Here is a 226,803-nt window from a genome sequence, read left to right as displayed (position 1 = left end):
ACGCCGTCCATCCCCCATCGCGCGCCCGCTGCCCCGAACGTCACGAGCAGCGACTGCGGCACGAGGTCGGAGTCGGCGAGGTCGCGCATCTCGGACTCGTTGACGACGACCGGGTCGGCGAGCGCGACGACGTCGGGCGGCAGGGCGGCATACGGGGCGAGGTTGACGACGACGCGTGCGCCGGCGGCGTGCGCCGCCCGGGCGGCGTCGGCCAGGGTGTCGAGGTGCACCTCGAGCGAGCAGAGGAGCACGTCGCCCGGGCCGAGTCGTCCGGCCCGCTCGACGAGCGCGGGGTCGCGCTCGCCGTTCGCGCCGGCCACGACGATGATCGAGTTCTCGCCCTGCTCGTCGACGGTGATGAAGGCTGTGCCGGTCGGGGCGCTGTCGCTCGTCGAGACGGCCGCGGTGTCGATGCCGAGTCCGGCGAGGCGGTCGAGGTAGGCGCGGCCGGGTCCGTCGTCTCCGACCCGGGCGAGCATCGACACGGCCGCCCCGGCCCGGGCGGCCGCCGCGGCCTGGTTGCCGCCCTTGCCGCCCGCGAAGGTGCCTCCCGCCTCACCGAGCAAGGTCTCCCCGGGCACGGGGTGACGCTCGACGAGGGTCACGACGTCGACGTTGAGCGAGCCGAGGACCGCCACGCGGCCCATCAGCGCTCCCCCACCCGCCCCAGCAGGGTGTCCGCCCAGAGACGGGCGTACCGCGCGCCGTCGACCTCGAGCGCGACGTCGACCCGCACCGGCGCCTCGCCGTGCGGGTCGTGGGCCATGTCGCCGCTCCAGTCGCGCCGGTCGACGATCGTGCGTCCCCGCGACCACGTGCCGGCCAGCTCGACGCGCAGTGGCAGCGGCTCGGTGCGCACGCCGGTGCGGTCGACGACGACGCAGACCGCGCCGGCGTCACCGATCGTCGAGGCGGGGCGCTCGAAGCGGGCGTTCTGGAAGCGGATCAGGCTGCCGGCGAGCTCGGCCGGGCCGCGCCCACCGACGGAGACGAGCTCGTCGGCGAGCTCGGCCGACACGACGGGCTCGTAGAAGACGTCGAGGCCGTACATCGTCACGGGGATGCCGAGGTCGGCCGCCGCGTCGAGGGCGATCGCCGCCGCCTCGGGGTCGTGGAAGACGTTGAACTCGGCCGAGGCGGTCGCGTTGCCGACGTTGGCGGCGCCGCCCATGAAGACGATCTCCGCGATGCCGGCCACGACGTCCGGATAGGTCCGGAGCAGCAGGGCGATGTTCGTCAGCGGCGCGAGGGGCACGAGCGTGACCGGCCGGTTCTCCGCCGCGGCCTCACGGCACACGTCACGGAGCAGCTCGACGGCGTGGCGCGGGTCGGCCCTCAGGGCAGCCGGCGGCCAGCCCAGGTCGGCCATGCCGTCGTCGCCGTGCACGTGGCGGGCGTCGACGGGCGACTCCAGCAGGGGGCGCTCGGCGCCGCGGGCCACCGGGACGTCCGTGCGCCCCGCGGTCTCGAGGACGAGGAGGGTGTTGCGCACGACGTCGTCGACGGGCGCGTTGCCGCCGACGCACGACACCGCGCGCAGGTCGAGGGCCGGGTGCAGGGCGGCGAGGAGCAGGGCGCAGGCGTCGTCGACACCGGTGTCGACGTCGAGCACGATCGGGGTGGGTTCGGTCGTCACAGCGGCAACGTACCGGTTCGGCCGCCCGTCGCTGCCACCGCGAGGACGACCGGCGGCCGGGGATAGGCTCGAACGATGCGCCCGAGCCACAGCCGACGCCCGTCCACCACCCGGTGGGTCGTCCTCGCGGCCGCCGTGACGTCCGTCGCGGCCGCCTGCTCCTCTGCCCCACAGACCGGCACACCGTCGGTGGCCGGGACCACCGCGCCCTCCTCGACGTCGGCATCGACCGCGCCGTCGACGAGCGCGTCCCCGTCGACGACCAGCGCTCCCGCCCCGACGACCACCACGCCGTCGGCTCCCGCCTCCTGCGCGCCCGCGATCGTCGAGGGCATGGACGACGACGAGCGTGCCGGACAGCTGCTCATGGTCGGTCTCGACAACGGCGCGAGCCGCACGAGCCTCGACGCACTCGTGGCCCGCCGCCACCTCGGCGGAGTCATCCTCCTCGGTGGCTGGGACGGCGGCACCGAGCGTGTTCGCGCGACGACCCGCCACCTCGCCACGCTCGCCTCGGAGGAGGACACCGCCGGCCTCGGCCTGCTCATCGCGGCCGACCAGGAGGGCGGGTCCGTCCAGCAGCTGCGCGGCGACGGCTTCAGCCGTATGCCGTCCGCCCGAGTCCAGGACCAGGGCTCGGCCCGCGCCCTCACCGCCGACGCCACACGCTGGGCGACCCAGCTGCGCACCGCGGGCATCAACGTCAACCTCGCGCCGGTCGCCGACACCGTGCCGACGTCGATCGGACGCGACAACGGGCCGATCGGGCAGTACGACCGGCAGTTCTCGAGCGACCCCGAGCGCAACTCACGCATGGTCGGCGCCTTCATCGCCGGCATGCGCGCCGGGGGCGTCGCCTCGACGGTCAAGCACTTCCCCGGCATCGGCCGCATCACCGGCAATACCGACGTCACGGCCCGCGGCATCACGGACCGCACGACGACGGTCGACGACCCCTACCTCGAGCCGTTCCGCACCGGCATCCAGGACGGCGTCGAGCTCGTCATGGTCGGCTCTGCCATCTACAGCCGCATCGACCCGGACACCAACGCCGTCTTCTCGAAGCCCGTCGTCACCGACCTGCTCCGCGACCGCCTCTCCTACGACGGGGTCGTCATCACCGACGACGTGGGCGCCGCGAAGGCCGTCGCCGACGTGCCCGTCGGCGCGCGCGCCACCCGCTTCGTCGAGGCCGGTGGCGACATCACCCTGACCGCCCGCCCGGCGACGGTCCCCACCATGCACGACGCCCTGACGAAGAAGATGAACGCGAGCCCCTCCTTCGCGCGACAGGTCCAGGCCGCCGCGACGAGAGTCGTCGACCTCAAGCTCCAGATGGGCCTGGCCCGCTGCCCCTAGCCCCGGACCGCGACACCTCCAGACGCAAAGCCCCCAGAACCGGCCCCGACATCACGACCCGTCCCACCGAACCGCAACCTCCTCAGGCGTGAACCACCGACCGAGCCTGACTGCCGCTGCGGCCCGGTCACACCCAGCCAGGACGAGAGAGTGCCGGGCGGGCCCAGGAGCAACGCGCCGAGTGCGCAGTGCGACACGCCGGGAGGTGGGCAGCCGTTCGTCCGCGCGGCATCGAAGGCGGCACCGTGCCCCTGCGGGGCCACGTGCCGGCATACGCCGCCTTCGCTCCACGCCGCGCGGGCGTACGGGTGCCCGCCGCCCCCCAGGACGCACGCTCGACGAGACCCAACCAGCGGGCAGTGACGAGAACTACGCCTGGACGAGAGTGACCGGCATCGACGAGTCGGTAGGAAGCCCGAGGTCGCTGGGCTCGCGCCCCTTCGCCACCATCTGCGCCCCGAGCGCCGCGACCATCGCCCCGTTGTCGGTGCACAGCCCGGGACGGGGCACACGCAGGGTGACGCCGGCCTTGGCGCACCGCTCCTCGGCGAGCGCGCGCAGCCGCGAGTTGGCCGCGACGCCGCCGCCGATGAGCAGGTGGTCGACGTCGTGCTCCTTGCAGGCCAGCAGCGCCTTGCGCGTCAGGACGTCGACGACGGCCTCCTGGAAGCTCGCAGCGACGTCGGCGACGGGCACGGTCTCGCCGGCGCGCTGTCGGGTCTCGACCCACCGCGCGACGGCCGTCTTGAGTCCCGAGAAGGAGAAGTCGAAGCGGTGGCGCTCCATGTCGCGGCCGGTGGTGAGCCCGCGGGGGAAGTCGATGGCGATCCGGTTGCCTTCTCGCGCAGCACGATCCACGTGCGGGCCTCCCGGGAAGGGCAGACCGAGCACGCGCGCGACCTTGTCGAAGGCCTCGCCGGCTGCGTCGTCCATCGTCGAGCCGAGCGAGCGCACGTCGTTGGTGACGTCGGGCACGAGGAGCAGCGAGGAGTGCCCGCCGGAGACGAGCATCGCCATCGTGGGCTCGGGCAGCGGGCCGTGCTCGACGATGTCGACGGCGACGTGGGAGGCGAGGTGGTTGACCCCGTAGATGGGCTTGCCCAGGGCGAGCGCGAGGGCCTTGGCCGAGGCGACGCCGACGAGGAGGGCCCCGGCGAGGCCGGGACCCGAGGTGACCGAGATGGCGTCGAGGTCGCGCAGCTGCACACCGGCCTCCCGGCAGGCGCGCTCGATGGTCGGCACCATGGCCTCGAGGTGGGCGCGGCTCGCGACCTCGGGCACGACGCCGCCGAAGCGGGCGTGCTCCTCGACGCTGCTCGCGACCGTGTCGACGAGGAGCGTCTGCCCGCGGACGATGCCGACACCGGTCTCGTCGCAGGACGTCTCGATGCCGAGGACGAGGGGCTCGTCGCTCATGCGTCTCCCTTCGTGACGAGGAGGCGCATGACGAGCGCGTCCACGTTGCCTGGTTGGTAGTAGCGGCGGCGCACCGAGATGACCTCGAACCCGGCCCGGTCGTAGAGGCGCCTCGCCGCGTCGTTGTCGGCGCGCACCTCGAGCAGCACCGCGTCCACACCCCGGGCCGTGGCCCGGCGGACGAGCTCGGCGAGCAGGACGCGCCCCGTGCCGCGGCCCTGGAGGCCGGGGGTCGTGGCGATCGTCATGACGTCGGCCACGTCTCCAGCGACGTCGAGTCCGGCATACCCGGCGATGGTGCCGTCGGGGGTCGCGGCGACGACGTAGTCGCGACGCGGACGGCCGGCGAGCTCGCTCCACCACGTCGCCTCGGACCACGCGTCGTCGGCGAAGAGCTGCTGCTCGAGCGCCGCGAGGTGGGCGAGGTCGGTCCACTCGAGGTCGCGCAGCACGACCTCCGCGCCGGGGTCCGTGTGCGGCTGCGCCACGGTCATCCGAGGGTCGACTTCGTGGAGGGCGGGGCGGGCGCGGCGTCGGGACGGCGCAGGTAGAGCGGCTCGAGACCGTCGAAGCCGTGGCCGGGGTCGACCTGCTGCAGCTCACCGCCGGGTGCGGTCTCGCGCAGGCGGCGGACCGCGAGGTCGGCGAGCGCTCCCCCGCTGACGTCGAGCGGCGCCACCGCGTGCGGGAGCGCCTCGCCGTAGAGGGTCGGGCCGCGTCCCGCGGTGGGCAGCGCCCGGGTCTCGGCGGGCAGGTCGGCCGCCCGGGACACGGCAGGCTCGGTCACGCGGTCGACCCGGGCGTCCCCGAGGAGGTACGCGGCGGCATACACCTCCTTGCGGCGGGCGTCGGTCGCGACGAGCAGGTCGCCGCGCCGGCCACCGACCCACGCCTCGTGGGCGATCGCGTCGAGGCTCGTCAGCCCGCGCACGGGCAGCCCGAGGGCGAAGGCGAACGTGCGGCCGGTGACGATCCCGACGCGCAGGCCGGTGAACGGCCCCGGGCCGATGCCGACGACGACGTCGGTGACGTCGCCGGGCTCGGCCCCGGCCGAGCTCAGTGCGTCGCGGATGTTGGGCGCGAGGTGCTCGGCGTGCGCGCGGGCGTCGAGCGTCGTGGCCTCCGCGACGACCGAGCTGCCATCGTGCAGGCCGACGGTGATGGCGGTCGTGGAGGTGTCGATCGCGAGCAGGAGCACGTCGGTCAGGCTATCCGAGCAGCCGCGGGCTCCCCGAACCCGTGCCGCTCACGTATGCCGTCCGCTCCGCCCGCCCGGCCGCAGTCAGGTCGCGGGCGCCACGGCGTCGAGGACGTCGCCCCAGCGCTCACCCACCCCGACGAGCCGCGCCGTGCGCACGTCGTCGCCGGTGATCGTCAGCTCGAGCCGCGACTCGCTCAGCTGCTCGGCGAGGCCCGCACCCCACTCGACGACGGTCACGCTCGCGTCGAGGTCGGCGTCGAGGTCGAGGTCGTCGAGCTCGAGGGCGCTGCCGAGGCGGTAGGCGTCGACGTGGACGAGCAGCGGTCCGCCGACGAGCGACGGATGCACCCGCGCGATGACGAAGGTCGGCGACGTGATGGGCCCGCGCACGCCGAGGCCCTCGGCGATGCCCTGCGTCAGCGTCGTCTTGCCGGCACCGAGGTCGCCGGTGAGGACGAGGACGTCGCCACCGAGCAGCAGGGCGCCGAGGCGGCGGCCGAAGTCCTGGGTGTCGTCGGTGGTGGCCCAACGGACCTCACGTTCCACGTGCTCAGGCCCCCTTGCTGCGCGCCTGCTTGGCGCGGCCGGAACGGACGAGCTCGGCGGCCTCCTTCTCGAGGCGGCGCTGACGGCGGTTCTTCGCGACGTCGGTGACGATGCGACGCACCCGCGGCTGCTTGTCGACCTCGATCTGCTCGGCCCGCGCCCGTGCCGACTGGTCGACGAGCTGCACGAGGTGGGCGTTGAGCAGGTCGGGGTGCTCGAGCATGATGACGTGTCCGGCGTCGTTGACGACGATGTGCTCGGCGCCAGGGATGCCCTCGACGATGAGCTCGCTGTGCGACGGCGGCGTGAGGATGTCGTCGCGGCCGTTGAAGACGAGGACGACGGCGTGCCGGAACTCGAGCAGGGCGGGCCGCTTGTCGAAGCCGTCGAACGTCTGGAGGTAGTCGTTGACGACGTCGAGCGGCGTGCCGAGGAGGATGTCGCTCGTGTAGCGCACGACCGAGCGGGGCACCGGCGAGGCGAACGAGTTCTGCTCGACCATGAAGTGCTCGATGTCGCGCCCGACGCGCCGGATCCGGGTGAAGAGCTCGGGCCGGCTGCTCAGCGGACCGAGCACGCCCGGTCCGAGGCGCTCGAGCATGAGGCGGCCGAAGGTCGCGGTGCGGCCGCCGTTGGCCAGCATGATGCCCCCGGGGCTGGTCGCGACGAACGCGGCGCCGACGACCCGGTCGACGACGAACCGCGGGTGCTGCTCCCCGAGCGCGAGCATCGTCATGCCACCCATCGAGTGGCCGACGAGGACGAGGTCGCCGTCGGGCACGAGCTCAGTGATGACGGTGTGGAGGTCCTGACCGAGCCGGTCGATGGTGTAGCTGTCCTTCTCGCCGCGACCCGACATGCCGTGGCCGCGCTGGTCCCAGCTGACGACGCGGTAGCCGGCCTCCTTGAGGGCCCGCCGCTGGTAGACCCAGCAGCGCAGGCTGAGGCAGTAGCCGTGCGTCAGCACGACGGTCGGCAGCTCGTCGGGACGTCCGTGGCGGGTGGTGCCGTCGGCGGCGGTCCCGGCCGCTGCGGCGGAGGGCAGGTCGATCTCGACGTGGAGCGGGACGCCGTCGTCGGTGAGCACGACGTGCTCCTCGTCGGGCGTGATGTCGAGCAGCTCGGGGGTCTCCAGGGCCGCCATCGCGGCCCGGTGCTTGCCGGCGCGGTCGGCGGCGATGCCCGCGGCCACCCCGGCGGCGACGCCGAGGGTCGCGGCGGCGATGCCGAGGACGGGGTTGCGGCGAGGGCTCATGCGCGACCCTCGGGGTCCCCGACGTAGAGCCTGGGCACACGCGCCCCGAGCCGCGTCACGATCTCGTAGCTGATGGTGTCGGTCGCGTCGGCCCACTCCTGGGCCGTGGGCTCGCCCGGTGCCCCGCCGAAGAGCGTCACGACGTCGCCGGCCCGCGCCTGCGAGGCCGGCCCGAGATCGACGACGAACTGGTCCATGCAGACGCGACCCGCGATGGTGGTGCGGCGCCCGTCGACCAGGAGCGGCCCGACGTTGGTCGCGTTGCGCGGGACCCCGTCGGCGTAGCCGGCCGGCACGAGCCCGACGACCGTGTCGACCTCCGGGACGTACGCGTGGCCGTAGCTGATCCCCTGCCCCGCCGGCAGCGCCTTGACGAGGGCGAGGCGGGCGCGGAGCGTCATGACCGGACGCAGGCCGAAGTCGTCGTCGACCTGCGGCACCGGGGTGAGGCCGTACATCGCGATCCCGGGCCGCACGAGGTCGGCGTGGGCCGAGGGGTGCACGAGCGTCGCGGCGGAGTTGGCGAGGTGGCGTACCTCGGGGCTCAGCCCGGCCTGCTGGGCCTCGGTGACGGCCTCGAAGAAGCGCTCCTGCTGCGCGAGCACCGTGGGGTGCTCGGGTGAGTCGGCATGGGCGAAGTGGGTCCACACACCGACGACCGTGACCGAACCCTCCTCCTCGACGCGGCGGGCGTGCTGCACGAGCGTGGTCCAGTCGCTGCCGTAGGCACCCCCGCGTCCGAGCCCGGTGTCGACCTTGAGGTGGACGCGGGCGGTGCGGCCGAGCGCGGACGCCGCGTCGGCGATCTCGTCGAGGACCCAGGGCGCCGAGGCGGAGAGGTCGATGTCGCGCTCGACGGCGCCGCGGAAGTCCGAGCCGGGGACGGTGAGCCAGGTCAGCAGGCGGGTCGTGATGCCGGCATCGCGCAGGGCGAACGCCTCGGCGAGCTGCGCCGCGCCGAGCCAGGTGGCACCGCCGCGCACGGCGGCGCGCGCGACCGGCAGCAGCCCGTGGCCGTAGGCGTCGGCCTTGACGACGGCCATGAGCTCGGAGGCGGGCGCGAGGGCGCGCAGGGTGCGCACGTTCGCCTCGAGCGCGGCGAGGTCGATCTCGGCCCACACCGTCAGGCCGTGGGTCTCCGGGGCGGCGGGGCGCCCGCCCGCGGTGGGCGTCGCGGTCCGCTCGGCGTCGGAGGCGTCGATCTGGCTCATCGGTTCAGTCTCGCAGTTCGTCTGGGTGGTCCGGGTGCGGGGCGCCGCGTGCGGGACGCGGGGGCCGGGCTCACCCGGGCGCGGACCGTCCCCGGGCCAGCAGGTCGCGCACCGTCGGTCGTATGCCGTGGGCCACGGCGAGCGCTCGCAGCGGGCCGCCGCCGGAGACCCGGTCGGCCGTGACACCGTGGACGAGCGCGCCGAGCGAGGCCGCGTCGTGCGGGGAGAGTCCCGTCGCGAGCAGGGCGCCGATGACGCCGGAGAGCACGTCGCCCGCCCCCGCCGTGGCGAGCCACGGCGGCGCGTCGGCCTGGGAGCGCACCGGCACGTCCCCGTGGCTGACGACGAGCGTCGTGGCTCCCTTGAGCAGCACGGTGCCGCCGATGAGGCCGGCGAGGTCGCGGGCGGAGCGCAGTGGGTCGGCCGTGACGTCGGCCGCGCTGATCTCGACCTCGTCGGGGCCGGCGTCGGGCCGGACCATCCGTGCCAGCAGACGGCCGAGCTCTCCGGCGTGCGGGGTGACGACGGTCGGCGCGTCGCGCCAGCCCTCGATGAGGTCGAGCCCGCCCGCGTCGATGACGACGGGCAGGTCGGAGGCGAGGGCGGCACGGGCCACCGCGACCTGGGCCTGCGCCTCCGGGCCGGTGGCCGTGACGTCGAGACCGGGGCCGATGACCCAGGCCTGCACCCGGCCGTCGCCCATGACCGCCTCGGGCACGGCTGCTCGCACGAGGCCGGTCGGGGTCGGGGTGCCGACGTAGCGCACCATGCCGACGCCGGCCTCGACGGCCGCCATGACGCTGAGCACGGCGGCGCCGGAGTAGGACTCCCCACCCGCGACGACGCCGAGGACGCCACGGGAGTACTTGTCGTCGCCGCGCGAGGGCACGGGCCAGAGGGCCGCGACGTCGTCCCAGGTGAGCCGCTCGACGGCGGCCGGCACGTCGGTGACGTCGACGCCGATGTCGATGACGGTGAGGCGGCCGGTCGCGGCCTCACCGGCGGGCAAGAGGTGGGCCGGCTTCGGCGTGCCGAAGGTGACGGTCTCGTCGGCCCAGACGGCGTCGTGGTCGTCGGACTCGCCCTCGGGGTCGAGTCCGCTCGCGACGTCGACGGCGATAACCCACGCGTCGTCGTCGATGGCGTCGACGAGGGCCGCGGCCTCGGGACGCAGCCCGGGTCGCCCGCCGATGCCGACGATGCCGTCGAGCACGAGGTCGGCCTCGGCGACGACGGCCACGGCGGCTGCCGGGTCGTCGGCGGCGACGTGGACCATGACTCCCGCGGTCTCGGCCGCCGCGAGGCCGTCGGCGTGCACGCCCTCCCGCCCCGACGCGGGTAACAGCACCACGGCGCACGGGAAGCCGGCCTCGCTCAGCAGGCCCACGGCATACAGGGTGTCGCCGCCGTTGTCACCCGCGCCGACGAGGCCGACGACGGTCGCCTCGTCGGAGTCCTCGAGGCGCGCTGCGGCCACCTGCGCCAGGCCCTGCGCGGCGCGGGACATCAGCTCACCGTCGGGCAGCAGGGCCATGGCGGCGGCCTCGGCGGCACGGACGGCCTCGACGGAGTGTGCGCGGATCATCAGCCCTCCGCGATGACGACGGCCGACGCGACACCCGCGTCGTGCGACAGGGACACGTGGAAGGAGTCGACGCCGAGGTCGTTGGCCCGGGCGAGGACGGTGCCGCCGATCTCGAGCGAGGGGCGGCCGTCGTCGTTCGTCACGACCCGGGCATCGGTCCAGTGCAGGCCGACCGGTGCTCCGAGCGACTTGGCGAGCGCCTCCTTGGCGGCGAAGCGCGCGGCGAGCGAGGCGATGCCGAGGTGGCGCTCCTCGACCGTGAAGAGCCGCTCGCGCAGCGCCGGGGTGCGCTCGAGGGTGGACTCGAAACGCGCGATGTCGACGACGTCGATCCCGACCCCGACGATCACGTCACTCGACCGTGACCGACTTGGCGAGGTTGCGCGGCTGGTCGACGTCGAGGCCCTTGGCCGTCGAGAGCCAGAGCGCGAAGACCTGGAGCGGCACGACCGTCAGCAGCGGCGCGAGAAGCGGGGAGGTCGCGGGCACCCGGATGACCTCGTCGGCGAAGGGCTCGACGGACTCGTCACCCTCCTCGGCGATGACGAGTGTGCGGGCGCCGCGGGCGCGGATCTCCTGGATGTTGCTGACGACCTTGCCGTGCAGACCGTGCTCGCTCGTCGGCGACGGCACGACGACGAAGACCGGCTGGCCCGGCTCGATGAGCGCGATCGGGCCGTGCTTGAGCTCACCGGCGGCGAAGCCCTCGGCGTGGATGTAGGCGAGCTCCTTGAGCTTGAGCGCGCCCTCCATGGCGATCGGGTAGCCGACGTGCCGCCCGAGGAAGAGGACCGAGCGGGTGTCGGCCATGAACTTCGCGATCTCCCTGACCCGGCCCATCTGGCCGAGCAGGGTCTCGATCTTGGCGGGGACGCCGCTCAGCTCCTTCATGACCGACTGCGCGTCGTCGGCGAACGAGCCGCCGCGCAGCTGAGCGAGGTAGAGGCCGAGGACGTAGCAGGCGGTGATCTGCGCGAGGAAGGCCTTGGTCGAGGCGACGGCGATCTCGGGGCCGGCGTGCGTGTAGAGCACGGCGTCGGACTCGCGCGGGATCGTCGAGCCGTGCGTGTTGCACACGGAGACGGTGATGGCGCCGAGCTCGCGGGCGTGCTTGACGGCCATGAGGGTGTCCATCGTCTCGCCCGACTGGCTGATCGAGACGACGAGGGTGCGCTCGTTGACGATGGGGTCGCAGTAGCGGAACTCGTGCGCGAGGGCGACCTCGACGGGGATGCGCGTCCAGTGCTCGATGGCGTACTTGGCGACCATGCCGGCATACGCGGCGGTGCCGCACGCGACGATCGTGATGCGGTCGACGGAGCGCAGCTGCTCCTCCGAGATGCTCATCTCGTCGAGGACGAGGCGTCCCTCGGCGTCGGTGCGCCCGAGGAGGGTGTCGGCCACGGCGTGCGGCTGGTCGTGGATCTCCTTCTCCATGAACGTCGCGTAGCCGCCCTTCTCGGCAGCCGCGGCGTCCCAGGTGACCTCGTACGCCTTGCCCTCGGCGGGCGTGCCGTCGAAGTTGATGACGCTGGCACCGTCGGGCGTGATCGTAACGATCTGGTCCTGGGCGAGCTCGAGCGCGTGCCGCGTGTGGCCGATGAAGGCCGCGACGTCGGAGCCGAGGTAGTTGGCGTCGTCGCCGAGGCCGACGACGAGCGGGCTGTTGCGGCGGGCGCCGACGACGACTCCCGGCTGGTCGGCGTGGATCGCGAGGAGGGTGAACGCGCCCTCGAGGTCGGCGACGACGGCGCGCATGGCGTCGGTCAGGTCGTGCTCGCGCTCGTAGGCGGCGGCCACGAGGTGGGCGACGACCTCGGTGTCGGTCTCGCTCGTGAACTCGACGCCGTCGGCCAGCAGGCCCTTCTTCAGGCTGTGGAAGTTCTCGATGATGCCGTTGTGGATGAGGGCGAGCTTGCCGTCCTTGCCACCACGGTGCGGGTGGGCGTTCTGGTCGGTCGGGCCGCCGTGCGTGGCCCAGCGGGTGTGGCCGATGCCGGTCGTCGACGACGGCATCGGGTGGGCCTCGAGCTCGGCCGTCAGATTGGCCAGCTTGCCCGACTTCTTGCGGGTCTCGACGTGGTCACCGTCGAGCAGCGCCACGCCTGCCGAGTCGTAGCCGCGGTACTCCAGACGCGCAAGACCCTCCATGACGACGTCGAGCGCCGTCCCGTCGTCGGTCCGCCCGACGTATCCCACGATTCCGCACATGAGGTCCAGCCTAGGGGACCGTGCAGGGGCCCCACGCCACCCCCGGCCCCGGCGTCCGACAGAATGTCGCTCGTGTCGGAGCCATCCAGCGGTACCGGCGGGAACGGCGGCAACGGCGCCAACGGGACCGCGATCCCGTCGCCGTACGTCGAGTTCGACCGAGCCGCCTGGTCCCGGTTGCGCGAGAACCACCCGCTCAACCTCGACGACGCCGACCTCGCGCGGCTGCGCGGCCTCGGCGACCGCGTCGACCTCAACGAGGTCGAGGAGGTCTACCTCCCCCTCTCGCGCCTGCTCAACTTCTACGTCGGCGCCACCCGCCAGCTGCACCAGGTGACGAGCGACTTCCTCGGCGAGCGCCCGGCCAAGACGCCGTTCGTCATCGGCGTCGCCGGCTCGGTGGCCGTGGGCAAGTCGACGACCGCCCGCATCCTGCGCGAGATGCTCGCGCGCTGGCCCGACACCCCGCGCGTCGCCCTCGTCACGACCGACGGCTTCCTCTTCCCCAACGCCGAGCTCGAGCGCCGGGGCATCCTGCAGCGCAAGGGCTTCCCCGAGTCCTACGACCGGCGCGCCCTACTCCGCTTCGTCGCCGAGATCAAGTCGGGCCGGGCCGAGGTGACCGCCCCGGTCTACTCGCACCTGACCTACGACATCGTCCCCGGCGAGCGCATCGTCGTGCGCCAGCCCGACGTGCTCATCGTCGAGGGCCTCAACGTGCTCCAGGCGCCCGAGGTGCACCCCGTGCGCGGGACCGGCCTCGCGGTCAGCGACTTCTTCGACTTCTCGGTGTACGTCGACGCGTGGGTCGACGACGTGCGCAAGTGGTACGTCGAGCGCTTCCTGCGCCTGCGGGAGACGGCGTTCTCGGACCCCGACTCCTACTTCCACCGCTACGCGGTGCTCAGCGACGACGAGGCCGTCGCGACCGCCAACCGGATCTGGCGCGAGATCAACGGCCCGAACCTCGTCGAGAACATCCTGCCGACCCGCTCGCGGGCGAGCCTCGTGCTGTCCAAGGGCGACAACCACGAGGTGCGCCGGGTCCGCCTGCGCAAGATCTGACCGTCGGGCCCACAGAGCCCACAGAGCCCACAGAGCCCACAGAGCCCGTATGCCGGGTGGCGGGCTCTCGATGGAGCCGGCCACCCGGCATACGGCTGGGTCAGGTCAGGTCAGTACCAGTGCGGCGAGCGCGCCTGCCAGGTCGACCAGGCGTTGCACGGGTTGCCGTAGGACATCTCGATGTACCAGAGGCCCCACTTGATCTGGGTCAGCGGGTTGGTGCGGTAGTCGGCACCGAACTGCGCCATCTTGCGGGCCGGCAGCGACTGCGGGATGCCGTAGGCACCGGAGCTGGGGTTCTCGGCGAACCAGCGCCAGTCGCTCTCGCCGGTCCACAGGTTGACGAGGCAGTTGTACTGCGCGTCGCTCGTCCAGCCGTGGTCGGCCATGAGCACCCGGGCCGCCGCCTGCGGGTCGTCCTTGGCGTTGTCGATGGCGCGCTGGCGCTCCTTGGCGCGCTCGGCCTTGGCCGCCTTCTCGCGGGCCAGCTCGGCCTGCTTGGCGGCCTCCTTCTTCTTCTTGGCCTCGAGCTCCTTGGCCGTGCGCAGGCCGGTGGCCGCGATGGCGGTGCGGCGCTCGTTGCGCGAGACCGAGGCGGCGGCGCGATAGGTCGTGTCGACCGTCGAGGCGCGGGCCAGCTCGTCGGTCTGGGCGACGACACCGCTGCCGACGACGAAGGCGGCCGCGTCGGCGCCGATGAGGTTGGTGGCCTTGGCGTAGGCGAACCCGGAGGCCCCGAGGCCGAGCGCGAGCGCCCCGGCGAGGATCGGTCGGCCGACGTGACGCTTGCGCGAGGACGACGTCGTGTGGCGGCTGCTGCGCGTCGCGTGCGGCTGACCCGACGGGTGTCGGGTCTCGGGACCGCTCACGGCGTCGCGGCGGTCAGGGCCGGCGGTGGCACGGGCAGCGGCAGGGGTGACGGGGATGGCACGGGTCGGGTCGAAAGCCCGCCGGGCCCCCTGGGTCGAGCCGGTCGAGCCGGTCCTGACGGTCGAGCTGGTCGAGGTGCGGGTCACCGGTCGGGGGCTGCGGGGGACGGCTGGAGACGTCTCGGGGTGGACGCGGCCGGACCGCGCCGAGGGAGTGGCGGGGTTCGGGCGCGGAGCGGTCGAGGGAGCCGGAGCGTTGCGGTGCCGGCCTTCATACCGTGCCATGAACAGACGTCACGCCTTCCTGTGTCGAGGGGGGTGCCCGGCGCGTGCGTCTGCGGGCGCTGGCCCGTCGACGGCTGCGCCCGACGTGTGGAGGGTGATCCCGGCGCCGATCGCGCTCACACCCCGACGTGAGCGTTACCGTTCCGAGATCTTTCAACCTCACACGGTGCCAGCCGACCGCATCAGGAGCAAGTCGGTGTCCACCGTCGAGGAGTGGTTCCGGGGTCGTGGCGAGTGGTCCAGCGCACAGCGTCCCCGAGTCCCGTGCTCGGGGATCGCTGTGCGACCTGTGACTCAGGTCACATCTCGAGACCTTCGAGCATGTCGGTGACGAGCGCCGCGATGGGGCTGCGCTCGCTCCGCGTCAGCGTGACGTGGGCGAACAGCGGGTGGCCCTTGAGCTTCTCGATGACGGCGGCCACCCCGTCGTGCCGGCCCACCCGGAGGTTGTCGCGCTGGGCCACGTCGTGGGTGAGCACGACCTTGCTGTTCTGCCCGATGCGCGACAGCACGGTGAGGAGCACGTTGCGCTCCAGCGACTGCGCCTCGTCGACGATGACGAACGCGTCGTGGAGGGAGCGGCCGCGGATGTGCGTCAGGGGCAGCACCTCGAGCAGACCGCGGTCCATGATCTCCTCGACGACCTCGGTCGAGACGAGCGCGCCGAGGGTGTCGAAGACGGCCTGGCCCCACGGGTTCATCTTCTCCTGCTCCGTGCCGGGCAGGTAGCCGAGCTCCTGGCCGCCGACGGCGAAGAGCGGGCGGAAGACGAGGACCTTGCGCTGGGCCCGGCGCTCCATGACCGACTCGAGGCCGGCGCAGAGCGCGAGCGCCGACTTGCCGGTGCCGGCCCGTCCGCCGAGGCTGACGATGCCCACGTCGGGGTCGAGGAGCAGGTCGAGGGCGATCCGCTGCTCGGCGCTGCGACCGTGCAGGCCGAACGCGTCGCGGTCGCCGCGCACGAGCCGGATCTGCTTGTCGGCGCCGACCCGCCCCAGACCGCTTCCCCGCGGCGAGAGCAGGACGAGGCCGGTGTGGCACGGCAGCTCGGCGGCACCGGCGTGCTCGATGCGGCCCCGGTCGTAGAGCTGGTCGAGCTCATCGCTGCTGACCTCGAGCTCCTGCAGGCCGGTCCAGCCCGAGTCGACGCCCTGCTCGTGGCGGTACTCCTCCGCCTCGAGACCGCAGGCCGAGGCCTTGACGCGCATCGGGAGGTCCTTGGACACGATGGTGACGTCGGCGCCCTCGTTGGCGAGGTTGCGCGCCACGGCGAGGATCCTCGTGTCGTTGTCGCCGAGGCGGAAGCCGGCGGGCAGCGACGACGGGTCGGTGTGGTTGAGCTCGACGCGCAGGGTGCCGCCGTCGGTGCCCACGGCGACCGGCTTGTCGAGGCGACCCTCGCTGACGCGGAGGTCGTCGAGCAGGCGCAGGGCCTGGCGGGCGAAGTAGCCGAGCTCCGGGTGGTGCCGCTTGCCCTCGAGCTCGGTCACCACGACGACCGGGAGCACGACCTCGTGCTCGGCGAAGCGGAGCATGGCGCGGGGGTCGGACAGCAGCACCGACGTGTCGAGGACGTACGTCTTGTGCTCGGGCTCGCGTTCGCGGGCCGTCGTGCGCGTGGAGGCGCGTGTCGTGGCGCGTGTGGAGGCCGCGGCCGGCTTGGTGTTCGTGCTGGCGGGGTCCGACGTGACCTGACGGGTCGTACGAGCCATGTGCCACTCCCTACGCGGCGCGCGGTGCGCGCCTAATCGCTCCCGAGATGCCGGGCGGTGACCACCAGAGGGTGGCGCACTGCCCGACCCTCCGTCCTGAGCGATCGCTCCATGGGTGGGCCTCCTGGCAACGTCCGACGGGTGTCGGCCGTTGGGACGACGGTACGACTCGGGGGCGACACCGACGGGGATTGAGCCGTGACGTGTCGTCGTGTCGCAGAAGAGTTCACGCGGCCGTAACGCCACGGCCGCTCGAGGTGGGGCAGGCGGTCGACGAGCACACCGCATACGACCTCGGGGTCACTCCCGGCCGGGCTCGCGTGCGCGCTGGGCGGGCGGGCTCAGCGGTCGAGCTCGAGGTCGTCGAGGTCGTGGTGCTGGATCCGGGTCTCGCCCTCGTCGCCCTGGTACTCCGACGCTCCGCTCTCGTGCGTCACGTAGACGTCGTCGCCGACGACGTTGATCCCCTCGGCGTAGTAGGGGACCTCGGCGACGTCGCGCGCATCGCCCGAGTCGACGAGCCGGAAGCCGTCGGACTGGTCACCGTCGAAGGGCTGGTAGACGAGCTCGTTCGGGGAGATGCCCGGCTTGTCGCCCCACGACGTCGTGAAGAGCAGCCCGCCGTCGGTGGCGGCGACACCCTGGGCGTTGTTCGGGATCCGCTGCGGCCCCGACTGGTTGACGAGCGTGCCGGTCTCGTGGTCAACCTCGTAGCGGTAGAGCTCGGGGTAGCCGGGGCTGCTGTCGCCGGGCAGGACGGTGTTCTTGTCCCACTCCCCCACGTAGGCGTACCGGCCGTCGGGTGAGAGGTTCATGAAGCTGCTGACCGGGACGTCCTGCGAGTGCGAGGCGTTGACGGGCGTGCTCGGGTCGGCCGCGTCGATCTCGGCGCGGTCGTAGACGAGGACCTTGCCGCCGTCGGACACGTAGACCCATCGCCCGTCGGTCGCGACGCCGCCTCCGTGGCCGAGCTCGCCTCCGTCCTCGTCCTTGAGCTGGACGTAGGCCGTCTCGTAGCCGGTGCGCTTGCCCTGGATCGAGAGCCGCACGTCCTCGGAGGAGTCCCCGTGCTTCGCGTAGTACGTCGTGAGGAACTCGTCACGGCCCGCGTCGTAGCCCTGTCCCTGCGGGATGCCCTCGTAGTCCTCGTCGCGCAGGTGGAGCAGCTCGGGCGGCAGCGTGCCGCCGAAGAGGGCCTCCATGAGCTCCGCGGTGACGACGGCCTGCCGCTCCTCCTGCGTGACGACGCCGTCGCCGTCGAGGTCGTAGCGTTCCCGGTCGACGCGCGCCGCGGCCTGCGCCGCCGCGTGCCGGTCGGCGGCCGTGTGCGCCCAGCCGTCGGTGGCGCCGCCATCGCCGCTCGCCCCGTCCTGTCCCGCGGCGTTGCGTCGCAGGGCCGCGGCCAGCGACGAGAGGTCGTCACCGACCCGCTCGAGCTGCGCCGCGACCGGTGGCCACCGGTCGAGCAGGTGGTCGAGGTCGCCACCGCCCCAGTGCCCTTTGAGGCCGTGGACGGAGCGGTTCGCCTCGGCGCGCAGCGACTCCAGGTCACGGGCGTGGGCGGTGAGCCGCTCGGCGCTGGCGCGCAGGGCCACGGGGTCGGACCCCTTGCGGTAGATCGCCATGGACGTTCCTCCCCCGGACGACCCCGGCAGGGTCGTCGCTGTCGCGCTGGTCCCCGCCCGGCGCGGCGGGGACCGGCGTGTGCCTCGTGGTGGCGCGTCCCGTCAGGCCCAGGGAGAGCGGCCCATGACGCGGACGTACTCGCGCTTCCAGCGCCATCGGACCGCGGCGATGGCCATCCCGACGACGCCGAGGATCCCGAAGATCGCGAGGATGAGGAAGGCGACGCCCATGGCGCCCTCGGCCCCTTGGTCGGCGCCCTTCTTGACCATGAAGAAGAAGATGACCCCGACGACGGTGAAGGCGAGGAAGAAGACGAACATCAGCGCGGGCTCGCGGATCTTGAGCGTGAGCAGCCCGCGCTCCTGGCTGACGTAGGAGAACGGCTCCTTCGGCGGCGTCGGGCCGGCGGGGTCCGTCTGGCGCGGCGTCGGGGCGCTCATGCGGGCACCGTCTCGGTGTAGAGGGCGGACACGGCACCCAGCAGGCCGTCGGCGTCGACGACCCCACCCGTGCCCGTGCCCGGCCCGGCGACGTCGGTGAGCGCCTCGTAGTCGCTGCCCGAGCGGCGGACCGCGAGGTTGGTGCTGCCCTCGAGGGTCTGCACCTCGAGGAAGACGCCCGCGTCCGCGTCGGCCGCGAAGCGCTCGCGCACGAGCCCGGTCACGAGCGCACCGGTGTTGCCGTCGCGCTCGCCGAGGCGGATGAACCACGACGCGAGCTGGCGCGGTTGCATGAGCGCGATGACGGTGTCGGACTCGACGAGGATCGCGAAGTCGGCCTGGCTGACGTTCTCGCCCACGAGGCCGATGCGGGTCCAGCGCGTGGCCGCGCCCACGGCGTACTCGACGAGGGCGGCGTTCGAGCGCGACTCCGGCGTGCCGTCGTCGGTGACCGTGAGCCAGCCGCGCGAGGCGAGGCTGGAGGCGCCGGCGAGCAGGGCGGCGTCGTCGGCAGCACGGGGGTCGAGCATGAGCAGGCGGCGCGAGCGCTCACCGGCCGGGGTCTCGTGGCGGGCCATCAGGTAGGCGAGCTCGGCGGCTCCCAGCCCGAAGACGTCCTCGGGGAGCTCGAAACCCTCGAGCGGGGTGCCCTTCATCGGGTCAGCCATGGTTCTCCTCGGTCGTGGTCTGTGTGTCGTTCGCGGGATGGTCGTGCGGCCGGCGCGTGGGCCCTGTCGTCACGTCAACGATGCCGGGTGCCCCAAGGTTTCGCCTCCCGGGGCCCTCGGGACCGGTCAGAACGGCCACGCCTTGTCGGCGAGGTCGCCGATCGCGTCACCGGCGTCGGAGGCGAAGTCGCCCACCGCGTCGGCGGCGTCACCGGTGAAGTCGGTGATCGTGTCCCAGTTGTCGTAGACGAGCTGGCCGACCGCCATGCCACCGGCGGCGATGCCGCAGACGACGTCGACGGGAGGCGGCGTCATGAGCGCTGCGGCCCCGAGGCCGGTCATGACGGAGTCGTAGCCCGCGCGGCCGTAGTTGCCCTCGGAGATGTCGTTGGCGACGGTGAAGCCACCGAACGCGACGCCGATCGGGCCCAGCGCCTTGCCGACGGTGCCGAGGGTTCGGGCGAGCGCGCCGCCCTCGGCCAGGGACGGCATGAAGCGCGAGAGTGTGCCCCAGTTCTTCGGGTTGAGCGCGTCGCCGAACTCGGCGAGGCGGCCGGTGCCCCAGGCGTTCTTGAGGTTGGCGAACAGGCCCGTCGCGCGGTCCCAGCTGCCGAGGTTGGACAGGAAGTTCTTGACCTTCATGCCGGTGCCGAGGAGGCCGACTGCCGTGCCGAGGCCCTTGATCGGGGTCCACAGCGACTTGAGCAGGTCGTAGCCGGGGATGCCGCCGTTGCCGCTGCCGCCGCTGCCGCCGGACCCGCCGGGGCCCCCACCCGAGCCCGAGCCGCCCTGGCCGCTTGTGCTGTCCTGCGCCCCTGCGTTGCGTCGCAGCGCCTCGGCCAGCTTGCCGAGGTCCGTGCCGAACTGCGTCAGCTGCGCCTCCACCGGCGGCCACCGGTCCATCAGGTGGTCGAGGTCGGCGCCGCCCCACTGGCCCTTGAGGGCGTGGACCGCACGGCTCGCCTCTCCCTTGAGGGTGTCGCACTCACGGGCGTGCCCGGTGATGCGCTCGGCCGACGCCCGCAGGGCCACCGGGTCGGCACCCTTCTTGTAGATCGCCATCTCTCGTACTCCCCTGACGTCGTCGCCGTGTTCGTCGTGCTCGTGCTGGTGCCGGCCGGCTCGGAGCGGTCTGTGCACGCCCCCGGCGTCTCGGCCCACCCGCAACCTACGCAACCGCGCCAACCCGGACAATGGGGAGCACTCCCCACGGGTGCGGCGTGTCGCGGCCGGCCGCCCGTCCGGTCAGCCGAGCGGCCGGTCAGCCGCCGAAGCGACGGTGCCGGCCGGCATACGCCCTCAGGGCACGGAGGAAGTCGACGTGACGGAAGTCGGGCCAGTACGCCTCGCAGAAGTAGAACTCGGACGTCGCGCTCTGCCAGAGCAGGAAGCCGCCGAGCCGCTGCTCGCCCGAGGTGCGGATCACGAGGTCGGGGTCGGGCTGGCCCTTGGTGTAGAGGTGCTCGGCGATGTCCTCGACCGTGAGCTCCGCGGCGATCTGCTCGATCGTCTCGCCGTCGGCGGCGCGCGCGAGCAGCAGGTCGCGCACGGCGTCGGCGATCTCGCGGCGCCCCCCGTAGCCGACGGCGACGTTGACGGTCATGCCGTCGACGTCCTTGGTGCGCTCGGCCGACGCGCTGAGGCTCGCGGCCGTCTCGGGCGGCAGCAGGTCGAGGGCACCGACGATCTTGAGGTGCCAGTGCCCCGACTCGGCGAGGTCGGCGACGGCCGTCTCGATGATCTTGAGGAGCGGCGCGAGCTCCTCCTCGGCGCGGCGGAGGTTGTCGGTCGAGAGCAGCCAGAGGGTGACGTACTCGACGCCGGCCTCACGACACCACTCGAGCAGCTCCTCGATCTTGTCGGCCCCGGCCTGGTGGCCGCTCGCCGTCCCGGCGCCGCGGGCCCGGGCCCAGCGCCGGTTGCCGTCGAGCATGACGGCGACGTGCCGCGGGAGCGCCTCCCTGGGGAGGTCCTTGAGGACTCGGCGCTCGTACGCGCCGTAGACCACATCGCGCCACCCCACGGGGCCTCCTCGTCGACTCGCTCGTGTCATCGCCGGTCACGGTCTGGCAGCCCCGGGCGGGCCGCGGTCCCACCGTACCGCTCACCCATGGACGTGCCGAGGCGGTCGGGCGGGAGCCGGCGCGAGGCTTTCGTGAGGGCGTCGTGACGGTCTCGTGAAGGCCCCCTCGGGGCAGCTGCTCCCAGGAAACCTTGAACCTACGTTGCCGTAACTTACGGTCGCGTAGGTTACAGTGGGGCGATGAGCCGCACCCCCGAGCCCACCGCCGACCACGGCACCGAGGACGCGTCGAGCACCCCCGTCGCCGACCTCGTCGCGATCGTCAAGCCCCGCCTGCGCGGCTGGCTGCACCTCGCCATGTTCCCCGTCGCCCTCATCGGTGGCCTGGTCCTCGTGCTCGTCTCCGAACCCGGCTCGGTGCGCACGGCCTCGATCGTTTTCACGATCAGCGCGGCCCTGCTCTTCGGCGTCTCCGCGGTCTACCACCGCGGCACGTGGGGCCCCAGGATGTCGGGCCTGCTCAAGCGGTTCGACCACTCGAACATCTACCTCATCATCGCCGGCACCTACACGCCGTTCGCCGTGACCCTGCTGCCGGCCGACCAGGCCCGGCTCCTGCTGCTCGTCATCTGGGGCGGCGCCATCGCGGGCGTCCTCTTCCGGGTCTTCTGGGTCGGCGCGCCGCGCTGGCTCTACACGGCCCTCTACCTCGCGCTCGGCTGGGCCGCCATCTTCTACGTCGTGCCGTTCTGGCGCGAGGGCGGCCCGCTCATCGGCTCGCTCATCGGCCTCGGCGGCCTCATGTACACCGCGGGCGGCATCGTCTACGGCATCAAGCGGCCCAACCCGTGGCCCCGGTGGTTCGGCTTCCACGAGGTCTTCCACGCCTTCACGCTCGGCGGCTTCCTCACGCACTTCGCGGCCGTGACGCTCGCCGTCATCGGCTACCAGGCGGCCACCTGAGCCGGTGGCCTTCGAGGCCCTGCTCGACGGACATGACGAACGCCCCGGCACCGTGCCGGGGCGTTCGTCGTGTCCGAGGGCGTATGCCGCCCGCTGCGTCTCAGGGACGCGGCGCCTCGCCGGGCGCCTCGCCGGACGGCCGGGGGTCGTCTCCCGAGGCGTCCGCGTCGGGCTTCGGGGTGTCGGTCGCCGGACGCTCGTCCTTCGTCCCGTCGGCATCGGCGCCCGCGGCGAACTGCTCGGCGCGGTCCCGGTCGCGGTAGGCCATCCGGCGCAGCCGGCTGTTCATGTTGCGCACGAGGAACCACAGCGCGACCGCGAGGACGAAGAACGCGATGAAGCCCCAGATGCCGGGACCGATCGGGAGGTTGCCGCCGCCGCTCATCGGACGTCCGCCGTCGCGCTGTCGGACTCGGCGTCCTCGTCGGCGTGCGTGTCCGAGCTGTCGCCGTGGGCGCGACCGGACTCCTGCGCAGCCTCCTCCGGCTCGGGCTCGTCGGTGACGCGCCCGTCGTGGAGGAGCTCGAGGTCGGTCCGGGTGGCGAGCGCGTCGGCCTCGGCTGGGGTCCCGAGACCGGCGAAGAGGTCGTCCTCGCCGTCGGTGATCTCGACGTACGACATCGCGGCCTCGAACTCCTCGACGCCCCACACCCGCTTCTGGATCTCCAGCGGCACCTGGAACCAGAAGCCGTCGGGGTCGACCTGCGTCGCGTGCGCCATGAGCGCACGGTCACGGGTCTCGAAGAACTCGCCACACGCGATCGTCGTGGTCGGGCGGCCCGAACGCCGCGGCTTCCAGTTGGCCAGCCACTCGGCATACGGGCTCTCGAGCCCCTCGGCCAGCATCGCGTCGTGGATCGCCTCGAGGCGGTCCTTGGACCAGCCGCCGTTGTAGTAGATCTTGAGCGGCTGCCACGGCTCCCCGGCGTGCGGGTAGCGGGTCGGGTCGCCCGCCGCCTCGAAGGCCGCCATCGAGACCGTGTGGCACATGATGTGGTCCGGGTGGGGGTAGCCGCCCTTCTCGTCGTACGTCGTCATGACGTGGGGGCGCCACGCGCGGATGACCCGCACGAGCGCCTCGGTCGTCACGTCGACGTCCTCGAGCGCGAAGCAGCCGTCGGGCAGCGGCGGCAGCGGGTCGCCCTCCGGCAGACCGGAGTCGACGAAGCCGAGCCACGTGTGCTCGCAGCCGAGCACGTCCTGGGCGGCCTTCATCTCGTCGCGCCGCACCTGGGCGATGTCGCGCAGGATGTGCGGGTCGTCCTTGAGCTTCTCGTTGAGGATGTCGCCGCGCTCGCCGCCGGTGCAGGACACGACCATGACGGACGTGCCGTCGGCGACGTACCTGGCCGTCGTCGCGGCGCCCTTGCTCGACTCGTCGTCGGGGTGCGCGTGCACCGCCATCAAACGCATGCCCTCGGCCACGTGGCTCCCTGTTCGTCGTCAGTCGTCGTCAGTCGTCGGTGTGGGGCGCGGGTGGCTGGTGTTGCCCGATGCCTCTCGGCGCCCGGGTCCCTGCGGCTCTCGCCGTGCCATGGGAGACACTGGACCCGACCGCCATCCTCTCACTCCCCCGCACCTGACGATGCGCGGGCTCGAACCGCCAGGACTCCGTATGCCGTCCCGCACGACCCTGCCCCGCCCCGCCCCCGGCCAGCTCAAGTGGTGGGTCGTCGGCACGGTCGGCATCCTCGCCGGTGTCGGCCTCGCCATCTGGTTCGGCCTGTCGTCCACGCTGGGGCAGCCGAGCTGGCAGACCCTGGGCTACAAGGTGGTCAGCGACCAGCAGGTGCGCGTCGACTTCCAGGTCTACCGGCCCGGCGGCACGGCCCTGACGTGCACCGTCGAGGCGCTCTCTCGCGACTTCGCGCCCGTGGGGACGAGCACGGTGCAGGTGCCGGCGAGCGCCGACGAGACGACGAACGAGTCGGTGACGCTCCGCACGACCTCACGCGCGGTGACCGGCCAGGTCAGGACCTGCTCCTGACCCGGGCCTCCACGGCGGGCGCCCGGCGCGGAAATGCCGCGTGAACTGCACGTTTGCCGTTCATTTTGTTATCCTTGTTCCTTCATCCAGGGCCCGGACCCGTCGCCGACCGGCATACGAGTTGTCGACATCCCCGTTCGGGCCCTTCTTTTTGTGCAGGCGCCCACGCGGAGCACCGCGTGGGCGCTGTTCATCCGAGGAGTGACAACCGTGACCGAGACTGCCGCTGGCTTCCTGACCCAGGAGGCCTATGACCGCCTCAAGGCGGAGCTCGACCAGCTGACGGGCGAAGGTCGCATCGATATCGCTCGCAAGATCGAGGAGGCCCGCGAGGAGGGCGACCTCAAGGAGAACGGCGGATACCACGCCGCCCGCGAGGAGCAGGGCAAGATGGAGGCCCGCATCCGCCAGCTCACCGAGCTGCTCCAGACCGCGACGATCGGCGAGACGCCGCCCGACGACGGTGTCGTCGAGCCGGGCATGCTCGTGACGGTCGAGATCTTCGGCGACGAGGAGACCTTCCTGCTCGGCAACCGCGAGATCGCCGACGGCTCCGACCTGCAGGTCTTCTCCGAGAAGTCCGCCATGGGCTCCGCCATCAACGGCAAGAGCGTCGGCGACGAGACGAGCTACGAGGCCCCCAACGGCAAGACCATCGGCGTCAAGATCATCGCCGCGAAGCCCTACACCGGCTGAGCACCGCAGACGCCTGACGCACGGGCCGGGATCCCTACAAGGGGGTCCCGGCCCGTTCGCACACCCCCACCCCAACCGTCGAAAGGCCACAAACCGGGACGCGGCACTGCCTCCCCCACCGTCGAGAGGCCACAAACCGGGCCAGCCGGGCCGGGCCGGCCGGGCCGGGCGTCGCGAGCCTGGCGCTTCAGCCGCGACGCGGCCGTCGGAACTGCTGCGGCGCATGGAACTGCGGCCCGGCCTCGTTGAAGGCCAACGTCTCGGGATCCCTGCCCAACGCGACGGCGAGCTCGATGAGACGCTCCTGCCGGTCCGCATCGACAAACACGTCGTCGCTCACGATCGGGATCACCGTCCAGTCGTTGCGCCGGAAACGCTCGAAGCGGATCTCGTCGGCCGCCTGCTGCTCAGCGGAGGAGTGCCAGCGGACCCCTTGGTACTCCCCGACCACGCGCTCCTTCCGCCACACGAAGTCACCACACCCCAGCCACTCGTCCGACTCGCTCACCACCGGCTCGTTGAGCAGGGGTTCGGGCAGCCCGGCACGAATGATCATCAGCCTCGCCCGGGTCTCCATCGCGGATGCCGACCCCACCCGAATCCGCGGAATGGCATACGTCAAGGTCACCTTGCCGCGAGGTCTGACCCTCCGTTCGACGGCTCGTTTGAGTGGTTCGACCGCACCGACGAGGTTCGCCACCGCGTCACCGGCCGCGATGAGGTCATCGAGACCAGCCGGCTTGCCGGCTCCCACCATCTCGCCGAGGTCGACCCAGGTGTCGCACGGATCGATGACCGGGAGGCCGTGGACGTAGATGGTCCGTCGCCACTCCAAGCCACGGTGACCGCACACCTCGTCGCGACGCATCCGATTGGACACCGTGCCCCGCATGATGTGCAGCTGGCAGTCGGCCTCCATCTGCTCCGCGATGGGAACGTCGAGGAGCTGTGCGGCCGTGACGTGAGAGAACGCGAACGGCCAGCGCGATGCCGCGGCGAAGGCACGTGCCCGCTCGAGCAGGTCCAGCGGAGGGTCGGTCGTTCGCACCCCGTGGGTGGGGCGCCACAGGTCGGCCCCACGGAGACAGTCCTCCGTGACGCCGAGACCGAGGGCGTCCCGGACAGAGAACGGCCTGGCCAGCAGCGAGGGCGGCAACGACGGTTCCACGCCTCGACCATCGCGCCCTGAGGAGTGAGAAGGCCGACCAGCCCATAATCCTGGGGACAGTCCGCGCAGCCTCACTAGGGGTGTGGACAGCCCCGGTTTGTGGCCTTTCGACGGTTGAGGACCTGGTGCCTGGCCCCGGTTCGTGGCCTTTCGACGGTCAGGGGATCTGGGTGGCTACGCGCTCGGCGAGGGGGAGCTCGTCGGCGAGCAGGCCCGCCGCGAAGAGGAGGTATGCCGTGTCGACCGTCGCGCGGGCCGCGCGCGGCACCTTCCAGCCGCCGGCGTGGTCGGACAGGACCGCACCGAGCACGTGGTCCCGACCGGCCGCGTCGGTGTGCCGCAGCACTCCCCCGGACCCGACGAGGGCCGTGACGTTCGCGAGCGGCCGCGGCGACTCGGTCGGCTGGGCCGGGCGCGCGTGCCGGCGCACCGCGACGAGGGCCGCGAGCCGAGCCAGCTCGAGGTCGAGGCCCCGCTCGACGTCGTCGACGGGGAGCGAGCCGGGGCGCTCGTGGACACGGGCGGCATATGCCGTCAGCGCCTCGGGGTCGGCCACGCTGTCGAGCAGGTGCTCGGCCACGGCGGCCTCGACGACGTGCTCGGCGTTCCACCGCATGCCGAGGTCGCCCTCGACGGTGCGGGCGTGCCAGAGCGGCGCCACGACGTCCTTGCGCAGGCCGGCGTCCTCCCCCTCGGGCGTCAGGCACGAGTAGACGTCGGTCGTCGCGCCGCCGATGTCGACGACGAGGACGTCGCCACCGTCGGTCACCGACGCCAGCACCTCGACGCCGCGCAGGACGACGTCGGGGGTCGCCGCCTCGACCATCTCGGCGAAGGCCGGGTCGCGCGAGAGCCCCTTGCCGCCGATGACGTGGCGCAGGAAGGCGTCGCGGATCGCGGCGCGGGCCGACTCCGGCGCGATGACCCCGATCTGCGGGAGCACGTTGTCGGCGAGGACCGTCGGCCGACCCGTCGTCGCGAGGACGGCCGCCGCCTCGTCACGGGCGTCGACGTTGCCGGCGACGACGACCGGCACCGCGTGCGCGCCGTGGCCGCCGATCGCGCCCTTGGCGAGCCGGCCGGCGTTGTGCAGCAGGACGTTGCCGTTGCCGCCGTCGGTGCCGCCGACGAGCAGGATCATGTCCGGTCGGGACGCCCGGATGCCCGCGACGTCGGCCGTCGTCAGCTCCCCCGCCGCGACGTGGACGACCTTGGCGCCGGCGGACAGCCCGACGCGGTGACCGGCCTGGGCCGTGACGGTGCGCTCGTAGCCGACGACAGCCAGCCGGAGCCCACCTCCGGCGCTCGAGCAGGCCCGCACCGTCGCGTCGTCGGGGACGTCGAGTGCGCCCCGCAGCGTCCGGTAGCCGTCGAGGATGTCGCCCCGACCCTGCGTGCCCGTCGTCGGGGTCGACGCCGTGCCGAGCACGGTGCCGTCGTCGGCGAGGAGGGCACCCTTGGTGAAGGTCGACCCGAAGTCGACGGCGAGGATCGTCATGCGTGGTGGTCCGGTGTCGCGAGTGGTGCTCAGCCGTGGATGTCGAGCGCCTCGCGCAGGTCGGCGACGAGGTCGTCGACGTCCTCGATGCCGACCGACAGGCGGATGAGGTCGGACGGCACCTCGAGCTCGGTGCCGGCGACGCTCGCGTGCGTCATGCGACCCGGGTGCTCGATGAGCGACTCGACGCCGCCGAGCGACTCGCCGAGCGTCCACAGCCTCACCGCCGCGCACGCCTTGACGGCGGCGTCCTCGCCGCGACGCATCCGGAAGCTCACCATGCCGCCGAAGCGCTTCATCTGGCGCGCCGCGACGTCGTGGTTGGCGTGGCCGGGCAGGCCCGGGTAGAGCACCTGGGAGACGCCGTCGTGGCCCTCGAGGAACTCGACGACCTTCTCGGCGTTGTCGCAGTGGCGCTCCATGCGGATGGCGAGCGTCTTGAGGCCGCGCAGGGTCAGCCAGGAGTCGAACGGGCCGGCGACACCGCCGATGCTGTTCTGGTGGAAAGCGATCCGCTCCTCGGCGTCCTCGAATCCGGGCACCGAGATGTTCGTGGCCGTCACGACGGCGCCGCCGACGACGTCGCTGTGCCCGCCGGAGTACTTCGTCGTGGAGTGCGTGACGACGTCGGCGCCGAGCGCGAGAGGGCTCTGGAGGTAGGCGGTCGCGAAGGTGTTGTCGACGACGAGAACCGCACCGGCCTCGTGGGCGATCGCGGCGATGGCCTCGAGGTCGGCGATGCCGAGCAGCGGGTTCGTCGGGGTCTCGACCCAGACCATCTTCGTCTGCCCCGGGCGGATCGCCGCGCGGACCGCCTCGACGTCGCCCATGTTCGCGATGGAGTGCTCGACGCCCTGCGGCTTGGCGACCTTGTTGAAGTAGCGGTAGGTGCCGCCGTAGGCGTCGTTGGGCACGACGACGTGGTCGCCGGGGACGAGGAGCGCGCGGGCGACGGTGTCCTGGCCGGCGAGGCCGGACGCGAACGCGAAGCCGCGGCTGCCGCCCTCGAGCGCGGCGATGCACTCCTCGAGCGCCGTGCGGGTCGGGTTGGCCGACCGGCTGTACTCGTAGCCGTTGCGGAAGCCGCCGATGCCGTCCTGCTTGTACGTCGACACCTGGTAGATCGGGGGCACCACCGCTCCGGTGAGCTCGTCGGCCTCCTGGCCGGCGTGGATGGCGCGTGTGGAGAAGCCGTGCTCGTCAGACATGAGGACGAGCCTATGCCCTGGGCGACGGCCCCCTGACCGCCGTTGGGCTCCGCACCGCACCCGCCACGGCGGCGTTGCGGCGGAGGTCACCCCCACGTCTGCGATGCTGCCGTGGTGGCGCCCGACTTCGACTACAGCAACCGCAGCGAACGGCCGCGCGGTCCGGTGCTGTCGGCGCTCTCGACGGCCTTCCCCGGCATCCGCTCGGTCCAGGAGCAGGTGCTGCCGTATGCCGTGTGGTGGGAGTCCCACAACCGCGTGGCCGCCGAGGGCGGCGGGCCCCTGTGGGTCGCCCTCGGCGACTCGATGACCCAGGGCATCGGCGCGAGCGCCCCCGACCGCGGCTGGGTCGGGCAGCTGAGCGAGCGGCTCGCGGTGCGCGGGTGGGACCACCGCGTCGTCAACCTCGGCGTCAACGGCGCCCGGGTCGAGGACGTCCTCGACCGGCAGCTGCCGGCTCTCGAGGCCCTCGCCGCCGACGGACCGTCGCCTGCCCTCGTCACTGTCGTCATCGGCTCGAACGACGTCGTCGTGCGCCGCCACCGTCGCGGTCTCGTCGAGCGTTTCGCCGCGATGCTCGACCGGTTGCCCGAGGGTGCGCTCGTTTCGAACCTGCCCAACCCGCACCGTGAGGCGCGGCTCGTGGACACGATGCTGCGCGAGCGCGCCGACGCCGGCCGTCTCGTCCTCGTCGACATGCGCCGCGACGGCCCCCGCTCGTGGCGTGGCCGGCTCGCGTCCGACAAGTTCCACCCGAACGACCGCGGCTACGCCGAGATGGCGACCGTCGTGGAGCGCGCCGTCGACCGAGCCGGCCTCGTCGCCTGAGCCGAGCGGACGGCATACGCCTTCGGATTGCCCTGCGTGGCAGCCCTGTTCAGTCGAGCGGGTCGAGGATCCGGTGCAGGAACTGGCGGGCGCGCTCGGTGCGCGGCCGAGTCAGCACCTCGTCGGGAGTGCCCTGCTCGACGATGACGCCGCCGTCCATGAAGAGCACCTGGTCGGCGACCTGCTGGGCGAAGCGGATCTCGTGCGTCACGACGACCATCGTCCAGCCTTGTGCCGCCAGGTCCTTCATGACGACGAGCACCTCGCCGACGAGCTCGGGGTCGAGCGCCGACGTCGGCTCGTCGAAGAGCATGAGCTTGGGCTTGACGGCGAGCGCCCGGGCGATGCCGACGCGTTGCTGCTGGCCGCCGGAGAGCTGGTAGGGATAGGCGTCGGCCTTCTCCTCCAGCCCGACGAGTCGCAGCAGCTCACGCGCCTCCCGCGCCACCTCCGGGCGGTCCCGACGCTGGGCGAGCACCGGTCCGGCCGTGACGTTCTCGAGGACCGTCAGGTGCGGGAAGAGGTGGTGCGACTGGAAGACCATGCCGCTCTGGGCCCGGAGGGTCGCGACCTGTCGCTTCGTCACCGGACGTTGCGCGAAGTCGACCTCGACCTCACCGATGCGGACGACCCCGGCGTCGGCGACGTCGAGCGCGTTGAGCGAGCGCAGCACCGTCGTCTTGCCGGAGCCGGACGGGCCGATGAGGACGGTGACGCTGCCGCTCGCGACCTCGAAGTCGATCGACCGGAGCACCTCGTGGTCACCGAACGACTTCGCGAGGCCGGACACCGCGACGAGCGGGCCGGACTGTGCCGCAGTGGATTCCGCGGGCGTCGGGGGCGTGGTGGGCTCGGTCATGTCGCGACGTACCTGTTCTGTCGTTCCTCGAGGCGGGTCTGGACGAAGGAGAGGATGAGGCAGACGACCCAGTAGTAGACGGCGGCGACGCCGTAGAGGGCGAAGAACTGGTACGTCGGCGCCGCGGCCTCCTGCGCCACGCGGAGCAGCTCGGTGACCTGGATGGTCGACGCGAGCGAGGTGTCCTTGACGAGGGAGATGAGCGTGTTGGACAGGGGCGGGATGGCCGTGCGCGCGGCCTGCGGCAGGACGACCCGGCGCAGCGTCGTGACGTAGCCCATCCCGACCGTCGAGGCGGCCTCCCACTGGCCCTTGGGGACGGAGAGGATGGCCGACCGGATCACCTCGGCCGCATAGCCCCCGACGTTGAGCGTGAAGGCGAGCACCGCCGCCGGGAAGGGGTCGAAGCGCACGCCGAGGGCGGGCAGGCCGTAGTAGATGATGAAGAGCTGCAGCAGCAGCGGCGTGCCGCGGACCAGCGAGATGTAGACACGCGCCACGGACGAGACCACGCGCACCGACGACAGCCGCATGAGGGCGACGCCGAGCGCGAGGACCAGTCCGAGGACGAAGCTGATGATGGTGAGCGGGATCGTCGAGGTCACCGTGGCCCGCAGCAGCGGGCCCAGCGAGTCGAGGATCAGCTGGGTCGTCTGTTCGTCCACGACCCGATCACGAACCAGAGGCGCCGGCGGGCTGCTTCGAGACGTCGGCCGAGAAGTACTTCTGCGAGATCTTCGTCAGGGTGCCGTCGGCCTCGAGGTCGGCGAGCGCCTGGTCGATAGCGGCGACGAGATCTGAGTCCTTGCGGGTCGCGACGACCTGCTCGGAGACGTCACCGGTCCTGGCCGCGATCTTCACCGTCCGGTCGCCGGTCGACTTCTGGTAGTCGAGCACCGCGAGGCTGTCGTTGACGGTCGCGTCGACGCGCGACTGCTTGAGGAGGGTGACGGCCTGCGTGAACCCCTCGACCGACTCCACCTGCGCACCGGCGTCCTTGGCGACCTTGGCCCAGTTGCTCGTCAGGCTCTGCGCGGACTTCTTGCCCTCGAGGCTCGCGAGCGAGGTGATCGACGCGTCGTTCGCGCGGGTGGCGATGACGCCCTCGGACCACGTGTAGGTGCTGCTGAGGCCGTAGAGGCCGGCGCGCTCGGGGTTCTTCGTGACCTGGTTGACGACGACGTCGTAGCGGTCGGCGGCGAGGCCGGCGAAGATCGCGTCCCAGGGGGTCTCGACGTACTCGACCTTGACGCCGAGCTTGTCGGCGACGGCCTCGGCGACCTCGACGTCGTAGCCGGTGAGGGCGTTCGTCTTCGGGTCGTGGAACGAGAACGGCGAGTAGGTGCCCTCGGTCGCGACGCGCAGGACGCCTGCCTGCTTGACGGACTCGAGGTCGGAGCCGCCACCGGAGCCGGTGCTGCAGGCGGTGAGGACGACGGCGACGAGCGTGGCGAGCAGGGCGGTGAGGGTGAACCTCGAACGCATGGTGGGCACTTCCTGGAGGATCGGCGGGATGGCTTCCGGACGGCCGCCAACCTATAAGCCCACCTTGGGATGGGCATAATCAGTTGTCGACGTGGTCCATCGCGTGCCAACCGAGCCGGGGCCGCTCGCATTCCCGCCCCGGCGTGTCGCGCGTCGCCGCCGGCGCGCTCAGTCGTCGAGCGAGCGGACGTAGTCGGACAGCGCGGCACGGTCGGTGCCCAGCGTCTTGACGTCGTGCCCGAGCGTGGCGGTCGCCTCCCGCGCCGTCAGCGTGAAGGTCCGCCCGGGGCCGGTGACGTGGACGGCGTCGAGGTTGGTCACCGTGCCGAGCAGCAGCGTGGCCGGACCGGTGAGGTCGGTCGCGTCGAGCGGCTTGGCCGGGTCGGTGACGGTGATCGTCACGGCATACGGAGGGCGCGTCGTCCACAGCGACAGCGAGTAGCTGCCGGCGGGCCCGAACCCGGCGTCCCCGACGAGCGCGATGACCTTCGAGTTGTCGCCGACGTATGCCGTCCGGTCGGCCCAGAGCGCCTGCACGCGGTCCTCGGAGGCCACCGACCCGGACGGTACGGACGGCGCGTCCGCCCGGGACGTCGTGCACCCGGCGAGGGTGACGCCGATGGCCAGCGAGACGAGCGCGGTCCGGAGCATGAGAGGTCTCCTGTCTGCGGCACCGACCACCGGTGCGCTGCACCGCAGGGACGCCGGGCGCCCTCCCCCGGTTCCGGCCCGTCCGGAGCAGGGCTTGGCCGACACCGTGGTCGCGGACCCGGAGCGCCGCCGACCTCCGGTCACCGACATCGACGCGACCGACGGGACGGTGCGGGGCCGCCGTGGGTTCACCGGCCCGGGGCGCCTCGGAGGTCCTTGGCCCACTCCCGCGTCCAGCCCGTCACGACGAAGCCCATCCGCTCGTTGATCGCGACCATGTGGGTGTTCGTGTCGGCGTTCCACGTGCGCACGGTCGCGGCGTCGGGGCGCTCCCGCTGGAGGGCGCGGAGGTTCGCGAGCTTGACGGCCAGGCCCAGCGCCTGTCCCCGGTGCTCGCGCAGGACCAGGGTGTCCGACTGGACGGCGAGGTCGGGCTGCCCGGGTCGCACGACGATGTCGGTGAAGGCCACGAGCCGCCCGGTCGGCACGTGCCGCGCGACGGACTCGACGCCCCAGATGGGACTCGGCGTGTTCCAGACCTGCCGCACCCGCTCGGCGTCCCAGTCCTCCTCGTCGAGCTCGATGTCGCCCGACGGGGCGTCGGTGCTCATCCGTCGCGCGAGCAGCGCCCGGTCCTCGAGCCACTCCTCGGGAAGCCCGTCGACCGACGTCTCGATGACGTATGCCGCCGGGTCGGGTCGCGGGTCGAGCGCGGTCAGCGCGGCGTCGTCCACGGGCAGGGGCAGATCCTGACGGAGGTCGAGGAGCGTCTGGCCGTAGCCGTTCGCGAGGGCGAATCCCGTTGCGGCGTCGCCGTTCTCGACGGGGGCGCCGCTGTGCTCGTGGATGCGGTCGCGCCCGTCGTCGCGCAGCACCTGCTCGCAGTGGGCGAGGAGGGCCGAGCCGACCCCGCGCCTCTGGTGGTCGGGGTGGACCGAGAGCCAGAGGCCGGCGGTCCCGACGTTGTCGCGGGTCCGACGGATCGTCTGCGCCGCAGCGAGGGGGAGGTCCGAGCCGTCCTCGGTGACGACGAACGCACGCCGCACCTCGTGCCGACGCGCCGCGACGTCGACGACCTCCTCGATCGACGTGCGCTCGGCCGCGGGGCCCCACACGCCGCGGTTGGCCGCGTGGTGCACCTCAAGCCACGCCTCGCTCGCCGGGTCGGCGACTGCGAGCTCGATCTCCTTGACCTGCAGGCTCATTCGCCGCTCCCGGTGACCTTCTGCCACTCCCGGCTGTAGCCGTCGACGGTGTAGCCGAGCTGCCGGTTGACCGCCAGCATGTGCTCGTTGGAGGCGGCGTTCCACGTGCGGACAGACGTCACCGCCGGCAGCTCCTCCATGAGCCGCAGCGCGTTGGCGGCCTTGAGCCGCAGGCCCAGCCCGTGGCCGCGGTGCTCCGTGAGGACGAGCGTGTCCTGCTGGTAACCGACGTCGGGGGTGCCCGCGGAGACCCCGACGGTGGTGAAGGCGACGAGGCGCCCGGTCGGCGTGTGGCGGGCGACCGACTCGACGACCCGGCGGCCCGACTCCCTGGCCCGGTGCTGCGCCTCTCGCAGCCGGTCGGCGTCCCAGTCCTCCTCCTCGAGGTCGAGGTCGTCGGCCGGGGCGTCCGTGCTCATCCGCTGCTGGAGCACGGCACGGCCGTCGAGCCACTCGTCCGGCATCACGTCGACCCAGCTCTCCACGACGTAGTCCTCGGCCCCCGGGGCCGCCAGCGCTTCACGCAGCGCGTCACGGTCGGCGGGGAGCTGTTGCTCGCTGCGCAGCACCGTCTGGCCCACGGCGTAGCCCCGCTGCGTCGCGAAGCCCTCCGCCTCGTCGGAGCGGCCCTCTGCCCACTCCGTCTCGACCATGATCGTCGTGCGGCCCTCGGCGGCGCAGATGCGCTCGGCCTCGGCCAGCAAGGCCGAGCCGATCCCCCGTCCGCGGTGGCCGCGCTCGACCGAGAGCCACAGCATCGCCTGGCGCAGGTTGTCCCGCGTCGGCAGCATGACCTCGAGCGCGCCGACGAGCCGCTCCCCCAGCCAGACGGCCCGGTCGACCCGCTTCTTGTCCCCCGCCCGGTGGAAGCCCTGGATCTCCTCGAGCGTCCAGGCGCTGCCCCGATCGCCGAAGAGGTCGCGTTGGATGCCGGCGTGGACCTCGATCCAGCGGGCCGCGTCGTCGTGCGACGCCGGGTCGAGCAGGTCGATGGGTCGGATCTCGAAGTCGTCGCTCACGCGCCAGAGTCTGTCGACCCTGCCACGGCGGTGCCAGTGATTTGTCCCCAGCTGTGCGACCCGGCATACGCAGGGGGTCTCGGACGTTACAGGGACGTAAGACGCTCCCAGCACGAAGGATGTGACACTGGCATGGTGTTCGGATTCGGTAGGAAGTCCCAGATGCCCAGCCGCGACGAGGCCCTCCCGGGTCGCGCGGACCGCCCGTATGCCGTGAACCCGACCCACGTCGTGCTCGGCACCCCGCTCGAGGGCCCGTGGCCCGACGGCTCCGAGGTGCTCTACGTCGCGATGGGCTGCTTCTGGGGTGTCGAGCGGATCTTCTGGAAGCAGGACGGCGTCATCTCCACGGCCGCGGGCTACATGGGGGGCTACACCCCCCACCCGACGTACGAGGAGACGTGCACCGGCCGCACCGGGCACGCCGAGACCGTCCGGGTCGTCTACGACCCCGAGCGGACGTCGCCCGAGCTGCTGCTCAAGGCCTTCTGGGAGAACCACGACCCGACGACGGCCAACCGTCAGGGCAACGACATCGGCACCGCCTACCGCTCGGCGATCTACTGGACGACCGACGGGCAGCGGCTCGCGGCCGAGGCGACGCGTGAGGCGTTCCAGAAGGTCCTCGACGACAACGGCTACGGGCAGATCTCCACCGAGATCCGCTCGGCGGACGACGCAGGCCCGTTCTACCTCGCCGAGGACTACCACCAGGGCTACCTGCACAAGAACCCCGGCGGCTACTGCAACCACGGCCCCAACGGCATGACGTGCCCGGTGGGGATCGTGCGCCAGGACCAGCTGCCGGCCCAGCAGGACATCGCCCCGCCGGCCTGACGGCTCTCCGACGGCCCCCGGACGGACCCCGACAGGCACACGACTGACACACGACTGACACACGGCTGCGGCGCCGTGGGATCTCGGATCCCACGGCGCCGCAGCCTTTGTCGGGCGCTCGAGCGAGGCTCAGTTCTGGCAGGCGGCCTCCTCGAAGTGGCCCGGCGTGCCCGGGTACGCCGCACCCGCCCCGTGCTCGGTCTCGCCCGGGTGGACGAGGGCGAGCTCGCGGAAGGCCGACGTCCCTGCCGTCGTCACGTCGGCGGCCGACCGGCCGGCGCTCGTGGCCCACGCCAGCTGCTGCAGGAAGTCCTGCATCGCCGGCGAGTGCTGACGGACGTCGTTGAAGCCGCCGTAGGCCGAGTTGCAGTGCGAGAACAGGTTGTAGGCGCCGTTCCAGTCGATGAGCCGGTCGCCGGCGTTCGGGCCGTTGGCCGTCACGTCGCCCTGCATGACGTCGCGGTCCCAGCCGCCGTAGATCCAGTCGGTGCCCTGGTGGTGGTTGTTGTTCGCGGGGTCGGCGTCGTCGGTCCCGGTCATCTCGAACCACAGGCACGGGTCGACCGTCGTGACGGCCTTCTTCGTGCCCGACGTCAGCGGCCAGTCCCCGAGCGTGCACCCGGCGCCCGGCGTGTAGCTGCCGCGCGGCCTGAGGTCGAGCAGGTCGGAGCCGAGGACGTCCTGCTTCGCCGGGTCGGACTCGCCCGCACCGCCGAAGAGATGGTCGACGAACCGGTCGCCCGTGCCACGCGACGTCGGGTCGAACGCCCCCGCGGTGCGGCAGTCGGGGGTGTTGCCGTCGAGCCCCGCGTCGCAGCCCTGGCCGCCCCACAGCACGTCCTCACCGTCGCCGCCGAAGACGTCGTCGCCGCCGCTGTCACCGTTGGCGACGTCGTCGCCGTAGCCGGCGTGGATGGTGTCGTCGTCGGTGCCGCCACGGATGAGGTCGCGCCCTCCCTCGTCCATGCCGTTGTGCGGCATGGACGCGTCGGTCGACGAGCCGATCCACTGGTCGCCGTCGACGTCGTGGAGCAGGTCGACGCGACGGTCGTACGCCGTCCGCGTGAAGCCGGTGAAGCTCTCCTTCGGCGGGCTGTTGAGCGAGGTCGTGGACACGGCCGGGCTGTCGCCCGCGCTGAGGTACTGGTTCACGATCCCACCGCGGTCGCCGACGATGGCGTCCCGACCGGCGTCACCGGTCAGGCGGTCGTTGCCGAGCTCGCCGTAGAGGTCGTCGTCGCCGGAGCCACCGGACGCGGTGTCGTCACCGTCCTGGCCCCAGATGCCGTCGTTGCCGTCGTCACCCCAGATGACGTCGGAGCCGAAGGCACCGACCACCTCGCACGTCGCCTGCGCCGTGGTGCAGAAGCGGGTGCTCGGCCCCGGCAGGGCCGGGTCGTGGGTGCGCGACGCGGTCGCGTCGGCCGGGAGGGGCCCGTCGGGGTAGCGGTCGGCATACGCCTTCTCGGAGCGGGCGCCCGCTGCGCCGACGAGCGTGCGCAGGAGGGAGCCGTTGTCGCCGAGGATCACGTCGTCGCCGCCGTTGCCCTCGATGACGTCGGCACCGTCGCGGTATCCGGGCGCCGGCGTGCCACCGACGATGTCGTCCTGACCGGCAGCGGTGCTCGTGCCCCGGAGCAGCCCGGTCGGGCTGGCCGACCCGGGCCACGCGGCGCTCAGGGCCGTCGCCGCTGTCCCGTGCGCCGAAGCCGTGCCGAACGGCAGGTCACCGAAGAGCGCGTCGGCTCCCCCGTTGCCCTGCACGTGGTCGGCGCCGGCGTCACCCGTGGCGACGTCGTTGCCGTCCTGGCCCTCGAGCACGTCGACGCCGTCGCCACCGGACAGCCGGTCGAAGCCGTAGAGCGTCGCGGACGGCGTCGTGAGGAAGCCCGCACCCGCCGACCGGTCGTACGGCTCGATGACGCGTGTGGTCATCGCGGTGGCCGGCGTGCTCCCGAGCCGGACCGTCACCGACGTGGGTGCCTGACCCGCGACGGGGCGCAGCACCTGGCCGTTGTCGCCGAGGACGACGTCGTCGCCGGGACCGCCGAAGACGACGTCGTCGGTGTCGGGCTGGCCCGCCGTCGTGACGCCGGCACCGCCTGCGGGCGTCGAGCTGCCGCCGACGAGGTCGTCGTCACCGAGGTTGCCCTCGACCCAGTCGACGTCCGGTCCACCCTCGACGTAGTCGTCACCCGCGTCGCCCTTGAGACGGTCGGTGCCGCTCTGGCCGAGCACGACGTCCTGCTCGTCGCCACCGAAGACCTGGTCGGCCCCCGAGTTGGCGAGCACGGGGCTCGTGCCGAGATCGAGCAGCTCGACGCGGTGCGTGCGTGCGAAGCCGCGGTTCCGCGTGACCGGCGTCGAGTCGGCGGCCGTCACCCCGGCGGTGACGATCGCGTTGTCGCCCGCGATGAGGTCAGGGCCGGCGTCCCCGAAGAGGACGTCACCGGCGTCGGGGCGGCCAACGCCGGCCGTTGCCTGCTGGAACGAGCCACCGACGACCTGGTCCTCGCCGCGGTCACCGTGGACGGTGTCCGAGCCGTTGTTGCCCTCGAGGTGGTCGGCGTCGTCGCCGCCGTTGACGAGGTCGTTGCCGAGTCCGCCGTATGCCGTGTCGTCGTCGGAGCCACCGAAGATCTCGTCACCGCGACCGGCGTCGGGCGACGTGCCCGCGAGGTCGTACGGGATCGCCGGGGCGTCCGCTGCCGACGCGGGGTCATCCACGGTGCCGTTGTCGCCGATGATGACGTCCGTTCCGGTGTCACCGGAGAGGATGTCACCCGCACCGGCGGGGCCGACATCATCGCGCCCGGCGGCACGCGTACCGCCGTAGAGGACGTCGTCGCCGTCGCCACCGCTGGCGCGGTCGGAGCCGTTGTTGCCTTCGATGACGTCCGCGCCGTCCTGACCGTAGAGCTGGTCCTGTCCGGCGTTGCCGAAGACGAGGTCGGCACCGGCGTCGCCGTAAGCGCGGTCGTCGCCGCTGCCGCCCCAGACCCGGTCGGCGTCGTCGCCGCCGAAGAGGACATCATCACCCTGCTGGCCGCAGACGAGGTCGTCCGCGCCTCCCGCCAGGACGCGGTCGCTCGCGCCGCCGGCCGAGATGGTGTCGATGCCCGCCCCGCCGAGGACGAGGTCGTTGCCGTCCCCGTCTCCGCTCGAGGTGCCCTCGGGCACAGGGTCGCTCGCGACCGCGCTGCCGGGGCGGCACGTCTCGTCGGCACTCGCGTTGAGCGTCGCCGCGTCCCGCAGCATGTCACCGAAGACGACGGCCGGGCCGTCGCCCCCGAGGACGTGGTCGTTGCCGCGTCCGCCCACGAGAGTCTTGCTGGAGGACGACTCGCCTGCCGGCAGGTCGACGTGCCGGACGAACCGGTACGCCCCGAAGCCGATGCCGTCGACGACGTCCGGACCACGCGCGTTGCCCGCCTCGTCCAGGCCGCGGGCGCCGACCTCGCTCGGCTCGGCGATGACGTAGTCGTCACCGGGGCCGCCGAAGAGGGCGTCCGTGCCGTAGCCGCCGACGAGCGCGTCGGGTCCGCCACCGCCCACGATCTTTGCGTGCTCCGTGCCCTTCGAGTGGCTCGTCACGATGTCCTCGACGGCGCTGCCCCACACCTCGTCGTTGCCCGAACCCGTCTCGATGATGTTGGGGATCGAGGGCTTGCCCGAAGGCGTCGTCAGGGTGTCGGCCGTGCCGTTCTCGTCGACGCCGAACGCTCCTTCGGTGGAGGCGTAGCTCTTGTCGGGTCCGGAGCCGCCCGTGATCGAGTCGCTGCCGCGCCCGCCGATGAGGACGTTGCCCGCCGAGCGGATCGTCGATCCGGTCGTGGCGCCCGGCCGGTCGGATGCGACGCCGATCTTGTCGTCGCCGTCACCGCCGTTGACCCGGTTGTGACCGAGACCCACGCTGATGACGTCGAGCCCACCCGCGCCCTGGGGGCGAGTCGTCGGGTCCTCGTCGAGCGCCGTCCAGTCGACCACGTCGCCGAGGCTCACCGAGGTGATCTTCGGCTTGGAGTTCTCGACGTCCTCGTCGTTGAGGGCTGCGGTCACGGCCTTCGTGGTCGAGGGCAGGCTGCCGTCGCCGGACACGAAGTCGTCACCCTGCCCCGTCGTGATGGCGTCGTCGCCCGCCCCGCCGGCCACCCGGGCCACCTTGTCGGCTGCGTCCGCGGTGACGACGCGGTCCGCGCCGCCGCCCGCGTCGACCCAGGAGTTGCCGGTGCCGGTCTGGATCTGGTCGTCACCCGGGGTGCCGAAGACGACGGCGTCCTTGTCGAAGAGCGACAAGTCTGCCTGGCTGGTCGTCGACGAGGGGTTCGAGTCCTTCTTGCCGTCGCCGACGAAGCTGACGACGAGGGGCGTCGAGGACCCGCGGCCGTCGACCACGACCCGCTTGAGGTTCGCGTCGAGGTACTGCCGGCGCTCGCCGAGCATCTGGACCTGGAACCCGTCGAAGTCGGGGTTCGTGCCCTCGTCGTCGCCCGCCTTCTGGGCGAAGCGGAGCGCGGTCACCTTGACGACGTCGGCCTCGGTGTCCGCAGAGTTTCCCCATGGTGCGCCACGCGCACCGTCGGTGCCGAAGTGGCCGGCGAAGACGACGAGCGTGTCTCCGCTCGTCCCGCCCAGCCGGGGTGGGGGTGGTGTGCAGTCCGGTTGTGCCGTGAAGTCGAGCAGCGTGATGTCCGCGATGTTGATCGAGAAGGACACGCTGAACGGCGAGAAGCCGATCGTCACGTAGAGGCGCAGGAACAGGCTGAGCCGCCCGGTCGTCGTGAAGAGGCACAGCGGGTTGTTGACCGCGGTCTGGAGGAACTCGCTGACACGGAACTTGCCGTCGTTGTTCGGGTCGTTCCAGTGGAACCCGATGGTCAGGTGCAGCCCTCCCTCGATGCCGACGGTGATGATCAGCGCCGTCACGGCCGCGCCGGCGGCGATCTCGCCGTCGAGACGCACGACGGGCACCGGCACGCCGTCACTGTCGGTCGTGCGGAAGTACAGGCCGTCGAGGAGCTTGACGCCGTCGACCGGCGCGCCGGCCTGGGCTGCCTCGACGGCGTACCTGATGCCAGCGGTGTCGAGGCCGGCCATGAAGCGCAACGTCACCGACGCGGAGCCGGAGAGCGTCACCATGACGGGCGGCGGCGCGTAGACCGGACCGAACGCCTGCCGCCACGTGAAGCCGAGCGTCAGGGGTCCGCTGTCGAACTCGACGAGCGAGATGTCGCTGCCCATGAGGAGACTGAACACCGAGGCCGGGTCCTCGAGGATCGGGAAGGTGAAGCCGGACTTGTTCGCGCTGCCCGCGGTCCCGCCGGCGCCAAACACGTTGCCCTTGCCACCCTTGGTGTTGAGGGCGGTCTTGGCCTGGTCCTTGCTGATCGCGTTGGCCGTCTTGATGAGCGAGTTCGCCGTGCCCGGCGCGAGGCTGCTCGTCGGTGAGGCGTCCGTGTCGAGCGCCTTCTCGCCGCTCACCACGAAGCTGCCGATGGGGATGAGGCACGCGTCACCGGGGGCGTCGCATTTCGGCAGGTTGTTGATGAGCGTGGTGAGAGCCGCGATCTTGTCGACGAAGTCGAGCTTCGGTCCGCCGGCCAGCGTGTTGAAGGTCTTGGCGAGGGTGATGAGGCTGACGTCGCCGCCACCGGCCATGCGGCTGAGATCGGAGAGCACCGGGATGGGCGCGTAGAGGGTGTCGATGACCGGCTGGAGCGGCCCCGTCACCGACTTGACCTTCTTGAGCACCGGCCCGAGCAGGTTCGAGAGGAACCCGCCCGCGTCGATGGCGACGTCCTTGAACTCGATCGACGGCGCACCGAGGTTCTTGAGGTTCTTGTTCGCGATCTCCCAGTCGAGGACGAAGTTGGCCTGTACGCCGGGCAGGACCGAGTCGACCGAGGCCTTGACGAGCCAGTCGGCCTTGATCTTGGCGGTCAGGTCGATCCCGAAGAGGGACGACGCGTCACCGGCAGCCATGTCGGCGATGGTGAGCACCGAGTCGGCGGTCTCCGTTGTGTCGCGGGACTTCAGGTCGACGAGGAAGGCGCCGGCGAAAAGGGGCGCGGTGCCGTTCTTCTTGACATCGATGTCGAGGAAGGCGAGCTCTGCCTTCATCGTGGCCGGCATGTCGAAGCGGGCCCCGAGGCCGAACTCCGGCGCTGCCGCGCCGTCCTGCCAGGCGTCGTGGGTGTAGATGACGAAGCCGTCGTCGGTGTTGATCCCGGCCTTGACGTGCAGCTGCAGGCCGATCCCGTACGTGATGGCGTCGTCGTCGCCGGCCTTGAGAGCGAGGCCGGGGATGCCGATGTCGAGCGGCAGCTTCTTGCCGTCGCCCAGGCAGCCCGAGCCGGCGACGCAGCCGTCGTCGGCCGTGACCGTTCCGGCCTTGATGTTGAACGCGATGCTGACGCCGTTGATACTCGTCGTCGGGCAGTCGACGAGCATCGGTTTCGTCGTCGCCGGTGTGTAGTCCGCCGGGGTCGAGCTGCCGTCGTCGGTGAAGGACTGGGCCGACCCCGAGGCCGCGTCGACCGTGGCGACGAGCTGGTAGGCGCCACCGTCCTTGCTGCGCAGCACCTTGTACTTGGTGGCGCCGTCGCTGGCGGTCCACGAGACCTTGATCGAGTTGGCACCACCCAGCGTGGTCCATGACGTCGTCGTCGCCGCGCTGGGCGCCGAAGGCACGGTGTCCGCGTCGGAGCCGGACGCGTTGACCTGGCTCGCGACGATCTCGTAGCGCCAGGAGGTCGCGCCGGCCGTCGCCGGCGTGGCGACGAGAGTCGGTGCGGTCGTGGGCTCGAGCTTGACCTTGCACTCGTAGTCGACGGCGAGCGTCGTCTTCTCGAGGCCGGCGGCCGTGATGGCCTCGGCGAGCTTGGTGTTGACGAACTCGCGGGCCTCCTTGGGGCTCGCCGGCACGTTACCGAGCTTCTCCCGGATCTGCGCGCGCAGGCGCCCGATGGAGTCGGCGCCCTGCTGGAGGTCCTCGCCGACGAACGGCAGCTTGCCGTCGAAGGCCGCGAGGCGCATGGACTGCTCGATCTTCTCGAGGTAGCCGTCCAGGCCGGGGCCGATCTGGGTGAAGTCCGCGAACGCGTTGGCGAAGGCTGCCGAGAGGTCGGGCACCTCGAACCGTTTCTTGCCGGCGTCGGGCGCCGGCAGGTTGCCGGTCAGGTCGAGCAGGTCGGACGGGTCGGTCGAATCCTCCAGACGCAGGGCGACCGTGCCGAGGGAGGTCGGCGAGCCACCGGCGACGGTTGCGTACAGCGGGACGATGCCGCAGACCATGAGCGGGGTCGTGACGCCGCTCTCACCACAGCTCACCGGAGTGTTCGAGGCGTTGAAGTTGACGTCGAGGCCGGACAGGAAGGTCGAGAAGCTGACGGGCGTGTCGGCGGCGGCGCCCGAGTCGGACAGCTCGAGGCTGAGGTCGGCGCGCAGCTTCACCTGCTGGGCGGGGTCGCCGCCCGGATCACCGGCGGACACGGTCAACGGCCCGATCGAGCCGGAGGCCCGGCCGTCGAAGCTCGCGGCCGCAGCGATGCCGATCTTGGAGTCGGCGAGCACCTTGAGCGACGCGGCGTCACCCGGACCCGTTCCCGGCGCGAGCGGGACGACGAGGCCGACGTCGACACCGCCCTTGACGTGCACCGACCCCTGACCGGTCGCGGCCGCGGAGACGAGGGACTTGTCGCCGCCGAGGTCGAGACGCAGGGGGGCGTTGGTGCGGTAGTCACGCTTCCAGTCGAGGTCGAGCACCATGCTCGGGGTGCCGCCGTCGTCGAGGTAGCGGAAGTGCATGGCGCCCGTGCCGAGACGGTCGTCGAGCAGCCCGACGAGGTCCTGCATGGTCTGCGGCGGGTGCGCGGAGAGGATGTCGATGGCGTCGTCGAGGGGCGACCGGAAGCTGTATGCCGTGTCGTCGGCGGGCTTGGTCGCCCAGTTCTGCGTCAGGGTGAGCGTGTCGCCCGAGGCGGAGGCGACGACGGCCACCTGCGTGCCGACGATCACCGTGCGCCCGACGAACGACGCGTCGAAGGTCCGGCCGACGTGCTGGAGCGTGTTGGCCCCGTAGTTCACGTCGCTGCCCACGCCGGAGCTGTCGCGGCGCATGAGGTCACGCAGAGACGTCCCGGTGCCGGGGATCTCCTGGCTGTAGATACCGGAGGCACCGCCCGGCTGCGCCTCGGCGAGCTGGGCCGCGAGCGTCTGCAGCGTCTTGAGGACGATGGCGAACAGCTCGGACTGCGACCCGGGCTTGAAGTCCAGCGCGAGGATCCGGTCGAGCCGGCTGAGGTCGAGCTGCGGGCCGTCGACGCCGGACAGCTTCGTCAGGTCGTTCCACGTCGCCGAGACGCCGACGTCGGCGCCGGCGGGGAGGAAGCCGTCGGCCCCGGGGATCGACACGTCGAGGTCTGCGGTCGCTCGCACGTTGACGTCGACGTCGAGCAGGTCCCCTGCCTGGCTGGGCCCGGTCGGGGTCGAGGTGACGAGCTGCGCGAAGAGCTGGCGCAGCCTGATGTCGTGCTGGGCGTCACCCGCCTGCTTGAGGCCGATCGAGAGCATGTGGCCAGAGCCGGCCGCCGCGGAGCAGTCCGCCGGGGCGGCGCTGTTGCAGACCTTGAGGTTGCCCTTGAGGCGGACCTGGAAGAAGCCGGCGTTGGCGGTGAAGTCGACCGCGGTCTCGATCGGGAAGTCGGCGGTGAGAAGCGGACTGCCGGTGCGGACCATGATGCGGTCGGGACCGAGCGGGAGCGATGTGATGTTCGTCGAGAACGCCCCGGTCCTCTGTACGAACGGGCAGGCCTCGGTGTTGCCCTCGAACCCGACGCATGCGCTGCCGGTACGGGGGTCCTGGAGGTCGAGCACGAGGGTCAGGTCCGCCGCGAAGGACGGCTTGACCGTCGCGAAGGTCTGGGCGGAGTTGGCCTTGAGGATGCCTCGTCGGGGTCCGCCGGCGACCGGCTGGTCGGTCAGCTGGTCACCGAACGTCACGGCGCCGAGCTGGGCCTCTGGTCCGACGATGACGAACGGCGTCGTCGCAGCCGGCTGCCCGCCGATCCACGGACCCGCGAGGGTCAGTCCGTTCTTCGTGTTCGAGGCGATCTCACCGGCGGAGGTGCCGGCCATGACGCGCATGCCCGTCCACTGGTTCGCCGTCCAGGGCTGGGTGCCGTCATCGAGCGTGAGCCCGTTGGCGGCATACGTCGCGGACGGGCGCGAGGTGCGCGCGGCACCGGCGTCCATGGAGACTCCCGCGGACGGGGCCGTCTTCACCATGTGCATGCGGAAGACCAGCTTGCTCGTCGTCGGGTCCCACGCGAGGTCGTCGAGCCCGATGCCCGCCGCCTTGAGCTTGCCGATGAGGTCCTGGAGGGAGTCGAATGACGGGTTGCCTACGGTCGTCGCGTCGAAACCGGGCGGTGCCGGCTGGTCGGGGTCGGGCTGCTGGACGACGTTGGCCTTGAGGAAGTCGACGAGGACCTGGTTGGCCTTGACGGCGTCGGAGACGGTCCCGCGCAGGAAGGGCAGGTCGAGGTTGCCGGTCGTGGGGAGCGGTCCGGCACCGTCGGGATCGAACTTCGCCGCCTGTATGCCGGTCAGGGCCGTCGCCACCTGGGCGAGCCCGTCAGCGAGGTCACGCAGGCTCATGTTCTGGAACTTGCCGACGAGGCTGGCGAGGGTCGGGGCCGTGATGGTCGGCGCACCGGTGGAGATGTCGGCCCAGGCGATGGTGACGTCGGCCGCGACGTTGCTCGGGAAGCTCACTCCCGCAAGGCTGCTCGTGTCGGCGGCGATGCTCAGCTTGCCGGACACCGAGCCTGCGGTACCGGGGTCGGACGGCGACCCCGTCGGGTCGAGGGCAGCGGAGACCAAGCCGGCGAGGGAGCCGTCGGCCGCGAGCTCGCCGTCACCCGTCGCCGCTGCGTCGAAGGCGAGGACGCCGTCGTTGTTCGGGTCGTTGACCCGAGCGAAGGCGTGCACCTTGACCGTGAAGTCCGTGCTGCTCAGCGACACGCCGAGGATGCCGACGGCTGCCTTGGCGGCGGCCGACAGCTGGGCCGTGACGTCGACGTCGAGCCGTGGCGCGTGCGCCGCGTCGCTCGCGACGTAGACCTTGTTCGTGGTCGGGCCGGTCCAGACGACCCAGAGGGAGAGGGTGGCCTCGACGGTGGCCGTGACGCCCTTGGGCGAGGACAGCTCGACCTTGGGGCTCGCGGAGCTGACGGCGAGCGCCTGCTGGGTCGCCGTGCGGGTCACGACGAGGCTGACGTGGACGCGTTTGCCCTCACCGAGGTCGTCGACGGACACGTCGAGCGTCCCGGTGCGACCACCAGGCAGCGAGACCGACTCCCCCGACGTCGCGAGATCGGCCCAGGTCGTCGTGCCGGCGAGCGCCGTGGCGACGCCCTGCTCGACCAGGTCGTCGACGCCGGCGAGACCCCCGGGGCTCGCCGACACGAAGGGGATCGGCTTCCCGAGCGCGCCGATGCCGGCGAGCCCGGTGGTCCAGGCGGCGAGGTTCCGCGTGCCACCGCTGCCGCCGAGCAGCGTCACGACACGGTCGACCCCGGGATCGGGATCGGCGGCGTACGCCGGCGACTGGCCGGCGAGCGCTCCCACGACGACGAGGAGCGAGGTGAGACCCGCTCCGAGGGCACGACGAATGGTCTTGCGCACCATGATTCTCCCCATGAGGGGGCGTTTCGTGTGCCCGTTCCCTGCGCGAGCCGTGTCCGCCACGCCATCCCTCGGCCCAAGGTATTGAGGAACACGTCACATGTCCGGAAAACCCCCGGAACTCCCTCGGAATCGGTGATATCGGGACACGTGTGACACATGGGGCAAAGGGGCCGACCGCCCGGGCGTGCGCCCGCCCGGAGGTCGGCGATGGCAGGATGCCGCCATGGCCGACAAGAGCTTCCACATCAGCCGCGAGACGACGATCGCCGCTCCCCCGGAGCGGATCCACGCTCTCGTCAACGACCTCCACGAGTGGCAGGCCTGGTCGCCCTGGGAGGGCCTCGACCCCGCGATGGAGCGCACGTACGCCGGCCCGAAGACCGGTGTCGGCGCCGTGTATGCCTGGCGCGGCAACAGCAAGGCGGGCGAGGGCCGCATGGAGATCCTCGAGTCCGAGCCGCAGCACGTCGCGGTCGACCTGCTCTTCGCCTCCCCCATGAAGGCGCACAACCGCGTCGACTTCACCCTGACCCCGGCGGGCGAGGGCACCCGCGTCGAGTGGGCCATGACCGGCCCGCAGAACCTCGTCATGCGTCTCATGAGCAAGGTGTGGTCGATGGAGAAGCTCGTCGGGCCCGACTTCGAGAAGGGCCTCGCGCAGCTCAAGCTCACCGCCGAGAAGGCCTGAGGGCGTTGGAGATCCGTCCGGCCACGCGCGACGACGTGCCCGCGATCGTGGCCATGCTGGCCGACGACCCGCTCGGCGCGGCCCGCGAGGACCTCGGCGACCCGCAGACGTACGACGCGGCATACGACCGCGTGGCGGCCGACCAGGGTCAGCACCTCGTCGTCGCCGAGCGCGACGGCACGGTCGTGGGGACGCTCCAGCTCAGCGTCATCCCCGGGCTGTCCCGGCGCGGAGCGACGCGCTCGATCATCGAGGGCGTCCGCGTCTCTCGCGACGAGCGCGGCTCGGGCCTCGGCACCGAGCTCATCACGTGGGCCGTCGAGGAGTCACGCCGGCTCGGGTGCACCCTCGTGCAGCTGACGAGCGACGCGACCCGCACCGACGCCCGGCGCTTCTACGAGCGGCTCGGCTTCGTGGCCTCGCACGTCGGCTTCAAGCTCCAGCTCGACGACTGACCCCGCGGGCGCTGCCCACGGGGTCGGTCGTCACGAGCGGTGTCAGAGGCAGCGACCGTCCGTGTGGCCACCCGGAGGTCGCTCAGAAGATGCGGACCCGCTGGTCCTCCTCGAGCCACAGGGCGTCGCCGGGCTTGACCGCGAACGCCTCGTGGAACTCACTGAGGTTGCGCACGGCGTTGCCGCGCACGTCCTGGGGCGAGTGCGGGTCGATGGCGAGCAGCCGGATGGCCTCGGCCTCACGGGCCTTGCCCTTCCAGACCTGGGCCCAGCCGATGAAGAAGCGCTGCGGGCCGGTGAAGCCGTCGAGCTCGGGCATGCCGCCCTCCTCGGTGGCGATGCGGTAGGCGGAGTAGCCGATCTGCAGGCCGCCGAGGTCGCCGATGTTCTCGCCGACGGTCAGACCGCCGTTGACCTTGTGGTCGTCGGACAGCCCGGCCGGCGTGTAGCCGCTGAACTGCTCGATGAGCCGCTGCGACAGCGCGTCGAACCGCTCGCGGTCGGCCTCGGTCCACCAGTCGCGCAGGGCCCCGGTGCCGTCGTAGCGCGAGCCCTGGTCGTCGAAGCCGTGGCCCAGCTCGTGCCCGATGACCGCGCCGATGCCGCCGTAGTTGACGGCGTCGTCGGCCTCGAGGTCGAAGAACGGCGGCTGGAGGATCGCAGCCGGGAAGACGATCTCGTTCATCGAGGGCATGTAGTAGGCGTTGACGTGCTGCGGGAGCATGAACCACTCGGTGCGGTCGATCGGACCGCCGATCTTGGCGAGGTTGCGGTCGACCTCGAACGCCGTGCTGCGGCGGACGTTGCCGACGAGGTCGCTCGGGTCGATCTCGATGGCGGAGTAGTCGCGCCACACGTCGGGGTAGCCGATCTTGGGCGTGAACGCGTCGAGCTTGTCGACGGCCTGGGCGCGCGTGTCGGGGCCCATCCAGTCGAGCGACGAGAAGGACCGGCGGAAGGCCTCGACGAGGTTGGCTACGAGCTCCTGCATGCGCTCCTTCGCCGCCGGCGGGAACCATCGCTCGGCGTAGAGCTGCCCGACTGCCTCACCGACGCACGACTCGACGACGGTGACACCACGCTTCCAGCGCTCCTTGTTCTCGGGCTGGCCCGAGAGCGTGCGGCCGAAGAAGTCGAAGTCCTCGTCGACGAACGACTGCGGGAGCACGGACGCGAACTCCGAGAGGACGTGCCACGTCAGCCACGAGCGCCAGTCGGCGACGTCGGTGGACTCGAGCGCGGCGCCGAGGCCGGCGACGAAGCTCGGCTGGCGCACGACGACCTTGTCGAACGAGCCCGCGGGCGCACCGAGGCCGGACAGCCACGAGTCCCAAGGGAACTGGGGCGCGAGCGCCTTGACCTCGTCGAGCGTGTGGGCGTTGTAGGTCTTGATCGCGTCGCGGTTGCTCACCGTGTCCCAGTGCGAGGCCGCGAGGAGCGTCTCGAGCGCCATGATGCTCGCGGCCTTGGCTCCCGCGTCGGGGATGCCCGCCAGACCGAGCAGCCTCTCGATGTGCGCGACGTAGGCCGTGCGGATGTCGGCGTACTTCTCCTCGCGGTAGAACGACTCGTCCGGCAGGCCGAGACCGCCCTGCTCGAGGTAGACGACGTAGTCCTCGGGCGAGCGCTCGTCGGGCGACACGAAGTGCTGGACCGCGCCGGCGACACCGTCACGGGCGAGGCGGCCGAGCGCCGCGCCGAGGGAGTCGACGTCGTCGATGCCCCCGACCTCCGAGAGCACCACCTGCAGGGGCGAGAGCCCCAGCTCCTCGATGCGGTCGGTGTCGGTGAAGCTGGCGTAGAGGTCGCCGACCTGACGCTTCGGCGACCCGGGCGCGCTGCCCTCGTCGGCGGCCGCCGCCTCGATGAGGTCACGCACGCGGGCCGTGGACTCCTCGCGCAGGATGTCGAAGGTGCCGAAACGGGCCCGGTCGCCCGGGATCTCCGTCGTGTCGAGCCACGTGCCGTTGACGAACCGGAACAGGTCGTCCTGGGGTCGGGCCGACCGGTCGAAACCCTCGAGCATGATGCCGGACTTCATGAGCACGTTCTCTCCCCACTGCGAGTGCCGGACCTGACCGGCGAGCGTGCTCCCGAGCCTAGTCACGACCGCCGACGCCACGGGCGGCGACCACCCGAGGAGGTATGCCGTGTGGCGGCGTCGGCGACCGCGGCTCAGCGCCGCAGCCGGCCGGCGACGACGCCCGCGAGGCCGACGAGGAGGAGCATCCCGCCGAAGGCGCCGATCATCGACGGGCCCACCATCCGGAAGCTGAGGTCGGCGTCGGTGAGGTTGGCGACGAGGATGTAGGCCGCCACGAGCATCGTCAGCAGGCCGAGCATGATCGACCCGGGGCGCGGACCCTTGCGGACCGTGACGAGGGCCGGGCGCGGGGCGGGCTGCGGCACGGGCGCGGGCACGGTGGGCGCCGGCCACGACGGGTCCGCGGCCGAGGTCGTCGGCGGCGGCAGGTGCGGGAGGCGGGCCCCCTCGGCGACGGCGTCGTCGGGCACCGGCGTCGCCGGCTCGACGCGGAAGGGGGTCGCCGCCGGCAGCGCCTGGGTCGACGTGGCCGGGATCGTCGTCGTCTCGGCCGGGTCGGGCGTCGGGTCGGGCGTCGGGTCGGGCGTCGGGTCGGGCGTCGGGTCCGGGGTGGGTGCGAGCACCGGGTCGGCCGTCGGGTCGCGGAACTCCACGGTCGGGTCCGGGGTGTCGTTGCTGCTCATGTCGCTGCTCTCCGCTGGGTTCGTCATCGGGTCTGGGGTCGAGTCGCCGGTCGGGTCGTTCGTCGGACCCGTGGAGCGGGCGCTCATGACGCGCTCGCCGTCGTGATCGTGATCTCGCCGAGGCCGACCTCGGTGTCCACCACGATCTGCTCCGGCCCGGACTGGGGCCCGAACTTCACGGCGCGGTCCCAGCCGATGCCACCGGCGTCCACGCCCCCCTGGCCCGAGTCGATGTTGACGGTTCCGTCGATGCTGCCCGTGGCGTGCAGCGCCCCGGCCCGCGCCTTGGCGTTCACCGTGACCCGAACGCCTTCAGGCACCACGAGGTTGATCTGCCCCATGCCGATCGTCGCCGAGACGTGGTCGGTGCCCGGCGTGGACGCATAGTCCGCCTTGGTGAGGTCGACCTTCATCTCGCCGACGCCGAGCTGGAACTCGGGTGCCGGCGTCATCGACGTGACCCGGTGCGTCTCGTCGCCGACCTGCCAGGGCTGCGAGAGTCCCACCGGTGCGGCCGTCGTGGCCGCCGCCGCGATCATCCCGGTGACGGCGAAGAAGGCGAGCCCGCCCGACCGACGGCCGGCGATGCCGGCCACGAGGATGCCGAGCCCGAGCATGCCCAGCCCGGACGCGATCCCCACGGCCACGTGGTTGCCCGGCCACCCGGCCGCCTGGGCGACGGACGACATCACGACACCGGTGACGATGGCGAGGCCGAGGACGAGCAGCCCACCGGCGAAGCCGATCGCGGGGGTCCGCTCGTAGACCGGCGTCGGGGCGGGCGGACGCGGCGTCGCGAGGGTCGCACCGGCGTTGGCTGCCGCGTTGCCCGTGGAGCCGTATGCCGTCGCCGCCGTGGGTGCCGGGGAGGCGGGGCCCGCGCCGGGCTGGCCGACGGCCTCACCGGTCACGGGGTCGACGGTCGTCGCGCCGGTCGCGCCGGTCGCGCCGGTCGCGCCGGTCGCGCCGGTCGCGCCGGTCGAGCCGGTCGAGCCGGCCGAGCCCGGTCCACCGGTGCCGCGGTTGCGCCAGGGCGCCTGCTCCATGAGCTCGCGTCCGGTGGCGGTCCGGGTCGCGAACCACCACGCGCCGACGATGAGGAGCACGAAGCCGAAGAAGCGGAAACCCCTCGTGTCGCCGCCCCACCAGGGCCCTCCCCCGAGCACGGCGATGGCCGTGACGACGAGCAGGAAGATCGAGTGGCCCTCGCCGTGCTTGAGCGCGCGCTCGACATGGATCTCGCCGCGCTCGTCAGGCATGAGCAGCCACAGCACGAGGTAGAGGGCGACGCCCATCCCGAAGAAGATCGAGAAGAGGATGAAGCCCGCCCGGACGACGAGGGGGTCGACGCCGAGCCAGCGGGCCAGGCCCGTCGCGACGCCGGCGAACCAGCGACCGTCTCCCTGACGCACGATCCCCGGGCGTCGCAGAGCGGTGTAGAAACCGTCGAGGCCGTGCCCCTGCGGAGGGGCGTCATTACTTTTCGTCATGTCACCACAGTGGCGCTCCCGACGCCCGCCAGCCATGAGGGTCGACCCTGAGCGCACCCTGACGCGACCCCCAAAGCGGGCCGGGATGGTCGCCCTCGCCCGCCGGGTGGGTCAGGATGGAACGGTGCAGACGGCATACGAGAACGGAACGGGCCCCGTGCGCCCGGCCTGGCGGGCGACGCCACGGCCTCCGCTCGTGCGCCAGCGGCAGGGCAAGGTCATCGCGGGAGTCGCGATGGGGCTCGCCGAGCACCTCGGGCTCCCCGTCGTCGCCGTGCGGGTGGCGCTCGTCCTGACGAGCATCCCGTTCGGCGCGGGGCTCGCCGTCTACGTCTTCCTCTGGGCCACGATGCGCGAGGTCGGCGACGTCGACCCGGCCGTCGCCACCGCTCCTCCCCTGTCGTCGGGCAGCCCCGTCCCGGGGGGCGGTACCGCGAGCGCCGGCACGACGAGCACGACCACCGGCACGACGGCCGGTGGGCAGCACCATCTCGACCTCGCCGGCCTGCGCACCTGGCTGCGCAGCGGCAACCAGGCCGTCGTCATCACGCTCCTCGGCGTGGCCGCCTTGGCCGTCGCGGGCGCGCTCTGGCTCGGCGGCGCCGGACTCGACGTGCACGCCGAGCTGATCCTGCCCGTCGTCGCCATCGTCATCGGCGCGATCTTCTTCTGGTCCCAGCTCGACGACACCGATGCCATCGGCGCGCGCCGCCCGGTCCGCTGGATCTGGCTCGTCGTCGGTCTCGGCCTGACCATCCTCGGGCTCGTCGGCCTGCTCGTGCGCGGCACCAACCTCACCGAGCTGTGGCAGGTCGCGGGGGCCGTCCTCGCAGCGCTCGTCGGGGTCGCCGTCCTGTCGGCGCCGTGGATCCTCCGCCTGTGGAGCAACCTGCGCCTCGAGCAGGCCGCGCGCATCCGGGCCACGGAGCGCGCCGACATCGCTGCCCACCTGCACGACTCGGTGCTCCAGACGCTGGCCCTCATCCAGCGCCAGTCCGGCGACGCCGCGACCGTCGCGCGTCTCGCCCGGGCGCAGGAGCGGCAGCTGCGCAGCTACCTCTACGACGAGGACGCGCGGGCCGGCACGCTCGGCGCCGCGCTCACCGCGGCGACGGGCGAGGTCGAGGACCTCCACGGCGTGCCCGTCCAGCTCGTCGTCACCGGCGACCGACCCATGGACGAGCACCTCGACGCCCTCGTCAAGGCCGTGCGCGAGGCCACCTGGAACGCCGTGCGCCACGCGAGCCCGCCGGTCAGCGCCTACGTCGAGGTCGGGCCCGACGCCGTCGAGGCGTTCGTCCGCGACCACGGCGCGGGCTTCGACCTCGACACCGTGCCCGACGACCGCGCCGGAGTGCGCGAGTCGATCATCGGCCGGATGGAGCGCCACGGTGGCACGGCCCGCATCCGGCGCCGTGCCGACGGAACCGAGGTCGAGCTGCGCCTTCCCGTGCGGCAGCCGCACGAGCCCGAGGCGCCCCCCGCGGCGGCGCCTCCCGCACCCCCGACACCCACCAGCACCACGAGCACGACCGGCGCCACGCCGGACCCCGAGACCCAGGAGCAGGCTTCATGACCGACCCGCGGACCATCCGCATCGTCATCGTCGACGACCACCACATGTTCCGCACCGGCGTGCGCGCCGAGCTGACCTCCCTCGCGGCGACGCCACGGGCGGGCGGGTTCACCCTCGAGATCGCCGGTGAGGCCGGGGCGGTCGAGTCGGCGGTGCAGGTCATCACCGAGCAGCGCCCCGACGTCGTGCTCCTCGACGTGCACCTGCCCGGCGGCGACGGACACGGTGGTGCCGACGTCATCCGCGCCTGCGCCGGGGTCCAGTCGCGCGCCGACGTGCCGGTCCGCTTCCTCGCGCTGTCCGTCTCCGACGCGGCCGAGGACGTCATCGCCGTCATCCGCGCCGGGGCCCGGGGCTACGTCACGAAGACGATCAGCGCCGAGGAGCTGCTCACCGCCATCGGCCGGGTGGCCGACGGCGACGCCGTCTTCAGCCCGCGCCTGGCCGGCTTCGTCCTCGACGCGTTCGGGGCGACGGCGGGCGAGGTCGCCGAGATCGACGAGGAGCTCGACCGGCTCTCGGCGCGCGAGCGCGAGGTGATGCGCCTCATCGCGCGCGGCTACCAGTACAAGGAGGTCGCGAAGGAGCTCTTCATCTCCGTCAAGACCGTCGAGACCCACGTCAGCTCGGTGCTGCGCAAGCTCCAGCTCAGCTCGCGCCACGAGCTGACCGCCTGGGCGATGGGCCGCCGCCTCCTCTGACCTTCCCAACCGTCGAAAGGCCACAAACCGGGGCGCTCACGCCCCGGTTTGTGGCCTTTCGACGGTTGGAGAGCTGGGCGTCGTCGGTGCGGTGAGCCTGGGCTCAGCCGTCGGAGCCCGCGACGAAGCGGCGCAGGGCGGTGACGATGATCTCCGGCGCGTCGGTGTGCACCCAGTGCCCGGCGCCCTTGATCGTGAAGAGCCGGGTGCGCGGGAAGTGGCGTCGCATGCGTTCGCCGTCCTCACGCGCGATGTAGCGCGAGTCGCCGCCGGCGATCCACAGCACCGGACCCTCATAGGCGGGGAGCTCGTCGACGGCGTCGGGCCAGTCGGCGATGCGTGAGTCGACCCCCAGCGCGGCGTCGCCCGCCACGAGGTCGAGGTTGACCTGCCAGCGCCACCTCTGGCCGTCGCGGCGCAGGTTCTGCAGGAGGAACGCCTTGACGCCCGGGTCGGGCTCGGCGAAGCGTGCCTCCGCGTCCCCGCGGCTCGTCAGCTCGTCGAGCGGCAGGGCCTGCATCTCGCGGATGTAGCCCTCGAAGCGCTCGAGCGAGCCGTAGCCCTTCGGCGCGATGTCGACGACGACGAGCCGCTCGACGAGCTCGGGGTGGCGCAGCGCGAGCACCATGGCGACCTTGCCCCCGAGCGAGTGGCCGACGACGGTCCAGCGCTCCCCCTCGGCGGCCGCGCGGAGCGTCGCGGCCACGGCGTCGGCATACGCGTCGAGCGAGAACTCCTGCGACCACGGGGACCGGCCGTGGTCGGGGAGGTCGACGAGCAGGCAGCGGGCGTCCGTGCCGTCCGGGCCGCTGACGGCCTTCGCGATCTGGTTCCAGTTGCGGCCCTGGCCGAAGAGCCCGTGCAGGAAGGCGATGCGGGGCCCGGCCGTGCCCACGGACAGGGTGTTGAGCGAGGCCTGGTCAGCAGCCGTGGTCATGGCGGCGAGCCTACGCGGCGGCCCGCCTCACGCCGCTCCCGGTCGCCCGTGAGGTGCCCGACGGGGTCTCCCGTGCGTGACCTCACGGAGCGTCCCGGCGCGCGTGAGGCAGATGTAACCGCGGTGTCACAGCAGCCCCGGCGACCGGCAACACCGGCTTCCTAGCGTGAGCGTCACGCTCTCGCAGCGACCAGCCCGCACCGACCCGCCCCCCGCCTCACCCCCGTCACCGTCCGCTCGGCTCGAGCAGCCCAGGAGGAACCCCGTGAGCACCACCACCGGAAGCAGCACCGACAGCACGACCGGCAGCGCCGCCGAGACCACGGCAGCGTCACCCGCCCTCGCACCGGCCGCCGACCGTCCCAGTCGATTCCGCGAGCTCACCGCCCCCACGAAGCGGGTCATCCGTGACTGGGACCCCGAGGACACCACGGCCTGGGAGAGCGGGAACAGGGACGTCGCCCGCCGCAACCTCATCTGGTCGGTGGCGACCGAGCACATCGGCTTCTCGATCTGGTCGATCTGGTCGGTCATGGTCCTCTTCATGCCGCAGGCGGTCTACGGCTTCACGCCGGCCGACAAGTTCTTCCTCGTCGCCGTCCCGACGCTCGTCGGCGCCGTGCTCCGGGTGCCCTACACGATGGCGACGGCCTTCTTCGGCGGCCGCAACTGGGCCATCGTCAGCGGCGTCGCGCTCCTCGTGCCGACCACCCTGACGTGGTGGCTCATGGTCAACCCCGGGCACTCGCTGTCGACCTTCCTGCTCGTCGCGGGGCTCGCCGGTCTCGGTGGCGGCAACTTCGCGTCGTCGATGACGAACATCAACGCCTTCTACCCGCAGCGGATGAAGGGCTGGGCCCTCGGGCTCAACGCCGGTGGCGGCAACATCGGCGTCCCCGTCGTCCAGCTCGTCGGGCTGCTCGTCATCGCGACGCTCGGCAACCGCCGGCCGGAGGTCGTGTGCGCCGTCTACCTCGTCCTGCTCGCCGTCGCCAGCATCGGCGCCGCGGTCTTCATGGACAACCTCGACCACCAGACGGCCAACCCGAAGGCGATGCTCGAGGTGCTGCGGCACGCCGACGCCTGGGTCATCTCGCTGCTCTACATCGGCACGTTCGGCTCGTTCATCGGCTTCGGCTTCGCCTTCGGCCAGGTGCTCAACCAGACCTTCCTCGCCGGCATGACCGGGGGCGCCGCACCGACGCCGGCCCAGGCCGCCGCCGCGAGCCTGCACGCCGCACAGATCGCCTTCGTCGGGCCCCTCCTCGGCTCGGTCAGCCGGGTCTGGGGTGGCAGGCTCGCCGACCGCCGCGGTGGCGCCGCCGTGACCCTGTGGACCTTCGTCGGCCTCACCGTCGCCGGTGTCCTTGTGACCCTCGCCGCCCGCTCCGACGACGTGACGGCGGGCGCCGCGACCGGTCTCCAGCTCACCGGTCTCATCGGCGGGTTCGTGCTCCTCTTCGTCCTCTCGGGCATCGGCAACGGCTCGGTCTACAAGATGATCCCGGCGCTCTTCGAGGCGAAGTCGGCCTCGATCCCCGGTCCCGCGGTCGAGCGCACGGCCTGGTCACGCTCGATGGCCGGTGCCCTCATCGGCATCGCCGGCGCCATCGGTGCCCTCGGCGGCGTCCTCATCAACCTGGGGCTGCGCGCGTCGTACCAGGGAGCCGGCCACTCGGCCACGGCCGCGTTCGTCGTCTTCACGCTCTTCTACGTCGGCGCCGCCACCCTGACGAAGGTGCGCTACCGCCGATGACGACCACCTCATCGAGAATGCCGTCCCGCCCGCTCGGAGGGGACGCCCCCTCCGAGCAGGCGGGCGTCGCCACGCACTGCGCCTACTGCGGACTCCAGTGTGCGATGACCCTGAGCGGGACGTCGGCGGCCGACCTCACGGTCAGCCCGCGTCGGTTCCCGACGAACCGGGGCGGCCTGTGCCAGAAGGGGTGGACGAGCGCGGAGCTGCTGCGGACCCCCGGCCGGCTCACGACGCCTCTCGTGCGCCGCGCCGGCGAGCTCGTCCGCGCGTCGTGGGACGAGGCCCTCGACGTCGTGGCCGATGCCATCGTGCGGACGCAGACGGCATACGGCCGGGACGCCGTGGCGGTCTTCGGCGGTGGGGGCCTGACCAACGAGAAGGCCTACCAGCTCGGCAAGTTCGCGCGGGTGGCCCTGCGGACGAGCCAGATCGACTACAACGGCCGCTGGTGCATGAGCTCGGCCGCCGCCGCGGGCATCCGCTGCTTCGGCCTCGACCGTGGCCTCCCCTTCCCGGTCACCGACATCGGCTCGGCGCACGCCGTGCTGCTCCTCGGCGCCAACCCGGCCGAGACGATGCCACCCTTCCTGACGCATCTCGTCCGCGCCGCCGACGCCGGAGGCCTCATGGTCGCCGACCCGCGCCTCACGCCCACCGCGGCCAAGGCCGTGGACGGCGGCGGGCTGCACCTGCAGCTGCGCCCCGGCACCGACGCCGCCCTGGCCCTCGGCATGCTCCACCTCGCCGTCACCGAGGGGTATGCCGACCGGGGGTTCATCGCGGAGCGTACGTCGGGCTTCGACGAGCTGTGGACCGTCGCGGCGCAGTGGCTGCCCGAGCGCGTCGAGCGGGTCACGGGGGTCGCCGTCACGACGATGCGGGCGGCCGTCGCCGCGCTCGCCCGCGCCCGCGACACCGAGCGCGGCGCCTACATCCTGTCGGCCCGTGGCACGGAGCAGCACGCGAGCGGCACCGACACGGTGACGGCGTTCATCGCCCTCGCCCTGGCGCTCGGGCTGCCCGGCAACCCCGGCACCGGCTTCGGCACGATCACCGGTCAGGGCAACGGCCAGGGCGGTCGCGAGCACGGTCAGAAGGCCGACCAGCTGCCCGGCTACCGCAAGATCGACGACCCTGCCGCCCGGGCCCACGTCGCGGCGGTCTGGGGCATCGACCCGGCCGACCTGCCCGGCCCCGGCCGCAGCGCCTTCGAGCTGCTGTCGGCGCTCGGCACCGACGGCGGTCCGCGCGTCCTCATGGTCCACGGCAGCAACCCCGTCGTGTCGGCACCCGACGCCCGGGTCGTCACCGAGCGCCTCGCCGCCCTCGACCTGCTCGTCGTGTCGGACTTCGTCCTGTCCGAGACCGCGGCGGTCGCCGACGTCGTGCTCCCCGTCCTCCAGTGGGCCGAGGAGGAGGGCACGCTGACCAACCTCGAGGGGAGGGTCCTGCGCCGGCGCAAGGCGCTCGAGGCCCCCGAGGGGTGCCGCAGCGAGCTCGAGGTGTGGAGCGAGCTCGCACACCGGATCGGCTGCAGCACAGACTTCCCCACCGAACCGCGTGTCGTCTTCGACGAGCTGCGCCGGGCCTCGGCCGGCGGGCCGGCCGACTACTCCGCGGTGACGTGGGAGCGGCTCGACGCCGGCGAGTGCCTGCACTGGCCGTGCAGCACCGAGCGCCCGCAGGGCACGCCGCGCCTCTTCCTCGACGCCTTCGCGACGCCCGACGGCCGGGCCCGCTTCGTGGCGGTCGACCACGTCGGACCCGCCGAGTCCGACGACGCGGCCTACCCCCTGGTCGCGACGACGGGACGGGTCCTCCAGCACTACCAGTCCGGCGCCCAGACACGGCTCGTCGCCGAGCTGTCGGCCGCCGCGGGCGAGATGTTCGTCCAGATGCACCCCGACACGGCCGGTTCGGTCGGGCTCGGCGAGGGTGACCTCGTGGACGTCGTGAGCCGCCGTGGCCGCACCCGTGCCGTCGTCCGCGTCGACGAGGACATGCGTGCCGACGTCGTCTTCCTGCCGTTCCACTGGGGCGGCGACGCGCGCGCCAACTCCCTGACCCACGCCGCCCTCGACCCGACCAGCCGCATGCCCGAGTTCAAGGCGTGCGCCGTCCGCCTGGAGGCCCTTGCATGACCCGCACCCGCAGGCACGTCCTCGTCGTCGGCAACGGCATGGCCGGCGCCCGGCTCGCCGAGGAGATCCGTCACCGCGACCCCGACGCCGAGCGCTTCGCCGTCACGGTCGTCGGCGAGGAGCCGCACGCCGCCTACAACCGGGTGCTCCTGTCGACCGTCGTCGCCGGCGGCATCAGCCCACGCGACACGCGTCTCAAGCCCGACGGCTGGTGGTCCGCCCGCCACGTCGACGTCGTCACCGGCGCCCGGGTCACGGCGATCGACGCGGGGGCCCGCACCGCGACGCTCGACACCGACGGCGTCGAGAGCGTCGTCACCTGGGACGAGCTCGTCCTCGCCACGGGCAGCACGAGCTTCGTGCCCCCGACGAACGGGCTGTATGCCGGCACCCCGGGTCCCGGTGCAGCGCTGGCCGCCGGGGTCGTCGCCTTCCGCACCGTCGACGACTGCGGTCGCATCGTTACGGCTGCCGAGTCCGCTTCCACCGCAGTCGTGCTCGGCGGTGGCCTGCTCGGGCTCGAAGCGGCCCGCGGCCTGCTCGCCCGCGGCGTGGACGTCACCGTCGTGCACCCGCAGGACTTCCCGATGGACCGGCAGCTCGACGCCGACGGCGGCGCGGTCCTGTCGCGCGTCGTCCGCGGGATCGGGGCCCGCCTCGTCCTCGGACGCCTCGTCGTCGAGCGGCACGCACCGGCCGACGGTGCGTCGGCCCACGTCGTCCTCGACGACGGCACGACCCTTGCCGCCGACCTCGTCGTCGTCGCGACCGGCGTCCGGCCGCGGACCGACCTCGCCGTCGCGACCGGCCTCGACGTCGACCGCGGGATCGTCGTCGACGACCGGCTCGCCACCTCTCTCCCGCACGTCCACGCCATCGGCGAGTGCGCACAGCACCGCGGCGAGGTGCCCGGCCTCGTCCAGCCCGGCTGGGACCAGGCCCGGGTCCTCGCCGACGTGCTCACCGGCGCCGACCCCGACGCGACGTACGAGGGCACGAGCGTCCTGACCCGGCTCAAGGCACCCGACATCGACCTCGCGAGCATGGGCACGGTCGACGTCGACGTGCACGACCCGGGGCACGAGGTGCTCGCCTTCACCGACCCGAGCCGCGGCCGCTACGCCAAGCTCGTGCTGCGTCAGGACCGCCTCGTCGGTGCCATCCTGCTGGGCGTCGGCGACGCGGCGGGCGCGCTGACCCAGCTCTACGACACCGGCTCGGTCGTCCCACGGGACCGCCTGTCGCTCATGCTCGGTCGCGCCATCACCCGGTCGGGGACCGCCGAGGGCGTCAACCTCGCCGAGATGCCCGGTACGGCCGTCATCTGCCGGTGCAACACCGTGACGAAGTCCGCGATCGTCGGTGCCTTCCGGGCCGGCGCCGGGTCGGTCGGTGCGGTCGCCGAGGCCACCCGCGCGACGACCGGCTGCGGCTCGTGCAAGAGCGCCGTCGACGGCCTCTGCTCGTGGCTGCGCTCGTCCGAGCCGGCGCCCTCCCCCGAGTCCACCTCCTCGACCCCCGAACCGGTACCGGCAGCCGCCGCCCTGACCGAAGGAGCCGCCTGATGTCCACCACCACCACCGAGAGCCCGACGGGCACCGCCACCCGCACCGTCGTCGTCGTCGGCCACGGCATGGTCGGCCACCGCTTCGTCGAGGCCCTGCGCTCGCGCGACACGGAGAGCACGTGGAAGGTCACCGTCCTCTCCGAGGAGGCGGAGGCGGCATACGACCGCGTCGGCCTCTCCTCCTACGTCGGGACCTGGGACCGCGCGTCGCTCGCCCTCGCGGGCAACACGTATGCCGGCGACGACCTCGTCGACCTGCGCCTCGGCACCCGGGCCGAGCACGTCGACCGTGCGGCGCGCACCGTCACGACGAGCGCCGGGGACGTCATCGCGTACGACGAGCTCGTCCTCGCCACGGGCTCCTACCCCTTCGTGCCCCCGGTGCCGGGCCACGACTCGACCAAATGCTTCGTCTACCGCACCCTCGAGGACCTCGACGGCATCCGCGTCGCCGCCGAGACCGCGATCGAGCGGGCCGCCGCGGAGGGCCGCGAGGCCAACGGTCTCGTCGTCGGTGGTGGCCTGCTCGGCCTCGAGGCCGCCAACGCGCTGCGCCTGCTCGGCCTGACGCCGCACGTCGTCGAGTTCGCCCCGCGCCTCATGCCGCTCCAGGTCGACGACGGCGGCGGAGCGGTCCTCGAGGGACTCATCAGCCACCTCGGCGTGCAGGTCCACACGGGCGCCGGCACGAGCTCGATCGCCGCCCAGGACGACGGCCGCCTCGCCGTCGAGCTGTCCGACGGCACCGCGCTGCTCACCGACCTCGTCGTCTTCTCGGCGGGCGTGCGCCCCTCGGACGCCGTCGCCCGCGCCGCCGGCCTCGACGTCGGCGAGCGGGGCGGTGTCCTCACCGACCTCGCGTGCCGCACGAGCGACGAGAACGTCTGGGCCGTGGGAGAGGTCGCGGCCGTCGAGGGTCGCTGCTACGGCCTCGTCGCGCCCGGCTACACGATGGCGGAGGTCGTCGCGGACCGGCTGCTCGGCGGCGAGGCGACGTTCCCCGGCGCCGACCTGTCGACCAAGCTCAAGCTCCTCGGCGTCGACGTCGCCTCCTTCGGCGACGCGATGGCCACGACGCCCGGGGCGCTCGAGATCGTCCACACCGACGCGACGAAGGGCACCTACGCCAAGGTCGTCGTCAGCGACGACGCGCGGACGCTGCTCGGCGGCATCCTCGTCGGCGACGCGTCGGCGTACACGACGCTCAAGGCGTACGTCGGCCGCGAGGTGCCCGGCGACCCCGGCGCGCTCGTGTCCCCCGCCGGAGCAGAGCTCGGCGCCGACGCGCTCCCCGACGACGCCGTCATCTGCTCGTGCAACAACGTCACGAAGGGGTCGATCTGCGGCGCCATCGCCGACGGGGCGTGCGACCTCGCCGCCATCAAGGGCTGCACGAACGCCGGAACCACCTGTGGTGGTTGCCTGCCCACCGTCAAGAAGCTCCTCGTGGACTCTGGCGTCGAGCTGTCCAAGGCCCTCTGCGAGCACTTCGAGCAGAGCCGCGCCGAGCTCTTCGAGATCGTGGCCTCGACGGGCATCCGCACCTTCTCGGGGCTCGTCGCGCGCTACGGCACGGGCACCGGCTGCGAGATCTGCAAGCCGACCGTCGCCTCGATCCTCGCGTCGACGAGCAGCAACCACGTGCTCGACGGCGAGCAGGCCGCACTCCAGGACAGCAACGACCACTTCCTCGCCAACATCCAGAAGAACGGCACCTACTCCGTCGTCCCCCGCATGCCGGGTGGCGAGGTGACGGCCGACCAGCTCATCGTCATCGGTCAGATCGCCAAGGACTTCGAGCTCTACGTCAAGGTCACCGGCGGCCAGCGCATCGACCTCTTCGGCACCCGCGTCGAGCAGCTTCCCGCGATCTGGCAGCGCCTCGTCGACGTCGGCATGGAGTCGGGGCAGGCCTACGGCAAGTCGCTGCGCACCGTGAAGTCGTGCGTCGGCTCGTCGTGGTGCCGCTACGGCGTGCAGGACTCGGTCGGGATGGCCGTCGACCTCGAGCACCGCTACCGCGGGCTGAGGTCGCCGCACAAGATCAAGTTCGGCGTCTCGGGGTGTGCCCGCGAGTGTGCCGAGGCCCGCGGCAAGGACGTCGGCGTCATCGCGACCGACAAGGGCTGGAACCTCTACGTCTGCGGCAACGGCGGCCAGACGCCCGCCCATGCGCGGCTGCTCGCGAGCGACCTCGACGACGAGACCCTCGTGCGCTACATCGACCGCTTCCTCATGTTCTACGTCCGCACGGCCGACCGCCTCCAGCGCACGGCCCCCTGGCTCGACGCGCTCGAGGGCGGGCTCGAGCACCTCAGGGCCGTCGTGTGCGAGGACTCGCTCGGGATCGCCGACGACCTCGAGGCCGCGATGGGGCGTCACGTCGAGGGCTACCAGGACGAGTGGAAGGCCGTGCTCGACGACCCCGAGAAGCTCTCTCGCTTCGTGTCGTTCGTCAACGCGCCCGAGGAGGCCGACCCCACGGTCGCCTTCGACGAGTCCGGCCCGCGCAAGGTGCCGGTGCTGCTCGGGCTGCCCACGATCCGCGAGAACGTCTGAGTGCGAAGGGAACCCGTCATGACCACACTCGTCACCCCACCCGAGGCCGTCGCGGCCGAGGTTGCTCCCGCCGCCAGTCGCAGCGTCGTGCGGCCAGGCATCCTGCCGTCCCCCGGAGCGAGGCAGTGGGTGTCGGCCTGCCCGGTCGCGGCCCTCGTGCCCGGCCGTGGTGTCGCCGTGCTCCTGCCCGGCGGCGCCCAGGCGGCCCTCTTCCTGCTGCCGAACGGGATGATCTACGCCGTCGACAACCTCGACCCCTACGCGAGGGCCGCCGTGCTATCCCGGGGTTTGACCGGCGACCGCGGCGGTGAGCCGACCGTGGCCTCACCGCTGCTCAAGCAGGTCTTCTCCCTCCGCACCGGCGCCGCCCTCGACGACCCCGACGTCGCCCTGCCGACGTATGCCGTCCGCGTCCAGCACGGCACCGTGAAGATCGGCCTCCCCCTCCCCTGAACCGTCGAAAGGCCAGAACCTGTGCCCCCCAACCGTCGAAAGGCCACAAACCGGGGACCGAAGTCCCCGGTTTGTGGCCTTTCGACGGTTGAAACGGGTGGGGGCGGCGCGGGGGGGTTTGGGTCAGGCGGGGTGCGCGACGAGGGCGGCTCGGAAGGCGTCCTCGAGTCCGGTCGTCGGGCGACCGATGAGACGCGACAGGTCGCCGGAGCCGGTGAACAGCGCCCCCTCGGCGATCCCGCGGTCGCTGTCGGCGAGCACGCCGGCATACCCCTCGGGAAGACCGGCGGCGACGAGGACCGCGGTGTAGTCGGCGACGGACAGGTCGCGGTAGGCGACGTCACGTCCCGCGACGCGTCCCACCGTCTCCGCGAGCTCGCCGAGGGTGAACGCCTCGTCCCCACCGAGCTCGTAGACGGCGCCCTCGTGACCCCGGCCGTCCTCGCCCGCGAGGACGACGGCAGCAGCGTCGGCGTAGTCCGCGCGCGTCGCGGCGCTGACCCGACCCTCGCCGGCGGCACCAAGGACGGCGCCGTGCTCGAGGACCGTCGGCAGCTGGCCGGTGTAGTTCTCGAGGTACCAGGAGTTGCGCAGCAGGGCGTGCGGCAGGCCGGACGCGACGAGCAGCTCCTCCGTCGCGCGGTGCTCGGCGGCCAGCGCGAGGTCCGAGGTGTCGGCGCGCGTGATGCTCGTGTAGGCGACGAAGCCCACTCCCGCTCGCCGGGCCGCGTCGATGACGTTGGCGTGCTGGGCGACGCGCTGGCCGACCTCGCTGCCGGAGACGAGCAGGAGCCGGTCGACACCGACGAACGCGGCGTCGAGGGAGGCGGGGTCGGTGTAGTCGGCGCGGCGCACCACGACACCACGGTCTGCCAGGTCGGCGACGGACTCGAGGTCGCGGGCGATGGCGACGACGTCGGCTGCGGGCGTGCCGCGCTCGAGGAGGGCCTCGACGACGAGACGGCCGAGGTGACCGCTGGCACCGGTGACGAGAAGGGTCATGACGTTCCTTTCGGGTGGGGCTGACACCCTCCGGAACGACCCCACCCCCGCCTTACTTCCCAATAGTTAGTACCCACTTTGAAGTAAGGTACTGACATGACGGTTAGTGACACCCTGCGTCGGCACTTCCCCGACGGCGTCTTCTCCTCCGACTGCCCCAGCCGTGTCGTGCTCGACCACGTGACGAGCAAGTGGGGCACGCTCGTCATCCTCGCCCTGGCCGAGGGCGACCCGCTGCGGTGGAGCGAGCTGCGCCGTCGCGCCGAGGGCGTCAGCGAGAAGATGCTCGCCCAGACCCTGCGGATGCTCGAGGCCGACGGGCTCGTCCACCGGGACGCCCGGCCCGTCGTCCCGCCGCACGTCGAGTACTCCCTCACCGCGCGAGGCGCCGACCTCGCCGAGCGGATGGTGCCGCTCATGGACTGGATCGCCGACCACGCGCCCGCCATCGTCGGTGACGCCGAGACGGCGGCCGCTACACGTTGAGCCGGTAGCCCCGGCGCACGACCGTCTGCACGAGGTGGCGGTCGGGCAGCGCCGACCGGAGTCGGCTCACGGCCATGTCGAGCGCGTGCTCGTTCTCCGCCTCGGGCAGCTCGTCGAGGAGCCGCTCGCGGCTCAGGACCGCGCCGGGCTCGGACATGAGCGCCGCGAGCATCGCCCGCGGACCGCGGGCCAGGGTCACGGTCTCGCCACCGAAGGTCACGACGCGCCCGTGCACGACGAGCGGCCCCAGTGCGGTCTGCACCTCGGCGACGCCGTTGAGCGTCAGGTGCTCGATGACGGTCCGGATGAGCGCGCCCATACGGAAGCGGTCGGGGAAGATGGGGGTCACCCCGAGGTCGAGCAGTGGCGCTGCGGTCACCGGCCCGACCGCAGCCGCCGTGACGCCGCACCGCATGGCATCGACGAGCACGCCGTCCATGCCGAGCTGCGCTGCGGCAGAGACGAGTCCGTCGACCGCGGGCGCCGACGTGAAGGTCACGACGTCGACCTCACGAGCCGCGACCGCCGCGACGAGCCGTCCCAGCCGGCTCTCGTCCGTCGGCCGCACCCAGCGGTAGGGCGCCACGGTCAGGACCGTCGCACCGGCCGAACGCAGCCGTTCGAGCTGCTCGACGTCCTCGTGGCCGTGGAGCTGCACCGCGACGCGGCGCCCGACGACGCCGCCCTCGAGGGCGAGCCCGACCGTCGACGCGGTGCGCTCGTCGTCGGCGATGCCGTCGTCGTCGTGCCCGGCCGCCCGGACGGCGCCACGCGCCTTGGGGCCGCGGACGATGATCCGCGCCTGGTCGAGGGTGCGAGCGAGGTCCTCGCCGAGACCCGCCGCGTCCGCCGCCTCGATCCAGCGACGGAAGCCGTACGCGGTCGTGACGATGACGACGTCGGGTCGGCCCTCGATGACGGCGCGCGTGTCGCCGATGAGGATCTCGTCCTCGTCGACGGGCGCGATGCGCACGGCCGGCGCGTGGAGCACCTCGGCGCCACGGCGCACGAAGGCGTCGATGAGGTCGCCCGACCGCCGGTCGGAGGTCACGGCGATCCGGAAGCCGTCGAGCACCGGGCCCGTGGGGTCCACGCGGACGGCGTCGGGGTCGGGGCCCGTCAGCTCGGCCGACCAGGCCGTACGCGGGTGGCCGCGACCCGCGGTCCCTGCGGCCTGCGTCGGCGGGGCGGTGGGCTCGCTCACGCGACGACGTCCATCGCGAGCCCGTCGGCGGACCGCGCGCCGACGCGGCGCGCCCACACGGCGGACTGGCGCACGACCTCACCGACGACGATGACCGACGGCGAGGTGGCGCCGGCCCTGGCGGCGAGGTCGGGCAGGGTGGCGAGGGTGCCGACGATGCTGCGTTGGTCGGGGGTGAAGCCCCGCTCGACGACGGCAGCGGGCGTGTCGGCGGCGAGCCCAGCTCGCGCCAGCGCGGTCGTCAGCGGGACGAGGTTGTGCATGCCCATGAGGACGACCACGGTGCCACCGAGGCCTGCGAGCGACCGCGCCTGCTCGGGCTCGAGCGGGACGTGACCCGACACGACGGTGAAGACGTGGCTGACGCCGCGGTGGGTCACCGGTATGCCGGCGCTCCCGGGCACGCCGACCGCCGAGGAGACCCCGGGCACGACGGTCACGGGCAGCCCGGCCTCGACCGCGGCCGCGACCTCCTCGCCGCCCCGGCCCAAGACGTAGGGGTCGCCGCCCTTGAGCCGCACGACCGTGAGGCCGTCGAGTGCACGCTCGACCATGATCCCCTCGATCTCGTCCTGGGGCACCGCATGGTGTCCGGGCCGCTTGCCGACGTCGACCACCTCGGCCCCCGGGGCGAGACGGGCGACGTCGCCCACCTCGGCGAGCCGGTCGGTGAGCACGACGTCGGCCTCGGCGAGGGCGCGGATCCCGGCGAGGGTCAGCAGCTCGAGACCCCCGGGACCAGCACCCACGAGGACGACCCGGCCCCGGGGCGCGTCCGGGACCGGCTCGGTCACGACGGGGCACCTGCCGGCGAGCGCCTCACGGACCGGTGCCCACGTGGACCCGGGACCGACGAGCACGGCGAGCCGGGCGCGGGCGCACACCTCCGCCGTGACGTCACCCGGTGAGGCGGCGACCGTGACCACGGCACCGGCCCGCTCGTGGCGACGCACGACGGAGTCCGTGAGGCCCGGAGGCCCCACGACGAGCACGGGCAGTCCCGTCAGGTCGGTCTCGATCAGCACGGCGGCCTCCCGTCGCAGCTCGCGTTCCACGTCGGCTCCCACGGTAGGAAGAGTGTGTTTCGTCCGCGTTTCCGTCCCGCGATGGCACGGTAACGGCCTGCTCACCCGGGCGCACGCGTGCCGTGCGTTCCGCGAGACCGCTCCCCGCGCGCGTGGTCAGGACGCCGACGGTCCGCCCGGACCTGACAGAGTGAGCCCATGACCAGCCCCGCGCCCGTGCTCGTGGCGGTGGCCCACGGCACGTCGTCCGCCGCCGGCCGGTCGGCGATCGGCAGCCTCGTGGCCGCCGTCGCCGCACGGCGCCCGGACCTCACCGTCCGCGCGGCGTTCGTCGACGTGCAGCCCCCGGACCCGGCCGCCGTGCTCTCCTCGCTGCACGACGCCGGCCCCGCCCGGCTGGTGCCGCTGCTGCTGTCGGCGGGCTACCACGTCTACGTCGACCTCGCGGAGGCCGCCGCAGCCGTGCCAGGCACCACCGTGGCCCCCGCCCTCGGTCCCGACGACCGCCTCGCGGGCCTGCTGCGCGACCGCCTCGTCGCGGCCGGGCTGCGTGACGACGACGTCGTGGTGCTCGCCGCGGCCGGGTCGTCACAGGCCTCGGCGGTCGCCGACTGCGAGCGCGTGGCCGCTGCACTGGGGCAGCGCCTCGGGCGTCATGTCGTCGCCGGGTTCCTGTCCGCCGCCGAGCCGAAACTCGTCGATGCCGTTGCGGCACAACGCCTCCCGGGCCGTCGCGTCGTCGTGGCCACCTACCTGCTCGCGCCGGGCTTCTTCGCCGAGCTCGCCGGCAGGTCCGGCGCCGACGTCGTCACCCCGCCGCTCCTGCTGCCCCACGAACCGGCTCCCGAGGCCCTCGTCGACGTCGTCGTCGAGCGCTACCTCAGCTGACGACCGCCCAGGCGCCCCAGGCCGCGAGGAGCCCGAGCGCGACGTTGGCGGCGATGTTGCCGACGGCGTCACGGCGACGGTTCTCGAGCCACAGCTCCACCGTGTCGGCCGCGAGCGTGGACAGGGTCGACAATCCGCCGCAGAAGCCACCGATGACGACGAGCGACCACGTCGGACCCAGCTCGACGCGGTCGGCCACGACGGCTCCGCCGACGACCGACGCCAGGACGTTGGCGGCGAGCACCCCGAAGGGCAGCGGTCGCTTCGACAGGGTCCGTACGAGCCACGTGCGCAGCAGGGCGCCGGTCGAGCCGGCTCCGACGGCGAGCACCCAGCCCCACCATGCGACCGCGCTCACGCGGTCTCCCGGTCACCGTCGGTGAGCAGACCGCCCAGCCACATCCCCAGCGCGGCCGCGGCCACCCCGAGGACGATGCTCGTCAGCAGGCCCAGCGCGACGGCGTACCCGGGGGTGCCGTCGACGAAGGCGATGCTGAGGGCCGAGAAGGACGTCAGCGACCCGAGACCACCGGAGCCGAGCATCGAGCGCAGTCGGGGCCGCACGGGGAGCCGGACGAGCACGCCGAGGAGGAAGGCGCCGACGACGTTGATGACGCTGATGCGCGGGTCCCACTGCGCACCGCCGCTGTGACCCGTCGTCAGGAGCAGCCGGAGCAGCGTGCCCACGGCGCCGCCGAGGGCCACTGCGAACGGGTGCATGGCGACAGTGTCTCAGCCGGGCCCGCGCACGACCGCGCGAAGGCCGGGCCCCGGCGTGCCGCGAGGTGGCCGTGCTCAGCGGATCGGCAGGCCGAGACCGTGCGCGGCCGCGGCCGCCACGTCGGCCGGCAGGACCGGCCCGTAGGTCGCGTCGACGGGCACGAAGGCAGCACCCGTCCCGTGGGTGCCGCCGATCCAGTGGCCCCAGCCCATCCCGTGCAACGGCTGCGGCACGCCCGGTGTGACGAGCGGTCGACCGCCGCCCGGGCCCCACCCGACGAGCACCTCGGACCAGGCGCCGACGGGCGTGGCGTGCAGCGTCGGCCGACCCCCGTGGCCACCCGGGTGTCCGCCACCCGGGTGTCCGCCACCCGTGGGGACCACGCCGCCGCCACCACCGCCGTGGTGCGACCCTCCGGCACCCGCGGACGTGCCGCTCGAGCGGTGCTGGAGGTCGGCGTTGTCGTGGAGGCGCCGCGAAAGCTGGTCGAGCTCGGCGGCGATGCGGGTGAGGTCGTGCTCGACCCGACGCCAGCGTTCGACGAGGTGCTGCAGGTCCGGCCCCTGCCAGACCCGCTGCATCGTGGACACGGCCCGCTGTCCACGCGCCCGGACGACGTCGACCTCACGGCCGAACGACGCCATCCGGCCCGCCGAGTCGCGCAGCGCGTCGACGTCAGCACCCTTCGAGAACACAGATCTCCCCTTCACCCCTGACAAGCCGGCCCCATCCTCACCTGTCGGCGGCGCCTCGTGCAATGGGGAGGCCTCCCCGGCCCCACGGCATACTCGGAGCGTCCCGCCCCGGCCCGAGGAAGGTATGCCGCTGAGCCCGCCACGCCGCTACCTCACCCTCGCGTCCCCCGCCTCCGCCGAGCTCGAGGTGAAGCGCTCGCGCTTCATCTGCGACGTCGCGCCCGTGCCGTCCGAGGACGACGCCCGGGCCTTCGTCGAGACCGTGCGGTCGGGGACCCGCGACGCGCGGCACCACTGCACGGCGTTCGTGCTCGGGCCCGACGGCGCCACCCAGCGCAGCAACGACGACGGCGAGCCGTCCGGGACGGCCGGAGCACCGATGCTCGACGTCCTGCGCGGCCGCGGCCTGACCGACGTCGTGGCCGTCGTGACCCGGTGGTTCGGCGGCACCCTGCTCGGCACCGGTGGCCTCATCCGCGCCTACGGCGACGCCGTCTCCGCCGCACTCGACGCCGCGACACCGGTGGCCTACGCGCTGCGCGACGGGCTCGTCGTGACCGTCGGGAGCGCCGATGCGCCGCGCGTCGAGAACGCGCTGCGGGGCCACCCCGGCTGTGCCGTCACGTCGACGACCTGGGGCGCGAGCGGTCTCGTCCTCGCCCTCGCCGTCGAGCCGGGCACCGGGGAGTCCGTCCGCGGCCTCGTCGGCGCCCTCACCGCGGGCGCGGGCGAGGTCACCGGCGGACGTGCGTCATGGGTCCGGGTCCCGTCGCCGTAGTCGTCCCACCCGGTCCCGCCGGCAGCGGATGGGCGCGTGAGAGCATGCCTGCATGGGCTTCCAGATCGCCAACGAACCAGCCGCCGACCAGGTCCTCGACGAGTACCCGTTCGCCGTCGTCGTCGGGATGATGCTCGACCAGCAGTACGGCATGGAGCACGCCTTCCGCGGTGGCTACAAGGTGCTGAGCCGCTTCGGCACGCTCGACCCCGCCGCGATCGCCGACGCGGATCCCGAGGCGTTCAAGGCCATGGCCAGCACCCCGCCGGCCATCCACCGCTTCCCCGGCTCCATGGCGGCCCGGCTGCAGGAGCTGGCCGCACTCGTCGTCGACCGCTACGACGGCGACGTCACGCGGCTCTGGACCGAGGCGACCACCGGCAAGGAGCTCTTCGCGCGCGTCCAGGAGCTGCCGGGCTTCGGCAAGCAGAAGGCGCAGATCTTCGTGGCCCTGCTCGCCAAGCAGCTCGGCGTGAGGCCCGAGGGCTGGGAGGCCGTCGCCGGGGACTACGCGCTCGACGGCTACCGCTCGGTGGCCGACGTCGTCGACGGCGACTCCCTCCTCAAGGTGCGGGAGTTCAAGCAGGCCAAGAAGGCCAGCGCCAAGGCCGCCCAGGACGCCTGAGCCGCAGCCCTTTTCGCACGTATGCCGCTGGGCTCGCTTCTCGTGGAAGCGAGCCCAGCGGCATACGTCGTCTCAGGCTGTGCCTGACGGAGGTCAGTCGGCGAGGAAGCCGAGCAGGTCGGCGCGGGTGAGGACGCCGATCGGCTTGCCGTCCTCAACGACGAGGATCGCGTCGGACTCCTCGAGCTCCTTGCGCGCCGCCGACACGGGCGAGCCGGCGCCGACGAGGGGCAGGCCCTTCTCCATGTGCTTCTCGACGGAGTCGGCGAGGTGCGCCTGACCGGTGAAGAGCGCGGCGAGCAGGGCCCGCTCGCTGACGGATCCGGCCACCTCACCGGACATGACGGGCGGCTCGGCCTTGACGACCGGCATCTGGGAGACGCCGTACTCGCGCAGGATCTGCACGGCGTCGCGGATCGTCTCGTTGGGGTGCGTGTGCACGAGGGCCGGCATGTCGCCGGACTTGCCGTGCAGCACCGAGCCGACCGTCGCCTCGGTGTGGTCGTTGAGGAAGCCGTACGAGTGCATCCACTCGTCGTTGAAGATCTTGCTCATGTAGCCGCGGCCCGAGTCGGGCAGCAGCACGACCATGACGGCGTCCTCGGGCAGGTCCTTCGCAGCGCGCAACGCGGCCACGACGGCCATGCCGCAGGAGCCGCCGACGAGCAGGCCCTCCTCGCGGGCGAGGCGACGGGTCATCTCGAACGAGTCGGCGTCGCTGACGGCGATGACGTCGTCGACGACCGACGGGTCGTAGGCGCCCGGCCAGAAGTCCTCACCGACGCCCTCGACGAGGTAGGGACGGCCCGTGCCGCCGGAGTAGACGGAGCCCTCGGGGTCGGCCGCGATGACGCGGACGGCGCCGTCGCTGACCTCCTTGAGGTACTTGCCGGTGCCGCTGATCGTGCCTCCGGTGCCGGCGCCGGCCACGAAGTGCGTGATCCGGCCGTCGGTGTCGCGCCAGATCTCGGGACCGGTCGTCAGGTAGTGGCTGTTGGGGCCCTCGGGGTTGTAGTACTGGTTGGGCTTCCACGCACCGTCGATCTCGCGCACGAGACGGTCGGAGACGGAGTAGTAGGAGTCGGGGTGCTCGGGCTCGACGGCGGTCGGGCAGACGACGACCTCGGCCCCGTAGGCCTTGAGCACGTCGCGCTTGTCCTGGCTCACCTTGTCGGGGCAGACGAAGACACAGTGGTAGCCACGGCGCTGCGCGACGAGGGCCAGACCCACGCCGGTGTTGCCGCTCGTCGGCTCGACGATGGTGCCACCGGGCTCGAGCAGCCCGTCGCGCTCGGCCGCCTCGACCATGCGCAGGGCGATGCGGTCCTTCACCGAGCCGCCGGGGTTGAAGTACTCGACCTTCGCCAGGACGGTGCACCTCACCCCCGCGTCCGCGACGACGGAGCCGAGCTTGACCAGGGGCGTGTTGCCGACGAGGTCGGCGACGTTCTCTGCGTACTTCACCCGCCCATCCTAGGAGGGCCGTCCCACGGGCCGAGACACGCGGTGCCGCCACCGCACCGGCGGGAGTCGCGAACCGGGCACGGACGGTCGGGCCGGGGCGTTACCGTGGTGGACCCGGTCGAGAGGGTCGACCACGGCACAGGAGGGGGCTTCGGGATGGGGCGTGCACGGCGCGCGCGCAAGATCGCCCAGGCGGCGGCCTACGGCGGCGGGATGGGAGTCGCCGGTCTCGGCGCGCTCGGGGCCCTCGGCTACGGCATCCTGCGCGGCGAGGCGATGATGGCCCGGCGGATCGTGGGCCAGCGCTTCGAGGGCGCGCCGTCCGACAGCGGCACCTACGGGTCCGGCTCGGGCGTGCCCCTGCGGTTCCTCGTGCTCGGCGACTCGACCGGCGTCGGCATGGGCGCCGACCACCCGCACCAGACCGTCGGCGCGACGATCGCGAGCGGCATCGCCGCCTTCAGCGGCCGTCCCGTCGAGCTGACCAACGTCGCCGTCATAGGCGCCGAGTCCACGGGCCTCGACGAGCAGCTGGAGCGCGGCCTCGCCGCCGTCCCCGACCCCGACGTCGCCGTCATCATGGTCGGCGCCAACGACGTGACCCACCGCATCGACCGCTCCATCGCCGTGCGCCACCTCGAGATGGCCGTGTGCGGCCTGCGGGAGGCCGGGGCCGAGGTCGTCGTCGGCACCTGCCCCGACCTCGGCGCCATCCAGCCCGTGCCACAGCCGCTGCGCCTGCTCGCGCGCCGCTGGTCGCGCGACCTCGCCGCCGCCCAGACCGTCGCCGTCGTCGAGGCGGGCGGGCGCGCCGTGTCGATCGGCGACCTGCTCAGCGAGGCGTTCTCGGCCGAGCCGCACGTCATGTTCAGCAAGGACCGCTTCCACCCGAGCCCGGCCGGCTACGCCCGCGTCGCCGCCGCCCTGCTCCCGACCGTCAGCGCGGCGCTCGACCTCTTCGGTGAGGGCAGCAGCCCGACCGAGCCCAACCTGCACCGCGGCGAGAGCGTCGGCCCGCTGGCCGTGGCCGCGACCAAGGCGGTGACGCGGCCGGGCACCGAGGTGGCTCCGGCCGAGGTGGACGGTCAGGCCAGGGGCGCCCACGGGCGGTGGGCCGTGCTGCTGCACCGGATCCGCCCGACCGTACCCCTGCCGGCGCTCCCCGGGCGCCCCGGAGCCGGCCCTGCGGCGCCCGCCGACGACCCGACCGCGCCGGACCCCTGCGCGAGCGGGACGGCATACCCCGTCGGTGACGTGGACGCGGCGCTCACGGGCGGCGGGTCGACCGGCGCGGAGAGCGCGGACGGCGCGGAGAGCGCGGACGGGCGGACCGAGGACCCCGTCCTGCGCTGACCCGCACCCGACCGCCGATGAGGCGGGCACGACGAAGGGGCCGTCCGCTGTTGCGGACGGCCCCTTCGACGTGCGGTCGGACTCAGCTGATCTTCATGATCTGGTCGGCCTCGGGCGCCTTGATGCCGAGGTCGGCGTTCCACTGGGAGAAGTCGAGCTGTCCCGGGCTGGCGGTCGAGCCGGTGAAGCGCACGACCTCGTTCTTGTCCTTCGAGACGTAGAGCGCGCCCTCGGCCTTGCCCTTCTTGTCGGTGAGGACCCAGCAGTCCACGCCGCCGACGTTCTCGCTCGCGACGTCGGTGGCCAGCTGCTGCGAGGTGACCGCGCCGAAGGCCTTCTGGAGGAAGCTCTTGAGGCTGAGGCTCTCGGTCATCGACGCGGCCGAGGACGGCGCCTTGATGAACTTGTCGCCGGCCTTCTGCACGGCCGCGGGGGCACCCTGCTTCTTCCAGAACGTCTCGTCGCCCTGGATGTAGACGGCGTCGCCGACGGAGATGACGCGCGCCTTGCCGTCACCCTCCATCTCGATGGCGATGTCGGCCGTCTTGCCGTCGCTCGTGCCCTTGAAGTCGATCTTGATCGTCTTGCCGCTCTGGTCGACCTGCCCGACGAAGGCGCCGGACGTGGCGGCCAGCGCGTTCGTCTTGGCCTTGTCGAGGATGTCGGACGCCTCGGGGGCGTCGCTCGCAGCGGTGGTGGACGAGCTCGCCGAGGCGGGCGTCGACGCACTCGAACCGGTGGAGCCGGTGGCGGGCGTCTCGGACTTCGAGCACGCGGCGGCGCCGAGGCTGATCGCGATCGCGCCGGACACGGCGACGACGCGGGTCGTGAAGGTGTTCATGGTGGGCGTGCCCCCTGATCGTCGGAGGGTCCGGTGTGAGTGTCCGGACCGGGCCGGCGCGCGCACGCGCCAGCAACTCATCCACCCTAGCGGTCGCTCCGGCGGACCTCGGAGTCGTACCCGCTCGGCGGAAGCCGTCCTCGGTGCCTCGCCTGACGGCGCGGGGCGGAGGACGCGGCTGGGGTGGGGCCGGCGAGACGCACGTCATGGCCGGTGGCCTGTCCAACCGGTGCGAGGACGTCCTACCATCGTGGGGACTGAGCAAGCGCTTAGTCGCCCGTCGCACCGCCGCGCGGGCCGTCGATGCTGCACCAGGAGATCCCCCGTGACCGAAGCCGTCATCGTCTCGACCGCCCGCTCGCCGTTCGGCCGGGCCTTCAAGGGCTCGCTCAAGGAGGTCCGTCCCGACGACCTCGCCGCGACGGTCATCCAGGCCGCGCTCGACAAGGTGCCCGCGCTCGACAAGCGCCTCGTCGAGGACCTCTACCTCGGCTGCGCCGAGCCCTCGGGCCGCCACGGCTCCAACATGGCCAAGGTCGTCGCCACGCTCCTCGACCTCGACGCGACGCCTGCCGCGACGATCAACCGCTTCTGCGCCTCGTCGGCCCAGACGACGCGGATGGCCTTCCACGCGATCAAGGCCGGCGAGGGCGACATCTTCGTCTCGGCCGGTGTCGAGTGCGTCTCGCAGTACACCGACTGGGCCGGCGCCGGAGGGGCCAAGGAGGACCAGCAGAACGGCCGCTTCGCCGACGCCCAGGCCCGCACGAAGCGCATCGCCGAGACCAACGAGACGTGGACCGACCCCCGCGACGAGGGCCTGCTCCCCGACATCTACATCGCCATGGGCCAGACGGCCGAGAACGTCGCGACGGCCTACGGCATCTCCCGCGAGCGTCAGGACGAGTGGGGGGTCACGAGCCAGAACCGCGCCGAGGCCGCCATCGGCCGCGGCTTCTTCGACTGGGAGATCACCCCCGTCACGACCCCCGACGGCACCGTCGTGAGCAAGGACGACGGCCCCCGCGCCGGCGTCACCCTCGAGGCCGTGCAGGGTCTCAACCCCGTCTTCCGCCAGGAGGGCACCGTCACGGCCGGCAACTGCTGCCCCCTCAACGACGGCGCCGCGGCGCTCGTCATCATGAGCGACACCAAGGCCAAGGAGCTCGGCCTCGAGCCGCTCGCCCGCGTCGTGTCGACGGCCGCGACGGGCCTCTCCCCCGAGATCATGGGCCTCGGCCCGGTCGAGGCGACGAACCTCGCGCTCAAGCGGGCGGGCCTGTCGATCGGTGACATCGACCTCTACGAGATCAACGAGGCCTTCGCCGCGCAGGTCATCGGCTCGGCCGACCAGATCGGCATGGACTACGACAAGCTCAACGTCAACGGCGGCGCCATCGCCATCGGCCACCCGTTCGGCGCGACCGGAGCCCGGATCACCGGCACGCTCATCAACGCACTGCGCGAGCGGGACGGCCAGTTCGGCCTCGAGACGATGTGCGTCGGTGGCGGCCAGGGCATGGCCGTCATCTTCGAGCGCCTCAGCTGAACCGGCCCTTCCTGCACCACGTCGAGTGGGCACCCTCCCCCGCGGGAAGGTGCCCACTCGACGTCGTCGGGGCGTCAGTTCACCCCGGCGTCCTGACGGACGCTCCCGGCTTCGGTTCGACCTTCGTCAGGGAGTGATCTTGATGCAGGCCCTGGAAACGTAGGTGCGCCTGCTGTCGGCATAGAGGTAGGCGCAGGCGAGGCCGGTCTTCGCCCAACCCGTGCCCCGATGCCGGTTCCCCTCCTTGTCACAGCCGTGGGTCGAGGGGTCGCGGTCGATGTACCAGACCTTGCCCGCCGAGTCGATGTAGACGAAGTCCAGCGACCATGCGCACCAGGTCGGTCCGGAGAAGTTCAAGGTCCCGTTGAAGGTCGCGGTCTGGGACGTGATGGAGTTGCCTGAGCCGTATACGTAGTGACAGACCCTTCCCGTCGTCGTGTAGTTGTAACAGGTAGATGCGTTGGCGGACGCTGACGGTGTCGCCAGGAAACTACCCATCAGCGTGGCCAGGACCGCAGCCATGAGGACGCGCAGGCGCCGTGGTTTCGTCATTGAGACTCCCCTCCTGTGAAGTCGTCGACCGAACGGTCGACGCATGCTCGGTCTACTCCTCGAGCGGGAGGGGCTTCGCGGCGAACCTGTGCTGCCTGCGTGTACCGGCAAGAACGCGTCGTCCACGCCGCGCTCCGTGCTAGGAGCACGCGCCGGGGCCACGCGCAGACCGCGCCCGTCGACGGGCGCGCCCGTCGACGGCCGGGCACGTCAGAGGGAGCGGCGTAGGTCCGCCAGCTCGTCCGCGACCACGCGGGGATCGGTGTCGGGCCGGGCCCGGAAGAGGTCGAAGACCATGACGGACAGCTGGTCCGTGACGGTGGCCGGACCGAGGTCGGGCACCGGCTCCGCATCGTGTCCTCGGGCCTCGGCCACCCGGTCGGCGAGCGACTGGACGAGGGCCCGGACGGACGGCAGACGCGAAAGCGCGTGGTCGAGCGGCAGCTGGTGCCACCGCTCGACCACGCGCCGGAGCTCGTCGGACACCTCGTGCGGGGTCGGCGAACCCACGCTCGGAGGCGTCACGACGGTGTCAGTCGCGCAGACGCGCGAAGAGACGGACGAACTCGATGTAGAGCCAGACGATCGAGACGATGAGGCCGTGGGCGAGAAGCCACGAGTACTTCCGCGGCGCACCCAGCTGGACGGCACGGTCGATCGTGTCGAAGTCGACGGCGAGGGAGTACGACGCGAGGCCGACGCCGAGGATCGACAGGCCGATGCCGAGAGCACCGCTGCCACCGAAGCCCCAGCCGTCGATGACGCCGGTCATGAGCAGCACGACCTGCAGCAACGAGAAGAGGCCGTAGCCGACGAGGGCGAAGAAGAACATCCGGCGCGTGCGGTCGTTGACCTTGACGAAGCCGGTCGCGTAGCCGACGTACATGGCGACGAACACGCAGAGCGTCGCCATGACGGCCATGATCACGACGCCGGGGTACATCTCGTTGACGACGTTGCTGAAGGCACCGAGGAAGGCGCCCTGCAGCACGGCGTAGACCATGAGCAGCGGCACCGACACCTTCTTCATGAAGGCGATGACGAAGCCGAGGATCAGCGTGCCGACCATGCCACCGAGCCAGAAGGGCATGGCGATGGCCGGGCTGCGGTCGACCATGAACCACGACGCGAAGGCCACGGCGACCGTGACGACGAAGAGCGTGAGGCTCTTGACGACGACGTCGTCGACCGTGACGCGACCGGTGTCGGCCGGGCCGGCCGGCGGCTGCGCGTACATCTCGTTGAGCTGCTGCGCCGTCATCGCGTCCTGGGTCGCGTAGCCGGTCGTCGCAGCCTGGGCGCCCTGCTGCGCCTGCTGCGGGTTGCCCTGGGGCGAGCCGAAGCCGGCGTAGCGCTCCTTCTCGATCTGCTTGTTGAGCCGGTCGAAGACCGGGTTTCCACCTGCCATGTGAGTGCGCTCCTAAAAGCACTGGGTGCCACGACCCGCGACTGGGCGTGGCGACTGTCCCCAAGAGTAAGCGAACGCACCCCTCCGGAAGGTTCCCGCCGGCGAGAAGTGCTCCCCCGACACGGGATCGTGACGAAGGCCGGGGTGACCGCTCTTGCCCGGGGCGACGGCATACTGGGGACCCCGCCCCCGTGGCCCAACCGGCAGAGGCAGGCGACTTAAAATCGCCACAGGTGAGGGTTCGAGTCCCTCCGGGGGTACGACGCAGGCGTCAGTCGTGCGGCACGGTTCGGTAACGCCCTGCTCACGCCTTGGCGTGGCACGGCACGCACCTCGCCTCTCCGCCTAGACTGACCGAAGAGATCGAGGTCCAGGGGCCCCTCCGATGTGCTCCTGCACGGCCTGTGCCGCACCTCGAGTGCGTACCCCTCAGAGCACGAAGGAGCAGCGGGTGCTGGAGCATCGTGTCGCCGGTGCGACGACGGCTGCTCCCCTGCGCGCCTCGTGGTCCGTCGACCCGCGCGTCGTCGACTTCGGCGACCGGCTCGTCGCGGCGCTGCGGCGCACGTGGGCCGACCCGATGGTCCGCCGCGGCACGCTCGGGATGTCCTTCGTCGCGGCCGGCTCGATCAGCCCCGCCTTCCTGCCCGCCGACACCTTCGAGCTGCCCGCCTCGCCGCTCATCGAGCGCTTCGGCCTCGAGTGGCTCGGCACCGGGGCCGGCCGGGTCCTCACGACGATCCTGCTCGCCGTCGGCATGGCGCTGCTCGTCGACGCCTGGCTGAGGATGCGCCCGGTCCACGGCCGCAAGGCCCCGTCGATGGCCTGGCTCTTCTGGAGCCTTCCGATCATGCTCGCCCCGCCGCTCTTCAGCCGCGACGCCTACAGCTACGCCGCCCAGGGGCAGATCGTCCTGCGCGGCATGGACCCGTATGCCGTGGGTCCCTTCTGGGTGCCGGGGCCGTTCGCCGACCAGGTCGACCCCATGTGGGTCGACACGCCGGCCCCCTACGGTCCGCTCGCGCTCCAGGTGCAGCACCTCGTCGTCAGCGTCTTCCCCGAGAACGCCTACGTGTCGGCCGTCGCCATGCGCGTGCCGGCCCTGCTCGCGGTCGGGCTGCTCGCGTACGCCCTGCCGCGCCTCGCCGAGCGCTACGGCGTCAGCGGTCGGCACGCGCTCTGGCTCGGCGTGCTCAACCCGCTCGTCATGATGCACTTCATCGGCGGTGGCCACGGCGACGCCGTCATGGTCGCCCTCGTGACCTTCGCCCTCCTGCTCGGCAGCCGTGGCCGTTTCGTCCTGGCCGCCGTGACGATCGCCGGCGCCGCTGCCTACAAGCAGACCGCCGTCCTCGGGCTCATCGGCATCATCGGCATGGCCCTGCAGACCCAGGCCGACCTCGAGCCCGGAGCGCCTGCACGGCTCAAGGCGATGATCCGCCACGGCCTCGTCTACGGCGGCATCACCGCGGCGACCTTCACGGCCATCACCGCCGTCACCAGCCTCGGCTGGGGCTGGATCCCCAACCTCTCCGTGCCCGTCTCGCTGCGCTCGATGCTCTCGCCGCCGACGTTCCTCGGCAGTGCGGTCGAGTGGCTGCTGAAGCTCGCGGGCATGCCGGAGAGCGTGACCTCGGCGCCCGTCCCGATCGCCCAGACGATCGGCCTGCTCGCCGGCCTGGCCGGCATCGCCTGGATCACCTGGCGCGTCGCCCCCCGCAACCCGGTGCTGGCCACCGCGGGCGCCCTGCTCGTGCTCTGCGCCTCGGGGCCGGTCATCCACCCGTGGTACCTCCTCTGGGGAGGGCTGCTCCTCGCGGCCGTGCGCCTCTCGGCGAGGCACCTGCGCGCCGTCGTCTTCGTGACGCTCTTCTTCGTCACCTACGGCGTCGTCGACGCGACGGTCTCCAACGGCACGTGGGCACTCGGCGTCTCGGCCGCGCTGTGGATGGCGGCCCGCCTGCGCGCCAACCGTCGTCGCGTTCACGAGCAGGCCGGCGAGCCCGTGCTCGCCGCGCTCCCCCGCCACTGACGGGGCACTCTCGAGGGCCGCTGACGGGGCGGGTCAGCCGCGCCGGGCCGCGCTGAGCGCGATCCCGTCGAGGATGTCGTGCTCGGACGTGACGACCTCGGTGATGCCGGCGCGGTCGACGACTCGCTCGACGACCCGGCGCCACACGAGGGCGCCGGCGCCGATGACGTCGACGCGGCCCGGGTGCATGTAGGGCAGCGCGGCGCGCTGCGCTCGCGGCATCGCGAGCAGGTCGTCGCACGCCGCGACCATGTCGGCCGGGGACGAGCGGGCCAGGTGGACGCGCTCGGGGTCGTATGCCGTCAGGCCCAGCAGGTGCGCTGTGATCGTCGTGACGCTGCCGGCCAGGCCGACGAGCGTCGCGATCCCTTCGATGGGCACGGCCGACTCGGCGACGTCGAGCGCCGCGTCGACGTCGCGCGTCGCCGCCGCGATCTCGTCGTCGGTGGCGGGGTCGCTGACGAGGTGCCGCTCGGTCATCCGGACGCAGCCGATGTCGACCGAACGGGCGGCCTCGACGTGGTCAGTGCCGCGGACGAGCTCGGTCGAGCCTCCCCCGAGGTCGACGACGAGGTAGGGCCCCGAGACTCCTTGCGCCGCAAGGCCTCCGGTGGCGCCGGCGAACGACAGTGCGGCCTCCTCGTCACCGGAGACGACCTCGGGCGAGACCTCGGAGCCGTAGTGCTGCACGAAGGCCGCGCGGACGCCCTCGATGAAGTCGGCGGCGTTGCGGGCGTCGCGCGAGGCCGACGTGGCGACGAAGCGGACGTGCACGGCGCCCAGCTTACGGCAGGCGGCGGCATACTCCCGCGTGACGGCGAGCGTGCGCTCCATCGACTCGGGGGCGATGACACCCGTGCGGTCGACGCCGTGGCCGAGGCGGACGATCTCCATGCGGCGCCGCACGTCGACGAGGGCACCGGTCGCCGGGTCGACGTCGGCGACGAGCAGGCGGATCGAGTTGGTGCCGCAGTCGATCGCGCCGACGCGGACGGTGGGGTCACTCACCGGTGCCTCCTTCGGCGGCGGCATCCTCGGCCGCGTGCACGGCCGCGCACGACGTCGGCAGCCACCAGTCGTCGAGCATCGCGAGGGCCTCGTCACCGAGCGGGTTGACGCCCGGACCGGCCGCCAGCGAGTGGCCGACGAGGACGTGCAGGCACTTGACGCGGGTCGGCATGCCGCCGGCCGAGATGCCGTCGATCTCGGGGACGTCGCCGAGCTCGGCCCGCTGCGCGAGGTAGTGCTCGTGGGCCTTCGCGTAGGCCGCGGCGAGCTCCTCGTCGTGGGCGAGCCGCTCGGTCATCTCCTTCATGACGCCGCCCGTCTCGAGCGTGCTCACGGCGCCGGTGAGGCGCGGGCACGTCGCGTAGTACGTCGTCGGGAAGGGTGTGCCGTCGGGCAGGCGGGGCTCGGTGCGCAGGACGTCGGGCTCACCGCACGGGCAGCGGTGCGCCACCTCGGCCACGCCGCGCGGGCGGCGACCGAGCTGACGCTCGACGGCGTCGAGGTCGGCGACCTCGACCTGGTGGGCGCCGGCTGCAGGCGGTGTGGACGGACGGGAGGTGTCGCTCACGCGGGACTCGCTTCTCGGGCTCTCAGGGGTGACCGTGTTGACCGGGTTGACCGCGGTGAGAGTGTTGACCGCGGTGACGGCGGGTCACTTGGTGCGGGTGACCCCGGCGGTGGGTCGGTCGGCGATCTGGATGGACTGCCACACCTTGCCGTACCACGGTGACGCGGCGTTGGCCATGGGCGCGGCCACGACGGGGCGCTCCGCGGCAGGCGCGCTCGCCTCGTTGGTCGACGGGTCGATGACGGTGTAGGCGCGGTCGCCGACCCGCACGAACTTGAGGCGTTCGCGGGCCTGGACCTCGATGTAGGCGGGGTCCTTCCACAGCGCGGCCTCGCGCTCGAGCTGCGCCACGGTGTCGCGCTGCGCGGCGACCTTGTCCTGCATGGCCGAGGCGTCGCCACGCTGCTGCACGAGCGAGCGGAGCGTGGGGACGATGGTCACGGCGAGCATGACGAGGATGCCGAGCAGGATGGCACCGCGCACCCAGGCGGTCGAGGCCGACGGCGGGGCCGTCTGCGGGGTGCGCGGGCGAGCCGCGAGGGCCGGACGCTCCTTGCCCGCGCCGGGACGGCTCGCGCGTGAGGCGCCCGGACGGGACTGGCCGGGTCTGGTGGCCGACGTGCGGTTCGCGCCCGCGCGGCCGGTCGACCGCGCGGAGGACGCACGGCCGGTGGACGAGCTCGCCGGGCCGGCAATGCCGGTCCCTGATCTCGGGGCTGCCTTCGGGCCGGGCTTCGCGCCCGGCTTGGGGCTCGGCTTCGCGCCCGGCTTGGGGCTCGGCTTGGCGCCCGGCGTCTGCCGGGATCCGGCCGGTCGCGCGCCACCGCCCGGGCGGCCCGTCGACGACGGGCGGCCCGGGCGGGACGGCGTGCGGTCGGCCACGAGGTCAGCCCTCGGCGCCGAAGCGGCTCGCGTCGAAGCGCGGGAAGGCGCCCGTGCCGGCGTAGACGGCGGCGTCGTCGAGCTCCTCCTCGATGCGCAGCAGCTGGTTGTACTTCGCGACGCGCTCGGAGCGGGCCGGGGCGCCGGTCTTGATCTGGCCGCAGTTGGTGGCGACGGCGAGGTCGGCGATCGTGACGTCCTCGGTCTCGCCGGAGCGGTGGCTCATCATGCAGCGGTAGCCGTTGCTCTGTGCGAGCGTCACGGCGTCGAGCGTCTCGGTGAGCGTGCCGATCTGGTTGACCTTGACGAGCAGCGCGTTGGCGGTGCCGGTCGAGATGCCGCGCCCGAGGCGCTCGGGGTTGGTGACGAAGAGGTCGTCGCCGACGATCTGCACCTTGGAGCCGAGCAGGTCGGTCATGGACTTCCAGCCGTCCCAGTCCTCCTCGTTGAGGGGGTCCTCGATGGAGACGAGCGGGTAGGCCTCGACGAGCTCGGCGTAGTAGGTGATCATCTCCTCGGCCGACTTGCTGGCACCCTCGAAGGCGTAGGAGCCGTCCTCGAAGAACTCGGACGCCGCGACGTCGAGCGCGAGGGCGATGTCGCGGCCGGGCTCGTAGCCGGCGGCCTTGATCGCCTCGAGGATGAGGTCGAGCGCCGCGCGGTTGGACTCGAGGTTCGGCGCGAAGCCGCCCTCGTCGCCGAGACCGGTCGCCAGGCCGCGCTCGTGCAGGACCTTCTTGAGCGCGTGGTAGACCTCGGCGCCCCAGCGCACGGCCTCCCGGAAGGTCGGCGCGCCGACGGGCGCGATCATGAACTCCTGGATGTCGACGTTGGAGTCGGCGTGCGACCCACCGTTGAGGATGTTCATCATCGGGACGGGGAGCACGTGGGCGTTCGGGCCGCCGACGTAGCGGAAGAGCGGCAGGCCGGCCGACTCGGCGGCGGCGTGCGCGACGGCGAGCGAGACACCGAGGATCGCGTTGGCGCCGAGGTTCTCCTTGTTGGACGAGCCGTCGAGCGCCATCATCTCGGCGTCGATGAGGCGCTGCTCGCTCGCGTCGAAGCCGACGAGGCGCGGGTTGATCTCCTCGATGACCGCGTCGACGGCCTGCTCGACGCCCTTGCCGAGGTAGCGGCCCTTGTCGCCGTCGCGCCGCTCGGACGCCTCGAAGGCGCCGGTCGAGGCGCCCGACGGGACGGCCGCGCGGGCGAACGTGCCGTCGTCGAGACGGATCTCGACCTCGACGGTGGGGTTGCCGCGCGAGTCCAGGATCTCGCGGGCGCCAATCTCCTCAATGCTGGCCACTTGGCTCTCCTGTGCTGGTGCTGCTCATGGGTGCTCATGGAGTGCTCGGCGCGGACGAGTCGCAGCGGTGCGGACCCCCGCGCACCGAGCACAGGTGCTGGGGACGAGCCTAGCCCGTGGGGTCTGCGGGCCGGTGGAGCGACCCGGCATACGGGCAGGTGGAACGGCAGGTGGGGCAGACCGGGACGTATCGGGCACCGGGACAAACAGGGCCCTTCCGCCCATAGTTTTTTTACCTCTTCCTTACCAAAGCCTGACCGGGAGCAGGCATACTCACAACTAGCCATCCGGGGGGGTGGAGCTGGTCGTGAATAGGGCACCAGTGGGTGCCGGGGGTGGGGTGTGGTCATGGGTCAACCCATGCGCGAGTCGGGGGTTGTTCTACTGAATGTGAGCGCGCGTCCAGTGACGCAGCCGCTCAGTGAGAGGGGCCGGGGGCAGCGTCTGCTGCAGCTCGGGATCGCTGGTGGTGACCTCGTCATCATCACGGCGGCGACCGCCTTGGCGGCCGTCGGACGCACGAGTCTCGACGTCTTCGACGTCGCGAACGACGTCAACCAGGTCGCCCAGTCGGTCGGCCTGTGGATCGTGGCTGCCTGGATGGTCGCGAACCTCGCGCTCGGGACGTACACGAGCAGCCACCTGGGCGTCGGCACCATCGAGTACGCCCGGGTGTGCAGCGCCGCCGGTCTCACGGCCGGGGCCATCGGCATCCTCAGCTACCTGACGAAGTTCAACCTCTCACGAGGCTTCTTCGTGCTGATCTTCGCCATCGGCCTGCCGCTCGTGCTGCTGTGGCGGTGGTACGCCCGACGCCTCGTGCACCGGGCCCACGCCCACGGCCACCTGCTGACGCGGGTGCTCATCTCGGGCTCGGCCTCGCACGTCGACGACGTCGCCGCGGTGCTCGAGCGCGAGACGTGGCTCGGCTACCGCATCGTCGGCGCCCTGACGCCGTCGTCGCAGCCGACCCCGGAGACGCCGCGGGGCGTCCCGGTCGTCGGGAACACCGGGCAGACCGCGGAGTCGGTCATCGCCGAGAAGGCCGACATGGTCGTCTTCACCGAGGGCGCGTTCCCCTCGGCCGTCGACTTCCGCCGCATCGCGTGGGACCTCGAGGGACACCACGTGCAGATGGCGGTCGTGCCGAGCCTCAGCGACATCAGCTCGGGTCGGATGGCCATGCGCCCGGTCGGCGGCCTGCCGCTCGTGCACGTCGAGCAGCCCCAGAGCCTGGGCGCCTCACGTGGCCTCAAGCGGGCCTTCGACTTCGTCGGGGCGACGTTCCTGCTGCTGCTCGCCGCGCCCGTCATGGTCGTCGTCGCGATCGCCACCAAGCTCCAGGACGGCGGCCCGGTGCTCTTCCGCCAGACCCGCGTCGGCCGCGACGGCGAGCTCTTCGAGTGCCTCAAGTTCCGCAGCATGGTCATCGACGCCGAGGCGAAGCTCTCCGGCATCACGCACCTGAACCAGAACGCCGACGGCGTCCTCTTCAAGGCCCAGAGCGACCCGCGCATCACCCGGGTCGGCGCGTTCATCCGGCGCTACTCGATCGACGAGCTGCCCCAGCTGATCAACGTCGTCAACGGCGACATGAGCCTCGTCGGCCCGCGGCCGGCCCTGCCGGCCGAGGTCCGCCGCTACGTGCCCGACGTCCAGCGCCGCCTCCACGTCCGGCCCGGCATGACCGGCCTGTGGCAGGTCTCCGGACGGAGCGACCTGTCGTGGGAGGACACGGTGCGCCTCGACCTCTACTACGTCGACAACTGGTCGATCGTCCAGGACCTGTCGATCATGGCCAAGACGATCCACGCGGTCTTCGCCTCGCGCGGCGCCTACTGACGCCGCACCGCCGGTTCGCTGAGGGCCACGTCACCGCACCCCGGTGACGTGGCCCTCACCGTTCGCCCGGCCTCCGGGCGGCCCGAGGGCGTATGCCGTCCGGCCGGCTCAGGCGTCCGGGTCGGCCTGCGCGCCGGCCGCGCTCGCGGCCTCCAGGCCGCGCAGGGTCTCGCGCAGCGCGGCCTCGGCGTCGATGCCCTCGTCCCGTGCCGTCCGGACGAGGTCCAGCAGCTGGGCGCCGAGCCCACCGGACGCGACGGCGTCGTCGACGAGGTCCTCGCGGCCCGAGCGGCGCAGGCGCGAGACGTACCTCTCGGCCCGGGCCAGGGCCGGCAGCGAGCTCGGGACACCTTCGACGGGGTGGGTGCGGTGCTGCTTCTCGTCGGCCTTGATCGACTCCCAGTTGGCCTCGACGGCGTCGGCCGTGTCGGCCTCGACGTCGGAGAAGACGTGCGGGTGTCGCCGGACGAGCTTGTCGACGAGACCGCCGGCGACGTCGTCGATGTCGAACGGCTCGGTCGTGTGCTCCTGCGCGACGCGGGACTGGAACGCGATCTGCAGCAGCAGGTCGCCGAGCTCCTCCTGCATGTGCGCGGAGTCGCCGCTCTCGATCGCCTCGATGGCCTCGTGCGCCTCCTCGAGGAGGTAGGGCACGAGGGAGGCGTGGGTCTGCTTCGCGTCCCAGGGGCAGCCCCCGGGCGACCGGAGACGGTCCATGACGGCGACGACGTCGAGCAGCCGCGCACCGGGCACGTCGAAGGAGCCGATGAGCAGCTCGACCTCGGGCGGCTCCGGCAGGCGCGTCACCTCGACGGCGATCGCGTCACTGAGGCCGGGGTCACCGTCGGAGGAGCCGACCCACACGACGTCACCGACCTCGGAGGCGGTGACGAGGTCACGAGCGAGGTCGGCCGGGTGACCGTCCTCGCGGGCCAGCACCTCGATGCCGGCCTCGACCAGCGCGGCCACCTGCGGCTCGTCGGGACGGCCCCACACGGCATACGCCTGCTCGAGGCTCTGCCACGCCTCACGGGTCAGCAGACCCGGGGCGATGCGTGGGGTCGTGACGAGCAGGACGACGCGGGCGGTCACGACGGAGGGCTACGGAGGTCTACTGGGCCGTGGCCGGGGCGGTCGCCGGGGCGGTGTTGCCACCCGGCTTGACCCAGTTGGGCGTCTGCTGGCCGATGGTGAAGTACACCGGCCCCTCGTCGGACTGCACGACCGAGCCGTACTTGGGGTTGACGCTGATCTCGGCCTTCTTGAGGTCGGCGCGGTAGGCGGCGACGTCGGCCGGCGTCATCTTCTGCGACTGGATGAGGGCGACGGCCGCGACGAATTCCTTCGTCGTGTCGGTGGCGTCGGGGATCGAGGAGATGACCGAGGCGTACGTCTCGTCGGGCTTCCAGCTGCCGGAGGCGGAGACGGCGTCCTTGAGCATGGGCGCCGCGACGAGCGCGGTGACGACGATGTTCTCGGCGAAGTCGAGCTTGGCCTTCTGGAGCTGGTCGTACGTCTCGCGGACGTCGGACTCGTGGATGACCTCGCCGTTGACGACGGCGGCGGCCTGCTGGCGCGTCTCGAAGCCGCACCCGCCGAGCAGCGACACGGCGCCGAGCGCGGCGATGCCGACGACGGCCACGCGCTTCGCGGGTTGAGCAGACCAAGCCTTCACTGATTTCCTCCTCTGGCGGATGCGTCTGACATCCTACGGTGCTCCCACGCGGGTTTTCGCCGCGCCCGACGATGCGCCCGCCGAAGCCCCGGCGGCCGCCGCGATGTCGTCGAGCAGGACGGCGGTGATCAGCTGCCGCGCCCATGTCAGCACCTCGACGTCGCGCAGCGGCTTGCCACCCACGCGGGCCGTCATCGGGGCCGGGACGAGGATGGTGCCGAGGGCGTCCTTGACGATGGTGCCCGGGTAGAGGCGCATGAGCCGCAGCTGCTGGCTCTCGCGGAGGTCCTTGACCGGGCCGAAGCGCACGACCTTGCCCTGCACGCCGATGTCGCCGATGCGGGCGGCACGGGCCACGACGCGCAGCCGCGCGACCTCGAGGAGGTTCTCGACCGGCTTCGGCGGCGCGCCGTAGCGGTCGCGCAGCTCTGCCTCGATCTCGTCGACGGCCTCGAACGTCTCGACGGTCGCGAGCTTCTTGTAGGCCTCGAGGCGCAGCCGCTCCCCCGGCACGTAGTCGTGCGGCAGGTGCGCGTCGACGGGCAGCTCGATCTTGATCTCGGCCGGCAGGTCGACCGCGTCGCCGCGGAAGTCGGCCACCGCCTCGCCGATGAGGCGCACGTAGAGGTCGAAGCCGACGCCCTGGATGTGGCCGGACTGCTCGCCGCCGAGCAGGTTGCCGGCGCCGCGGATCTCGAGGTCCTTCATGGCGACGGCCATGCCCGACCCGAGGTCGGTGTTGCTGGCGATGGTGCGCAGCCGGTCGTGCGCCGTCTCGGTCATCGGCTTCTCGGGCGGGTAGAGGAAGTAGGCGTAGGCCCGCTCGCGACCACGACCGACGCGGCCGCGCAGCTGGTGCAGCTGGCTCAGGCCGAGGACGTCGGAGCGCTCGACGATGAGGGTGTTGGCGTTGGAGATGTCGAGGCCGGTCTCGACGATCGTCGTGCACACGAGCACGTCGAACCGCTTCTCCCAGAAGTCCTCGACGACCGCCTCGAGCTTGTGCTCGCCCATCTGGCCGTGCGCGGTGGCGATGCGCGCCTCGGGGACCAGCTCACGCAGCCGCGCCGCCGCCTTCTCGATGCTGCTCACCTTGTTGTGCACGAAGAAGACCTGGCCCTCGCGCAGCAGCTCGCGCCGCACGGCCGCCGTGATCTGCTTCTCGTCGTAGGCGCCGACGAAGGTCAGCACCGGGTGGCGCTCCTCGGGCGGCGTCGCCAGCGTGGACATCTCGCGGATGCCGGTGACGGCCATCTCGAGCGTTCGCGGGATCGGCGTGGCCGACATCGACAGCACGTCGACGGCCGTGCGCATCGTCTTGAGCAGCTCCTTGTGCTCGACGCCGAAGCGCTGCTCCTCGTCGATGATGACGAGGCCGAGGTCCTTGAACGTCACGTCCTTGGCGAGCAGGCGGTGCGTGCCGATGACGAGGTCGATGGTGCCGTCGGCCATCCCGGCCATGACGTCCTTGGCCTCCTTGTCGCTCTGGAAGCGCGAGAGCGAGGAGACCTTGACCGGGAACTGCGCGTAGCGCTCGGCGAAGGTCTGCTGGTGCTGGCTGACGAGCAGGGTCGTCGGCACGAGCACCGCCACCTGCTTGCCGTCCTGGATGGCCTTGAACGCCGCGCGCACGGCGATCTCGGTCTTGCCGTAGCCGACGTCGCCGCAGATGAGCCGGTCCATGGGGACCTGCTTCTCCATGTCGGCCTTGACCTCGTCGATGCTGATCAGCTGGTCGGGGGTCTCGACGTAGCCGAAGGCGTCCTCGAGCTCGCGCTGCCAAGGGGTGTCGGGCGCGAACGCGTGGCCCTTGGTGGCCTGGCGGGCGCTGTAGAGCCGGATGAGGTCGGCCGCGATCTGCTTGACATAGCGCTTGGCCCGCGACTTCGTCTTGCTCCAGTCGGAGCCGCCCATCTTGTTCAGGGTGGGCTCCTCGCCGCCGACGTACTTCGTCACCTGGTCGAGCTGGTCGGTGGGGACGAAGAGGCGGTCACCGGGCTGGCCGCGCTTGCCGGGGGCGTACTCGATGACGAGGTACTCGCGTGTGGCACCGGCGACAGTGCGCTGCATCATCTCGACGAAGCGGCCGACGCCGTGCTGCTCGTGGACGACGTGGTCGCCGGGGCGCAGCTGGAGCGGGTCGACCTGGTTGCGGCGGCGCGACGGCATGCGTCGCATGTCCTTGGTCGACGTGCCGCTGCCCGGCTGGCCGGTCAGGTCGGTCTCGGTGAGCACCTCGACGCGGGCGCCCTCGTGGACGAAGCCGCGGCCGAGGGTCGCGGTCGTGACGTGGACCCAGCCGGGCTCGAGGGCGTCGTCCCGCGTGGTGTCCAGCGGGCGAACGGCGACCTCGTGCTCGCCGAGCACCTCCGCGACACGCTTCGCGAGGCCGGGGCCCTCGGTGACGACGGCGACGGCCCAGCCGTCGGCGACCCGCTCGCGCAGGTGCTCGACCGCGCGGTCGGTGTCGCCGCGGAAGGCCTCGGGGTCGGTCGTGCGCACGGCGAGGCGCTCGTCGACGTCGTCGTCCTCGATGACGAGATCGGCGTCGGCCGCGAACGGCGTCAGCGTCCACCACGCGCGGCCGGACCGCTCGGCGAGGGCGCGCACGTCGGCCAGCGACCAGTAGGAGGCGCTGCCGAGGAGCGACTGGAGGTCGACGGGCACCTGGTTGCCGGCGGCGGCGTTGGCCCAGCTCGCCTCGAGGAACTCCTCGCTCGTCGCGACGAGGTCGTGGGCGCGGCGCCGGACCCGCTCGGGGTCGGCGACGAGCACGATCGAGCGATGCGGCAGGACGTCGAGGACCGACTCCATGCCGTCGACGAGGGCGGGCGCGAGGGACTCCATGCCCTCGACGGCGATGCCCTCGGCGACCTTGGAGAGCATCTCGGCGACACCCGGCAGCTGGTCGGCGAGCGCCCGCGCCCGGGCCCGCACGTCGTCGGTGAGCAGCAGCTCGCGACACGGCGGCGCCCAGAGACCGTGGTCGGCGATCTCGAGCGAGCGCTGGTCGGCGACCTTGAACCAGCGCACCTCCTCGACGGTGTCGCCCCAGAACTCGATGCGGACCGGGTGCTCCTCGGTGGGCGGGAACACGTCGAGGATGCCGCCGCGGACGGCGAACTCGCCGCGCCGCTCGACGAGGTCGGTGCGGGTGTAGGCGGCGGCGACGAGCGCGTCGACGACGTCCTCGAGCGGCCGCTCGTCGCCCGCTCGCAGCGCGACGGGGACGAGTTCGCCGAGCCCCTTGGTCAGCGGCTGGAGGACGGCGCGCACGGGTGCGACGACGACGGAGAGCGGGCCGTATGCCGGGTCGTCGGGGTCGGGGTGCGCGAGCCGTCGCAGCACGGCCAGTCGCCGCCCCACCGTGTCGCTACGAGGCGAGAGCCGCTCGTGCGGCAGCGTCTCCCACGACGGGAAGACGGCGATGCGGTCGGCGGAGAGGAAGAGGCCGAGGGCGCTCGCGAGGTCGTCGGCCTCACGCGTCGTCGCCGTGACGACGACGATGGGGGCGGGCTCGGGGGCAGGCTCGGGGGCGGGCTCGTTCGTGGAGCCGGCTCCGGAGCCGTCGGCCTGCTGGGCCAGCGCCGCGACGAGGAACGGCCGCGTCCCGTCGCTCGCGGAGACGTCGACGAGACGAGCCCGCCCGACCTGGTCGAGGACGTGGCGGACATCGGGAAGCGCCCTGAAGGCGGACAGCAGTGGGTGCGGCATCAGGTCCTCCAGTCTAGGTCGGTGCGGCGACAGCCGTGACGCCGGTGCGGGCGCAGGCTCGGGGAGGTCGACGGGCCGGCCTGCCCGACGGCGGCGGGCGGTCAGCGTGGCGCGTGGAAGCGCTGCTGGGCGTCGAGCAGCCCGACCTCGATGAGCGCCTCGACGGCGTCGGCGCCCTCGTCGATGAGGAACGGCAGGACCTCGGTGCGCTCGGCCTTGGAGAAGTCCTTGAGCACGAAGTCGGCCGGATCCTGGCGGCCGGGCGGGCGCCCGATGCCCAGGCGCACCCGGAGGTAGTCGCGGGTGCCGAGCGAGCGCGAGATGGAGCGCAGGCCGTTGTGGCCGCCCTCGCCGCCGCCCTGCTTGAGCCGGACGAGCCCCGCGTCGATGTCGAGCTCGTCGTGGAGCACGACGATGCGGTCGGTGGGCACGTCGTAGTACTTCGAGAGACCCGCGACGGCCGATCCCGACTCGTTCATGAACATCGACGGCACGGCGAGGACCACCTTGGGGCCGCCGACGCGCAGCCGCGCCTCGGCCACGCGGGCCCGGGCAGCCTTGTGCGCCTTGAACGTGGCCCGGCCACCCGTCGCCCGGCCGGCGACCTCGTCGACCGTCATGGCCCCGACGTTGTGTCGGTTGCCGGCGTATCCGGGCCCGGGGTTGCCGAGTCCGACGACGAGCCAGGTGTCCATGCGGTCCTCGATCGGTGGTCGGTGGGTGGCCGGTGGGGTGACGAGCCCACGGTCACGTGCAGGGTGCTGCTGGTGTGCTGCTGGTGCGGGCACGGGCCCCGCCGAGCCGGAGCTCGGGCGGGACCCGTGGACGCGTGGTGTGGCGCGCGGCGCCACGGAAGGGAGGGAGGCTCAGGCCTCGTCGCCCTCGGCCTTGGCGGCGTCGCCCTCGGCGGACTCGCCCTCGGCGTCGGCGGCCTCGGCAGCCTCCTCGTCGGACTCCTCGCGCTCGATGCCGGCCTCGGCCTCGGCCTCGGCGAGCTCGGCCTCGAGGGCCTCGGCGGAGATGGCCTGCGTCACGTTGACGACGAGCGCCTCCTCGTCGGTGACGAGCGTCGCGCCCTCGGGCAGCTCGACGGCGCCGGCGAGGATCTGCGTGCCGGCCTCGAGGCCCTCGACGGAGACGACGACGTTCTCGGGGATGTTCGTGGCGAGCGCCTCGACCTGGAGCGTGTTGTGGTCGAGCGTGACGACGGTCTCGGGAGCGGCCTCGCCCTCGAGGTGCACGGCGACGTCGACGGTGACCTTCTCGCCCTTGCGGACGACGACGAGGTCGACGTGGTCGATGACCGGCTTGATGGCGTCGCGCTGGACGTCCTTGGCGAGGGCGAGCTGCTCCTTGCCGTCGACGACGATCGTCAGCAGGGCGTTGGCCTGCTTGAGGGCCATCATCGTGTCGTGGCCGGGCAGCGAGATGTGCACGGGCTCGGTGCCGTGGCCGTACATGACGGCGGGGATGTTGCCGGCGCGGCGGATCTTGCGGGCGGCGCCCTTGCCGAAGTCGGTGCGCTTCTCGGCGACGAGCTTGGTGTTGTCGGACACGGGGGTCTCCTGGGTATCTCGGGTGAGGCGGTCTCTGTGGTCGGCCTCGACGCGGGACGACGCGCGGTGATCGGCAGTGACGGAGCGGGACGGTCGTGTGGGCCGCACGCAGAGGCGAACCCGACCATGGAGTGCTCCACGTCAGGCCACCGCGTCGATCACGGACCTCGTCACGCCCTGCCGTGGCAGCCGTGCACCGTCCCTCGCCGAGGCAACTGCTCGATCTTACGGGACGGACGCCCGGGCGGGGAAATCCGGCGCCGCCTCAGGCATCAGGCCCGGCCGGGGGTTACAGGGTGGGTGTACGCCGGAGCACCCATGAGTCCGTGAAGCTGCCCCCCGCTCCCCGGACGAAGGAGTAGCGCAGCTCGTCGGGCGTGACGCGCAGGTCGGCGAAGCCGTAGGTCGGGTTGCTGCCGGCACCCGACGCGGTGGCGAAGTAGCCGCGCTCCGCGTCGGTCGCCGTGATCGGTCGCAGGGCCACGCCGCCGGTCCCGACCGTGGCGAAGACGGTGCCGGCGCCGGCCACCATCGACCGGTCGGCGTCGACGACGCAGGCAGGCGCGTAGGACCCGACGGGGATCCGCGCGCAACCCGAGCGCTCGCGCAGCTGCTTGGTGCGCTGGTAGAGGTGCTCGTGCCCGGAGAGCACGAGGTCCACCCGCTTGGAGACGAGCAGGTGCTGCAGGTCGGTCCCGCTCGAACAGCCGTAGCGGCCCATCGACAGGCACGGCATGTGCATGGCCACGACGACCCACCGGATGCCCGCCCGCCGGGCGCCGTCGATGGCTGCCGCGGTCCACGTGTAGCGCGGCGTCCCCGCCGCGTAGCTCCACGTGGCCGCGGGGAAGGTCAGGCCCGGGGAGATGAGCACGACGCGGACGAGGGGCGCCGTGCGGGGCAGGTCGACGTAGTACTGGCGGGCGTACGTCCCGACCATCCCGGAGAGGCGGTTGGGCAGGCAGCTCGCGAAACGGTCGATGTAGCCGTTGGTGCCGCTGCTCTCGTGGTTGCCCGAGAGCACCTCGAAGGGGAACCCGGTGCCGAGGCGCGACGTGACGAAGGAGCACCACGAGGGCTCCCCACCCGGCGAGCCGTAGGAGAGGTCGCCGAGGGCGAAGTGGCCGTCCGAGCCCGTGGCGCGCAGCGCCTGCAGCACCGCGCCGGTCGTCGCGACGTTGGCGCCGTAGTCACCGGCCGCGGTCAGGTGCACGCGCGTGGACGATGCGTTCGTCCCTGCGCCGGACGGCGGCGCCGAGGTCGTGGCCGGCGCCGGGGCAGGGGCAGGGGCAGGGGCAGGGGCGGGGTCGGTCGTCAGGGCGGCGACCGACGGAGGTGGCTGCGTGGTCGGGGCCGGCGGCGTGCACGCGGCGGCTCCCGCCAGGGTGACGACCCCCAGCACGCACGCCACGCCCTGACGCCACTGCATGCCGGTCACTCTAGGGCGCGCCCGTGGGTTCGGCGCGTTGGACCGCGGGCTCCTAGGGCCGGGCGGCCGGGCCCGTGACGGGCTCGTCGACGACGTGCGCCGGCCCGCGGGACTCGTCGGCGCGGACCGCCACGAGGCCACCGACGATGAGGAGCCCGCCGACGAGCTGGACCGGGGTCGGGAGCTCGGCGAGGACGAGCCAGGCGAAGAGCACCGCGAAGAGCACCTCGGTCAGGGCCACGAAGGAGGCCACCTTGGGGCCGAGCATCCGCACGGCCGCGATGCCCGTGACGTAGGCGAAGGCGGCGGCGACGATCGCGATGACGAGCACCGGCACCCACCACTCCACGACGACGCCACCGAGCGGCACCCGGGCCGCACCCCTCGACATGTCGAGGACGCCCACCAGTCCCGCGAGGCCGAGCGACGCAGCTCCGACGACGAGGCCCCCGCCGGCGAGGGCGAGCGGCGGCACGTCGTCGTCGACGTGGTCGGCGAGCAGGAAGAAGAGCACGAGGCAGACGGCGGCCCCGAGCCCCCAGAGCACGCCGGCGACGCTGACGCTCGCTCCGCCGCCGACGACGTCGAGGACGAGGAGCAGGCCGGCCACGGCCAGAGCCACGCCGACGAGCGTGAGCCGGCGCGGGGCCTGACGGTGGCGCAGCCACAGCCACCCGACGATGAGGACCGGCGCGAGATACTCGAGCAGCAGGGCCACCCCGACCGACAGGTGGGTCACGGCGTTGAAGTAGGCGAGCTGGCAGCCGGCGACGCCGGTGAGGCCGTAGCCGACGACGACCCACGCGTTGCGTCGCAGCGCAGCCCACCGGCCGTGCAGCGACCACAGGGCCGGGCCGAGCAGCACGACCGCAGCCAGGGTGATGCGCATCGTGACGACGGCGCCGGGTGACCAGCCGCCGACGAGCAGCGACTTGCCGAAGGCACCCGACGTCGCGAAGGCAGCGGCCGACGCGAGGGCGACCCCGAGGCCGACGAGCGGGTGGTGGACCGGCCGTGACGGAGACCGCGTCGCCCCGTCCGTCCCGGAGCCCGTCACGGTGCTTGCCACGGCGCCGACCAGCGCGGGCTCCCCGACCACGACCGGCTCCGCCATGACACTCCCCCACCGCTCCTGCCGACCGGCCCGCGTCGCGTGCGCCACGTCAGCACCAAAAATGCTTACACTCATGACAGTAGCGACCGCAACCGTCAGGAGTCAACATGCTTTTCACCCATGACACCGACGTCGCGCTCGCCGCTGCCGCGGCGCTCGTCAACACGATGCCCGGCTCCGTGCCAGGCGACGGTGACCCCGACCGGCTGACGACCCTCGACGAGCTCGGGGCGCTCTACCGCGACCAGGGGTGGACCGGCCGCTTCGACCACGACGCCGCCGAGCTCGCGGCGGTCCGCGCGCTGCGACCTCGGCTGCGCGGCTTCTGGGACGAAGACGAGGCCGGCGTCGTCACCCTCGTCAACGAGCTGCTCGCCGAGGCGCGCGCCGTCCCCCAGCTCGTCGACCACGACGGCGTGGGCTGGCACGTCCACGCCACCCCCGCCGACGCCCCGCTCGCCCGACGGATGGCCGTCGAGGCAGCGATCGCCGTCATCGACGTCGTGCGCGCCGGCGAGCTCGCCCGGCTGCGCGTGTGCGAGGCCGCCGACTGCGACGACGTCGTCGTCGACCTCTCCCGCAACCGTTCGCGACGCTTCTGCGAGGGCGGCTGCGCGGCGCGCGCCCACACCGCGGCCTACCGGGCCCGCCGGGCCGCGCACGCCTGAGGACGCCACCACGCACGGAGGGCGTATGCCGCCGGGCGGGTCCCGGCGGCATACGCCCTCGTCGTGCGGTGGGCTGCTCAGGCCTTGCCGTCGAAGAGGCTCGTCACCGAGCCGTCCTCGAAGACCTCCTTGATCGCCATCGAGACGAGCGGGGCGATCGAGAGGACCGCGAGCTTGTCGAAGCGGCGGTCGTCCGGGATCGGGAGGGTGTTGGTGACGATGACCTCCTCGACCTTGCAGGCCTTGAGGCGGTCGACGGCCGGGCCCGAGAGGATCGCGTGCGTCGCGGCGATGATGACACCGGCCGCGCCCTGGTCCATGAGGGCGTCGGCGGCCTTGGTGATCGTGCCGGCCGTGTCGATCATGTCGTCGACGAGGACGCAGACGCGGCCCTTGATCTCACCGACGACGCGGTTGGCGACGACCTCGTTGGGCCGGTTGATGTCGCGTGTCTTGTGGATGAAGGCCAGCGGGGCGCCGCCGAGGCGGGAGCTCCAGTCCTCGGCGACCTTGATGCGGCCGGCGTCGGGCGAGACGACGGCGAGGTCGAGGTGGCCGTACTTCTTGCCGACGTAGTCGGCGAGGATCGGCATCGCCATGAGGTGGTCGACGGGCCCGTCGAAGAAGCCCTGGATCTGCGCGGTGTGCAGGTCGATCGCCATGAGCCGGTTGGCTCCTGCCGTCTTGAAGAGGTCGGCCATGAGGCGGGCCGAGATCGGCTCACGGCCGCGGTGCTTCTTGTCCTGGCGGGCGTAGCCGTAGAAGGGCAGGACGACGGTGATGCGCTTGGCCGACGCCCGCTTGAGCGCGTCGATCATGATGAGCTGCTCCATGATCCACTCGTTGATCGGAGCGGTGTGGCTCTGGATGACGAACGCGTCGGAGCCGCGGACGGACTCCTCGTAGCGGACGTAGATCTCGCCGTTGGCGAAGTCGTAGGCACTCGTCGGGACGAGGTCGGTGCCGAGCGCCGCGGCAACCTCCTGCGCGAGCTGCGGGTGGGCCCGGCCGGAGAAGACCATGAGGTGCTTCTCGGTCGTCTTGTTGATGCCGCTCATCGCTGGGCGTCCTTCGTCTCGGAGGTTCGCGCGGAGATCTGCTCGGAGGTCTGCTCGGAGGTCTGCTCGGAGGTCGCCTGTGCCTGCGCGGCCTGCGCGGCCTCGTCGGTCCTCGTGCCGGCCCGGCGGCGGGCCACCCAGCCGTCGACGTTGCGCTGCTGCGCGCGGGTCACGGCGAGCTGGCCGGCGGCGACGTCGCTGACGACGGCCGAGCCGGCGGCGACGTAGGCGCCGTCGGCGATCGTCCGCGGCGCCACGATGACCGAGTTGCTGCCGACGAAGCTGTGCGCCCCGACGTTCGTGTGGCCCTTCGTCACGCCGTCGTAGTTGGCGAAGATCGTGCCGGCGCCGATGTTGGCGCCCTCGCCGATCGTCGCGTCGCCGCAGTAGGTCAGGTGGGGCACCTTGGCGCCCGCGCCGATGTCGGCGTTCTTCGTCTCGACGAAGCCGCCGATCTTGCCCCCGGCCCCGAGACGGGTGCCGGGGCGCAGGTACGAGAAGGGCCCGACGCTGGCGCCGGGCCCGATCTCGGCGAGCTCGGCCTGCGTGCGCACGACGCTCGCGCCGTCGCCGATCTCGACGTCGGTGAGTGTCGTGTCGGGACCGATGACGCAGTCGCGACCGATCGTGCTGGCGCCGAGGATCTGCGTCCCGGGGCGCACGACGGTGTCGGGGCCGATCGTCACGTCGGCGTCGAGCCACGTCGTCGCCGGGTCGATGACGATCGCGCCGTCGCGCATCGCCTGCTCGACGGTGCGGCGGTTGAGCTCGGCACCGAGACGGGCGAGCTGCACCTTGTCGTTGACGCCCTCGGTCTGCCAGAGGTCGGCGACGAGGTGTGCGCGAACCCCGAGGCCACGGCCGCGGGCGATCGCGATGACGTCGGTCAGGTACTTCTCGCCCTGCGCGTTGTCGGTGCCCACCTCGGCGAGCGCCTCGCGCAGGACCGCCGCGTCGAACGCGTACAGGCCGCTGTTGACCTCGCGGATCGCGCGCTGCTGCTCGTCGGCGTCCTTCTGCTCGACGATCGCCACGACCGAGCCCTCCGCGTCACGGATGACGCGGCCGTAGCCCGTGGGGTCCTCGAGGGTCGCGGTGATGACGGTGACGGCGCTGCCGGACGCGTGGTGCGCCGCGACGAGACCCTCGAGCGTCTCGCTCGTCAGCAGGGGCACGTCCCCGTAGGTGACGACGACCGTGCCGGTGAGATCGTGGGGCAGCGCCTCGAGCGCGCACTCGACGGCGCGGCCGGTGCCCTTGACGTCGTCCTGGTCGGCGACGACCGCCTCCGGGTCGACCTGCGCCACGTGCTCGGCGACGCGGTCGCGCTCGTGGCGCACGACGACGGCGAGGTGGTGCGGGCTCGTGCCCCGGGCCGCCCTGATCGCGTGGGCCACGAGACTGCGGCCCCCGATCGTGTGGAGGACCTTGGGGGTCGTGGACTTCATGCGTGTGCCCTCACCGGCGGCGAGGACGATCACGGCGGTCGGCCGTAGATCGCTCACAGGGCGCAGCTCCTTTTTGGATCGGGGTGCACTCGGGTGCATGCGACCCCGGCCCACGAGGGCGCCGGGGTGCGCCTCGGCCATGCTACTCGTGGGGAGCGAGGGTGCTGCCCCGGCCACGGGCGCGCCGTGACCCCACTCACACCGGCGCTGTCGCGCGACGGCGTATGCCGTGTGGCGACGGCGTCTGCCGTGTCGCCGATGACGTCGGTCGAGCCGTGACACGTCGTCCGGCACCGATCGCGCCTGCCCGTGCGACCATGGAAGGACGGGTCCGCCAGTCCCCCCTTAGTTGGCGGCCCGGGGCTGGCTCAGGCACGAACTCCCTGCCGAGCGGCCAAGGCGTCGCTCGACCGCGAACCCCCACGCACGTCGGGCGACGCCGCTCGTCGAGGGTCCCCCTCACCGTCTCCTGCTCCCCGGGCAGGAGTCGAACCTGCGTCGCTTGTCCTGATTCAAAGTCAGGCGGGCCCTGCCGGCAGACCAACCGGGGATCGTCGTCGTGGACGTGGACAGGGTAGTGCAGACCCGACGTCGCTCCGTCGCGGACTCACGCTCCTGCAGGGTGCGCGTCGCCGGTCGGCGTCCCCGGTGTCGGGACGACGGTCGCGGGAGCGCCGGCAGCCTGCGCAGGGGCGTCGGTGACGGAGGCCGGGGCGGCGACCGGAGGGACGACCGGGTCCGCGGTTGGAGCTGCCGAGCGCAGGAGTCCGTTCTCGGCCGCAGGGCTGGAGTCCGCGTTCGTCCCGGGGTCCGCCGGCGCAGCGTCACCCGCGGCCGGAGCCGGGTCCGGCCGCGCGGATGCAGAGTCGCCTTCGGCCGGACTGCCCTCGGCCGGAGCGGGATCCACGGGTGTGGGGTCGTTGGACGTCGTGTCGGAGGGCGTCGTGTCGGAAGACGTCGTGTCGGCAGAGGTCGTGTCAGCAGAGGTCGTGTCGGAGGGCGTCGCGTCGGAGGACGTCGCGTCGGAGGACGTCGTGTCGGAAAGCGCCGGGTCGGAGGGCGCCGGATCCGCGGGCGTCGCATCGGACGACGTCGCGTCGGGAGGTGCCGGCTCCACGAGCGCCGGGACCGCCGGCGCCGGGTCGGACGGCGCCGAGACAACCGGCGCCGGATCCGCGGATGCCGGATCGACGGCCGCCGGGTCCACGAGGGCCGGGTCCGCGGGCGCCGGGTCGGACGGCGCCGGATCCGTGGGCGCCGGTTCTACCGGCGCGGGGAGGAGGTCGAGGTGGAGCACGTCGACCGGGGTCGTGCCGACCTGCGGCGCGTTTCCCGAGCCCGCGTCGACGACGGCGGCCTGGGCGACGGTCGACGTCGTCGTGGTCCCGAGGTCGTGCGCCGCAGCCGGTGCCACCGAGAGGCCGAGCCCGACGACGAGTCCTGCCATGGCGGTGGCCAACGGCGGACCGATCGCGGTGCCGGCCAGGATCGACCCGCCCGTCACCGCAGCAACGGGAGCGACGACGGCCGCGCTCGACACGAGGGCCGTGGTGCCGGTCACGCCTGCCGCGGCCGGGACCGCCAGGACGGCGCTGCCCGCGCCCGCCGCGCCGGCTGCCGCGCCGGTGGCCGTGCCGGTGGCCGTGCCGGCGGACGCGGAGGTCGTCACCGCGGTGAGTCCCGCTCCTGCTGTCGCGGAGCCTGATGCGGTCGCGCCGGCACCGCTCACGGTCAGGGTGCCGCCCAGACCGGCACTGCCGCTCGCGGCGCTGCCGGTTGCCGCGCCGCCGACGGCAGGGCCGGCCCCGACCGTGGCGCCGGCGCTCGAGCCTGCGGCACCCGCGCCGGCCGCCCCACCGGCAGCGCCGCCACCCGTCGTCGCACCGGTCGCGGTCGACCCGACCAGAGCGGCCATCGCCCCCTTCGGCAGACTGGCCAGCACCGCCGCTCCGGCCGCGAGGACGAGCGGACCGGTGAGCGCACCGAACCCGTCGTAGACGCGCTGGAGCTCGGCGGCGAGCCCGGCCTCGCGAGGACAGCAGGCCAGGTGCGCCTCGACGCGCGCCCGCTGCCGCTCGGTCAGCCGCCCGCGCACGAGGCCGCCGAGATGGTCGAGGGTCCAGCGGCAGTCACGCGCGTCACAGACCGGGACGCGGCGCCGCACCCAGGAGTCGAGGTAGCGGTCCCGGAGCTCGTCACGGGCCCGCCTCGCGCGTGCACTGGCCACGTTGGCCGAGACCCCGAGCTCGGGAGCGACCACGCGCGGTGGGTGGCCCTCGACCATCGTCTGCCAGAGCAGCCGCCGGTCGCTCTCGCTCAGCCGGAGGAAGGCCTCCCGCACCAGGTCCGTGTCGACTCCCTGCGCGCTGAGGGCCGACAGTCCGTCGTCGGGTCCGGGCAGCAGGTCGAGGTCGGTCGTCGGTGTCGGCACGACGCTCATCTCGCGGCGCACGGCGTCGACGCCGGCGGTGCGCACGGTCGAGACGAAGTAGGCGCGGAAGTTCGACGACGGTCCCCGCCCCTCGCTCAGGAGCCGGAACAGACGGGCGGACGCCTCGGCCACGAGGTCCTCGGCCGACACGCGGCCGCGGAACGGCGTCGCCGCGGCGTGGGCGGCGGGCAGGTGCCTGCGCCAGAGCGCCGCGAAGGCCTCGTGCTCGCCCGACCGTGCCCGGGCGAGGAGCACGACGTCGGACGCCTCGACCCCAGCGGTCGCGGACGCGTCCGTCATGGGGTCGGACTGGGGTCCCATCGTGTGTGCTGACAAGTGCGGCACCTTCCGCCCGACGTGCCTCCCCAGTGTGCTCCATGACGGCCGTTCTGGGGACGGGGTTCGCCGAACCACCTTCGGGCATGACGGTGAGGTCGACCCGCGTCTGCCCCTCGTCCGACCGGATCGACCTCACCGGCGGTCTCGCCTCGGCCGTGTCCCCACACGGTGCCCGGCGCGAGCCGCCTCCTCCCTACCAATGACATAGACGTGTTCGGGGGGCGTTTCATGACGGGATTCGGCAAGAAAGTCGGGTGCGGCCTCGTCCGTCGCGGACGACGGCACCGCGACAGGCACAATGGCGGCGTGACCGCCGACCGACCAGACCGCGCCGACCGCTCCCGCCCGCGCGCCCGGATGACGGGCCCGGAGCGCCGCGAGCAGCTCATCGCCGTCGGCCGCAAGCTCTTCGCCGACAAGGGGTTCGAGGCGACGACGGTCGAGGAGGTGGCCGCCAAGGCGAGCGTCTCCAAGCCGGTCGTCTACGAGCACTTCGGCGGCAAGGAGGGCCTCTACGCCGTCGTCGTCGACCGTGAGATCCAGGCGCTGATGGGCGGCATCGGCGCGGCGCTCGAGGAGCCGGAAGGGGCGCGGGTGCTGCTCGAGCGGGCCACGCTGGCCCTGCTCGACTACATCGAGAGGGATCCGTCGGGCTTCCGCATCCTCGTGCGCGACTCGCCCCCGGGGCAGTCGACCGGGTCGTTCGCGAGCGTCCTCGGTGACGTCGCGGTCCAGGTCGAGCACCTGCTCGCCGCCGAGTTCAAGCAGCGCGGCCTCGACCCGAAGTCGGCACCGATCCACGCGCAGATGCTCGTCGGGATGGTGGCCCTCACGGGGCAGTGGTGGCTCGACCGGCGCAAGTTCAAGAAGGACCAGGTCGCGGCGCACCTGGTCAACCTCGCCTGGAACGGCCTCTCGGGCCTCGACCGCACGCCCCGGCTCGTGACGGTCCCCCACCGCTGACCCACCACCGCCCCACACGAGTGAGCGCCCCGCCCCACACGCGCCCCACTTGAGTGAGCGCCCCGTCCCACACCCCATGTGACGGATGGGACGACGGCACCACTCGACTGTGGCCGGGCGCTCACTCGAGTGTGGTCGGGCGCTCACTCGACGGGGTGGGGGTCAGGTGGGGCGGAGGGTCTCGGTCCAGGTGTCCCCGGCAGCGTCGGTGACGCGCACGACGACGGGCTGGACCGCGCCGGTGCCGGACTGCTCGAGCAAGGCCTGGCCGCGGCTCCCCGTGCACCGCACCGCCGAGGTGGTCGTCGGGGTGCACGTCCAGCTCGAGTTGCGCACCGTGAGCGATCCGGAGCCGGACACGTTGCTGATGCGCACCGTCATCGAGCCCTCGACCTGGGAGCGCACGCGCACGGAGATGCGCGCCGGGTCGCTCCCGGAGACGAGGCGGACCGTGATGGTGGGCGCGACGCCACCCGGCTCAGGTGCCGGGGGTGTCGTGGTCGGTGGTGGTGTCGGGCTCGGAGCCGGCGGCGTCGTCGTCGGCGGCGCAGGCGGCGGGGTCGTCGGCCGGCCGGGACCCGTGCCCGACGGCGGAGCCGGCGGCGCCGGGTCCGTGCCGCCGTTGTCCGCGGGCGTCGCGCCCGGCGGCACGGGGGTGCCGCCCACCGTCGAGGGAGTGCGGCCCGAGTCGACGACGGCGCCGCCGGACGAGGTCGCGGGACCAACGGCCGACGGGACGGTCGAGGCGCTCATGGTCCGGGTGGGCAGGCCGGCCGGGGACGTCGCACCTGGTGTGACGACGGCGCGCGGCGACGCCCCGGGCACGGCACCAGGGACGGCTCCGGGGACGGCGCGGGACATCGCGCTCGAGGTGGGCGCAGCCGGAGGCGGCACGACCGTCGCCGAGGGCGCCGCGACCGAGGCGCCGGGCAGGGCCAGCGCGCCCGCGACCCCGGCCGAGACCGCGAGACCGGCGACGAGCCCGGTGACCCGGCTCGCCACCTGGGCGACGACGTCGGCACCCGACCCGGCGGCCGACGACGACGAGGAGGAGGAGGAGGAGGACGGCGCCGGCTGCCCCGAGCTCACCGGACGGAGTGCTTGCGCACCTCCGCCCCCGGCGAACCCGGCGTGGCCGGCCACGCCGGCGCCACCGGAGAGACCGACGACGGCGGCGACGCTGACGAAGCCGGGCGTGCCGAGCCCGGCCAGGAGCGCGAGCGGCACGATGAGAGCCGGGAAGCCGTCGTGGATGACGCGCAGGTCGGCCGCGATGGCCGCGGCGTGCGGGCAGCCGGCGACGTGGGCCTCGGCGCGCTCGGTCTGCCGCTTGGGCAGCCGCCCGCGAACGAGGGCGCCAAGGTGGCTCACGGTCCACCGGCACTCGTCGGTGTCGGCAGCGGCCAGACCGCGCTCGGCCCGGGCGTCGAGGTAGAGCGCTCGGAGCGACTCCCGGGCCCGCATGGCCCGGACGCTGACGGCGTTGGCGGTCATGCCGAGTGCCGGCGCGACCGCGCGCGGCGCCGCCCCCTCGACGGTCGTGTGCCACAGCACCCGTTGGTCGCGCTCGGAGAGACCCGCGAAGGCCTCACGGACGAGCGCGAGCCCCTCGTCGTCGGTGGCGAGTCCTTCGAAGGGGTCCTCCGCCGGGTCGGCGAGGTCCTCGAGGTCGTCGGCCTCGGTGGGCACGACCCTCAGGTCGCGGCGGCCCTGGTCGATCGCGACGGACCGCACGGCGGACAGGAAGTACGCCCGGAAGTGCTCGTCGGGACCCTTGCCGTCGCGGATCAGCGCGAGGACGCGAGCGGCAGCCTCGGCGACGATGTCCTCCGGGGCTGAGCGGCCGCGGTGACGCCCGGCGACGGCATACGCGGCAGGCAGGTGACGGCGCCAGAGCTCACCGAACGCCTCGGCGGAGCCTTCGCGGGTCCGGACGAGGAGGTACACGTCAGGGGCCGAGGCCCATGCCTCGCTCGACCACAAGGTCGCGTCTGCCGACACCCTTTCGCCCTTCTACTGCCCCGGTGCGGGCCAGTCTGCCAAGCAGCGGGGCGGGCGTCGAGTCGGAACGCGGGCGTGTGCGCGATCGGGACGAACCGGTCCGGACCGGGCCCTGCGCGCAGACCCCACCCGGGGCCTGCGCCGACACGCGGTGGGCAGGTTTCGTCCTTCCGAATGATCCCCTCCACGAAACCACGCGGAAGGACGAAACCTGACGGCACCACCGAAGACAACCCGTAGGGGCCACTCCCTCCCCTGACCAAGCGGGAGACCCCTGCGGTGCCGTCATCTGTATGACGTGCCGAGACCCATTTCATGACACGGTTTTCCGAAATGGGTCGAAATGCCGGAAATTGACGGGGATTTTCTTCCCGGGCGAGACGGCCGACACCGACGAGACCCCGGCCTTACCGCCGCAAGACCCCGGGTTTACCCGGCGACGCGGCGCCGCCGTCGGCCCTCACGACTGTCGCAGGCCTCGGTCATGATGGGTCCGTGCCGCCGACGACGCCCCTGACGACGCCACCGACCCGATGACGAGGCGCTGGCTCTTCGCCGACCAGCTCGGCCCGCACTTCGACGTCGGTCGGGACGGCGTCCTGCTCGTCGAGAGCCGCCGGGCGCTGGGGCGTCGACCGTTCCACCGCCAGAAGCTGCACCTCGTGCTCTCGGCGCTGCGCCACCGGGCCGCCGAGCTCGGGGACTCCGCCGTGCTCCTGCGCACCGACAGCTACACCGAGGCGCTGCGCGAGCTGGGCGAGCCGGTGCGGGTCCACGAGCCGACGTCGTATGCCGCCGAGCGCCTCGTGCGTCGCCTCGTCGCGTCCGGGATGGTCGAGTCCGTCGACCCGACGCCGGGCTACAGCCTGCCCCGCGAGGAGTTCGCCCGGTGGGCCGGCGGTCGGCGCCGGCTGCGGATGGACGACTTCTACCGCTTCCAGCGCCAACGCCTCGACCTGCTCGTCGAGGGAGACCGGCCCGTCGGTGGCCGGTGGTCGTTCGACGAGGACAACCGCGAGCCCCCTCCGAAGGGAGCGGAGCGCCTCGACGTGCCGGCGCCCTACCGGCCGCGTGAGGACGACATCGACGCCAAGGTGCGCGACGACCTCGACCGGTGGACGCGTGCGGGGCACGTCTCCCCCACCGGCGTCGACGGGCCTCGCCTCTTCGCCGTGACGCGTCGCGAGGCCCTCGCCGCGCTCGAGCGGTTCGTGACGCACCGGTTGGGGAGCTTCGGGCCGCACGAGGACGCGATGCTCCGCGGCGACTGGGCGATGGCGCACAGCTTACTGTCGGTGCCGCTCAACCTCGGGCTCCTCGACCCCGTCGAGGTCGCCGACCGGGCCGTGCAGGCCTACCGCGACGGCGACGCACCCCTCGCGTCCGTCGAGGGCTTCGTGCGCCAGGTCATCGGTTGGCGCGAGTACGTCTGGCACCTCTACTGGCACTTCGGCCCGACCTACCGCCGCCGCAACAGCCTGCAGGCCCGGACGCCGCTGCCCGACTGGTTCGACCGGCTCGACGCCGAGGCCGTCGAGGCCGCCTGCCTCCACGACGCGATGGAGGGGGTGCGCGACCGCGGCTGGGTGCACCACATCCCACGCCTCATGGTGCTCGGCAACTGGGCGGCGCAGCGCGGCTACGACCCCGACGCGCTGACCGAGTGGTTCCAGACCCGGTTCGTCGACGGCTACGACTGGGTCATGCCGGCCAACGTCGTCGGGATGAGCCAACACGCCGACGGCGGCGCGATGGCGACGAAGCCCTACGTGTCGGGTGGCGCCTACGTCAACCGGATGAGCGACTACTGCGGCGGCTGTCGCTACGACCCGAAGAAGCGGGTCGGCGACGACGCGTGCCCCTTCACCGCCGGCTACTGGTCCTATCTCGACCGCAACGCCGAGCGCCTCGAGGGCAACCACCGGATGGCCCGGCCGCTGCAGCAGCGCCGGCGTCTGGCCGACCTCGCCGAGGTCGTCGCCCAGGAGCGGCACCGCGGCGACGCGGCGCCGTGAGCCGAGACTGCCTCAGCGCGGGGTGCGCGCCACGGCGAAGGTGCGCGTGAAGGGGAAGAGGACGCCGAACGCACGACGCGGGTATGCCGTCTCGAGCTCGGCCTCGTAGTCCGCGACGAACGCGTCGCGCTCGTCGCCGTCGAGGACGCCGAGCACCGGCCGCAGACCTGTGCCCCGCACCCACTCGAGCACCGGGTGCGGGCCGTCGGGCTCGGCGCTCAGCACGTGCTGGTACGTCGTCTGCCACACGTCGACGGCGTCGGTGCGGTCGAGGAGGAGGGCGGCATACGTCTCCGGGCGGGCCACGGCCTGGGCACGGTCGAGGCCCGGGCGCAGGTCGTCGGCGCGCGGGTGGCGTGCGGCGACCTCGCGCATGAGGCGGTGCGACGGCGCGTCGAAGTTCGCGGGCACCTGCATGGCGAACGTGCCTCCGGGCGCGAGGCTCTCGAGCCAGGAGGGGATGAGGCGCAGGTGGCTGGGCACCCACTGGAGGGTCGCGTTCGTGACGAGCACGTCGACCGACCCGCCGGACTCGGTGGGGTCCCAGTCCTCGGCGCTCGCCTCGACCCACTCGACGCGCCCGTCGGCGTCGAGGGCCCGGGCGCGCGCGAGCATCTCGGGAGAGCTGTCGACGCCGACGACCCGTGCACGCGGCCACCGCTGGGCGAGCCCGAGTGTCAGCTCGCCGGGACCGCAGCCGAGGTCGACGACGAGGGCGGGGTCGTCGGCGTCGACGCGGGCCAGCAGGTCGGCGAAGGGGCGGCCACGGTGACCGGCGAAGACGGCATACTGCCGCGGGTCCCAGGCCGAGTCGGCCGAGCGGGAGGCCGTGCCGGGCGCCACGGGCCGATCCGCGGCGTCCTCGGCAGCGCCCTCGGCAGCGCCTGCGGGCGGGGTGCTGGGTTCGGTCATGTCGTCCTCGCTTTCTTTCGATGTCAAGAGTCTTGACGGCGACTACAGTTGAGACCATGAGCGCCGACCGCAGGCCTGCCGACGACGTCGACGAGATCGTCGCGGCCTGGCGCCGGGAGCGCCCCGACCTCGACGTGTCGCCGCTCGAGGTGCTCTCTCGGGTGTCGCGGCTGGCGCGCCGCCTCGACCTCGCGCGCGGCTCGGCGTTCTCCGAGCACCTGCTCGACGGCTGGGCGTTCGACGTGCTGTCGGCGCTGAGACGTGCGGGCGAGCCCTACGAGCTGTCGCCCGGGCAGCTCGTGCAGCAGACCCTCGTCACCTCGGGCACGATGACCAACCGCGTCGACCGCCTCGAGCGCAGCGGCCTCGTCGAGCGGCGCCCCGACCCGGGCGACCGTCGGGGCGTCCTGGTGCGCCTCACGACGGCGGGACGTGACGTCGTCGACTCGGCGATGGCCGACCTCATCGAGCAGGAGAAGTCGCTGCTCTCGGAGCTGTCGGCGACCGACCGCGCACAGCTCGCCGGGCTGCTGCGGCGCATGCTGGCTCCGCTCGAGACGCGCGAGACGCGTCGCGACCCGCACGGCTGAGGCCCTCACGCGCTCACCGGTTCGCCTGCTGGAACTCCAGCCGGTTGCCGACGGGGTCAGCGGTGTGGAATCGGCGCAGACCCGGGATGTTCTCGTCCCACGTGACCGGCGCGCCGGCGGCCTCGACGACGCGGGCGAGGGCCTCGACGTCGCCGACCGCGATGCCGGGATGGGCCTTGCGGGCGGGGACGAAACCGTCCTCGATGCCGACGTGCACCTCGGCCGTGCCGGCTCGGAACCACGCGCCGCCCCGCGCTCGGAGCCGCTCAGGCTTGGCGACCTCGGTCATCCCGAGCACGCCGACGTAGAAGGCGCGCATGGCGTCCTCGCAACCGGCCGGACCGGACACCTGGACGTGGTGCAGGAACATTTCCATGCCCTCAAAGTATCTTGACATCAAGATACTTTCAAGAGCGTCCGGCGCGGGTCAGCCGACGATCTCGGCGGCCTCGAGCCACTCGAGCTCGAGCTCCTCGCGCTCGGAGACGACGGACTGCAGCTTGGCGTTGAGGTCGGCGAGCGCCGCAGGGTCCGTGGCCTTCTCGGCCATGTCGCCGTGCAGGCGCTCCTCGCGGTCCTGCAGCCTCGAGAGCTGCTTCTCGATGCGCGCCATCGACTTGCGCGCCTCGCGCACCTCGGCCGGGCTCGCGGTCGTCGCCGACTGGGGGCGTATGCCGTCCGGCCCGCTCGACGCGGCAGCCGAGCCACCGCTCGCGGCCGGGGTCGCAGCCGCTCGCGCGACCCGGGCCGCGATGTCCGCCGTGCGGAGCCGGAGGTACTCCTCGACGCCGCCGGGCAGCTCGCGCACCTTGCCGTCGCCGAGCAGGGCCAGCTGCTTGTCGGCCACCCGCTCGAGCAGGTAGCGGTCGTGCGAGACGACGACGAGGGTGCCGGCCCAGCCGTCGAGGACGTCCTCGAGCGAGGTCAGCGTCTCGATGTCGAGGTCGTTGGTCGGCTCGTCGAGGATGAGGACGTTGGGCTCGGTGAGCAGCAGCCGGGTCAGCTGGAGCCGTCGTCGCTCCCCACCGCTGAGGTCGCCGACCCTCGACTGCTGGCGACCACCCGGGAAGCCGAGACGCGTCGCGAGCTGGCTGGCGCTGATCTCCTTGTCACCCAAGGTCGTCCACTGCTTGACGTCCTCGATGGCCTCGATGACACGCCACTGCTCGAAGCGCTCGAGCTCGCGCACCTCCTGCGTGAGGTGGGCGATGGCGACGGTCTTGCCGATCTTGCGCCGGCCGCCGTCGAGCGGGATCTCGCCCGTCAGCGCGCGCAGCAGGGTCGACTTGCCGGCGCCGTTGACGCCGACGATGCCGATGCGCTCCCCCGGCGCGAGCCGCCACGTCACGTGGTCGAGCAGGCGGCGCTCGTGGGGCGGCTCGCCGACCGACACGGTGGCGTCCTCGAGGTCGAGCACGTCCTTGCCGAGGCGACGGCTCGCGAACGACGCGAGCTCGACGCTGTTGCGCGGGGCCGGCTCGTCGGCGATGAGCGCGTTGGCCGCGTCGATGCGGAACTTCGGCTTGCTCGTGCGTGCCGGCGCACCGCGGCGCAGCCAGGCGAGCTCCTTGCGCATGAGGTTGGAGCGACGGTCGGCGACGACCCCGGCGAGGCGGTCCCGCTCGGCCTTCGCGAGGACGTACGCGGCATACCCTCCCTCGAAGGCGCTGACCTTGCCGCCCTCGACCTCCCACGTGTTCGTCGCGTAGGCGTCGAGGAACCAGCGGTCGTGGGTGATCGCGACGGTGGCGTTGCCGGGCCGCGGCCGCTTCGTCGCGAGGTGGTCGGCGAGCCAGGCGACGCCCTCGACGTCGAGGTGGTTGGTCGGCTCGTCGAGAAGCAGCAGCTCGGGGTCCGAGACGAGCAGGCGGGCCAGCGCGAGGCGGCGACGCTCGCCACCGGACTTCGGGCCGACCCGGCTGTCAAGGCCGCCGACGTTCTCGGCGTCGATGCCGCCGAGCAGCCCGGTCAGCACGTCGCGGATGCGGGGGTCGCCGGCCCAGACGTGCTCGGGCAGGTCGCCGAGCACGGCCTCGTGGATCGTCCACTCGGGGTCGAGCGCGTCCTCCTGGGCGAGCATGCCGATGCGGATGCCGTCGGCGCCGCCCTGCTTGGTGATGCGGCCGGAGTCGGCCTCCTGCAGGCCGGCCATGACGCGCAGCAGCGTCGACTTGCCTCCGCCGTTGACGCCGACGACGCCGATGCGGTCGCCCGTGAGGACACCGAGGCTGACGTCGTCGAGGACGTGGGACGTGCCGAAGACGAGCGACACGCGCTCGAGGGAGATCAGGTTTGCCATCGCTGACTGACCCTACGGCCTGCGCGGGCGGCCGCCGAATCCCGCTCAGCGATGCCGGTCACGCACAGCAGCGCCGGTCCGGCTCAGGGGCGCTGCAGCGCTCCGGCGTCAGTGAGCGCGGAGCCCCGCCGTCGAGCCCCCCGCGGCTCAGTCGGCGTGGCGAGGGGTGGCGACGACGTGCGCGCCGTGGACCGGGCCCTTGGCGCGGCGCAGGTCGCGACACAGGTCGGAGGCCGCGAGCGACACCGACAGGTCGAGCGAGGCCTCGTGGCTCTCGGTGAGGAAGGCGACGGTCGGGCCCGAGCCCGACACGATTCCGCCGAGCGCGCCGAACTCGACGCCCGCGTCACGCAGCTCGCGCAGCTGCGGCCGCAGCGAGAAGGCGGCCGGCTCGAGGTCATTGTGCAGGGCCGCACCGAGCAGGGCGGGGTCACCCGAGCGCAGCGCCGCCATCAGCTCGGAGCTGACCTGGGGCTCGGGCACGTCGATGCCGTCACGTTCGCGCAGGCGGTCGCACTCGGCATACACCTCCGGGGTCGACAGTCCGGTGTCGCTGATGGCGAAGACCCAGTGGAAGGTGCCGCGCGCGAGCACGGGAGCCAGCTGCTCTCCCCGGCCCGAGCCCATGGCGTTGCCCCCGGACAGGATGAACGGCACGTCGCTGCCGAGGGTGGCCGCCAGCTCGGCGAGCTCGTCCCGGTCGAGACCGAGGCCCCACAGCTGGTCACAGGCGACGAGCGCAGCCGCGGCGTCGGCGGAGCCGCCGGCCATGCCGCCCGCGACCGGGATGTCCTTGTCGATGCGGATCGAGAGGCACTCGTCGACGTCCCACCGGTCAGCGATGAGACGGGCGGCGCGGACCGCGAGGTTGTCCCCGTCGGTGGGGATGCGGTCGGCGTACGCCCCCGCGGCGACGACCTGCCACTCGTCCCAGCGCGCGACGGAGACCTCGTCGTGCAGCGAGACCGCCTGGTAGACGGTCGCGAGCGCGTGGAAGCCGTCAGGACGCCGGGGACCGACGCGCAACTCGAGGTTGACCTTGGCCGGGACCCGCACGGTCACCGCGCCGGGCAGGGTCGGAGCGACAGTCATGCGCCCACCCTATGGGCCGACCAGCCGGGCTCAGGACGTACGGGCCCGACGGCGTGCGCGCGGCTGGGCGGGACCCACGCCCTCCGGCCGGGCCTCCGCGATACGCGCGAAGGTCGTGATGTCGAGCTGCTCACCACGGGTGCGGGGGTCGACGCCGGCCCTGAGGAGCGCCTGCTCGGCGGCGTCCGCGGACCCCGCCCACGACGCGAGGGCACCTCGCAGGGCCTTGCGCCGCTGGAGGAACGCCGCGTCGATGCAGCGGAAGACGTCCTCGCGGCTCGCCGTCGTCTTCGGCGGCTTGCGCCGGCGCAGCGCGACGAGGCCGGAGTCGACGTTGGGTGCGGGCCAGAAGACGTTGCGCCCGACGCGTCCGGCGAGCTCGACGTCGGCGTACCACGCGGCCTTGAGGCTGGGGACGCCGTAGATCTTGCTGCCCGGCTTGGCCGCGAGCCGCTCCGCGACCTCGAGCTGCACCATGACGAGGACGCGCTCGATCGTCGGGAAGTGCTGGAGGAAGGAGAGCACGACCGGCACCGAGATGTTGTAGGGCAGGTTGGCGACGAGGGCGGTGGGGTCGGGTCCGGGCAGCCTTGTGATGGTGAGGGCGTCGGCTGCGACGAGGCGCAGCTTGTCGGCGTTCTCCGGCTGGAGCGTGCGGACCGTCTCCTCGAGCGCGCCCGCGAGCCGCGGGTCGACCTCGACGGCCGTGACGTGCTTGACGACCGGCAGGAGCGCGAGGGTGAGCGAGCCCAGGCCCGGACCGACCTCGACGACGACGTCGTGCGGGCCGACGCCGGCGACCCGGACGATCTTGCGCACCGTGTTGGCATCGACGACGAAGTTCTGGCCCCACTGCTTCGTCGGCCGCACCTCGAGCCGCTCGGCGAGCTCACGCACCTGCGCCGGTCCGAGGAGCGCGGCATCGTCGACGTCCGGCGCGTCCTTCTTGCTCATGCGCCCACCCTATGGCGCAACGGCTGATGGCGTATGCCGCGTGGCCGGCCGCCCCGCGCCCGGGCACCGCGCGCCTGCGCCCGGGTGCTCGGTCCCCCAGGCACTCGAGTGGCCCCGGAACCCCACTGGTCCCAGCGGGGGCTAGTCACAGGTGGGGTTCAGGGGCCACTCGACGGGGTGGGACGGCTTGCTCGTGCGACGGCGGGGCCACTCGACGCGGTGGGACGGCTCGCTCGTGCGACGGCGGGGCCACTCGACGGGACGAGGCCCCCGACCGTGCTGGTCGGGGGCCTCGTCGAGCGGTGCTGGCGCTGCGCGGTTGGGTCAGGCACACGACCAGGGGGAGGTGCCGCTCGACGCGTAGAGCCGGTTGGCCACGGTGATCTGCTGCTCGCGGGACGCGAGGTCGGCACGCGGGGCGAAGTCGCCACCGCCGGCACCGAGCCACGTCGACGTGAGGAACTGCAGGCCGCCGTAGTAGCCGTTGCCCGTGTTGATGTGCCAGTTGCCACCGGACTCGCACTGGGCGATCTGGTCCCACATGGCGGCACGGGCGAGGTTGATGCCGGCGCCCGAGCTCGAGCCGCCGGTGCTGCCGGTGCTCGTGGTGCTCGGCGCGGCGGCCGGGCGGTCCTTGGTGCCGACGAGCAGGATGCGGTCGACGGGGGCCTTGGTGACCTTCGAGGAGATCTCCTTGGTGGAGACGACCTTGCCGTCGACGACCGTGCTGCGGACCGTGACGGTGCGCACGCCGGTGACGCCGGCACGCGAGACCTTGGTCTGGTCGGTGTAGAGGTCGCTCGTCTTCTTCTTCGTCGTGCCGAAGGCGATGGCCTCGTTGACCTTCTTGTCCTTCGTCTGCACGCGCTGGACCGCGACCTTGGCGCCCGACGTGAGGCGGGTCGTGACCGGCGGGTTGACCTTGTCGGTCTTGCCGAGGCGGACACCGAGCTGGGTCAGCGCCTCGCCGACGGTGGCGGCGGCGATGGTCTTCGTCGTCGTCTTGCCGTCGACGGTGACCGTGACGGCCTTCGGGGTGACGACCGTGACGGCCAGACCCTGACGACCGATGGTCTGCGAACGCGAGACCGACAGGCGGGCACCCTCGCCGCGGAGACCGAGCGCGAGGAGCGCGCCGTCGACCGTGGTCTCGGTGGTGCGCAGCTGGCGGGTCTTGCCGTCGACCGTGAGGGTCAGCAGGCGTGCGTACTTGACGGTGATCGTGTCGCCGTCGCTGATGGGGGCGTCCACGGCGGGGACGACGACGTCGCCCGGCTTCACCGCGATCCCCTGGTTGTCGAGGACGTCGCCGACCGTGCTGCCGAAGACGTGGGCCGAGCTGGCCGTGCCGTCCACGGAGAGGTTGACGGCCTTGTCGAGCTGGGCCGCGCCGACGGCGCCACCCGTGAGGACGACGGCCGCGCCAGCGGCGGCCAGGATCTTGGCGTTGCGAGAAATCAAAACACTCCGAACGTCGAACGACCCGGGTGCAACGCGCTCTCGATCCGTCCTCCTCACGTCGTCGGAAGGAGGTCGATGCGGGGTGGCAACCGGCCAACAGTCGTCAACAGTGACCGACACACCGTGGAGAGGTCAAATTTCGGTAACGGAGACCGGGGTCGGTGGACGGGACGTTCTGCGGTGCGCTAGGCGCTTTGCCCGTTTCGCTCCGCACCCCACGGGCCGTAGACCCGCTCGCTGTTGTCCGAGACGGCACGGCACAGCGCCGGAACGTCGATGTTGAGCACCGCGGCCATCGCCCGGATGGTCACGGGCACGAGGAACGAGGCGTTGGTCGCGCCCCGGTGCGGGGCGGGCGCGAGGTACGGGGCGTCGGTCTCGACGAGGACACGGTCGAGCGGGATCGCGGTCAGCGCGTCACGCAGGCCGCGCGCGTTCTTGAAGGTGACGGTGCCCGCGAAGCTGAGGTAGTAGCCGCGCTCGACGCACTCACGGGCCATCGTCAGGTCGCCGGAGAAGCAGTGCAGGACCGTGTGCTCGGGCGCCCCCTCCTCCTCGAGGATCCGGAGCACGTCGGCGTGCGCGTCGCGGTCGTGGATCTGCAGGGCCTTGCCGAGGCGCTTGGCGAGGCCGATGTGCCAGCGGAAGCCGTCCTGCTGGACGGCGACGCCCTCGGGGCCGGTGCGGAAGTAGTCGAGACCGGTCTCGCCGATGACGCGGATGCGGTCGTGGACCGCGCACCGCTCGACCTCGGCGTAGGCCTCGTCGAGTCGCCCAGCCGCCGCGAGACGGGGAACCTCGTTGGGGTGCAGGGCGATTCCACCGACGAGCTCGTCATGTGCCTCGATGGCATCCATGGTGAATCGGATCCCGTCGAGGTCGCACCCGACCTGGACGAGCCGCGTCACACCGACCGCCCGGGCGGCCTTGATCGCGTCGGCGACGTCGAACGGCTCGTCGCCCTCGCGCGTGATGTCGAGGTGGACGTGGTTGTCCACGACGTCGATGGGCAGCGGGTCGGGCGCCGTCTCCGGCAGGCCCCGCTGCCCCGACGCGTGCGGGGTCATGCGGTCGGCGCCTCGTCGGAGGCGGCACTGCCGGCCGCGTCGCCGTCGGCACCGGCTCCGCCCTTCGGCTTGCCCATCCTCGGCGCCGCGAGGGGGTCGGAGTGGTGCCGCGTGCCGCCCGGCGCGCTGTCGCCGAGACGGGCCCGCTCCTCCTCGATGACCTGCTCGGCGTCGAGCTTGACGAAGACGCCGGAGGGCTTCGCGACGGGCGTCCCGACGACGACCGGCCGCGACTCCCACCGCGGCGTCGAGGAGTACTCGCCGGTGATGACCGGGTAGCTCCGGGCGTCGTCGTCGAGGTCGGGGACGACCTCCAGACGAGGCATCGGCATGAACTCGCCCGCACCGCCGAGGACGGCGTGGACGCGGTTCGCCGCGTGAGGCAGGAACGGTGAGATCAGCGTATTGATATCTGAGACGGCCTGGGCCAGCGTGTGGAGCACGGTGGAGAGCCGCTCGCGCTGGTCGTCGCCCTTGAGCTTGAACGGCTCGGTCCTCGAGACGTAGGCGTTGGCCTCGCCCACGACCCGCATGACCTCGGCTAGGGCGGCCTTCTGCCGGTGCCGCTCGAGGGAGGCGCCGACGGTCGCGAACGCACCCCGCACGGCAACCAGCAGCTCCTCGTCGACGGGCTCGACGGCATACGCCCTCGGGATCTCGCCGAAGTTCTTGGCGATCATCGCGGCCGTGCGGTTGACGAGGTTGCCCCAGCCGGCGACGAGCTCGCTGTTGTTGCGCTGGACGAACTCGGCCCAGGAGAAGTCGGCGTCCTGGTTCTCCGGCCCGGCCGCGCAGATGAAGTAGCGGATCGGGTCGGGTCCGTAGCGGGCGACGATGTCCTGGACGTAGATGACGTGCTTGCGGCTCGTCGAGAACTGCTTGCCCTCCAGCGTCAGGAACTCGGAGGCCACGACCTCGGTCGGCAGGTTGAGCACGCCGTACTCCCCCGGCTCGCCGCCCTTGTCACCGTGCCCGGCGTAGCCGAGCAGCTCGGCCGGCCAGATCTGGCTGTGGAAGGTGATGTTGTCCTTGCCCTGGAAGTAGTAGGACACGGCCGAGGGGTCGTTCCACCACTCGCGCCAGCGCTCCGGTGCACCGACCCGGCGTGCCCACTCGATGGAGGCCGAGAGGTAGCCGATGACCGCGTCGAACCACACGTAGAGCCGCTTGCTCGGGTTGCCCTCCCACCCCTCGAGCGGGATCGGGATGCCCCAGTCGATGTCGCGGGTCATCGCGCGCGGGCGGACGTCCTTGAGGAGGTTCTTGGAGAACTTGATGACGTTGGGGCGCCACGTGCCCGACGCCTCGCGTCCGTCGAGCCACTCGCCGAGGGCGCCGGCGAGGGCCGGCAGGTCGAGGAAGAAGTGCTGCGTCTCGATGAACTCCGGCGTCTCGCCGTTGATCTTGCTGCGCGGGTTGATGAGCTCGTCGGCGTCGAGCTGGTTTCCGCAGTTGTCGCACTGGTCGCCGCGCGCCTCGGGGAAGCTGCAGATCGGGCACGTGCCCTCGATGTAGCGGTCGGGCAGGGTGCGGCCCGTCGACGGGCTGATGGCGCCCCGCGTCGTCTGCTCGATCATGTAGCCGTTGGCGTGGACCTGGCGGAACATCTCCTGGACGACGGCGTAGTGGTTGCGCGTCGTCGTGCGGGTGAAGAGGTCGTAGGACAGGCCGAGGTCGGCGAGGTCCTGGGCGATGACCGCGTTGTACTTGTCGACGAGCTCCTGCGGCGTCAGGCCCTCCTCCTCGGCGAGGACGAGGATCGGCGTGCCGTGCTCGTCGGTGCCGGAGACCATGAGGACGTCGTGCCCTGCCATCCGCATGTACCTGCTGAAGACGTCGGAGGGCACACCGAAACCGGCCACGTGGCCGATGTGGCGCGGGCCGTTGGTGTACGGCCAGGCGACGGCAGACAGGACATGGCTCATGGCGAGCAATCCTAGGCGGGGCCGGGGCGCCACCGCGCACGAGTATGCCGCCGGGCCGGGACGGCGGGTCCGGCGCGGACGCGCTGCCGCCCCCCACTGGCGCGAGACGGCTCCGGGCGAGTACGACAGGAGGATGACTGGACACATCGCACAGGCAGAGGTCATCGTCGACGCGTCGACGCGTGCCGTCTGGGACGCGCTGACGGAGCCGGACCGGGTGAGGTCGTGGATGGCCGGCACCACCCTGACCACCGACTGGCAGGTCGGCAGTCCCATCACGTGGCAGGGCGAGATGCAGGGCAAGCCCTACGAGGACAAGGGCGAGGTGCTCGAGGTCGAGGAGGGGCATCGCCTCTCGATGACGCACTACAGCCCGCTCATGGGCCAGGAGGACCGGCCCGAGAGCTACCACACCGTCACCTACACGCTGACCCCGACGAGGGACGGACGAACGACGCTCGCCCTCGAGCAGGACGGCAACGACTCGCAGGAGCAGGCCGACCAGTTCTCGCAGAGCTGGCAGGGCATGCTCGAGTCGCTGAAGGCCACGGTCGAGTCCGCCTGACACGCCCGCCCACGAGCGACGCTGGGCCACAAGGACATCGGCGCCGACCCCCGAGGGTCGGCGCCGACGGCGTCCAGTGGTGGAGGTCAGCCGAGACGGGCCTCGAGCGAGATCGGCACGGCCTTGAGCGCCTGGCTCACCGGGCAGTTGGCCTTGGCGTCCTCGGCTGCGGCCTGGAAGTCCTCGGCCGAGATGCCCGGCACGTCGCCGACGACGCTGATCGCGATCCCGGTGATGCCCGTGCCGGGGACGAACGTCACGTTGGCCGTGGTGTCGAGCGTCGTCGGGGGCGTGCCGGCCTTCGCGAGACCGTTCGACAGCGCCATCGAGTAGCACGAGGAGTGCGCGGCGGCGATGAGCTCCTCGGGGCTCGTCTTGCCGTTCGACGACTCCGCCCGCGAGGGCCAGTTGACCTCGTAGGTGCCGATGCCCGAGCTCTCCAGGCTGACCTGGCCCGAGCCCTCGAAGAGCGAGCCCTCCCAGTGCGTGCTGGCGGTGCGAGTGGTGCCCATGCCTTGCTCCTTCGCTGTGCTGTCGACTCGGCCGACGGGGTCGCCGGCCTCCGGAGAGGGGAACGACAGCAGCCTTGCCCGCTGTTCCCCGCGGGGCAAGGGGTTCGCCTGTCGAGACGGCGCCGGGCACGCCCGGGCGGGCGGTCAACGGGCGGTCAGCGGTCGGTCAGCGGGCGGCGAGCGAGGCGTCGTAGAGCGCCTTCTTCGACAGGCCCGTGCGCGACGCGACGTCGGCCGCGACGTCCTTGAGCCGCTCGCCCGCCTCCACCCGCGTGCGGATGCCGGCCACGGCCTCCTCGAGGGACGGCACCACCCGCTCGGCCCCGGCGACGACGATCGTGATCTCGCCCTTGACGCCGCCCTCGGCCCACGCGACGAGCTCGGCGAGCGTGCCGCGGCGGACCTCCTCGTAGGTCTTCGTCAGCTCGCGGCACACGGCCGCCCGACGCTCGGAGCCGAACGCGTCGCGCATCGCGGCGAGCGTCTCGGCGAGCCGGTGCGGGGCCTCGAAGAAGACGATGGTGCGGCGCTCGTCCGCCACGTCGGCGAGGACCTTGGCCTTCTCCCCCGGCTTGCGCGGCAGGAAGCCGTCGAAGCAGAAGCGGTCGACCGGCAGGCCCGAGACCGCCAGCGCCATGAGGACCGCACTCGGCCCGGGGACGCACGTCACGCGTACGCCCGCCTCGACCGCAGCGGCGACGAGGCGGTAGCCCGGGTCGGAGACGGACGGCATACCGGCGTCCGTCACGACGACGACGCGCTCCCCCGCGAGGAGGCGGGCGACGAGGTCGGGCGTGCGGGCGGCCTCGTTGTGCTCGTGGTAGCTGACGACCGACCCGCTCGGGGTGACGGCGAGGTCGGTGAGGAGGCGGCGCAGGCGTCGGGTGTCCTCGGCGGCGACGACGTCGGCGGTCGCGAGCTCCTGGGCGAGCCGTGGCGCCGCGTCCCGCGGGTCGCCGATCGGGGTGGCCGCGAGGACGAGGGTGCCGGTGGTCATGCCGTCATCCTCGCAGGGACCTCCCGCCGGTCCTCTCGACCGGCCGCCACGATGACCGGCCACGAGGCGGCTTGTCGTGGCCGTCGGCCGCGGACGACCACGACAACCGTCCACATGGCGGACTGCGGTGTCCAGCGCGTGGTCCCCATCGTGGACTCGAAACGCCTCCGAAACGTCGACGCGGTACGACAGACCCATGACGAGCCAGGGCCCCGCCACGACCGAGCAGCTCCTCGAGGCCGACCGCCGCGAGCCGAACGCCGCGACGTTCGCCTCCGGCGTCTCGTCGGCGCAGCAGCATGCCGCCCTCCGCGCCTCCGTGCGACAGCTCGGAGCGCTGCTCGGCGAGGCCCTCGAACGGCACGAGGGCGCCGACCTGCTCGCGCTCGTCGAGAAGGTGCGCGGCCTGGCCCGCGAGCCCGAGGACGACGAGCTGCGGGCGCTCCTCGAGGGCGTCGACGCACCGACCGCGGTCGTCCTCGCCCGCGCCTTCACGGCGTACTTCCAGCTCGTCAACGTCACCGAGCAGCTGCACCGCTGGCAGGAGCTGAGCGCCGTCGAGCAGACCCCGCTCGCCGCGACGGTCGGCCGCATCGGGGCAGCCCTCGACGAGGGCACGCTCGAGCGCGACGAGCTGGAGACGATCCTCGCCCGGCTGGAGTACCGCCCCGTCTTCACCGCCCACCCCACCGAGGCGACCCGCCGGACCGTCCTCAACCTGCTCCGCCGGATCGCCGTCACGGTCGACGAGCTCGAGGACCCGCGCCGTCCCGTCTCCGACGGCCCACGCGCCGAGCGTCGGCTCGCCGAGCTCGTCGACATGATGTGGCAGACCGACGAGCTGCGGATCGTCCGGCCCGAGCCGACCGACGAGGCCCGCACGGCCATGCACACGCTCCGCTTCCTCGCCGACCAGGTGGTGCCCGACCTGCTCGCCGAGCTCGACCGGACGCTCGCCGGCATCGGCGTGGAGCTGCCGCCGTCGGCCAGGCCGCTGCGCTTCGGCGCCTGGGCCGGCGGCGACCGGGACGGCAACCCCAACGTCACGCCCGACGTCACCCTCGCGGTCATCGGCATGCAGCACGACGCCGGGCTCGCCGAGCTCGTCGAGAAGCTCGACCACATGCTCCACGAGCTGTCGTCGTCGACTCGTTTCGTCGAGGTCACCGACGCCCTGCGGGAGAGCCTCGAGCGCGATGCGGAGGCGCTGCCGGTGACGTATGCCGCCGTGCGCCGGCTCAACGCCGAGGAGCCCTACCGCCTCAAGCTCAGCTTCGTGCGCGTCCGCCTCCTGCGCACGCGCGACCGCCTGACCCACGGCACCGCGCACGAGCCCGGTCGCGACTACGCGGGCTTCGACGAGCTGCTCGACGACCTCGTCCTCATGCGCGACTCGATGCTCGCGGCCGGTGACACGCTGACGGCCGACGGCGCGATCCTCCGTCTCATCCGCGCCGCGGTCGCCACCGGCACCGGACTCGCCACGCTGGACGTCCGCGAGCACAGCGCGAAGCACCACGCCGCCCTCGCCGACCTCTACGACCGCATCGGCGGGCTCGACACGCCCTACGGCGAGCTCGACCACGCGGCGCGCATCGAGGTGCTCTCCCGCGAGATGGCCTCGCGCCGGCCGCTGACCGGGGTCGGCGTCCACGACGTCGGCGAGGCCGCCGAGGCGTCGCTGTCGCTCATGGCGGCGATCGGGCGGGCGCTCGACACCTACGGTCCCGAGGCGATCGAGACCTACATCGTGTCGATGACCCACGACGTCGACGACCTCTTCGCCGTCGTCGTCCTGGCCCGCGAGGCCGGGCTCGTCGACACGGGCACCGACTCGACGCCGGCCACGGCGCGGATCGGCTTCGCGCCGCTCTTCGAGACCGTCGCCGAGCTCGAGGCCGCCGGACCGCTCCTCGACGCCCTGCTGTCCGACCCGTCGTACCGCCGGGTCGTCGCGGCCCGCGGCGACGTGCAGGAGATCATGCTCGGCTACTCCGACTCGTCGAAGGACGCGGGGATCGCCGCGTCGCAGTGGCAGATCCACCGGGCCCAGCGCGCGCTGCGCGACGTCGCCCGCCAGCACGGCGTCGTCCTGCGGCTCTTCCACGGGCGAGGCGGCTCGGTCGGGCGCGGCGGCGGCCCGACGGGCGAGGCGATCCTCTCCCAGCCCTACGGGAGCCTCGACGGCCCGATCAAGATCACCGAGCAGGGTGAGGTCATCAGCGACAAGTACACGCTGCCGGGACTCGCGCGCTTCAACCTCGAGGTCGCCCTCGCCGCGGTGCTCGAGGCCTCGGTCCTGCACCGGAGGTCGCTGCTGCCCAAGGACGTCCTCGACGGCTGGAACGGCACGATGGACCTCGTCGCGGGCCGCGGCCAGGAGGCCTACCGCTCCCTCGTGCGCGACCCCGGTCTCGTGCCCTTCTTCGTGTCGGCGACGCCGGTCGACGAGCTCGGCAAGATGAACATCGGCTCGCGGCCCTCCAAGCGACCCGGGGGCGAGGGCGGCCTCGAGGACCTCCGCGCCATCCCCTGGGTCTTCGGCTGGACCCAGTCCCGGATCATCCTGCCGGGCTGGTTCGGCGTCGGCTCCGGTCTCGCCGAGGCCCGCGAGGACGGGCGCGAGAAGACGCTGCGCGAGATGTACGGCTCGTGGGCCTTCTTCCGCACCTTCCTCTCCAACGTCCAGATGACGCTGACGAAGTCGGACCTCGACATCGCGGCGGGCTACGTGCGGGCGCTCGTGCCCGAGGACGTGGCCGGGGTCTTCGACACGATCCGGGAGGAGCACGCGCGGACGGTCGAGGAGGTGCTGCGCGTCACCGGCCAGAAGGAGCTGCTCGAGGCCTCACCCGTCCTGCGTCGCACGCTCGACCTGCGCGACAGCTACCTCGCGCCGCTGCACGCGCTGCAGACCTCGCTCCTCGCGCGGTCGCGTGCCGTGCCCGACGACGTCGAGCCGGACGCCGACGTGCAGCGGGCGCTGCTGCTGACGATCAACGGCATCGCCGCGGGACTGCGCAACACGGGCTGAGCTGAGCCACGTGTGACGACGGGGCCACTCGACACTCGAGTGGCCTCCCAGCCCCACCAACCCCACCAGCCCCTGTGACGACGGGGCCACTGGACACTCGAGTGGCCTCCCAGCCCCACCAACCCCTGTGACGACGGGGCCACTCGACACTCGAGTGGCCTCCTAGCCCCACCAGCCCTTGTGACGACGGGGCCACTCGACACTCGAGTGGCCTCCCAGCCCCACCAGCCCCTGTGACGACGGGGCCACTCGACTGCATGTGGTCAGCGGGTGGCGGGGTCACCTGCGGCGCGGAGCATGCGGGCTGCCTGCTCGCGCATGGTCTCGCGCAGCTCGGGCGGGTCGAGGACGGTCATCTCCCACGGCAGCGCACCGATGTGCATCGCCATGGCGCCCAGGTGGTTGCCGCCGGCCTCGAAGATGCAGCGGTGGGGCCCGTCGGCGGTGACCGTCCCGACCGATGGCGGGATGTGCTTGTCCACCAAGGACTTCGGCGCCTCGATGCGCACCCGCGCGACGTGGTCGTACGCGTCGCGGGTGATCGACCGCTGCACGTGCTCGGCCGCGTCGGGCGCGTCGTCGCGCGGGCGGAAGCGCCAGCCCCGGGTCTCGGCGTCGGACATGCGGTCGAGCCGGAAGGTGCGCCAGTCCTCGCGGTCGAGGTCGTAGGCGAGCAGGTACCAGCGGCGTCCGGTGGCGACGAGGCGGTAGGGCTCGACCCGGCGTTCGCCGGAACCGCGCGGGCCGGCATACGCGAAGGTGACGCGCTCGGTCTCCCGGCACGCGCGAGCGAGCAGCAGGAGGGTCGCGGCGTCGACGGGCGCCGCACCGCCGTCGAGCGTGACGGTGGCCTCGTGGATGGCCTCGACCTGCGCGCGGAGGCGCCCCGGCAGCACCTGGTCGAGCTTGGCGAGGGTGCGCACGGCCGCCTCTCCGAGTCCCTCGACCGTGCCGCCGGCCGCGAGCCGGAGGCACACGGCCACGGCGACGGCCTCGGTGTCGTCGAGCAGGAGCGGCGGCAGCCGTCGCCCGGCACCGAGCTGGTAGCCGCCTCCGGCCCCGTGGGCGGCGTTGACGGGATAGCCGAGGTCACGGAGCCGCTCGACGTCGCGGCGCACGCTGCGCGTCGTGACGCCGAGGCGCTCGGCGAGCTCGGTGCCGCTCCAGACGGGGCGGCTCTGGAGCAGGTCGAGCAGCCGGAGCACGCGGGCCGTCGTGCCGTTGCCGTCGGAGGTCGTGGACATGGCTACAGACTGCCACCCTCTGCGGACAGTTTCTGTCCTATATGCCTGCGACGATCGAGGCATGACAACGACAGAGACCCCCATCGACTGGACGTCCGTGCTCGTGGACCAGGCCGCTCGGCACTGGACCAACCAGCTGAGACCGCGCTTCGAGGGCCTGACCGACGAGGAGTACCTCTGGGAGCCGACCCCGGGCGCGTGGAACGTGCACCGGCGGGGTGAGGGCGCGACGGAGATCCAGGGTGGCAGCGGCGAGCTGACCATCGACTTCGCCTACCCCGAGCCCGTCCCCGCGCCGGTCACGACCATCGCGTGGCGCCTCGCCCACATCATCGTCGGGGTGCTCGGCGCCCGCGTGCACAGCCACTTCGGCGGCCCCGAGGTCGACTACCAGACCTTCGAGTACGCCGGCACCGCCGACGAGGCGCTGGCCCAGCTGGACGAGGCGTTCGCCGCGTGGACCGCCGGGGTGCGCACCTGGGACGAGGCCGCCCTCGCCGAGCCCTGCGGCCCGAGCGAGGGGCCGTGGGCCGAGTACCCCCGGGTCGAGCTCGTGCTCCACATCAACCGCGAGGTCATCCACCACGGCGCCGAGATCGCCCTGCTCCGTGACCTCTACGCCCACCGCAACGACTGACAGGAGCAACGATCATGCCCGCACACGTGCCACCCGTCGCCGACGAGCGCGAGAGCCTCATCGCCTACCTCGACCAGCAGCGCGACGCCTTCGCCACCGTCGCCTACGGCCTCACCGAGGAGCAGATCCGCCTCGCACCGACGGCCGGCACCCTCAGCATCGGCGGACTCGTCAAGCACGTCACCACCTGCGAGCGCGGCTGGACCGAACGGATGGCCGTCGCTCCAGAGGCACCCGCTCCGCCGGACCAGTCCCTCGAGGAGCAGGCCACCGCCTGGGGAGACGACTTCCGCGTCACCGACGGCGACACCCTCGAGTCCCTCCTGGCCGCTCTCGCAGCCCAGGGGGACGTGACCCGCGAGGTGCTGCGTCGCGCCGACCTCGGCGCCGCGGTGCCCGTGCCGCGCGACGCCCCGTGGTTCCCCCGCGACGTCGAGGCGTGGTCGGTGCGCTGGGTCGCCATGCACCTCGTCGAGGAGCTCGCGCGTCACGCCGGGCACGCCGACATCGTCCGCGAGTCGATCGACGGCGCGACGATGTACGAGCTCGTGGCCGCACGCGAGGGATGGCCCGAGACCCCGTGGCTCACGCCCTGGCGTCCGTCGGCGACGGCCGAGGTCTGACAGCGAGAACGCTTGCAGGACAAAGGCGAAGGGCCCTTGGGAGTATGAGTCTCAAGGGCCCTTCTGGTTGATCGGTCGATGGTGACGCTCCCGATCGACGTCTCGTCGTCTCCGGTCCCGGCCGCCTCGTCACCCGGCTGCCGCAGTGGGTTGCCCCACCGTGTGGACCCTCGTCTCCGAGCTGTCCCGCTCTCCCCGAGGGGAGGGCGTGAGAGATTTCTATCCCGCCCCGAGGAGGTCCGCAAGGGCTTTCGCCAAACATTTCCACCCTCCACAGGCCGACGGCGTGTCGTCCACAGCACGGGAGCGCTTCTCCACCGGACGGACGCGTCGGTGCACAGCTTGTGCACCGGCCCTGTGGACGACGGGCCTCAGCCCGCGACGCCACCCACCTCGTCGAGAACGGCGCTCAGGAGTGCGGCCCCGGCCGCCGCGTCCCGCGCCCGATCCGGCTGGCCCGCGGCGGCATACGCCACCTCGGCCTCGGCGAGCGAGCGCACCTCGGCGACGATGAGGGAGCGCTCGGTGGCGTCGTCGAGCCGGCGCCGCTCCGCCTCCGTCACGCCGAGCCCGACGCCAGCGCCGGCGACGTCCGCAGACGTCGTGACGGCGCTGCCCACGTCGGGCGGGACGGCCTCGGCGTTCTCGATCGCGGCGACGGCACTGCGCAGCACACTCACTGCAGGGAGGTCGCGCTCGCGCATCGCCGCCGTCAGTCGGGAGCGCAGGACGACGCGGAGGACGGAGGACATGCCGAGACCGTATGCCGTCACCGACCTTGTGCGCCAAACAGTTACGTCCTGACTCAGGTCAGTCCGGCGGAAGGAGACGCGTCCGGAAGAACCCACGGACGGCGGCGACGGCCTCAGGGTGCTTGTGGTCCGTGAGCGTCGCGTGGTCGTGGCCGTCGAGCTCCACGGCGATGAAGCCGTCGCCGAGCTCACGACGCAATGTCGCGAACCGCGTCCCCGTGGCCCAGTCACCGCGGTACCGGACGCCGAGCACGGGGCACCCCTGGGCGACGCGACGCCGCACCGCCTCGAGGTCAGCGGGCGCGAGGTTGATGTCCGCAGCCCGCCGCCGTCCGAGCGGCAGCGGTGTCGCCGGCTGGGCGACGACGGGTGCGACCACGACGGGGTCGACCATCATCGCGAGCGCGAAACCGCCGGTGACGCACATCCCGATCGCCCCCACGCCGGGGCCGCCCGCGCGGGCGTGCAGGTCCCGTGCGAGGGCACGCAGCCACCCGGCGAGGGGGGCGGTACGGCCGGTCACGAACATCGTGAACTCGCGAGTGACACAGAGGCGCGGGACGACTCGCAGTGCCTCCCAGGTGTGCGGCGGTGCGTGCGACGAACCGAACAGGTGCGGCATCGTCACCGTGAAGCCGTCCTCGACGAGCTCGTCACCGAGCTCGATGACCTCCGGGGTCAGTCCCGGGCTCTCGTGGACGACGACGATCCCCGGCCCCTCGCCGCGCTCGTAGACGGGGTAGGCGAAGCCGTCCGCGGCGAACTCCCCGCGCGCCCAGCCCGTCAGCAACGACATGCAACGACACTACGGCGGGCGTCACCCCCGCGGGCCGAGTCGGCCGCGCGGCTACAGTGACGCCATGTCGAGCGACACCGGCGCGGCTGCGACCGAGGCCCCCTCCACGGGCGGCAGCGCCCTCGCGCGGTTCCTGTCCCGGCCGTCACCACGCGACCCGTCGCCCGTCACCGACCCGGCCGCGAGGCGCGACCTCCGGTGGGAGACGGTCCTCGTCCTCGGGGTCAGCCTCGGGTCGTCGGCGGTCTACGCCGTGCTCAGCATCATCGAGAAGCTGACCCGCCCGGTGCCGCTGTCGCAGCAGACGACGGCGATGAACCAGTCGGCCACGCCCGGGCGTCCCTGGCTCGACCTCGCCTACCAGCTCGCCGGCATCGTCCTGCCGCTCGTCGCCGTGGCCCTCGCGCTCTACCTGCTGAACCACGTCCGCAGGCCCGCGGTCGACGTGCGCGCCGGCCACTTCGTCGGCCTCGACCGACGTGAGCCCGGCCGTGACCTGCTCCGCGGCCTGGGCCTCGCCGCCGTCATCGGCATCCCGGGGCTCGGCTTCTACTTCCTCGCCAAGGCGATCGGCATCAACACCCAGGTCTCGGCGGCCAACCTCGAGGCGGTGTGGTGGTCGGCACCCGTGCTCGTCCTCGCGGCCGTCGAGAACGCCCTCCTCGAGGAGGTCGTCATGGTCGGCTACCTCTTCACGAGGTGGCGCCAGACCGGGTGGTCGTGGCCGCTCATCATCGGGCTGTCGGCCGTGATCCGCGGCAGCTACCACCTCTACCAGGGCTTCGGCGGCTTCGCCGGCAACATCGTCATGGGCCTTGTGCTGGGTCTCGTCTTCGTGCGCACCCGGCGCGTCATGCCGCTCGTCGTCTGCCACGCGGTGCTCGACACGGTGGCCTTCGTCGGCTACTCCGTGCTGCGGGCGCGCGGGGTCTCGATCTGACGGGCCCCACGGGCCGCCGCCGGAGCGCTGCACGGGTCACCCAGCCACTCTGCATACGATGTCGCCCATGAACTCGGCCAGACAGGTGCGCGCTCGCCTGCTCGGGGACCCGGCCGACGACTTCCGGCTGTCCCGTCGCACCGCGGGCCGCGTCGCCTGGCTGGGCTGGGCCGGACCGCTCTTCTTCATGCTCGTCGGCGGCGTCATGCGCTTCTGGCACGTCGGCGCGCCGCACCAGCTGATCTTCGACGAGACGTACTACGTCAAGCAGGGCTGGTCGATGGTCCTGTACTGGTTCGAGATGAAGAACGACGACGTGCTGCAGCAGGCCAACCAGGTCGACCAGCACTTCACCGCCAACGACCCGATGGTCTACGGCACCGAGGGCGACTTCGTCGTCCACCCGCCCGTCGGCAAGTGGCTCATCGGCTGGGGCGAGGCGCCGTTCGGGATCCTCAACTCCTTCGGCTGGCGCTTCGCCGTCGCGCTCGCCGGCACCATCTCGATCTTCATGCTCGGCCGGATCGCGCGCCGGCTCTTCCGCTCCGACCTGCTCGGCACCGTCGCAGCCGCGCTCCTCGCCTTCGAGGGCCACCACTTCGTCCACTCGCGCACCGGGCTGCTCGACATCTTCGTCATGTTCTTCGGGCTCGCCGCCTTCGGCGCCCTGCTCATCGACCGCGACAAGGCGCGCGAGGTGCTGGCCCGGAAGGTCGGTGACCGCGCCCGGGCCGCGACGTCGTGGATGGGACCGTGGCTCGGCTGGCGACCTTGGCGCTGGGTCGCCGGCATCATGCTCGGCCTCTCGGCCGGGGTGAAGTGGTCGGGCCTCTACTTCCTCGTCTTCTTCGGGCTCCTCACCGTCCTCTGGGACCTCGGGGCCCGCCGCGCCGCAGGCGTGCGCGGCTGGTCGGCCGGCGGCATCGTCAAGGACGGGCCGTACGCGTTCGTGCAGCTCGTCGTCACCGCCGTCGTCACGTACGTCGCGAGCTGGACCGGCTGGATCCTCACCAAGGGCGGCTCGTTCCGCACGTGGGCGCAGAACAACCCCGACACCGACCACGGCTGGCTGCCCGACTGGTGGCGCTCGCTGTGGGCCTACCACCAGCAGATGTACGCCTCGACGCAGGCGATCACGAGCTCGCACCCGTACCAGACCAACCCGTGGTCCTGGCTCATCCAGGGGCGCCCCACGTCGTTCTTCTACGAAGGACCGAAGAAGGGCGCCGACGGGTGCGTCGTGGAGCAGTGCAGCAAGGCGATCACCTCGATCGGCACCGTCTCGATCTGGTGGGGCGCGACGCTCGCGATCTTCGTGCTGCTCTTCATGTGGGCGCTGCGCCGCGACTGGCGTGCCGGTGCGATCCTCTGCGGGCTCTTCGCCGGCTACCTGCCGTGGTTCTTCCTCGGCAACCGGACGATCTACTCGTTCTACGAGGTCGCGTTCGTGCCGTGGGTCGTGCTCGCCTGCGTGTACGTCCTGGGGCTCGTCATCGGCGGCCGTGAGTCGTCGCTGCTCCGGCGCCGCATCGGATACGGCGTCATGGGCGCCTTCGTGCTCGTCACGATCGGTCTCTTCGCGTTCTTCCACCCGATCTACGTCGCCGACGTCATCCCGCTCTCGGAGTGGCAGGCCCGGATGTGGTTCCCCAGCTGGGTCTGACCCGCCCTCGGGACGCAAAGTCTTGGTCAAGACGACGCTCCCGGCGCGACACCCGCCCCTCGGGCCCCTAGCGTCGATGGTCGATCCGGTGCGCAGACGCGCCGAACGACCTCGAGGAGAGCCCTGATGGACACCCCGGTGGCAACGACCCAAAGGCCGACGTCGACGCGTCGCGCCGTGCTCAACACGGTCCGGGGGTCCCTCGGCAACCTCGTCGAGTGGTACGACGTGTACGTCTACACCGTCTTCGCCAAGTACTTCGAGGAGCACTTCTTCGGCGGTGACGAGCCCAACGCCGGCATCTACACGATGGCGATCTTCGCCGTCACCTTCCTCATGCGACCGATCGGGTCGTGGTTCTTCGGCCGCTTCGCCGACCGCCACGGCCGGCGCCCCGCCCTCGTCACGAGCGTCAGCGTCATGGCCCTCGCGTCGCTGGCCATCGCCCTCGCCCCGACCGCGGCGACGATCGGCGGCTGGGCCGTCGTCGTGCTCGTGCTCTGCCGCCTCGTCCAGGGCTTCGCGACCGGCGGCGAGTACGGCACGTCCGCGACGTACATGTCCGAGGCGGCCACGCCGGAGCGCCGCGGCTTCTTCTCCTCCTTCCAGTACGTCACGCTCGTCGGCGGCCACGTGCTCGCCCAGTGCATGCTGCTGCTCCAGCAGTCGGTCCTCACCGACGAGCAGATCAGCCAGTACGGGTGGCGGATCGCCTTCGCCTTCGGCGCCGTCGCCGCCGTCGTCGTGCTGTGGCTGCGCTCGTCGATGGACGAGTCGCTGCAGGTCACGGCCGGAGAGGACGCGCGCCGGTCCGGCTCGATCGGCGAGCTGCTGCGCCGCTACCCCAAGGAGCTCGCCGTCTGCTTCCTCGTCACGGTCGGCGGCACCCTCGCCTTCTACACCTACAGCGTCAACGGGCCTACGACCGTCAAGGCCGCGTACGCCGGCCAGGGCATGACCGCCACGTGGGTCAACCTCACAGCGCTCGTCGTGCTCATGCTCCTGCAGCCCATCGGCGGGGCCGTCAGCGACCGGGTGGGCCGCAAGGCGCTGCTGCTCTTCTTCGGCGTCGGCGGCACCCTGTTCAGCTACCTCTTCATCACCACGCTGCCGTCGGTGACCAACCCCTGGGCCAGCTTCGGGATGCTCGTGGCGGCCTACGTCGTGCTCACCGGCTACACGTCGATCAACGCCGTCGTGAAGGCCGGGCTCTTCCCCGCGCACATCCGTGCCCTCGGTGTCGGCTTCGGCTACGCCGTCGCGAACTCGGCCTTCGGCGGCACCGCTCCCCTGCTCTACGAGGCTGCCAAGAAGAACGACGCGGTCGGCACGTTCGCGCTGTACGTCACCGTCGTCATCGCCGCCTCGCTCGTCGTCTACGTCCTCTGCCTCGGCAACGGACGCGACACCTACCTCGACCGCGAGCAGGCTGTCGGTGCAGCCGAACGCCCCCGGGTCGACGCCGGGCGCTGAGCCGCGGGCGTGGACGCTCCAGAAACATGAAGAAGGACCCGGCGAAAAGTGTGCCGGGTCCTTCTTCATGTTGTGGAGCTGAGGGGATTCGAACCCCTGACCTTCTCATTGCGAACGAGACGCGCTACCAACTGCGCCACAGCCCCTTGGTGCGAAGGAACGATAACACCACGCCGACCGGCATACCCAATCGACAGGCACCGCGTGGATCGTGGTGGATCGTCGGCGCCCGGTGCCGGGAAAGCACCGCCACTAGGACGTCGTGGACGCCTTCGGTGTCGACGTGGACGGCTCCGGCGCCGGCGGCGTGGCTGACCGCGAGGGACTCGGTGAGGGCGTCGGTGTGCCGGCCTCGGCGATGGCCTTCTCGAGCGCGGCGACCGTGGCGGCGTCGACCGTCCCGGTGGCAGTGACGTCGAGCTCGGTCTGGAACTCCTCGAGCGCCTCCGTCAGGGCAGGCGTCCACCGCCCGTCGACGGGGCCGTCCCAGAAGCCGGCGAGCTTGAGGGTCTGCTGCACGGCTGCTGTCGACGCGAGCTCCTCCTGCGCGGCTGCACCGCCCTTGGCCTGCAGGTCGGACGAGAGTGCCTCCTGCGTCGCCTTGTCGACGGTGCCGGTGACCGGGAGGCCGTGGGCCTTCTGGAGCGCCTGCACCGCGTCGACCGTCGACGGACCGTAGACGCCGTCGACCGTGCCGGAGAAGTACCCGGCGTCCTTGAGGGACTTCTGCAGTGCCGCCGTGTAGTCGTGCACGGCCTTCTGGGCGGACTTCTCCGCCTCGTCGGTGAGGCAGCCGGCGTCGGCGAACAGGGCCAGCCACGACATCTCGAGCGCCACCGCGGCGGCGTTGAACTGCTGGGCGGCCTGGCGCAGGGGCGTCTGGGCCGAGAGGCCTTCCTGAGCCGCCGTGAACTCGGTGTCGGCCTGCTTGACCCGGTTCACCGTGGTCGGCGGCACCGTGGGCGCCGGGCTCTGGCTCGTCGCCGGCGTCGTGGAGCTCGTCGAGGAGCCGGCGGTGGTGTTCGCCGAGGCCGCAGCTGCCCGGGCGGCTGCCAGCTCCTGCTCCGCCGTCACCACCGCAGCCTGGGCGTCGACCGCGGCCGTGGCGGCCGCGGTCGCGTCCGCGCGAGGCTGCTCGAGGTCGGCACCTGCCGTCTGGACGTCCCCGACCGTCGGGGCCGTCGCCGTCAGCACGTCCCCGTAGCGGTCGACGGCCGTGACGTAGTCAGCCGCGGTGGTGCAGAAGTGCGCCGATGCGGCCGCGGCGTCCGTCCGGGCCTGCGCGAGTGCCTGCTCCTTGACGGACACCCGCGCGTCGGGCAGTGCCGTCTCGTTGCTGCAGGCACCGAGGGCCAGGACCAACGCCACCGCGCACCCCCCGGCGCGGGCCCGACCCCAGCGACCCGCGCCGGCTTCTCGGCCTGCGACGTCCGTGCGGTCGCAGGTGTCGGACGGGCCGGGCAGCGGCGGCATTTCGGCCCTCTCCCGTCAGGCCAGCGCCTTGGCCTTGAGCGCGTCGAACTCGTCCTGGGTGATGGTCCCGGAGTCGAACAGTCCCTTGGCGCTGGCGATCTGCGCCGCAGGGCTCTCGGTGGCCTGCGAGCCGGCGGCCTGGCGGATGTACTCGTCCTGCTGGGCCTTCATCTGGGCCATCTCCGCGATCTGCCGCTCGGTCATGCTGCGGCCGCGGGCGATGAGGTAGATCAGGGCGCCGAGCCAGGGCACGAGGATGAGCAGGACGGCCCACCCCGCCTTGCCCCAGCCGCTGAGCTCGCGGTCGCGGAAGAGGTCGAAGATGCACCGGAACCACACGGTGATCGCGGCGATCCAGATGAAGAACCAGAAGCTCCACAGCAGGACGTCCCAGAAGTTGGTCGTGATGTTGTCCATGTCAGTCCCCTCGGTGCGGTGTGGCGGTGATCAGGGCGCTGACGTGCGCCGTTGACCCCAGCCTGCCACGGCATCGGGATGCTGCCTCAGCCGCTGAGGGTGAACCGTCTCGACGGTTCCCGGCCGGGGCGGCGGCCTGCGATCCCGTCCACGACCTCCCGCCTCGGGCGGACGCCGTGTCGGGGGATGGCACGCCGCGCGGTCTTTCATCCTTTTGGGGTGATGTTCACCTCGCGCAGAGCCCTGACCGTGGAACGTGGTGGGAGGGCTCACGTGGGGCCCCGAGCGGCGCGTGGACCGGATGACACCCGTCCGCTCGGGGAGCCCGACGCCGGAAGGACGCCACAGGGTGCTCCGGTGGCCTCGGCGGTCGCGGACGCCTCGTGGGTAAGGGACGGGCATGCCTCACGCATGGATCGGCGTCTCCGGGTGGCGCTACCCGTCGTGGCGCGGCGACTTCTACCCCAAGGGTCTCCCCCAGCGGCTCGAGCTGACGTATGCGGCCGAGCGGATGACGTCGATCGAGGTGAACGGGTCCTTCTACTCCCTCCAGCGCCCGAGCTCGTATGCCGCGTGGCGGGCGGCCGTGCCCGCCGACGTCGTGCTCGCCGTCAAGGGTGGACGGTTCATCACCCACATGAAGTCCCTCCGCGACGTCGAGACCCCGCTCGCGAACTTCTTCGCGAGCGGGGTCCTCGCCCTCGGCGCCCAGCTCGGGCCGGTCCTCTGGCAGCTCCCGGAACGTCTGTCCTTCGACCGGGAGCGCCTGGCCCGGTTCTTCGAGCTGCTCCCACGCTCGACGGGCGAGGCCGCCCGGCTCGCGGCCGGCCACGACGACAAGCTCGCCGAGGACCGGGTGCTGACGACGTGCGACGTCGAGGCGCCGGTGCGCCACGCCCTCGAGCCGCGTCACGAGAGCTTCGAGTCCGACGAGGCGCGCGCCCTCTGTGCCGAGCACGGCGTGGCGCTCGTCGTCGCCGACAGCGCGGGCCGCTGGCCGGTGATGCGCGACGCGACGAGCGACTTCCGCTACGTGCGGCTGCACGGCGAGAGCGAGCTCTACGCGAGCGGCTACACCGACGCCTCGCTCGACCGATGGGCCGGCACGTGCCGGGACTGGCTCGACGAGGGCCACGACGTCCACGTCTACTTCGACAACGACGCCCGGGGTCACGCGCCGCACGACGCCGTCCGCCTCGTCCGGCGGCTCGGGCTGTCCACGGTCGCCTGAACCGGCTCACGCCGGTCGACGCGTCGCCGGTCGACGCGTCGCCGGTCGACGCGTCCGCCCGGCAGCCGGCCACCCGGGATACGGTGTCGTCACGAGAGTCGTCGGACGACGGGAGACAGCCATGACCGAGCACCACCCGGGTGAGGCGGCGTGAACCGCGACGAGCTGCGCGCCGCGCAGGAGCCGCTCAAGGCCCGCTACCGCGAGGACCCGGCCTCGGCCGTGCACCCGCTGTCGGCCAGCGCCGTCTTCGGCGAGCCCGTCACGGTCGAGGTGCGCACCGCGGCCGGGGCGGTCCGCGCCGGGCTCCACCCGGCGGCGGGCGGCGACGGGTCCGACGCGTGCTCCGGTGACATGCTCATGGAGGCCCTCGTCGCGTGCGCGGGGGTGACCCTCCACGCCGTCTCCGTGGCGTTCGGCGTCGACCTGCGCGACGTGGAGATCCGCGCCGAGTCGCGGTTCGACGCGCGCGGCACCCTCGGCGTGGACCGGACGGCACCGGTCGGGGTGCTGTCCCCCCGGGTCATCGCCGAGGTCTCGACGGACGCCGACGACACCACCCTGCAACGGCTCGCGACCGCGACCGAGCGCTACTGCGTCGTCGGCCAGTCGCTCCGGGAGCCACCGACGGTCGAGGTGCGGCGCCGCGAGCCCCGCGACCGCTAGGTTCGTGGCGTGAGCCGCAGCGTCTACGTCGCCTCCCCCGAGGGCCTCACGGGCAAGTCCGCCGTGGCCCTCGGCCTGCTCGACGCCCTGCTGCGCGAGGTCGGGTCGGTGGGTGTCTACCGCCCGCTGACGACGCTCGGCGGCACCGGTCCCGACGACGAGGTCGACCACATCGTCGAGATGCTCGTCAGCCAGCCCGGTGTCGAGCAGACCTACGAGGAGGCGCTGGGCGTCACGTACGCCCAGGCCCACGAGGACCCCGACGAGGCGCTGCACGTCATCGTCGAGCGGTTCGGGGCGCTGAGCGCGCGGTTCGAGGTCGTCATCGTCCTCGGCTCCGACTACACCGACGTCTCGACCGGCACCGAGCTGTCCTTCAACGCGCGGGTCGCCGCCAACCTCGGCTCGGCCGTCGTGCTCGTGGTGCACGGCCGCGACCGCACGCCCGACCAGATCCGCGTCGCCGCCGACAGCGCCATCACCGAGCTGCGCGCCAACCACGCGCAGACCGTCGCCGTCGTCGCCAACCGCGTCGACCCCGCCGACCTCGACGAGGTCCGTGAGGTGCTGGCGACGCTGCCCTTCCCCGTCACGGCCGCCATCCCCGAGAACGCGCTGCTCTCGGCACCGAGCTTCCGGGCGCTCGCCGACGCGATCGGGGCGCGGCTCGTCCTGGGCAGCGAGTCGTGGATGGACCGCGACAGCCTCGGCCTCGTCGTCGCCGCGATGAGCCTGCCCAATGTCCTCGCGCGCCTCGGGCCCGACGTCACGGTCATCGCGCCGAGCGATCGCACCGACCTCATCCCGGGCCTGATGCTCGCGCACCAGTCCGGCACCTTCCCGACGCTCGCCGGGATCATCCTCACCGGCGGCTACCCGATCCCCGAGACGATCGCGCGACTGTCGGCCGGTGTGCAGCAGGACCTCCCGATCGCCCTCACCGACGACGGGACCTTCCGCACGGCCGAGCGGCTCATGCAGGTGCGTGGCCCGATGACCAAGGGCTCGCGCAACAAGATCGAGACGGCGCGCCGCCTCTTCTCCGAGAGCGTCGACCAGGCAGCGCTGCTGACGGCCATCGACGTGTCGGCCTCCGAGGTGCGCACGCCCCTGATGTTCGAGTTCCAGCTCATGGAGCGGGCCCGTTCGGACCGCAGGCACATCGTGCTCCCCGAGAGCCAGGACGACCGCATCCTCGAGGCGGCCGACGTGCTGCTGCGCCGCGGGGTCGCCGAGCTGACGCTGCTCGGCAACGAGACGAAGGTGCGCGCCCGCGGGTCGGCCCTGGGCCTCGACCTCGACACCGCGGCGGTCGTCTCCCCCACCGACCCCGACCTCGTGGAGCGCTTCGCGCAGGAGTATGCCGCCGCGCGGGCCCATAAGGGCATGACCGTCGAGCGCGCCCGAGAGGTCGTCACCGACATCTCCTACTTCGGCACGATGATGGTCCACCTCGGTCTCGCCGACGGCATGGTGTCAGGCGCCGTCAACACGACGGCGCACACGATCCGTCCGGCGCTCGAGTTCGTCAAGACGGCCGACGGCGTCAAGACGGTCTCGAGCGTCTTCCTCATGTGCCTCGCCGACCGGGTCCTCGTCTACGGCGACTGCGCGGTGATCCCCGACCCGACCGCCGAGCAGCTCGCCGACATCGCGATCTCCTCGGCCCAGACCGCCCAGCAGTTCGGGATCGAGCCGAGGGTGGCGATGCTCTCCTACTCGACCGGCACCAGCGGGTCGGGTGCCGAGGTCGAGAAGGTCCGTGCCGCAACGGATCTCGTGTCCCGGCGGGCGCCGGACCTCGCGCTCGCCGGGCCGATCCAGTACGACGCCGCCATCGACCCCGTCGTCGGTCGGGCCAAGATGCCCGACTCCGACGTCGCCGGTCACGCGACGGTCTTCGTCTTCCCCGACCTCAACACCGGCAACAACACGTACAAGGCCGTGCAGCGCAGCGCGCACGCCGTCGCCGTCGGCCCGGTGCTCCAGGGCCTGCGCAAGCCGGTCAACGACCTCTCCCGCGGTGCGCTCGTCGACGACATCGTCAACACGGTCGCCATCACCGCCGTCCAGGCGCAGGGCACCTCGAAGCAGCAGGGAGAGCACCGGTGAGCGGTTCCACGGACGAGCGGCCCGTCCTCGTCCTCAACGCCGGGTCCTCGTCCCTGAAGTACCAGCTGCTCCTGCCCGAGACGGGTGAGGTGCGGGCCCGAGGACTCGTCGAACGGATCGGTGAGTCGGGAAGCGGCGTGGCCGACCACTCGGCCGCGCTCGAGGCGATGAGCACGCGCCTGCGCCACGACCGCATCGACCTCGACGAGGTGCCGCTGCGGGCCGTCGGCCACCGGGTCGTCCACGGCGGACCCGACTTCTCCGAGCCGGTCGTCATCGACGACGCCGTCCTGGACCGCATCCGTGACCTGAGCACGCTTGCGCCACTGCACAACCCGGCCGCCGTCATCGGGATCGAGGCTGCGCGGGAGCGCTACGACGTGCCCCACGTCGCCGTCTTCGACACGGCATACTTCTCGTCCCTGCCCGCCGAGGCATCGACGTATGCCGTGCCCCGCGACCTCGCCGCGAAGCACTCGATCCGCCGCTACGGCTTCCACGGCACGTCGCACCAGTACGTCGCGCAGGCCACGGCCGACCTGCTGGGCCGTCCGCTCGGTGACCTGCGTCAGGTGATCCTGCACCTCGGCAACGGCTGCTCGGCGTCCGCGGTGCGGGGCGGACGGGCCGTCGATACGTCGATGGGCCTGACGCCGCTGCAGGGGCTCGTCATGGGCACCCGCTCCGGTGACGTCGACCCCGGGCTGCACGCCTACCTCGCCCGGGAGGCGGGGCTATCGCTCGACGAGATCGACACGGTGCTCAACAAGAGGTCCGGGGTGCTGGGACTCAGCGGGGTCAACGACTTCCGCCAGCTGGAGCAACGGCTGGCCTCGGGCGACGCCGACGCTCGCCTCGCGTTCGACGTCGTCGTCCACCGGATCAAGCACTACGTCGGCGCCTATCTCGCGATCCTCGGCGGCATCGACGTGCTCGTCTTCACGGCCGGTGTCGGGGAGAACAGCATCTCGCTGCGGGCCGGCGTCACGGAGGGCCTCGAGGAGCTCGGGATCACGGTCGACCGGGCGCAGAACGCCGCCCGGTCCCAGCAGGCTCGCGTCATCTCACCCGAGGGGGCCAAGGTCGTCGTCGCCGTGGTGCCGACGAACGAGGAGCTCGCCATCGCCCGGCAGACGGCCGACCTCGTCGGCTGACGCTCGCGGCGGCCGCAGCCGGGCGGCCGCTCGAGGTGGTGCCGGCACCCGCACGGTGCCGCGATCAGCTCGGCGGGCGCTGGGCCTCGAGGTACTCGCGCAGCGAGGTCGGCCGGCGACCCGTCAGCCGCTCGACGTCGCGGCTGACGCCGTCGAGCTCACCCGCGGCGACGGCGGTGTAGGTCGACACCCACGCGTCCACCTGCCAGTCCGGTGCCCCGTAGACCGCGCGGGACGCGTACGCCTCCTCGACCGTCTCGTCGTGGAAGCGCACGTCGCGTCCGGTGACCTCGCTGATGACCGCAGCCATCTCCGTGAAGGTCAGCGCCTCGGGACCGGTCAGGTCGTAGGTCGCTCCGGCGTGCGACGCCGGGTCGACGAGAACGGTGACCGCGACGCGGGCGATGTCGTCGTGCGAGACCACCGCCGCCCGCCCGTCTCCTGCGGGACCGCGGACGACGCCCTCCTCGCCGACCATGTGGTCCATGAACTCGAGGTAGAGGTTGTCGCGCAGGAAGGTCCACGCCATGCCGGACGCGCGCAGGTGCTCCTCGGTGGCGGCGTGGTCACGGGCGAGCGTGAACGTCGCGTCCGGAGCGGCCCCGAAGAACGACACGTAGACGACGTGGCGCACGCCGGCCGCCGCGGCCGCGTCGACGAAGGCCCGGTGCTCGGCCAGGCGGTCCTCGTTCTCGGCGGCCGAGACCATGAAGAGGGTCTCGACGCCCTCGAGTGCGGCCCGCGCGGCGTCTGCGTCACGGTAGCTGCACCGAGCCGCGACGGAACCCGACAGCTCGGGCGCTCGCGACACGTCACGCACGAGCAGCCTCTGGGCGACGCCTCGGTCGGCGAGCTCCCGGGCGACGAGCCCACCGAGCCACCCGGTCGAGCCGGTGACGGCGAGGGTCGGTCGGGGGCTTGTGGCGTCTGTGCTCATGCTCCGAGCGTACGACCGGCGTCGACGTCAGGTCCGGCGCACGAGGCGCGACAGGTCGACACAGGAGACGCCGACCGTGGCCATGCGCCGTGTGATCGCCTCTCCCCCGTCACGGGGCACGACCAGCGAGGCACGCCCTCCCCGCCGCAAGGAGTCGGCCACCTCGTCGCGAGCCACGGCGAGCGACACCCAGTCCGCCAGCCAGCCGTCGACGGGAAGGTCGTCGGCGCGGTCGGCCGGGTCGAGCCTGCGGATCTCGGCGACGAACGCGCGGATCGCCTCGTCCTGGGCCGTGATCGCCGCAGCCCTGACCAGCGCCGGCGACCCGACGTCGACGGGACTGGCCGCCAGACCGGCCCGGAGCCGGCCACAGCCGGCGTCGACGGCGGCGACCACGTCGGGTCGGTCAATCAGCTCGATCCGGTCGTGGTTCGCATACATCACGAGGCCGATTCCCGAGATGATGACGACCGCGAGCAGCGCCGTCGCGGACACGAAGGCGACGACGGCTACGGGCCACGACCACCGCGCGCGCTGACGCACCGGCTGGCGCGGCGGGGGCATCTGCTCCCAGAACGTCGTCATGACGAGAGTGTCCCGACGGGACGTCGGGTCCATGAGCACACCAGCCCGGTGTTGCCCGATCGTGACGAACGACCCTCAGGACGTTCGCCCGTCGAGGGCTGCAAGGCACGCAAAGCCGGCGCGGCAGCATACGGTGTGGTCGTGACCGACAACCATGCCGACCCCTCTGGCACGCCCTCCGACGCGACCGTGCCCGTCCGCACCCACGAGGGCAGGGACACCCTGCAGACCGACACCCGCGACGAGACCGCGGACCTGCCCGGCATCGACGCGGCGGCCGTGCCACCCGGCATCCGGGTCGCGAGTGACTGGGCGTGGCGCCTGCTGCTCATCGGCGCCGCCATCTACCTGTTCTCGCTCGCGGTGCGCTCGGTCTCCGAGATCGTCGTGCCGGTGGCGATCGCCATCCTCCTGACCGCGCTGCTGCGGCCCGTCGCGACGTGGCTGCACCGTCGGATGAAGCCGGGAGCCGCCGCCGGCATCACGCTGCTCGGCACGATCCTGCTCATCGGGGCGCTCTTCACGCTCGTGGGCACGCAGTTCAGCAGCGGCTTCTCCGACCTGACGAGCCAGGTCGCCACCGGTCTCGAGCGCATCCGTGACTGGGTGCGCACGACCTTCCACATCACCGACGCGCAGTTCGACGAGTACTTCAACACGATCCGCGACAAGGTGAGCGAGTCGGGCAACCTCGGCGACACCGCGACGTCGGTCGGCCTCACGGCGACGCACTTCGTCGCCGGCCTGTTCATCGCGCTCTTCTCGCTCTTCTTCTTCCTCTACGAAGGACCGCGCATCTGGAGCTGGATCGTGCGGCTCTTCCCGCGCGCCACCCGCCCCCGGGTCAACTCCTCGGGCATCATCGCGTGGCACCAGCTGTCGGCGTTCGTGCGCGCGACGATGATCGTGGCCTTCGTCGACGCGGTCGGCATCTCGGTCGGCGCCGCGATCCTCAAGGTCCCCTTCGCCTTCGCGATCGGCATCCTCGTCTTCATCCTCGCGTTCATCCCGATCGTCGGAGCGCTGCTGTCGGGCGCCGTCGCCGTCCTGCTCGCGCTCGTCGCGCACGGCCCGGGCGTCGCGCTCATCATGCTCGCCGTCGTCATCGGCGTTCAGCAGCTCGAGTCGCACGTGCTCCAGCCCTTCCTGCTCGGCAAGGCCGTCAGCGTCCACCCGCTCGCGGTCATCCTCGCGATCGCGACCGGCTCGATCATCGCCGGCATCGTCGGCGCCCTCGTCGCCGTTCCCTTCGCCGCGGTGCTCAACGCCGTGGGCAAGCACCTCTTCAGCGACGAGACCGAGGGCGAGCTCGACCGGGAGATGGCGGCGTCGGCCGACGACGGCGGAGCCCCGGCCAACGCCTGACCCCGAGGTCGTATGCCGTCCGGCTGGGTCCCGCTCGTGAGCGCGGACCCGGCCGGACGCGTACCAAGGCCCGGCCGGCCCGCCGCGCGCCGCGGTCCCCAGACCGACGGTCCGAGTCCCGAACCGAAAGCCGTCTGCGCGCCGCGGCCCTCACACGGACCGCCTACGGGAGCCGGGAGCGAGCGGGGAGCGAGCCGGCGTTACTGGGAGACGGCGCGACGGGCGAAGAGGGCCCGGTCGTCGAGCTCCTCGGCCTCGTCGGCGAACTCGGGGGTGTCGAAGACGTCGGCCGGGATGCCCGACTCGGTGTAGCGCGGCTCGGCCTTGGCCTTGAGCGAGTAGGTCGGGCGCGGCACGGGGACGGGACTCCAGCTGCCCTCGGCGGGCTGCTCGACGGCCGCCACGGCGACCGGCACCTCACCGGTGACCGCCGCCTGGACGTCGAAGACGCCGGGCTCGACGTGCTGGGCGACGACGACCTGCGACTCCCGCGCGACCGCGACGCCCTCCGACGGCGTCGCCGCGCCGGTGCTGCGGATGATCTGCGTGTCGTCGCTCGAGAGGACCGGCACGTGGTGCGCCGCGTCCCGCGCGTCGTGGCGACGAGCGCGCCGGCGGCCGTGCGCGCGTCCCGCGGCGTCGGAGCCGGTGCGCAGGCGGTCGGCCTGGGCCTCGGCCCGCAGCCACACGAGCACGGCGGCGACGGTGAGCACGGCGAACGGGATCGAGATCCACATGAGGACGTCGGTGACCGTCAGCACGACGGAGACCGGCAGCCACGCGACCGCGACGAGAAGCAGCGCCGCTCGGAGACGGCGCTGCGCCAGCGGCACCCGGACGGGCGCCGGACCCGTTGGACGCGCGGGGCGTCGCTCGGCTCCGTGGCTCGTCGGGCGCGCTGACTCGGGCATGCGGTCCACCTCGGCGTAGGGGGCGATGTCGTGGTCGGTGTGGCTCGGGTCCGACGGTGCGCCCGAGGCGGCGAGCGAGGTCGCGAGGACCCGCTCGTCGGAGCGCCGGGCGACGAGCGGCGAGTGGCGGCGCGACGTGCCGGCCGGGACGGCCCGCTTCACGTCGACCGTGGGCCGGCCGGCGTTGGCGGGCTTGACGGCGTACGAGTGCGGCCGGGGGGTGCTCAGCGCGACGGTCGGCAGCGCGGGTCGCTTCTCGAGGACGCGCATGGCCTCGGAGAAGCCCTCGACCGACCGGGTCGCGGCTGCGTCCTCACGCCGGCGGGCCCAGTGCTGCACGAGATAGGCAGCCCAGATCGCCACGATGACGACGAAGATGAGGCTGCTGACTGGCACGTGACCCACGGTAGGACGCGGTTCGGTAACGGCCTCGCACATTCGAGGCGTGTCGCGCAAGAGGCTGGTGTTACACCTGTGACAGGCGAGCCGTGAGGGTCGAACCGGCCAGGTCCTCGGTCGTGACGGCGAAGGACCGGTGGTCACGCCACGCGCCGTCGATGTGGAGGAAGCGCTCTCGAACGCCCTCGTCGCGCAGGCCGAGCCGCTCGACGACGCGCAGCGAGGGCAGGTTGTCGAGCCGGATGTTGACCTCGACGCGGTGCAGCCCACCCGCGCCCAGCGCGTGGTCGACCGCCATCGCGAGGGCTCGGGTCGCGATGCCCTGCCCGGTGACGGACTCGTCGAGCCAGTAGCCGGCGGCGCCGGACTGCTGCGCCGCGCGGACGATCCCGAAGAGGTGGACCTGGCCCACGATGCGGCCGCCGACCTCGATGCACCACGGCATGGCGCGGTCGGCGCGCGCCTCGGTGTCGAGGTCGCGCACGAACTGCCGGAACGAGACCGGCGCCCGGGCCGGTGAGCCCGGCGGCAGGGTCGGCTCCCACGGCTGGACGTATGCCGCGTTGTCACGCCGCACGCGCTGCCAGTCGCGCTCGTCGTCCAGACGCAGGGGGCGCAGCACGATCGGCGGCTCGGACGAGCCGTCACGCAGGACGACGGGCCAGCGCGCCTGACCGTCCCGGTGCGGGCGCCACGGCATCCTCATGCGGCCGCTCCCCTCGACCTCGACCCAGGACGGATCACGCAGTGCCGCAGTCGGATCCGTGCCACCACGTCAGTGGTCACTGCCGGGGATCTGGTCGAGGGCGTGGCCCAGGACCGGCTCGAGCACGTCGAGCGCGTCGGCCACGCCGCCGCGCGACCCCGGGAGGTTGGCGACGAGGGTGCGCCCGGCGAGCCCGACGAGACCCCGCGAGAGCATCGCCGTCGGGACCCCCTTGGCGACGCCCGCCGCGCGGATCGCCTCGGCGACGCCGGGGACGATCCGGTCGAGCAGGGGGGCCGTCTGCTCGGGCGTCACGTCGTTCGGGGTGAGCCCGGTGCCGCCCGTCGTCAGCACGAGCTCGGGCTCGCTCGCGAGGACCTCGCGCAGCGCCAGGCCGAACTCGTCACCGTCTGCCACGACGACCGGCTCGCCCACCTCGAAGCCCCACGCGCGGAGCCGCTCGACGATGACGGGACCGGACCTGTCGGCGTAGACGCCGGCGGCGGCCCGCGTCGAGGACGTGACGACGACCGCGCGACGGCCCGCTCCCGGCCCCTCGGCCATGCCCTCGGCCATGCCCTCACCCCCGCCCTCACTCACGCCAGTCCCCCGACCGGCCACCGGACTTCGCCGTGACGCGCACGTCCGTGATGCGGCCGTGCTTGTCGACGGCCTTGACCATGTCGATGAGCGCGAGCGCGGCGACCGACACCGCGGTCAGGGCCTCCATCTCGATGCCCGTGCGGTCGGCGGTGCGCACCGTCGCCGTGATGTCGGCGCCGTCGTCGGCCACCGTCACGTCGACCTCGACGCCGTGCACGGCGATCGGGTGCGCGAGCGGGATGAGCTCGGGTGTGCGCTTGACGGCCTGGATGCCCGCGATCCGGGCGACCGCCAGGGCGTCGCCCTTGGGGACCTTCCCCGAGCGGAGCGCCGCGACGGCGTCGGCGCTGAGCAGCACGCGTCCGGCCGCGCTGGCCTCGCGCGCGGTCACGGCCTTGGCCGACACGTCGACCATGTGGGCGCTGCCGTCGGCCCGCACGTGCGTCAACGCCGGCCCCTCGGGCCGCACCGTCTCGGGCGGCGCTGTCTGGGGAGCCGCCGCCTCGGGCATCTCGTCGCTCATCACGACTCCTTGTCGAGGACGAGGACGTCGACGACCTCGCCGGCGACGAGCTCGGTCACGTCCTCGGGCACGACGAAAAGGGCGTTGGCCCGGGACAGGTCGGCCACGAAGTGCGAGCCCTGGCCCGCCACGGGGACGGCGACGAGCGTGCCCTCGGCCGACCGTGACACCACGGCACGGCCGAACTGGCGCCGGCCGCCGAAGGACTCGACGCCGGAGATGAGGGTCGCCGGCCGCAGCCGGCGCTTCTCGGGGGCCAGGCGCATGAGCCGGCGCAGCGCCGGCCGCACGAAGACCTCGAACGACACGAACGACGACACCGGGTTGCCGGGCAGGGCGAAGAGCGGCACCTGCTTGCCACCGGGTCCGGTCAGCAGGCCGTAGCCCTGGGGCTTGCCGGGCTGCATCGCGACCTTGACGAAGTCGATGCCCTCGTTGCGCAGGGCGCTCTTGACGACGTCGTAGGCGCCCATCGAGACGCCACCGCTCGTGATGACGACATCGGCCTCGGCGACGACCTCGTCGAGCACGGCGAGCAGCTCCTCGTCAGAGTCGCCGACGGCGGCCCGGATCTCGGCGGAGGCACCGGCGCCGACCGCGGCGGCCCAGAGCATCGACGAGTTGGAGTCGTGGATCTGACCTGGCTGCAAGGGTTTTCCGGGCTCGACGAGCTCGGCACCGGTCGACAGCACGACGACGTGCGGCCTCCGGTGGACCTCGACCTCGGCGTGCCCGCAGGCCGCGAGCAGCGCGATGGTGCGGGCGCCGACGACCTCGCCCGCCGAGACGATGACCTCGCCGGACGACACGTCCTCGCCCTGTGGACGGATGAAGCGACCGGGCGAGACCGCCACGCGACACTCCACCTCGCCCGTCGCGGCCGCGTCGGTGTCCTCGACGGCGATGACCGCGTCGGCACCCTCGGGGATCGGGGCGCCGGTCATGATCCGGGCCGCCTCGCCCACGCCGACCGTGAAGGTCGGGTAGGCCCCCGCGGCCACCTCGCCGACGATGCGCAACCGCACCGGGGACGTACCGGCGGACGCGAGCGACTCGGCGCGGACGGCATACCCGTCCATCGAGGAGTTGTCGAAGTGCGGGAGGTTGACCTTGGCACGGACGTCGCGGGCCACGACGAGGCCGAGGGCCTCGGTGAGCGGCGTCCACTCGGTCGGCGACGGCTCGAGCGTCGAGAGGATGGCCTTGAGGTGCTCGTCGACCGTGCGCACGTCGCCCGGCGTCGTGACGGGCGCCGGCGTGGGCGTCGGCAGCTCGCCGAGCACGGCGTCGTCGAGGACCCGGCGGTAGCCGTCGATGAGCACGTCGCCGACGCAGCGGACGTTGCGGCCGAAGACGGGGTCGCCGATGACCCGCAGGCTCGTGCAGTCGCGCATCGAGGGCACGCCCTTGGGGAAGCGCTGCTCGAAGCCGGACACGAAGCGGTAGGCCGAGTCGAGGTCGACGTAGGGCTCGGGCGCGTCGACGGTCGCGACGACGTGGTATCCCTCGTCGAGGGAGAAGAAGTCGGACCGGATGACGAGCAGGTCGTTCGTCGTCTTGACCGGCCGGAAGCGCGTGCGCGGCACGAGGATGGCCTCGGACCCCTCGAAAACCTCGATCGCCGTGCCCATCGCCGACTCCATCTGGATGACCTCGGGCGAGCTCGGGTCGGCGGGGTCGACGTTCTTGTGGTTGACGATGATCGGCAGGCCGAGGACGCCCTGCTTGGCCGTCATCCGCTCTCGCAGCACCTCGAGGTTGATCCACACGTTGTTGGCGTTGAAGGTGTTGTGGCGCTTGATGTCGCGGAAGTAGCGCTCCTCCCCCTCGGCCACCATCGCCGTGTCGCGCAGCACGATCCGGCCGTCGGACTTGCGCACCGCGAGGTGGCCGCCCTTGCGGTCGCTCTTCGTGCGCTTGCAGACCTCGGCGACGTAGGGCAGCCCGTGCTCGACCATCCACGCTGCGACGTCGGGGTCGCACGTCGCGCCGAGGTTGTCGGAGTTGGAGAGGAACGCGTAGCGGATCCCCTTCTCGAGCAAGGAGTCGAGCACGCCGGACGTCACGAGCGAGACGTAGATGTCGCCGTGGCCCGGGGGGCACCACTCGAGCTCGGGGTCGTCGGGCCACTTCACCGGCATGAGGTCGTCGGGGCGCAGCTTGGGCTCGGCGTTCTGGATGAAGTCGAGCGGCAGCCCGTCGACGGGCAGGTCCGGGTACTTCGCGAGGATCTTGAGCGACTCCTCCGACGTGCGGAAGGAGTTCATGAGCACGAGCGGGAGCTCGACGCCCCAGCGCTCGCGCAGGGCCAGCACCTGCAGCGCGATGATGTCGAGGAAGGTCAGGCCGTCCTTGACCTCGAGCGCCGACTTCGCGCCCGTCATGCCCATCCCGGTGCCGAGGCCGCCGTTGAGCTTGATGACCGCGGTGCGCGACAGCGCCTCGCGCGCCTCCGCGTCGGACACCTGCACCTCGCGGAGGGTCTGCACCTCGCCGAGCGGCTCGATGGACTCCTCGGGGATGGTGCCGAGGGCCCCGGCCTGCAGCTGCTCGTAGTAGTGCTCGAACACCCTGATCGCCTCGGGACCGAGGCCCCGGTCGCGCATCAGTGCGACGGACGCATGGAGCCCCTGGTCACTCATGGGCATCACCTTACGATGGGCCGCATGTGCGTCACCCGAGTGCGCGGAATGTGCCCCCCGTGAGCGGCCTGGGCAAGCGTGACCTGCGTCACGCGGCACGGGCCCGGCGGCGCGAGATCGCTGCGCACCTGACCCCGGCTGCGCGCGACGCTGCCGCGTCGGCGATCGCCGAGGCCGTGCTCCGCTTCGTGCCCGACCCGTCCCGGGTGGCCGTCTACGAGTCCCTCCCGGACGAGCCGCCGACCGGCCGCCTCGTCGAGGCCCTCCTCGCGGCGGGCCACGAGGTCATCGTGCCCGTCGTGCAGGGTGACTTCTCGCTCGAGTGGAGGTATGCCGTCCCGGGCGCCTCGGGCGACCACGCCACCGTGCGCCGCCCCGGCCACGGCGGCCACGCACCGGACGCCGACGACCGGCGGGGCTGGCTCGGCACCGACGCCCTCGCCACGTGCGACCTCGTCGTCACCCCCGGGCTCTCCGTCGACGCCCACGGCACCCGGCTCGGTCAGGGCGGCGGCTGCTACGACCGCGCGCTGCTCCACCGCGACCCGGCCACCCCCGTCGTCACCCTGCTCCACGAGGGCGAGCAGAGCGACACCGACCTCCCGGCCGACGCGCACGACCTGCCGGTCGACGGCTACGTCACGACGACCGGTCGCGTCGTTCGGCTGCGCTGACGCGCCGACGCACCGACGCGCCGACCACGGGGGCCCGGCACACGGCATACGCCATCGGGCCACGGGCCCCGGGACGCGCCGCGAACCGCGGTTGCTACGGGGTGGAGGTCGACGACGGCGGCACGAGCGTCAGCTCGTCGTCGGTCGCGTCGCGCACCGCCGTCGCGCTGAACGGCCACGCGAAGGTCTCGTTGGCCGCCCACGCGTCGACCTGGTCGGAGTAGTGGTCGTCGTAGGCGTGGCCCGACTGCCCGGTCGAGTTGACCCAGCGGGACGCGTCGAGATTGCCGAGGTCGACGACCATGCGCATCGACGGGCCGCTCGTCACGTCGTAGCCGGGCTTCGAGGCGTTCCACGCGTTGGCGTTGACGATGGAGTTGCCGCCGCCGAGCTCGATGTCGTCGCGGTTGAAGAGGTTCTGGACGAGCTCGGGCACGCCGTCGGCGCCCATGACCTGGTGCGTGAGGTCAAGCGAGTGCAGGCGGCCCCAGCGCCACGTGGCCGGCACCTTGCCGAGCTCACGGGCGAGGTCGAGACGGGCCTCGACGAGCGCCCGCTTGAGGATCTCACCGGACCCCTCCGTGACGCCGGGCGTCGTCTTGTCGTCCCACCAGTCGTTCTTCGGGTCCTTGAGCAGCTGCTCCATGACGACCATCCACCGGCTGCCGCCGTCGGCCGCGATGTCGGGCGGCAGCTCGTCGAAGGTGAACTCGAGCAGGTGCTTCCACACCGCGTTGTAGTACGCCGCAGACGCGGAGTCGCGGGTCTTGTCGTTGGGCTGGCTGCCGTCCCAGTCGCGCAGCAGGCGCTGGGCCTGGGCGGTGAAGTCGTCGACCTGCACGGCGAGGAGGCGCTCGACGAGGCCCGGGGCGTACGTGTTGCGGGTGTCGCCCTGGATCTGCGACATCGTCTCTGGCGAGACCTTCGGCGTCGCCGAGAGCAGCGTGCGGATGCGCTGGGCCCGGAAGCCGTAGTCCCACTCGGACGTGAGGAAGGGGGTCGGGCTCGCGGTGACCGCCTGGTTGGCCGTGACGAGGAAGCCCTCGGCCGGGTCGAAGGCGTGGGGCAGGTCCTCGAAGGCGACGTAGCCCTTCCAGTCCCACTGCGAGTCCCAGCCGGGCGACGGCCAGAAGCCCGGGGGCGAGCCCGGCGTCGCCGAGCGACGGACCGGGATCTTGCCGGGCGCCTGGTAGCCGATGTGACCGGCGGTGTCGGCATAGACGAGGTTCTGGGACGGCACCGAGAAGAGGGCCGCAGCCTTGCGGAAGTCCGCCCAGTTCGTGGCCTTGTTGAGGGCGAAGATCGCGTCGGCCGTCGTGCCCGGGGTCAGCGCGGTCCACGCGAGCGACACGGCATACCGGTTGGACTGCGGCGCCCCGCGCACGACGCTGCGGTCGCCCGCGGCGTCGATGGCCGGGACGACGTCCGACAGGATCGGGCCGTGCACCGTCGAACGCACCGTCAGCGGCACGTCCGCGCCGCCGGCGACCTTGATGGTCTCCTCCCGCTTGACGATCCGCGCGTTGAGGCCGTCGCGCAGGTAGGAGTCGCCCGAGACCTGCTCGAGGTAGAAGTCGGTGACGTCCGGGCCGAGGTTGGTCATGCCCCAGGCCACCTTGTCGTTGTGGCCGATGACGACGCCGGGCAGCCCCGAGAAGGCGAAACCCGAGACCTGGAACGGGCAGGCCGCGCTCAGGGTGCGGCACTGGAGGTTGACCTGGCCCCAGATGCCGGGGATCGACAGGGCGAGGTGCGGGTCGTTGGCGAGCAGCGGCTTGCCCGTCGTCGTGCGTGAGCCCGAGACGACCCACGAGTTCGAGCCGATGCCGTCACCCCGGCCGAGGCTCGACGGGACCGTGTTGACCGACGCGAGCGCCGAGTCGATGGCGGCGTTGCCGTCCTCCGAGCGCATCGCCGTCAGGGCCGTCGGCTCGGGGCTCGCCGCCTGCTCGCTCTCCGACGCCGGCTGCCAGTCCTGCTCCGACAGGATCGGCTGGTTGCGGTCGACGGGATACGGCGGGTAGAGCAGGTTGATCTGCTTGAGGGAGCGCGTCGTGCGCGAGAGGCGCGCGCGGGCGAGCTCGTCGTTGTAGTCGCCGCGCAGGTCCCAGGCCATCGCCTTGAGCCACGAGAGCGAGTCGACGGGCGTCCACGGCTCGACGCGGTAGCCGGGGTTGCGGCGCGCGAGCACGGTGTACTCGAGCGACATCTTCTCGGGCGTCTCGGCCTTCTTGATGTACGCGTTGACGCCGTCGGCGTACGCCTGGAGGTACTGCCGGGTCTCGGGCGCGAGCTTGGGCAGCTCCTGCTCGGCGACGCGGCGCCAGCCCATCGTGCGGATGACCTTGTCCTTGTCGATGCCGGCGCTGCCGACGAGCTCGGAGAGGCGGCCGGCCGTGACGTGGCGGCGCAGGTCCATCTCGAAGAAGCGGTCCTGGGCGCTGACGAAGCCCTGCGCCCGGAAGAGGTCGTTCGCGTTGTCGGCGTAGATCGTGGGGACGCCCTGGGCGTCGCGATGCACGGACACCGAGCTCGTCAGGCCCTCGATCTCGAGCTGTCCGGAGGTCTCGGGGAACGACTGCCGCACCACCCCGATCGCCAGGATCCCGACGCCGACCACCGCCATGACGACGAGGACGGCGACGAGCAGGACGATCCGACGGGCGCGCTTCAACCGTGACACGCGACGAGCCTAGGCCACGGCGGAGAGCGCAGCTCGCAGCCCGTGCGGGGCCGCGCCACATCGTTGCCGAACCGACGACAAACGCACTGGACCCGCGGGCCACGCCCGCGGACCGCTCCACGGGAGCCGGCGCCGGGATGGTTGGATTGGCCCACACCTGAGGAGCTGCCGTTGACCGCACTCGCGAGCATCACGTCGTCGACCATGGACCTCGACGACCTGACGCGTGTGCTCCTGATCGGCTCGCTCGTGCTCCTCGTGGCCGTCGCGGCCGTGCGTCTGTCGGTCCGCTCGGGCCTGCCCTCGCTGCTCATCTACCTGGGCATCGGGCTGGCGCTCGGCAACGCCGGCGCCGGCATCCAGTTCGACGACGCGTCGATCACGCGGGTCCTCGGCTACGCCGCGCTCGTGCTCATCCTCGCCGAGGGCGGCCTGACGACGTCGTGGTCGAACATCAAGGACTCGGTGGCCCCGGCCGCGGTGCTCTCGACGGTCGGGGTCGTCGTGTCGGTGCTCGTCGTGGCCGTGGCCGCGCACGCCTTCCTCCCGCTGTCGTGGACGATCTCGCTCCTCATGGGCGCCATCGTCACCTCGACCGACGCCGCCGCCGTCTTCGCCGTGCTGCGCAACGTGCCGCTGCCCAAGCGGCTGTCCGGGATGCTCGAGGCGGAGTCGGGCTTCAACGACGCCCCCGTCGTCATCCTCGTCGTCGCCTTCGCCGCCCAGGGGGTGCCGGGCGGCGAGGCCGACCCGTGGTGGGTGCTGCTCCTGCACGCCGCCCTCGAGCTCGCGGGGGGCGCGCTCGTCGGGGTGGCCGTGGGCTGGCTCGGCGGCCAGGTGCTGCACCGCGTGGCAGGCGCGTCGTCCGCCCTCTTCTCCATCGGTGTCGTCGCGCTCACCGTGCTCGCGTATGCCGTCGGCGCCGCGATCCACGTCTCGGGCTTCCTCGCCACCTACCTCTCGGCCCTCGTGCTCGGCAACATGGGTCTGCCCAACCGGGTGGCGTTCCAGAGCTTCGCCACCGCGCTCGGGTGGATCGCGCAGATCGGGCTCTTCGTGCTGCTCGGTCTGCTCGCCGACCCCACCCGCCTCGACGAACAGCTCGTGCCGGCGATCGTCATCGGCCTCGTGCTGCTCCTCGTCGCCCGCCCCTTGTCGGTGGTCGCCTCGGTGTCGTGGTTCAGGGTGCCCTGGCGCGACCAGGTCTTCCTGTCGTGGGCCGGCCTGCGCGGCGCGGTGCCGGTCGTGCTCGCGACCGTGCCGCTCGTCGTCGGGACCCCCGACACGGAGTGGATCTTCGACCTCGTCTTCATGCTCGTCGTCATCTTCACGATCGTGCAGGCGCCGTCGCTGCCCTGGGTGGCCAGGCGGCTCGGGCTCACCGAGCAGGTGCACTCCGTCGACGTCGACCTCGAGTCGACCTCCCTCATGGAGATCAGCGCCGACGTCATCCAGGTGACGGTCGGCGCCGAGTCGCGGCTGCACGGGGTCGCCGTCTTCGAGCTGCGCCTGCCCAAGGGCGCCAACGTCACGCTGGTCGTGCGCGGTGGCGAGGGGTTCGTGCCCGAGCGGCACACGACGATCCGCCACGGCGACCGGCTGCTCGTCGTCACGACCTCGAAGGTCAAGCAGCGCACCGAGCGGCGCATCCGCGAGATCAGCCGCGGCGGGCGCCTCGCCGGCTGGCCGTAGACTGACCCTCGGTCATCTTCCGCTCCCGACGTCCGAGGTTCACCTGTGCCCACCTACTCCTACGCGTGCCAAGAGTGCGGCCACGCCTTCGACATCCGCCAGTCGTTCACCGACGACTCCCTGACGGTGTGCCCGGAGTGCGGCGAGCCTCGGCTGCGCAAGGTGATCCACCCGGTCGGCATCGCCTTCAAGGGCTCGGGCTTCTACAAGACCGACTCGCGTGCGGCGTCCAAGAGTGCCTCGACGCCGGCCGCCTCCGACGGTGCGGGCTCGGGAGAGAAGAAGAAGGACGGCGGCTCGTCGTCGACCTCGTCGTCCTCCGACTCGTCTGGCGGCTCGTCGGGCGGCTCGTCGGGCGGCTCGTCAGGCGGCTCCGGCACGTCGACGCCGTCGAAGACCGCGTCCACCTCGTCTGGGACGGGGTCGACGTCCGGCTCGTCGTCCACAGCCTCCTGATCTCGGGGGACGTTGTCCCCACCCGAGGGCGTATGCCGTCCGGCGGGCCGGGTGCCCGCCCTAGGCTCCTCGCATGACGACTGAGCAGACGACCCTGTCCGACCCCGCCGTCCCGGGCGCGCCCGGCGAGCCCCTCGACGGTCCGCGCGCCGAGATCGGCGTCATCGGCGGGTCCGGCCTCTACGAGTTCCTCGACGACTACGAGACCGTCGACGTCGAGACCCCGTTCGGGCGCCCGAGCGAACCCCTCGTCATCGGTGAGGTCGAGGGCCGCAGCGTCGCCTTCGTCGCTCGACACGGCAAGGACCACCGCTTCGCGCCGCACCGCGTCAACTACCGCGCGAACCTCTGGGCTCTGCGGGCAGTCGGCGTCCGCCAGATCCTCTCCCCCTGTGCGGTCGGGTCGCTCAGGCCCGAGCACGGGCCGGGCACCATCGTCGTGCCCGACCAGGTCGTGGACCGGACGTGGGGTCGGGCCCACACGATCTACAAGGCCGAGGGGCCCGTCGTCCACGTCGGGTTCGCCGACCCGTACTGCCCCAACGGCCGCCAGGTCGCCGTCGACGCGGCCCGGCTCTCGGCGCTCGAGGTCGTCACCGACGGCACTCTCGTCGTGGTCAACGGGCCGCGGTTCTCCTCCCGCGCGGAGTCGCTCATGCACCAGCGAGCCGGGTTCGGCATCGTCGGCATGACGACGATGCCCGAGGCGGCCCTGGCCCGCGAGCTGGCCATGTGCTTCACGACGATCGCCATGGTCACCGACCTCGACGCCGGCGTCGAGGGCGGCGACGCCGTCACGCACGAGGAGGTGCTGCGGGTCTTCGCGACCAACGTCGAGCACCTCACCTCGATCCTGCGTGACGCGATCGGCCAGATGCCCGCCCACGAGCCCGACGCGACGGCAACCTGCCCGTGCCGCCGAAGCCTCGACGGCCTCGAGCTGCCCTTCCCGCTCCCCTGATCATGGCCGGCGGGCGGTGGGGATCCTCGTGGCGTCGCGAGCGGGGCCGGGCGGCGTGGCCCGACGGTCCCCGGCGACGCCGGGCCCGGCGCGCGCGCTGGCGACGGTGGGCTGCGGCGGGCCTCGCCGCGCTGGCGGTGCTCGTCACGGTCGCTGCCCTGCGCCCCACGCCCGCCGGAGGTGCGGGCGTGCCGACCGTCGTCATGGCCCGGGACGTCGCGGCCGGCCAGACGATCGGGTCCGACGACGTCGCGCTCAGTGCCCGCCCGGACGGGCAGCGGCCCGTGACGGCGCTGTCGAGGGTGGAGGAGGTGGTGGGCCGGTCCGCCGCCGCTCCCCTCTCGGCCCGAGAGGTCGTGACGCCGGAGCGTCTCGTCGGGCGCGACCTGCTCGCGGGCCAGCCCGCCGGCCGCGTGGCCCTCAGTGTCCCCGTCCTCGACGCCGCCTCGGTCGGGGTCCGACCGGGTGACCACGTCGACCTCTACGCCACCGGATCCGGCACGCGGGCCGCGACCGACGTCGTCGTCCTCACCGTCCGCGCTCCGGAGGAGTCGACCGGACTCGGCTCGGGCGCGCCTGCGCGAGTGACCCTGGCTCTCGACCCGACACAGGCCGCCGAGGTGGCGCGGGGCCTCAGCGCTCTCGAGGCCGGTCAGAGTCTGGTCGTCGCCGTCCGCCGCGGGTCGGGACCAGCGCAGTAGGCTTCGGGATGCCCGGAGTGTCGCCTCACGCGCCACTCTCGTCGCAGCGTCGCACACGGGCCGCAGGCTCAGCAGACAGGCAGGACGCTCGGGGGCGGGTCGCGATCCGACCCCGAGGCATCGAGATCACCCCGTCCGGGGGCACAGAAAGGGACGCGCATGATCAAGGGTTTCAAGGACTTCCTGATGCGGGGCAACGTCGTCGACCTCGCGGTCGCCGTCGTCATCGGCACCGCGTTCGCCAAGGTGGTGGACGCCTTCGTCAAGGTCATCATGGACCTGCTCGGCAAGCTCGGTGGCACCCCGAACTTCTCCGACTACAGGCCCGGCGGGGTCGCGTTAGGCGCGTTCCTCACAGCGTTGATCAGCTTCGTCATCGTGGCCGCCGCGGTCTACTTCATCGTCGTCGTCCCGATGAACCACCTCGCCGAGCGACGCAAGGCGGGTGTCGAGCCCGAGCCCGAGGCCCCCTCCGAGGAGGTCATCCTCCTCACCGAGATCCGCGACAGCCTCCGCGCCCGCTGATCCTCGACACGAACCGAAGTGCCCACTCGACCATCAGGTCGAGTGGGCACTTTCGTACACCCCCAGGGCCAAGCGGCCCCGTCCCGGTACCGAAGTGCCCACTCGACCCCCACGTCGAGTGGGCACCTTCGTACGCCCCCAGGGCCAAGCGGCCCCGTCCCGGTACCGAAGTGCCCACTCGACCCCCACGTCGAGTGGCCTCCCCGCACCACCCGTCACATGTGACGACGGGGCCACTCGAGGGTGGGCGCACCCGTCTCGTGTGACGACGGGGCCACTCGAGGGTGGGTGCACACGTCCCGTGTGACGACGGGGCCACTCGACGGGGTGGCGGGTCAGGCGGGGTCGGTGGGACCAGTGACGCCGGTGGCGCTGCCGTAGGCCTCGGGGCGCTCGTAGTCGCCGAGCACCTCGGCGAGGGCGAGCGGACGCGCGGCCTCGGCGTGCCGACCCGCACGCTGAAGCGTGCGGCCGAGCAGCAGGTGCGCGTAGGAGTCGGTCGGCGACTGCTCGATGACCTCGTTGAGGGTCGCCTCGGCCCGTCCGAGCTGGGCCGACTGGAAGTAGGCGCGGGCCAGCATGAGCCGCAGGTCCGTGACGGAGTGGAGCACGCCGTCGTCGACGGCCCCGGCCGTGCGCGACGACTCGACCTCGTCGACGAGCTCGGCCAGGGCGCTCGCGGCGGCCACGTGGTCACCTCGCTCGAAGAGACCCTGGGCCCAGGAGAGGCGCAGCGAGAACGGTGTCGTCGTGTTCATGAGGCCCACAACGCCGCGCGAGGTCACGGCATTCCGGGTGCCCCGGCTGCCGCGCCGGGGTGTCAGGAGGTCAGCTCAGGTCACTCGTAGTGCGGGGGTCGCTGCTCCTCGAGCCATCGGTCGCCGAGACCTGACCCGGAGGGGCGTTCGCCCCAGCCGAGGTCGAGCTCGTCGCTGCTGCGGCCGAGAGCTGCGCCCGGCTCGCTCGCGTCGACCTCGGGCGTGCTGTCCGCGGCACCGGTCCCCTTGCGGAACACCCTGCGCCGCTTGCGCTTCGGGGCCGGGGCGGGCTCGGCCGTCGAGGCGCCGGACCCGTCCGGGGACGTCGTGTCCGCCGCCGCACGGGAGCCGTCGGAGGTCGCCCCAACACCGTCGGCGCCGCCGGTCGAGCCGCTTGCCTCGTCGGGCGTCGACCCGGTCGACGCACCCGGCTCGGTCTCGCGGGGCGGCGACGACGTGCGCGCGAGCGTCACGATGCGGGCGATCTCGCGCGCGGGGTCACGGAACACGTCCGTGCTCCAGACCCGCTCGTGCACCCAGCCGAGGCGGGCGAGCTGCTCGGGGCGCAGGCGGTCACGGTCGCGCGTGCTGCGCAGGGCCGCATACCTGCTCCCGTCGGTCTCGACGGCGACGAGGGCCCGACCCCGGTGGTAGGGGTCCTCGACGGCGATGTCGATGCGGTGGGTCGCGGTTCCGTAGTCCTCGTGCACCGTGAGGCCCTGGCGGCGCAGGCGCTCGGCAAGGTCGTGCCGCAGGGGGTCGACGGTGGTCGGGGCCGAGGCGAAGAGGGTGTCGTCGTCGCCGACGCCACCGCGCCTCTCGGCGTACGCGAGGAAGTCACGGAGCATGAGTGCGCCGCGCGCCTTGAGCCGATCGGGGTCGAGGTCGACGGCGCGCAGCGCCGACACGACGGTCATCCGGGCGCGGGCGCGGGTGATGGCGACGTTGAGCCGTCGCTCGCCGCCCTCGTTGTTGAGCGGGCCGAAGCGGTGCAGGACCCGGCCGTGCGGCGTCTTGCCGTAGCCGATCGACAGGATGATCGCGTCGCGCTCGTCGCCCTGGACGCGCTCGAGGTTCTTGACGAAGAAGCGCTCGTCGCGGGAGTCGTCGAAGAAGGCGGCGACGTCGGGCGCGGTGCGCAGCGCCTCGGTGATCGCCTCCTCGAGGCGGTCGGCGTGCTTGATGCCGAGGGCGATGACGCCGAGCGACTCGGCGGGTCGGGTGCGGGCGTGCTCGAGGACGAGCTCGACGACGCGGGCCACCTCGCCGTCGGTCGTCTCGATGGTGTCGACGCCGGGCTGGACGACCGCTTGACCGTCGACCGGCTCGAACGTCACGGCCGACTCGAGCGAGGTGCCGGGAAAGGTCGTGAGGCGACCGTCGTACATCGCGTCGTTGGCGAAGGCGATGAGGCGCTCGTCGCGGCTGCGGTAGTGCCACGTGAGGTTGCGGGTCGGCAGGGCTGCGGCGAGCACGTCGAGCACCGACTCGAAGCCCTCCGTGAGGGTCTCGTCGGCGGGGGCCGACGCGTCGGACTCGTCGTCGGACACGACGGTGAAGAAGTTCGTCGGCGGGAGCTGGCGCTCGTCACCGGCGACGACGACCTGCCGGGCGCGCGAGATCGCCGAGATCGCCTGGGCCGGCTGCACCTGCGAGGCCTCGTCGAAGATGACGACGTCGAACCAGCGGCCGGGCGGGAGCGTCGACGCCACGACGAGCGGGCTCATCGCCCAGCACGGCTTGATCGCCGTGAGCGTCGCCGACGCCTGCGGCATGAGGTCGCGCAGCGGCTTGTGCCGTCGGGCCTTGCCGGCCTCGGCGCGCACGAGCGCCTCGTGGGCCGGGTGGTCGGCGAGGACCTCGCGGATGTTGCGGGCGACCGCGGCGCGCACCCGGTCGACGGTCGCCGACTGGTGGGCCCGGTCGGCCTCGGCGAACTCGGTGACGTCGCGGCGCAGGCCGGCGCCGTCGTGGGCGCCGTAGGCCGGGTCGCGGACGGTGATCTCCTGGGCGAGGGAGGCCCACCACACGTGCTCCACCTCGGCCGTGACCTGGTCGGTGGGGATCCCACGGGCAGCGAGGTCGTCGACGACCGGGCCTAGCCCGTTCGAGCGCAGCTCGTCGAGGGCCGACGTGACCTGGGGCAGCACCGCGATCCGGTCGGGTCGGCTCGCGAGCGCGGCGAGCCGGTCACGCAGGTCGCGAAGCGGAAGGGACGTCAGCGTCCTCCCGTCGGGCCCGGCCTGGAGCCGGTTGTCGAGCCACTCGAGGTCGGTGGTGAGGTCGGCCAGCAGTGCCAGCCCCTCGTCGAGGCGCGGCGAGATCTCGGGCCGACCGCCCCCACCGACGAGCTCGAACCAGTGCTCGCGCTGCTCGCTGGCCGACACCAGCTCCTCGTGGAGGTTGGCCGGTGGGCGGCCGGGGCGCAGGAGTCGCTTGGTCTGCTGACGGATCTTCCACCGGTCGAGCCACCCCATGTCGACGTCGCGCGCCTCGCGCCAGTCGCGCGTCGCCGTGGCGGCGATGTGCTCCTTGAGCGGGATGTCGAAGACCTCGGGCCGGAAGACCTCGAGAGTCTCGCGGACGCTCGACATCGTCGCGAAGGCCGACTTCCAGTCCTCGAGCGAGTTCGCTTCGGGCACACGGGACTCCGAGAGGATCCGGTTGAGCTGACGGGCTGCCTCGTCGAGGCCGCTCGTGCTGTGCCGCGTCGTGACGTCGAGCGCGCGAGCCGCGTCGTCGGCGGTGAGGATGCGGGCGCCGAACCACGGGTCGTCGCCGTCCCGGGTCCAGGCGCCGAGGCCGGCCGCGTCACGCAGCCGTCGGCCGAGCTCGACGGCGCGCGGGCGGCTCAGGCCCGCGAGGTCGCGGCTGCCGAGGCGCACGTGGCACGTCGGCGGAGGCGTGCGCGTGCCGAGCTCGACGAGCGCCTCCTGGGCGTCGTGCGCGGACACGCCCCACGGGTCGCGCACGGCGTGGAGCGCCTCGACGTGCTTCTGCAGGCGAGCCCGCCGGTCGCGCAGCGTCGAGGTCGTGCGATCGGTCTCGGGGGTGTCGTTCTCGACCGCGGCGTCGAGGCTCCTGGCGAACTGCTGCGCGGTCGCGCGCTTGTTCGTCGGCCCGTCGTAGGCGTCGAGCACGAGGTCACCGAGCCCGAGCCGGTCGAGGCGGCTGAGCACCGCGTCGATGGCGGCGCGCTTCTCGGCGACGAAGAGCGTCGACTTGCCCTCGGCCGCGAGCGAGGCGATGAGGTTGACGATGGTCTGCGACTTGCCCGTGCCGGGAGGTCCCTTGACGACGAGGTGGGCGCCCGCGCGTACGGCGTCGATGGCCGCGTGCTGGGAGGAGTCGGCGTCGAGGACGAGGTACTCGTGCTCCGGGTCGGGGTCGGGATCGCTCGCCGGCAGGCGCAGCCGCACGGCCGCGAGTGCCGACTCGTCGCCAGCGAGCGCCGCGACGACGTCGTGGTTGGCGAGGGTGTCGCCCTGCAGGGCGAGGTCGGCGACCATCGGGAGCTTGGCGTAGGAGAAGGTGCCGAGGACGAGCCGCGGGGTGATCTCGAACTCGGGCACGCGCTCGCACGCGTGGCCGAGCGCGGCATACACGGGGTAGGGGTCGAAGCCGTTGCCCGCCGTGGCGAGGTCGGCGAGCGCGTCGCCGTCGATCTCGATGCCCTGCTCTGAGCGGAGGTACTCGCGCAGCACGGGGTTGAGCTCCGCCTCGGGGCCGAGGTCGATCTCGAAGTCCTCCTGGGCGGCGCCGGTGGGACGCAGCACGCACGAGCGCAGCAGCACGGGCGAGGCCGGCGGACGCGCGGCCCGCGGCACGGACCACGTGGCCATGCCGATAGCGACGAAGCCGGCCGCGATGCCCCGCTCCTCGCGCAGCTCGAGCGCCTTGGACCGGATGGCGCGCGCCCGGCGGCGGGCCTCCTCGAAGGCCGCGGGCTCGCGCACGAGGTCGGACAGCCGCGTGCGACGGCCGGCGAGCAGCATCGAGACCCCGCCGGGGTGCGCGGTCGTCAGGTCGAGGGTGCCGGAGGGGAGGTCGCGGTACCAGAGGAGCGTGTTGCGTCCGCCGAGGTCGACGAGCGTGCGCTGCCACGTCCTGACGGCGGCCCCGACGCGGTCGGCACGCGGATCGCCCGAGGGCGACTCGGCCTTGGGGGCAGGGTCGGTCCTGGGGGCGTCGGTCATTCCAGCAGGCTAACGAACGAACCTTCGCGTGCCCGCCACCGACAGACCACCGTGCAGAGGATTCCGTGCTGGACTCCGTGCTGCGGCGGCCTCCCGCGAGCGCTCCGGTCAGCGGTCGCCGAGCGCAGCGCGGGTCGCGTCGACCAGGCGCGTCACGGACTCGACGGCAGCGGTGAGCGAGTCCTCGGTGGCGCCCAGCGAGCCCAGGGCGAGCGCGGCGTCCCGCGAGAAGCCGGCCGGCGCCCCGGGCAGGCTCGCCACGGCGGGCACGAGGCCCTTCTCGTTCGTCACCCAGCGCCCGGCGTCGGCGTGCAGCGCGTGCGCGCAGAGCAGGACCGCCCGGGCCAGCGCCAGCGACACGTAGGACGTGTCCTCGCGCCGGGCGCCCTTCCCGGCCGCGCCGACGAGGAAGTCGGCCTCCCACAGGGCGCCGACCATCGCGTCGCGCAGGGCGACGGGGTATGCCGTCACGACCGTCCGGAGGGACGCGAGCCGACCGGACGGGTCGGCCAGGACGACCCCGGTGGCCAGCTCGGCGGCATACGACACGTCGAGGAAGCCGAGCGGGTGACCTGCCTGCGGGTGGAAGGCGAACTCACCCCGGGCCGCCCGATCAGCTTGCGTTGCAACACGATCGACGTCGCGCAGGATCCAGTCGACGGCGGTGCCCTCGACGTCGAGCCAGCCACCGGCATCGACCCACGGACCCCACGAACCGGGCTCGCCCACCGTGACGTCACGCCCCGACCACCGGCTCGCGAGCCGGCTCAGCCCGACGGTGTCGGGGGTGCCCTCGTAGTAGACGCCGAGGTCGACGTCGGACGTCGGCAGCGCGTCTCCTCGGGCCCGGCTGCCGCCGAGCAGGACTCCGACCACCCCGTGCACGACGGTCAGCTCGTCGACCATCCGGCGCAGCGTCTCGTCGGCGATCATCGCGGCACGCTCGGCATGGGCCGGAGGCTACCGGAGCGGCCCCGCCTGCGACCCGCTCGGGAACGCTGACCGAAATGTCCGATAACGGAGCCAACGCCCGATCCGGTGGGTACCGTCCCTCGCATGACCGCTCACTCCCCCGAGTCTCCGTCGGCCGCCTCGCCGGCGCGGCGACGCGTGCTGTCCGGGCTCGGCGGCGGCGCAGCGCTCGCCGTGGCCACGGCGACGACCGCGTCCGCGGCGAAGACCTCGGCGAAGACTTCGGCGGCGACCTCGGCGGCGACCTCGGCGGCTCCGAGCCTGATGGTGGCGGCCACGACGACCGACCCCGTGCTCCACCTGCTGCGGCGCGCCACCTTCGGGCCGACCGCGGCACTGGTGTCCGAGGTGCGCACGACGGGCACGACGGCGTGGCTCGACGCCCAGCTCGCCCCCCTGACCAAGGTGCCCGACACGGCCATGGACACCATGCTCAAGCGCTGGCCCCGCCTGGGGTGGAAGACGTGGGAGGTGCGCGAGCGCCTCGAGGGCGGCGACACGTGGACGGTCATGATGGACCTCGTCGAGGCACACCTGGCCCGGGCGCTCTTCTCCCGCCGCCAGCTGCTCGAGACGGTCGTCGACTTCTGGACCAACCACCTCGTCGTCCCGGTCCCGAGCAGCGAGGTCTGGGACAGCTCGCACCTCTTCCAGCGCGACGTCATCCGCAAGCACGCGCTCGGCAAGTACTCCGACATGCTCAACGCCGCCGCACGGCACCCGTCGATGCTCAAGGTGCTCGACAACGCCGACAGCACGAAGAGGGTGCCCAACGAGAACTACGGCCGCGAGCTGCTCGAGCTGCACACCGTGGGCATCGGGACGTTCACCGAGGCGGACGTCAAGATGTCGGCCCTCGCGTTGACCGGCCTCAGCGTCGACTCCGAGTCGGGTCTCTACTACTACCGTCCCAACCGGCGTCACGTCGGGACCGTCAAGGTGCTCGGCTGGAGCGACCCCAACGCGACACCCGAGAGCGGCAGCACCGTGGCCACGCTCTACCTCAACTACCTCGCGAACCACCCGGCCACGGCGACCCGCATCGCGACGAAGCTCGTCACGCGCTACGTCAGCGACACGCCCCCGGCGACCCTCGTCAGCAAGCTCGCCCAGGTCTACCTCGCGAACGGCACGGCCATCGCGCCGGTGCTGCGGGCCCTCTTCCTCTCCCCCGAGTTCGCGGCGTCGACCGGGCAGAAGATCCGCACGCCCTACGAGGACGCCCTCGCGTCGTGCCGGATCCTCGGCCTGACCCCCGAGCCCGTGCCGGCGGCCGGGGTGACGAGCGACCTGCGCAGCCTCTTCTGGCAGATGGGCTCTTTCGGGCAGGCGCCGATGGGCTGGCCCGCCCCGAACGGCTACCCGGACGTCGCCACCGCCTGGAACGGCGCGTCGAGCACGCTCAACCGCTGGAACTTCCACCTCAGCCTCGCGGGCGGCTGGACGCTCAAGGCGATGAAGCGCCCCGACCTCACGACGCTCGTGCCGTCGCCGCTGCCGACGACGTATGCCGCCCTCGTCACCGCGCTCGCCGCGAAGCTGCTCATCACGCTGACCACCGCGCAGCGCGACGCGATCTGCCGCTTTCTCGACCACGCGCCGGGCGACACGCTCAAGGCCGGGTCGGCCGCCGTGACGTGGCGGCTGCCGTCCGTCGTCGCGCTCCTGCTCGACTCCCCGAACTTCGCGACTCGCTGAGGACGACCATGACCACACCGACGAACGCGCCTGCGTCCCAGCCCTCGTCGCGCCCCGCCGTCATCGCGGAGGGGTGCGGCTGCCCGCAGGGCGAGGCGCTCACCTCCCAGGTGTCGCGCCGCACGCTGCTGGCCGGCGCCTCGGCGCTCGGGGCGCTCGGCGCCGTCGTGGGCGTCGCCGGCCCCAGCGCCGCGACGCAGCTCGCCTTCGCCGGGACGGCATACACCGGCGACACCATCGTCATCCTCAGCCTGCGCGGCGGCTTCGACGGCCTGTCCGCCGTGGCCCCCGTCGGGGACCCCGCGTACGTCACGGCGCGGCCCACGATCGCGATCCCCGCCTCGCGGGCGATCAAGCTCGACAGCATGTTCGGCCTGCACCCGGCCCTCGCGCCGCTCAAGCCGATCTGGGACGCCGGCGGGCTCGCGGCCGTCCACGCGGTCGGCCAGGTCAACCCCACGCGCTCGCACTTCGAGGCCATGGCCACGATGGAGAACGCCGCGCCCGGCTCGTCGCTGCGCACCGGCTGGCTCGACCGGATGATCGGGCTGAGCGGCCCGGTCTCGACGTTCGCGTCCGCGTCGGTCGGGTCGGCGACGACACCCCAGTCGATGATCGGCCCGAACCCCGAGGTCGCGATCCGCACCGTCGACAGCTTCAGCCTCAGCGGGGCCAGCACCCCCGAGGAGCAGGCCCGTTGGACGACCGCCCTCAACGCCCTGTATGCCGGGGCGCCCGCTGCGCTCGCGGCGCCCGCGAAGGCGACGCTCGGGGCGCTGTCGACGATGTCACCCCTCAAGGCGGCCGGCTACACCCCGGCCAACGGGGCGGCATACCCCAAGGGCGCCGTCGGCGACTCCCTGCGCGACCTCGCGCGGCTCATCAAGGCCCGCATCGGGCTGCGCGCCGCGACGATCGACGTCGGCAACTGGGACATGCACTCGGGCCTCGGCTCCAGCGACTCGGGCTGGATGTTCCGCCAGCTCACCGAGCTCGGTCAGGCGCTCGCCGCCTTCAACCAGGACCTCGGCGCACAGATGAGCGACGTGACCCTCGTGACGCTCAGCGAGTTCGGTCGCCGCGTCGCTCAGAACGGCTCGGGCGGCCTCGACCACGGGCATGGCAACGTCTCTCTCGTCATGGGCGGCGGCGTGCGCGGCGGACAGGTCTACGGCCGCTGGCCCGGCCTCGCTGCCGCCAACCTCGACAACGGAGACCTCGCGGGGACCACCGACTACCGGACGATCCTCGCCGAGGCGCTCGAGAAGCGTGCGCAGCTCTCGTCGTCGACGGTCTTCCCGCTGCTCGGCACCGACCGCCTCGGGATGTTCGCGGCGAAGGCGTGACTCCCAGCCGCTGACGCGGCGTGCGGTCTAGGATCGGTGCCAGCCCGGCCGGCACCGGCAGAGGAGACGCTCATGAGGCTGTACATCTGCTGGGGCACCGGCGGAAGCGACCACCACGACTGCCACAAGGCGCACCAAGCCCTGGTCGACGCCGGCCACAGCCCCGAGGTGGTCAAGGCACGAGGACAGGAGCATCTCCCGACGTTCCTGCAGCGCAAGGTTCGTCGCGAGGTGCACGCCCTGACCGGGTCGTTCTTCGTCCCCGTGCTCGTGCTCGACGACGGCACGGCCATCAACTCGCCGGACGAGATCGTGGCCTGGGCGCGCGCCCACCCCGCCGGGTAGGTGGAACTCCCGGGGTCCGGTGACGTCGCGGTGGCGCGGCGGCACCGTCGTGCTGCGGCGCCCTGGCCACCTGCTACCTCGTGCCCCGGTCGACAAACGGGTGGGCACTGCTCGCTGCGTACGCGACACTGACCGACGTGGACACGGACGTGGACGAGGTCGAGGTCGTGGTGGCTCATCAGGCGCGCGCGACGCTCCGCGTCGGCGACGTGTTCCTCAAGGTCGACGGCGACCAGACGTACTCCGACGTCGAGGTCGAGGCGATGACGCTGGCGCCGGTCCCGACCCCCGAGATCCTGTGGCGCCGGCCGCCCGTGCTCGCGCTCGCGGCGCTGCCCGGAGTGGCGCTGGGTCGCCTGGGCCGGCCGTCGACCGCCTCGGGCGCGGCGTGGACCGCGGCAGGTGCCGCGCTCCGCGTCCTGCACGACGCGCCGTTGCCCGCGTGGTCCGGGAAGAGCTTGGACGAGAAGGCGGCGAGCCTCGACGTCGAGTGCACGTGGCTCCTGACGAACGACGTCCTGCCGGCCGACCTCGTCAAGCGCAACCGTGAGCTCGCCGAGGCCGCGCTGCGACCGTGGACGCCGGTGTTCATGCACGGCGACCTGCAGGTGGCCCACGTCTTCGTCGAGGGAGACGAGGTCACCGGCATCCTCGACTGGTCCGAGGCGGGTCAGGGCGATGCGATGTACGACATCTCGAGCCTGACGCTGGGGCACCCGGAGCACCTCGACGACGTCGTCGCCGGCTACGGCGCGGATGCCGTCGACCTCGACGTGGTGCGCGCGTGGTGGTCGCTCCGAAGCCTCACGGCGATCCGCTGGCTCGTCGAGCACGGGTTCGATCCTGCTGCGCCCGGGTGCGAGATCGACGTGCTCAGGGCCCAGCTCTGAGGCGGCGGTTCGGGGGCGGCGGTTCGGGGGCGGCGGTTCGGGGGCGGCGGTTCGGGGGCGGCGGTTCGGGGGCGGCGGTTCGGGGGCGGCGGTTCGGGGGCGGGTCGGCTCAGAGCTCTCTCACGGTGAAGAGCGTGGTGCCGTGGACCGGGTGCACCTCCCTGCGGTCGGTCTCGACGAAACCGACCTTCGCCAGCACCCGCCGTGAGGCAGCGTTCCAGTCCCAGACCGTGGCCCAGATGCGCTCGTGGCCCAGCGATCTCGCCCAGTCGAGGACGGCGACCGAGGCCTCGGTCGCGTAGCCCTGACCCCAGACGCGCCGCAGCAGCTCGAACGCGAGCTCCGGCTCCGCGTCGGCCCCGCGTCCGCTGTCCACGAGACCGCAGTAGCCGATGACATCGCCCTCGGCCTTGCGCTCGACCGCCAGCAGGCCTGTCGAGGAAGGATCCGCGGTGCGGATCGAGTGCTCGAGCTCGAGGAGCGTGGGGTGCCCGTCCGCGTCGATGCGCCGGTGCGGCGGCACGCGCGGGTCGCGCTCGGTCCACAGCTGACGCTGGACGCCGGCCTCGGAGACCCGCCACGGCCGCAGGAGCAGGCGGGTCGACTCGAGCACGACCTTACGGTCCGTCTGCGCTTCCCCGGTCATGGCGAGCACCCTCTCACGGGTGTCCGGGCCGGCCGCTGTGCGGGGGGCTCAGCGGTCGATCATGCGCTGCATCGCCTCGGGGTAGCGGTCGCCGAGGACCTGCACGCCGGTCGAGGCGGCGTCGAGCTCGGCAAGGTCCTCGTCCGTGAGGACGAGGTCGGCAGCACCGAGGTTCTCGTCCAGTCGCTCGAGCCGCCGGGTCCCGGGGATCGGCACGACCCACCGATGCTGCGCGAGCAGCCAGGCGAGCGCTACCTGACCGACCGTCGTGCCCTTGCGCTCGGCGACCGCGGTGACGAGGTCGACGAGGGCGAGGTTGGCCTGCAGGGCCTCCCGCTCGAAGCGCGGCAGCGAGGCGCGGATGTCCCCCTCGCCGAACTCCGTGGCGGCGGTGACCTTTCCCGTGAGGAAGCCCCGCCCGAGCGGGCTGAACGGGACGAAGCCGATCCCGAGCTCCTCGAGGGCGGGCAGGATCGCCTCCTCCGGCTCGCGCCAGAAGAGGGAGTACTCGCTCTGCAACGCCGTGACGGGCTGCACGGCGTGGGCGCGCCGGATGGTGCCGACTCCTGCCTCGGACAGGCCGAAGTGGTGCACCTTGCCGGCCTCGATGAGCTGCTTGACGGTGCCGGCGACCTCTTCGATGGGGACATCGGGGTCGACGCGGTGCTGGTAGAGCAGGTCGATGGCGTCGGTGCGCAGTCGTCGCAGCGAGCCGTCGACGGCGGCGCGGATGTCGTCGGGCCGGCTCGTGACGCCCGTCTGCGCGCCGTTCTCGTCGAAGGCGAAGCCGAACTTCGTGGCGATGACGACGTCGTCGCGAACCGGCTGCAGCGCCTCGCCGACGAGCTCCTCGTTGTGGAACGGGCCGTAGACCTCGGCGGTGTCGAAGAGGGTGACGCCACGCTCGACCGCGGCGCGCAGGAACGTGACCATCTCGTCCCGTGGGGGTCGGGGGCCGAAGGACTGGCTCATGCCCATGCAGCCGAGGCCGAGGGCGGAGACCTCGAGGCCCCCGGTGCCGAGAGTGCGTGGCTGCATGCGTGTTCTCCTTGGTCGTGTTCGGGGTGGGGCCGACTTGCGGCCTGCCCCTGACGCCCTGATCATCTCTTGGTGAACGAGATGCCTGCCACGGCGAGACGTCGACACGCAGTTCGGGCTCTCATTCTCGCCGACGGCGACCGGGTCCTCCTGTGCCGCTTCAGCTTTCCGCACCCGACGGTCCCGACCGGCGCGACGGGCGTGTGGGCGGCCCCCGGGGGCGGCGTCGAGCGGGGTGAGCTGCCTCTGGAGGCTCTGCGCCGCGAGCTGCACGAGGAGACGGGCCTCGTCGTCGACACTGATCCGCCGCACGTCTGGCACCAGGAAGTCGCGACCCCCGGCCGTCCGGACGGCTACGACGAGCTGGTCAACGACTACTTCCTCGTCCGCACGACGCTCTTCGAGGCCCGAGGCGCCCTGTCCGATGACGAGCTGGCCGCCGAGCACATCAGCGAGATGCGTTGGTGGCGGCACTCGGACATCGCCGGATACGACGGACCCGACCTGTTCTCCCCTCGCGACATCGCCACACCTCTGGCGGCGTTGATCGCCGGTGACATCCCAGCCACGCCGGTGACGATGGGCCTGTGATCCACCAACCCGTGAGCGTCCGCTCCCTTCGCCGATGACTCGCAAGGCTGCGGACACACCGGCAGTCTTGCGGGAGAGCGCCGCTGCGGTCCAATGAACTGTCCCCGTCGCTCCGCCCGGCGGGCCTCGTCGCGCGAGATCTCGAACGAAGGTTCAGCCGCTCCACGCCCTCGTGGCGTATGGCTGGAACCCGCTGACCTGCGGTGACCGGAGAACCCGGCAGTCGTGCCGCAGTGGGCGGGGTCGGCCCAGCGCGGCCAGGGAACGCAGAAGCACTCTCCCTGTCATGCCGATGAGCGAGCTATGTCTGGCACGAGTTCGGCGACTCGGCGCTGCTGATGCGCCGCTGAACTGCTCAGACCGCGATCACCAGCAGGGAGAACGCCGGCAGCACGGACGAGGCGACGGTTCCGCGGACGCTGCCGCCGCGCGGTCGCCAGAAGCCGAGCAGGTCGGCGACGCCCATGGCGAGCGACGACAGCAGCATGTAGATCAGCACGGTGACCACCACGGTGACGCCGGTCGACTCGTCGCCGTAGTGGAGGATCCAGAGCCCGACGAGCGCGCCGATCCCGGCGAGCGCGTTGCGGGCGCCGATGCAGAACGACCAGAGGTGGACGTTGGCGATGCCGTGCGGCTCGATGCAGAGGAAGCGCTGCACCCACGGCCGGTCGATGAGGAACGCCTCGAAGGGGAAGACGGCGATCAGGATGACGGCGGTGACCGCTGTGCAGAGCTGGGCGAGGAGGTCCATGTCAGGCCTCCGGTCGGGCTTCGACGAGGGAGATCGTCGAGATGGTCGGTACGACGCGGGTCATCCGAAAGCCGGCGTGGGCGAGCAGCGCGGCGAACTCCGCCTCCGTGCGCTCACGACCACCGACGAAGAGCAGCATGTCGAGGTCGAGCGACTTGGCGAAGTGCGGCTCGTCGCCAGCCGGTACGACGCTCTCCATCAACAGGAGCGTCGCTCCGGGCGGCATGTGCCGGCGGAGGTTGGTGAGCAGCTCGACTGCTGTGTCGTCGTCGAAGTCGTGCACGACCCGCCGCAGGACGTAGAGGTCGCCGTCGTCGGGCGCAGTCTCGAAGAACGAGCCGCCGACGAGGCGGCAACGGTCCAGCAGGCCGGCGTCGCCGAGGTGCTTCTCGGCTGGTCCGACCATGCTCGGCTGCTCGAGCAGCACGCCGTCGGCGGCCGGTGCCGCACCGAGCATCAGCGCGAGCAGCTGTCCGTGCCCGCCGCCGACGTCGACGATCGTGCCGAAGGGTGTGAAGTCGTAGACCGCCTCGACCGTCGGCCAGTCGAGCTGCGTCAGCCGGCCCATCGCGTCGTTGAAGTCCTGCGCGTAGTCGGGATCGCGGTCGAGCAGCTCCCACATCGAGACGCCGTGCACCGCCTCGGCGCGGGGACCGCCGGTTCGCACCGCCTCGGGCAGCTGGCCCCACACCGCCTGGTAGCGCGGGTCGCCGATCATCAGCACCACGGACCTCATCGAGCCAGGTGCGGCGGAGAGGAGCGTGCGACCTACGGCCGTGAGGTCGAAGCGGTCGCCGACGTGGCGGACGATGCCGTACGTCGCGCTGGCGCGCAGGAGCCGGAAGGTCGCGTCCGCGTCCGTCCCGAGGTCGGCAGCGACGTCCGCGGCGGAGCGCGGCCCGGCAGACAGGGCGTCGGCGACGCCGAGCCGCGCGACGGCGTACGCCGCCTGGGTCGCCATGAAGGCCGCGCCCAGCTCGAGCGCCCCGACCTCCGGCGGCACCATGCGCCTGGACAGTCCCTGGATCGCGGTCCGCACCCCGCTGGCCGCGCGCACGACGCGCACGGGAGGAAGTCTGGTCACGGGGCACCTCGCCTATGATCGTCAGCAATGCTAACCATAATGGTCAGCATTGCTGACTACGTCAAGGGATGCGATGGACCTCGCCACGCTCATGTTCGTCTCCTACCGCTCGATGGACGAGCGCGTCCAGCGCGCCATGCGCGAGGCGGGGTACGACGTCACAGTGGCGCAGTCGCGGCTCGCGCAGCGGATCGCCGACGAGGGATCGCGGCTGACCGAGCTGGCCGACCGCGCGCAGGTGACGAAGCAGACGGCGAGCCTCCTGGTCGCGGCGCTCGAGCGGGAGGGGCTGGTCGAGCGCGTGCCCGACCCGAGCGACGGCCGTGCCCGGCTGATCCGGATGTCCGAGCGCGGGCGCGAGGCGGCGGGACAGGCGATGCAGGTCGTGATGGCGGTCGAGCGGGAGTGGACCGAGCACCTCGGTCCGGAGCTCGCGGGCCAGCTGCGCGAGGGGCTGCTCAAGCTGCGCGAGATCACCGACCCCTACGCCTGAGGGTCCTAGAACTCCGCCGTCCCGCGCAGTCGGCGCGGCCGCCCGTCGGGGTCGAAGAAGCGGCGGTAGACCGGTGCCGCCCAACGGGCAGCGCGCGACGAGATCCGCACCGGCTCATGGACGTGCACGCGGCTGCCCGGAGCACCGATGCGCTCCATCCAGAGGGACGTCGGGTCGCGGATGCCGGATCAGTTCGGCAGTCAGGCGTCGGACTCTTGCCGCCATCTCGTCCGTCACCGCGACGCCCTCCTGCGCTAGCACCCACGCCAAGATCGAAACGCCCTCGGCAGGCTCGCCATGATCAAGCAGGGAGCGGGCATCTGCCAAGTCGCTGGCCGGAACTACGTCCCGCACCTCGTCGAAGAACGCCACACATTCAAGGAGGTAGGCGTTCATGGCATCGCGGCTCGTCACCTATCCATCTTCCCGGGTAACGCACGGATCTGCCGCTCCCCGAGCGATCGTGTCGATGTTCTGGCAACCTCGAGTTAGCGAGGGCGGAGTCGATCGACGGCTTCCCGTACGCCTCGGGACAGCGTGGCCCACGGCTCGGTCGTCCTGCCCATGCCGTTCATCACAAGCAGCAGCTCGTTCAGCAGCTGGGTATCCCCGAGATCCTCGTCGATCGCGTCCAGAAGTTCGGACACGCGGTTGAAGGTGTGGACGACCCCGTCGGAGGGTGAGGTCGTGTTCGCATCGGCCGCGTAGACCCAAGCGACGACTGCCCCGAACGCGAACCAGGAGGCAACATCCTCGGGCTCCTCGTCCCGGCCCATTTCCGGCATGGTCATCAAAGCGTGGCGCGCCTCGTCTACTGACGTGATGCTGGTCCGGGCCCAAATCGCGTCGGCGATAGGACCAAGTCCCCCCGGTGGCAGTCCAAGCGAACCCAGTTCTGCGAGCGGAAGCACGACGGACGCGAGCTCGGTCGCCGTCCGACGTTGTTCCTCCGAGGCCATCTGTCGGAGCCGGGATTCGAGCGTCGGCATGGAGTCGTGAGGCACGAACAGACATCCTGCACGCTCCGGAAGTGCATCGCACTCACCTGCCGCAGAGTTGTCGTGTCGATGTGAGCGCTCGTCAGATCTCACCGCGCGTTCGCGACGCTCCGCGTTGCCGGCGACCAGCAGTCGTCAGGTCACGATTGCCGCACACTGTCTGGTGATCGGCAGCCCGGAGCCACTGCCGCTTCTAACGTGGCCGCCCAGAGACAGGGGGCGTGATGAGAGGGACTCAAGCCGTCGCAGGCAAGGCGCTGCGGGTCGCCCTCATCATCATCGGTGTGGGCATCGTCGGCTATCTGGCGCTGATGGGGCTGCTTTTCTACGGGTTGCGGGAGCCATATCCGTACCTGAACGTCACCAACGAGACCGGTCGCCCGCTGCTCATCGAGCGCGCGGACACCCCGAGCTCGCCGGGTGAGGTCGGGCGGGCCTCACTCGTGTGGCCCACAAAGGGGTACTGGCCAGCCAGCAGCTACCAGTGTGACCTCGAGCAGCTGGTGGCTCGCGACCTGCAGGGCACCGTGGTCGCCCGCCGCGAGGGCGCCTGCAGCTCGGACAACTGGACCATCGCCGCAGACGGCTTGCCTCCAGCGCCCCGATACCAGCGCGGGCAGCTCCCGCCTGACCATGTCGAAGTCCGGCTCGTCCTTGGCTCCTACGGGACGGAGAAACCCGTTGTCATGTGGTGGCGCGAGCTGCCTCAGATCCTCTCCCGGGCCTCGGCCGCGGACCCGCGAGCGGGAATGACGGTGCGCGGCCCCTTCGTCGAAAATGATCAGCTGACGATCTACGTGCAGGGCCCCTCTGCCTCCACGGTCCTGGAGTTCGCCAGCGCTCACGTGCTGCGCCCCTCACCTGGCAGGGTGATCGCGTACGTCAGCGCCCCGGGTAGGCCGGCCCCACAGACGGGAGCATTAGTGCTTCTCGACGCCACGACCCGGCCGACGACCGCCCGCACCCGCTGAGGACAGCCGGAAAAAGAAGGAAGTGTGCAACTTCCGCTTCTGCCGCGTTGAGGACGGGACGTCCGACCATGTGGCTGTGGGGTTGTGGCGGGCTGAGGGCAGGTCCCCTCCCGTGCCCACGCTGCGGCCCGTGCCCTCTAATCGGCTCTGATGCGTCTGGTGTTGTGTGCCCACATAGCGATCTCGACACGATTGCGGGCGCCGAGCTTGGTCATCAAGGCTGCAACATGGGTCTTGACGGTGCTGAGGCCGACGAAGAGCTCGGTCGCGATCTCGGCGTTGGTCTGGCCCCGTGCCACCAGTGCGAGTACCTCTTCCTCGCGTTCGGTGAGTGGGTCGACGGGCTGAACGGGTGCCAGCGGCGCCTGCTCGGCGAAGGTGGCCAGCAACCGGCGGGTGACGTTGGGGGCGATGAGCGCGTCGCCGTTGGCCGCCGCGTGGACGGCCTGCACGAGGAGCGCTGGCCCGGCGTCCTTGAGCAGGAAGCCGCGGGCGCCGGCGCGCAGCGCGCCGAGGACGTACTCGTCGAGGTCGAAAGTGGTGATCACGACGACCGCCAACGGGTCCGCCACGTCCGGTCCGGCCAGACGCCGCGTCACCTCGACGCCGTCGAGCCCGGGCATCCGGATGTCGACGAGGAGGACATCGGGCCGCAGCCTGGTCGCCAGGTCGAGCGCCGCGAGGCCGTCTGCCGCCTCTCCCACGACCTCGATGTCGGGTTGCGCGTCGAGGATCATCATCAACCCGGTCCGGACGAGGTCCTGGTCGTCGGCCACGACGACACGGACGCTCATGCCGTCGCCCCCGCCGGCAGCACGGCCTCGACCAACCAGCCTCCGCCCGGCTCCGGCCCGGCGGAGAGGGACCCGCCGAGGAGCTGCGCGCGTTCGGCCATGCCCAGCAGGCCGAACCCGGGCTGCGGCGCCGGACCCGGCTCGGCCCGTCCGTCGTCGCTGACCCGAAGCCTGACGGCGTCGCCCTCCCGGCGCACCTCGATTCCGACGCGAGTCGCGCTCCGGGCGTGCCGGGCGGCGTTGGTCAACGACTCCTGCGCGAGCCGGTAGAGCGCGGCGTCCACGGGTCGTGCCAGCCGGGTCAACGATCCCTGGAGCGAGACCTCGACGGTGGGCGTCGCGTCGGCGCGGGCCAGAGAAGGCAGATCCGCGACACCCCGCTGCGGTGAGTAGGCGACGGCGTCCTCCTCACGCAGCACGCGCACCATGGACCTCATCTCCGCCAGAGTCCGCGACGCCTCGGACTCGATCGCGGCCAGCACCTCGGCAGCCTTCTCGGGCTGGGTGCCGACGACCAGGCTACCGGCCTGCGCCTGCACCGCGATGGCGGAGACGTGGTGGGCCACGATGTCGTGCAGCTCGCGAGCCAGACCCACCCGCTCCTCGTTGCGGATCTCACGCTGCTGGCGGTGCCAGAGGTCAGCCCGGTTGCGGAACACCGCCGCGAGGGCGACGACCGACAGCAGCAGGACGCTCCCGCCGAGGACGTCGGCGGCTCCCGTGGAGGAGGCGTACATCCCCAGCGCGACGACGACCGTCACGAAGGCGGTCCCCACAACCATCTCCCGGCCCGAGCCCCACCGCACGAGGGCGTAGAGCAGGATCAGGACGGCAGTCATCGAGTAGAGCGAGAGGTCCCCTGGATGCGCGGCCAGTCGGAGGCCCGAGAGCAGCCCGGCGACGCCCCACCCGACCAGCGCAGCCCGCAGCGGGCGTTCGCGCCGCCGGAGCAGGGCAGGGACCAGCGCCAGGGCGAGCACCGTCACCAGGGGTCGCCAGGCCAGACCCGGCCGGACGACCCCCTCGACCAGCGAGGCGGCCGCGAAGACTCCCACCAGCAGCCAGTCGAGCCGACCAACGGGTGGGGCATGAGCAGGCTGCGGCTCGTGCCAGATGGAGCGCCCGACGGTGACCACGACCCCAGCCTAGGGTCCGGTGCGCCCCGGCGGACCCGCCGAAAGGACGAGGGAGAGACCGTCCTTTCGGCCAGGTGGGATCCAGCCGTCGGGCGGAGGTGTCCGCCGTGGCGACCGGTCATCGTGGACGCACCGATTCCTCACCACGACAAGGGAGCCCATGATGAGCACACGTCAACCCCTCAGCGCCACCGCACTGGTCGATCGACCGATCCCGGTGCAGGCCAAGCTCGCCGCAGCGTGGACGGGCTTCATGCTCCTCTACGCCTACGTGGACATCCTCGGCTTCTACACCCCCGGCACCGTCACCGACATCCTCGACGGCAAGGTCTACGAGTTCGACCTCTCCCAGACCTTCTCGACCACCGTGCTGACCGTCCTGGCCATCCCGATCTTCATGGTCGTGCTTTCGATGACGTTGCCCGCCCGGGTGAACCGCACGACGAACCTCGTCGTGGCCTCGCTGTTCGTCCCCTTCACCGTCTTCAACGTGGCGGGTGGGTTCTACCTGCTCTTCTACGGCCTCGGCGTCGTGCTGGAGCTGGTCCTGCTCGCCCTCATCGTGCGGTACGCCTGGACCTGGCCCCGCACCGCACCCTCGGCGACCACGGCCTCCAGCCGGCACCGTGAAAACGCGCGCGCTCAGCAGGACGCGTGATGTCAGGGACGGTCCAGGTCCTATTGAGAGTCATGTGCACTCCGTCTGGACTCGTTCGCTCGTGGTCGGCAAGCAACGTCCGCGCTGCAGCTCTGCGAGCGATGGTGCCGATACGCGCGCTCGTCCGCGACGCCTCGGTCTGCTCAGGGGTGGAGAGACTGGTCCGCCTCGACGAGCCGCAGGTCGGTGAACCGCACGACAAGGCCCGAGCGCGTGGGCGCGCAGCACAGAAGTCCCACGCGTAGAGGCCCGGGCGGCAAGGGTGCTACGCGCACGAGCCGCCAGGTTTCGTCGCCGCTTCGGGCCCGGACCGTGAGTGCGTCGCCGTTGCGACTTGCCCGTACGACGACGGCGTGGCCCAACCACTCCGGCACGGGGGCGACCGACCAGTCCGAGACACCCCGCGTGACGACTGCTCCTAGCTGCAGGACGCCGTCGGCCAACTCGACACCGGCCTTGATCCACTGCTCAGCGTCGGCACGGATCAGCAGGCCCGCCTGATCGAACTGGGCTGAGAAGTCAGCGATGAACGTGACCTCAGCGGCCGTCCCGTCGGGGAAGTCCGCGAGCAGGGCGTGGCCTGTGTCGTGGATGAACCCGTAGGAGGTGGTTCGCCACAGGTCGCTGCCCTCCGCCGCCGTGACCAGCAGGTCGTCCTGGTCGCGGGAGACCTGCGGGGGTGGGTTCAGCCAATCAAGGTGCCGCCAACCCGTACGCCACCCGTCAGCCGGTCCTCGGTCGGTCACGGATTCACTCTTTCACGACTGCGGGTTCGCGCGGTTGCAGTGGACGTCCAACCCTGCGGCGGGTGTCCGACCCTCTGGCCGGCGGGCGCTGAGCGGTCGCCCTCAGCCTCGTCGCATCCATCTTCGTGGCCCTGCTCCACCAGGACCACCTCGGGGGCCCGTTGCATGGGACGACCTGGCGCCGCACCTGTTTCAAGGCCTCCCAAGAGCCAAGTGCACGCCAGCGACGGGAAGGGCGGGAGTCATCTGAGCGGCCTTCAATGACGCCTCCGCCAGCGCCAAAGCGTCACGGCTGCGGTGCGCCGTCCCGTCACCACGGCGGCGGCGAAGTCCCATCGTCCTTGGCGGTCGCTGTGACCCGCCACTGGCCGGAGGACTGTGTGAGAAGAATGTAGGTGGTGTATTCCGAGAAGGTGGGCCCGATGCCGTAAATGCGCTGACCGACCCGCCGCTCGAAGAGCGACGAGCAATACTTGCCGGCGTCTGTCTCTAGTCGGGTCGTTCTACAGTCGCCGGCGTAGGTGTATCCCCGCTTGGCCATCCAGGCCCGGATGGCGCCCTCGGGCGTGGAGAACCCGGGGGGAAGGTCGGCTGATGTGGGCACCCGGGGTGTCCCGCTCGACACGGTCGGCCTGGGCGATGCGGTTGGTGTGGGTGATGTGGTGGACGTCGGAACAGCTCTGCTTCTGGTCATCGACGGGGTCGCTGCCGTCACCGTGCCGGCGGAGGTGTTGATCGGCGTCACGGTGGCTGTCGGGGACACCGATCCCCCGACCGGGGCGTTGCCGCAGCCCGCAAGAACCAGCCCAACCGACGTCAAGCTCGACAGCAGCATCGTCCGAGTGGTCAGACGACCGCCCAAGGTCCCCTTGCCCATGTCCACACAGTGACGGAGTGGCGTGCCCGTTAGCAGGGCCGATGGTCCCGATATCTGGCCCGAACCCACTCTCCGACGGCCAACCTCCTGGGTACCGCACGGGGCGATCGAGTTCAGCACAATCGTTGCCCACCGAGCTTTACCCTGACCCCGTCGGCGGACAAGGCACTCTCCAGGGGGCGCCAGGAATCAACGCAGATCGAGCAAAGACGCCGCCCGACCAGAGGTCCGAAGATCAGGGTGAGGTGCAGCAAGCATGGGAACCTCCCGCCACAGACATCCCCTTCTGCCGCTCGTCGGACGACGTCCGACCATGCCGCTCGTCGGACGACGTCCGACCATGCCGCACTCAGCGAGGAAGCTAGATCAGCGTCCAGTCGTCTGTGCCGCTCTCTCGCCAAAGCAAGCGACCGGGCTCGGATAGGGCCAGCCGGGCATCCCGATCATCTACCTGGTGCGCGCCGCCGTCGGCAAGAAGACGCCTCGTCGTTCGCCGCTGAGCCACAGGGTTGCCGGAGGCGACGCGCGCCAAGGCGCTCGCACCTTCGGCCGCAGCCATGTACTCGACGAGTGTGCAACCGTCCTCAGGGCTCACGTCCCACCATCGCCACGCGGCCAGTGCCATCCAGCGATTGTGGCTCATCAACGCACTGTCATGCCGCTCGGAGGACGGGACGTCCGACATTGCCGCTCGGAGGACGGGACGTCCGACATTGCCGCGTAGCGCTAGTCCAAGTTCGGTCTGTCGCCCTTCCGTCGGGCGTTCCGGTTGTCGCCGCGACCAGGCAATGAAGCCATGAACCTGCTCAATCCGTTAGCCACCGCTCAGGCGACGTACGCTGCCGTCATGGCACCGAGGTCTCTGTCCAAGGTCTGGTGGGCAGTGAATGACTTCGCGAACTGGCCGTTCGGCCGAGCTATCCCGGCAGCTGAGCAGTCCAGACGCAGGCGAAGTAAGGACCTGCGTCGGGGAGCTGCTTTCAGCGCTCTGTGCGGTGGCGTTGTGGGATTGCTGGGTCTGATCGGTGGCATCGCGAGCACGGTCGACGGCGGACGTCCCAGCCTTCTTGGCGCCGCCGTTTGGATGGGTTTCGTTGGTCTGTGCGCAATGGACGCTTGGACGAAGCGGAATCTGGCAGCTCGGATTGAAGCGGCCGACCGAGAAGTGAGCGCGTTCGGACAAGATGCTGCCGCACAGCCGGGCGGGGACTCGAAGGGCTGAGGCCCGGCCCCGGCGAGAATGGTCCCTGCCGGGCGCTCACTGAGTGTCCGCTTCTGCCGCTCGGAGGACGGGACGTCCGACATTGCCGCGGTGGGCTAGCCGCTGGTGCCGCGGCCCTCGTTCAACAGCTCTTCGAGATGTCGCGCCAAGCGAGGAGCGACAGCGTTGGCGGGGAGCCCGAGCAGGCCATCGACCTCGTGAGCTTCGGTTGGTCTCTGCATCAGCCGGAAGGTGTCGGACAGCGAGCGCCCTTCGAAGTCCACTTCGCTCAGGGCGCCTCCGTCGTCGATGTGGACCCACAGGTCTACGCACCCTCCGGACTCGTTGCCGTGAGACTGCGGCAAGTAGGGGTAGAGGCGGCGGACGGCATCGTAGGAACCGCACCACACGAGACGGACCTCGTGGACAGGCCACTCGTGCGGCTCATCCTCGACCTGGGCGCGGAGCCTCGGCTCGGGTTCCCAGGGGGTGCCCGCGAGAGCCTCGTCGACAGACTGTTCGACCGCCTCCACGATCGACCGCATCCTCATGGCCCTGAGTCTGCCCGACGAGACGTCCGCATTTGCCGCGAGTCGCGCCCTCCTCAGAACTCGGTGCGGCAGACTCCAGACATGACAGCCGTGTCCAGCCGGTTACATCACCGCATCGTTCGCGACTTTCCGCAGGCCGGCTCGGCAGAAGAGGTGGTGCGCCTTCTGGCCGACGCGTCGGGTAGTGAACGAGTGCAGGCCGCGATCGTCCTGGCAGCGCGCGGCGACCTAGCGGAACTCAGACGCGAAGTCGAACTCGCGGCCGTCGACTGGCGAGACGTGCTGGTGAACGGCGGCCTTGCTGGTGACGACTGGCAGAGCGTTCTGACGTCCACACTCGGGCGAGACCAAACGTCCTGATCTGCCGCGTTGAGGGCGGCTACGCTCGCCCGATCATGCCGCTCTGAGGGCGACCGTGCTGAGCCGAGTGCGCACCCGTTCAGGTCGCGCTGTCATGCGACGCTGGACCGCAGCCCTCGACAGAACGTCCCTGTGACCGGGATGTCAGTCGGTGCCTTCATCTGTTCGGCGCGGTCGTCCCCCACGCAGCAGACTCCTCACCGGGGGCAGCTGCCCAAGTCCGAGCCCGAAGGCCACGCTGAAGAGAATCAGTGCGCTCAGTCTGGCGTGGGACGCCGTGTCCCACAGATAAGTGAGCGTCGCAGAGATCCAGAGGGCGGCAACGAGCGTCGGGAAGAGCGCGCCCCACTGACCATTGCGCCTCGACGGCACGGTCCCAAGCTGCCTGGGTCCGTCGGTTTCACGCTGCACAGGGACATGATGCACGACCGATCCACTCAACGTCCGGCCAATCACCCTGAAGCAAACGATGAGTCAAGACGCCCGGACATGCCGCGAGCAGCACGAGCGACACTCATCTGCGGGGCTTTCTGAAGGGGGCGTCAGCTGTCAGCCACTCGTGCGCGGCAGCGCAGCTGTCGCCACTTTCGAGGGCCACGGCGGACCTCGGCTCAGGAGTGAATTCTGGAGGGGTGCAGCGTGCTCCATGCACACCAGTCGGTCCCGCGAGTCCCAGGAGTCGACCACGGTGAAGCCGATCCGCTCGTAGACCCGGAGGGCATCCGTCCGCCACGCCCACACCGACAGCCGAACGGTGTCGACGCCGACATCCGCGGCATGCTCCAGGCAGGCCTTGACCAGGGCCGACGCGACACCTCGGCCACGCACAGCCGGGTCCACCCACAACCGTTTGATCTCCGTGCGTCGCTGGGCTGGTGCCGTCACCACCGCGCAGCCCACAGCCACTCCCCCGCTCATCGCCACCAAAACGATGTCGTCGGCGAACGCGGCGCTGGGCTCCAGGACCTCGGCCCGATATCGCTCTGGCAACTCGGCTAGATCGACAGCGGCCAAGCCCTTCTCCGCCTCGGTCTGAAGATGGTAGGCAGCCAGCAACCCCGCGAGCTCGCTCTCAGAGGATGCGCCGTGACCTGTCCAGCGTGCGACGACAATCTCGGGGTGAACCGTCATGGCGGCCAGCATCACACGTACTCCTAGCGGCCTCGAAACACGACTCCCAGATTCACGTCTAGAAACAGGGCGTCAGGACTCGTCCGCACGTGCCGCCGACAGGGCACTGAGCTCGACGGCCTACGGACGCTGAAGAGCCAGCTACTGTCTGTGCCATGGGCGCGGACGACCTCGAAGAACTACTCGCCCGCGCCCTGCGCGTACTCGTCGACTACATCGACGAACGCGAGGACACCTTCACCGCCGATGATGATCTGCGAGCACTCGAAGAGGTCGCAGCGGTGCTGCATGAGGTCTCGCCGGCGAGCCGTGACCGGCTCAGGACGCTGCTCGGCCCCAAGCTGTCCTTCGAGGTAGGACTCAGCGAATGAGGGATTGCCCGGTCATGCCGCGTTGAGGACGGGACGTCCGACCATGCCGCGCTGAGCAGGGCACGTGGGTCGACGGGCCCCTTCAGCGGTTCAGCGCGTCGGCCACCGTTGACAGCACCAGGTCGAGGCGTCCCAGCCAGATGATGGTGTCGGCGTCCGTCGCGGTGACGAGGTGGCTGTCGCTGGACAGGCTGGCCAACCGGCGCTGCCCGGCCTGCCACGCCGCCGTGAACGTGGCGGCGTCCACGGCCCAAGGCAGCCGTGGGGGCACGTCGGCGACGAGGACCCAGAGCGGAACGTCAAGGCCGCTGATCCGGTCGTAGGCGGCCCACGATGTCGGGTCGAGGCTCTCGCGGTTGGTTACTGGGTCGTCGAAGCGGCGCACAGCCTCAAGGAGACCGGTCAGCTCGGGGTCACCCGGGTCCGGCGGCGGCAACAGGGTGGGCAAGACAGCCCGCCAGCCCGGCGGGATGGTATCGAGCATCACCAAGGCACGCGCGTCAGACTGGTGGTGCGCGGCCCAGGTAAGGGCGATCGGCCCGCCGAGGTCCGACGCGACGACGACGACCGGACGAGGTAGCCGAAGGGCCGAGATGACCCCGTCGAGATCGTCCGCGATGTCTTCGAACGTCTGGGTCGGGGGCGGTGCGTCGCTGCGCCCGGTCCCGAGGCGGTCGTACATGCAGGTGCGGGCGGTGGCGCCGAGACGGGTGGGCACGTCCGCCCACTCGTCCATGGTGGCGTCGTAGCCGTTGACGAGCAGCACTGATCGTCCCCGGCCGGTGCATTGCGCCTTGAAGTGGTGACCGTCGACGACGAGGTCCTGCTCGGCCTCAAGCGTCGCCGCACTCGAGGTGAGTGCCGGCGTGGCCCGTGCCCCGGGCGATGACGCCGGGTCAGTTGTCGTACACCCAAGCAACGCGACCAGCATGCTGAGCGCCGCCACCGCAACGGTGCGAGGTCGGGACCACCGCATCTCGGGCATGGCTCTTCCTCTCTCGAGCAGCGTGCCTTCCACGCCGGCCGGAACATCAACGGCCCGCTCGTCGGACGCGCCGCGCAGCGCTGAACCGCTCACCTCGGGCCAGACGCCGGACGCGACGGCCCGCCCGGACCGAACCTGCTTCGCGCGGGCGCTATGACCGGTGTAATCGGTGGAGGTGGTCATGGCGGCCTCCTTCGGTGTCTCTGCGGTGTCGGCGGCTCCCTCAACGATGGCCGTGACCGGGCCCGGCGTCTGTGCGCGTGACGACACTGGGTCTTCGGACGTGCTGCCGCCAACACTGACGGCAGACGGGCCCCGGACAGCCGTCCGTGGCCCTGCACGGCGCCACGGTCTCCTCCACCGAGGGATGGTCGTTCCACAGTCGAGCGACCGTGCTCGTTGCCGGGCGGCCCAGGCGAGGACGGGTTCCTGCTGCCTCGGATGACCAGCTCCGGTGAAGATCTGGCACCTGAGCGTTGGGATGAGGCCGTCGCCTCAGCCGTCTAGTGCGGCTGCTGTCCTCGCGCGCCCACATCTTGCCCCGGTGCTCAGGCGTGTCCCGAGCCGCCGCACACTTATGCCGCTGTTGGTGCGTGCCTTCGGTGCTACTGGCAGCCAGGCGCGAGACCGCCGCTCGGGTCCAGTAGCCTGTCCCCGTTGGCCGCCCAGACGGCCCGAGTTACAGCGAGGGTTACAGCGATCGTTGCAGCGAGGGTTCCACGGAGGGCTTCAGCCATGCCCCGCCCTCGTAGCTCAGGGGATAGAGCACCGCTCTCCTAAAGCGGGTGTCGCAGGTTCGAATCCTGCCGGGGGCACCACCGAGCGTGTATGACTTCGCCTGATGCCTGACGCCGGGCCTGGCCGGACGCGTGTCAGTGTTTCGGGTGATGCGTGACAGCTACTTCGGCCGATCCTCGACACTCGTCACGCACGACCCGCGCTGAACTGCTGCGCTCGGCTGCCACACACTCGGTGGACGAAACGCTCGTCACACGACACTCGGTGCTCCTAGAGTCACTGCCATGGCGGGGCGTGGGCGGCTGGACTGCTCCCGACGATGACGACAGGCGTGGGGGCGGTGGACACCTCGGGCCCTGCCCGCCTGCCCACCGACGCCACCCAGGACCCGGACGGCACGGACACACCGGACATCTCCCCCGCCGTCGCCCCGCCGCGACGTCTCGTCCGCCTCGCCGCCATCGCCGTCGCCTACTATCTCGGGGCCCGCCTGGGCCTCTCCCTCTCCCTCGTCGGCAACGACGTGACGCCGCTCTGGCCGCCGACCGGCGTCGCCGTCGCCGCCCTCGTCGTCTTCGGGCGGTCCTACTGGCCGGCCGTCGCCGTGGCGGCCCTCGCCGTCAACCTGCCGATCAGCGCCAACCCGCTGGCCGCCACCGTCACGGCCGTCGGCAACACCCTCGCGCCGGTCGTCGCCGTCACCCTCCTCCTGCGGGTGGGCTTCCGCCGCCAGCTCGACCGCCAGCGCGACGCGCTGGCGATCGTCTTCCTCGGTGCCCTCGCGAGCATGCTCGTCAGCGCGACGATCGGCGCCGCGACCCTGCTCGCGTCGGGCTCCATCACGCCAGCGCAGCTCCCCGCCGCGTGGGCGGTGTGGTGGACCGGTGACGCGATGGGCGTCCTCGCCGTCGCGCCGTTCCTGCTGTGCCTGCCGCTCTTCCGGGAGCAGCGCCGCTGGCCCCTGCGGCTGTGGCTCGAGGCCCTGATGATCCTCGTCGTCGCGACCCTCGTCGTGGCTACCGCCGTGACCACGGGGCTGCACATCTTCTTCCTCACCCTCCCGCTGTTGGGCTGGGCCGCCTGGCGCCTCCAGCTGCGGGGAGCTGCTCCTGCTGCGCTGATCGCGACGCTCCTCGCCACCGCGGCGGCCACCCGGGAGCGGGGTCCCTTCGAGGGCAAGACGCTGCTCGAGCAGATGGTGACACTCCAGGCCTTCAACGCGTGCGTCGCTCTCACCTCCTTCTTCCTCGCCGCTCTCGTCACTGAGCGGATGCAGACCGCGGCCGCACTAGCCGCCGCCGCGTCCGAGCTCGAGCATCGCGTCGAGCAGCGCACGGCCCAGCTGTCGGCGGCCAACACCCGGCTCGTCCAGGAGATCCAGGAGCGGTCCGAGGCCCAGGAGCAGCTGAGCCACGAGGAGGCCCGGGCCCAGCGCGAGCACCAGATCGCCGAGACCCTCCAGCGCAGCCTCCTGCCCGACCGGCTCCCCGACGTGCCCGGGGTCTCGCTCGCCGCACGCTACGTGCCCGCGACCGCCGACGTGCAGGTCGGCGGCGACTGGTACGACGTCGTCCAGCTCCCCGGTGGCCTCATCGGGCTCGCCATCGGTGACGTCGCGGGACACGGCCTCAACGCTGCCGCGACGATGGTCCAGGTGCGGATGGCCCTGCGCGCGTACGCCCTCCAGGACCCGTCTCCTCCCGCCGTCATGCACGGGGTCCACCAGCTCGTCGCGCAGCTCCCGGTCCCCGAGATGGTCACCCTCATCTACCTCGTCTACGAGCCGGCGACCCGGCGCATCCGCTGGACCAACGCCGGACACCCGCCCGCGCTCGCCTTTGCCGACGGACACGGCACCTACCTCGAAGGCGCCCTCTCCCCGCCCGTGGGAGTCACGGTCGACGGCTCGTTCACCGAGGCCAGCCAGGTCCTGCCCCCGGGGGCGACGCTCCTGCTCTACACCGACGGGCTCGTCGAGCGGCGCGGTGTCTCCCTCACCGCCGGCCTGGACCGGCTCGACCGCGAGGCCTCCGCCGTCCCCGACGACGACATCGAGTCCCTCTGCGAGCGCCTCCTCGACACCTTCCTCGACGAGGAGCACGTCGAGGACGACGTCGCGATCCTCGCCATGCGACCCGTGCCGTCGGTCGAGGGCGAGCTCGACGTCCGGCTGCCCGCCGAGGCCCGCAACCTCGTGCAGGTCCGGAGTGCGCTGCGGCGGTGGCTCAAGGAGGCCTCCGTCTCCGAGCCCGACGTCAACGAGGTCCTCGTCGCGTGCGGGGAGGCCTGCGCCAACGTCGTCCAGCACGCGTACAGCGGCGACGTAGCGGGCGGCGAGCTCGTCGTCGAGGCCCGGCTCGACGGCGACGCGCTCGAGGTGCGCGTCCGCGACCACGGCCACTGGCGCCCGGCCGCGGACCGCGGAGGCGGCTGGGGGCTCCAGCTCATGGACGCGCTCATGGACGACGTCGACGTCGAGCACACCCCCGGCGGGACCGACGTCCGTCTGCGTCGCCGCGTCCACATCGGGGGCGAGGCATGAGCGACCTCGCCCGCGTCGACACGCGCCGCGCCGGCACCACCCAGCTCGTCCGCATCACCGGCGAGCTCGACCTGTCGAACTCGCGCGAGCTGACCGACGCCCTCGGACACGCCGTCCCCGACGACGTCACGCTCGTCGTCGTCGACCTCAGTGCCACGACCTACCTCGACAGCGGCGGCATCGCCGCGTTCTTCCGCCTCGCCCAGCGCCTGCGTGACCGCCGGCAGGACCTGCGCCTCGTCGTCCCCGACGCCTCCCCCATCCGCGCGGTCGTCGAGCTGACCCGGCTGAGCCAGGTGATCCCCGTCGACGAGAGTGCCCCCGACCTCCCGGGCCCGACGGCGTATGCCGCCCTCCCGCGGGACGGCGCGCCAGCCCCGACCCAGCCCCCGCCGACCGCAGACGCGCCCGACCCGGACGGGACGGGGCCGACGAGCAGCTCGGGGTCGTATGCCGTCACGCCCGCCGCGTCTGAGACCGACCCCGGTGACACCGACGCCACGGCTACCGAGGGCGGTCAGCGCAGCGGGTAGCTCCCTGACCCGGGCAGGGTCGTCCCCGAGCGGTCGGTGAAGAGGGCCACGAGGTCCCCGGTGAGAGCGGGCCGCTCGCGCGTGACCTCGACGACGAGCTCCCCACCGCGTAGCCGGCCGTCGAACTGCGTCGTCGGCGGGCCGACGTGCTCGACGACCCGTGCGCCGTGCACGTCGCGGACCGAGGTGATGAGCCAGCCGGTCGGCGCCTCGAGGTGGGCGAGGTAGCCGCGGTCGCTCGGCGTGACCGTCAGGCTCGTCACCGTGCCGACGGCTGCGGGAGACGGCGAGACGCTCGTCGTCGGGGTCGACGGCCTCGTGGACGTCGTGCTCGGGCTCGGCTTGCGCGTCGAGGTGGCGCTCGCCGCGGTCGAGGTCGGCGCGGGGCTCGAGGGCGACCCGGTCTGCAGTTCGGCGCTCCCGACCCGCCCGCCCGACGACTGGAAGCGCGAGACGCCCTCGGCCGTCGCGACGCCGATGACGGGTCGGGGCGCGGTCGACGTGCGCACCGCGGAGCTGGACGTCTCGGCCGGGTAGGACGACTCCGTCCCGTCCGCCGCTCCTGCCGACGAGTCACGACCCACCGGCGCATCGGCCGCGACCCGTCCTGTCGGCTGGAGCTGGAGCAGGAAGAGGGCAGCAGCGACGACGAGCGCAGCCGCAGCGAGCACCGCAGCCGCGGAGCGCGCCGGCACCGACAGCACGCGACCGGCGACGCCGCCCGAGCCACCGGACGCACCGCCGCCCTCGGTGGCGAGGCCGGCCACGTCGTCGAAACCGTCCATGAGCGAGGCCACCCCCACGGCGACCGGGACCGTCGCGCCGGCACTCGCCGAGGCCACCCCGGCGCCCGCCGTCGCAGCACCCGCCGCACCAGCACCCGCCGCACCAGCGCCAACCGTGCCTGCGCCCACCGCGCCCGCAGCACCGACGCCGGACGCCACGGCGAACGCCCCGGGCAGGAGCACCGGTGCGACGCGCAGCCGGATCGCCGCGTCGACGTCGACGACGTCGAGCACCGCGGCGCGGCACCGGGCGCAGCCGTCGAGGTGCCCGTCGACACGCTCGCGGGCCCGGACCGGCAGCGAGTCGCGCACGTAGCCTCCGAGCTGGCGCCGCACCGCTCGGCACTCGGCGTCGCCCGCGTTCGCGACGAGCTCGGACAGGAAGGTCTGGCGCAGCCGCTCGCGCGCCCGCTTGCTCCGGCTCGCCACCCCGTTGGGCGTCGTGCCGAGGCCGGGGGCGATCTGGTGCGGCTTCTCCTCGTGCACGACCAGGCGCCAGAGCAGCGACCGGGACTCGTCGGGCAGCGATCGCCACGCCGCCCAGACCGTGTCGCGTTCCTCCGCGTCGACGGCCTCGTCCTCCGCCGAGGCCGCGGTGCGCGTGTCGAAGGTCGTCTCGTCGTCGGTCAGCACGACCCGGTTCGTGTAGCGGCGCGCGACGTCGATGTTGGCGCGGCGCAGCGTGCTCAGCAGGTAGGGCCGGAAGGCCGTGTCGGGCCCGCCCCCGCTGCGGAGCGCATCGAGCGTGCGGGTGAAGCTCTCGCTGACGAGGTCGTCGACGTCGCTCGGTGAGGCGACGCGGGCAGCGAGGCGTCGGGCTGCCGGCTCGTGCCGTGACCACAGCACCGAGTAGGCGGAGTCGTCGCCCGCGCGCACCCGGTCGACGAGCGCCGCGTCGCTCTCGGGTCCGTCCACGCGTACGCCGTCGTCCGTCCCCGACACGGGCTCGCCTGCCGCGCCGTCGTGCTCGTCGTGCGCCCGCTCCACGATCCTCTGTTCCCCCACCCGTATGCCGACGTCTCGCCGGCTGTCTCGACCCACGCTCCACCGGGTGCGTGACGGGGCGCCGGGTCCCGTCCCCGACCCGAGGGCGCGTCCAGCAACGCACCTCACGCATCCTCTCCCCTGGAGACGCGCGAGGGTCCGAATCATGGCGCGACATGCCCGCAGATGTACAGGGTTGGGGCCACGCCGGGCGATTTGCGTGCGTTTGCGACACACCTGGCCCGCCGCGACGTCTTCCCCGGTGATGCGCCGCGCCGGACGCTCGGGCCAGGACCCGGGCGGGCCGTGGGGGCCATGGCGTGGGCGCATCACGGACGGCCGCGACGGGGTGGCTGTCCGACGGGTGGTGGGTGCTCCCGAGGAGGGGACGGGAGCACCCACCGAGCCCGGGGCCGCCTGCGCAAGAGACTGATCCGGCCCGACGCCGCGTGCGACGATGAAGCCTCCACGACCCCTCACCCGAGGAGCAGAGCATGACGGCGACCGACCCGAGCCACGGCTTCCTCACCGAGCCGGCGCTGACGCCGGAGCTCGAGGCCTACTTCGCGAGCGACGTCACCGACCACGGCTACGTCATGAACCTCAGCCGGGTCTGGGCCCAGTCCCCCGCCGCCCATGACGCGCTCTTCGGCCTCCTCGCCGACATGGTCTCCGTCGCCGGCCTGACCTTCCGGCAGCGCGGCATCCTCGTCGCCGCGACCGCCTCGACCATCGGCGACTCGTACTGCGCGCTCGCGTGGGGTGGCCGTCTCGCCACCGCTGCCGGCGAGGAGGTCGCAGGGGCCGTGCTCCGTGGCGACGACGATGCCCTCGACCCCACAGACGCCGCTCTCGCGACCTGGGCCAGGACCGTCGCGAGCAACCCGAACGCCACCACTCCCGCCGACCTCCAGCCGTTGCGGGCGGCCGGCTTCGACGACCGCCAGATCTTCGCGATCACCGTCTTCGTCGCGCTGCGTCGGGCCTTCTCGACCGTCAACGACGCGCTCGGGCCGCTCCCCGACCACCAGCTGCGCGCCGAGGCGCCACCGGCCGTCGACGAGGCGGTCTCCTTCGGCCGTCCGGCCGCTGACCAGCCCTCCTGACCTGGGCGTATGCCGTCCGCCCGGCTCCCGGGTCGGCCGCACCGTGGGTGCGGGCGCGGTCAGACCGTGTGGGTGGCGACGCCGCGCAGCAGGGCGAGGTAGTCCTCGACCGGGTGCGCTCCGCTCACGGCGGCATACCCGTTGGCGACGACGAACGGCGTCGACGTGACGCCCATCGAGCGTGCCTCCTGCTCGTCGGTCCGCACCTGCTCGGCGTACTCGTCGGAGGCGAGGACCGCCGACACCCGTCGCTCGTCGAGCCCGCACTCGCCGGCGAGGCGCTGCAGCACCGCGCGGTCGTCGATGGCGAGGCCCTCGACGAAGTGGGCGGAGTGGAAGCGCTCGACCGCCGCGGAGCGCAGCGCGGGGCCGCCCATCTCGCCCGCGAGGGCACAGAGCCGGTGGGCGTCGAAGGTGTTGGCGCGCACGGCGCGGTCCCAGTCGAAGACGAGGTCGTCGGCCACGGCCACCTCGCTGGCCTTGGCGTTCATCAGCCGACCGGCACCCGCGTCGCCGCCGTGGCGCACCGACAGGTGCTCGCTGACGGGCACCGACCCGCCCGCCGGGACGTCGGGGTCGAGCTCGAAGGAGCGCAGGTGCACGGTGACGTCGTGGGGACGCTCGAACGCGGCGACGGCGGCCTCGACGCGGCGCTTCGCGACCCAGGAGTAGGGACAGACCAGGTCGCTCCAGATGTCGAGCTCGATGAGGGTCGTGGACTCGGCGGCTGAGTGGTCGGTCATCGACTCAGTCAACCACGGACGCTCGCGTCGCCGGGAAGCCGACGAGCCCCCACCGGGATCCGGTGGGGGCTCGTCGTGAGGCGTGAGAGGTGACCGCTCAGATGCGGCCGTACATCGACGGCGTCGTCCAGATGGAGTGGTTGCCGATGACGGTGCCGGGGCGCTGGGCGTCGATCATGCGGCCCGGGCTGACGTAGATGCCCACGTGGTAGATCGGCGAGCCGAAGAAGACGAGGTCGCCGGGGCGCGGGTTGCTGACCGGCGTCGAGGCCGCGGCCTGCGCGGACGCGGTGCGCGGGATCGAGATGCCGGCCTGGCGGTAGACGTAGGAGGTGAAGCCCGAGCAGTCGAAGCCGGAGGGCGTCGTGCCGCCGTAGACGTAGGGCACACCGAAGAAGGACTGCGCGATGCCGACGATGCCGGTGGCGCTGGGGTTGGGCGCCACGTTGAGGGCGGCGCGCGTGGTCGAGCCGGAGCGCGACGCGCGCTCCTGCGCGGCCTCACGCTCGGCAGCGGCCTTCTCGGCGGCCTTCTTCGCGGCGCGCTCGGTCTTGACCTTGACGTCCTCGATGACGACGGGCTTGACCTTGGCCTGCTTGAGGGCGGGCTTGGCGTAGCCGATCGCCGACAGGGCGTTGCCGGCCTTGAGCGTGCCGGCGGCGGGGCCGACGGCCGCGGGACCCGCGACGGCGCTGCTCGAACCGTCAGCGGCGTTCGCCGTGCCGGCGAACGAGGCGACGAGGCCACCGGAGGCCGCGACGATGGCCGCACCCTTCACGGCGGGCTGGGCCGACTCCTTGGCGATCGTCTTGAGCTCCGAGATCGCGTTGAAGCGACCGGGGGCGCGGTGGCGCCCGGGAACGTTCTGAGCCACGTTTGACCTCTCGACGCCTACGAGGTGAGCTGTCGGGTTCGGGCTGGAGGTACTGCCCGGCCTTCGCTCGGACCGTGATCGGTCCACGGAGGGCTTCACCCCGAGGGCGTCTCTCGACGCCCGGAGAAAGTGGTTCCCCCGCTCCTGCCATGCGGTTCGTACTGAGCCTCAGGTCGATGGCAGGACTAGGCGGTCCGACCCGGGGCACTCACTCGACGGGGAGAGCAAGTTCGCCCACCGTACCCAAGTACCTGTGCCTTGTCACCTTCGAGTTCCCGGAAGTCAAAGAATTTTCAGCGACCTCGGATCCGGGCCGGACGAGGTGTGGCAAGGCATGCCAAAACGACCCCGCAGACGGGGGCAAACCCTGCCGGATACGGCGTGTTCAGGCGGCCTGGCAGAAGACGTGGACGGCCACGTCGTCGGGCAGCGACACACCGGTGGAGGGCTCGCTGCCCTCGCGGACGGCCAGGACCCGACCGCCGTCACGGACGACCTCGACGCGGGCGCCCGGCACGACGCCGGCGCTCGTCAGCAGCGCGAGCGCCTCGGGGTCGACCTGGACGGGCTCGCCGATGCGCCGGATCGTCACGACGGTCGGAGCGGCTCCCACGGCGGCGGTCAGGGTGCTGAGGCCGGTGAGGAAGTCCTCGTCCTGGCGCACCCCGAGCTCCTCGAGACCGGGGATCGGGTTGCCGTACGGCGACTCGAGGCCCTCCCCGATGAGGCCGAGGATCTTGCGCTCGACCTTCTCGGACATGACGTGCTCCCACCGGCAGGCCTCGTCGTGGGCGTACTCCCACTCGAGGCCGATGACGTCGACGAGCAGCCGCTCGGCGAGCCGGTGCTTGCGCATGACGCGGGTGGCGAGGAGCCGGCCGTGGTCGGACAGCTCGAGGTGGCGGTCGCCCGAGACGGCGACGAGACCGTCGCGCTCCATGCGGGCGACGGTCTGCGACACGGTGGGGCCCGAGTGGCCGAGACGCTCGGCGATGCGCGCGCGGAGGGGCACGATGCCCTCCTCCTCGAGCTCGAAGATGGTGCGCAGGTACATCTCGGTGGTGTCGATCAGGTCCGTCACGGTCATACCTTCTCAGAATCGGAGAGCGGTCAGGGACCGCCCGTCGCCGGGCCCGGCGTCCGGCGCGTCCTCGCGCCCCGGGTCGGGTCGTGCCGCGGCACCCAGACGCGCAGCCAGCCCGCGCCGACCACGGCCCCGATGCCCAGCACGACGGCGGAGGCGCCGAGCGACATGATGGCGCTCAGCCCTGACAACGCCAGCGGGCCCGCCGCCCTTCCCACGTCGGCGCAGAGGCGCCAGCCGCCGAGGAACTGCGCCCGCCCGTCCGCGGGTGAGGCGTCGGCGCCGAGGGTCATGATGAGCCCCGCCCCCAGGCCGTTGCCGAGCCCGAGCACCGTCGCCGCGGCCGTCACGGCCACGAGGCTCGTGGCGAGCGGGAGCAGCATCATGCCGAGGCCGAGCACGAGCATGCTGGGCACGGCGGCCGCGACGCGGCCGTAGCGGTCCATGAGCCAGCCCGACGGGTAGAAGAGCGCCATGTCGAGCGCCCCGGCGACGCCGAAGACGAGCGACGTCTGCGCCGGGGAGAAGCCGACCGACTCGGCCCAGAGCGGCACGAGGGCCTCGCGGATGGCACGCGCACCGGCCACGCACATGGCCCCGGTGCCGAGCGTCAGCAGGACGTGCCGGTGCTGCAGGAGCACCGACGCCACACTGCGCGGCGGGCCGCCGCCCGCGACCCGGTGCGCCGAACGGGTGATGTCCGGCGCGAGGAGGACGAGGACGAACGCCGCGATGCTCGCGACGCCGCCGACGGCGTACGCCGCCTCGGTGCCCCACCTGACGATGACGAGCGATCCGATGAACGGCCCGACGAAGTAGCCGATGCGGTGCACGCCACCGAGCGTCGACAGGGCCCGCGCCCGCATCGCCACAGGAACGGCCTCGGTGAGGTACGCCTGCCGCGCCAGGCCGAAGAGCGAGCCGGCGAGCCCGATGACGAGCACGCCGACGAAGAGCATGACGAGACCGCCGGCCAGGGCCGCCACGAGCATGCCGGCGGCCTCGATCAGGGCCGCGACGAGCAGCGCCCGGCGCTCACCGATGCGGGCCGCGAGGGCACCCGACGGCAGGTCGCCGAGGAGCTGGCCCACGCCCAGCATCGCGACGAGCAGAGCCGCGACGCCGACCGAGGCGCCGAGCTCCCGTGCCGACACGGCGATGATCGGGGACACCGCGCCGGCGCCCGTCGAGCCCAGGAGCGTGGGCCCGTAGGCCGACAGGGCGATGGCGCGCAGGCTGCCGCTGCGTCCCTCCGCACCGTCTCCCCGAATCTCGGTCACGCCACAGGACCCTAACGATCGGGTTACTCGGGTGGCCGGGGCGCCCAGCCGACGAAAGCATTGGCCCGTGGCCAGGACTCAGAGGACGAGCAGACCGAGGGCGGTGGAGGCGGCGTTGGCGGCGACGACCGCCAGGGCCACCGTCACCGCGTCCTCGCGTCCCCTCACCCGCCACCACGCCACGAGGAGCACCGTCTCCACGGCGGCGACGACGACCTCCGCGCCCGCGAGCTGCCACGGCGACCCGAAGCCGGTCGACACGGCATACAGCACGGGGTGCGTCACGACGTTGACGCCGACCGCCCCGACGAGCGCGCGACCCCACCCGGCCCAGCCCGCCGCCCGCGCGAACGCGACGAGCACCGGCACCTCGACGGCGAGCGTCAGCGCGAGGGCGGCCATAGCAGCGGGGCTCACCTCGTGACCGCCACGCCGCGACCGGGCGGCCTCGTCTCCGACGCGCCGGACCCGGCCGTCACCGTGCAGCGCTCGCGCACCATCACGCTCCTCGCGCTGGCGGCCGTCGGCGGCTCGCTCGGGATGGCCCTCGGGGCGCCCATCGCGACCGCCGTCATCGGCCTCATCCTCTTCGGCATCCTGCACAACCTCCTCGAGATCCGCTACGTCGCGGGCCGCTTCGCGGGCCTCCTCGGGCGGCCCTTCCTCGAGCTGCTCGTCGCGCTCGTCACCGGCATCGTCGTCTGCCGGCTGCTCGCCGGTGTCATCGGTCGACCGGCCCAGCTCGCCGAGATCGTGCTCGGCTACGTCATCCTCGCGGCCGCCGCCCGCCACGGGCTCGACGGCCGGCGACGCGTCGCGGCGTGGGTGGTCATCGGCGTCGCGGCGGCCGTCTCGCTGACCTTCCCGACGTACCACTTCGTCGTCCTGACGCACCTGCACAACGTCGTGCCGCTCTTCTTCCTCTGGGAGTGGTCGCGCCGGATCACCTCGCGTCGCGGACGGCAGGCGTTCCGGGCCGTGCAGCTGCTGTGGGTCCTCGTGATCCCGACGGTGGTCCTGCTGGGCTTCCTCGACGGGTCGCTCAGCGCCGACCCCGGCATCGTGCGCAGCGTCGTCGGCGACGGCCAGACGGTGCTCGCGGCGAGCGCCCCGCCGAGCGCCTCGGCGACGGTCCTCGGGATGCGCTTCCTCACCGTCTTCGCCTTCATGCAGACGATGCACTACGTCGTCTGGGTGGCCCTGCTGCCCCGGGTCGCCCCGGACGCCTCCGCAGCCTTCGAGGCGCGCGTGCCGTGGGTGACGGGTCCGCGGCTCTGGGCCGCCGGCTTCGTCGCGGCAGCACTCTTCGCCGTCCTCTTCGGTCTCGACTTCGCCCAGGGCAAGGCGTTGTATGCCGCCCTGGCGAGCTACCACGCCTACCTCGAGCTGCCCGTGCTGCTGGCCCTGCTCGTCGGGGCGCGGAGCCTGTCCGCGCCGTCCGGAGCGGCCGACCGCCACGACGCGGCAGGGTCAGGGACGCCGCCCACCCCGCCGACCACGCCCACCCCGTCGACGCCCACCGCGCCGACGCCGCTGCCGCCGGCCGGCGGAGGGTCCCGCGGTGCCGAGCTGAGTGCCGAACTGAGGCCCGAGGCCACCGCCGCGGTCGCCCCGGACGCCGAGGTGGGGTCGTGACGACGGGCTGGCGGACGGTCGGGCTCGTGGCCCTGCCGACGGACGCCGCGGCCCCGCCGGACGCTGCGTGGGGTCCGATGCTCGTCGTGGCGCTGGTCGTCGTCGCGGTCGTGGCGATGATCGTCGGCTTCGGCCGGATCACCAGGCGCCGGCCCCCCGACGACGAGCCCACCGGTGTCGGCACCACGGGCGGCTCGACGACCGACGACCCCCTGCCGACCGACCCGCAGCAGGACGATCCGGGGCGGACCGGCCGCCGCGAGGACCCTGACGACCCGGGGCCACCGCCGGTGTAAAAGGTCTTGCCGCCACTCGGGGCTCGACGTACGGTCGTGTCATCGAAACCGAAGGGAGGTGATCCGAGAAGTGATTTCTTCCGGAGCGTGTGAGGTGGCCACGCGATAGCCGCGTCCCCATCCACACCCATGGATGAAGCAGGGCAGCCCGACTCGTCGGGCTGCCCTGTTCCACGTCCGCCCTCCCCACCCCGATCCCCCATCGAACGCGGCGTTCGGTGCCGAACTCAGTGTTCCAACGGCGCGTTCGCGACCGAACGCCGCGTTCGGGGTGTCAGGGCGGGTGCGGAGGAGTCAGGGCTGGAGGCGCAGCCGCGTCCACGAGTCGGGGTCGGCGAGGTCACCGTCACCCGTGCGGCGGAAGACGATCCGGTCGTGGAGGCGGTTGCGCCGGCCGGCCCAGAACTCGACCTCGTCGCAGACGATGCGCCATCCGCCCCAGAAGTCCGGCACCGGCACGTCGTGGTCGCCTCCCCTGTCGGGGAAGCGCTCGAGCACGTCCTCCCACCTGCGCTCGAGCTCGGCCCGGTCGGCCGCCGGCCGCGACTGGTCCGACGCCCACGCCGAGAGCCGCGAGCCGTAGGGCCGCGAGTCGAAGTAGGCCTCGACCTCGTCACGGCCGACGAGCTCGGCGGTGCCGCGGAAGCGGATCGCGCGGTAGATGGCCGGCCACGTGAGGGCGGCCGCCACGCGCGGGTTGCCCTGCAGGTGCTCGCTCTTGGCGGAGCCGAGGTTGGTCACGAAGCCCGGACCGCGCTCGTCGAAGAAGCGCATCAGGACGGTGCGCACGTCGGGCGTGCCCGTCGGGTCGACGGTGGCGACCGAGATGGCCGTGGGCTCGGGCACGTCGTCGCGCTCCTGCGCCGCGGTGACCGCCGCATCGACCCACGCCCGGGCCTGCAGGTAGGGCGAGGCGGCCACGTCGGACTCGACGAGGCCGTCGCCGGAGTAGTCGACACGGCGTACGGCGGCGAGGCCCTCCCGGGCCGGCTCGCGGGGTGAGCTGTCCATGACCCCACACTAGGGTTGACCCGAGAAGGTCCGCGGACGTCAGGCCACGGCGCGTGCGGTCCCGGCGACAGCCCCGGCCACCCCGGGGCGCTGTGAGGAGTCACCAACGATGGCAGGCAAGGGCAAGCTCGTCACCCAGACCGTCAAGCTCGGCATCAAGTACGGCCCCCAGATCTGGGTGGCCACGCAGGCGCTGCGCGAGCCCGCCAAGGAGGCCGCCAACAAGGCGATCTCGAGCGAACGCGCCCGCCGCCAGGCGATGGCGCACGCCAAGTCGCTCGCCGACGGCAGCATCCTCAAGGTCTACAAGGGCGACGCGGCCCACTGGGTCGTCTTCAGCGGCGACGAGGCGGTCGGCGTGCACCCCGAGACCGACATGCTGCTGCCGGCCCTCGTCGAGCGCGCCGACCTGACGAAGCGGATCCGGCCCGACGACAAGGTCAAGGCCACCGACCGCGCCAAGGACGCCGCCACCGCGGCACTGCGCCGGGCCAAGCCCAACCAGATCAACTGACGCCCGGCGCCGGGCTCAGGGACCCCGTCCGGGCGCTCAGTCGGCGACGACGATCCCGAGCTCGGCCGCGAAAGCATCGGCGAGGTCGATGACCTGCGGGCGGCTCATCGTCGCGCCCTTGAGCCCGAGCAGGCCGACGGGGGAACGGAGCGTGGCTCCCGAGAGGTCGAGGGCGGCATACGTCCCACGACCGAAGGTCGGCGACACCAGCGTGCAGCCCTCGAAGGTGAGGCCGTCGACCGTGGCCTCCTGGAGGTCGAGCTCGACGACGACGCAGTCGACGAAGGCGATGTCCTTGAGCCGGGCGCCGCGCAGGTTGAGGAAGTCGACCTTGCCGCCGCGCACCGTGACGTCGCGCCACGTGGAGCCCCAGGCCGAAACGGCGGCGAGGCGGCAGCCCTCGATCGTCGTGTCGACGAGGCTCGCCCCGGCGAGGCTCAGCCCGACCCCACCGACGCGCTCCCACTCGCACTCCGACCACCGCGAGCCCTCGAGGTGCGCCTCGTCGAGCGTGCCGCCGATCAGCGAGCACTCGAGGAACGTGTGCCCCTCGACGTGGGCCCGGGAGAAGTCGGTGCCCTCGAAGCGGACGGCGTCGTGATGTTGGTCTCGGGTGCTGAACACGGCGTCACGAAAGACGGTCTGGTCGGCGGCTGACGGCATACGGTGAGTCTGTCAGCCGGGACCGACGCCCATCCTCCGCGTCCCGGCTGCGGCCTCCACACCGCGGTGGTACCGCCTGCACAGCAAGGACGCACATGGCAGACAGCACGCCCGACCCCGACTTCAAGCCCGGACTCGAGGGCGTCATCGCCTTCGAGTCGACCATCGCCGAGCCGGACAAGGAGGGTGGGGCGCTGCGCTACCGCGGCGTCGACATCAACGACCTCGTCGGCCACGTCGACTTCGCCCACGTCTGGGGCCTGCTCGTCGACAACGAGTTCGACCCGGGCCTGCCGCCCGCCGAGCCCTATCCCCTGCCGGTGCACACCGGCGACGTCCGCGTCGACGTCCAGTCCGCGCTCGCCATGCTCGCGCCGGTCTGGGGCTTCAAGCCGACGCTCGACATCGACGCCGACGAGGTGCGCGACAACCTCGCGCGCGCCGCCGTCATGGCCCTGTCGTTCGTCGGCCAGTCGGCCCGCGGGCTCGACAAGCCGATGGTCCCGCAGCGCGAGGTCGACAAGGCCCGCACCATCACCGAGCGGTTCATGATCCGCTGGCGCGGCGAGCCCGACCCGAAGCACGTCGAGGCCGTCGACGCCTACTGGGTCTCCGCGGCCGAGCACGGCATGAACGCCTCGACGTTCACCGCCCGCGTCATCACCTCGACCGGCGCCGACGTCGCCGCCGCGCTCTCGGGCGCGGTCGGTGCGATGTCCGGCCCGCTCCACGGCGGTGCCCCCTCGCGCGTCCTGCACATGCTCGACGGCGTCGAGCAGCAGGGCGACGCGACGACCTACGTCAAGGGCGTCCTCGACAAGGGCGAGCGCCTCATGGGCTTCGGCCACCGCGTCTACCGCGCCGAGGACCCGCGCGCCCGCGTGCTGCGCTCCGCCTGCGAGCGCCTCGGGGCGCCGCGCTACGAGGCGGCGGCCGCGCTCGAGAAGGCCGCGCTCGACGAGCTGCACGCCCGTCGGCCCGACCGGGTGCTCGCGACGAACGTCGAGTTCTGGGCCGCGGTCATCCTCGACTTCGCCGAGGTCCCGCCGTCGATGTTCACGCCGATGTTCACGTGTGCGCGCACGGCCGGATGGTCGGCGCACATCCTCGAGCAGAAGCAGACCGGCCGTCTCATCCGGCCGTCGTCGCGCTACATCGGCGAGGGTCCGCGCAAGCCCGAGGACGTCGCCGGCTGGACGCCCGACATCGCGCACTGAGGAGGAGGCCTCGGCGCCGAACGCCGTCTCGCCGTAGCCGGGACGTCGTCCACTCACCCTCCTATGCTGGAAGGCGGTCGCGTCCGTCGGTTCCCGTGGGTCGTGGCCCTGCGAGGTGACGCCATGCCCGACTCGTTCGTCCATGAACACGACGTCACGCGGCTTCTCGAGATCCTCGAGGACGCACATGCGTGGCAGTCCGACGACTTCTTCTATGCCTCGGTGCTCGACGAGCTGGCAGAGCTCGTGGCGGCGGACGTGGTGGGCTTCCAGGTCAACGCCTGGGCGCGAGGGTGGCTCTCGCTCGAGGAGGTTGCCGGCGGGCAGAGAGTTGTCTGGGTCCGGCCCGACGTGCCCCTGGACGACCCGTTCCTCGACTGGGATGGCTGCGCCGGGCTCGCCGATCGATTCGGGTACACCGGTGTGACGTCGTCATCGGAGGTCCGCCGCGGTCGGCGCGACTCCGAGCTGATGGGCTTCATGGCTCCGATCGGTGACCTGGACCGTCGCGTCCTCTTCCACCGCCACGGCGGGCCGGACTTCTCCGACCGTGAGGTGACCCTGCTGCGGCTCGCCCGCCCGCACCTGGCCGAGCTCCACCTCCGGCGCCGGGCCGAGCTGGGCGGTCTGCCGTCGCTGACCCGCCGGCAGTGGGAGATCCTTCGCCTCGTCGCGACGGGCGCCACGAACCACCGGATCGCCCATCGGCTCGGGATCTCCGAGGGCACCGTCCGCAAGCACCTCGAGAACGCCTTCGCGCGACTCCATGTCTCGAGCCGCACCGAGGCCGTGTCGAGACTCGACGCGAACCTCTGAGACCGCCACCCCACCGCTCGAGGGCGCGTCCCAGGTGGAGCTGCTGCTCGGTGGACCGCGGCGAGGACGAGCGGGCCGGGGTCGGGCGCTGGACCGACCCCGGCCCGGGCATCGCGCGGCGCCGTCGGGGAGACGAGACGTCGTCCTCATGCGTGTCGGACGTCCCTGCGCCCATGGAACGCCAGCGTCGCCATCGCGGCCACGAGGAGGACCGCGGCGAAGGCCCAGTCCGACAGGCCCTCCGGCGGTGGTCCCGTGGGGATCACGTGGGGCACCGGTGGCCAGATGCCCGACCTGCCGGTCGACTCGGGCCTCGGCTCGGTGGCCACGGCCGTCGCGACGCCGAGCACGAGCGCGACGCCGGCCGTCACGGACGCCGCGATCAAGCGGATGACGTTGTGCATGAACATCTTTCGCCTTCCTTCGGGCCGGACCGTCTGCGACCGTTCCGGCTCTTCCAGCATCTCCGCGCGCCACGACCTGAGGACATACGTAGTTCCGCGTACGGCGATGCCCGGTCTCGACGCGCGGACCTACCCGCTCGCGCGTAGCCTCGCGAGCAGAGCCAGCAGGTCACCGAGTCGGGGAGTCAGCATGGTGCAGCGAGCGCGAGTCCGAGGTTCGATCGTCCTGGTGGGCGCCCTGCTCGCGGGAGCGGCGCTGGCCGTCGAGCAACCACCCGCGGCCGAGGCCGCGCCGACGCTGCAGGTGACGACGGTGGTCTCCGGCCTCAGCTACCCGTGGGACATCACGTGGGTCGGCGACCTCATGCTCTACGACCTGCGCGCGGGCCAGGTCTGGAGCAAGCGCGGCAGCAACGCCCCTCGGCGCGTCGCCGTCTCCGGCTTCCCGTCGCTCTACGTCAACAGCGAGGGCGGCCTGCTCGGCATGGTCGCCGACCCCGCCGCCTCGACGAACAAGCGCTTCTACACCTGCCAGGCGGTGCGCGGCTCGACCGGCGACCCGCTCGACGTGCGCGTCCTGCGCTGGCGGCTGACGAGCGACACCACCGCGGTCTCCGACGGGTCGCCGGTCGTCACCGGGCTGCCCCTGACGAGCGGACGCCACTCCGGGTGCCGGCTGCGCTTCGGCGGCGACGGCAAGCTCTACGTCGGCACCGGCGACGCCGCCGTCGGCACCAACCCGCAGAGTCTCTCCTCGCTCGGCGGCAAGGTGCTCCGGGTCAACGCCAACGGCACGATCCCGACCGACAACCCCTTCTACTCCCGCGGCGGCAACGCCCGCTACGTCTGGAACTACGGCCACCGCAACATCCAGGGACTCGCGCTGCGGCCAGGCACGACCGAGCTGTGGTCGGCCGAGCACGGCTCGAGCCGCGACGACGAGATCAACCTCTCGGTCCGCGGCGGCAACTACGGCTGGGACCCGGTGCCCGGCTACGACGAGTCGACCCCGATGACCGACCTCGGCAAGTTCCCGAGCGCCCGGGTCGCGATGTGGTCCTCGGGATCCCCGACCGTCGCGACGAGCGGCGCCACCTTCCTGCGCGGCTCGGCCTGGGGCGAGTGGCAGGGTGCCCTCGCGGTCGGCCTGCTCAAGGGCGAGGGCATCTACCTCATGCGCTTCAACCCGACGCCGACGACCTCACGCGTCGCGTCGGTGACGCGGCTCGCGGTCGCCCAGGGCTACGGCCGCATCCGAGCCGTGCAGCTCGGTCCGGACGGGGCGCTGTGGTTCACGACGTCCAACGGCACGAACGACAAGATCGTGCGGATCACGCCGAAGGCCACGGTGCCCAGCCGGTCCGGCGGCAGCCTCATCTCCCCCGTGGGAGTCACCGCAGCGCGCACCGGGTCGCAGGTCGTGACCTTCATCCGTGGCACCTACGACAACGTCTGGTTCAAGCGCAGCACCACCGACGGGGCGTCGTGGGGGTCCTGGGTGTCGGCCGGCGCCACGTCGACCGACGCGCCGTCCGCGACGAGCTCTCGCTCCGGACGCGTCGACCTCTTCACCCGCAACAGCGCGAGGCAGCTCGTCCACACGTGGTTCCAGGACGGCATACGCAAGGGGTCGGTCAACCTCGGCGGCACCGTCATCGCCCAGCACGGCGCCTCGCTCGGCAACGGCACCATGGACGTCTTCGCCCTCGCCACCACCGGCACGGCCTGGCGCAAGCACTACGACGGCACGCGCTGGAGCGGCTGGATCTCGGTCGGTGGCCGGTTCACGTCCGGCCTGTCGGCGTCGGCCGACCCGGCCGGCGGCGGGATCCTCGTCACCGGTCGCGGCACCAACGGCGCGACGTACGAGCGGACGTTCTACCCGACGACGGCGACGAGCAGCTGGGTCCAGCGCGGCGACAACCTCGCGGCGTGGTCGGACCGCGCACTCGGAGATGCCTGGCCCGGTCGGTCACTGGTGGCGGTCGGCAACGGCGTCGACGGACGCGCCGTGGTCCAGCGCGGCAGCGTCCTCGTCGGCACGGCGCAGGCCTTCACGTCGGCACCGGACGTCGTGACCCGCGCCGACGGCACGTTCCTGCTCTTCGGCCGGGGTTCGGGCGGCGAGCTGCGCGTCTACGACGGCCGGCCGGGAGCCTTCACGAGCACGTCCCTCGGCGGCATCGTCCGCTGACGGCCCCCGCACACCCTCGGGGCGGCCACACACTGTCCACCGCGTGCCGTCGACCTCGAGGTGTGCGGCTGCCGGGCGCCGTGTGCGCGTCCACACACCGAGCAGCGATGTCCAAGGGGTGGGCACGTGAGGTTCAATGTCAGCGGTGACAACGGCGTCATCCGACATCAACACGTCCGCCACGAGCCCGTACCGTGGCCGCACTTCGCAAGGGTGAATCCGTGACCGAAGCACCAGTCGTGACCCAGCCCATCACCATCCCGGCCGAGCTCCTGCCCGCTGACGGACGGTTCGGCTCCGGACCCTCGAAGGTCCGCCCCGAGCAGATCGACTACCTCAGCTCCCTCGGTCGCACGGTGCTCGGCACGTCGCACCGCCAGGCACCGGTCAAGAACCTCGTCGGCGAGGTCCGCGCGGGCCTGCGCGAGCTCTTCTCCCTGCCCGACGGCTACGAGATCATCCTCGGCAACGGCGGCTCGACGGCGTTCTGGGACATCGCCGCCTTCGGCCTCGTCCGCGAGCGCTCGCAGCACCTCGCCTTCGGTGAGTTCTCGAGCAAGTTCGGCAACGTCACCGCGGCGGCCCCCTTCCTCGGAGACCCGACGATCATCAAGGCCGACCCCGGCACGCTCGCGACGCCGAGGGCCGAGGCGGGGATCGACGTCTACGCCTGGCCGCACAACGAGACCTCGACCGGTGTCATGGCCCCGGTCCAGCGCGTCGAGGGCGCCGACGACGACGCGCTCGTGCTCATCGACGCGACGTCGGGTGCCGGCGGCCTGCCCGTCGACATCACCCAGACCGACGTCTACTACTTCGCCCCGCAGAAGTGCTTCGCCTCCGACGGCGGCCTCTGGCTCGCGGCCTTCTCCCCCGCCGCGCTCGCCCGCGTCGACGAGATCGCCGCGTCCGGCCGCTGGGTCCCGGACTTCTTCAGCCTCCCGACCGCGGTCGACAACTCGCTGAAGAACCAGACCTACAACACCCCGGCCCTCTCGACGCTGGCGCTCATGAAGAGCCAGCTCGACTGGATGAACGGCAACGGCGGGCTCGACTTCACGACCGGTCGCACCAAGGACTCCTCGAGCCGCCTCTACGGCTGGGCCGAGCAGACCGACTGGACGACGCCCTACGTCGCCGACCCGGCCGCCCGTTCGCAGGTCGTCGGCACGATCGACCTCGACGACTCCATCGACGCGGCTGCCGTGGCCAGGACCCTGCGCGCCAACGGCATCGTCGACGTCGAGCCCTACCGCAAGCTCGGCCGCAACCAGCTGCGTGTCGCGATGTTCCCGGCCGTCGACCCGGAGGACGTCACGAAGCTGACCCAGGCGATCGACCACGTGGTCGCAGCGCTCGGCTGAGCCGTCCCGCGCGTCCCCCCGAGGGCCGGCTCCCGTATGCCGGGTGCTGGCCCTCGGTGCGTCCGCGCCGAGATCCGCTGCGTGACCTTTGGGCACGTCTCTCGTTGATCCCCGCAGACCGCCAAAGGGGGCGGCCGTCGCATCCGAGGAGTCACCATGGTCCGCATCGTCCGCGCAGGCACCACCGCGCGCCGGGTCGCTGCAGCCGTGCCGGTCATCGCCCTGGCGACCGCCGGCATCGCGTTCGCCGCCACCCGCGGCAGCGACACCGTCGCCCCGACCTCGGCGATCACCGTGCCCGACCAGGCCATCACCGAGGGCAGCCCGCTCTACCCGCAGGCCGGTCCCGCGCCCGCGCCGATGCAGCTGCCCCCGATCTACCAGACGTTCACCCGGGACTACGCCCGCGTCGACGTGCCGACGGAGGCCCGAGGCGCGATCTCCGCCATCGACTCGCTCGCGCCGGTCCGCCTGGACGCGAACGGCATACCCGCGGTGGCCGTCACGGCCTACCAGCGCGCAGCCGGGGTCCTCGGCAGCATCAAGCCCGGGTGCGGCGTCGACTGGGCCCTGCTCGGGGCCATCGGCCGCGTCGAGAGCAACCACGCGCGCTTCGGCGGCAACGTCCTCGACGCGAGCGGTATCGCCCGCCCCGGCATCATCGGCATCCCGCTCGACGGCTCACGAGGCACGGCCCGCATCACCGACACCGACGGCGGCGCCCTCGACCGCGACCCCGTCTACGACCGGGCCGTCGGACCGATGCAGTTCATCCCGACGTCGTGGTCGATGGCCGGCCGTGACGGCGACGGCGACGGTGTCGCCAACCCGCAGAGCCTCACCGACGCGGTCACCGGCGCCGGCGTGCTGCTCTGCTCGGGCGGCACCGACCTGCGCAAGCCCGGCGCGGCCTACAACGCGGTGCTCCGCTACAACCACTCCGACTCCTACGTGCGCACGGTGCTGTCCATCGCCGACGCGTACCGCCGCGGCGTGGCCGTGGTCCCGATGAGCGCGATCCCCGCTGCCCGCCCCGCTGCAGGGAGTGGCTCGGCCACCCCCGACGGCTCGGGCTTCGCGTATGCCGGCTCGCCGGCTCCCCGTTCGACGGCTTCGCCGAGCGCACGCCCCACACCGAGCTCCTCGGCGAAGCCGTCACCCGCGCCGTCCGGCACCTCGAAGCCCTCGGCGTCACCGAAGCCGTCGGCACCGCCCAAGCCCGCACCGAAGCCGAAGCCCGGCTCGCCCGGCCTGCCGATCCCGCTGCCGTCGGTGCCCGGCGTCCCGCTGCCCTCGGTCACGGTCCCGCTCCCGTCCGTGACGAAGCTGCCCGTGCCGACGCTGCCGGCAGAGATCGTGCGACTGCTCGCGCTGCCGCACCTGCCGCTGCTGAGCGGCGACCCCGAGGACCTCGTCCGGGTGCTCGACCCGCTGACGGCCAAGGTCGTCTGCGTCCTCGACAGCAAGGTCGTGACCTGTCCCGGCGGAGGTCTGCTCGGCTGACCGGGACCCGGTCAGCACCGCAGCACCCCTCACGCGAGAGCGGCCGCCCGGTGGGCGGCCGTTCTCGTCGTGCCCGCATCAGGTGGCCCCTGAGCCGGGCCGTCCCTGAGCCGGGCGGTCCCGAGGTCAGGCGCCGGCGCCCGCGATGGGCGGGGCGGAGGCGTCCGCCTCCTCGCTGCGGGCCTCGCGGCGGAGGTACTCCTCGATGTTCTCGACGTCGGCGCGGTTGCGCTGGACGACGGTCAGCAGGTCGGACATGGAGCTGACCTCCTCGACCTGCTCCTTGATGAACCACTGCATGAACTGGTCTGACGCGAAGTCGTGCTCCTCGCGGGCGACGGCGGTCAGCGCGTTGACCTGGTCGGTGACGCGCTTCTCCTGGGCCAGGGCCAGCTCGACGGGCTCGACGATGTCGGCGAAGGTGTTCGTCGGCGCAGCCACGCCGGGGATCGCGACGGTCGAGTCGGTGTCGAGGAGGTACTGGACCATCATCATCGCGTGGTCGCGCTCCTCGAGCGCCTGACGGTAGAAGAGCGCCGCCATCTGCGGCATCGTCAGGTTGTCGTAGTAGACCGCGATCGCGACGTACTGCTGGTGGGCGGCGTACTCGTGGCCGATCTGCTCGTTGAGCAGGTCGACGAACCTCTGGGCGGCCATGGTGGCTCCTCCGCACTGGTCTCGACGGGTGGGGCAGACGCCCATCCTAGGGACCACCGGCAACACACCGAGCAGGTGACAACTCACCGGGATCCGGTCCCGGTGGGTTGCGACCTGCTCGGTGTGTTGCGGCGGAGACGTGGTCAGCGGTTGACGAACGCGGCGACGACGGCGATCGCGATGAAGAGCACGAGCGCCGCGACGGTGATGCGGTGGCGGAACTTGAAGTTCACTTCGTCACCTCGGGCGCCGCGGGCACCGCCGCGGCGAGCTGGATGCGCAGGCGGGGGTGGCGCTGGGTCTGGAAGGTCACCGCGACATTCTGCCGATGCGACACCCAGAGAGCCACCGCAACGAGGCTGAGACCCACGGCGATGGTGCCGATGGCGATCGTCCAACGGGGTCCCCACACATCGCCGATCCACCCGATGACCGGCGCGCCGATGGGCGTGCCGCCCATGAAGATCGCCATGTAGAGGGCCATGACCCGGCCACGCATCACGGGGTCGACGCTGACCTGGACCATGGCGTTGGCCGTGGTGAGCGCGGTCAGGGCCGCGAGCCCCGTCGGCACGAGGAAGACGGCGAACATGACGTAGTTCGGCGCCGTCGAGAGGAAGGCCGTCGACACGGTGAAGCCCGCGAGGGCGACGAGGAGCACCCGCATCCGCGGCCGGGCGCGCCGGGCCGAGAGCAGCGCGGCCGTGAGCGACCCGATGGCCATGATCGAGCCGAGCAGGCCGTACTCCCCCGGCCCCTTGTCGAAGACCTTGGTCGCCATGAGCGCCATCGTCAGCTGGAAGTTCATGCCGAAAGTCCCGAGCACGAAGACGAGGGCCATGATGAGCACGAGGTCGGGCCGGCCCTTGACGTAGCGCAGTCCCTCGCGGATCTGGCCCTTGCCTCGGGCGCGCGGTGACGGCGTCAGCAGGCTGGTGTTCATCCGCAGGAGCGCGACGAGCACGAAGACGAAGGTCGCGGCGTTGACGTAGAGCGCGGGCGCGATGCCGAACCACGCGATGACGAGGCCGGCGACGGCCGGCCCGACGAGACGACCGAGGTTGAACGACGCGCTGTTGAGGGCCACGGCGTTGGGCAGGTGCTCGGTGTCGACCATCTCGGACACGAACGTCTGCCGGGCCGGGTTGTCGACAGCCGTCGCGACGCCCTGGAGGAACGCGAGGGCGTAGACGTGCCAGAGCTCGACGACTCCGGCCGCGGTGAGCACGGCGAGCAGCAGGGCCGTGACGAGCAGGGCGGTCTGGGTGAGGAAGAGGATGCGTCGCTTCGGGAAGCGGTCGGCGAGCATCCCCGCGAACGGCGCGAGGATGAGGAAGGGCAGGAACTGCAGCCCGGTGACGATGCCGAGCGCCGTCGACGAGTGGTCGGTGAGGACGGTGAGGACGAGCCAGTCCTGGGCGACGCGCCCCATCCACGTGCCGACGTTGGAGACGATCGCGCCGGAGGCGTAGATGCGGTAGTTGGGGATCGAGAGGGAGTGGAAGGTGGGGCTCATTCGCTGGCCACCTTGGCCAGCACGGCGGCTGCCCGCTGGAGCAGCTCCCGCTCCTCGTCGGTGAGCTGCTCGAAGCGCGAGAGCATCCACTCGTCGCGGTGCCGGCGGATCCGCTTGAGCGACTTGCGGCCCTCGGGGGTCAGCGACAGGATCACCTGCCGGCCGTCGGTGGGGTCGTCGGCCCGGGAGACGTAGCCGCGCTCGACGAGCATGTTCGTCGTCCGCTTCATGCTCGGGGCGGAGACGCGCTCGATGTCGGCGAGCTCGCTGTTGGTGCGGGCCGTGCCCTCGAGGCGGCACAGCACGGAGAACTGGTGCGGTGGCAGCTCCCGGTCGGACTCGAAACGGACTCGCCGCGAGATGCGCATGCAGGCGAGTCGGATGTCGTTGGAGAGCGAGACGAGCTCGGCTCGGGAGAGCTGGATGATCGGGTTCTTGGCAGTCAAGGGCGGATCCTCGGAGGTGCAGTCTGGTGATGCTTAGCCTAACTCATTACCTCGGCTAACCATTCCCAAGGTTGGACAGACCGGACACGCACCGACCGCGATGCCAGACGCGTGAAGGCCCCCTCCCGAGCGGGAGGGGGCCTTCACGGCATACGTGCTCTGGCGTCCGGTGCGGCGAGCCGCTCTGTGCGGCAGCGTCGCTCAGGTGAGCATCGACTCCAGCGGCGCCTTGATGAAGTAGACGACGAAGAAGGCGGCGACGATCCACAGGAGCGGGTGGATCTCACGGCGCTTGCCACGGGCCATCTTGACGAGCACCCACGCGATGAAGCCCGCACCGATACCGACGGTGATGTTGTAGGTGAACGGCATGAGCACGATCGTGAGGAACGCCGGCAGGGCGACCTCCATGTCGTCCCAGTCGATGTTCTTGACCTGGGTCATCATGAGGAAGCCGACGATGACGAGTGCCGGGGCCGCAGCCTCGGACGGGACAACGGCGAAGAGCGGCGCGAGGAACGTCGCGAGCAGGAAGAGCACGCCGGTCACGACGGACGCGAGACCCGTGCGGGCACCCTCCTCGACACCGGACGCGGACTCGATGTAGGACGTGTTGCTGCTGACGCCACCGGCGCCACCGGCGATGGCGGCCACCGAGTCGACGACGAGGATCCGGTCGGTGTGGGGCGGGTTGCCGTCCTCGTCGAGGAGCTTGGCCTCGGTGCCGATGGCGACGACGGTGCCCATCGTGTCGAAGAAGTCGGCGAGCAGGAGCGAGAAGACGAACATGACGGCCGTGACGATGCCGATCTTCTCGAACGAGCCGAGCAGGCTGAACTGGCCGAGGATGCCGAGGTCTGGGGTGTTGGTGATCGACTCGGGCAGCCTGGGCACGGTGAGGGCCCAGGCCGACGGGTTGGTGAGGGCGCCCTTGTCGTCGAAGACGCGCGGGCCGATGCTGAAGATCGCCTCGAGGACCATCGCGAGGACCGTCGCCGCGACGATGCCGATGAGGATCGCGCCCTTGACCTTGCGGATGAGCAGGACCGCGATGAGGAAGACGCCGACGACGAAGACGAGGGTCGGCCAGCCGTCGAGGCTGCCGCCGATGCCGAGCTCGCTCGGGACCGAGCCGGGCGTCGTGGGACGACGCGCGAAGCCCGCGTCGATGACGCCGATGTAGGCGATGAACAGGCCGATGCCGACGGAGATCGCGACCTTGAGCGGCCCGGGGATCGCCTTGAAGACCGCCTTGCGGAAGCCGGTCAGCACGAGCACGAGGATGATGACGCCCTCGATGACGACGAGGCCCATGAGGTCGGCGAAGGTGATCTTGTCGGCCGAGTGGGTGATGACCATCCCGGTGATGAGGCCGTTGATGCCGAGCCCGGCGGCCAGCGCGATGGGGAAGTTCGCGACGAGGCCCATGAGGATCGACATGAGGCCGGCGATGACCGCCGTGCCGACCGCGACGAGCAGCTTGCTCTGGGTCAGGTCGGTCGTGCCGCCGATCATGGTGCCCGAGCCGTCGACGACGCCCGAGAGGATGATGGGGTTGAGGACCACGATGTAGACCATCGTGAAGAAGGTGACGAAGCCGCCCCGGACCTCGCGAGCGACGGTGGACCCGCGCTCGGTGATCTTGAAGAAGCCGTCGAGCCCGGTCTGGGTGGGCGCTTTGCGTGTATCCGTCGACATGGCGCACACCTTAGTGGCGCCGCGTTTCGCGTGTGTGACGAGACCCTAGGCTGTCCGTGTGACCGACGAGACCACCCCCGACGTGCCGGCGCGCCCGTCCGAGCCGACGACGCCCGAGCCGATCGCGCCGCTGCCCGTGCCGATGCTGCGGATCATCGAGGTGGGGCTCGCCGTGTGGGTCGTCGCCCTCGTCGTCGTCCTCGTCGTGCCCGCCCTGCACGAGGGTGACCGCGACTGGTGGCCGTGGACGTGCGTGGCCGGTTTCGTGCTCGGCTCGATCGGCTGGGCCTACGTGCGCCGGGGCCGCGGCAACGCGAGCGACGCCGCCTGAGTCCCCACCCGGCTCCCCGAGAAGCACGAACCACCCGGGTATGCCGGGTGGTTCGTCCGTGGTCGGGTGCCGTCAGTCGGTGACGGGGTCGTCGGAGCCGTGCGACTCCTCGACCGGAGCCTGCTCCTCCGTCGGCTGGTCACCGTCGTCCTGCGCCTGCTCGTCCTGCGCCTGCTCGTCCTGCGCCTCGTCGCCCTCGGCCGCGCGCTCGGCGGGCTCGAGGTCGACGGCGAACTCGTCGACGATGGGCTCGCCGATCGGCGTCGGCTCGGGGTGGTCCATGTCGGTCTCGGAGTGGGCTCCGCAGCCGTGGTCGAGCGAGACGACGCGGCCGTCGGACGGGCTCCACTCGTTGGCGCACACGCCGAACGTCACCCGCAGCGCCCCCGCCATCGGCAGGAAGTAGCCGCACGTCGTGCAGCGCTCGCTGGCCTTGGCCGCGATCTCGGCCGTCGGGCCGTTCTCGCCGGCGTACCAGCGGCTCGCGGCGACCTCACGGCCCTCGGCCGAGAGCACGCGCGGACGGCCGAGGCCGAGCTCGAAGAAGGCCATCTGGTCGACGTCCTCCTCGCCCGTGGCCTCGAACCCGGCCTCGAGGTTGGGGTCGTAGGGGCGGAACGGCAGCACGTCGCCGGCGCCGAGGTCGCCGGGAGCGAGCCGGTCGGCATACGGCAGCCACTCGGGTGCGAGGACGGCGTCGGGACCGGGCAGCAGGTTGGTCTCGCAGACCGTCGCCACCTTGGCGCGCGACACCCGGGCGACGCTGACGCCCCAGCGCCACCCGCGGTAGCCCGGCGACGTGCACTCGAACCAGTGCATGCCGAGGCGCTCCTCGAGCAGGTCCATGCCGAGGTGGGCGCCGATGGTCCCGGGCTCGGCGACCTCCTCGAGGACGCTGCGGGCGAGGTCGGACGCGGCCAGCAGCACGGCATCCGTCTTGGGGGTGGTGACGGTCATGAGCTCACTTCTCCAGCTCGTCCGCGAGGCCGCGCAGGGCGCGGGCGACGTTGGAGGCGAGCTTGCGGTCGGGACGGCGTCCGGCGCGGTAGCCGTTGCCGACGCCGTCGAGGAGCTGCACGACGTCCTCGATGATGACGGTGAGCTCCTCCGGCGTGCGGCGGGTCTGTGCGGTCTTGTTGGCGGCGACGGACTGGACCGGGTCGAGCACCTTGACCGACAGCGCCTGGGCACCCTTGCGGCCCTCGACGATGCCGAACTCGACACGCACGCCCTTCTTCAGGGTCGTGACGCCCTCGGGGAGCGCGTTCGCGTGCAGGAAGACGTCCGCGCCGGAGTCCTCGGAGATGAATCCGAAGCCCTTGTCCGCGTCGTAGAACCTGACCTTGCCAGTCGGCACAGTCCACCTCGTTCAGTTCTCGGTCGGCCGCACCACGGCACGACTCGATGGCGCTCCTTGCGCTCCGCTCCAGCCTAACGGCTCGGGGCAAGCCGGATTTCGCGCCGCGCAGGCGCCGGGACCCCGATCGGCCGACCTACGCTGGGGCATGCCCACGCCCCTGCACCTCGAGTGCTCCCGCGCCGTCCCCGTCGAGGTCGCCGACGCGTACGACCGCCTGCTCCCACACCCGCTGACCGACCTCATGTCGCGGCGCTACGGTCTGCTCCCGCCGATCCGCGAGGTGCGCGACCAGACCGGGCCGTGGGGCGAGGTCGGGCAGACCCGGACGATCGCCCTCGCCGACGGCGGCACGATGCGTGAGCGCCTGACCGAGGTGGTGCGCCCCGAGCGCTTCGACTACGTCCTCACCGACTTCACCGGGGCGTTCAAGCCGCTGGTCTCCCACGTCGACGGACGCTGGGCCTTCGCGCCGGAGGGCACGGGCGTGCGGGTGACGTGGAGCTGGACGCTGCACGCGACGACCTCGTATGCCGCCCGCGTCCTGCCGCTCGTCGGCCGGATGTGGCGGGGCTACGCCCGTCAGGCCCTCGAGCAGACGTCGGACGTGCTGCTCCGCGGGTGACCCGTCAGGTGGGCTCGCCGGCGGACCCGGCGGACCCGGCGGACCCGGCGGACCCGGCGGACCCGGCGGGCCCGGACGACCCGGTCAGGCCGGGGAGATGCCCCACGTGCCGGTCCACTCCTGGCCCGGGCCCAGGACGACGAGACCGTCGCCCGAGTTGAAGGCGTCGGCGGGGCAGCTCATCGGCTCGACGGCGATGCCGACCTCGCCCTTGCGGTCCTCGGCGATGGCGGTGAAGACCTGCAGCCACGGGAAGGCGGCGTCGGCCCAGAGCGTCGTCGTGCGGTCGGCGGCCGACACGGTGGCGCGCCACATGCCGTCGGCGTCACGCAGGACGTCGGTGTAGGCCGTGTCGAGGCGGGCGTCGCCGACGGGGCGTCGCTCGCGGAAGTCGTAGGGCTCGCCGTCGACGGGACGGTTCGCAGCGGGGAGCAGCCGCTCGTCGACCTCGACCCACGTCGCGCCCGGGATGCGCAGCTCGACGTCGGGCAGCAGGGTCTCGCCGATGGCGAGGTAGGGGTGGGCGCCGTAGCCGAAGGGCGCCTCCGACGGTCCGACGTTGCGAGCGGCCGTCGTCACGACGAGGCCCGAGTCGTCGAGCAGGTAGGTGGTGCGCAGGTCGAGGAAGTGGTCCCACCCCGGCTGCGGGTGCAGCCGGTAGCCGACGGTGACGCGGTCGTCCTCGTGCTCGACGAGCTCCCAGAGCGCCCAGCGGACGAGTCCGTGGCTCGCGTTGCCGCGGGGGACCTCGGTGACCGACAGCTGGTGCTCGGTGCCCGCGAACGTGTAGCGCCCGTCGCGGATCCGGTTGGGCCAGGGCATGAGCTGCTGGCCGCGGCCCGACGCACACGTCTCGTCGACGCCGTAGCCGGCGACGAGGTCGACCCCGTCACGAGTGAGCGTGCGCAGGCCGCCTCCGACCTCGACGACGGTCGCCTCGAACGGGCCGTGCCCGATGGTCCACTGCTGCCCGGTCGGATGCGCCGGGGCCGGCTCGGGGGGTGTGGCCGGTGAGAGCGCGCTCATGGGGGCAACGCTAGCGGGCGTGGCCCCGCCGCGAGTCGGGGGCACGGCGTGGCGGGCAGTAGGTTGGGAGGATGGCCACCCCGAGCCGGAGCCTCGCCGACGACATCCGCGGTCGCAGCGACGCAGAGCTCATCGACCTCGTGCTCGCGCGCCCGGATCTCGCGCGCCCGGCGCCGGCCGACCTGACGAGCCTGGCCGCGCGTGCCGGCACCCGGGCCAGCGTCCAGCGCGCCGTCGAGGCGCTCGACCGGGGCCACCTCCAGGTGCTCGAGGCCGTCGTCGTCGCGGGCGACGCGGCCGAGCGCAGCGCGCTGCTCCGGCTGCTCGGCACCGACGACGCGGCGACCGTCGACGCGATCGTGCAGGACCTCTGGCGCTCGGCGCTGCTCTGGCGGGGCGTCGACGGTGACCACGTCGTGCGCACGGTGCCCGAGGTCCTCGGCACGGCAGTCGCCGGACTCGGCGCGCCGATGCGTGAGCTGCGCCCCTCCTCGCTCCCCGAGGACGCCGACCCCGACCGCATCCGGGCCACCGTCGCCGAGGCGCCGGACGACTCGCGCGCGATGCTCGAGCGGATGACGTGGGGGCCGGCCTTCGGCGTCCTGCCCACGGCGACACCGGGACGCACGACGGCCCGGTGGCTGCTCGAGCACCACCTGCTCGTCCCCGTGTCGACCGACCGCGTCGCGCTCCCCCGCGAGGTCGGGCTCGTGCTGCGCGAGGGCCGGCTGCACCGGTCGGCCGAGCTGACGCCGCCCGACATCGAGGCCCGACCCGTCTCAGTCGTCGACGCCGCCGCCGGCGGTGCCGCGAGCGAGTGCCTGACCCACCTCGACGAGCTCGCCGCGGCGTGGGGCGCCGACCCGCCCCGGGTGCTGCGTGCCGGCGGCCTGTCGGTCCGCGACCTCCGGGTGACGCAGATGGCGCTCGACCTCGACCCCGAGCACACGGCCTTCGTCGTCGAGCTCGCGTATGCCGCCGGGCTCGTCGCCGACGACGGCGAGGTCGTGCCGGTGTGGGCTCCCACGTCGGAGATCGACGAGTGGAGCTCGAGCGAGGCCGGGCACCGGTGGGCGACGCTGGCCGTGGCCTGGCTCGGGTCGACCCGCGCACCGCACCTCGTCGGTCGGCGCGGCACCGGCACCGGACCGGCCAACGCCCTCGGCCCGGACGTGCAGTGGCCGGCGATCCGCGCGATCCGGCGCGAGGTCCTGCGCGAGCTCGCCTCGCTCGAGCCGGGCAGCGCTCCGGACCACACCTCCCTGCGCGAGCGCCTCGCCTGGCGCCGCCCGAACCGGTCCGCCGCCGTCCTCGACGAGGCCGTCGAGGCGGTGCTGCGCGAGTCCGAGTGGCTCGGCGTCACCGGCCGCGGCGCCCTGTCCGAGGCCGGCCGTGCGCTCGTCGCACCGCTCCTCCCCCCGGCCTCCCCGGGTCGAGGTGGTGGCGTGGGCACGGCGGGTGGCGCGAGCACCTCGAACGGCAAGCGCGCCGCCCGGGGTCGGAGCGATCGCTCGAGCGACTCGGGTGCCGGGACCACCTCGACCGAGCAGGCCTCGGCCGACGCCGGAGCGGTCGCCGAGGCGGTGGCCGCGGCCATGTCGGCGCACCTGCCCTCGCCCGTCGACCACATCCTCGTCCAGGCCGACCTCACGGCGGTCGCCCCCGGGCCGCTCGTCGGCGGTCTCGGGTCGTTCATGCGCCTCGCCGCCGACGTCGAGTCCCGCGGCGGCGCCACCGTCTACCGCTTCACGCCCGAGTCGGTGCGCCGCGCGCTCGACGCCGGGTGGACCGCGGCCGACTTCACCGAGACGGTGCGTCGGTCCAGCCGCACCCCGGTGCCGCAGCCGCTCGAGTACCTCGTCGCCGACGTCGCGCGCAAGCACGGCCAGACCCGCATCGGCGGAGCCGCGGCCTACATCCGCTCCGACGACGAGGCCGTGCTCGACACGATGCTCGCCTCACGAGACCTCACCCCCCTGCGCCTGCGACGGCTCGCCCCGACGGTGCTCGTGTCGTCGGCGGACCCGCGCGTGCTCGTCGACCTCCTGCGCGACAACGGGTTCGCCCCGGTGCACGAGGGGCAGGACGGCGCCGTCGTCCACGCCGAGACGCCCCGCCGCCGCGCTGGGTCACGTCGCCGCGGCCCCGGCCCGATGGTCTCGCCGGTCGACCGGCCCTACACCCAGTCGCTCGTCGACGGGCTGCGCGCGGCCGAGGCGACGGCCGACCAGCGACGCGTCGAGGACGAGACGCGGCCCGGCCCGCGCATCCAGGCGATGGACCCCGTCGTGACCCTCTCGCTGCTGCGCGACGCGGTCGCCGACCGGCACGGGGTCTGGATCGGCTACTCCGACGGGCACGGCGCCACGAGCCGTCACCTCATCCACCCGCAGAAGGTCGAGGGCGGCCGGGTCCGGGCCACCGACGAGTCCGGCCACGAGAAGTCGTTCTCGGTCCACCGGATCACCGGCGCGACGCTCGAGAGCTGAGCTGCCTTGGGAGGCAACGACGTCCGCGGAGGCCACCGGCCGGCATACGTGCTCCACGACCACCGGAAGCCACGGCCGCACTTCGACCTGCGGCTCGAGGAGGACGGCGTCCTGCGCTCGTGGGCGGTGCCGAAGGGGCTGCCGACGACGAGCCGTCACGACCGCCTGGCCGTCGCGGTCGACGACCACGACATGGACCACCTCACCTACACCGACGAGCACAAGTCGGTGGCCGACACCGGCTGGTGGGAGGAGGAGTCGCGCGACGACCACCGGATGGTGTTCGTGCTCCACGGTCGGGACGGCGCACGCCGCTACGCCCTGATCCGTACCGATCGCGACTGGCTGCTCCACCTCACCAAGGACCAGCCGACCACCTGACGCACGCCCCCCGGGCCTTCCACCGTCGAAGGGCCACAAACCGGGCCCCGGTTCGTGGCCCTTCGACGGTGCAAGGCCCGGTTCGTGGCCTTTCGACGGGTAGGGGTGGTCAGGCGCCGGCGAGGGCGCGCACGACGTTGCTCGGCGACGGGCGGCCCAGCTGCCCCGCCATCCACACCGACGTCTCGACGAGCGCTTCGAGGTCGACGCCCGTCTCGACGCCCGCCCCGTGCAGGGCCCAGACCAGGTCCTCGGTCGCGAGGTTGCCGGTGGCCGACTTCGCGTAGGGGCAGCCGCCGAGACCGCCCGCCGCCGCGTCGACGACCGACACCCCGTCGCGCAGGGCGGCCATCGTGTTGGCGAGCGCCTGGCCGTAGGTGTCGTGGAAGTGCACGGCGACGCGGTCGGTGCCGATGCCCCGGGCGGCGAGCGCCTCGAGCAGCCGGTGCACGTGGCCGGTGGTGCCCACGCCGATCGTGTCGCCGAGGCTCAGCTCGTGGCAGCCGAGGTCCATGAGGCGCTCGGCCGTGTCGACGACCTGATCGACCGGCACGGGCCCCTCCCACGGGTCGCCGAAGCACATCGAGACGTAGGCCCGCACCCACATCCCGTCGGCGAGCGCTCGCTTCACGACCGGCTCGAACATGGCGTACTGCTCGGTGACCGACCGGTTGAGGTTCTTCTGCGCGAAGGTCTCGGTGGCCGAGCCGAAGATCGCGATGGCGCTCAGGCCGAGCTCCTCGGCGCGGTCGAGGCCGCGCTCGTTGGGCACGAGGGCGGGCCGGCGGCGTCCGAGGCCGTCGCCGCCGAGACCGGCGAGCACCTCCTCGGCGTCGCCCATCTGCGGGACCCACCGGGCCGGGACGAACGACGTCGTCTCGATGGTGCCGAGCCCCGCGGCCTCGAGGCGGCGGATGAACTCGACCTTCGTGGCGGCCGGGACGACGGTCTTCTCGTTCTGCAGGCCGTCGCGCGGACCGACCTCGTAGATCGTCACCTTCGGGGGCAGCCCCGTCGCCGCCTCGACCTGTGGGGATCGCATGCGCCCATACTGTCACCAGCACGCTCCGCGCCCGGGCCGAGGTATCGGCTCGCGAGGGGCACCGACGGAATACCTCGACCCACGCTCGGAGTTGTCCCCACACGATGAATGACGGACCCCTGATCGTCCAGAGCGACAAGACCCTCCTCCTCGAGGTCGACCACCCGAACGCCGAAGCCGCGCGCCGCGCCATCGCGCCGTTCGCCGAGCTCGAGCGCGCCCCGGAGCACGTCCACACCTACCGCATCACGCCGCTCGGCCTGTGGAACGCCCGCGCGGCCGGCCACGACGCCGAGCAGGTCGTCGACGCCCTCATCACGCACAGCCGGTATGCCGTCCCCAACGCGCTGCTCGTCGACGTGGCCGACACGATGGACCGTTACGGCCGCCTCACCCTGACCAAGGAGGGCCTCGCCGACAGCCCGGAGGGCACCCGCCTCGTGCTGCGCACGACGGACCGCCCGGTGCTCGAGGAGGTGCTGCGGCACAAGAAGATCAAGCCCCTGACCGGCGAACGCCTCGACGACCTCGCCGTCGTCGTGCACCCGAGCGAGCGCGGCACGCTCAAGCAGGAGCTGCTCAAGGTCGGCTGGCCGGCCGAGGACCTCGCCGGCTACGTCGACGGGGAGGCCCACCCCATCGACCTCGACCAGGCCGACTGGCACCTGCGGCCCTACCAGCAGCACGCCGTCGACGGCTTCTGGCACGGCGGGTCGGGCGTCGTCGTCCTCCCCTGTGGCGCGGGCAAGACGCTCGTCGGCGCCGGCGCCATGGCTGCTGCCAAGGCGACGACCCTCATCCTCGTGACGAACACGGTCAGCGCGCGGCAGTGGAAGGACGAGCTGATCCGGCGCACGACGCTGACCGAGGACGAGATCGGCGAGTACTCCGGTGCGCGCAAGGAGATCCGTCCGGTCACGATCGCGACCTACCAGGTGCTGACGACGAAGCGGAAGGGCGCCTACGCGCACCTCGACCTGCTCGACGCCCGCGACTGGGGCCTCATCGTCTACGACGAGGTCCACCTGCTGCCCGCGCCGATCTTCCGGATGACGGCCGACCTCCAGGCGCGTCGCCGTCTCGGGCTCACCGCGACGCTCGTGCGCGAGGACGGCCGCGAGGCCGACGTCTTCAGCCTCATCGGCCCGAAGCGCTTCGACGCGCCGTGGAAGGACATCGAGGCCCAGGGTTACATCGCTCCCGCCGACTGCGTCGAGGTGCGCGTCACGCTCCCCGAGGGCCAACGCCTCGCGTATGCCGTGAGCGAGCCGGAGGACCGCTACCGCCTCGCGTCGTGCTCAGACGCCAAGCTCCCCGTCGTCGAGGCCCTGGCCAAGCAGCACGTCGGCGAGCCGACGCTCGTCATCGGGCAGTACCTCGACCAGCTCCACGAGGTGGCCGAGCGGCTCGGTGCCGAGGTCATCACCGGCGAGACGACCGTCAAGGAGCGCCAGCGCCTCTACGACGCGTTCCGCACGGGCGAGATCACGACGCTCGTCGTCAGCAAGGTCGCGAACTTCTCCATCGACCTGCCCGAGGCGAGCGTCGCGATCCAGATCAGCGGCACCTTCGGCTCGCGCCAGGAGGAGGCCCAGCGTCTCGGGCGGGTCCTGCGCCCCAAGGGCGACGGGCGCACCGCGCACTTCTACACGATCGTCAGCCGCGACACCGTCGACGCCGACTTCGCCGCGCACCGTCAGCGCTTCCTCGCCGAGCAGGGGTACGCGTACCGCATCGTCGACGCCGACGACCTCTGACCGCATGCGCCTTTCGACGCGACACGTGCCGCGACGGATGGCATCGTGAGGCCCGCCGTCAGAGCCGACGGCACCGTCTGACGACAGGGGATGTCACATGACCACACCACGCCGCACCGTCCGCAGGATCCTCGCCGCCACCCTCGCCCTCTCGGGCGTCGTCGCAGTCACATCGGCGACCACCGGCTCCGCGTCGGGCAGTGGGACCACGTGCCCGACCAACCGGGTCTGCTTCTACTTCAACAGCGACTTCGGCGGTGCTCGCGCCGACTACCAGTACAGCGACGCGACGATGGGCAACGAGCTCTTCACCGACGGCCCGTCGGGCCGGAGCGGCTGGGGCGTGCAGGTCAACGACAACGCCGCCTCCGTCATCAACCACACCGGTGAGTACGTCTGGGTGTTCGAGGGCGCTGGATGCAGTGAAGGGGCCACGCCGCCCTACCGCCTGGACCCGGGCGAGCAGGTCAACCTCGGTGCCAAGAACCTCAAGAACAAGGTGTCGTCGTTCTTCGTCGTCGACACGGGCGCCTGCATCGACCGCGACCAGACCTGGGCCTGACGCCGTCACCCAGACGGGCGGGCGACGGGGCCCGGGCATCACGTCCGGGCCCCCGTCCAGTCCGCAGCCGTCTCACCCAGCGGCTCAATTAGGTCAGACAAGCCTTACCTATTTAGCATCGACGTCGTGGGCAAGCTCAAGGCCAAGGACGTGGCGAAGCTCAAGCCGAAGTCCAAGTGCTGCAAGGACAGCCCGCGGTGCACGAGGTGCCCCGTGGTGATCAAGCGACTCTGCGCGCAGGACTGCGCCTCGATGTGCGGCAAGGACTTCAAGAAGGCCCTCGCCAAGGCCCGCAAGCGCTGACGGCGAGAGCCCGGGCATCTGAGAGGGTGAGGCCGCGACCCTCTCGAACCGCTTGGCCGTGCCCGATGCGTCCGCCGTCGCACCCGAAGAACCAGCCGTTCCCAGCGAACTCCCAGCGAACACCCTGACACTGGGATCGTGGACACCCAGACAGCTGCGGCCCCCGAGGCTCGCCTGCTCGTCGTCGAGGACGAGCCGAACATCCGCGAGCTCCTCGCGACGTCACTCCGCTTCGCGGGCTTCGAGGTCGAGACGGCCGGTGACGGCACGACCGCCCTCGCCATGGCGGCGGAGTGCGAGCCCGACCTCGTCGTGCTCGACGTCATGCTCCCCGACGTCGACGGCTTCGAGGTGACCCGGCGCCTGCGCGACCGCGGCCGCCAGCAGCCGATCGTCTTCGTCACCGCGCGCGACGCGACGGGCGACAAGATCCAGGGCCTCACGGTGGGCGGCGACGACTACGTCACCAAGCCGTTCAGCCTCGAGGAGGTCATCGCCCGCATCCGGGCCGTGCTGCGCCGCACCCGGGGGCAGGCCGACGACGGCGCGACGCTGCGCTTCCACGACCTCGAGCTCAACGAGGACTCCCACGAGGTGCGCCGGGGCGGCCGGGTCATCGACCTGTCCCCCACCGAGTTCAAGCTGCTGCGCTACCTGCTGCTCAACCCCAACCGTGTTCTGTCGAAGCTGCAGATCCTCGACCACGTCTGGGACTACGACTTCCGCGGCGAGTCCGGCATCGTCGAGTCCTACATCTCCTACCTCCGGCGCAAGATCGACGCCGACGGCCCCTCGCTCATCCACACCAAGCGCGGCGTGGGTTACGTTCTCCGGGTGCCCCCAGAGCTGACCGCCTCCTGACGAGGTGCCCGACGTGACAGCCGCGGCGGCCCCGGCCGCCGATCCCGGCCACCGGTCCCTCTCGCGCCGCCTGCGCGCCGTCCCGCTGCGCTGGCGACTGCTCGGCGTCACCCTCGGCCTCATCGCCGTGGCCCTTGCCGTCACCTCCCTCGTGGTCAGCGCGCTGCTGCGTGCCTACCTCGTCAACCAGACGGAGCAGGAGCTCGACGTCTACGCCGCGAGCCTGGCGTCGGTCGAGCTGTCCGAGCTGCAGGCCACGGGCTCGCAGCTGCCCTCGAACTTCACCGCCAAGGTGCTCGACCTGTCGACCGGGGAGGTCACGAACCTCCGCGACGCCGTCCTCGTGGAGCCGGCGACGCCCGCCCTGCCCACGCCGAGCCTCACCGACACGAACATCCTCGAGCCGTCGACGTTCGAGGTCGGCTCCGCCACCGGTGAGGGCCGGTGGATCGCACACGCCAGGCTCAACGACGCGGGCACGGGCATCGTCGAGGTCGCGCTGCCCCTGCGGCCCCTCGAGTCCACCGTCAGCCAGTTCCTCTTCTATGCCGCCGGCATCGGCGCCATCGCCCTGCTGCTGACGGCACTCCTCGGCTGGTACCTCGTGCGCCGCACGTTCCGGCCCCTGACCCGCATCGAGGACACCGCCGCACAGATCGCCGTGGGCGACCTCACCCAGCGCGTCGACGTGCCCGACACCGACGACGAGGTCGCCTCCCTCTCCCGCTCCCTCAACGCGATGCTCGCCCGCATCGAGCAGAGCTTCGCCGTGCGGGACGCCAACGAGGAGAAGATGCGCCGCTTCATCGCCGACGCGTCGCACGAGCTGCGCACCCCCCTGGCCGCCGTCGGTGGCTACGCCGAGCTCTACCGCCAGGGCGCGCTGCCCACGTCCGACGCCGTCACCGGGGCGATGGGGCGCATCGAGTCCGAGGCGCACCGGATGAGCGGGCTCGTCGAGGACCTGCTGACCCTCGCCCGCCTCGACGGCGAGCGTCCCCTCGAGCTGCAGACCGTCGACCTCGCCGTCCTCGCGGCCGACGCGGCCCAGGACGCGCGCACCATCGCGCCGGGCCGGCACATCGTCGCGACCGGCATCAGCGGACCGATCGAGCCGACCGAGCTGCAGGCCGACGAGCGGCAGCTGCGGCAGGTCGTGACCAACCTCGTCACCAACGCGCGCGTGCACACACCCGACGGCACGCCCATCGAGATCCTCGTCGGACGGGTCGACGCCCAGCACGTCGCGCTCCACGTGCGGGACCACGGACACGGCATACCCGAGGACGCCCGCGCCGACGTCTTCGAGCGCTTCTACCGCGCGGACCGCAGCCGTAGCCGTGGCCAGGGCGGCGGCAACGGGCTCGGCCTGGCCATCGTCCAGGCGATCATCGAGGCGCACGGTGGCACCGTCCGGGTCGACGAGACCACCGGCGGTGGGGCCACGGTCGTCGTCGAGCTGCCGGTCGCCCGCGCCGCGAGTGAGCCACGTCACCATCGGTCGCCACAAGGCACAGCGGATTCCTAGGAACACCACAACGTCGTCCAAAGCTGGGTCGATGTCATGGAGACAACAGACCACAGCGAGGAGGAGCCATGACCCTGGCACCTGAGGACCACACCCAGCAGATCCCGCAGGGCAGCTACTACGGCCAGTCCGCACCACCCGCGCCGCCGGCTCCGCCGACGCCGCCCCTGGGTGAGGGAAGCCGCCCGGCTCCCAAGCGCGAGAGCCGCATCGGGCAGACGCTCGGCGTCGCGCTGCTAGCAGCCGTCCTCGCGAGCGGAGGCACGTATGCCGCCACGCAGCTCGGCGACCAGGGCACCCCCACCGCGACGACCACCGCGTCGACGACGAACCAGAACCAGGGGTCCTCCCCGACGGTCGTGCAGGGCAACGCCACCGCTCCCGACTGGACCGCCGTGTCCGCCGCCGTGACGCCGAGCGTCGTCAGCATCGACGTGACGACCCAGCAGGGCTCGGGCGCCGGCTCGGGGGTCGTCTTCGACAAGAGCGGCCACATCCTGACCAACAACCACGTCGTCGGCGACGCGACCGGCAACGGCGACATCACCGTGACGCTGAACGACGGGCGCACCTACGCCGCGACCATCGTCGGCACGGACCCCTCGACCGACCTGGCCGTCATCAAGCTCACCAACGGACCGAGCGACCTGACGCCGATCACCCTCGGGGACTCCGAGGCCCTCAAGGTCGGCGACCCGGCCATGGCCGTCGGCAACCCGCTCGGCCTGTCGGGCACCGTCACGACGGGCATCGTGTCGGCGCTCAACCGCCCGGTCAGCACCGGGACGTCGAGCGAGTCGCCCCTCGGTCAGCAGCAGGCGTCCGGTGACGAGGTCGTGACCAACGCCATCCAGACGTCGGCCGCGATCAACCCGGGCAACTCCGGTGGCGCCCTCGTCAACGCCAAGGGCGAGCTCATCGGCATCAACAGCTCGATCGCGTCCCTGGGCCAGAGCTCGAGCGGCAGCCAGAGCGGCAACATCGGCATCGGCTTCGCCATCCCGGTCAAGGAGGCCAAGTCGATCGCCGACCAGCTCATCAAGAGCGGCAAGGCCGAGCACGCCTTCCTCGGGGTCAGCACCCGCGACACGGTGGTCTCCGACGGCAGCGCCAAGCGGGCCGGGGCCCAGGTCGTCTCGGTCAACGGCGGGACGCCGGCGGCGAACGCCGGCATCAAGAACGGCGACGTCGTCATCGCCGTCGACGGTCAGCGCATCGACTCGGCGACGGCCCTCGTCGCCCAGATCCGTGAGATGACCGCCGGCGACAAGACCACGCTGACCGTGATCCGGGACGGCGCCCGCCAGGACGTCCCCGTGACGCTCGCCGTCAAGCCGGCCAGCTCGAACTGATCCCCTCCACTTCGCGCCGGGTCACGGACAGGGTGACGACACGCTGGACGTGACCCGGGCGAGGCCAACCTCCTCGAAGACGTATGCCGTCGGGCTCGCGCCCGTCCCCGCCACCACGCTCCCGGTGGCTCGGACGGTCGCCGGCCCGGCGGCATACGTCTTCTCCGGACCGGGACCGCGGATTGGGGACGGAGCGAGCCACCCGCGTACCCTTGCGCGGTGAGTGAGACCGAGAACGAGCTGGACCCCGCTGCCGTCGTGCACCTCGACCCCGAGGACGTCGCGACTGCCGTGCGGGTGCTCGCGCTGGCGCCCTCGCTCGAGATCGACGACCCGGACTTCGAGACCCTGAAGCGGGCCGCGTCGCTGATGTACAAGCGGCTCAAGAAGGACCGGCGCAACGCGAAGACGTGGGCCGAGCGCAAGGCCGACCGGCAGGTCATCGAGTCGACGGCCACCGGGTCGCCGATGCGGATCGACGACGAGACCAAGGGAATCCCCTTGGTGTCCAACGCGACCGGCGCGTTCGCCGGCGAGCTCATCAACCCGCGCGGGTGCTACATCTGCAAGAACGACTACACGCTCGTCGACGCCTTCTACCACTGGCTCTGCCCCGAGTGCGCGGCTCGCTCGCACGCCAAGCGCGACCAGCGCACCGACCTGACCGGCAAGCGGGCCCTGCTCACCGGCGGCCGGGCCAAGATCGGGATGTACATCGCGCTGCGCCTGCTCCGCGACGGCGCGCACACGACGATCACGACGCGCTTCCCCAAGGACGCGATGCGCCGCTTCTCCGCGATGGAGGACTCGGCCGACTGGATCCACCGGCTCAAGATCGTCGGCATCGACCTGCGCGACCCCACCCAGGTCGTCGCCCTCGCCGACGAGGTCACGGCGGCGGGCCCGCTCGACATACTCATCAACAACGCCGCCCAGACGGTGCGCCGCTCCCCCGGCGCCTACAGCAACCTCGTCGAGCTCGAGTCGGCGCCGCTGCCCGACGGTGTGGCCCTGCCCGAGATGGTGACCTTCGACCGGATCAGCGAGGCGCACCCGGCCGCGATCGCCGGGGCCCTCGGCACGCACGCCGTCGCGCACCACGACGGCGAGTCCGTCGAGCACGCCGTCGCCGCCCAGACGGCCGCCTCGATGACGGCCCTCGCCCTGACGGCCGGACACGCGAGCCTCGAGGCCCACCGCGCCGGCACCGCCGTCGACGCCGGCGGCCTGCTGCCCGACCTCCAGCGGACGAACTCGTGGACGCAGAAGGTCGAGGAGGTCGACCCCCTCGAGCTGCTCGAGGTGCAGCTGTGCAACTCGACCGCGCCCTTCATCCTCGTCTCGCGGCTGCGCCCTGCGATGCGGGCCGCGGTCGCGGGTGGTGCGCGGAGGGCGTACGTCGTAAACGTGTCCGCGATGGAGGGCCAGTTCTCCCGCCGCTACAAGGGTCCCGGCCACCCGCACACGAACATGGCCAAGGCCGCGCTCAACATGATGACCCGCACGAGCGCAGGCGAGATGTTCGAGACCGACCGCATCCTCATGACGGCCGTCGACACCGGCTGGATCACCGACGAGCGCCCGCACGACGAGAAGCTGCGCATCGCCGCCGAGGGCTGGCACGCCCCGCTCGACCTCGTCGACGGCGCCGCCCGCGTCTACGACCCGATCGTGCGCGGCGAGGCCGGCGAGGACCTCTACGGCTGCTTCGTCAAGGACTACGAGCCCAGCCCCTGGTGACGCCGGGGACAACAGCCCCGCGATCGCGGTGGTGTGCCGGCGCCTGGTGCCGGGAGTCCACGGCGGAGTGACAGGGCGACCTCGTCGTGCCCGGCCCACACATGCGACAGTCGGGCACCGCGGGCAAGGGGTATGCCGTCCGGCCCCTCGTCGGCGTAGCGTCCCGTCCATGATCACTGCCGTCCACAACCTCGTGTACTCCGACGACGCACCGGCGACGCGCGCCTTCTTCCGCGACGTGCTCCAGTGGCCGTGCGTCACCGACGAGCCCGGCTCGGACGTCTCGGACGACGCCGCGTGGCTCATCTTCGGGAGCGGGCCGAGCGAGCTCGGGGTGCACCCGACGCGCGGTCCGCAGGGGTCGTCGTGGTCGGCGCCGCGGCACCATGCGATCTCGCTCATCTGCGACGACCTGCGGGTCACGATGGACGAGCTCATCGCTCGCGGAGCGGTGTTCACGACCGACCCCACCGACCACGGCTACGGCCTCGTCGTCATGATGGCGGTCCCGGGAGCCGACGAGATCCAGCTCTACGAGCCGCGCCACACGACCGCGTACGACCTGACCTGAAGGCCCGTTCGTGGAGATCCTTCGGCACCCGGTGCCAGAGGATCTCCACGAACCAGCGGTCAACGGAGAGTCTTGGCGTACCAGACCTCGGCGTAGTCGCCGACGTTGAACGCCGGCACCTCGACGTAGCCCTGCCGGAGATAGAGCGCGCGGGCCTCGACGAGGTCGAGACGGGTGTCGAGGCGGACCCTCGTGGCACCGAGGTCGCGAGCGGCCTCCTCCGCCGCCGCGAGCAGGGCCGCCGCGAGGCCGGTCCCGCGCGCGTCCGGCCGGACGAACATCCGCTTGAGCTCCGCGACGTCGGACCGGTCCGGGACGAGGCGCACACCGACGCAGCCGACGAGCCGCGCCCCCGACCGCGCGACGATGAAGGCACCCGTCGGCGGGGCGAGGTCGTCGCTCGGCATCTCGGCGAGGCTCTGCTCGATCTCCTCGGGCGTCGAGTCGCGGTCCTCGTGCAGCCGGAACCAGCGGTCGCTGACGTCGACGAGGTAGTCACGCAGCAGGACGGCTGACTCCGCCGACGTGACGTCGGTCCGTTCGACGACCCACCCGCCCCGGGACGCCGGGCTCACCGCTCGGCGGGACCCGTGACAGCGACGCCGTCGGCGATGACCTCGGTCATGAACGCGATGAGGTCACGGCGGCGCCGGTCGGGGTCGGCGGCATACGTCGACGGGTCGTCAGGACGCTCCCGCACCCGCAGGCCCTCGTCGACGATCTCGCGATGGTGCGGATAGGCCTCCCGCGCCCAACGGCCCGCCCCGGACTTCGACGTCGGTCGTCCCGTCACGAGCAGGTGAACGAGCCGCGGCGCGCCGAGGGCACCCCACTCGGCGGCCTGGGGCAACGAGGCCTCCCGCGGGTGGTGCTCCATCGCCTCGAGCTGTGAACGCCAGAACGTGTCGAGGTTCTCCCGAGTCGACCGGTGCAGCGCGGCGTCGTCGCTCCAGATCGTCAGGTCGCGAAGGTCCTTGCCGCGCAGGGTGATCCCGTGGTCGCGCAGCTCTCGCCACGTGATGTGCTTGATGTCGCAGTGCGTGCCGACGTCGAACCACTGGTGCAGGACGCCGGGCCCGTCGGGCACGACGTCGGGACTGCCGGCGAGGTCGTCGGCCGTGACGTAGAAGCCGTCGTGATGCGGCTCCGGCCACCTCTTGTCGATCTCGGCGTGGATCCCGCGCAGCGCGTCCGTCTCGGCCTCCGTGGGACGGCGAGACGTGACGGCGACGAAGTCGATGTCGCTGCCGCCGTGGAACTCCCCGCCGAAACCGAGCGACCCGTGCAGGTAGAGACCCTCGAGCAGCCCCGGCACGCGCTCGTCGAGCAGCGCGAGGTGCGAGCCGCACACGTCGCGGACGACGTCCGGGAGCTCGTCGCGGGTCGGGGCGCCCACCACCGTCAGACGGCAGCGCCGAACGTCGCCCGCGAGGCGAGGGCCTCGCGCAGCTCGGCGTCGGCGTCGACGAGGGAGCGGTGGACCGCCGGAGTGAGGTCGTCGCGCGAGATGGCCTCGGCGCTGAGCCGTGCCGTCTCGTCGTCGAAGACCCGCGGGAACGCAACGAGCACGACCCGCGACAGGGCGTCCTCCCCCACCCAGGCCGACATCGCCGGGACGTCGGTGAAGTAGCGCGGGACGTAGTCGGCGACGAGGGCGTCGTCGGGCGCGACCCAGAAGCCGCGCGCGAGGTGGACCATCTCGTAGTTGGACCGGCCCTGGCGTCCGGTCAGCTGCTCCCACGCCCATGCCTTGGCCTCCGCGTCGGGCAGGCTGGCCCGGCACATGAGCGCGTTGAGCCCGCCCTGCAGGGTGTCGTCCTTGCCGCGGAAGCCCTCGACCTCCGCGACCCCGATGAGCCCGCGCGCCGCGAGGTTGCGCACGACGATCCAGCGGAAGTCTCCGTCGTCCTCGAGCCCGGCCGGCAGACCCTGCCCGTCGGCCCACGCGCGCAGCAGCGCCTCGTCGTCGCTCGTGCCGGCGACGAGACGGGCCGCGGCCAGCGACTCGGTCGTCCCGGCCGTGGCCCGCTCGAGCAGCCCCACGCCGGCCCGGTTGAGACGGGCCATGGCCGCCTCCTGCGAGGCGCGCGGCACGAAGTACGGGACGATCCGGTGCTCGGCGTAGCCGGCGACACGGGTCAGGATCGAGGAGTTCGTCTCGAGCGGCCACACGACGTCGAAGACGTCGAGGAAGGCCTCGGGCGACACCGTCGCGCCGTGGACGCCGTCGATGAGCGACGACCACACGACGGCGCGCGCCTGCTCGTCGGGGATCTGCCCGAGCTGGGAGGGCAGCGCGGCCACCGTGGCGTCGGACAGGCGTACGCGCGCCCACGTCAGGTCGGACGCGTTGGGCACGACGACGGCGGGTTCCGGGGTCCCCTCGAGCTCGGCGAGGGTGGTCTCCGGCCCGGTGACGGTCACCCGGACCCGTCCGAGCTCGCGCCCGTCGGTCCAGCCCGCGACGTCGAAGGCGTGCGGGCGGTCGGCCGGGCGGTCAACGGGCGCCTCGCGCCGCACGACGGCGGACTCGACCACGCCGGCCTGCTCCTCGATGTCGACCGAGATCGTGTCGCGGTCGGCCGTGAGCAGCCAGGCCCGCGACCAGGCCTCGAGGTCCTTGCCGCTCGCCGTCTCGATCGCGGCGAGGAAGTCGGCGAGGGTGCCGTTGCCGTAGGACTTGTCGGTCAGGTAGGCACGGACTCCCGCGATGAACTGGTCGTCACCGACGTACGCGATGAGCTGGCGCAGCGTGGCCGCGCCCTTGGCGTACGAGATGCCGTCGAAGTTCTGCAGCGCGCTCTGCGCGTCGAGCGCCTCGACGCCCGCGACGGGGTGGGTCGACGGGGACCGCTCGGCGCCGTAGCCCCACACCTTGCGCACGATCGAGGAGTCGACCCACGCGTCGGTGTACTCGGTCGCGTCGACGAGGCAGCGGTGCGACATGTACTCGGCGAACGACTCGTTGAGCCAGAGGTCGTCCCACCACTTCATCGTCACGATGTCGCCGAACCACATGTGCGACATCTCGTGGCTGACGGTGTTGGCCCGCGACAGCAGCTCGTCGCGCGTCGCGGCCCCGCGGTAGAGGTACTGGTCGCGGAACGTCACGCAGCCGGGGTTCTCCATCGCACCGGCGTTGAACTCCGGCACGAAGACCTGGTGGTACTCCCCGAAGGGGTAGCGGATGCCGAAGAGCCCGTGGAAGTAGTCGAACGACCGCTTCGTCACGTCGAAGAGCTCGGCCGCGTGCCGCTCGAGCGGCTCACGCAGCGAGGCCCGCGCATGAAGGCCCAGGGGTATGCCGTCGTGCTCGTCGTGCACGGAGACGTACGGTCCGGCGCACACCGTCATGAAGTACGTCGCGAGCGGCTTCGTCGTGGCGAGCGTCCACGTGCCGGCGCCCGCCTGCGAGGCGGCGCCGTTGCCGGTGACCGTCCAGTCGAGGGGCGCGTGGACCGTGACGTCGTAGGGCGCCTTGAGGTCGGGCTGGTCGAAGCACGCGTAGACGCTGGGGGCGGCGTCGAGGAAGAGGTGGCCGTAGACGTAGTCGAGGTCGTCGGCGGGATCGGTGGCCCGGTGCAGCCCCTGGCCGTCGTGGCTGTAGGCCATCGTCGCGGCGACGACGAGCTCGTTGTCCGCGGCGAGGCCCGGCAGCGGGAGACGCCCGTCGACGACGCCGGCCGGGTCGAGCGGCTCGCCGTTGAGCGAGAGCGTCTCGACGGTGCGGGCCTTGAGGTCGATCCACGAGTCGGCGCCCGGCGTGGCGCACGTGAACCGGACGCTGGTGCGCGAGCCGAAGACCTCCGCCCCCTGGTCGAGGTCGAGCTCGACGGCATACGACGTGACGGTGATCAGCGAGGATCGCTCGCGGGCTTCGGCCAGGGTGAGACTGCGCATGGGGGCGAGCCTGCCAGATCGGCGGGCCCGCCGTCGCCCGGGTGGCCTCTCGTCGTGGACGCCCCACCCCGGTCAGCGGTGGAGCGGACCGCCGGCCATGCTCTCGAGACGCGCGATGCGCTGGTCCATCGGGGGGTGCGTCGAGAGGAACCGGGTGACGTCCTGCGCCCGGAAGGGGCTCGCGATCATCATGTGGCTGGCGTTGACGATGTCCTGGGAGGGAGCGAGCGGCGCGCGGGCGACGCCGGACTCGAGCTTGCGCAGTGCCGAGGCGAGGGCGAGCGGGTCACCCGTCAGCTTCGCGCCGTCCTCGTCGGCGTCGTACTCGCGGGTGCGGCTGATCGCCATCTGGATCATCATCGCGGCCATCGGTGCGAGAAGGCTCATCGCGAGCAGCGCGAGCGGGTTGGGACGGTCCTCGTCGGAGCCGCCGCCTCCGAAGATGCTCGAGAACATCAGCATCTGGCCGATCGAGGTGATGACACCGGCGACCGCGGCGGCGACCGAGCTGGTGAGGATGTCGCGGTTGTAGACGTGCATGAGCTCGTGACCGAGCACGCCCCGCAGCTCGCGCTCGTCGAGCAGGCCGAGGATGCCCTCGGTGCAGCAGACCGCGGCGTTCTGCGGGTTGCGGCCCGTCGCGAAGGCGTTCGGCGCCTGGGTCGGGCTGATGTAGAGGCGTGGCATCGGCTTGCCGGCGGCGGTCGAGAGCTCGCGCACGATGCGGTACATCGCCGGCGCCTGCGCCTCGGAGACCGGGTAGGCGTGCATGGCTCGGATCGCGAGCTTGTCGCTGTTCCAGTAGCCGTAGAACGTCATCGCGACGCCGATGAGGGCGAAGAACCAAATGAAGCGCCCGCCGCCGACGAGCGCGCCGATCCCGAGCAGGAGGGCCCAGATGCCGCCGAAGAGGGCGGCCGTCTTGAGCCCGTTGAAGTGGTTGTGCATGTCGGGTGAACGACCGACCCGCAACGCGTGTTCCCACTGGGAGCGGGCTGGGAGAGCGCTGGGAGCAGCCTCGGCGATCTCTGTGACCCAGATCTCCCGCCGACATCGTTGAACGGGCAGCTTATCTACTACATGCGGTAGTAGTTTTGCGGTGTTGGGGAACCCGACATCCCATCCGATGAAAGAAGCACATGATGCGCAAGACTCTCGACCGGCTGATCTCGTGGACGGGCCTCATCATGGCCGTCGTCCTGGCGGTGGCCGGTGCTCTCCTGATCTACGCGAGCAGCTTCGTCGCCAGCAACGTCAAGGAGCAGCTGAGCCAGCAGAACATCACGATGCCGGCAGCCGCCGCGCTCGAGACCCAGGACCAGAAGGACGCCCTGCTGCAGTACGCCGGCCAGAAGATGGAGAACGGCGCCCAGGCCAAGGCCTTCGCCGACCACTACATCCTCGTGCACATGAACACGCAGTCCAACAACAAGACCTACTCCGAGGTCTCGGGCGAGTACCTCAAGGCCGTCAAGGACCCCGACGCCGACCCCGAGACGGTCCAGGCCCTCGGCGACCTGCGCCAGAGCCTCTTCATGGGCAACACCCTGCGGGGCCTCCTGCTCAACGCGTACGCCTTCGGCACCATGGGCACGATCGCGCTGTATGCCGGTATCGCAGCCCTGCTCGCAGCCGCTCTGCTGCTCGTGCTCTCACTGCTCGGCCTGCGCCACGCCAAGACCGCCGACGACGAGGCCGTCGCCGCCGGTGCTGCTCCGCAGCCGGCCCTCACCACCTGACCGGTGCGGACGGTCGCACCGTGCTCGACCGCTGACGGCCCCGAGGCCTCCTTCGCCTCGGGGCCGTCAGCGCGTGCCGGGTCGCGTCAGCCGAGGAGACGCAGGAGCAGGTCGGGCTGGACGCTGACGACGACGAGCACGGCGGACGCGAGGACGAGCCCGGCGACCATGACCGGGCGTCGTCGCCCGACGGAGGCCGG

The 226,803-nt window shown here is 72.2% G+C and carries 202 protein-coding genes, 4 tRNA genes, 1 pseudogene and 1 riboswitch (2 of these 208 cut by a window edge); of the genes and pseudogenes, 83 read left to right on the top strand and 124 right to left on the bottom strand.

Annotation, left to right across the window (positions count from 1 at the left end; genetic code table 11):
* The 3 genes in view from ACSSS0_RS16655 to ACSSS0_RS16645 are tightly spaced (each overlapping or abutting the next) and all read right to left on the bottom strand, a layout consistent with a single transcriptional unit that may run on beyond the window.
* A protein-coding gene (locus ACSSS0_RS16655) for a PfkB family carbohydrate kinase (protein WP_487228862.1) crosses the window boundary here: on the bottom strand, positions 1 to 647 show its 5' portion. The gene continues 184 nt to the left of window position 1, outside the view; only the first 647 of its 831 coding nucleotides appear in the window; it begins with the start codon at positions 645 to 647; its stop codon lies beyond the left edge, outside the window.
* Entirely contained in the window at positions 647 to 1,636 is a 990-nt protein-coding gene (locus ACSSS0_RS16650) for a nucleoside hydrolase (RefSeq protein WP_487228861.1), read from the bottom strand. Before ACSSS0_RS16650 ends, ACSSS0_RS16655 begins: the two co-directional genes overlap by 1 nt.
* On the bottom strand, positions 1,633 to 1,971 hold the full coding sequence (locus tag ACSSS0_RS16645) for a hypothetical protein (protein WP_435986828.1): 339 nt from the start codon (positions 1,969 to 1,971) through the stop codon (positions 1,633 to 1,635). Before ACSSS0_RS16645 ends, ACSSS0_RS16650 begins: the two co-directional genes overlap by 4 nt.
* Here ACSSS0_RS16645 and ACSSS0_RS16640 point away from each other — a divergent pair.
* Positions 1,970 to 2,995 carry a glycoside hydrolase family 3 N-terminal domain-containing protein gene (locus ACSSS0_RS16640; RefSeq protein WP_487228860.1) on the top strand — a complete coding sequence of 342 codons (1,026 nt, stop codon included), beginning with the start codon at positions 1,970 to 1,972 and terminating at the stop codon, positions 2,993 to 2,995. The genes ACSSS0_RS16645 and ACSSS0_RS16640 overlap by 2 nt on opposite strands.
* A gap of 369 nt (positions 2,996 to 3,364) precedes the next feature.
* Here ACSSS0_RS16640 and tsaD read toward each other — a convergent pair whose 3' ends face one another.
* From tsaD to glmS, 9 genes are all read right to left on the bottom strand, one after another.
* On the bottom strand, positions 3,365 to 4,411 hold the full coding sequence (gene tsaD / locus ACSSS0_RS16635) for a tRNA (adenosine(37)-N6)-threonylcarbamoyltransferase complex transferase subunit TsaD (protein WP_487228859.1): 1,047 nt from the start codon (positions 4,409 to 4,411) through the stop codon (positions 3,365 to 3,367).
* Entirely contained in the window at positions 4,408 to 4,905 is a 498-nt protein-coding gene (gene rimI / locus ACSSS0_RS16630; protein WP_487228858.1) for a ribosomal protein S18-alanine N-acetyltransferase, read from the bottom strand. Before rimI ends, tsaD begins: the two co-directional genes overlap by 4 nt.
* The gene (gene tsaB / locus ACSSS0_RS16625) at positions 4,902 to 5,609 is read right to left on the bottom strand and encodes a tRNA (adenosine(37)-N6)-threonylcarbamoyltransferase complex dimerization subunit type 1 TsaB (protein WP_487228857.1); all 708 of its coding nucleotides are present in this window, start codon (positions 5,607 to 5,609) and stop codon (positions 4,902 to 4,904) included. Before tsaB ends, rimI begins: the two co-directional genes overlap by 4 nt.
* Positions 5,610 to 5,693: 84 nt before the next feature.
* A complete protein-coding gene (tsaE, locus tag ACSSS0_RS16620) occupies positions 5,694 to 6,158 on the bottom strand; it encodes a tRNA (adenosine(37)-N6)-threonylcarbamoyltransferase complex ATPase subunit type 1 TsaE (RefSeq protein ID WP_487228856.1) in 465 nt (154 codons plus the stop codon).
* Between the two features lie 4 nt (positions 6,159 to 6,162).
* Entirely contained in the window at positions 6,163 to 7,413 is a 1,251-nt protein-coding gene (locus tag ACSSS0_RS16615; protein ID WP_435986834.1) for an alpha/beta fold hydrolase, read from the bottom strand.
* Positions 7,410 to 8,624, bottom strand: a complete 1,215-nt coding sequence (gene alr / locus ACSSS0_RS16610) for an alanine racemase (RefSeq protein WP_487228855.1) — start codon at positions 8,622 to 8,624, stop codon at positions 7,410 to 7,412. Before alr ends, ACSSS0_RS16615 begins: the two co-directional genes overlap by 4 nt.
* A gap of 70 nt (positions 8,625 to 8,694) precedes the next feature.
* Positions 8,695 to 10,209, bottom strand: a complete 1,515-nt coding sequence (locus ACSSS0_RS16605) for a bifunctional ADP-dependent NAD(P)H-hydrate dehydratase/NAD(P)H-hydrate epimerase (RefSeq protein ID WP_487228854.1) — start codon at positions 10,207 to 10,209, stop codon at positions 8,695 to 8,697.
* Positions 10,209 to 10,559, bottom strand: coding sequence for a holo-ACP synthase (locus tag ACSSS0_RS16600; protein ID WP_435986837.1), 351 nt, complete (start codon positions 10,557 to 10,559; stop codon positions 10,209 to 10,211). Before ACSSS0_RS16600 ends, ACSSS0_RS16605 begins: the two co-directional genes overlap by 1 nt.
* 1 nt (position 10,560) lies before the next feature.
* Positions 10,561 to 12,420 (bottom strand): glutamine--fructose-6-phosphate transaminase (isomerizing), encoded by a 1,860-nt coding sequence (glmS, locus tag ACSSS0_RS16595; RefSeq protein ID WP_487228853.1) that lies wholly within the window; start codon positions 12,418 to 12,420, stop codon positions 10,561 to 10,563.
* Between the two features lie 63 nt (positions 12,421 to 12,483).
* On the opposite strand from glmS, the gene coaA reads away from it, so the two are divergent.
* Positions 12,484 to 13,485 carry a type I pantothenate kinase gene (gene coaA / locus ACSSS0_RS16590; RefSeq protein ID WP_435986839.1) on the top strand — a complete coding sequence of 334 codons (1,002 nt, stop codon included), beginning with the start codon at positions 12,484 to 12,486 and terminating at the stop codon, positions 13,483 to 13,485.
* Between the two features lie 110 nt (positions 13,486 to 13,595).
* On the opposite strand, the gene ACSSS0_RS16585 is transcribed toward coaA, so the two are convergent.
* From ACSSS0_RS16585 to ACSSS0_RS16555, 7 genes are all read right to left on the bottom strand, one after another.
* Positions 13,596 to 14,501 (bottom strand): aggregation-promoting factor C-terminal-like domain-containing protein, encoded by a 906-nt coding sequence (locus ACSSS0_RS16585; RefSeq protein ID WP_487228852.1) that lies wholly within the window; start codon positions 14,499 to 14,501, stop codon positions 13,596 to 13,598.
* 437 nt (positions 14,502 to 14,938) lie between these two features.
* Entirely contained in the window at positions 14,939 to 16,174 is a 1,236-nt protein-coding gene (gene phoH2 / locus ACSSS0_RS16580) for an RNA 5'-3' helicase PhoH2 (protein WP_487231220.1), read from the bottom strand.
* A gap of 518 nt (positions 16,175 to 16,692) precedes the next feature.
* Positions 16,693 to 17,976, bottom strand: a complete 1,284-nt coding sequence (locus ACSSS0_RS16575) for a YncE family protein (RefSeq protein ID WP_487228851.1) — start codon at positions 17,974 to 17,976, stop codon at positions 16,693 to 16,695.
* A 102-nt stretch (positions 17,977 to 18,078) separates the two neighbouring features.
* Positions 18,079 to 18,417 (bottom strand): hypothetical protein, encoded by a 339-nt coding sequence (locus ACSSS0_RS16570; protein WP_435986842.1) that lies wholly within the window; start codon positions 18,415 to 18,417, stop codon positions 18,079 to 18,081.
* Positions 18,414 to 19,085 (bottom strand): hypothetical protein, encoded by a 672-nt coding sequence (locus tag ACSSS0_RS16565; protein ID WP_435986843.1) that lies wholly within the window; start codon positions 19,083 to 19,085, stop codon positions 18,414 to 18,416. Before ACSSS0_RS16565 ends, ACSSS0_RS16570 begins: the two co-directional genes overlap by 4 nt.
* A 126-nt stretch (positions 19,086 to 19,211) precedes the next feature.
* Positions 19,212 to 20,147 carry a WXG100 family type VII secretion target gene (locus ACSSS0_RS16560; protein ID WP_487228850.1) on the bottom strand — a complete coding sequence of 312 codons (936 nt, stop codon included), beginning with the start codon at positions 20,145 to 20,147 and terminating at the stop codon, positions 19,212 to 19,214.
* A 199-nt stretch (positions 20,148 to 20,346) separates the two neighbouring features.
* Positions 20,347 to 21,138 carry an isoprenyl transferase gene (locus ACSSS0_RS16555; protein WP_487228849.1) on the bottom strand — a complete coding sequence of 264 codons (792 nt, stop codon included), beginning with the start codon at positions 21,136 to 21,138 and terminating at the stop codon, positions 20,347 to 20,349.
* Positions 21,139 to 21,348: 210 nt separating this feature from the next.
* Between ACSSS0_RS16555 and trhA the strand changes: the two genes are divergently transcribed.
* A complete protein-coding gene (gene trhA / locus ACSSS0_RS16550) occupies positions 21,349 to 22,071 on the top strand; it encodes a PAQR family membrane homeostasis protein TrhA (RefSeq protein WP_487228848.1) in 723 nt (240 codons plus the stop codon).
* 100 nt (positions 22,072 to 22,171) lie between these two features.
* Here the strand turns inward: trhA and ACSSS0_RS16545 are convergent, their stop codons facing one another.
* Both ACSSS0_RS16545 and mca read right to left on the bottom strand, forming a co-directional pair.
* Entirely contained in the window at positions 22,172 to 22,456 is a 285-nt protein-coding gene (locus ACSSS0_RS16545) for a hypothetical protein (protein ID WP_487228847.1), read from the bottom strand.
* Entirely contained in the window at positions 22,453 to 23,475 is a 1,023-nt protein-coding gene (gene mca, locus ACSSS0_RS16540; RefSeq protein WP_487231219.1) for a mycothiol conjugate amidase Mca, read from the bottom strand. Before mca ends, ACSSS0_RS16545 begins: the two co-directional genes overlap by 4 nt.
* Positions 23,476 to 23,686: 211 nt before the next feature.
* Between mca and ACSSS0_RS16535 the strand changes: the two genes are divergently transcribed.
* Both ACSSS0_RS16535 and greA read left to right on the top strand, forming a co-directional pair.
* Positions 23,687 to 24,058, top strand: coding sequence for a DUF4307 domain-containing protein (locus ACSSS0_RS16535; RefSeq protein ID WP_487228846.1), 372 nt, complete (start codon positions 23,687 to 23,689; stop codon positions 24,056 to 24,058).
* A gap of 210 nt (positions 24,059 to 24,268) precedes the next feature.
* Positions 24,269 to 24,754 carry a transcription elongation factor GreA gene (greA, locus tag ACSSS0_RS16530; RefSeq protein ID WP_435986850.1) on the top strand — a complete coding sequence of 162 codons (486 nt, stop codon included), beginning with the start codon at positions 24,269 to 24,271 and terminating at the stop codon, positions 24,752 to 24,754.
* Between the two features lie 187 nt (positions 24,755 to 24,941).
* On the opposite strand, the gene ACSSS0_RS16525 is transcribed toward greA, so the two are convergent.
* The 3 genes from ACSSS0_RS16525 to ACSSS0_RS16515 form a co-directional block, all read right to left on the bottom strand.
* Positions 24,942 to 25,922, bottom strand: coding sequence for a hypothetical protein (locus ACSSS0_RS16525; RefSeq protein WP_487228845.1), 981 nt, complete (start codon positions 25,920 to 25,922; stop codon positions 24,942 to 24,944).
* Between the two features lie 157 nt (positions 25,923 to 26,079).
* On the bottom strand, positions 26,080 to 27,420 hold the full coding sequence (locus ACSSS0_RS16520; RefSeq protein WP_487228844.1) for a glutamate mutase L: 1,341 nt from the start codon (positions 27,418 to 27,420) through the stop codon (positions 26,080 to 26,082).
* A 29-nt stretch (positions 27,421 to 27,449) separates the two neighbouring features.
* Positions 27,450 to 28,628, bottom strand: a complete 1,179-nt coding sequence (locus tag ACSSS0_RS16515; RefSeq protein WP_487228843.1) for a cystathionine gamma-synthase — start codon at positions 28,626 to 28,628, stop codon at positions 27,450 to 27,452.
* Positions 28,629 to 28,742: 114 nt separating this feature from the next.
* Between ACSSS0_RS16515 and ACSSS0_RS16510 the strand changes: the two genes are divergently transcribed.
* A complete protein-coding gene (locus ACSSS0_RS16510) occupies positions 28,743 to 29,456 on the top strand; it encodes an SGNH/GDSL hydrolase family protein (protein WP_487228842.1) in 714 nt (237 codons plus the stop codon).
* Positions 29,457 to 29,505: 49 nt separating this feature from the next.
* On the opposite strand, the gene ACSSS0_RS16505 is transcribed toward ACSSS0_RS16510, so the two are convergent.
* From ACSSS0_RS16505 to ACSSS0_RS16480, 6 genes are all read right to left on the bottom strand, one after another.
* Positions 29,506 to 30,315 (bottom strand): amino acid ABC transporter ATP-binding protein, encoded by an 810-nt coding sequence (locus ACSSS0_RS16505; protein ID WP_487228841.1) that lies wholly within the window; start codon positions 30,313 to 30,315, stop codon positions 29,506 to 29,508.
* Positions 30,312 to 30,980 carry an amino acid ABC transporter permease gene (locus ACSSS0_RS16500; protein WP_435986856.1) on the bottom strand — a complete coding sequence of 223 codons (669 nt, stop codon included), beginning with the start codon at positions 30,978 to 30,980 and terminating at the stop codon, positions 30,312 to 30,314. Before ACSSS0_RS16500 ends, ACSSS0_RS16505 begins: the two co-directional genes overlap by 4 nt.
* Positions 30,981 to 30,987: 7 nt before the next feature.
* The gene (locus ACSSS0_RS16495) at positions 30,988 to 31,800 is read right to left on the bottom strand and encodes an amino acid ABC transporter substrate-binding protein (RefSeq protein WP_487228840.1); all 813 of its coding nucleotides are present in this window, start codon (positions 31,798 to 31,800) and stop codon (positions 30,988 to 30,990) included.
* A 168-nt stretch (positions 31,801 to 31,968) separates the two neighbouring features.
* Positions 31,969 to 32,451, bottom strand: a complete 483-nt coding sequence (locus ACSSS0_RS16490) for a DUF4825 domain-containing protein (RefSeq protein ID WP_487228839.1) — start codon at positions 32,449 to 32,451, stop codon at positions 31,969 to 31,971.
* 188 nt (positions 32,452 to 32,639) lie between these two features.
* On the bottom strand, positions 32,640 to 33,656 hold the full coding sequence (locus ACSSS0_RS16485) for a GNAT family N-acetyltransferase (RefSeq protein ID WP_487228838.1): 1,017 nt from the start codon (positions 33,654 to 33,656) through the stop codon (positions 32,640 to 32,642).
* A complete protein-coding gene (locus ACSSS0_RS16480) occupies positions 33,653 to 34,675 on the bottom strand; it encodes a GNAT family N-acetyltransferase (RefSeq protein WP_487228837.1) in 1,023 nt (340 codons plus the stop codon). The genes ACSSS0_RS16485 and ACSSS0_RS16480 overlap by 4 nt, the downstream gene beginning before the upstream one ends.
* A 162-nt stretch (positions 34,676 to 34,837) precedes the next feature.
* Between ACSSS0_RS16480 and msrA the strand changes: the two genes are divergently transcribed.
* Positions 34,838 to 35,512: a peptide-methionine (S)-S-oxide reductase MsrA gene (gene msrA / locus ACSSS0_RS16475; protein WP_435986861.1), complete on the top strand. Its 675-nt coding sequence runs from the start codon at positions 34,838 to 34,840 to the stop codon at positions 35,510 to 35,512.
* 129 nt (positions 35,513 to 35,641) lie between these two features.
* Here the strand turns inward: msrA and ACSSS0_RS16470 are convergent, their stop codons facing one another.
* Positions 35,642 to 46,201 (bottom strand): calcium-binding protein, encoded by a 10,560-nt coding sequence (locus tag ACSSS0_RS16470; protein WP_487228836.1) that lies wholly within the window; start codon positions 46,199 to 46,201, stop codon positions 35,642 to 35,644.
* 223 nt (positions 46,202 to 46,424) lie between these two features.
* Between ACSSS0_RS16470 and ACSSS0_RS16465 the strand changes: the two genes are divergently transcribed.
* Together ACSSS0_RS16465 and ACSSS0_RS16460 are read left to right on the top strand one after the other, a co-directional pair.
* Positions 46,425 to 46,889, top strand: coding sequence for an SRPBCC family protein (locus ACSSS0_RS16465; protein WP_435986863.1), 465 nt, complete (start codon positions 46,425 to 46,427; stop codon positions 46,887 to 46,889).
* Positions 46,890 to 46,894: 5 nt separating this feature from the next.
* Entirely contained in the window at positions 46,895 to 47,344 is a 450-nt protein-coding gene (locus tag ACSSS0_RS16460; RefSeq protein ID WP_487228835.1) for a GNAT family N-acetyltransferase, read from the top strand.
* Between the two features lie 82 nt (positions 47,345 to 47,426).
* Here the strand turns inward: ACSSS0_RS16460 and ACSSS0_RS16455 are convergent, their stop codons facing one another.
* The 3 genes from ACSSS0_RS16455 to ACSSS0_RS16445 form a co-directional block, all read right to left on the bottom strand.
* On the bottom strand, positions 47,427 to 49,385 hold the full coding sequence (locus tag ACSSS0_RS16455) for a M13 family metallopeptidase (RefSeq protein WP_487228834.1): 1,959 nt from the start codon (positions 49,383 to 49,385) through the stop codon (positions 47,427 to 47,429).
* A 134-nt stretch (positions 49,386 to 49,519) separates the two neighbouring features.
* Positions 49,520 to 50,158, bottom strand: a complete 639-nt coding sequence (locus tag ACSSS0_RS16450) for a hypothetical protein (RefSeq protein WP_487228833.1) — start codon at positions 50,156 to 50,158, stop codon at positions 49,520 to 49,522.
* The gene (locus ACSSS0_RS16445) at positions 50,155 to 51,561 is read right to left on the bottom strand and encodes a PspC domain-containing protein (RefSeq protein ID WP_487228832.1); all 1,407 of its coding nucleotides are present in this window, start codon (positions 51,559 to 51,561) and stop codon (positions 50,155 to 50,157) included. The genes ACSSS0_RS16450 and ACSSS0_RS16445 overlap by 4 nt, the downstream gene beginning before the upstream one ends.
* A 124-nt stretch (positions 51,562 to 51,685) precedes the next feature.
* Between ACSSS0_RS16445 and ACSSS0_RS16440 the strand changes: the two genes are divergently transcribed.
* A complete protein-coding gene (locus ACSSS0_RS16440; protein WP_487228831.1) occupies positions 51,686 to 53,137 on the top strand; it encodes an ATP-binding protein in 1,452 nt (483 codons plus the stop codon).
* Complete coding sequence (locus ACSSS0_RS16435; protein WP_487228830.1) at positions 53,134 to 53,838, top strand: LuxR C-terminal-related transcriptional regulator; 705 nt, start codon at positions 53,134 to 53,136, stop codon at positions 53,836 to 53,838. Before ACSSS0_RS16440 ends, ACSSS0_RS16435 begins: the two co-directional genes overlap by 4 nt.
* Positions 53,839 to 53,941: 103 nt before the next feature.
* Here ACSSS0_RS16435 and ACSSS0_RS16430 read toward each other — a convergent pair whose 3' ends face one another.
* The gene (locus ACSSS0_RS16430; protein ID WP_435986870.1) at positions 53,942 to 54,775 is read right to left on the bottom strand and encodes an alpha/beta fold hydrolase; all 834 of its coding nucleotides are present in this window, start codon (positions 54,773 to 54,775) and stop codon (positions 53,942 to 53,944) included.
* 265 nt (positions 54,776 to 55,040) lie between these two features.
* Between ACSSS0_RS16430 and ACSSS0_RS16425 the strand changes: the two genes are divergently transcribed.
* Genes ACSSS0_RS16425 through nirD form a run of 5 tightly spaced genes read left to right on the top strand, consistent with a single transcriptional unit; the run spans position 55,041 to position 63,254 of the window.
* Positions 55,041 to 56,531 carry a nitrate/nitrite transporter gene (locus ACSSS0_RS16425; RefSeq protein ID WP_487228829.1) on the top strand — a complete coding sequence of 497 codons (1,491 nt, stop codon included), beginning with the start codon at positions 55,041 to 55,043 and terminating at the stop codon, positions 56,529 to 56,531.
* The gene (locus tag ACSSS0_RS16420) at positions 56,528 to 58,675 is read left to right on the top strand and encodes a molybdopterin oxidoreductase family protein (protein ID WP_487228828.1); all 2,148 of its coding nucleotides are present in this window, start codon (positions 56,528 to 56,530) and stop codon (positions 58,673 to 58,675) included. Before ACSSS0_RS16425 ends, ACSSS0_RS16420 begins: the two co-directional genes overlap by 4 nt.
* Complete coding sequence (locus ACSSS0_RS16415; protein WP_487228827.1) at positions 58,672 to 60,240, top strand: FAD-dependent oxidoreductase; 1,569 nt, start codon at positions 58,672 to 58,674, stop codon at positions 60,238 to 60,240. Before ACSSS0_RS16420 ends, ACSSS0_RS16415 begins: the two co-directional genes overlap by 4 nt.
* A complete protein-coding gene (gene nirB / locus ACSSS0_RS16410; RefSeq protein WP_487228826.1) occupies positions 60,240 to 62,801 on the top strand; it encodes a nitrite reductase large subunit NirB in 2,562 nt (853 codons plus the stop codon). Before ACSSS0_RS16415 ends, nirB begins: the two co-directional genes overlap by 1 nt.
* Before the next feature lie 18 nt (positions 62,802 to 62,819).
* Positions 62,820 to 63,254 carry a nitrite reductase small subunit NirD gene (gene nirD, locus ACSSS0_RS16405; RefSeq protein WP_487228825.1) on the top strand — a complete coding sequence of 145 codons (435 nt, stop codon included), beginning with the start codon at positions 62,820 to 62,822 and terminating at the stop codon, positions 63,252 to 63,254.
* Positions 63,255 to 63,377: 123 nt separating this feature from the next.
* Here nirD and ACSSS0_RS16400 read toward each other — a convergent pair whose 3' ends face one another.
* The gene (locus ACSSS0_RS16400; protein WP_487228824.1) at positions 63,378 to 64,256 is read right to left on the bottom strand and encodes an SDR family oxidoreductase; all 879 of its coding nucleotides are present in this window, start codon (positions 64,254 to 64,256) and stop codon (positions 63,378 to 63,380) included.
* A 96-nt stretch (positions 64,257 to 64,352) separates the two neighbouring features.
* On the opposite strand from ACSSS0_RS16400, the gene ACSSS0_RS16395 reads away from it, so the two are divergent.
* Positions 64,353 to 64,742, top strand: a complete 390-nt coding sequence (locus ACSSS0_RS16395) for a winged helix-turn-helix transcriptional regulator (RefSeq protein WP_487228823.1) — start codon at positions 64,353 to 64,355, stop codon at positions 64,740 to 64,742.
* On the opposite strand, the gene ACSSS0_RS16390 is transcribed toward ACSSS0_RS16395, so the two are convergent.
* Both ACSSS0_RS16390 and cobA read right to left on the bottom strand, forming a co-directional pair.
* Positions 64,732 to 65,946 carry a uroporphyrinogen-III synthase gene (locus ACSSS0_RS16390; protein ID WP_487228822.1) on the bottom strand — a complete coding sequence of 405 codons (1,215 nt, stop codon included), beginning with the start codon at positions 65,944 to 65,946 and terminating at the stop codon, positions 64,732 to 64,734. The two genes, ACSSS0_RS16395 and ACSSS0_RS16390, sit on opposite strands and share 11 nt — an antisense overlap.
* Entirely contained in the window at positions 65,943 to 67,013 is a 1,071-nt protein-coding gene (cobA, locus tag ACSSS0_RS16385) for a uroporphyrinogen-III C-methyltransferase (protein ID WP_487228821.1), read from the bottom strand. The genes ACSSS0_RS16390 and cobA overlap by 4 nt, the downstream gene beginning before the upstream one ends.
* A gap of 156 nt (positions 67,014 to 67,169) precedes the next feature.
* On the opposite strand from cobA, the gene ACSSS0_RS16380 reads away from it, so the two are divergent.
* A complete protein-coding gene (locus tag ACSSS0_RS16380) occupies positions 67,170 to 67,859 on the top strand; it encodes a sirohydrochlorin chelatase (RefSeq protein ID WP_435986879.1) in 690 nt (229 codons plus the stop codon).
* On the opposite strand, the gene ACSSS0_RS16375 is transcribed toward ACSSS0_RS16380, so the two are convergent.
* From ACSSS0_RS16375 to ACSSS0_RS16365, 3 genes are all read right to left on the bottom strand, one after another.
* The gene (locus tag ACSSS0_RS16375; RefSeq protein WP_487228820.1) at positions 67,852 to 68,217 is read right to left on the bottom strand and encodes a fluoride efflux transporter FluC; all 366 of its coding nucleotides are present in this window, start codon (positions 68,215 to 68,217) and stop codon (positions 67,852 to 67,854) included. The genes ACSSS0_RS16380 and ACSSS0_RS16375 overlap by 8 nt on opposite strands.
* Entirely contained in the window at positions 68,214 to 68,579 is a 366-nt protein-coding gene (locus ACSSS0_RS16370; protein ID WP_435986881.1) for a fluoride efflux transporter FluC, read from the bottom strand. The genes ACSSS0_RS16375 and ACSSS0_RS16370 overlap by 4 nt, the downstream gene beginning before the upstream one ends.
* Positions 68,580 to 68,654: 75 nt before the next feature.
* Entirely contained in the window at positions 68,655 to 69,275 is a 621-nt protein-coding gene (locus ACSSS0_RS16365; protein ID WP_487228819.1) for a WXG100 family type VII secretion target, read from the bottom strand.
* A gap of 124 nt (positions 69,276 to 69,399) precedes the next feature.
* Between ACSSS0_RS16365 and ACSSS0_RS16360 the strand changes: the two genes are divergently transcribed.
* Complete coding sequence (locus tag ACSSS0_RS16360) at positions 69,400 to 70,053, top strand: IMPACT family protein (RefSeq protein WP_487228818.1); 654 nt, start codon at positions 69,400 to 69,402, stop codon at positions 70,051 to 70,053.
* Between the two features lie 52 nt (positions 70,054 to 70,105).
* Positions 70,106 to 70,678, top strand: coding sequence for an HhH-GPD-type base excision DNA repair protein (locus tag ACSSS0_RS16355; RefSeq protein ID WP_435986884.1), 573 nt, complete (start codon positions 70,106 to 70,108; stop codon positions 70,676 to 70,678).
* A gap of 93 nt (positions 70,679 to 70,771) precedes the next feature.
* Here ACSSS0_RS16355 and ACSSS0_RS16350 read toward each other — a convergent pair whose 3' ends face one another.
* Positions 70,772 to 72,142: a cystathionine beta-synthase gene (locus tag ACSSS0_RS16350; protein WP_487228817.1), complete on the bottom strand. Its 1,371-nt coding sequence runs from the start codon at positions 72,140 to 72,142 to the stop codon at positions 70,772 to 70,774.
* Between the two features lie 156 nt (positions 72,143 to 72,298).
* Here ACSSS0_RS16350 and ACSSS0_RS16345 point away from each other — a divergent pair, with 156 nt between their 5' ends.
* A complete protein-coding gene (locus ACSSS0_RS16345; protein ID WP_487228816.1) occupies positions 72,299 to 73,495 on the top strand; it encodes an SGNH/GDSL hydrolase family protein in 1,197 nt (398 codons plus the stop codon).
* Between the two features lie 82 nt (positions 73,496 to 73,577).
* Here the strand turns inward: ACSSS0_RS16345 and ACSSS0_RS16340 are convergent, their stop codons facing one another.
* Positions 73,578 to 74,336, bottom strand: a complete 759-nt coding sequence (locus tag ACSSS0_RS16340) for a LolA-like protein (RefSeq protein WP_487228815.1) — start codon at positions 74,334 to 74,336, stop codon at positions 73,578 to 73,580.
* 325 nt (positions 74,337 to 74,661) lie between these two features.
* On the opposite strand from ACSSS0_RS16340, the gene ACSSS0_RS16335 reads away from it, so the two are divergent.
* On the top strand, positions 74,662 to 75,885 hold the full coding sequence (locus ACSSS0_RS16335) for an acetyl-CoA C-acetyltransferase (protein ID WP_435986888.1): 1,224 nt from the start codon (positions 74,662 to 74,664) through the stop codon (positions 75,883 to 75,885).
* Positions 75,886 to 76,011: 126 nt separating this feature from the next.
* Here the strand turns inward: ACSSS0_RS16335 and ACSSS0_RS16330 are convergent, their stop codons facing one another.
* The 3 genes from ACSSS0_RS16330 to ACSSS0_RS16320 form a co-directional block, all read right to left on the bottom strand.
* Positions 76,012 to 76,437, bottom strand: coding sequence for a hypothetical protein (locus ACSSS0_RS16330; RefSeq protein ID WP_435986889.1), 426 nt, complete (start codon positions 76,435 to 76,437; stop codon positions 76,012 to 76,014).
* 210 nt (positions 76,438 to 76,647) lie between these two features.
* Positions 76,648 to 76,947, bottom strand: coding sequence for a hypothetical protein (locus ACSSS0_RS16325; RefSeq protein ID WP_487228814.1), 300 nt, complete (start codon positions 76,945 to 76,947; stop codon positions 76,648 to 76,650).
* A gap of 22 nt (positions 76,948 to 76,969) precedes the next feature.
* Complete coding sequence (locus tag ACSSS0_RS16320) at positions 76,970 to 77,845, bottom strand: Bax inhibitor-1/YccA family protein (protein WP_435986891.1); 876 nt, start codon at positions 77,843 to 77,845, stop codon at positions 76,970 to 76,972.
* Between the two features lie 185 nt (positions 77,846 to 78,030).
* Here ACSSS0_RS16320 and ACSSS0_RS16315 point away from each other — a divergent pair.
* Both ACSSS0_RS16315 and mptB read left to right on the top strand, forming a co-directional pair.
* A tRNA-Leu gene (locus tag ACSSS0_RS16315) sits at positions 78,031 to 78,105 on the top strand.
* A 191-nt stretch (positions 78,106 to 78,296) separates the two neighbouring features.
* Entirely contained in the window at positions 78,297 to 79,877 is a 1,581-nt protein-coding gene (gene mptB / locus ACSSS0_RS16310) for a polyprenol phosphomannose-dependent alpha 1,6 mannosyltransferase MptB (protein WP_487228813.1), read from the top strand.
* Positions 79,878 to 79,910: 33 nt separating this feature from the next.
* Here mptB and ACSSS0_RS16305 read toward each other — a convergent pair whose 3' ends face one another.
* From ACSSS0_RS16305 to eno, 4 genes are all read right to left on the bottom strand, one after another.
* Complete coding sequence (locus ACSSS0_RS16305) at positions 79,911 to 80,885, bottom strand: Ppx/GppA phosphatase family protein (protein ID WP_487228812.1); 975 nt, start codon at positions 80,883 to 80,885, stop codon at positions 79,911 to 79,913.
* Positions 80,878 to 81,453, bottom strand: a complete 576-nt coding sequence (locus ACSSS0_RS16300) for a DUF501 domain-containing protein (RefSeq protein ID WP_487228811.1) — start codon at positions 81,451 to 81,453, stop codon at positions 80,878 to 80,880. The genes ACSSS0_RS16305 and ACSSS0_RS16300 overlap by 8 nt, the downstream gene beginning before the upstream one ends.
* Positions 81,454 to 81,537: 84 nt before the next feature.
* Complete coding sequence (locus tag ACSSS0_RS16295) at positions 81,538 to 82,335, bottom strand: FtsB family cell division protein (protein ID WP_487228810.1); 798 nt, start codon at positions 82,333 to 82,335, stop codon at positions 81,538 to 81,540.
* A 4-nt stretch (positions 82,336 to 82,339) separates the two neighbouring features.
* Positions 82,340 to 83,641 (bottom strand): phosphopyruvate hydratase, encoded by a 1,302-nt coding sequence (eno, locus tag ACSSS0_RS16290; RefSeq protein WP_487228809.1) that lies wholly within the window; start codon positions 83,639 to 83,641, stop codon positions 82,340 to 82,342.
* A 405-nt stretch (positions 83,642 to 84,046) separates the two neighbouring features.
* Between eno and ACSSS0_RS16285 the strand changes: the two genes are divergently transcribed.
* On the top strand, positions 84,047 to 85,483 hold the full coding sequence (locus ACSSS0_RS16285; protein ID WP_487228808.1) for a sugar transferase: 1,437 nt from the start codon (positions 84,047 to 84,049) through the stop codon (positions 85,481 to 85,483).
* Positions 85,484 to 85,591: 108 nt separating this feature from the next.
* Here the strand turns inward: ACSSS0_RS16285 and ACSSS0_RS16280 are convergent, their stop codons facing one another.
* The 7 genes from ACSSS0_RS16280 to ACSSS0_RS16250 all read right to left on the bottom strand — a co-directional run bounded on the left by ACSSS0_RS16280 (position 85,592) and on the right by ACSSS0_RS16250 (position 94,971).
* Entirely contained in the window at positions 85,592 to 86,575 is a 984-nt protein-coding gene (locus ACSSS0_RS16280) for a nucleoside triphosphate pyrophosphohydrolase (RefSeq protein WP_487228807.1), read from the bottom strand.
* A gap of 19 nt (positions 86,576 to 86,594) precedes the next feature.
* Complete coding sequence (locus ACSSS0_RS16275; RefSeq protein WP_487228806.1) at positions 86,595 to 87,158, bottom strand: hypothetical protein; 564 nt, start codon at positions 87,156 to 87,158, stop codon at positions 86,595 to 86,597.
* Between the two features lie 33 nt (positions 87,159 to 87,191).
* On the bottom strand, positions 87,192 to 90,872 hold the full coding sequence (mfd, locus tag ACSSS0_RS16270) for a transcription-repair coupling factor (protein ID WP_487228805.1): 3,681 nt from the start codon (positions 90,870 to 90,872) through the stop codon (positions 87,192 to 87,194).
* A 101-nt stretch (positions 90,873 to 90,973) separates the two neighbouring features.
* Entirely contained in the window at positions 90,974 to 91,567 is a 594-nt protein-coding gene (pth, locus tag ACSSS0_RS16265; RefSeq protein ID WP_487228804.1) for an aminoacyl-tRNA hydrolase, read from the bottom strand.
* A gap of 171 nt (positions 91,568 to 91,738) precedes the next feature.
* Positions 91,739 to 92,428 (bottom strand): 50S ribosomal protein L25/general stress protein Ctc, encoded by a 690-nt coding sequence (locus tag ACSSS0_RS16260; RefSeq protein WP_487228803.1) that lies wholly within the window; start codon positions 92,426 to 92,428, stop codon positions 91,739 to 91,741.
* 289 nt (positions 92,429 to 92,717) lie between these two features.
* Entirely contained in the window at positions 92,718 to 93,857 is a 1,140-nt protein-coding gene (locus tag ACSSS0_RS16255) for a metallophosphoesterase (protein WP_487228802.1), read from the bottom strand.
* 52 nt (positions 93,858 to 93,909) lie between these two features.
* Positions 93,910 to 94,971: an EamA family transporter gene (locus ACSSS0_RS16250; RefSeq protein WP_487228801.1), complete on the bottom strand. Its 1,062-nt coding sequence runs from the start codon at positions 94,969 to 94,971 to the stop codon at positions 93,910 to 93,912.
* 107 nt (positions 94,972 to 95,078) lie between these two features.
* On the opposite strand from ACSSS0_RS16250, the gene ACSSS0_RS16245 reads away from it, so the two are divergent.
* A complete protein-coding gene (locus ACSSS0_RS16245) occupies positions 95,079 to 95,639 on the top strand; it encodes a CGNR zinc finger domain-containing protein (RefSeq protein WP_435986921.1) in 561 nt (186 codons plus the stop codon).
* Between the two features lie 77 nt (positions 95,640 to 95,716).
* On the opposite strand, the gene ACSSS0_RS16240 is transcribed toward ACSSS0_RS16245, so the two are convergent.
* The 4 genes from ACSSS0_RS16240 to ACSSS0_RS16225 form a co-directional block, all read right to left on the bottom strand.
* Positions 95,717 to 96,697: a ribose-phosphate diphosphokinase gene (locus tag ACSSS0_RS16240; protein WP_435986922.1), complete on the bottom strand. Its 981-nt coding sequence runs from the start codon at positions 96,695 to 96,697 to the stop codon at positions 95,717 to 95,719.
* Positions 96,694 to 98,202 (bottom strand): bifunctional UDP-N-acetylglucosamine diphosphorylase/glucosamine-1-phosphate N-acetyltransferase GlmU, encoded by a 1,509-nt coding sequence (gene glmU / locus ACSSS0_RS16235; protein ID WP_487228800.1) that lies wholly within the window; start codon positions 98,200 to 98,202, stop codon positions 96,694 to 96,696. Before glmU ends, ACSSS0_RS16240 begins: the two co-directional genes overlap by 4 nt.
* A 415-nt stretch (positions 98,203 to 98,617) precedes the next feature.
* Positions 98,618 to 98,696 (bottom strand) — tRNA-Gln (locus ACSSS0_RS16230).
* Positions 98,697 to 98,752: 56 nt separating this feature from the next.
* The gene (locus tag ACSSS0_RS16225) at positions 98,753 to 100,912 is read right to left on the bottom strand and encodes a sigma-70 family RNA polymerase sigma factor (protein WP_487228799.1); all 2,160 of its coding nucleotides are present in this window, start codon (positions 100,910 to 100,912) and stop codon (positions 98,753 to 98,755) included.
* Between the two features lie 360 nt (positions 100,913 to 101,272).
* Between ACSSS0_RS16225 and ACSSS0_RS16220 the strand changes: the two genes are divergently transcribed.
* Positions 101,273 to 101,878, top strand: a complete 606-nt coding sequence (locus ACSSS0_RS16220; RefSeq protein WP_487231218.1) for a TetR/AcrR family transcriptional regulator — start codon at positions 101,273 to 101,275, stop codon at positions 101,876 to 101,878.
* A 162-nt stretch (positions 101,879 to 102,040) separates the two neighbouring features.
* Here the strand turns inward: ACSSS0_RS16220 and ACSSS0_RS16215 are convergent, their stop codons facing one another.
* Positions 102,041 to 103,825: a sigma-70 family RNA polymerase sigma factor gene (locus ACSSS0_RS16215; protein WP_487228798.1), complete on the bottom strand. Its 1,785-nt coding sequence runs from the start codon at positions 103,823 to 103,825 to the stop codon at positions 102,041 to 102,043.
* A 587-nt stretch (positions 103,826 to 104,412) separates the two neighbouring features.
* On the opposite strand from ACSSS0_RS16215, the gene ACSSS0_RS16210 reads away from it, so the two are divergent.
* Entirely contained in the window at positions 104,413 to 105,894 is a 1,482-nt protein-coding gene (locus tag ACSSS0_RS16210; protein ID WP_487228797.1) for a cryptochrome/photolyase family protein, read from the top strand.
* 12 nt (positions 105,895 to 105,906) lie between these two features.
* On the opposite strand, the gene ACSSS0_RS16205 is transcribed toward ACSSS0_RS16210, so the two are convergent.
* Positions 105,907 to 106,806 carry a methyltransferase domain-containing protein gene (locus ACSSS0_RS16205; RefSeq protein WP_487228796.1) on the bottom strand — a complete coding sequence of 300 codons (900 nt, stop codon included), beginning with the start codon at positions 106,804 to 106,806 and terminating at the stop codon, positions 105,907 to 105,909.
* A 56-nt stretch (positions 106,807 to 106,862) separates the two neighbouring features.
* On the opposite strand from ACSSS0_RS16205, the gene ACSSS0_RS16200 reads away from it, so the two are divergent.
* Complete coding sequence (locus tag ACSSS0_RS16200) at positions 106,863 to 107,396, top strand: MarR family winged helix-turn-helix transcriptional regulator (RefSeq protein WP_435986928.1); 534 nt, start codon at positions 106,863 to 106,865, stop codon at positions 107,394 to 107,396.
* Positions 107,397 to 107,409: 13 nt separating this feature from the next.
* Here the strand turns inward: ACSSS0_RS16200 and ACSSS0_RS16195 are convergent, their stop codons facing one another.
* The 7 genes from ACSSS0_RS16195 to metG all read right to left on the bottom strand — a co-directional run bounded on the left by ACSSS0_RS16195 (position 107,410) and on the right by metG (position 116,194).
* Positions 107,410 to 107,772, bottom strand: coding sequence for a VOC family protein (locus ACSSS0_RS16195; RefSeq protein WP_487228795.1), 363 nt, complete (start codon positions 107,770 to 107,772; stop codon positions 107,410 to 107,412).
* Between the two features lie 51 nt (positions 107,773 to 107,823).
* A complete protein-coding gene (locus ACSSS0_RS16190; RefSeq protein ID WP_435986930.1) occupies positions 107,824 to 109,695 on the bottom strand; it encodes an ABC-F family ATP-binding cassette domain-containing protein in 1,872 nt (623 codons plus the stop codon).
* A 147-nt stretch (positions 109,696 to 109,842) separates the two neighbouring features.
* Positions 109,843 to 110,787 carry a 4-(cytidine 5'-diphospho)-2-C-methyl-D-erythritol kinase gene (locus tag ACSSS0_RS16185; RefSeq protein ID WP_487228794.1) on the bottom strand — a complete coding sequence of 315 codons (945 nt, stop codon included), beginning with the start codon at positions 110,785 to 110,787 and terminating at the stop codon, positions 109,843 to 109,845.
* A 30-nt stretch (positions 110,788 to 110,817) separates the two neighbouring features.
* Positions 110,818 to 111,741, bottom strand: coding sequence for a 16S rRNA (adenine(1518)-N(6)/adenine(1519)-N(6))-dimethyltransferase RsmA (gene rsmA, locus ACSSS0_RS16180; RefSeq protein ID WP_487228793.1), 924 nt, complete (start codon positions 111,739 to 111,741; stop codon positions 110,818 to 110,820).
* Between the two features lie 324 nt (positions 111,742 to 112,065).
* Entirely contained in the window at positions 112,066 to 113,202 is a 1,137-nt protein-coding gene (locus tag ACSSS0_RS16175; protein WP_487228792.1) for a resuscitation-promoting factor, read from the bottom strand.
* A gap of 185 nt (positions 113,203 to 113,387) precedes the next feature.
* Complete coding sequence (locus tag ACSSS0_RS16170) at positions 113,388 to 114,269, bottom strand: TatD family hydrolase (protein ID WP_487228791.1); 882 nt, start codon at positions 114,267 to 114,269, stop codon at positions 113,388 to 113,390.
* Positions 114,266 to 116,194 carry a methionine--tRNA ligase gene (gene metG, locus ACSSS0_RS16165; protein WP_487228790.1) on the bottom strand — a complete coding sequence of 643 codons (1,929 nt, stop codon included), beginning with the start codon at positions 116,192 to 116,194 and terminating at the stop codon, positions 114,266 to 114,268. Before metG ends, ACSSS0_RS16170 begins: the two co-directional genes overlap by 4 nt.
* A 133-nt stretch (positions 116,195 to 116,327) precedes the next feature.
* Here metG and ACSSS0_RS16160 point away from each other — a divergent pair, with 133 nt between their 5' ends.
* Complete coding sequence (locus ACSSS0_RS16160) at positions 116,328 to 116,759, top strand: SRPBCC family protein (RefSeq protein WP_487228789.1); 432 nt, start codon at positions 116,328 to 116,330, stop codon at positions 116,757 to 116,759.
* Between the two features lie 86 nt (positions 116,760 to 116,845).
* Here the strand turns inward: ACSSS0_RS16160 and ACSSS0_RS16155 are convergent, their stop codons facing one another.
* Positions 116,846 to 117,271, bottom strand: coding sequence for an OsmC family protein (locus ACSSS0_RS16155; RefSeq protein ID WP_487228788.1), 426 nt, complete (start codon positions 117,269 to 117,271; stop codon positions 116,846 to 116,848).
* 166 nt (positions 117,272 to 117,437) lie between these two features.
* Positions 117,438 to 118,268 (bottom strand): 16S rRNA (cytidine(1402)-2'-O)-methyltransferase, encoded by an 831-nt coding sequence (gene rsmI / locus ACSSS0_RS16150; RefSeq protein WP_487228787.1) that lies wholly within the window; start codon positions 118,266 to 118,268, stop codon positions 117,438 to 117,440.
* A gap of 196 nt (positions 118,269 to 118,464) precedes the next feature.
* On the opposite strand from rsmI, the gene ppc reads away from it, so the two are divergent.
* On the top strand, positions 118,465 to 121,302 hold the full coding sequence (gene ppc / locus ACSSS0_RS16145; RefSeq protein ID WP_487228786.1) for a phosphoenolpyruvate carboxylase: 2,838 nt from the start codon (positions 118,465 to 118,467) through the stop codon (positions 121,300 to 121,302).
* Between the two features lie 263 nt (positions 121,303 to 121,565).
* Here the strand turns inward: ppc and ACSSS0_RS16140 are convergent, their stop codons facing one another.
* On the bottom strand, positions 121,566 to 122,546 hold the full coding sequence (locus ACSSS0_RS16140) for a helix-turn-helix transcriptional regulator (protein ID WP_487228785.1): 981 nt from the start codon (positions 122,544 to 122,546) through the stop codon (positions 121,566 to 121,568).
* 61 nt (positions 122,547 to 122,607) lie between these two features.
* Between ACSSS0_RS16140 and ACSSS0_RS16135 the strand changes: the two genes are divergently transcribed.
* Entirely contained in the window at positions 122,608 to 123,183 is a 576-nt protein-coding gene (locus ACSSS0_RS16135; RefSeq protein ID WP_487228784.1) for a DinB family protein, read from the top strand.
* Between the two features lie 14 nt (positions 123,184 to 123,197).
* Entirely contained in the window at positions 123,198 to 123,806 is a 609-nt protein-coding gene (locus tag ACSSS0_RS16130) for a DinB family protein (protein WP_487228783.1), read from the top strand.
* A 371-nt stretch (positions 123,807 to 124,177) separates the two neighbouring features.
* On the opposite strand, the gene ACSSS0_RS16125 is transcribed toward ACSSS0_RS16130, so the two are convergent.
* Positions 124,178 to 124,558, bottom strand: a complete 381-nt coding sequence (locus ACSSS0_RS16125; protein ID WP_487228782.1) for a hypothetical protein — start codon at positions 124,556 to 124,558, stop codon at positions 124,178 to 124,180.
* Between the two features lie 58 nt (positions 124,559 to 124,616).
* Complete coding sequence (locus ACSSS0_RS16120) at positions 124,617 to 125,354, bottom strand: dienelactone hydrolase family protein (protein ID WP_487228781.1); 738 nt, start codon at positions 125,352 to 125,354, stop codon at positions 124,617 to 124,619.
* 64 nt (positions 125,355 to 125,418) lie between these two features.
* On the opposite strand from ACSSS0_RS16120, the gene ACSSS0_RS16115 reads away from it, so the two are divergent.
* The 3 genes from ACSSS0_RS16115 (at position 125,419) to ACSSS0_RS16105 (ending at position 129,430) form a co-directional block, all read left to right on the top strand.
* Positions 125,419 to 126,294 carry a CPBP family intramembrane glutamic endopeptidase gene (locus tag ACSSS0_RS16115; RefSeq protein WP_487228780.1) on the top strand — a complete coding sequence of 292 codons (876 nt, stop codon included), beginning with the start codon at positions 125,419 to 125,421 and terminating at the stop codon, positions 126,292 to 126,294.
* Between the two features lie 67 nt (positions 126,295 to 126,361).
* Complete coding sequence (locus ACSSS0_RS16110) at positions 126,362 to 127,957, top strand: dolichyl-phosphate-mannose--protein mannosyltransferase (RefSeq protein ID WP_487228779.1); 1,596 nt, start codon at positions 126,362 to 126,364, stop codon at positions 127,955 to 127,957.
* Between the two features lie 126 nt (positions 127,958 to 128,083).
* Positions 128,084 to 129,430, top strand: coding sequence for an MFS transporter (locus ACSSS0_RS16105; RefSeq protein ID WP_487228778.1), 1,347 nt, complete (start codon positions 128,084 to 128,086; stop codon positions 129,428 to 129,430).
* 73 nt (positions 129,431 to 129,503) lie between these two features.
* Here ACSSS0_RS16105 and ACSSS0_RS16100 read toward each other — a convergent pair.
* The 3 genes from ACSSS0_RS16100 to ACSSS0_RS16090 form a co-directional block, all read right to left on the bottom strand.
* A tRNA-Ala gene (locus tag ACSSS0_RS16100) sits at positions 129,504 to 129,576 on the bottom strand.
* A 106-nt stretch (positions 129,577 to 129,682) separates the two neighbouring features.
* Entirely contained in the window at positions 129,683 to 130,798 is a 1,116-nt protein-coding gene (locus ACSSS0_RS16095) for a peptidoglycan-binding domain-containing protein (RefSeq protein ID WP_487228777.1), read from the bottom strand.
* A gap of 120 nt (positions 130,799 to 130,918) precedes the next feature.
* Positions 130,919 to 131,320, bottom strand: a complete 402-nt coding sequence (locus tag ACSSS0_RS16090; protein ID WP_435986949.1) for an SHOCT domain-containing protein — start codon at positions 131,318 to 131,320, stop codon at positions 130,919 to 130,921.
* A 400-nt stretch (positions 131,321 to 131,720) separates the two neighbouring features.
* Here ACSSS0_RS16090 and ACSSS0_RS16085 point away from each other — a divergent pair, with 400 nt between their 5' ends.
* The 4 genes from ACSSS0_RS16085 (at position 131,721) to ACSSS0_RS16070 (ending at position 136,483) form a co-directional block, all read left to right on the top strand.
* Entirely contained in the window at positions 131,721 to 132,551 is an 831-nt protein-coding gene (locus ACSSS0_RS16085; protein WP_487228776.1) for a DUF72 domain-containing protein, read from the top strand.
* Between the two features lie 150 nt (positions 132,552 to 132,701).
* Positions 132,702 to 133,217 (top strand): OsmC family protein, encoded by a 516-nt coding sequence (locus ACSSS0_RS16080; RefSeq protein WP_487228775.1) that lies wholly within the window; start codon positions 132,702 to 132,704, stop codon positions 133,215 to 133,217.
* 9 nt (positions 133,218 to 133,226) lie between these two features.
* Positions 133,227 to 135,329, top strand: coding sequence for a phosphate acetyltransferase (gene pta, locus ACSSS0_RS16075; RefSeq protein WP_487228774.1), 2,103 nt, complete (start codon positions 133,227 to 133,229; stop codon positions 135,327 to 135,329).
* A complete protein-coding gene (locus tag ACSSS0_RS16070; protein WP_487228773.1) occupies positions 135,326 to 136,483 on the top strand; it encodes an acetate/propionate family kinase in 1,158 nt (385 codons plus the stop codon). Before pta ends, ACSSS0_RS16070 begins: the two co-directional genes overlap by 4 nt.
* Positions 136,484 to 136,547: 64 nt before the next feature.
* Here the strand turns inward: ACSSS0_RS16070 and ACSSS0_RS16065 are convergent, their stop codons facing one another.
* The gene (locus ACSSS0_RS16065; protein WP_487228772.1) at positions 136,548 to 137,420 is read right to left on the bottom strand and encodes an SDR family oxidoreductase; all 873 of its coding nucleotides are present in this window, start codon (positions 137,418 to 137,420) and stop codon (positions 136,548 to 136,550) included.
* 27 nt (positions 137,421 to 137,447) lie between these two features.
* Positions 137,448 to 138,005, bottom strand: a complete 558-nt coding sequence (locus ACSSS0_RS16060) for a hypothetical protein (RefSeq protein WP_487228771.1) — start codon at positions 138,003 to 138,005, stop codon at positions 137,448 to 137,450.
* Between the two features lie 141 nt (positions 138,006 to 138,146).
* On the opposite strand from ACSSS0_RS16060, the gene ACSSS0_RS16055 reads away from it, so the two are divergent.
* A complete protein-coding gene (locus tag ACSSS0_RS16055; protein WP_487228770.1) occupies positions 138,147 to 139,370 on the top strand; it encodes an AI-2E family transporter in 1,224 nt (407 codons plus the stop codon).
* 200 nt (positions 139,371 to 139,570) lie between these two features.
* Here ACSSS0_RS16055 and ACSSS0_RS16050 read toward each other — a convergent pair whose 3' ends face one another.
* From ACSSS0_RS16050 to ACSSS0_RS16030, 5 genes are all read right to left on the bottom strand, one after another.
* Complete coding sequence (locus ACSSS0_RS16050) at positions 139,571 to 140,677, bottom strand: hypothetical protein (protein WP_487228769.1); 1,107 nt, start codon at positions 140,675 to 140,677, stop codon at positions 139,571 to 139,573.
* A 70-nt stretch (positions 140,678 to 140,747) separates the two neighbouring features.
* Entirely contained in the window at positions 140,748 to 141,386 is a 639-nt protein-coding gene (locus ACSSS0_RS16045) for a GNAT family N-acetyltransferase (RefSeq protein WP_435986963.1), read from the bottom strand.
* 69 nt (positions 141,387 to 141,455) lie between these two features.
* On the bottom strand, positions 141,456 to 141,950 hold the full coding sequence (locus ACSSS0_RS16040; protein ID WP_487231217.1) for a MogA/MoaB family molybdenum cofactor biosynthesis protein: 495 nt from the start codon (positions 141,948 to 141,950) through the stop codon (positions 141,456 to 141,458).
* 28 nt (positions 141,951 to 141,978) lie between these two features.
* Positions 141,979 to 142,512, bottom strand: coding sequence for a cyclic pyranopterin monophosphate synthase MoaC (moaC, locus tag ACSSS0_RS16035; RefSeq protein WP_487228768.1), 534 nt, complete (start codon positions 142,510 to 142,512; stop codon positions 141,979 to 141,981).
* Positions 142,512 to 145,154 carry a UTP--glucose-1-phosphate uridylyltransferase gene (locus tag ACSSS0_RS16030; RefSeq protein WP_487228767.1) on the bottom strand — a complete coding sequence of 881 codons (2,643 nt, stop codon included), beginning with the start codon at positions 145,152 to 145,154 and terminating at the stop codon, positions 142,512 to 142,514. Before ACSSS0_RS16030 ends, moaC begins: the two co-directional genes overlap by 1 nt.
* 59 nt (positions 145,155 to 145,213) lie before the next feature.
* On the opposite strand from ACSSS0_RS16030, the gene ACSSS0_RS16025 reads away from it, so the two are divergent.
* Positions 145,214 to 145,828 (top strand): 5-formyltetrahydrofolate cyclo-ligase, encoded by a 615-nt coding sequence (locus ACSSS0_RS16025; RefSeq protein ID WP_487228766.1) that lies wholly within the window; start codon positions 145,214 to 145,216, stop codon positions 145,826 to 145,828.
* Positions 145,829 to 145,922: 94 nt separating this feature from the next.
* Here ACSSS0_RS16025 and ACSSS0_RS16020 read toward each other — a convergent pair whose 3' ends face one another.
* Positions 145,923 to 148,454 carry a penicillin acylase family protein gene (locus ACSSS0_RS16020; RefSeq protein ID WP_487231216.1) on the bottom strand — a complete coding sequence of 844 codons (2,532 nt, stop codon included), beginning with the start codon at positions 148,452 to 148,454 and terminating at the stop codon, positions 145,923 to 145,925.
* Between the two features lie 228 nt (positions 148,455 to 148,682).
* Here ACSSS0_RS16020 and ACSSS0_RS16015 point away from each other — a divergent pair, with 228 nt between their 5' ends.
* Together ACSSS0_RS16015 and ACSSS0_RS16010 are read left to right on the top strand one after the other, a co-directional pair.
* Entirely contained in the window at positions 148,683 to 150,203 is a 1,521-nt protein-coding gene (locus ACSSS0_RS16015; RefSeq protein ID WP_487228765.1) for a potassium/proton antiporter, read from the top strand.
* Positions 150,204 to 150,248: 45 nt separating this feature from the next.
* Positions 150,249 to 150,392 (top strand): annotated as a pseudogene (locus ACSSS0_RS16010) (FmdB family zinc ribbon protein); the annotation flags it as partial.
* Positions 150,393 to 150,406: 14 nt separating this feature from the next.
* Here the strand turns inward: ACSSS0_RS16010 and ACSSS0_RS16005 are convergent.
* Entirely contained in the window at positions 150,407 to 150,649 is a 243-nt protein-coding gene (locus ACSSS0_RS16005) for a hypothetical protein (protein WP_487231232.1), read from the bottom strand.
* Between the two features lie 83 nt (positions 150,650 to 150,732).
* On the opposite strand from ACSSS0_RS16005, the gene ACSSS0_RS16000 reads away from it, so the two are divergent.
* The 3 genes from ACSSS0_RS16000 (at position 150,733) to mscL (ending at position 152,846) form a co-directional block, all read left to right on the top strand.
* Entirely contained in the window at positions 150,733 to 151,620 is an 888-nt protein-coding gene (locus tag ACSSS0_RS16000) for an S-methyl-5'-thioadenosine phosphorylase (RefSeq protein WP_487228764.1), read from the top strand.
* A 188-nt stretch (positions 151,621 to 151,808) separates the two neighbouring features.
* The gene (locus ACSSS0_RS15995) at positions 151,809 to 152,321 is read left to right on the top strand and encodes an SAF domain-containing protein (protein ID WP_487228763.1); all 513 of its coding nucleotides are present in this window, start codon (positions 151,809 to 151,811) and stop codon (positions 152,319 to 152,321) included.
* Positions 152,322 to 152,480: 159 nt separating this feature from the next.
* Positions 152,481 to 152,846 carry a large conductance mechanosensitive channel protein MscL gene (gene mscL / locus ACSSS0_RS15990; RefSeq protein ID WP_487228762.1) on the top strand — a complete coding sequence of 122 codons (366 nt, stop codon included), beginning with the start codon at positions 152,481 to 152,483 and terminating at the stop codon, positions 152,844 to 152,846.
* Positions 152,847 to 153,181: 335 nt separating this feature from the next.
* Here mscL and ACSSS0_RS15985 read toward each other — a convergent pair whose 3' ends face one another.
* From ACSSS0_RS15985 to ACSSS0_RS15975, 3 genes are all read right to left on the bottom strand, one after another.
* Positions 153,182 to 153,604 carry a tetratricopeptide repeat protein gene (locus tag ACSSS0_RS15985; RefSeq protein WP_487228761.1) on the bottom strand — a complete coding sequence of 141 codons (423 nt, stop codon included), beginning with the start codon at positions 153,602 to 153,604 and terminating at the stop codon, positions 153,182 to 153,184.
* 80 nt (positions 153,605 to 153,684) lie between these two features.
* Complete coding sequence (locus ACSSS0_RS15980; protein WP_487228760.1) at positions 153,685 to 157,800, bottom strand: AAA domain-containing protein; 4,116 nt, start codon at positions 157,798 to 157,800, stop codon at positions 153,685 to 153,687.
* A 108-nt stretch (positions 157,801 to 157,908) separates the two neighbouring features.
* Positions 157,909 to 158,733, bottom strand: a complete 825-nt coding sequence (locus ACSSS0_RS15975; RefSeq protein WP_487228759.1) for a nucleotidyltransferase domain-containing protein — start codon at positions 158,731 to 158,733, stop codon at positions 157,909 to 157,911.
* A 123-nt stretch (positions 158,734 to 158,856) separates the two neighbouring features.
* On the opposite strand from ACSSS0_RS15975, the gene ACSSS0_RS15970 reads away from it, so the two are divergent.
* From ACSSS0_RS15970 to ACSSS0_RS15955, 4 genes are all read left to right on the top strand, one after another.
* Positions 158,857 to 160,470 (top strand): DUF1800 domain-containing protein, encoded by a 1,614-nt coding sequence (locus tag ACSSS0_RS15970; RefSeq protein WP_487228758.1) that lies wholly within the window; start codon positions 158,857 to 158,859, stop codon positions 160,468 to 160,470.
* Positions 160,471 to 160,478: 8 nt separating this feature from the next.
* The gene (locus tag ACSSS0_RS15965; protein ID WP_487228757.1) at positions 160,479 to 161,816 is read left to right on the top strand and encodes a DUF1501 domain-containing protein; all 1,338 of its coding nucleotides are present in this window, start codon (positions 160,479 to 160,481) and stop codon (positions 161,814 to 161,816) included.
* A gap of 72 nt (positions 161,817 to 161,888) precedes the next feature.
* Positions 161,889 to 162,161, top strand: coding sequence for a thioredoxin domain-containing protein (locus tag ACSSS0_RS15960; RefSeq protein WP_435986975.1), 273 nt, complete (start codon positions 161,889 to 161,891; stop codon positions 162,159 to 162,161).
* Positions 162,162 to 162,298: 137 nt separating this feature from the next.
* A complete protein-coding gene (locus tag ACSSS0_RS15955; protein ID WP_487228756.1) occupies positions 162,299 to 163,051 on the top strand; it encodes a phosphotransferase family protein in 753 nt (250 codons plus the stop codon).
* Between the two features lie 109 nt (positions 163,052 to 163,160).
* On the opposite strand, the gene ACSSS0_RS15950 is transcribed toward ACSSS0_RS15955, so the two are convergent.
* Both ACSSS0_RS15950 and ACSSS0_RS15945 read right to left on the bottom strand, forming a co-directional pair.
* Entirely contained in the window at positions 163,161 to 163,697 is a 537-nt protein-coding gene (locus tag ACSSS0_RS15950) for a GNAT family N-acetyltransferase (protein WP_487228755.1), read from the bottom strand.
* Between the two features lie 48 nt (positions 163,698 to 163,745).
* A complete protein-coding gene (locus tag ACSSS0_RS15945; protein ID WP_487228754.1) occupies positions 163,746 to 164,735 on the bottom strand; it encodes an aldo/keto reductase in 990 nt (329 codons plus the stop codon).
* An 81-nt stretch (positions 164,736 to 164,816) separates the two neighbouring features.
* Here ACSSS0_RS15945 and ACSSS0_RS15940 point away from each other — a divergent pair, with 81 nt between their 5' ends.
* Complete coding sequence (locus ACSSS0_RS15940) at positions 164,817 to 165,326, top strand: NUDIX domain-containing protein (RefSeq protein ID WP_487231215.1); 510 nt, start codon at positions 164,817 to 164,819, stop codon at positions 165,324 to 165,326.
* Between the two features lie 355 nt (positions 165,327 to 165,681).
* Here the strand turns inward: ACSSS0_RS15940 and ACSSS0_RS15935 are convergent, their stop codons facing one another.
* Together ACSSS0_RS15935 and ACSSS0_RS15930 are read right to left on the bottom strand one after the other, a co-directional pair.
* Entirely contained in the window at positions 165,682 to 166,080 is a 399-nt protein-coding gene (locus tag ACSSS0_RS15935; protein WP_353357717.1) for a DUF1304 family protein, read from the bottom strand.
* Between the two features lies 1 nt (position 166,081).
* Positions 166,082 to 167,164, bottom strand: coding sequence for a methyltransferase (locus ACSSS0_RS15930; RefSeq protein ID WP_487228753.1), 1,083 nt, complete (start codon positions 167,162 to 167,164; stop codon positions 166,082 to 166,084).
* A 73-nt stretch (positions 167,165 to 167,237) separates the two neighbouring features.
* Here ACSSS0_RS15930 and ACSSS0_RS15925 point away from each other — a divergent pair, with 73 nt between their 5' ends.
* On the top strand, positions 167,238 to 167,657 hold the full coding sequence (locus tag ACSSS0_RS15925) for a MarR family winged helix-turn-helix transcriptional regulator (protein WP_353357721.1): 420 nt from the start codon (positions 167,238 to 167,240) through the stop codon (positions 167,655 to 167,657).
* A gap of 5 nt (positions 167,658 to 167,662) precedes the next feature.
* Here the strand turns inward: ACSSS0_RS15925 and ACSSS0_RS15920 are convergent, their stop codons facing one another.
* Entirely contained in the window at positions 167,663 to 167,815 is a 153-nt protein-coding gene (locus ACSSS0_RS15920; RefSeq protein WP_487228752.1) for a hypothetical protein, read from the bottom strand.
* Between the two features lie 330 nt (positions 167,816 to 168,145).
* Positions 168,146 to 168,661, bottom strand: a complete 516-nt coding sequence (locus ACSSS0_RS15915; RefSeq protein ID WP_487228751.1) for a hypothetical protein — start codon at positions 168,659 to 168,661, stop codon at positions 168,146 to 168,148.
* A 218-nt stretch (positions 168,662 to 168,879) separates the two neighbouring features.
* On the opposite strand from ACSSS0_RS15915, the gene ACSSS0_RS15910 reads away from it, so the two are divergent.
* Positions 168,880 to 169,626, top strand: coding sequence for a hypothetical protein (locus tag ACSSS0_RS15910; RefSeq protein WP_487228750.1), 747 nt, complete (start codon positions 168,880 to 168,882; stop codon positions 169,624 to 169,626).
* 137 nt (positions 169,627 to 169,763) lie between these two features.
* On the opposite strand, the gene ACSSS0_RS15905 is transcribed toward ACSSS0_RS15910, so the two are convergent.
* Together ACSSS0_RS15905 and ACSSS0_RS15900 are read right to left on the bottom strand one after the other, a co-directional pair.
* Entirely contained in the window at positions 169,764 to 170,420 is a 657-nt protein-coding gene (locus tag ACSSS0_RS15905; RefSeq protein WP_487228749.1) for a response regulator, read from the bottom strand.
* Complete coding sequence (locus tag ACSSS0_RS15900; protein WP_487228748.1) at positions 170,417 to 171,475, bottom strand: sensor histidine kinase; 1,059 nt, start codon at positions 171,473 to 171,475, stop codon at positions 170,417 to 170,419. Before ACSSS0_RS15900 ends, ACSSS0_RS15905 begins: the two co-directional genes overlap by 4 nt.
* Positions 171,476 to 171,719: 244 nt before the next feature.
* On the opposite strand from ACSSS0_RS15900, the gene ACSSS0_RS15895 reads away from it, so the two are divergent.
* Complete coding sequence (locus tag ACSSS0_RS15895; RefSeq protein ID WP_487228747.1) at positions 171,720 to 172,214, top strand: DUF6326 family protein; 495 nt, start codon at positions 171,720 to 171,722, stop codon at positions 172,212 to 172,214.
* A 143-nt stretch (positions 172,215 to 172,357) separates the two neighbouring features.
* Here ACSSS0_RS15895 and ACSSS0_RS15890 read toward each other — a convergent pair whose 3' ends face one another.
* On the bottom strand, positions 172,358 to 172,960 hold the full coding sequence (locus ACSSS0_RS15890) for a DUF1349 domain-containing protein (RefSeq protein WP_487228746.1): 603 nt from the start codon (positions 172,958 to 172,960) through the stop codon (positions 172,358 to 172,360).
* Between the two features lie 533 nt (positions 172,961 to 173,493).
* On the opposite strand from ACSSS0_RS15890, the gene ACSSS0_RS15885 reads away from it, so the two are divergent.
* On the top strand, positions 173,494 to 173,850 hold the full coding sequence (locus tag ACSSS0_RS15885) for a hypothetical protein (protein ID WP_487228745.1): 357 nt from the start codon (positions 173,494 to 173,496) through the stop codon (positions 173,848 to 173,850).
* A gap of 1,304 nt (positions 173,851 to 175,154) precedes the next feature.
* Here the strand turns inward: ACSSS0_RS15885 and ACSSS0_RS15880 are convergent.
* Positions 175,155 to 175,589 (bottom strand): hypothetical protein, encoded by a 435-nt coding sequence (locus tag ACSSS0_RS15880; RefSeq protein WP_487228744.1) that lies wholly within the window; start codon positions 175,587 to 175,589, stop codon positions 175,155 to 175,157.
* Between the two features lie 81 nt (positions 175,590 to 175,670).
* Between ACSSS0_RS15880 and ACSSS0_RS15875 the strand changes: the two genes are divergently transcribed.
* A complete protein-coding gene (locus ACSSS0_RS15875; RefSeq protein ID WP_487228743.1) occupies positions 175,671 to 175,949 on the top strand; it encodes a hypothetical protein in 279 nt (92 codons plus the stop codon).
* 549 nt (positions 175,950 to 176,498) lie between these two features.
* On the opposite strand, the gene ACSSS0_RS15870 is transcribed toward ACSSS0_RS15875, so the two are convergent.
* Positions 176,499 to 177,092 (bottom strand): GNAT family N-acetyltransferase, encoded by a 594-nt coding sequence (locus ACSSS0_RS15870; RefSeq protein WP_487228742.1) that lies wholly within the window; start codon positions 177,090 to 177,092, stop codon positions 176,499 to 176,501.
* A gap of 143 nt (positions 177,093 to 177,235) precedes the next feature.
* Here ACSSS0_RS15870 and ACSSS0_RS15865 point away from each other — a divergent pair, with 143 nt between their 5' ends.
* The gene (locus tag ACSSS0_RS15865; RefSeq protein ID WP_487228741.1) at positions 177,236 to 177,451 is read left to right on the top strand and encodes a hypothetical protein; all 216 of its coding nucleotides are present in this window, start codon (positions 177,236 to 177,238) and stop codon (positions 177,449 to 177,451) included.
* An 82-nt stretch (positions 177,452 to 177,533) separates the two neighbouring features.
* Here the strand turns inward: ACSSS0_RS15865 and ACSSS0_RS15860 are convergent, their stop codons facing one another.
* Positions 177,534 to 178,619, bottom strand: coding sequence for an alpha/beta fold hydrolase (locus tag ACSSS0_RS15860; RefSeq protein WP_487228740.1), 1,086 nt, complete (start codon positions 178,617 to 178,619; stop codon positions 177,534 to 177,536).
* 559 nt (positions 178,620 to 179,178) lie between these two features.
* On the opposite strand from ACSSS0_RS15860, the gene ACSSS0_RS15855 reads away from it, so the two are divergent.
* The 3 genes from ACSSS0_RS15855 (at position 179,179) to ACSSS0_RS15845 (ending at position 182,249) form a co-directional block, all read left to right on the top strand.
* Positions 179,179 to 179,254, top strand: a tRNA-Arg gene (locus ACSSS0_RS15855).
* A gap of 260 nt (positions 179,255 to 179,514) precedes the next feature.
* Positions 179,515 to 181,716: an MASE1 domain-containing protein gene (locus tag ACSSS0_RS15850; RefSeq protein ID WP_487228739.1), complete on the top strand. Its 2,202-nt coding sequence runs from the start codon at positions 179,515 to 179,517 to the stop codon at positions 181,714 to 181,716.
* Positions 181,713 to 182,249: an STAS domain-containing protein gene (locus ACSSS0_RS15845; RefSeq protein WP_487228738.1), complete on the top strand. Its 537-nt coding sequence runs from the start codon at positions 181,713 to 181,715 to the stop codon at positions 182,247 to 182,249. The genes ACSSS0_RS15850 and ACSSS0_RS15845 overlap by 4 nt, the downstream gene beginning before the upstream one ends.
* Here the strand turns inward: ACSSS0_RS15845 and ACSSS0_RS15840 are convergent.
* Entirely contained in the window at positions 182,234 to 184,021 is a 1,788-nt protein-coding gene (locus ACSSS0_RS15840) for a sigma-70 family RNA polymerase sigma factor (protein ID WP_487228737.1), read from the bottom strand. The two genes, ACSSS0_RS15845 and ACSSS0_RS15840, sit on opposite strands and share 16 nt — an antisense overlap.
* A 491-nt stretch (positions 184,022 to 184,512) precedes the next feature.
* On the opposite strand from ACSSS0_RS15840, the gene ACSSS0_RS15835 reads away from it, so the two are divergent.
* The gene (locus ACSSS0_RS15835) at positions 184,513 to 185,124 is read left to right on the top strand and encodes a carboxymuconolactone decarboxylase family protein (protein WP_487228736.1); all 612 of its coding nucleotides are present in this window, start codon (positions 184,513 to 184,515) and stop codon (positions 185,122 to 185,124) included.
* Positions 185,125 to 185,183: 59 nt separating this feature from the next.
* On the opposite strand, the gene ACSSS0_RS15830 is transcribed toward ACSSS0_RS15835, so the two are convergent.
* The 5 genes from ACSSS0_RS15830 to ACSSS0_RS15810 all read right to left on the bottom strand — a co-directional run bounded on the left by ACSSS0_RS15830 (position 185,184) and on the right by ACSSS0_RS15810 (position 189,522).
* The gene (locus tag ACSSS0_RS15830; protein ID WP_487228735.1) at positions 185,184 to 185,867 is read right to left on the bottom strand and encodes a DsbA family oxidoreductase; all 684 of its coding nucleotides are present in this window, start codon (positions 185,865 to 185,867) and stop codon (positions 185,184 to 185,186) included.
* A gap of 97 nt (positions 185,868 to 185,964) precedes the next feature.
* Positions 185,965 to 186,741, bottom strand: coding sequence for a C40 family peptidase (locus ACSSS0_RS15825; RefSeq protein WP_435986988.1), 777 nt, complete (start codon positions 186,739 to 186,741; stop codon positions 185,965 to 185,967).
* A 2-nt stretch (positions 186,742 to 186,743) separates the two neighbouring features.
* Positions 186,744 to 186,919: riboswitch (cyclic di-AMP (ydaO/yuaA leader) on the bottom strand.
* A 207-nt stretch (positions 186,920 to 187,126) separates the two neighbouring features.
* Positions 187,127 to 187,822, bottom strand: a complete 696-nt coding sequence (locus tag ACSSS0_RS15820) for an iron-dependent transcriptional repressor DtxR (RefSeq protein WP_028785818.1) — start codon at positions 187,820 to 187,822, stop codon at positions 187,127 to 187,129.
* Between the two features lie 29 nt (positions 187,823 to 187,851).
* Positions 187,852 to 189,105 (bottom strand): MFS transporter, encoded by a 1,254-nt coding sequence (locus ACSSS0_RS15815; RefSeq protein ID WP_487228734.1) that lies wholly within the window; start codon positions 189,103 to 189,105, stop codon positions 187,852 to 187,854.
* Positions 189,106 to 189,183: 78 nt separating this feature from the next.
* A complete protein-coding gene (locus ACSSS0_RS15810; RefSeq protein ID WP_487228733.1) occupies positions 189,184 to 189,522 on the bottom strand; it encodes a hypothetical protein in 339 nt (112 codons plus the stop codon).
* 3 nt (positions 189,523 to 189,525) lie between these two features.
* Here ACSSS0_RS15810 and ACSSS0_RS15805 point away from each other — a divergent pair, with 3 nt between their 5' ends.
* Both ACSSS0_RS15805 and ACSSS0_RS15800 read left to right on the top strand, forming a co-directional pair.
* Complete coding sequence (locus ACSSS0_RS15805) at positions 189,526 to 190,740, top strand: hypothetical protein (protein ID WP_487228732.1); 1,215 nt, start codon at positions 189,526 to 189,528, stop codon at positions 190,738 to 190,740.
* Positions 190,737 to 191,036 (top strand): hypothetical protein, encoded by a 300-nt coding sequence (locus ACSSS0_RS15800; protein ID WP_487228731.1) that lies wholly within the window; start codon positions 190,737 to 190,739, stop codon positions 191,034 to 191,036. Before ACSSS0_RS15805 ends, ACSSS0_RS15800 begins: the two co-directional genes overlap by 4 nt.
* 294 nt (positions 191,037 to 191,330) lie before the next feature.
* Here the strand turns inward: ACSSS0_RS15800 and pdxH are convergent, their stop codons facing one another.
* Positions 191,331 to 192,047 carry a pyridoxamine 5'-phosphate oxidase gene (gene pdxH, locus ACSSS0_RS15795; protein ID WP_487228730.1) on the bottom strand — a complete coding sequence of 239 codons (717 nt, stop codon included), beginning with the start codon at positions 192,045 to 192,047 and terminating at the stop codon, positions 191,331 to 191,333.
* Between the two features lie 109 nt (positions 192,048 to 192,156).
* Between pdxH and ACSSS0_RS15790 the strand changes: the two genes are divergently transcribed.
* Positions 192,157 to 192,561, top strand: a complete 405-nt coding sequence (locus ACSSS0_RS15790; protein WP_056759759.1) for a hypothetical protein — start codon at positions 192,157 to 192,159, stop codon at positions 192,559 to 192,561.
* Positions 192,562 to 192,597: 36 nt separating this feature from the next.
* On the opposite strand, the gene ACSSS0_RS15785 is transcribed toward ACSSS0_RS15790, so the two are convergent.
* The gene (locus ACSSS0_RS15785) at positions 192,598 to 193,185 is read right to left on the bottom strand and encodes a pentapeptide repeat-containing protein (protein WP_487228729.1); all 588 of its coding nucleotides are present in this window, start codon (positions 193,183 to 193,185) and stop codon (positions 192,598 to 192,600) included.
* A gap of 134 nt (positions 193,186 to 193,319) precedes the next feature.
* Between ACSSS0_RS15785 and ACSSS0_RS15780 the strand changes: the two genes are divergently transcribed.
* Together ACSSS0_RS15780 and ACSSS0_RS15775 are read left to right on the top strand one after the other, a co-directional pair.
* A complete protein-coding gene (locus ACSSS0_RS15780) occupies positions 193,320 to 194,441 on the top strand; it encodes a citrate synthase 2 (protein ID WP_487228728.1) in 1,122 nt (373 codons plus the stop codon).
* 123 nt (positions 194,442 to 194,564) lie between these two features.
* Positions 194,565 to 195,257 carry a helix-turn-helix transcriptional regulator gene (locus tag ACSSS0_RS15775; protein ID WP_487228727.1) on the top strand — a complete coding sequence of 231 codons (693 nt, stop codon included), beginning with the start codon at positions 194,565 to 194,567 and terminating at the stop codon, positions 195,255 to 195,257.
* 146 nt (positions 195,258 to 195,403) lie between these two features.
* On the opposite strand, the gene ACSSS0_RS15770 is transcribed toward ACSSS0_RS15775, so the two are convergent.
* Positions 195,404 to 195,667: a hypothetical protein gene (locus ACSSS0_RS15770; protein ID WP_487228726.1), complete on the bottom strand. Its 264-nt coding sequence runs from the start codon at positions 195,665 to 195,667 to the stop codon at positions 195,404 to 195,406.
* A gap of 223 nt (positions 195,668 to 195,890) precedes the next feature.
* Here ACSSS0_RS15770 and ACSSS0_RS15765 point away from each other — a divergent pair, with 223 nt between their 5' ends.
* The 3 genes from ACSSS0_RS15765 to ACSSS0_RS15755 all read left to right on the top strand — a co-directional run bounded on the left by ACSSS0_RS15765 (position 195,891) and on the right by ACSSS0_RS15755 (position 200,722).
* Positions 195,891 to 197,855 carry a PQQ-dependent sugar dehydrogenase gene (locus ACSSS0_RS15765; RefSeq protein WP_487228725.1) on the top strand — a complete coding sequence of 655 codons (1,965 nt, stop codon included), beginning with the start codon at positions 195,891 to 195,893 and terminating at the stop codon, positions 197,853 to 197,855.
* Between the two features lie 239 nt (positions 197,856 to 198,094).
* Positions 198,095 to 199,219 (top strand): phosphoserine transaminase, encoded by a 1,125-nt coding sequence (gene serC, locus ACSSS0_RS15760; protein ID WP_435987868.1) that lies wholly within the window; start codon positions 198,095 to 198,097, stop codon positions 199,217 to 199,219.
* A 156-nt stretch (positions 199,220 to 199,375) separates the two neighbouring features.
* Positions 199,376 to 200,722, top strand: a complete 1,347-nt coding sequence (locus tag ACSSS0_RS15755) for a lytic transglycosylase domain-containing protein (RefSeq protein ID WP_487228724.1) — start codon at positions 199,376 to 199,378, stop codon at positions 200,720 to 200,722.
* 126 nt (positions 200,723 to 200,848) lie between these two features.
* Here ACSSS0_RS15755 and ACSSS0_RS15750 read toward each other — a convergent pair whose 3' ends face one another.
* From ACSSS0_RS15750 to ACSSS0_RS15735, 4 genes are all read right to left on the bottom strand, one after another.
* Positions 200,849 to 201,379 carry a ferritin gene (locus ACSSS0_RS15750; RefSeq protein ID WP_487228723.1) on the bottom strand — a complete coding sequence of 177 codons (531 nt, stop codon included), beginning with the start codon at positions 201,377 to 201,379 and terminating at the stop codon, positions 200,849 to 200,851.
* Between the two features lie 229 nt (positions 201,380 to 201,608).
* Complete coding sequence (locus tag ACSSS0_RS15745) at positions 201,609 to 202,895, bottom strand: MFS transporter (RefSeq protein WP_487228722.1); 1,287 nt, start codon at positions 202,893 to 202,895, stop codon at positions 201,609 to 201,611.
* A complete protein-coding gene (locus ACSSS0_RS15740; RefSeq protein ID WP_435987002.1) occupies positions 202,892 to 203,341 on the bottom strand; it encodes a MarR family winged helix-turn-helix transcriptional regulator in 450 nt (149 codons plus the stop codon). The genes ACSSS0_RS15745 and ACSSS0_RS15740 overlap by 4 nt, the downstream gene beginning before the upstream one ends.
* 201 nt (positions 203,342 to 203,542) lie before the next feature.
* On the bottom strand, positions 203,543 to 205,039 hold the full coding sequence (locus ACSSS0_RS15735; protein WP_435987003.1) for an NCS2 family permease: 1,497 nt from the start codon (positions 205,037 to 205,039) through the stop codon (positions 203,543 to 203,545).
* Between the two features lie 58 nt (positions 205,040 to 205,097).
* On the opposite strand from ACSSS0_RS15735, the gene ACSSS0_RS15730 reads away from it, so the two are divergent.
* The gene (locus tag ACSSS0_RS15730) at positions 205,098 to 205,370 is read left to right on the top strand and encodes a DUF2530 domain-containing protein (protein ID WP_487228721.1); all 273 of its coding nucleotides are present in this window, start codon (positions 205,098 to 205,100) and stop codon (positions 205,368 to 205,370) included.
* Between the two features lie 72 nt (positions 205,371 to 205,442).
* On the opposite strand, the gene ACSSS0_RS15725 is transcribed toward ACSSS0_RS15730, so the two are convergent.
* Together ACSSS0_RS15725 and ACSSS0_RS15720 are read right to left on the bottom strand one after the other, a co-directional pair.
* Complete coding sequence (locus ACSSS0_RS15725; protein WP_487228720.1) at positions 205,443 to 206,327, bottom strand: DUF3027 domain-containing protein; 885 nt, start codon at positions 206,325 to 206,327, stop codon at positions 205,443 to 205,445.
* Positions 206,328 to 206,331: 4 nt separating this feature from the next.
* Positions 206,332 to 206,727, bottom strand: a complete 396-nt coding sequence (locus tag ACSSS0_RS15720) for a cold-shock protein (protein ID WP_435987006.1) — start codon at positions 206,725 to 206,727, stop codon at positions 206,332 to 206,334.
* Between the two features lie 148 nt (positions 206,728 to 206,875).
* Here ACSSS0_RS15720 and ACSSS0_RS15715 point away from each other — a divergent pair, with 148 nt between their 5' ends.
* Entirely contained in the window at positions 206,876 to 207,352 is a 477-nt protein-coding gene (locus tag ACSSS0_RS15715; protein WP_487228719.1) for an SRPBCC family protein, read from the top strand.
* 84 nt (positions 207,353 to 207,436) lie between these two features.
* On the opposite strand, the gene ACSSS0_RS15710 is transcribed toward ACSSS0_RS15715, so the two are convergent.
* Entirely contained in the window at positions 207,437 to 208,378 is a 942-nt protein-coding gene (locus ACSSS0_RS15710) for an aldose 1-epimerase family protein (RefSeq protein ID WP_487228718.1), read from the bottom strand.
* Positions 208,379 to 208,449: 71 nt separating this feature from the next.
* On the opposite strand from ACSSS0_RS15710, the gene ACSSS0_RS15705 reads away from it, so the two are divergent.
* Positions 208,450 to 210,867 carry a helicase-associated domain-containing protein gene (locus ACSSS0_RS15705; RefSeq protein WP_487228717.1) on the top strand — a complete coding sequence of 806 codons (2,418 nt, stop codon included), beginning with the start codon at positions 208,450 to 208,452 and terminating at the stop codon, positions 210,865 to 210,867.
* 6 nt (positions 210,868 to 210,873) lie between these two features.
* Entirely contained in the window at positions 210,874 to 211,248 is a 375-nt protein-coding gene (locus ACSSS0_RS15700; protein ID WP_487228716.1) for a DNA polymerase ligase N-terminal domain-containing protein, read from the top strand.
* A 109-nt stretch (positions 211,249 to 211,357) separates the two neighbouring features.
* Here the strand turns inward: ACSSS0_RS15700 and ACSSS0_RS15695 are convergent, their stop codons facing one another.
* Positions 211,358 to 212,290 (bottom strand): hydroxymethylglutaryl-CoA lyase, encoded by a 933-nt coding sequence (locus ACSSS0_RS15695; RefSeq protein WP_435987011.1) that lies wholly within the window; start codon positions 212,288 to 212,290, stop codon positions 211,358 to 211,360.
* 104 nt (positions 212,291 to 212,394) lie between these two features.
* Between ACSSS0_RS15695 and ACSSS0_RS15690 the strand changes: the two genes are divergently transcribed.
* From ACSSS0_RS15690 to ACSSS0_RS15655, 8 genes are all read left to right on the top strand, one after another.
* Entirely contained in the window at positions 212,395 to 214,047 is a 1,653-nt protein-coding gene (locus ACSSS0_RS15690; RefSeq protein WP_487228715.1) for a DNA repair helicase XPB, read from the top strand.
* Between the two features lie 97 nt (positions 214,048 to 214,144).
* The gene (locus tag ACSSS0_RS15685; protein WP_435987012.1) at positions 214,145 to 214,609 is read left to right on the top strand and encodes a peptidase inhibitor family I36 protein; all 465 of its coding nucleotides are present in this window, start codon (positions 214,145 to 214,147) and stop codon (positions 214,607 to 214,609) included.
* A 126-nt stretch (positions 214,610 to 214,735) separates the two neighbouring features.
* Entirely contained in the window at positions 214,736 to 214,912 is a 177-nt protein-coding gene (locus ACSSS0_RS15680) for a hypothetical protein (RefSeq protein ID WP_020145649.1), read from the top strand.
* Positions 214,913 to 215,050: 138 nt separating this feature from the next.
* Positions 215,051 to 215,773 (top strand): response regulator transcription factor, encoded by a 723-nt coding sequence (locus tag ACSSS0_RS15675; RefSeq protein WP_487228714.1) that lies wholly within the window; start codon positions 215,051 to 215,053, stop codon positions 215,771 to 215,773.
* A gap of 13 nt (positions 215,774 to 215,786) precedes the next feature.
* Positions 215,787 to 217,301, top strand: a complete 1,515-nt coding sequence (locus ACSSS0_RS15670) for a sensor histidine kinase (RefSeq protein WP_487228713.1) — start codon at positions 215,787 to 215,789, stop codon at positions 217,299 to 217,301.
* Positions 217,302 to 217,369: 68 nt separating this feature from the next.
* Positions 217,370 to 218,653, top strand: coding sequence for a S1C family serine protease (locus tag ACSSS0_RS15665; RefSeq protein ID WP_487228712.1), 1,284 nt, complete (start codon positions 217,370 to 217,372; stop codon positions 218,651 to 218,653).
* Between the two features lie 219 nt (positions 218,654 to 218,872).
* Entirely contained in the window at positions 218,873 to 220,393 is a 1,521-nt protein-coding gene (locus ACSSS0_RS15660) for an SDR family NAD(P)-dependent oxidoreductase (RefSeq protein ID WP_487228711.1), read from the top strand.
* Positions 220,394 to 220,562: 169 nt separating this feature from the next.
* On the top strand, positions 220,563 to 220,964 hold the full coding sequence (locus ACSSS0_RS15655; RefSeq protein WP_487228710.1) for a VOC family protein: 402 nt from the start codon (positions 220,563 to 220,565) through the stop codon (positions 220,962 to 220,964).
* A gap of 59 nt (positions 220,965 to 221,023) precedes the next feature.
* Here the strand turns inward: ACSSS0_RS15655 and ACSSS0_RS15650 are convergent, their stop codons facing one another.
* The 4 genes from ACSSS0_RS15650 to htpX form a co-directional block, all read right to left on the bottom strand.
* Positions 221,024 to 221,539, bottom strand: coding sequence for a GNAT family N-acetyltransferase (locus ACSSS0_RS15650; protein WP_487228709.1), 516 nt, complete (start codon positions 221,537 to 221,539; stop codon positions 221,024 to 221,026).
* Entirely contained in the window at positions 221,536 to 222,360 is an 825-nt protein-coding gene (locus ACSSS0_RS15645; protein ID WP_487228708.1) for a nucleotidyltransferase family protein, read from the bottom strand. The genes ACSSS0_RS15650 and ACSSS0_RS15645 overlap by 4 nt, the downstream gene beginning before the upstream one ends.
* A gap of 5 nt (positions 222,361 to 222,365) precedes the next feature.
* Positions 222,366 to 224,864, bottom strand: a complete 2,499-nt coding sequence (gene pepN / locus ACSSS0_RS15640; RefSeq protein WP_487228707.1) for an aminopeptidase N — start codon at positions 224,862 to 224,864, stop codon at positions 222,366 to 222,368.
* Between the two features lie 72 nt (positions 224,865 to 224,936).
* Positions 224,937 to 225,812 carry a zinc metalloprotease HtpX gene (htpX, locus tag ACSSS0_RS15635; protein WP_435987022.1) on the bottom strand — a complete coding sequence of 292 codons (876 nt, stop codon included), beginning with the start codon at positions 225,810 to 225,812 and terminating at the stop codon, positions 224,937 to 224,939.
* Between the two features lie 194 nt (positions 225,813 to 226,006).
* Here htpX and ACSSS0_RS15630 point away from each other — a divergent pair, with 194 nt between their 5' ends.
* Positions 226,007 to 226,603: a hypothetical protein gene (locus ACSSS0_RS15630; RefSeq protein ID WP_435987023.1), complete on the top strand. Its 597-nt coding sequence runs from the start codon at positions 226,007 to 226,009 to the stop codon at positions 226,601 to 226,603.
* Between the two features lie 86 nt (positions 226,604 to 226,689).
* Here ACSSS0_RS15630 and ACSSS0_RS15625 read toward each other — a convergent pair whose 3' ends face one another.
* Positions 226,690 to 226,803: the end of a proton-conducting transporter transmembrane domain-containing protein gene (locus ACSSS0_RS15625; protein ID WP_487228706.1), read on the bottom strand. It continues 1,485 nt past the right edge of the window; 114 of the gene's 1,599 nt are visible here — the last part of the coding sequence; its start codon lies off the right edge, out of view — the gene reads right to left on this strand; its stop codon occupies positions 226,690 to 226,692.

The organism is Terrabacter sp. R4-6, from assembly GCF_057529065.1.
The sequence above is the reverse complement of the archived record's forward strand: the minus strand, read 5'-3'. Positions and strand labels throughout refer to the sequence as shown.

Excerpts from the sequence above, each read along its gene's own strand:
- alr (WP_487228855.1), bottom strand. The coding sequence starts at position 8,624 with ATGAGCCAGATCGACGCCTCCGACGCCGAGCGGACCGCGACGCCCACC.
- ACSSS0_RS16125 (WP_487228782.1), bottom strand. The coding sequence starts at position 124,558 with ATGTCCTCCGTCCTCCGCGTCGTCCTGCGCTCCCGACTGACGGCGGCG.
- ACSSS0_RS16120 (WP_487228781.1), bottom strand. The coding sequence starts at position 125,354 with ATGTCGTTGCTGACGGGCTGGGCGCGCGGGGAGTTCGCCGCGGACGGC.
- mscL (WP_487228762.1), top strand. The coding sequence starts at position 152,481 with ATGATCAAGGGTTTCAAGGACTTCCTGATGCGGGGCAACGTCGTCGAC.
- ACSSS0_RS16505 (WP_487228841.1), bottom strand. The coding sequence starts at position 30,315 with ATGACCGAGCCCACCACGCCCCCGACGCCCGCGGAATCCACTGCGGCA.
- msrA (WP_435986861.1), top strand. The coding sequence starts at position 34,838 with ATGCCCAGCCGCGACGAGGCCCTCCCGGGTCGCGCGGACCGCCCGTAT.
- ACSSS0_RS16495 (WP_487228840.1), bottom strand. The coding sequence starts at position 31,800 with ATGCGTTCGAGGTTCACCCTCACCGCCCTGCTCGCCACGCTCGTCGCC.
- ACSSS0_RS15835 (WP_487228736.1), top strand. The coding sequence starts at position 184,513 with ATGACGGCGACCGACCCGAGCCACGGCTTCCTCACCGAGCCGGCGCTG.
- ACSSS0_RS16250 (WP_487228801.1), bottom strand. The coding sequence starts at position 94,971 with ATGGCGGAGCCGGTCGTGGTCGGGGAGCCCGCGCTGGTCGGCGCCGTG.
- ACSSS0_RS16345 (WP_487228816.1), top strand. The coding sequence starts at position 72,299 with ATGGGGCGTGCACGGCGCGCGCGCAAGATCGCCCAGGCGGCGGCCTAC.
- ACSSS0_RS15975 (WP_487228759.1), bottom strand. The coding sequence starts at position 158,733 with ATGATCGCCGACGAGACGCTGCGCCGGATGGTCGACGAGCTGACCGTC.
- mca (WP_487231219.1), bottom strand. The coding sequence starts at position 23,475 with ATGGCGGTGCACGCGCACCCCGACGACGAGTCGAGCAAGGGCGCCGCG.
- ACSSS0_RS16640 (WP_487228860.1), top strand. The coding sequence starts at position 1,970 with ATGGACGACGACGAGCGTGCCGGACAGCTGCTCATGGTCGGTCTCGAC.
- ACSSS0_RS16060 (WP_487228771.1), bottom strand. The coding sequence starts at position 138,005 with ATGACGACGTTCTGGGAGCAGATGCCCCCGCCGCGCCAGCCGGTGCGT.
- ACSSS0_RS16485 (WP_487228838.1), bottom strand. The coding sequence starts at position 33,656 with ATGAGCCTGCAGGTCAAGGAGATCGAGCTCGCAGTCGCCGACCCGGCG.
- ACSSS0_RS15685 (WP_435987012.1), top strand. The coding sequence starts at position 214,145 with ATGACCACACCACGCCGCACCGTCCGCAGGATCCTCGCCGCCACCCTC.
- ACSSS0_RS16245 (WP_435986921.1), top strand. The coding sequence starts at position 95,079 with ATGCTTTTCACCCATGACACCGACGTCGCGCTCGCCGCTGCCGCGGCG.
- ACSSS0_RS16090 (WP_435986949.1), bottom strand. The coding sequence starts at position 131,320 with ATGGACAACATCACGACCAACTTCTGGGACGTCCTGCTGTGGAGCTTC.
- ACSSS0_RS15630 (WP_435987023.1), top strand. The coding sequence starts at position 226,007 with ATGCGCAAGACTCTCGACCGGCTGATCTCGTGGACGGGCCTCATCATG.
- ACSSS0_RS15790 (WP_056759759.1), top strand. The coding sequence starts at position 192,157 with ATGGCAGGCAAGGGCAAGCTCGTCACCCAGACCGTCAAGCTCGGCATC.
- ACSSS0_RS15755 (WP_487228724.1), top strand. The coding sequence starts at position 199,376 with ATGGTCCGCATCGTCCGCGCAGGCACCACCGCGCGCCGGGTCGCTGCA.
- rsmA (WP_487228793.1), bottom strand. The coding sequence starts at position 111,741 with ATGAGCAAGAAGGACGCGCCGGACGTCGACGATGCCGCGCTCCTCGGA.
- ACSSS0_RS16140 (WP_487228785.1), bottom strand. The coding sequence starts at position 122,546 with ATGTCCACGACCTCCGACGGCAACGGCACGACGGCCCGCGTGCTCCGG.
- ACSSS0_RS16575 (WP_487228851.1), bottom strand. The coding sequence starts at position 17,976 with ATGGCGATCTACCGCAAGGGGTCCGACCCCGTGGCCCTGCGCGCCAGC.
- ACSSS0_RS16085 (WP_487228776.1), top strand. The coding sequence starts at position 131,721 with ATGCCTCACGCATGGATCGGCGTCTCCGGGTGGCGCTACCCGTCGTGG.
- ACSSS0_RS15780 (WP_487228728.1), top strand. The coding sequence starts at position 193,320 with ATGGCAGACAGCACGCCCGACCCCGACTTCAAGCCCGGACTCGAGGGC.
- ACSSS0_RS15945 (WP_487228754.1), bottom strand. The coding sequence starts at position 164,735 with ATGCAGCCACGCACTCTCGGCACCGGGGGCCTCGAGGTCTCCGCCCTC.
- ACSSS0_RS16020 (WP_487231216.1), bottom strand. The coding sequence starts at position 148,454 with ATGGCGGTGGTCGGCGTCGGGATCCTGGCGATCGGGGTGGTGCGGCAG.
- ACSSS0_RS16105 (WP_487228778.1), top strand. The coding sequence starts at position 128,084 with ATGGACACCCCGGTGGCAACGACCCAAAGGCCGACGTCGACGCGTCGC.
- ACSSS0_RS16415 (WP_487228827.1), top strand. The coding sequence starts at position 58,672 with ATGACCCGCACCCGCAGGCACGTCCTCGTCGTCGGCAACGGCATGGCC.
- ACSSS0_RS16560 (WP_487228850.1), bottom strand. The coding sequence starts at position 20,147 with ATGGCGATCTACAAGAAGGGTGCCGACCCGGTGGCCCTGCGGGCGTCG.
- ACSSS0_RS16420 (WP_487228828.1), top strand. The coding sequence starts at position 56,528 with ATGACGACCACCTCATCGAGAATGCCGTCCCGCCCGCTCGGAGGGGAC.
- ACSSS0_RS15690 (WP_487228715.1), top strand. The coding sequence starts at position 212,395 with ATGAATGACGGACCCCTGATCGTCCAGAGCGACAAGACCCTCCTCCTC.
- ACSSS0_RS15860 (WP_487228740.1), bottom strand. The coding sequence starts at position 178,619 with ATGACCACCTCCACCGATTACACCGGTCATAGCGCCCGCGCGAAGCAG.
- ACSSS0_RS15705 (WP_487228717.1), top strand. The coding sequence starts at position 208,450 with ATGGCCACCCCGAGCCGGAGCCTCGCCGACGACATCCGCGGTCGCAGC.
- ACSSS0_RS16520 (WP_487228844.1), bottom strand. The coding sequence starts at position 27,420 with ATGACGATCCTCGCCGTCGACTTCGGGTCGACCTTCACCAAGGGTGCC.
- ACSSS0_RS15745 (WP_487228722.1), bottom strand. The coding sequence starts at position 202,895 with ATGAGCCCCACCTTCCACTCCCTCTCGATCCCCAACTACCGCATCTAC.
- ACSSS0_RS15895 (WP_487228747.1), top strand. The coding sequence starts at position 171,720 with ATGAGCACACGTCAACCCCTCAGCGCCACCGCACTGGTCGATCGACCG.
- ACSSS0_RS15655 (WP_487228710.1), top strand. The coding sequence starts at position 220,563 with ATGATCACTGCCGTCCACAACCTCGTGTACTCCGACGACGCACCGGCG.
- ACSSS0_RS16400 (WP_487228824.1), bottom strand. The coding sequence starts at position 64,256 with ATGACCCTTCTCGTCACCGGTGCCAGCGGTCACCTCGGCCGTCTCGTC.
- ACSSS0_RS16395 (WP_487228823.1), top strand. The coding sequence starts at position 64,353 with ATGACGGTTAGTGACACCCTGCGTCGGCACTTCCCCGACGGCGTCTTC.
- ACSSS0_RS15750 (WP_487228723.1), bottom strand. The coding sequence starts at position 201,379 with ATGGCCGCCCAGAGGTTCGTCGACCTGCTCAACGAGCAGATCGGCCAC.
- ACSSS0_RS16030 (WP_487228767.1), bottom strand. The coding sequence starts at position 145,154 with ATGAGTGACCAGGGGCTCCATGCGTCCGTCGCACTGATGCGCGACCGG.
- ACSSS0_RS16045 (WP_435986963.1), bottom strand. The coding sequence starts at position 141,386 with ATGAGGATGCCGTGGCGCCCGCACCGGGACGGTCAGGCGCGCTGGCCC.
- ACSSS0_RS15935 (WP_353357717.1), bottom strand. The coding sequence starts at position 166,080 with ATGGACCTCCTCGCCCAGCTCTGCACAGCGGTCACCGCCGTCATCCTG.
- ACSSS0_RS15920 (WP_487228752.1), bottom strand. The coding sequence starts at position 167,815 with ATGGAGCGCATCGGTGCTCCGGGCAGCCGCGTGCACGTCCATGAGCCG.
- ACSSS0_RS16320 (WP_435986891.1), bottom strand. The coding sequence starts at position 77,845 with ATGGCAGGTGGAAACCCGGTCTTCGACCGGCTCAACAAGCAGATCGAG.
- ACSSS0_RS15925 (WP_353357721.1), top strand. The coding sequence starts at position 167,238 with ATGGACCTCGCCACGCTCATGTTCGTCTCCTACCGCTCGATGGACGAG.
- ACSSS0_RS15960 (WP_435986975.1), top strand. The coding sequence starts at position 161,889 with ATGAGGCTGTACATCTGCTGGGGCACCGGCGGAAGCGACCACCACGAC.
- rsmI (WP_487228787.1), bottom strand. The coding sequence starts at position 118,268 with ATGACCACCGGCACCCTCGTCCTCGCGGCCACCCCGATCGGCGACCCG.
- ACSSS0_RS16430 (WP_435986870.1), bottom strand. The coding sequence starts at position 54,775 with ATGACCACGGCTGCTGACCAGGCCTCGCTCAACACCCTGTCCGTGGGC.
- ACSSS0_RS15725 (WP_487228720.1), bottom strand. The coding sequence starts at position 206,327 with ATGACCGTCACCACCCCCAAGACGGATGCCGTGCTGCTGGCCGCGTCC.
- ACSSS0_RS15875 (WP_487228743.1), top strand. The coding sequence starts at position 175,671 with ATGACAGCCGTGTCCAGCCGGTTACATCACCGCATCGTTCGCGACTTT.
- ACSSS0_RS16360 (WP_487228818.1), top strand. The coding sequence starts at position 69,400 with ATGCCGCTGAGCCCGCCACGCCGCTACCTCACCCTCGCGTCCCCCGCC.
- ACSSS0_RS15715 (WP_487228719.1), top strand. The coding sequence starts at position 206,876 with ATGCCCACGCCCCTGCACCTCGAGTGCTCCCGCGCCGTCCCCGTCGAG.
- ACSSS0_RS16200 (WP_435986928.1), top strand. The coding sequence starts at position 106,863 with ATGAGCGCCGACCGCAGGCCTGCCGACGACGTCGACGAGATCGTCGCG.
- moaC (WP_487228768.1), bottom strand. The coding sequence starts at position 142,512 with ATGAGCGACGAGATGCCCGAGGCGGCGGCTCCCCAGACAGCGCCGCCC.
- pepN (WP_487228707.1), bottom strand. The coding sequence starts at position 224,864 with ATGCGCAGTCTCACCCTGGCCGAAGCCCGCGAGCGATCCTCGCTGATC.
- ACSSS0_RS16645 (WP_435986828.1), bottom strand. The coding sequence starts at position 1,971 with ATGCCCTCGACGATCGCGGGCGCGCAGGAGGCGGGAGCCGACGGCGTG.
- ACSSS0_RS16205 (WP_487228796.1), bottom strand. The coding sequence starts at position 106,806 with ATGACCGAACCCAGCACCCCGCCCGCAGGCGCTGCCGAGGGCGCTGCC.
- phoH2 (WP_487231220.1), bottom strand. The coding sequence starts at position 16,174 with ATGCTCCGCTTCGCCGAGCACGAGGTCGTGCTCCCGGTCGTCGTGGTG.
- ACSSS0_RS15965 (WP_487228757.1), top strand. The coding sequence starts at position 160,479 with ATGACCACACCGACGAACGCGCCTGCGTCCCAGCCCTCGTCGCGCCCC.
- ACSSS0_RS16155 (WP_487228788.1), bottom strand. The coding sequence starts at position 117,271 with ATGGGCACCACTCGCACCGCCAGCACGCACTGGGAGGGCTCGCTCTTC.
- ACSSS0_RS15910 (WP_487228750.1), top strand. The coding sequence starts at position 168,880 with ATGAGAGGGACTCAAGCCGTCGCAGGCAAGGCGCTGCGGGTCGCCCTC.
- ACSSS0_RS16605 (WP_487228854.1), bottom strand. The coding sequence starts at position 10,209 with ATGATCCGCGCACACTCCGTCGAGGCCGTCCGTGCCGCCGAGGCCGCC.
- ACSSS0_RS16470 (WP_487228836.1), bottom strand. The coding sequence starts at position 46,201 with ATGGTGCGCAAGACCATTCGTCGTGCCCTCGGAGCGGGTCTCACCTCG.
- ACSSS0_RS16110 (WP_487228779.1), top strand. The coding sequence starts at position 126,362 with ATGAACTCGGCCAGACAGGTGCGCGCTCGCCTGCTCGGGGACCCGGCC.
- ACSSS0_RS16115 (WP_487228780.1), top strand. The coding sequence starts at position 125,419 with ATGTCGAGCGACACCGGCGCGGCTGCGACCGAGGCCCCCTCCACGGGC.
- ACSSS0_RS15870 (WP_487228742.1), bottom strand. The coding sequence starts at position 177,092 with ATGCTGGCCGCCATGACGGTTCACCCCGAGATTGTCGTCGCACGCTGG.
- ACSSS0_RS16490 (WP_487228839.1), bottom strand. The coding sequence starts at position 32,451 with ATGCTCCGGACCGCGCTCGTCTCGCTGGCCATCGGCGTCACCCTCGCC.
- pdxH (WP_487228730.1), bottom strand. The coding sequence starts at position 192,047 with ATGGACAGCTCACCCCGCGAGCCGGCCCGGGAGGGCCTCGCCGCCGTA.
- ACSSS0_RS15940 (WP_487231215.1), top strand. The coding sequence starts at position 164,817 with ATGCCTGCCACGGCGAGACGTCGACACGCAGTTCGGGCTCTCATTCTC.
- ACSSS0_RS16135 (WP_487228784.1), top strand. The coding sequence starts at position 122,608 with ATGACAACGACAGAGACCCCCATCGACTGGACGTCCGTGCTCGTGGAC.
- ACSSS0_RS15695 (WP_435987011.1), bottom strand. The coding sequence starts at position 212,290 with ATGCGATCCCCACAGGTCGAGGCGGCGACGGGGCTGCCCCCGAAGGTG.
- ACSSS0_RS16555 (WP_487228849.1), bottom strand. The coding sequence starts at position 21,138 with ATGACACGAGCGAGTCGACGAGGAGGCCCCGTGGGGTGGCGCGATGTG.
- ACSSS0_RS16255 (WP_487228802.1), bottom strand. The coding sequence starts at position 93,857 with ATGCAGTGGCGTCAGGGCGTGGCGTGCGTGCTGGGGGTCGTCACCCTG.
- ACSSS0_RS15830 (WP_487228735.1), bottom strand. The coding sequence starts at position 185,867 with ATGACCGACCACTCAGCCGCCGAGTCCACGACCCTCATCGAGCTCGAC.
- ACSSS0_RS16185 (WP_487228794.1), bottom strand. The coding sequence starts at position 110,787 with ATGACTGTCGCTCCGACCCTGCCCGGCGCGGTGACCGTGCGGGTCCCG.
- ACSSS0_RS16455 (WP_487228834.1), bottom strand. The coding sequence starts at position 49,385 with ATGAAGTCCGGCATCATGCTCGAGGGTTTCGACCGGTCGGCCCGACCC.
- ACSSS0_RS15985 (WP_487228761.1), bottom strand. The coding sequence starts at position 153,604 with ATGAACACGACGACACCGTTCTCGCTGCGCCTCTCCTGGGCCCAGGGT.
- htpX (WP_435987022.1), bottom strand. The coding sequence starts at position 225,812 with ATGCACAACCACTTCAACGGGCTCAAGACGGCCGCCCTCTTCGGCGGC.
- ACSSS0_RS16450 (WP_487228833.1), bottom strand. The coding sequence starts at position 50,158 with ATGAGCGCCCGCTCCACGGGTCCGACGAACGACCCGACCGGCGACTCG.
- ACSSS0_RS16545 (WP_487228847.1), bottom strand. The coding sequence starts at position 22,456 with ATGAGCGGCGGCGGCAACCTCCCGATCGGTCCCGGCATCTGGGGCTTC.
- ACSSS0_RS16355 (WP_435986884.1), top strand. The coding sequence starts at position 70,106 with ATGGGCTTCCAGATCGCCAACGAACCAGCCGCCGACCAGGTCCTCGAC.
- ACSSS0_RS16380 (WP_435986879.1), top strand. The coding sequence starts at position 67,170 with ATGACCAGCCCCGCGCCCGTGCTCGTGGCGGTGGCCCACGGCACGTCG.
- ACSSS0_RS16130 (WP_487228783.1), top strand. The coding sequence starts at position 123,198 with ATGCCCGCACACGTGCCACCCGTCGCCGACGAGCGCGAGAGCCTCATC.
- ACSSS0_RS15865 (WP_487228741.1), top strand. The coding sequence starts at position 177,236 with ATGGGCGCGGACGACCTCGAAGAACTACTCGCCCGCGCCCTGCGCGTA.
- trhA (WP_487228848.1), top strand. The coding sequence starts at position 21,349 with ATGAGCCGCACCCCCGAGCCCACCGCCGACCACGGCACCGAGGACGCG.
- coaA (WP_435986839.1), top strand. The coding sequence starts at position 12,484 with ATGTCGCTCGTGTCGGAGCCATCCAGCGGTACCGGCGGGAACGGCGGC.
- ACSSS0_RS16535 (WP_487228846.1), top strand. The coding sequence starts at position 23,687 with ATGCCGTCCCGCACGACCCTGCCCCGCCCCGCCCCCGGCCAGCTCAAG.
- ACSSS0_RS16465 (WP_435986863.1), top strand. The coding sequence starts at position 46,425 with ATGGCCGACAAGAGCTTCCACATCAGCCGCGAGACGACGATCGCCGCT.
- ACSSS0_RS16370 (WP_435986881.1), bottom strand. The coding sequence starts at position 68,579 with ATGCACCCGTTCGCAGTGGCCCTCGGCGGCGCCGTGGGCACGCTGCTC.
- ACSSS0_RS15735 (WP_435987003.1), bottom strand. The coding sequence starts at position 205,039 with ATGTCGACGGATACACGCAAAGCGCCCACCCAGACCGGGCTCGACGGC.
- ACSSS0_RS15710 (WP_487228718.1), bottom strand. The coding sequence starts at position 208,378 with ATGAGCGCGCTCTCACCGGCCACACCCCCCGAGCCGGCCCCGGCGCAT.
- ACSSS0_RS16515 (WP_487228843.1), bottom strand. The coding sequence starts at position 28,628 with ATGTCTGACGAGCACGGCTTCTCCACACGCGCCATCCACGCCGGCCAG.
- ACSSS0_RS16565 (WP_435986843.1), bottom strand. The coding sequence starts at position 19,085 with ATGGCTGACCCGATGAAGGGCACCCCGCTCGAGGGTTTCGAGCTCCCC.
- pth (WP_487228804.1), bottom strand. The coding sequence starts at position 91,567 with ATGGACACCTGGCTCGTCGTCGGACTCGGCAACCCCGGGCCCGGATAC.
- ACSSS0_RS16240 (WP_435986922.1), bottom strand. The coding sequence starts at position 96,697 with ATGAGCGGCATCAACAAGACGACCGAGAAGCACCTCATGGTCTTCTCC.
- ACSSS0_RS16435 (WP_487228830.1), top strand. The coding sequence starts at position 53,134 with ATGACCGACCCGCGGACCATCCGCATCGTCATCGTCGACGACCACCAC.
- ACSSS0_RS16065 (WP_487228772.1), bottom strand. The coding sequence starts at position 137,420 with ATGAGCACAGACGCCACAAGCCCCCGACCGACCCTCGCCGTCACCGGC.
- ACSSS0_RS15770 (WP_487228726.1), bottom strand. The coding sequence starts at position 195,667 with ATGTTCATGCACAACGTCATCCGCTTGATCGCGGCGTCCGTGACGGCC.
- ACSSS0_RS15950 (WP_487228755.1), bottom strand. The coding sequence starts at position 163,697 with ATGACCGGGGAAGCGCAGACGGACCGTAAGGTCGTGCTCGAGTCGACC.
- ACSSS0_RS15845 (WP_487228738.1), top strand. The coding sequence starts at position 181,713 with ATGAGCGACCTCGCCCGCGTCGACACGCGCCGCGCCGGCACCACCCAG.
- nirD (WP_487228825.1), top strand. The coding sequence starts at position 62,820 with ATGACCACACTCGTCACCCCACCCGAGGCCGTCGCGGCCGAGGTTGCT.
- ACSSS0_RS16330 (WP_435986889.1), bottom strand. The coding sequence starts at position 76,437 with ATGACGAAACCACGGCGCCTGCGCGTCCTCATGGCTGCGGTCCTGGCC.
- ACSSS0_RS15905 (WP_487228749.1), bottom strand. The coding sequence starts at position 170,420 with ATGAGCGTCCGTGTCGTCGTGGCCGACGACCAGGACCTCGTCCGGACC.
- ACSSS0_RS16190 (WP_435986930.1), bottom strand. The coding sequence starts at position 109,695 with ATGGCAAACCTGATCTCCCTCGAGCGCGTGTCGCTCGTCTTCGGCACG.
- ACSSS0_RS16445 (WP_487228832.1), bottom strand. The coding sequence starts at position 51,561 with ATGACGAAAAGTAATGACGCCCCTCCGCAGGGGCACGGCCTCGACGGT.
- ACSSS0_RS15665 (WP_487228712.1), top strand. The coding sequence starts at position 217,370 with ATGACCCTGGCACCTGAGGACCACACCCAGCAGATCCCGCAGGGCAGC.
- ACSSS0_RS16340 (WP_487228815.1), bottom strand. The coding sequence starts at position 74,336 with ATGAACACCTTCACGACCCGCGTCGTCGCCGTGTCCGGCGCGATCGCG.
- tsaD (WP_487228859.1), bottom strand. The coding sequence starts at position 4,411 with ATGAGCGACGAGCCCCTCGTCCTCGGCATCGAGACGTCCTGCGACGAG.
- ACSSS0_RS16570 (WP_435986842.1), bottom strand. The coding sequence starts at position 18,417 with ATGAGCGCCCCGACGCCGCGCCAGACGGACCCCGCCGGCCCGACGCCG.
- ACSSS0_RS15980 (WP_487228760.1), bottom strand. The coding sequence starts at position 157,800 with ATGACCGACGCCCCCAGGACCGACCCTGCCCCCAAGGCCGAGTCGCCC.
- ACSSS0_RS16170 (WP_487228791.1), bottom strand. The coding sequence starts at position 114,269 with ATGACCCCGCACGCGTCGGGGCAGCGGGGCCTGCCGGAGACGGCGCCC.
- ACSSS0_RS16220 (WP_487231218.1), top strand. The coding sequence starts at position 101,273 with ATGACGGGCCCGGAGCGCCGCGAGCAGCTCATCGCCGTCGGCCGCAAG.
- ACSSS0_RS16160 (WP_487228789.1), top strand. The coding sequence starts at position 116,328 with ATGACTGGACACATCGCACAGGCAGAGGTCATCGTCGACGCGTCGACG.
- ACSSS0_RS16000 (WP_487228764.1), top strand. The coding sequence starts at position 150,733 with ATGACGACTGAGCAGACGACCCTGTCCGACCCCGCCGTCCCGGGCGCG.
- ACSSS0_RS15970 (WP_487228758.1), top strand. The coding sequence starts at position 158,857 with ATGACCGCTCACTCCCCCGAGTCTCCGTCGGCCGCCTCGCCGGCGCGG.
- ACSSS0_RS16040 (WP_487231217.1), bottom strand. The coding sequence starts at position 141,950 with ATGGCCGAGGGGCCGGGAGCGGGCCGTCGCGCGGTCGTCGTCACGTCC.
- nirB (WP_487228826.1), top strand. The coding sequence starts at position 60,240 with ATGTCCACCACCACCACCGAGAGCCCGACGGGCACCGCCACCCGCACC.
- ACSSS0_RS16195 (WP_487228795.1), bottom strand. The coding sequence starts at position 107,772 with ATGGAAATGTTCCTGCACCACGTCCAGGTGTCCGGTCCGGCCGGTTGC.
- metG (WP_487228790.1), bottom strand. The coding sequence starts at position 116,194 with ATGAGCCATGTCCTGTCTGCCGTCGCCTGGCCGTACACCAACGGCCCG.
- ACSSS0_RS16210 (WP_487228797.1), top strand. The coding sequence starts at position 104,413 with ATGACGAGGCGCTGGCTCTTCGCCGACCAGCTCGGCCCGCACTTCGAC.
- mfd (WP_487228805.1), bottom strand. The coding sequence starts at position 90,872 with ATGCCGCACCCACTGCTGTCCGCCTTCAGGGCGCTTCCCGATGTCCGC.
- rimI (WP_487228858.1), bottom strand. The coding sequence starts at position 4,905 with ATGACCGTGGCGCAGCCGCACACGGACCCCGGCGCGGAGGTCGTGCTG.
- ACSSS0_RS16615 (WP_435986834.1), bottom strand. The coding sequence starts at position 7,413 with ATGAGCCCTCGCCGCAACCCCGTCCTCGGCATCGCCGCCGCGACCCTC.
- ACSSS0_RS15775 (WP_487228727.1), top strand. The coding sequence starts at position 194,565 with ATGCCCGACTCGTTCGTCCATGAACACGACGTCACGCGGCTTCTCGAG.
- ACSSS0_RS15880 (WP_487228744.1), bottom strand. The coding sequence starts at position 175,589 with ATGAGGATGCGGTCGATCGTGGAGGCGGTCGAACAGTCTGTCGACGAG.
- ppc (WP_487228786.1), top strand. The coding sequence starts at position 118,465 with ATGACGAGCCAGGGCCCCGCCACGACCGAGCAGCTCCTCGAGGCCGAC.
- glmS (WP_487228853.1), bottom strand. The coding sequence starts at position 12,420 with ATGTGCGGAATCGTGGGATACGTCGGGCGGACCGACGACGGGACGGCG.